The organism is Roseibium sp. HPY-6 (genome assembly GCF_040530035.1).
Classification (GTDB): Bacteria; Pseudomonadota; Alphaproteobacteria; order Rhizobiales; family Stappiaceae; genus Roseibium.
In genome coordinates, this window is record NZ_JBEWCD010000001.1 from 737,979 (window position 1) to 968,664 (window position 230,686).

210 protein-coding genes, 1 tRNA gene and 1 riboswitch (2 of these 212 only partly in view) are annotated in these 230,686 nt (G+C 56.9%); of the genes, 89 read left to right on the plus strand and 122 right to left on the minus strand.

Features of this window, described 5'->3' with window-relative positions:
* Positions 1–85: the 5' portion of a flagellar hook-associated protein FlgK gene (gene flgK, locus ABVF61_RS03555; protein WP_353992152.1), read on the minus strand. Its footprint begins 1,769 nt before the window's first position; only the first 85 of its 1,854 coding nucleotides appear in the window; it begins with the start codon at positions 83–85; its stop codon lies off the left edge, out of view.
* A 73-nt stretch (positions 86–158) separates the two neighbouring features.
* Positions 159–1,544 carry a flagellar hook protein FlgE gene (locus ABVF61_RS03560; RefSeq protein WP_353992153.1) on the minus strand — a complete coding sequence of 462 codons (1,386 nt, stop codon included), beginning with the start codon at positions 1,542–1,544 and terminating at the stop codon, positions 159–161.
* A 313-nt stretch (positions 1,545–1,857) separates the two neighbouring features.
* Here ABVF61_RS03560 and ABVF61_RS03565 point away from each other — a divergent pair, with 313 nt between their 5' ends.
* From ABVF61_RS03565 to ABVF61_RS03575, 3 genes are all read left to right on the plus strand, one after another.
* Positions 1,858–2,703: an AAA family ATPase gene (locus tag ABVF61_RS03565; RefSeq protein WP_353992154.1), complete on the plus strand. Its 846-nt coding sequence runs from the start codon at positions 1,858–1,860 to the stop codon at positions 2,701–2,703.
* A 16-nt stretch (positions 2,704–2,719) separates the two neighbouring features.
* Positions 2,720–3,268: a hypothetical protein gene (locus tag ABVF61_RS03570; RefSeq protein ID WP_353992155.1), complete on the plus strand. Its 549-nt coding sequence runs from the start codon at positions 2,720–2,722 to the stop codon at positions 3,266–3,268.
* A 65-nt stretch (positions 3,269–3,333) separates the two neighbouring features.
* On the plus strand, positions 3,334–3,855 hold the full coding sequence (locus tag ABVF61_RS03575) for a SixA phosphatase family protein (RefSeq protein ID WP_353992156.1): 522 nt from the start codon (positions 3,334–3,336) through the stop codon (positions 3,853–3,855).
* Between the two features lie 129 nt (positions 3,856–3,984).
* Here ABVF61_RS03575 and ABVF61_RS03580 read toward each other — a convergent pair whose 3' ends face one another.
* Entirely contained in the window at positions 3,985–7,173 is a 3,189-nt protein-coding gene (locus ABVF61_RS03580) for a calcium-binding protein (RefSeq protein ID WP_353992157.1), read from the minus strand.
* A 36-nt stretch (positions 7,174–7,209) separates the two neighbouring features.
* The gene (locus tag ABVF61_RS03585; RefSeq protein ID WP_353992158.1) at positions 7,210–7,680 is read right to left on the minus strand and encodes a toxin-activating lysine-acyltransferase; all 471 of its coding nucleotides are present in this window, start codon (positions 7,678–7,680) and stop codon (positions 7,210–7,212) included.
* Between the two features lie 265 nt (positions 7,681–7,945).
* On the opposite strand from ABVF61_RS03585, the gene ABVF61_RS03590 reads away from it, so the two are divergent.
* A complete protein-coding gene (locus ABVF61_RS03590) occupies positions 7,946–9,331 on the plus strand; it encodes a DUF3179 domain-containing (seleno)protein (protein ID WP_353992159.1) in 1,386 nt (461 codons plus the stop codon).
* A gap of 128 nt (positions 9,332–9,459) precedes the next feature.
* On the opposite strand, the gene ABVF61_RS03595 is transcribed toward ABVF61_RS03590, so the two are convergent.
* Complete coding sequence (locus tag ABVF61_RS03595; protein ID WP_353992160.1) at positions 9,460–10,404, minus strand: AraC-like ligand-binding domain-containing protein; 945 nt, start codon at positions 10,402–10,404, stop codon at positions 9,460–9,462.
* A gap of 164 nt (positions 10,405–10,568) precedes the next feature.
* Here ABVF61_RS03595 and ABVF61_RS03600 point away from each other — a divergent pair, with 164 nt between their 5' ends.
* From ABVF61_RS03600 to ABVF61_RS03620, 5 genes are all read left to right on the plus strand, one after another.
* Complete coding sequence (locus tag ABVF61_RS03600; protein ID WP_353992161.1) at positions 10,569–11,591, plus strand: carbon-nitrogen hydrolase family protein; 1,023 nt, start codon at positions 10,569–10,571, stop codon at positions 11,589–11,591.
* Positions 11,592–11,657: 66 nt separating this feature from the next.
* Complete coding sequence (locus ABVF61_RS03605) at positions 11,658–12,323, plus strand: pyridoxamine 5'-phosphate oxidase family protein (protein WP_353992162.1); 666 nt, start codon at positions 11,658–11,660, stop codon at positions 12,321–12,323.
* Positions 12,324–12,483: 160 nt separating this feature from the next.
* Positions 12,484–13,665: a helix-turn-helix domain-containing protein gene (locus ABVF61_RS03610; RefSeq protein WP_353992163.1), complete on the plus strand. Its 1,182-nt coding sequence runs from the start codon at positions 12,484–12,486 to the stop codon at positions 13,663–13,665.
* A 66-nt stretch (positions 13,666–13,731) separates the two neighbouring features.
* Positions 13,732–15,114: a S41 family peptidase gene (locus ABVF61_RS03615; RefSeq protein ID WP_353992164.1), complete on the plus strand. Its 1,383-nt coding sequence runs from the start codon at positions 13,732–13,734 to the stop codon at positions 15,112–15,114.
* 429 nt (positions 15,115–15,543) lie between these two features.
* Positions 15,544–16,137: a hypothetical protein gene (locus tag ABVF61_RS03620; protein ID WP_353992165.1), complete on the plus strand. Its 594-nt coding sequence runs from the start codon at positions 15,544–15,546 to the stop codon at positions 16,135–16,137.
* Positions 16,138–16,213: 76 nt separating this feature from the next.
* Here the strand turns inward: ABVF61_RS03620 and ABVF61_RS03625 are convergent, their stop codons facing one another.
* Positions 16,214–17,338, minus strand: a complete 1,125-nt coding sequence (locus tag ABVF61_RS03625; RefSeq protein ID WP_353992166.1) for a DUF4240 domain-containing protein — start codon at positions 17,336–17,338, stop codon at positions 16,214–16,216.
* Positions 17,339–17,710: 372 nt separating this feature from the next.
* Between ABVF61_RS03625 and ABVF61_RS03630 the strand changes: the two genes are divergently transcribed.
* The 4 genes from ABVF61_RS03630 (at position 17,711) to ABVF61_RS03645 (ending at position 22,671) form a co-directional block, all read left to right on the plus strand.
* Complete coding sequence (locus ABVF61_RS03630; protein WP_353992167.1) at positions 17,711–19,225, plus strand: YcjX family GTP-binding protein; 1,515 nt, start codon at positions 17,711–17,713, stop codon at positions 19,223–19,225.
* Positions 19,222–20,274 carry a YcjF family protein gene (locus ABVF61_RS03635; protein WP_353992168.1) on the plus strand — a complete coding sequence of 351 codons (1,053 nt, stop codon included), beginning with the start codon at positions 19,222–19,224 and terminating at the stop codon, positions 20,272–20,274. Before ABVF61_RS03630 ends, ABVF61_RS03635 begins: the two co-directional genes overlap by 4 nt.
* A gap of 85 nt (positions 20,275–20,359) precedes the next feature.
* Entirely contained in the window at positions 20,360–21,535 is a 1,176-nt protein-coding gene (locus ABVF61_RS03640; protein ID WP_353992169.1) for a vWA domain-containing protein, read from the plus strand.
* On the plus strand, positions 21,532–22,671 hold the full coding sequence (locus ABVF61_RS03645) for a class I SAM-dependent methyltransferase (protein WP_353992170.1): 1,140 nt from the start codon (positions 21,532–21,534) through the stop codon (positions 22,669–22,671). Before ABVF61_RS03640 ends, ABVF61_RS03645 begins: the two co-directional genes overlap by 4 nt.
* Before the next feature lie 12 nt (positions 22,672–22,683).
* Here ABVF61_RS03645 and ABVF61_RS03650 read toward each other — a convergent pair whose 3' ends face one another.
* From ABVF61_RS03650 to ABVF61_RS03660, 3 genes are all read right to left on the minus strand, one after another.
* A complete protein-coding gene (locus ABVF61_RS03650) occupies positions 22,684–23,109 on the minus strand; it encodes a universal stress protein (RefSeq protein WP_353992171.1) in 426 nt (141 codons plus the stop codon).
* Positions 23,110–23,355: 246 nt separating this feature from the next.
* Positions 23,356–25,515: a HAMP domain-containing methyl-accepting chemotaxis protein gene (locus ABVF61_RS03655; protein ID WP_353992172.1), complete on the minus strand. Its 2,160-nt coding sequence runs from the start codon at positions 25,513–25,515 to the stop codon at positions 23,356–23,358.
* Between the two features lie 444 nt (positions 25,516–25,959).
* The gene (locus tag ABVF61_RS03660; RefSeq protein ID WP_353992173.1) at positions 25,960–26,751 is read right to left on the minus strand and encodes an AraC family transcriptional regulator; all 792 of its coding nucleotides are present in this window, start codon (positions 26,749–26,751) and stop codon (positions 25,960–25,962) included.
* A 158-nt stretch (positions 26,752–26,909) separates the two neighbouring features.
* Between ABVF61_RS03660 and ABVF61_RS03665 the strand changes: the two genes are divergently transcribed.
* On the plus strand, positions 26,910–28,136 hold the full coding sequence (locus ABVF61_RS03665) for an MFS transporter (protein ID WP_353992174.1): 1,227 nt from the start codon (positions 26,910–26,912) through the stop codon (positions 28,134–28,136).
* Between the two features lie 57 nt (positions 28,137–28,193).
* Here ABVF61_RS03665 and ABVF61_RS03670 read toward each other — a convergent pair whose 3' ends face one another.
* The 3 genes from ABVF61_RS03670 to ABVF61_RS03680 all read right to left on the minus strand — a co-directional run bounded on the left by ABVF61_RS03670 (position 28,194) and on the right by ABVF61_RS03680 (position 29,561).
* Positions 28,194–28,514, minus strand: a complete 321-nt coding sequence (locus ABVF61_RS03670) for a 2Fe-2S iron-sulfur cluster-binding protein (RefSeq protein WP_353992175.1) — start codon at positions 28,512–28,514, stop codon at positions 28,194–28,196.
* 117 nt (positions 28,515–28,631) lie between these two features.
* On the minus strand, positions 28,632–28,994 hold the full coding sequence (locus tag ABVF61_RS03675; RefSeq protein WP_353992176.1) for an Hpt domain-containing protein: 363 nt from the start codon (positions 28,992–28,994) through the stop codon (positions 28,632–28,634).
* 252 nt (positions 28,995–29,246) lie between these two features.
* Entirely contained in the window at positions 29,247–29,561 is a 315-nt protein-coding gene (locus ABVF61_RS03680) for a hypothetical protein (RefSeq protein WP_353992177.1), read from the minus strand.
* A 277-nt stretch (positions 29,562–29,838) separates the two neighbouring features.
* Here ABVF61_RS03680 and ABVF61_RS03685 point away from each other — a divergent pair, with 277 nt between their 5' ends.
* Positions 29,839–35,925: an apolipoprotein A-IV repeat region-like domain-containing protein gene (locus tag ABVF61_RS03685; RefSeq protein WP_353992178.1), complete on the plus strand. Its 6,087-nt coding sequence runs from the start codon at positions 29,839–29,841 to the stop codon at positions 35,923–35,925.
* A 183-nt stretch (positions 35,926–36,108) separates the two neighbouring features.
* Here ABVF61_RS03685 and ABVF61_RS03690 read toward each other — a convergent pair whose 3' ends face one another.
* Positions 36,109–36,639, minus strand: a complete 531-nt coding sequence (locus ABVF61_RS03690) for a MarR family winged helix-turn-helix transcriptional regulator (RefSeq protein WP_353992179.1) — start codon at positions 36,637–36,639, stop codon at positions 36,109–36,111.
* A 144-nt stretch (positions 36,640–36,783) separates the two neighbouring features.
* Here ABVF61_RS03690 and ABVF61_RS03695 point away from each other — a divergent pair, with 144 nt between their 5' ends.
* From ABVF61_RS03695 to ABVF61_RS03705, 3 genes are read left to right on the plus strand one after another with little or no spacing between them, the layout of a single operon-like run.
* Positions 36,784–37,812 carry a TRAP transporter substrate-binding protein gene (locus ABVF61_RS03695; protein WP_353992180.1) on the plus strand — a complete coding sequence of 343 codons (1,029 nt, stop codon included), beginning with the start codon at positions 36,784–36,786 and terminating at the stop codon, positions 37,810–37,812.
* A 2-nt stretch (positions 37,813–37,814) separates the two neighbouring features.
* A complete protein-coding gene (locus tag ABVF61_RS03700) occupies positions 37,815–38,324 on the plus strand; it encodes a TRAP transporter small permease (RefSeq protein ID WP_353992181.1) in 510 nt (169 codons plus the stop codon).
* Positions 38,325–38,327: 3 nt separating this feature from the next.
* Positions 38,328–39,635, plus strand: coding sequence for a TRAP transporter large permease (locus ABVF61_RS03705; RefSeq protein ID WP_353992182.1), 1,308 nt, complete (start codon positions 38,328–38,330; stop codon positions 39,633–39,635).
* A gap of 9 nt (positions 39,636–39,644) precedes the next feature.
* Here ABVF61_RS03705 and ABVF61_RS03710 read toward each other — a convergent pair whose 3' ends face one another.
* From ABVF61_RS03710 to ABVF61_RS03725, 4 genes are read right to left on the minus strand one after another with little or no spacing between them, the layout of a single operon-like run.
* Positions 39,645–40,247, minus strand: a complete 603-nt coding sequence (locus ABVF61_RS03710) for an ABC-type transport auxiliary lipoprotein family protein (RefSeq protein WP_353992183.1) — start codon at positions 40,245–40,247, stop codon at positions 39,645–39,647.
* Positions 40,248–40,275: 28 nt separating this feature from the next.
* Entirely contained in the window at positions 40,276–42,270 is a 1,995-nt protein-coding gene (locus ABVF61_RS03715; protein ID WP_353992184.1) for an MlaD family protein, read from the minus strand.
* 10 nt (positions 42,271–42,280) lie between these two features.
* Positions 42,281–43,060, minus strand: coding sequence for an ABC transporter ATP-binding protein (locus tag ABVF61_RS03720; RefSeq protein ID WP_353993660.1), 780 nt, complete (start codon positions 43,058–43,060; stop codon positions 42,281–42,283).
* A 37-nt stretch (positions 43,061–43,097) separates the two neighbouring features.
* Positions 43,098–44,246: an ABC transporter permease gene (locus tag ABVF61_RS03725; RefSeq protein WP_353992185.1), complete on the minus strand. Its 1,149-nt coding sequence runs from the start codon at positions 44,244–44,246 to the stop codon at positions 43,098–43,100.
* Between the two features lie 92 nt (positions 44,247–44,338).
* On the opposite strand from ABVF61_RS03725, the gene dgcN reads away from it, so the two are divergent.
* Positions 44,339–45,352, plus strand: coding sequence for an N-acetyltransferase DgcN (gene dgcN, locus ABVF61_RS03730; protein WP_353992186.1), 1,014 nt, complete (start codon positions 44,339–44,341; stop codon positions 45,350–45,352).
* Positions 45,349–46,332: an N-acetyl-D-Glu racemase DgcA gene (gene dgcA / locus ABVF61_RS03735; RefSeq protein ID WP_353992187.1), complete on the plus strand. Its 984-nt coding sequence runs from the start codon at positions 45,349–45,351 to the stop codon at positions 46,330–46,332. Before dgcN ends, dgcA begins: the two co-directional genes overlap by 4 nt.
* Here the strand turns inward: dgcA and ABVF61_RS03740 are convergent.
* Positions 46,329–47,513, minus strand: a complete 1,185-nt coding sequence (locus tag ABVF61_RS03740; RefSeq protein WP_353992188.1) for an MFS transporter — start codon at positions 47,511–47,513, stop codon at positions 46,329–46,331. The genes dgcA and ABVF61_RS03740 overlap by 4 nt on opposite strands.
* 130 nt (positions 47,514–47,643) lie before the next feature.
* Here ABVF61_RS03740 and ABVF61_RS03745 point away from each other — a divergent pair, with 130 nt between their 5' ends.
* Positions 47,644–48,822, plus strand: coding sequence for a protein phosphatase CheZ (locus ABVF61_RS03745; protein WP_353992189.1), 1,179 nt, complete (start codon positions 47,644–47,646; stop codon positions 48,820–48,822).
* A 48-nt stretch (positions 48,823–48,870) separates the two neighbouring features.
* Here ABVF61_RS03745 and ABVF61_RS03750 read toward each other — a convergent pair whose 3' ends face one another.
* The 4 genes from ABVF61_RS03750 to ABVF61_RS03765 form a co-directional block, all read right to left on the minus strand.
* On the minus strand, positions 48,871–49,281 hold the full coding sequence (locus tag ABVF61_RS03750; RefSeq protein ID WP_353992190.1) for a hypothetical protein: 411 nt from the start codon (positions 49,279–49,281) through the stop codon (positions 48,871–48,873).
* Positions 49,282–49,389: 108 nt separating this feature from the next.
* Positions 49,390–50,415 carry a threonine ammonia-lyase gene (locus ABVF61_RS03755; RefSeq protein WP_353992191.1) on the minus strand — a complete coding sequence of 342 codons (1,026 nt, stop codon included), beginning with the start codon at positions 50,413–50,415 and terminating at the stop codon, positions 49,390–49,392.
* A gap of 137 nt (positions 50,416–50,552) precedes the next feature.
* Positions 50,553–51,602: a glycosyltransferase family 4 protein gene (locus tag ABVF61_RS03760; protein WP_353992192.1), complete on the minus strand. Its 1,050-nt coding sequence runs from the start codon at positions 51,600–51,602 to the stop codon at positions 50,553–50,555.
* Positions 51,599–52,402 (minus strand): UDP-2,3-diacylglucosamine diphosphatase, encoded by an 804-nt coding sequence (locus tag ABVF61_RS03765; RefSeq protein ID WP_353992193.1) that lies wholly within the window; start codon positions 52,400–52,402, stop codon positions 51,599–51,601. The genes ABVF61_RS03760 and ABVF61_RS03765 overlap by 4 nt, the downstream gene beginning before the upstream one ends.
* A 167-nt stretch (positions 52,403–52,569) precedes the next feature.
* On the opposite strand from ABVF61_RS03765, the gene ABVF61_RS03770 reads away from it, so the two are divergent.
* A complete protein-coding gene (locus ABVF61_RS03770; RefSeq protein ID WP_353992194.1) occupies positions 52,570–53,349 on the plus strand; it encodes an SDR family oxidoreductase in 780 nt (259 codons plus the stop codon).
* A gap of 60 nt (positions 53,350–53,409) precedes the next feature.
* Here the strand turns inward: ABVF61_RS03770 and ABVF61_RS03775 are convergent, their stop codons facing one another.
* From ABVF61_RS03775 to thiM, 4 genes are all read right to left on the minus strand, one after another.
* On the minus strand, positions 53,410–54,741 hold the full coding sequence (locus tag ABVF61_RS03775; protein WP_353992195.1) for an OmpP1/FadL family transporter: 1,332 nt from the start codon (positions 54,739–54,741) through the stop codon (positions 53,410–53,412).
* Between the two features lie 493 nt (positions 54,742–55,234).
* Positions 55,235–56,347, minus strand: coding sequence for a TRAP transporter substrate-binding protein (locus ABVF61_RS03780; RefSeq protein ID WP_353992196.1), 1,113 nt, complete (start codon positions 56,345–56,347; stop codon positions 55,235–55,237).
* A 1-nt stretch (position 56,348) separates the two neighbouring features.
* Positions 56,349–57,155 (minus strand): bifunctional hydroxymethylpyrimidine kinase/phosphomethylpyrimidine kinase, encoded by an 807-nt coding sequence (gene thiD / locus ABVF61_RS03785; RefSeq protein WP_353992197.1) that lies wholly within the window; start codon positions 57,153–57,155, stop codon positions 56,349–56,351.
* A gap of 41 nt (positions 57,156–57,196) precedes the next feature.
* Positions 57,197–57,970 (minus strand): hydroxyethylthiazole kinase, encoded by a 774-nt coding sequence (thiM, locus tag ABVF61_RS03790; RefSeq protein WP_353992198.1) that lies wholly within the window; start codon positions 57,968–57,970, stop codon positions 57,197–57,199.
* A 67-nt stretch (positions 57,971–58,037) separates the two neighbouring features.
* Positions 58,038–58,148: riboswitch (TPP riboswitch) on the minus strand.
* A gap of 132 nt (positions 58,149–58,280) precedes the next feature.
* On the opposite strand from thiM, the gene ABVF61_RS03795 reads away from it, so the two are divergent.
* Positions 58,281–58,517 carry an Lrp/AsnC ligand binding domain-containing protein gene (locus ABVF61_RS03795; protein ID WP_299474182.1) on the plus strand — a complete coding sequence of 79 codons (237 nt, stop codon included), beginning with the start codon at positions 58,281–58,283 and terminating at the stop codon, positions 58,515–58,517.
* A gap of 34 nt (positions 58,518–58,551) precedes the next feature.
* A complete protein-coding gene (locus tag ABVF61_RS03800) occupies positions 58,552–58,965 on the plus strand; it encodes a hypothetical protein (RefSeq protein ID WP_353992199.1) in 414 nt (137 codons plus the stop codon).
* Positions 58,966–59,294: 329 nt separating this feature from the next.
* Here the strand turns inward: ABVF61_RS03800 and sbmA are convergent, their stop codons facing one another.
* Both sbmA and ABVF61_RS03810 read right to left on the minus strand, forming a co-directional pair.
* Positions 59,295–60,554, minus strand: coding sequence for a peptide antibiotic transporter SbmA (gene sbmA, locus ABVF61_RS03805; RefSeq protein ID WP_353992200.1), 1,260 nt, complete (start codon positions 60,552–60,554; stop codon positions 59,295–59,297).
* 271 nt (positions 60,555–60,825) lie between these two features.
* The gene (locus tag ABVF61_RS03810) at positions 60,826–63,123 is read right to left on the minus strand and encodes a xanthine dehydrogenase family protein molybdopterin-binding subunit (protein WP_353992201.1); all 2,298 of its coding nucleotides are present in this window, start codon (positions 63,121–63,123) and stop codon (positions 60,826–60,828) included.
* Positions 63,124–63,472: 349 nt separating this feature from the next.
* On the opposite strand from ABVF61_RS03810, the gene ABVF61_RS03815 reads away from it, so the two are divergent.
* Entirely contained in the window at positions 63,473–64,438 is a 966-nt protein-coding gene (locus ABVF61_RS03815) for a DMT family transporter (protein WP_353992202.1), read from the plus strand.
* Positions 64,439–64,561: 123 nt separating this feature from the next.
* Here the strand turns inward: ABVF61_RS03815 and ABVF61_RS03820 are convergent, their stop codons facing one another.
* Both ABVF61_RS03820 and ABVF61_RS03825 read right to left on the minus strand, forming a co-directional pair.
* Positions 64,562–66,232 (minus strand): long-chain-fatty-acid--CoA ligase, encoded by a 1,671-nt coding sequence (locus ABVF61_RS03820; protein ID WP_353992203.1) that lies wholly within the window; start codon positions 66,230–66,232, stop codon positions 64,562–64,564.
* Between the two features lie 300 nt (positions 66,233–66,532).
* Positions 66,533–67,690 (minus strand): AAA family ATPase, encoded by a 1,158-nt coding sequence (locus ABVF61_RS03825; RefSeq protein WP_353992204.1) that lies wholly within the window; start codon positions 67,688–67,690, stop codon positions 66,533–66,535.
* Between the two features lie 79 nt (positions 67,691–67,769).
* Between ABVF61_RS03825 and ABVF61_RS03830 the strand changes: the two genes are divergently transcribed.
* On the plus strand, positions 67,770–68,315 hold the full coding sequence (locus ABVF61_RS03830; RefSeq protein ID WP_353992205.1) for a hypothetical protein: 546 nt from the start codon (positions 67,770–67,772) through the stop codon (positions 68,313–68,315).
* A gap of 12 nt (positions 68,316–68,327) precedes the next feature.
* Here the strand turns inward: ABVF61_RS03830 and ade are convergent, their stop codons facing one another.
* Positions 68,328–70,049, minus strand: a complete 1,722-nt coding sequence (ade, locus tag ABVF61_RS03835; RefSeq protein ID WP_353992206.1) for an adenine deaminase — start codon at positions 70,047–70,049, stop codon at positions 68,328–68,330.
* 361 nt (positions 70,050–70,410) lie between these two features.
* Between ade and ABVF61_RS03840 the strand changes: the two genes are divergently transcribed.
* The 8 genes from ABVF61_RS03840 to eda all read left to right on the plus strand — a co-directional run bounded on the left by ABVF61_RS03840 (position 70,411) and on the right by eda (position 79,958).
* On the plus strand, positions 70,411–71,733 hold the full coding sequence (locus tag ABVF61_RS03840; protein WP_353992207.1) for an ROK family transcriptional regulator: 1,323 nt from the start codon (positions 70,411–70,413) through the stop codon (positions 71,731–71,733).
* A 24-nt stretch (positions 71,734–71,757) separates the two neighbouring features.
* Positions 71,758–72,774, plus strand: a complete 1,017-nt coding sequence (locus ABVF61_RS03845) for a sugar ABC transporter substrate-binding protein (RefSeq protein WP_353992208.1) — start codon at positions 71,758–71,760, stop codon at positions 72,772–72,774.
* A 117-nt stretch (positions 72,775–72,891) separates the two neighbouring features.
* Complete coding sequence (locus ABVF61_RS03850; protein ID WP_353992209.1) at positions 72,892–73,962, plus strand: ABC transporter permease; 1,071 nt, start codon at positions 72,892–72,894, stop codon at positions 73,960–73,962.
* Positions 73,962–74,744 (plus strand): ATP-binding cassette domain-containing protein, encoded by a 783-nt coding sequence (locus ABVF61_RS03855; RefSeq protein ID WP_353992210.1) that lies wholly within the window; start codon positions 73,962–73,964, stop codon positions 74,742–74,744. The genes ABVF61_RS03850 and ABVF61_RS03855 overlap by 1 nt, the downstream gene beginning before the upstream one ends.
* An 81-nt stretch (positions 74,745–74,825) precedes the next feature.
* Positions 74,826–75,770, plus strand: coding sequence for a carbohydrate kinase family protein (locus ABVF61_RS03860; RefSeq protein ID WP_353992211.1), 945 nt, complete (start codon positions 74,826–74,828; stop codon positions 75,768–75,770).
* 96 nt (positions 75,771–75,866) lie between these two features.
* The gene (zwf, locus tag ABVF61_RS03865) at positions 75,867–77,342 is read left to right on the plus strand and encodes a glucose-6-phosphate dehydrogenase (RefSeq protein WP_353992212.1); all 1,476 of its coding nucleotides are present in this window, start codon (positions 75,867–75,869) and stop codon (positions 77,340–77,342) included.
* Between the two features lie 134 nt (positions 77,343–77,476).
* Entirely contained in the window at positions 77,477–79,297 is a 1,821-nt protein-coding gene (edd, locus tag ABVF61_RS03870) for a phosphogluconate dehydratase (RefSeq protein WP_353992213.1), read from the plus strand.
* Between the two features lie 22 nt (positions 79,298–79,319).
* Positions 79,320–79,958 (plus strand): bifunctional 4-hydroxy-2-oxoglutarate aldolase/2-dehydro-3-deoxy-phosphogluconate aldolase, encoded by a 639-nt coding sequence (gene eda / locus ABVF61_RS03875; protein ID WP_353992214.1) that lies wholly within the window; start codon positions 79,320–79,322, stop codon positions 79,956–79,958.
* A 43-nt stretch (positions 79,959–80,001) separates the two neighbouring features.
* On the opposite strand, the gene ABVF61_RS03880 is transcribed toward eda, so the two are convergent.
* Positions 80,002–80,607, minus strand: coding sequence for a PilZ domain-containing protein (locus ABVF61_RS03880; protein ID WP_353992215.1), 606 nt, complete (start codon positions 80,605–80,607; stop codon positions 80,002–80,004).
* A 279-nt stretch (positions 80,608–80,886) separates the two neighbouring features.
* On the opposite strand from ABVF61_RS03880, the gene pgi reads away from it, so the two are divergent.
* From pgi to ABVF61_RS03905, 5 genes are all read left to right on the plus strand, one after another.
* Positions 80,887–82,509, plus strand: coding sequence for a glucose-6-phosphate isomerase (pgi, locus tag ABVF61_RS03885; RefSeq protein ID WP_353992216.1), 1,623 nt, complete (start codon positions 80,887–80,889; stop codon positions 82,507–82,509).
* A gap of 240 nt (positions 82,510–82,749) precedes the next feature.
* Positions 82,750–83,019, plus strand: coding sequence for a YMGG-like glycine zipper-containing protein (locus tag ABVF61_RS03890; protein ID WP_299474122.1), 270 nt, complete (start codon positions 82,750–82,752; stop codon positions 83,017–83,019).
* 60 nt (positions 83,020–83,079) lie between these two features.
* Positions 83,080–83,349 carry a YMGG-like glycine zipper-containing protein gene (locus ABVF61_RS03895; RefSeq protein WP_353992217.1) on the plus strand — a complete coding sequence of 90 codons (270 nt, stop codon included), beginning with the start codon at positions 83,080–83,082 and terminating at the stop codon, positions 83,347–83,349.
* Between the two features lie 184 nt (positions 83,350–83,533).
* On the plus strand, positions 83,534–83,794 hold the full coding sequence (locus tag ABVF61_RS03900) for a YMGG-like glycine zipper-containing protein (RefSeq protein WP_353992218.1): 261 nt from the start codon (positions 83,534–83,536) through the stop codon (positions 83,792–83,794).
* 113 nt (positions 83,795–83,907) lie between these two features.
* Complete coding sequence (locus ABVF61_RS03905; RefSeq protein WP_353992219.1) at positions 83,908–84,180, plus strand: YMGG-like glycine zipper-containing protein; 273 nt, start codon at positions 83,908–83,910, stop codon at positions 84,178–84,180.
* Positions 84,181–84,289: 109 nt separating this feature from the next.
* Here the strand turns inward: ABVF61_RS03905 and ald are convergent, their stop codons facing one another.
* A complete protein-coding gene (ald, locus tag ABVF61_RS03910; RefSeq protein ID WP_353992220.1) occupies positions 84,290–85,429 on the minus strand; it encodes an alanine dehydrogenase in 1,140 nt (379 codons plus the stop codon).
* 182 nt (positions 85,430–85,611) lie between these two features.
* Here ald and ABVF61_RS03915 point away from each other — a divergent pair, with 182 nt between their 5' ends.
* Together ABVF61_RS03915 and ABVF61_RS03920 are read left to right on the plus strand one after the other, a co-directional pair.
* The gene (locus ABVF61_RS03915; RefSeq protein WP_353992221.1) at positions 85,612–86,082 is read left to right on the plus strand and encodes an Lrp/AsnC family transcriptional regulator; all 471 of its coding nucleotides are present in this window, start codon (positions 85,612–85,614) and stop codon (positions 86,080–86,082) included.
* Positions 86,083–86,212: 130 nt separating this feature from the next.
* Positions 86,213–87,097, plus strand: coding sequence for an SMP-30/gluconolactonase/LRE family protein (locus ABVF61_RS03920; protein WP_353992222.1), 885 nt, complete (start codon positions 86,213–86,215; stop codon positions 87,095–87,097).
* Between the two features lie 24 nt (positions 87,098–87,121).
* On the opposite strand, the gene ABVF61_RS03925 is transcribed toward ABVF61_RS03920, so the two are convergent.
* The 6 genes from ABVF61_RS03925 to ABVF61_RS03950 all read right to left on the minus strand — a co-directional run bounded on the left by ABVF61_RS03925 (position 87,122) and on the right by ABVF61_RS03950 (position 92,742).
* Entirely contained in the window at positions 87,122–87,709 is a 588-nt protein-coding gene (locus tag ABVF61_RS03925) for a hypothetical protein (protein ID WP_353992223.1), read from the minus strand.
* Between the two features lie 92 nt (positions 87,710–87,801).
* Complete coding sequence (gene trhO, locus ABVF61_RS03930; protein WP_353992224.1) at positions 87,802–88,632, minus strand: oxygen-dependent tRNA uridine(34) hydroxylase TrhO; 831 nt, start codon at positions 88,630–88,632, stop codon at positions 87,802–87,804.
* A gap of 202 nt (positions 88,633–88,834) precedes the next feature.
* On the minus strand, positions 88,835–89,830 hold the full coding sequence (locus tag ABVF61_RS03935) for a zinc-binding alcohol dehydrogenase family protein (RefSeq protein ID WP_353993661.1): 996 nt from the start codon (positions 89,828–89,830) through the stop codon (positions 88,835–88,837).
* Positions 89,831–89,868: 38 nt separating this feature from the next.
* The gene (locus ABVF61_RS03940) at positions 89,869–90,657 is read right to left on the minus strand and encodes an ATP-binding cassette domain-containing protein (RefSeq protein ID WP_353992225.1); all 789 of its coding nucleotides are present in this window, start codon (positions 90,655–90,657) and stop codon (positions 89,869–89,871) included.
* Positions 90,658–90,729: 72 nt separating this feature from the next.
* The gene (locus ABVF61_RS03945) at positions 90,730–91,671 is read right to left on the minus strand and encodes an ABC transporter substrate-binding protein (RefSeq protein ID WP_353992226.1); all 942 of its coding nucleotides are present in this window, start codon (positions 91,669–91,671) and stop codon (positions 90,730–90,732) included.
* Positions 91,672–91,719: 48 nt separating this feature from the next.
* On the minus strand, positions 91,720–92,742 hold the full coding sequence (locus tag ABVF61_RS03950) for an ABC transporter permease (RefSeq protein ID WP_353992227.1): 1,023 nt from the start codon (positions 92,740–92,742) through the stop codon (positions 91,720–91,722).
* A gap of 200 nt (positions 92,743–92,942) precedes the next feature.
* Here ABVF61_RS03950 and ABVF61_RS03955 point away from each other — a divergent pair, with 200 nt between their 5' ends.
* The gene (locus ABVF61_RS03955) at positions 92,943–93,782 is read left to right on the plus strand and encodes a GntR family transcriptional regulator (RefSeq protein WP_353992228.1); all 840 of its coding nucleotides are present in this window, start codon (positions 92,943–92,945) and stop codon (positions 93,780–93,782) included.
* A 65-nt stretch (positions 93,783–93,847) separates the two neighbouring features.
* Here ABVF61_RS03955 and ABVF61_RS03960 read toward each other — a convergent pair whose 3' ends face one another.
* The gene (locus ABVF61_RS03960) at positions 93,848–94,975 is read right to left on the minus strand and encodes a mannitol dehydrogenase family protein (RefSeq protein WP_353992229.1); all 1,128 of its coding nucleotides are present in this window, start codon (positions 94,973–94,975) and stop codon (positions 93,848–93,850) included.
* A gap of 269 nt (positions 94,976–95,244) precedes the next feature.
* On the opposite strand from ABVF61_RS03960, the gene ABVF61_RS03965 reads away from it, so the two are divergent.
* A complete protein-coding gene (locus ABVF61_RS03965) occupies positions 95,245–95,913 on the plus strand; it encodes a GntR family transcriptional regulator (RefSeq protein ID WP_353992230.1) in 669 nt (222 codons plus the stop codon).
* A 172-nt stretch (positions 95,914–96,085) separates the two neighbouring features.
* On the opposite strand, the gene ABVF61_RS03970 is transcribed toward ABVF61_RS03965, so the two are convergent.
* The 3 genes from ABVF61_RS03970 to ABVF61_RS03980 form a co-directional block, all read right to left on the minus strand.
* Complete coding sequence (locus tag ABVF61_RS03970) at positions 96,086–97,075, minus strand: NADPH:quinone reductase (protein ID WP_353992231.1); 990 nt, start codon at positions 97,073–97,075, stop codon at positions 96,086–96,088.
* Between the two features lie 101 nt (positions 97,076–97,176).
* Positions 97,177–97,581 carry a YybH family protein gene (locus ABVF61_RS03975; RefSeq protein WP_353992232.1) on the minus strand — a complete coding sequence of 135 codons (405 nt, stop codon included), beginning with the start codon at positions 97,579–97,581 and terminating at the stop codon, positions 97,177–97,179.
* Between the two features lie 29 nt (positions 97,582–97,610).
* Positions 97,611–98,030, minus strand: coding sequence for a YybH family protein (locus tag ABVF61_RS03980; protein ID WP_353992233.1), 420 nt, complete (start codon positions 98,028–98,030; stop codon positions 97,611–97,613).
* A gap of 221 nt (positions 98,031–98,251) precedes the next feature.
* Here ABVF61_RS03980 and ABVF61_RS03985 point away from each other — a divergent pair, with 221 nt between their 5' ends.
* The gene (locus ABVF61_RS03985; RefSeq protein ID WP_502949928.1) at positions 98,252–98,527 is read left to right on the plus strand and encodes a winged helix-turn-helix transcriptional regulator; all 276 of its coding nucleotides are present in this window, start codon (positions 98,252–98,254) and stop codon (positions 98,525–98,527) included.
* A gap of 477 nt (positions 98,528–99,004) precedes the next feature.
* Here ABVF61_RS03985 and ABVF61_RS03990 read toward each other — a convergent pair whose 3' ends face one another.
* On the minus strand, positions 99,005–99,871 hold the full coding sequence (locus ABVF61_RS03990; RefSeq protein WP_353992235.1) for a LysR family transcriptional regulator: 867 nt from the start codon (positions 99,869–99,871) through the stop codon (positions 99,005–99,007).
* 142 nt (positions 99,872–100,013) lie between these two features.
* On the opposite strand from ABVF61_RS03990, the gene ABVF61_RS03995 reads away from it, so the two are divergent.
* A complete protein-coding gene (locus ABVF61_RS03995) occupies positions 100,014–100,739 on the plus strand; it encodes a putative quinol monooxygenase (protein ID WP_353992236.1) in 726 nt (241 codons plus the stop codon).
* Positions 100,740–100,869: 130 nt separating this feature from the next.
* On the opposite strand, the gene ABVF61_RS04000 is transcribed toward ABVF61_RS03995, so the two are convergent.
* From ABVF61_RS04000 to ABVF61_RS04030, 7 genes are read right to left on the minus strand one after another with little or no spacing between them, the layout of a single operon-like run.
* Positions 100,870–101,739, minus strand: coding sequence for a dioxygenase family protein (locus ABVF61_RS04000; protein WP_353992237.1), 870 nt, complete (start codon positions 101,737–101,739; stop codon positions 100,870–100,872).
* Between the two features lie 11 nt (positions 101,740–101,750).
* Positions 101,751–103,058, minus strand: coding sequence for a TRAP transporter large permease (locus tag ABVF61_RS04005; protein WP_353992238.1), 1,308 nt, complete (start codon positions 103,056–103,058; stop codon positions 101,751–101,753).
* On the minus strand, positions 103,055–103,615 hold the full coding sequence (locus ABVF61_RS04010; protein ID WP_353992239.1) for a TRAP transporter small permease subunit: 561 nt from the start codon (positions 103,613–103,615) through the stop codon (positions 103,055–103,057). The genes ABVF61_RS04005 and ABVF61_RS04010 overlap by 4 nt, the downstream gene beginning before the upstream one ends.
* A gap of 29 nt (positions 103,616–103,644) precedes the next feature.
* Positions 103,645–104,730 carry a C4-dicarboxylate TRAP transporter substrate-binding protein gene (locus ABVF61_RS04015; RefSeq protein WP_353992240.1) on the minus strand — a complete coding sequence of 362 codons (1,086 nt, stop codon included), beginning with the start codon at positions 104,728–104,730 and terminating at the stop codon, positions 103,645–103,647.
* Positions 104,731–104,759: 29 nt separating this feature from the next.
* Positions 104,760–105,215, minus strand: coding sequence for an OsmC family protein (locus ABVF61_RS04020; protein WP_353992241.1), 456 nt, complete (start codon positions 105,213–105,215; stop codon positions 104,760–104,762).
* Between the two features lie 10 nt (positions 105,216–105,225).
* The gene (locus tag ABVF61_RS04025) at positions 105,226–105,906 is read right to left on the minus strand and encodes a malonic semialdehyde reductase (RefSeq protein ID WP_353992242.1); all 681 of its coding nucleotides are present in this window, start codon (positions 105,904–105,906) and stop codon (positions 105,226–105,228) included.
* Positions 105,903–106,784 carry a fumarylacetoacetate hydrolase family protein gene (locus ABVF61_RS04030; RefSeq protein ID WP_353992243.1) on the minus strand — a complete coding sequence of 294 codons (882 nt, stop codon included), beginning with the start codon at positions 106,782–106,784 and terminating at the stop codon, positions 105,903–105,905. The genes ABVF61_RS04025 and ABVF61_RS04030 overlap by 4 nt, the downstream gene beginning before the upstream one ends.
* A 102-nt stretch (positions 106,785–106,886) precedes the next feature.
* On the opposite strand from ABVF61_RS04030, the gene ABVF61_RS04035 reads away from it, so the two are divergent.
* The 4 genes from ABVF61_RS04035 (at position 106,887) to ABVF61_RS04050 (ending at position 111,821) form a co-directional block, all read left to right on the plus strand.
* On the plus strand, positions 106,887–107,273 hold the full coding sequence (locus ABVF61_RS04035; protein WP_353992244.1) for a YciI family protein: 387 nt from the start codon (positions 106,887–106,889) through the stop codon (positions 107,271–107,273).
* A 183-nt stretch (positions 107,274–107,456) separates the two neighbouring features.
* On the plus strand, positions 107,457–108,734 hold the full coding sequence (locus tag ABVF61_RS04040) for a malonyl-CoA decarboxylase (RefSeq protein WP_353992245.1): 1,278 nt from the start codon (positions 107,457–107,459) through the stop codon (positions 108,732–108,734).
* A gap of 113 nt (positions 108,735–108,847) precedes the next feature.
* The gene (locus tag ABVF61_RS04045; RefSeq protein ID WP_353992246.1) at positions 108,848–109,906 is read left to right on the plus strand and encodes an MBL fold metallo-hydrolase; all 1,059 of its coding nucleotides are present in this window, start codon (positions 108,848–108,850) and stop codon (positions 109,904–109,906) included.
* Between the two features lie 226 nt (positions 109,907–110,132).
* Positions 110,133–111,821: an aspartate:alanine exchanger family transporter gene (locus tag ABVF61_RS04050; RefSeq protein WP_353992247.1), complete on the plus strand. Its 1,689-nt coding sequence runs from the start codon at positions 110,133–110,135 to the stop codon at positions 111,819–111,821.
* A 115-nt stretch (positions 111,822–111,936) separates the two neighbouring features.
* On the opposite strand, the gene ABVF61_RS04055 is transcribed toward ABVF61_RS04050, so the two are convergent.
* Both ABVF61_RS04055 and ABVF61_RS04060 read right to left on the minus strand, forming a co-directional pair.
* On the minus strand, positions 111,937–113,604 hold the full coding sequence (locus ABVF61_RS04055; protein WP_353992248.1) for a L,D-transpeptidase scaffold domain-containing protein: 1,668 nt from the start codon (positions 113,602–113,604) through the stop codon (positions 111,937–111,939).
* Positions 113,605–113,657: 53 nt separating this feature from the next.
* On the minus strand, positions 113,658–114,638 hold the full coding sequence (locus tag ABVF61_RS04060; RefSeq protein WP_353992249.1) for an isopenicillin N synthase family dioxygenase: 981 nt from the start codon (positions 114,636–114,638) through the stop codon (positions 113,658–113,660).
* A gap of 366 nt (positions 114,639–115,004) precedes the next feature.
* Here ABVF61_RS04060 and ABVF61_RS04065 point away from each other — a divergent pair, with 366 nt between their 5' ends.
* Together ABVF61_RS04065 and ABVF61_RS04070 are read left to right on the plus strand one after the other, a co-directional pair.
* Complete coding sequence (locus ABVF61_RS04065) at positions 115,005–115,391, plus strand: helix-turn-helix domain-containing protein (protein WP_353992250.1); 387 nt, start codon at positions 115,005–115,007, stop codon at positions 115,389–115,391.
* 20 nt (positions 115,392–115,411) lie between these two features.
* Positions 115,412–115,675 (plus strand): hypothetical protein, encoded by a 264-nt coding sequence (locus tag ABVF61_RS04070; protein WP_353992251.1) that lies wholly within the window; start codon positions 115,412–115,414, stop codon positions 115,673–115,675.
* A gap of 395 nt (positions 115,676–116,070) precedes the next feature.
* On the opposite strand, the gene ABVF61_RS04075 is transcribed toward ABVF61_RS04070, so the two are convergent.
* The 9 genes from ABVF61_RS04075 to ABVF61_RS04115 form a co-directional block, all read right to left on the minus strand.
* A complete protein-coding gene (locus ABVF61_RS04075) occupies positions 116,071–116,829 on the minus strand; it encodes a GNAT family N-acetyltransferase (protein ID WP_353992252.1) in 759 nt (252 codons plus the stop codon).
* A gap of 278 nt (positions 116,830–117,107) precedes the next feature.
* Positions 117,108–118,046, minus strand: a complete 939-nt coding sequence (locus tag ABVF61_RS04080; protein WP_353992253.1) for an acetamidase/formamidase family protein — start codon at positions 118,044–118,046, stop codon at positions 117,108–117,110.
* 9 nt (positions 118,047–118,055) lie between these two features.
* Positions 118,056–119,087: a branched-chain amino acid ABC transporter permease gene (locus tag ABVF61_RS04085; RefSeq protein WP_353992254.1), complete on the minus strand. Its 1,032-nt coding sequence runs from the start codon at positions 119,085–119,087 to the stop codon at positions 118,056–118,058.
* Positions 119,084–119,980, minus strand: coding sequence for a branched-chain amino acid ABC transporter permease (locus tag ABVF61_RS04090; protein WP_353992255.1), 897 nt, complete (start codon positions 119,978–119,980; stop codon positions 119,084–119,086). The genes ABVF61_RS04085 and ABVF61_RS04090 overlap by 4 nt, the downstream gene beginning before the upstream one ends.
* 1 nt (position 119,981) lies before the next feature.
* Complete coding sequence (locus tag ABVF61_RS04095; RefSeq protein ID WP_353992256.1) at positions 119,982–120,686, minus strand: ABC transporter ATP-binding protein; 705 nt, start codon at positions 120,684–120,686, stop codon at positions 119,982–119,984.
* Positions 120,687–120,739: 53 nt separating this feature from the next.
* Positions 120,740–121,894, minus strand: a complete 1,155-nt coding sequence (locus ABVF61_RS04100; RefSeq protein ID WP_353992257.1) for an ABC transporter substrate-binding protein — start codon at positions 121,892–121,894, stop codon at positions 120,740–120,742.
* Positions 121,895–121,919: 25 nt separating this feature from the next.
* A complete protein-coding gene (locus tag ABVF61_RS04105; protein WP_353992258.1) occupies positions 121,920–122,645 on the minus strand; it encodes an ABC transporter ATP-binding protein in 726 nt (241 codons plus the stop codon).
* Positions 122,645–123,955 carry a type I glutamate--ammonia ligase gene (locus tag ABVF61_RS04110; protein WP_353992259.1) on the minus strand — a complete coding sequence of 437 codons (1,311 nt, stop codon included), beginning with the start codon at positions 123,953–123,955 and terminating at the stop codon, positions 122,645–122,647. Before ABVF61_RS04110 ends, ABVF61_RS04105 begins: the two co-directional genes overlap by 1 nt.
* Positions 123,945–124,847 (minus strand): MurR/RpiR family transcriptional regulator, encoded by a 903-nt coding sequence (locus ABVF61_RS04115; protein ID WP_353992260.1) that lies wholly within the window; start codon positions 124,845–124,847, stop codon positions 123,945–123,947. The genes ABVF61_RS04110 and ABVF61_RS04115 overlap by 11 nt, the downstream gene beginning before the upstream one ends.
* A 20-nt stretch (positions 124,848–124,867) precedes the next feature.
* Between ABVF61_RS04115 and ABVF61_RS04120 the strand changes: the two genes are divergently transcribed.
* A complete protein-coding gene (locus ABVF61_RS04120; RefSeq protein WP_353992261.1) occupies positions 124,868–125,695 on the plus strand; it encodes an N-formylglutamate amidohydrolase in 828 nt (275 codons plus the stop codon).
* Positions 125,692–126,333: a cysteine hydrolase family protein gene (locus ABVF61_RS04125; protein WP_353992262.1), complete on the plus strand. Its 642-nt coding sequence runs from the start codon at positions 125,692–125,694 to the stop codon at positions 126,331–126,333. The genes ABVF61_RS04120 and ABVF61_RS04125 overlap by 4 nt, the downstream gene beginning before the upstream one ends.
* Positions 126,334–126,400: 67 nt before the next feature.
* Here the strand turns inward: ABVF61_RS04125 and ABVF61_RS04130 are convergent, their stop codons facing one another.
* From ABVF61_RS04130 to ABVF61_RS04140, 3 genes are all read right to left on the minus strand, one after another.
* Complete coding sequence (locus ABVF61_RS04130) at positions 126,401–127,264, minus strand: sugar phosphate isomerase/epimerase family protein (RefSeq protein ID WP_353992263.1); 864 nt, start codon at positions 127,262–127,264, stop codon at positions 126,401–126,403.
* The gene (locus ABVF61_RS04135; protein WP_353992264.1) at positions 127,261–128,169 is read right to left on the minus strand and encodes an NAD(P)-dependent oxidoreductase; all 909 of its coding nucleotides are present in this window, start codon (positions 128,167–128,169) and stop codon (positions 127,261–127,263) included. Before ABVF61_RS04135 ends, ABVF61_RS04130 begins: the two co-directional genes overlap by 4 nt.
* 206 nt (positions 128,170–128,375) lie before the next feature.
* The gene (locus ABVF61_RS04140; RefSeq protein ID WP_353992265.1) at positions 128,376–129,074 is read right to left on the minus strand and encodes an FCD domain-containing protein; all 699 of its coding nucleotides are present in this window, start codon (positions 129,072–129,074) and stop codon (positions 128,376–128,378) included.
* 272 nt (positions 129,075–129,346) lie between these two features.
* Between ABVF61_RS04140 and ABVF61_RS04145 the strand changes: the two genes are divergently transcribed.
* From ABVF61_RS04145 to ABVF61_RS04180, 8 genes are all read left to right on the plus strand, one after another.
* On the plus strand, positions 129,347–130,462 hold the full coding sequence (locus tag ABVF61_RS04145) for a mandelate racemase/muconate lactonizing enzyme family protein (protein WP_353992266.1): 1,116 nt from the start codon (positions 129,347–129,349) through the stop codon (positions 130,460–130,462).
* A gap of 189 nt (positions 130,463–130,651) precedes the next feature.
* Positions 130,652–131,689: a TRAP transporter substrate-binding protein gene (locus ABVF61_RS04150; protein ID WP_353992267.1), complete on the plus strand. Its 1,038-nt coding sequence runs from the start codon at positions 130,652–130,654 to the stop codon at positions 131,687–131,689.
* A 257-nt stretch (positions 131,690–131,946) separates the two neighbouring features.
* Positions 131,947–132,798: a TRAP transporter small permease subunit gene (locus ABVF61_RS04155; protein ID WP_353992268.1), complete on the plus strand. Its 852-nt coding sequence runs from the start codon at positions 131,947–131,949 to the stop codon at positions 132,796–132,798.
* Positions 132,798–134,426 carry a TRAP transporter large permease gene (locus tag ABVF61_RS04160; RefSeq protein WP_353992269.1) on the plus strand — a complete coding sequence of 543 codons (1,629 nt, stop codon included), beginning with the start codon at positions 132,798–132,800 and terminating at the stop codon, positions 134,424–134,426. Before ABVF61_RS04155 ends, ABVF61_RS04160 begins: the two co-directional genes overlap by 1 nt.
* Positions 134,427–134,437: 11 nt before the next feature.
* Complete coding sequence (locus tag ABVF61_RS04165) at positions 134,438–135,385, plus strand: phytanoyl-CoA dioxygenase family protein (protein WP_353992270.1); 948 nt, start codon at positions 134,438–134,440, stop codon at positions 135,383–135,385.
* A 39-nt stretch (positions 135,386–135,424) separates the two neighbouring features.
* Positions 135,425–136,507, plus strand: coding sequence for a Gfo/Idh/MocA family protein (locus ABVF61_RS04170; RefSeq protein WP_353992271.1), 1,083 nt, complete (start codon positions 135,425–135,427; stop codon positions 136,505–136,507).
* 27 nt (positions 136,508–136,534) lie between these two features.
* Positions 136,535–137,434 (plus strand): NAD(P)-dependent oxidoreductase, encoded by a 900-nt coding sequence (locus tag ABVF61_RS04175; RefSeq protein ID WP_353992272.1) that lies wholly within the window; start codon positions 136,535–136,537, stop codon positions 137,432–137,434.
* 11 nt (positions 137,435–137,445) lie between these two features.
* Complete coding sequence (locus ABVF61_RS04180; RefSeq protein ID WP_353992273.1) at positions 137,446–138,366, plus strand: DMT family transporter; 921 nt, start codon at positions 137,446–137,448, stop codon at positions 138,364–138,366.
* 25 nt (positions 138,367–138,391) lie between these two features.
* Here the strand turns inward: ABVF61_RS04180 and ABVF61_RS04185 are convergent, their stop codons facing one another.
* The 14 genes from ABVF61_RS04185 to ABVF61_RS04250 form a co-directional block, all read right to left on the minus strand.
* The gene (locus ABVF61_RS04185) at positions 138,392–139,315 is read right to left on the minus strand and encodes an SMP-30/gluconolactonase/LRE family protein (RefSeq protein WP_353992274.1); all 924 of its coding nucleotides are present in this window, start codon (positions 139,313–139,315) and stop codon (positions 138,392–138,394) included.
* The gene (locus ABVF61_RS04190) at positions 139,315–140,058 is read right to left on the minus strand and encodes a cytochrome b561 domain-containing protein (protein ID WP_353992275.1); all 744 of its coding nucleotides are present in this window, start codon (positions 140,056–140,058) and stop codon (positions 139,315–139,317) included. Before ABVF61_RS04190 ends, ABVF61_RS04185 begins: the two co-directional genes overlap by 1 nt.
* Positions 140,055–140,927: a carbohydrate ABC transporter permease gene (locus tag ABVF61_RS04195; RefSeq protein WP_353992276.1), complete on the minus strand. Its 873-nt coding sequence runs from the start codon at positions 140,925–140,927 to the stop codon at positions 140,055–140,057. Before ABVF61_RS04195 ends, ABVF61_RS04190 begins: the two co-directional genes overlap by 4 nt.
* On the minus strand, positions 140,927–141,850 hold the full coding sequence (locus ABVF61_RS04200) for a carbohydrate ABC transporter permease (protein ID WP_353992277.1): 924 nt from the start codon (positions 141,848–141,850) through the stop codon (positions 140,927–140,929). Before ABVF61_RS04200 ends, ABVF61_RS04195 begins: the two co-directional genes overlap by 1 nt.
* A 66-nt stretch (positions 141,851–141,916) precedes the next feature.
* Positions 141,917–143,248 (minus strand): extracellular solute-binding protein, encoded by a 1,332-nt coding sequence (locus ABVF61_RS04205; RefSeq protein ID WP_353992278.1) that lies wholly within the window; start codon positions 143,246–143,248, stop codon positions 141,917–141,919.
* A 30-nt stretch (positions 143,249–143,278) separates the two neighbouring features.
* Positions 143,279–144,370 (minus strand): ABC transporter ATP-binding protein, encoded by a 1,092-nt coding sequence (locus ABVF61_RS04210; protein WP_353992279.1) that lies wholly within the window; start codon positions 144,368–144,370, stop codon positions 143,279–143,281.
* Positions 144,371–144,519: 149 nt separating this feature from the next.
* The gene (locus ABVF61_RS04215) at positions 144,520–145,551 is read right to left on the minus strand and encodes a LacI family DNA-binding transcriptional regulator (protein WP_353992280.1); all 1,032 of its coding nucleotides are present in this window, start codon (positions 145,549–145,551) and stop codon (positions 144,520–144,522) included.
* A 145-nt stretch (positions 145,552–145,696) separates the two neighbouring features.
* Positions 145,697–146,833: a substrate-binding domain-containing protein gene (locus ABVF61_RS04220; protein WP_353992281.1), complete on the minus strand. Its 1,137-nt coding sequence runs from the start codon at positions 146,831–146,833 to the stop codon at positions 145,697–145,699.
* 40 nt (positions 146,834–146,873) lie between these two features.
* Positions 146,874–148,001 (minus strand): ABC transporter permease, encoded by a 1,128-nt coding sequence (locus tag ABVF61_RS04225; protein ID WP_353992282.1) that lies wholly within the window; start codon positions 147,999–148,001, stop codon positions 146,874–146,876.
* 10 nt (positions 148,002–148,011) lie between these two features.
* Positions 148,012–148,770: an ATP-binding cassette domain-containing protein gene (locus tag ABVF61_RS04230; RefSeq protein ID WP_353992283.1), complete on the minus strand. Its 759-nt coding sequence runs from the start codon at positions 148,768–148,770 to the stop codon at positions 148,012–148,014.
* Between the two features lie 84 nt (positions 148,771–148,854).
* Positions 148,855–148,995, minus strand: a complete 141-nt coding sequence (locus ABVF61_RS04235) for a hypothetical protein (RefSeq protein WP_353992284.1) — start codon at positions 148,993–148,995, stop codon at positions 148,855–148,857.
* A 136-nt stretch (positions 148,996–149,131) separates the two neighbouring features.
* The gene (locus tag ABVF61_RS04240; RefSeq protein WP_502949944.1) at positions 149,132–150,139 is read right to left on the minus strand and encodes a substrate-binding domain-containing protein; all 1,008 of its coding nucleotides are present in this window, start codon (positions 150,137–150,139) and stop codon (positions 149,132–149,134) included.
* Positions 150,140–150,204: 65 nt separating this feature from the next.
* Positions 150,205–151,227 (minus strand): ABC transporter permease, encoded by a 1,023-nt coding sequence (locus ABVF61_RS04245; protein WP_299473927.1) that lies wholly within the window; start codon positions 151,225–151,227, stop codon positions 150,205–150,207.
* A gap of 10 nt (positions 151,228–151,237) precedes the next feature.
* Positions 151,238–152,746, minus strand: coding sequence for a sugar ABC transporter ATP-binding protein (locus ABVF61_RS04250; protein ID WP_502949929.1), 1,509 nt, complete (start codon positions 152,744–152,746; stop codon positions 151,238–151,240).
* A gap of 181 nt (positions 152,747–152,927) precedes the next feature.
* Here ABVF61_RS04250 and ABVF61_RS04255 point away from each other — a divergent pair, with 181 nt between their 5' ends.
* Positions 152,928–153,908 carry a LacI family DNA-binding transcriptional regulator gene (locus ABVF61_RS04255; RefSeq protein ID WP_353992286.1) on the plus strand — a complete coding sequence of 327 codons (981 nt, stop codon included), beginning with the start codon at positions 152,928–152,930 and terminating at the stop codon, positions 153,906–153,908.
* Between the two features lie 19 nt (positions 153,909–153,927).
* On the opposite strand, the gene ABVF61_RS04260 is transcribed toward ABVF61_RS04255, so the two are convergent.
* The 5 genes from ABVF61_RS04260 to ABVF61_RS04280 form a co-directional block, all read right to left on the minus strand.
* Positions 153,928–154,938, minus strand: a complete 1,011-nt coding sequence (locus tag ABVF61_RS04260; RefSeq protein WP_353992287.1) for a LacI family DNA-binding transcriptional regulator — start codon at positions 154,936–154,938, stop codon at positions 153,928–153,930.
* A 121-nt stretch (positions 154,939–155,059) separates the two neighbouring features.
* Positions 155,060–155,398 (minus strand): hypothetical protein, encoded by a 339-nt coding sequence (locus tag ABVF61_RS04265; protein WP_353992288.1) that lies wholly within the window; start codon positions 155,396–155,398, stop codon positions 155,060–155,062.
* Positions 155,395–156,282: an NAD(P)-dependent oxidoreductase gene (locus tag ABVF61_RS04270; protein WP_353992289.1), complete on the minus strand. Its 888-nt coding sequence runs from the start codon at positions 156,280–156,282 to the stop codon at positions 155,395–155,397. The genes ABVF61_RS04265 and ABVF61_RS04270 overlap by 4 nt, the downstream gene beginning before the upstream one ends.
* A complete protein-coding gene (locus ABVF61_RS04275; protein WP_353993663.1) occupies positions 156,279–156,761 on the minus strand; it encodes a gluconokinase in 483 nt (160 codons plus the stop codon). Before ABVF61_RS04275 ends, ABVF61_RS04270 begins: the two co-directional genes overlap by 4 nt.
* A gap of 17 nt (positions 156,762–156,778) precedes the next feature.
* Positions 156,779–157,546, minus strand: a complete 768-nt coding sequence (locus tag ABVF61_RS04280) for an SDR family oxidoreductase (protein WP_353992290.1) — start codon at positions 157,544–157,546, stop codon at positions 156,779–156,781.
* A gap of 83 nt (positions 157,547–157,629) precedes the next feature.
* Between ABVF61_RS04280 and ABVF61_RS04285 the strand changes: the two genes are divergently transcribed.
* Together ABVF61_RS04285 and ABVF61_RS04290 are read left to right on the plus strand one after the other, a co-directional pair.
* Positions 157,630–158,577 carry a 2-hydroxyacid dehydrogenase gene (locus ABVF61_RS04285; protein ID WP_353992291.1) on the plus strand — a complete coding sequence of 316 codons (948 nt, stop codon included), beginning with the start codon at positions 157,630–157,632 and terminating at the stop codon, positions 158,575–158,577.
* A gap of 7 nt (positions 158,578–158,584) precedes the next feature.
* The gene (locus ABVF61_RS04290) at positions 158,585–159,616 is read left to right on the plus strand and encodes an L-idonate 5-dehydrogenase (RefSeq protein ID WP_353992292.1); all 1,032 of its coding nucleotides are present in this window, start codon (positions 158,585–158,587) and stop codon (positions 159,614–159,616) included.
* Between the two features lie 95 nt (positions 159,617–159,711).
* Here the strand turns inward: ABVF61_RS04290 and ABVF61_RS04295 are convergent, their stop codons facing one another.
* The 10 genes from ABVF61_RS04295 to ABVF61_RS04340 form a co-directional block, all read right to left on the minus strand.
* Positions 159,712–160,122, minus strand: coding sequence for a GlcG/HbpS family heme-binding protein (locus ABVF61_RS04295; protein WP_353992293.1), 411 nt, complete (start codon positions 160,120–160,122; stop codon positions 159,712–159,714).
* Positions 160,123–160,307: 185 nt separating this feature from the next.
* On the minus strand, positions 160,308–162,776 hold the full coding sequence (locus tag ABVF61_RS04300) for a methyl-accepting chemotaxis protein (RefSeq protein ID WP_353992294.1): 2,469 nt from the start codon (positions 162,774–162,776) through the stop codon (positions 160,308–160,310).
* Between the two features lie 209 nt (positions 162,777–162,985).
* On the minus strand, positions 162,986–164,152 hold the full coding sequence (locus tag ABVF61_RS04305) for an ABC transporter substrate-binding protein (RefSeq protein ID WP_353992295.1): 1,167 nt from the start codon (positions 164,150–164,152) through the stop codon (positions 162,986–162,988).
* Positions 164,153–164,633: 481 nt separating this feature from the next.
* Positions 164,634–166,841 carry a non-ribosomal peptide synthetase gene (locus ABVF61_RS04310; protein ID WP_353992296.1) on the minus strand — a complete coding sequence of 736 codons (2,208 nt, stop codon included), beginning with the start codon at positions 166,839–166,841 and terminating at the stop codon, positions 164,634–164,636.
* 404 nt (positions 166,842–167,245) lie between these two features.
* On the minus strand, positions 167,246–168,550 hold the full coding sequence (locus ABVF61_RS04315) for a TRAP transporter large permease (RefSeq protein WP_353992297.1): 1,305 nt from the start codon (positions 168,548–168,550) through the stop codon (positions 167,246–167,248).
* A gap of 1 nt (position 168,551) precedes the next feature.
* Positions 168,552–169,106: a TRAP transporter small permease gene (locus tag ABVF61_RS04320; protein WP_353992298.1), complete on the minus strand. Its 555-nt coding sequence runs from the start codon at positions 169,104–169,106 to the stop codon at positions 168,552–168,554.
* Positions 169,107–169,298: 192 nt separating this feature from the next.
* Entirely contained in the window at positions 169,299–170,285 is a 987-nt protein-coding gene (locus ABVF61_RS04325; protein WP_353992299.1) for a TRAP transporter substrate-binding protein, read from the minus strand.
* A 113-nt stretch (positions 170,286–170,398) separates the two neighbouring features.
* A complete protein-coding gene (locus tag ABVF61_RS04330) occupies positions 170,399–170,656 on the minus strand; it encodes an acyl carrier protein (protein ID WP_353992300.1) in 258 nt (85 codons plus the stop codon).
* Between the two features lie 110 nt (positions 170,657–170,766).
* On the minus strand, positions 170,767–172,284 hold the full coding sequence (locus ABVF61_RS04335) for an MBOAT family O-acyltransferase (protein ID WP_353992301.1): 1,518 nt from the start codon (positions 172,282–172,284) through the stop codon (positions 170,767–170,769).
* A gap of 13 nt (positions 172,285–172,297) precedes the next feature.
* A complete protein-coding gene (locus ABVF61_RS04340; RefSeq protein ID WP_353992302.1) occupies positions 172,298–174,724 on the minus strand; it encodes a bile acid:sodium symporter family protein in 2,427 nt (808 codons plus the stop codon).
* 193 nt (positions 174,725–174,917) lie between these two features.
* Here ABVF61_RS04340 and ABVF61_RS04345 point away from each other — a divergent pair, with 193 nt between their 5' ends.
* From ABVF61_RS04345 to ABVF61_RS04355, 3 genes are all read left to right on the plus strand, one after another.
* The gene (locus ABVF61_RS04345; protein ID WP_353992303.1) at positions 174,918–176,906 is read left to right on the plus strand and encodes a PAS-domain containing protein; all 1,989 of its coding nucleotides are present in this window, start codon (positions 174,918–174,920) and stop codon (positions 176,904–176,906) included.
* A complete protein-coding gene (locus tag ABVF61_RS04350; RefSeq protein WP_353992304.1) occupies positions 176,906–177,361 on the plus strand; it encodes a response regulator in 456 nt (151 codons plus the stop codon). Before ABVF61_RS04345 ends, ABVF61_RS04350 begins: the two co-directional genes overlap by 1 nt.
* Positions 177,362–177,663: 302 nt before the next feature.
* Positions 177,664–179,706 carry a two-component system response regulator gene (locus ABVF61_RS04355; RefSeq protein ID WP_353992305.1) on the plus strand — a complete coding sequence of 681 codons (2,043 nt, stop codon included), beginning with the start codon at positions 177,664–177,666 and terminating at the stop codon, positions 179,704–179,706.
* A gap of 73 nt (positions 179,707–179,779) precedes the next feature.
* Here the strand turns inward: ABVF61_RS04355 and ABVF61_RS04360 are convergent, their stop codons facing one another.
* Positions 179,780–180,475 (minus strand): DUF2161 domain-containing phosphodiesterase, encoded by a 696-nt coding sequence (locus ABVF61_RS04360; RefSeq protein ID WP_353992306.1) that lies wholly within the window; start codon positions 180,473–180,475, stop codon positions 179,780–179,782.
* Between the two features lie 326 nt (positions 180,476–180,801).
* Here ABVF61_RS04360 and ABVF61_RS04365 point away from each other — a divergent pair, with 326 nt between their 5' ends.
* Positions 180,802–181,737, plus strand: a complete 936-nt coding sequence (locus ABVF61_RS04365) for a T6SS effector amidase Tae4 family protein (protein ID WP_353992307.1) — start codon at positions 180,802–180,804, stop codon at positions 181,735–181,737.
* A gap of 65 nt (positions 181,738–181,802) precedes the next feature.
* Here the strand turns inward: ABVF61_RS04365 and ABVF61_RS04370 are convergent, their stop codons facing one another.
* The 7 genes from ABVF61_RS04370 to ABVF61_RS04400 all read right to left on the minus strand — a co-directional run bounded on the left by ABVF61_RS04370 (position 181,803) and on the right by ABVF61_RS04400 (position 190,973).
* A complete protein-coding gene (locus ABVF61_RS04370) occupies positions 181,803–183,374 on the minus strand; it encodes a GMC family oxidoreductase (RefSeq protein WP_353992308.1) in 1,572 nt (523 codons plus the stop codon).
* A 21-nt stretch (positions 183,375–183,395) separates the two neighbouring features.
* Positions 183,396–183,920, minus strand: coding sequence for a Twin-arginine translocation pathway signal (locus tag ABVF61_RS04375; RefSeq protein ID WP_353992309.1), 525 nt, complete (start codon positions 183,918–183,920; stop codon positions 183,396–183,398).
* A gap of 21 nt (positions 183,921–183,941) precedes the next feature.
* A complete protein-coding gene (locus ABVF61_RS04380; protein WP_353992310.1) occupies positions 183,942–184,337 on the minus strand; it encodes a VOC family protein in 396 nt (131 codons plus the stop codon).
* A gap of 68 nt (positions 184,338–184,405) precedes the next feature.
* Entirely contained in the window at positions 184,406–184,741 is a 336-nt protein-coding gene (locus tag ABVF61_RS04385; RefSeq protein ID WP_353992311.1) for a ribbon-helix-helix domain-containing protein, read from the minus strand.
* Between the two features lie 753 nt (positions 184,742–185,494).
* Positions 185,495–187,801, minus strand: a complete 2,307-nt coding sequence (locus ABVF61_RS04390) for a cytochrome P450/oxidoreductase (RefSeq protein ID WP_353992312.1) — start codon at positions 187,799–187,801, stop codon at positions 185,495–185,497.
* Between the two features lie 201 nt (positions 187,802–188,002).
* On the minus strand, positions 188,003–189,970 hold the full coding sequence (locus ABVF61_RS04395) for an AAA family ATPase (RefSeq protein WP_353992313.1): 1,968 nt from the start codon (positions 189,968–189,970) through the stop codon (positions 188,003–188,005).
* Between the two features lie 412 nt (positions 189,971–190,382).
* Positions 190,383–190,973, minus strand: a complete 591-nt coding sequence (locus ABVF61_RS04400; protein WP_353992314.1) for a LysE family translocator — start codon at positions 190,971–190,973, stop codon at positions 190,383–190,385.
* A 558-nt stretch (positions 190,974–191,531) separates the two neighbouring features.
* Between ABVF61_RS04400 and ABVF61_RS04405 the strand changes: the two genes are divergently transcribed.
* Entirely contained in the window at positions 191,532–192,182 is a 651-nt protein-coding gene (locus ABVF61_RS04405) for a VPLPA-CTERM sorting domain-containing protein (RefSeq protein ID WP_353992315.1), read from the plus strand.
* 477 nt (positions 192,183–192,659) lie between these two features.
* Here ABVF61_RS04405 and ABVF61_RS04410 read toward each other — a convergent pair.
* Positions 192,660–192,735, minus strand: a tRNA-Lys gene (locus tag ABVF61_RS04410).
* A gap of 606 nt (positions 192,736–193,341) precedes the next feature.
* Here ABVF61_RS04410 and ABVF61_RS04415 point away from each other — a divergent pair.
* The 3 genes from ABVF61_RS04415 (at position 193,342) to ABVF61_RS04425 (ending at position 197,255) form a co-directional block, all read left to right on the plus strand.
* The gene (locus tag ABVF61_RS04415; RefSeq protein WP_353992316.1) at positions 193,342–195,117 is read left to right on the plus strand and encodes an acetolactate synthase 3 large subunit; all 1,776 of its coding nucleotides are present in this window, start codon (positions 193,342–193,344) and stop codon (positions 195,115–195,117) included.
* A gap of 26 nt (positions 195,118–195,143) precedes the next feature.
* Positions 195,144–195,716 (plus strand): acetolactate synthase small subunit, encoded by a 573-nt coding sequence (gene ilvN / locus ABVF61_RS04420; RefSeq protein WP_353992317.1) that lies wholly within the window; start codon positions 195,144–195,146, stop codon positions 195,714–195,716.
* A gap of 732 nt (positions 195,717–196,448) precedes the next feature.
* Positions 196,449–197,255, plus strand: coding sequence for an arylamine N-acetyltransferase family protein (locus ABVF61_RS04425; protein WP_353992318.1), 807 nt, complete (start codon positions 196,449–196,451; stop codon positions 197,253–197,255).
* A gap of 584 nt (positions 197,256–197,839) precedes the next feature.
* On the opposite strand, the gene ABVF61_RS04430 is transcribed toward ABVF61_RS04425, so the two are convergent.
* Positions 197,840–198,322, minus strand: a complete 483-nt coding sequence (locus ABVF61_RS04430; protein ID WP_353992319.1) for an SRPBCC domain-containing protein — start codon at positions 198,320–198,322, stop codon at positions 197,840–197,842.
* Positions 198,323–198,343: 21 nt separating this feature from the next.
* Complete coding sequence (locus ABVF61_RS04435) at positions 198,344–198,760, minus strand: SRPBCC family protein (protein ID WP_353992320.1); 417 nt, start codon at positions 198,758–198,760, stop codon at positions 198,344–198,346.
* A gap of 56 nt (positions 198,761–198,816) precedes the next feature.
* Between ABVF61_RS04435 and ABVF61_RS04440 the strand changes: the two genes are divergently transcribed.
* A complete protein-coding gene (locus ABVF61_RS04440) occupies positions 198,817–199,152 on the plus strand; it encodes an ArsR/SmtB family transcription factor (protein WP_353992321.1) in 336 nt (111 codons plus the stop codon).
* A 243-nt stretch (positions 199,153–199,395) separates the two neighbouring features.
* The gene (gene serA, locus ABVF61_RS04445) at positions 199,396–200,640 is read left to right on the plus strand and encodes a phosphoglycerate dehydrogenase (protein ID WP_353992322.1); all 1,245 of its coding nucleotides are present in this window, start codon (positions 199,396–199,398) and stop codon (positions 200,638–200,640) included.
* A 127-nt stretch (positions 200,641–200,767) separates the two neighbouring features.
* Here the strand turns inward: serA and ABVF61_RS04450 are convergent, their stop codons facing one another.
* From ABVF61_RS04450 to ABVF61_RS04470, 5 genes are all read right to left on the minus strand, one after another.
* Positions 200,768–201,160 carry a GFA family protein gene (locus tag ABVF61_RS04450; protein ID WP_353992323.1) on the minus strand — a complete coding sequence of 131 codons (393 nt, stop codon included), beginning with the start codon at positions 201,158–201,160 and terminating at the stop codon, positions 200,768–200,770.
* Between the two features lie 197 nt (positions 201,161–201,357).
* Positions 201,358–201,696, minus strand: a complete 339-nt coding sequence (locus ABVF61_RS04455; protein ID WP_353992324.1) for a hypothetical protein — start codon at positions 201,694–201,696, stop codon at positions 201,358–201,360.
* A gap of 223 nt (positions 201,697–201,919) precedes the next feature.
* On the minus strand, positions 201,920–202,555 hold the full coding sequence (locus ABVF61_RS04460; RefSeq protein WP_353992325.1) for a hypothetical protein: 636 nt from the start codon (positions 202,553–202,555) through the stop codon (positions 201,920–201,922).
* 107 nt (positions 202,556–202,662) lie between these two features.
* Positions 202,663–203,292 (minus strand): DUF1826 domain-containing protein, encoded by a 630-nt coding sequence (locus tag ABVF61_RS04465; protein ID WP_353992326.1) that lies wholly within the window; start codon positions 203,290–203,292, stop codon positions 202,663–202,665.
* On the minus strand, positions 203,289–204,503 hold the full coding sequence (locus ABVF61_RS04470; RefSeq protein WP_353992327.1) for a GTP-binding protein: 1,215 nt from the start codon (positions 204,501–204,503) through the stop codon (positions 203,289–203,291). The genes ABVF61_RS04465 and ABVF61_RS04470 overlap by 4 nt, the downstream gene beginning before the upstream one ends.
* A gap of 166 nt (positions 204,504–204,669) precedes the next feature.
* Here ABVF61_RS04470 and ABVF61_RS04475 point away from each other — a divergent pair, with 166 nt between their 5' ends.
* The 7 genes from ABVF61_RS04475 to ABVF61_RS04505 all read left to right on the plus strand — a co-directional run bounded on the left by ABVF61_RS04475 (position 204,670) and on the right by ABVF61_RS04505 (position 210,152).
* Positions 204,670–205,131 (plus strand): thiol-disulfide oxidoreductase DCC family protein, encoded by a 462-nt coding sequence (locus ABVF61_RS04475; RefSeq protein ID WP_353992328.1) that lies wholly within the window; start codon positions 204,670–204,672, stop codon positions 205,129–205,131.
* Positions 205,132–205,221: 90 nt separating this feature from the next.
* Positions 205,222–205,788: a DUF4166 domain-containing protein gene (locus ABVF61_RS04480; protein ID WP_353992329.1), complete on the plus strand. Its 567-nt coding sequence runs from the start codon at positions 205,222–205,224 to the stop codon at positions 205,786–205,788.
* Positions 205,789–205,937: 149 nt separating this feature from the next.
* On the plus strand, positions 205,938–206,423 hold the full coding sequence (locus ABVF61_RS04485; protein WP_353992330.1) for a hypothetical protein: 486 nt from the start codon (positions 205,938–205,940) through the stop codon (positions 206,421–206,423).
* 247 nt (positions 206,424–206,670) lie between these two features.
* Entirely contained in the window at positions 206,671–207,420 is a 750-nt protein-coding gene (locus ABVF61_RS04490; RefSeq protein ID WP_353992331.1) for a pyridoxine 5'-phosphate synthase, read from the plus strand.
* Positions 207,421–208,005 carry an HD domain-containing protein gene (locus ABVF61_RS04495; RefSeq protein WP_353992332.1) on the plus strand — a complete coding sequence of 195 codons (585 nt, stop codon included), beginning with the start codon at positions 207,421–207,423 and terminating at the stop codon, positions 208,003–208,005. It abuts the gene before it with no gap.
* Between the two features lie 53 nt (positions 208,006–208,058).
* Positions 208,059–208,682 (plus strand): LysE family translocator, encoded by a 624-nt coding sequence (locus tag ABVF61_RS04500; protein WP_353992333.1) that lies wholly within the window; start codon positions 208,059–208,061, stop codon positions 208,680–208,682.
* 684 nt (positions 208,683–209,366) lie between these two features.
* Complete coding sequence (locus ABVF61_RS04505) at positions 209,367–210,152, plus strand: hypothetical protein (RefSeq protein ID WP_353992334.1); 786 nt, start codon at positions 209,367–209,369, stop codon at positions 210,150–210,152.
* 53 nt (positions 210,153–210,205) lie between these two features.
* Here the strand turns inward: ABVF61_RS04505 and ABVF61_RS04510 are convergent, their stop codons facing one another.
* Positions 210,206–210,592: a DUF3291 domain-containing protein gene (locus ABVF61_RS04510; protein WP_353992335.1), complete on the minus strand. Its 387-nt coding sequence runs from the start codon at positions 210,590–210,592 to the stop codon at positions 210,206–210,208.
* A 202-nt stretch (positions 210,593–210,794) separates the two neighbouring features.
* On the opposite strand from ABVF61_RS04510, the gene ABVF61_RS04515 reads away from it, so the two are divergent.
* Positions 210,795–211,256 carry a DUF805 domain-containing protein gene (locus ABVF61_RS04515; protein WP_353992336.1) on the plus strand — a complete coding sequence of 154 codons (462 nt, stop codon included), beginning with the start codon at positions 210,795–210,797 and terminating at the stop codon, positions 211,254–211,256.
* A gap of 36 nt (positions 211,257–211,292) precedes the next feature.
* Here the strand turns inward: ABVF61_RS04515 and ABVF61_RS04520 are convergent, their stop codons facing one another.
* The 3 genes from ABVF61_RS04520 to ABVF61_RS04530 all read right to left on the minus strand — a co-directional run bounded on the left by ABVF61_RS04520 (position 211,293) and on the right by ABVF61_RS04530 (position 213,481).
* Complete coding sequence (locus ABVF61_RS04520; RefSeq protein WP_353992337.1) at positions 211,293–212,090, minus strand: siderophore-interacting protein; 798 nt, start codon at positions 212,088–212,090, stop codon at positions 211,293–211,295.
* 186 nt (positions 212,091–212,276) lie between these two features.
* Positions 212,277–212,771, minus strand: a complete 495-nt coding sequence (locus ABVF61_RS04525; RefSeq protein WP_353992338.1) for a YHS domain-containing (seleno)protein — start codon at positions 212,769–212,771, stop codon at positions 212,277–212,279.
* A gap of 152 nt (positions 212,772–212,923) precedes the next feature.
* Entirely contained in the window at positions 212,924–213,481 is a 558-nt protein-coding gene (locus tag ABVF61_RS04530) for a TetR/AcrR family transcriptional regulator (RefSeq protein WP_353992339.1), read from the minus strand.
* 255 nt (positions 213,482–213,736) lie between these two features.
* On the opposite strand from ABVF61_RS04530, the gene gatC reads away from it, so the two are divergent.
* From gatC to ABVF61_RS04550, 4 genes are all read left to right on the plus strand, one after another.
* Positions 213,737–214,024, plus strand: a complete 288-nt coding sequence (gene gatC, locus ABVF61_RS04535; protein ID WP_353992340.1) for an Asp-tRNA(Asn)/Glu-tRNA(Gln) amidotransferase subunit GatC — start codon at positions 213,737–213,739, stop codon at positions 214,022–214,024.
* A 13-nt stretch (positions 214,025–214,037) separates the two neighbouring features.
* Positions 214,038–214,511 (plus strand): GNAT family N-acetyltransferase, encoded by a 474-nt coding sequence (locus ABVF61_RS04540; RefSeq protein WP_353992341.1) that lies wholly within the window; start codon positions 214,038–214,040, stop codon positions 214,509–214,511.
* A 12-nt stretch (positions 214,512–214,523) separates the two neighbouring features.
* Complete coding sequence (gene gatA, locus ABVF61_RS04545; protein WP_353992342.1) at positions 214,524–216,008, plus strand: Asp-tRNA(Asn)/Glu-tRNA(Gln) amidotransferase subunit GatA; 1,485 nt, start codon at positions 214,524–214,526, stop codon at positions 216,006–216,008.
* A 157-nt stretch (positions 216,009–216,165) separates the two neighbouring features.
* Positions 216,166–217,272 carry an NAD(P)/FAD-dependent oxidoreductase gene (locus ABVF61_RS04550; RefSeq protein ID WP_353992343.1) on the plus strand — a complete coding sequence of 369 codons (1,107 nt, stop codon included), beginning with the start codon at positions 216,166–216,168 and terminating at the stop codon, positions 217,270–217,272.
* Between the two features lie 186 nt (positions 217,273–217,458).
* Here ABVF61_RS04550 and ABVF61_RS04555 read toward each other — a convergent pair whose 3' ends face one another.
* On the minus strand, positions 217,459–217,809 hold the full coding sequence (locus ABVF61_RS04555; protein ID WP_353992344.1) for a ribbon-helix-helix domain-containing protein: 351 nt from the start codon (positions 217,807–217,809) through the stop codon (positions 217,459–217,461).
* Between the two features lie 339 nt (positions 217,810–218,148).
* Positions 218,149–218,721, minus strand: coding sequence for a DJ-1/PfpI family protein (locus ABVF61_RS04560; protein ID WP_353993664.1), 573 nt, complete (start codon positions 218,719–218,721; stop codon positions 218,149–218,151).
* A 1,184-nt stretch (positions 218,722–219,905) separates the two neighbouring features.
* Here ABVF61_RS04560 and ABVF61_RS04565 point away from each other — a divergent pair.
* Together ABVF61_RS04565 and ilvC are read left to right on the plus strand one after the other, a co-directional pair.
* Positions 219,906–220,556: a TetR/AcrR family transcriptional regulator gene (locus ABVF61_RS04565; protein WP_353992345.1), complete on the plus strand. Its 651-nt coding sequence runs from the start codon at positions 219,906–219,908 to the stop codon at positions 220,554–220,556.
* Positions 220,557–220,662: 106 nt separating this feature from the next.
* Positions 220,663–221,682 (plus strand): ketol-acid reductoisomerase, encoded by a 1,020-nt coding sequence (gene ilvC / locus ABVF61_RS04570; RefSeq protein ID WP_353992346.1) that lies wholly within the window; start codon positions 220,663–220,665, stop codon positions 221,680–221,682.
* A gap of 54 nt (positions 221,683–221,736) precedes the next feature.
* Here the strand turns inward: ilvC and ABVF61_RS04575 are convergent, their stop codons facing one another.
* Together ABVF61_RS04575 and ABVF61_RS04580 are read right to left on the minus strand one after the other, a co-directional pair.
* Positions 221,737–222,117 carry a tetratricopeptide repeat protein gene (locus ABVF61_RS04575; RefSeq protein WP_353992347.1) on the minus strand — a complete coding sequence of 127 codons (381 nt, stop codon included), beginning with the start codon at positions 222,115–222,117 and terminating at the stop codon, positions 221,737–221,739.
* Positions 222,118–222,165: 48 nt separating this feature from the next.
* The gene (locus ABVF61_RS04580) at positions 222,166–225,897 is read right to left on the minus strand and encodes a tetratricopeptide repeat protein (RefSeq protein WP_353992348.1); all 3,732 of its coding nucleotides are present in this window, start codon (positions 225,895–225,897) and stop codon (positions 222,166–222,168) included.
* A gap of 710 nt (positions 225,898–226,607) precedes the next feature.
* On the opposite strand from ABVF61_RS04580, the gene ABVF61_RS04585 reads away from it, so the two are divergent.
* Positions 226,608–227,768, plus strand: coding sequence for a GGDEF domain-containing protein (locus ABVF61_RS04585; RefSeq protein WP_353992349.1), 1,161 nt, complete (start codon positions 226,608–226,610; stop codon positions 227,766–227,768).
* A gap of 19 nt (positions 227,769–227,787) precedes the next feature.
* Here ABVF61_RS04585 and ABVF61_RS04590 read toward each other — a convergent pair whose 3' ends face one another.
* The 4 genes in view from ABVF61_RS04590 to ABVF61_RS04605 are tightly spaced (at most 42 nt apart) and all read right to left on the minus strand, a layout consistent with a single transcriptional unit that may run on beyond the window.
* Entirely contained in the window at positions 227,788–228,684 is an 897-nt protein-coding gene (locus ABVF61_RS04590) for a D-alanyl-D-alanine carboxypeptidase family protein (RefSeq protein ID WP_353992350.1), read from the minus strand.
* A 30-nt stretch (positions 228,685–228,714) separates the two neighbouring features.
* Entirely contained in the window at positions 228,715–229,476 is a 762-nt protein-coding gene (locus ABVF61_RS04595; RefSeq protein WP_353992351.1) for an ABC transporter permease, read from the minus strand.
* A gap of 42 nt (positions 229,477–229,518) precedes the next feature.
* Positions 229,519–229,986: a GNAT family N-acetyltransferase gene (locus tag ABVF61_RS04600; RefSeq protein WP_353992352.1), complete on the minus strand. Its 468-nt coding sequence runs from the start codon at positions 229,984–229,986 to the stop codon at positions 229,519–229,521.
* A gap of 6 nt (positions 229,987–229,992) precedes the next feature.
* Positions 229,993–230,686: the 3' portion of an ABC transporter ATP-binding protein gene (locus ABVF61_RS04605; protein ID WP_353992353.1), read on the minus strand. Its footprint extends 230 nt past the window's final position; 694 of the gene's 924 nt are visible here — the last part of the coding sequence; the start codon falls outside the window, past its right edge; it ends in the stop codon at positions 229,993–229,995.

A 230,686-nucleotide genomic window follows, 5' to 3' on the forward strand; every position in this document is an offset into this window, starting at 1 on the left:
CGATGTTGTTCGCCGTAACGTCGAGTTGACGCTGGTTGTAGGTTATTCCAAAGACCGCAGTGTTCAGGGCACTTGAAAGACCCATGGCCGGTCCTCCTTTGACGGACGCTAATGCACCAGGCTTGCCAGCGGGTCATCCCCCGCTGGCAAGAGTTTCATTACCGGACCATGTTGAGGGCATCATCGAGCATTTCATCCGCGGATGTCACGATCCGCGAGTTTGCCGAATAGGCCTGCTGCGTGATGATCAGCTTGGAGAACTCATCTGCGATATCGGCATTGGAGAGTTCCAGATTGTTGGCCAGGATCTGCCCGCCTCCCGTCAGATCCGCCTCGCCCGATGAGGTTGTTGCTGAAAATGCGGCACCGTCAACACGCTTGAGGTTCTGCTCCGCCTCGAATGTCGCAAGCGGAATTTCAAAGACGGCACGCTGCTGGCTGTTTGAATAGCTGGCGATCACGCGGCCTGATTCATCAACCGCAACGCCTGTTAGCTCCCCGGCAGGATAGCCGTCCTGGTCCAGAGCAACCGAACTCGCCGTTCCATCAGGGTCGGAATACTGGGTCAACGAGTTGTTGGCGAAAGAAATGCCGATGCCCGTTGCCGTGGTTCCGTTGATCGTCAGCGATGCAATATCAAATCCGTCGGTCGTCGCATTGACCGTACCGATCGCGCCGGCAGTCATGGTTGTCAGAGCACCGGTCGTGTCGAACTGAACGTCGCCGACATCATAGTAGGCGGTCGTCGCATCGCCGCCGGAGCTCAGATACATGGTCCAGGTGTCATTGACCACGGGTGGGCCGACATCCGCGTTCGCCGTCTTGGCGTAACGCACTTCGACATTCATTGCCGTGCCGTTTTGGTTGTAAATCGTCACCGAACCGCCGGAGATGGAGCTGTTCAGGAAGTCCGTCTCGTTCGCAACGGCCACGTTGCCGGCACCGACAGCCGCCGCCAGCAGCGCCGTGGAGGCCGTCGATCCATCATAGTCGTTGGTGTCGGGGATGCGTGGTAGGTTTGCCTGGTAATCCACTGTCGTGGTTGCAGATGCTGCGAGCGGCTGGTTGTCGATCTGGATAACCGTCGGATCATCACCAATCGCATTGCCGGTGACAGCATCCAGCGGAAAGCCCTGCAGGTAGTAGCCGGCGCTGTTGACCAGATAGCCATCCTGATCGCGCTCAAAGTCACCCGCACGCGTATAGAAGGTTTCATCGGCGAAGGTTGTCGACCCGTCGACCACGTCGGCGGCCTGGGTGACGACAAAGTACCCTTCCCCGTTGATCGCCATGTAAGTGTCGACGTCGACCTGCGTGATGTCGCCCTGGATCGTGTTCGTGGCCCGCGATGTTGCGTAGGTGGTTCCAGATACCTGCGATCCCTGGGTCGCCCCACCACCGGACACAAGATCGGAGAAGGTTGTGTCGAGACGCTTGAATCCGGTTGTCTGCGAATTGGCGACGTTACCGGAGATATTCTCCAGGGCAATCGCCTGTGCAGTCAGCCCCGAAACAGCTGAGTTAATAGCCCCATAAATACCCATGTTTCGTCCTCTTGATAAATCGGGCATTGCGCGTACGGGCTTCTGCCCATAATCGGCGAGTTACCCGCAAGGGATGTGCCAACTTTCAAAGAAGTGAAAAATTGAACTGTAAATCAATTAGTTAAATGGATTTCCGGAATCATTCCCTAAGGACAGAAAACCAGCAAGATCCACCTCAGCGGGCAAAATCTACCTGTCAGCTGGGCAAGAGTGTCCCCTTGAAGAGACAAAGCTTGCCTGGCGCATATTGCGGCTTGCGTCCTATCGCAGGGCCTGCCAGTTTTCAGCCAGTGAATGAAGAATGGACGGCCAAATGCGTTTTGAAGGAACTGAGGACTATATTGCAACGGAAGATCTGCGTGTCGCGGTCAATGCCGCAGTGGCGCTCGAACGCCCTTTGCTTGTGAAGGGTGAGCCGGGCACCGGGAAAACAGTGCTGGCGCAGCAGGTCGCTGCCGCGTTGAACGCACGCCTGATCGAGTGGCATGTAAAATCCACAACCAAGGCGCAGCAGGGCCTTTACGAGTATGATGCCGTTTCCAGATTGCGCGACAGTCAGCTTGGTGATGAGCGGGTCAAAGACATCAACAATTACATCCGCAAGGGCAAACTCTGGGAAGCCTTCGAGGCTTCAGAAAAACCCGTTCTCCTGATCGACGAGATCGACAAGGCGGATATTGAATTTCCGAACGATCTCCTGCTCGAGCTCGACCGTATGGAGTTTCATGTCTATGAGACCGGCGAGACTGTAAAGGCAAATCAGCGTCCGGTCGTGATTATCACGTCGAACAACGAAAAAGATCTTCCCGACGCGTTTTTGCGCCGCTGCTTTTTCCACTTCATCAAGTTTCCCGACGCGGAGACGATGGCTGAAATCGTCGAAGTCCATTTCCCGGACATCAAGAAACGGCTCCTGTCGGAAGCACTTCGGCTCTTCTTTGACGTCAGGGACGTTCCAGGCCTGAAAAAGAAGCCTTCGACGTCTGAACTGATCGACTGGATCAAGCTTTTGCTGAACGAAGACATCGATGCGGAAACGCTTCGTCAACAAGATGGCAGCAAACTGATACCGCCGTTGCATGGAGCGCTTTTGAAAAACGAGCAGGACGTTCATCTGTTTGAGCGCCTTGCCTTCATGTCCCGGCGCGAGCGCACGTGACAATCAGGAGCACGCATTGACGAAGTGGACCACCGGGCTGCGAATTAGGGCATACATGATCGTATTGGCCGTGTGTGCGCTTGCCACCCTGCCCCTGTCCGCACAGGTGCCGCCGGAAAAAGAAGCCGGTTGGCAGAGCGACGTCAGCGGCTTGCGTCACTTTACGGGCCTTAGATGCCCCGATGTCATCGGGCCGTTTTACAGGATCAAGGTGATGGAGGGCGACGCCTCCAGCCTCGCCGGCTGTATCTACACGGGCCGCGACGGAATGACGGCGGTCATTCGCCAGCATGTTCAGGCAACCGGTCGCCGGGAAGCGCTCAAGTTTGCAAGAAGCTACAAGGCCGCCGGTTTCGAGCCTGTCAATCTAAGCGGCGCAGCAGCTTCCGGCGTTTCATTTCGAACGCGCAACTGGACGCCGACAAGCTTGTGCGAAACGCTCTGGCATTTTTCCGGAGAAAAAGCTGATTTCACCTTGTGGCTGTCTTACGCGCTTCCAACGCAACAAGACGACATCGGACCTGCATTCGCGCTGTTTCAGCAGTCACTGGTGCAGCAAAACTGAAAATGGCAATTGCGTGACAGCACCCCGGTCATTTATTGAGACGGTGTAGAAACCGGAACCTCGACATGCGGCTACTTTTGCTGAGACATGCCAAATCGGACTGGGGCGACCAGGAGCTGGCCGATATTGACAGGCCTCTCAATTCGCGTGGTAAGAGCGCTGCGATCACTATGGCGCGTTACCTTCGCGAGCAGAAACTCCTTCCGAACGTTATTTTGTGTTCGACTGCACAACGCACACGAGAAACGCTCGCACGCCTGATGCCTCACCTGCCGCAGGAGGCCCATATCGAACTGATGTCGGATCTCTATTGGCAGAGCGAAGACAGTTACGCCACCCTTATCAGCAAACACGGTGGCAGAGCTCAAAACGTCATGGTGATAGGGCACAATCCCGCGACAGAAGACACTGCTCTAGATCTTGTCGGAACAAGCGCACCTGATGTACTGAGCGACCTGGAGGAAAAGTACCCGACTGCCGCCCTTGCCGTGATCGATTTCGATTTTTCCGACTGGTCGGAACTTGCTCCAGGAACCGGCCATCTCGAGCGCTTTGTCAAGCCGCGCGATCTGCAGAGCGAAAAATAGGTCCGACAAACCAGCCGAAGAGCCTTCGAACGAAACCACTCGAGGGCAGCCATAAGGCCGCCCTCTCGCTGAATTGGACCTGAGCAATTCTCCATATTGCCTTGGTCTTTTGCTGAAACCGTCACACGATCAGATAAAATCCGTTTCAGGGACAACGAGGCCGGTCGCGTTGTTTCCGTGACCGAGAGCGACAGCAAGATCGGCACTGACGGCATCTCCTTCCGACGATCCAAAGGCCCCGAGCGTCTCGGCTGCACCCGCAAGCAAGTCGAGGATGCTGGCTGACGCCAGTCCATCCGGGCCTGCGGAAACGTCTTCGACGGCAAAGCTGAAATCATCCATGGGGTTCGGCTCATCGTAGATTGCCTTCAGATCGAACATGAAGCTGTCGGCGCCTTGAACAACCTTGAGCCATTCGACCGCCGTGGTCTCGTTGTCCATGCCATGCACGGTGGCCACGGTCTTCTCGTCGAGCTGAATCTGCAGCTTGTCGTCAGCCTTGACGAAGTGGAAGGCATCCTCGTCCATCGCCTGCAGCGAGAAGCTGCGCAACTCGATGACGTCATTGCCATCCGGCGTTTGAGAGATGTCATCCAGAACGGGAAGGTCGACACCAAAGCTTTCCAGGAACGATTTCACACCGTCGGTTGCACGTTCTGCAATCGTCGCCTCGCCATCGGCCCAGATCGTGTAAGTGTCATCTCCGGCTTCACCTGACAGGAAGCCTTCGCCGGAAAGGACATCGGCCCCGATACCGCCAAGAACGACATTCGCCTTGACCTCATAAGCCCCCAGTCCCATGGAAACGTCGAAATCGGGACTGAATGAACTGACCGCATCGATCAGCTCGCCGATCGGCTGGGTAATTCCTTCAATAGCGTTGATGGTCGCCGTCAGCGCAGACCGGAAGTCCTGAACCCAGGGAACGTCGGTAAGCGCATCGTGGATCACGATCTTGGTGAAATCCATGACATCCATGATGACGTCGGAACCGGATCCGCCGGCAAAGAAGTTGCCGAAGCTGAAGGACAGGACATCAACATCCTCGTTGTTTTCGATCTGGTTCTTCATATCAAGTGCACTTGCCATTTCACCCAGACCGTTTGCGGTGAGAACAAGGTCGTCGCCGGCGCCGCCCATGACGAGCGAGTTGGCATCGGCAAGACTGAGCGCAACGTCGTTGTCTGCACCACCGTGAACGAAAGCGCCGGGCCCCTCCGCGATCATCAGGTCGGCACCTTCGCCGCCGAGCTGCGCGGTCACGACGAGTTCGGAAGGCAATGCGCCTTTGACGATTCCGGTCTTGCCGTCACTGTTCCCGTCGCCCTTGAGCGAGACGGTTGCAGCACCGTCCTCCCCCTTGGAAAAGCCAAGCATTACATCGGTGCCTGCACCGCCATACTGGAAGGACGCGGCTGCCTTGTACTGAGGCGCGACGACCTTGGCGGCAGCGACCATGACATCGGAGCCGTCACCGCCGAATTGTGCAACGCCCTGGCCGCCGCCGACCAGAATGTCATTGCCTGCGTCTGCATATTGAACGACACCAATGCCGCCACCGACCATGACGTCATTGCCCTGGCCCATGACCTGGGTGGTCATGCCACCTGCGCCGAAGGCGTAGTCCTTGCCGGCCCCACCGAACTGGAGATTGTTCGTGCCACCGCCGATGAGAACATTGGTGCCGCCGCCGTCCGTTTCGAAATACTCGTCGAAGTTTTCGATCACTTCAGCGAACTTGCCGTCGTCGAAGCCCAGGTCGGACGGAATGGCGCTCCACAGATGATCGCCGAACTGGACGTTGTTGGCGCCACCTGCCACCAGAAGATCGTCATCGGATCCGCCGATCTGGATGTTCGCACCACCGACTGCAAAGAGCTTGTCCTTGCCTTCTCCGCCGTGCTGCAGATTGATGCCAGCAACGCCAACAAGAACGTCTTCGCCGTCGCCGCCGAACTGGCCGACATTCACACCCAGACCGTAGAGCTGGTCGTTGCCGGCATCGCCGAACTGCAGGTTACCGTTGCCGGCGGCCGCCAACAGATCTTCACCGTCGCCAGCGAACTGGATATTGGCAACGCCGAGCGCCTTCATCTTGTCGTCGCCGGCTCCGCCGAACATCGTGTTGACGCCGCCAAGCGCCAGCATTTCGTCGTCGCCCGCATCGCCGTGCACCACGTTGACGCCGCCGACAGCTTCGATCTTGTCATCGCCATCGTTGCCGTTCAGGACGTTCACGCCCCCGGCGGCCTTGATCACGTCATTGCCGTCACCGCCGAAAGCGGTCGTGGCGCCGGCCTTGGCTTCAATGTAGTCGTTGCCGTTTTCGCCGTGGATGACATTGTTGATGCCATATCCGTAAATGGCGTCGTTATCGTCTCCGCCGCGCATGACATTGGAAGCGCCGTGACCTTCCATGCGGTCGGCCCCGTCATTGCCGTACATGACGTTGGACGCACCGTACCCGGTTATGTCGTCATCACCGGTTCCACCATGCATGACATTGGACGCCCCGCGGCCTTCCATCGTGTCATTGCCGCTGTCGCCATACATCACATTGGAAAGCCCACGACCTTCCATATGGTCATTGCCGGTTCCGCCGCGCATCACATTGGAAGCGCCATAGCCATACAATTTGTCATTGCCGCTGTCGCCGTTCATGACGTTGGACGCGCCATACCCCTTCAGGGTGTCATGGTCATCTCCGCCGTACATGACGTTAGAAGCGCCCCGGCCCTCAAGTGTGTCGTTGCCGTCTTCGCCACGCATGACGTTCGATGCGCCGTAACCCTTAAGGGTGTCGTGACCGGTGCCGCCATACATGGTGTTGGACGCGCCATAGCCATAAAGGCTGTCGTTGCCGGAACCGCCCTTCATTTTGTTGGTGACGCCATAGCCGTAAAGCTTGTCGCTGTAGCTGCCGCCATCCATGTCGTTGTAGGCGCCATAGCCCTTCAGCGTGTCGTAACCGCTGTCACCACGCATGACGTTCTTTGCGCCGTAGCCGTAAATCGTGTCGTTGCCGGTGCCACCTCGCATCTCGTTATAGGCGCCGTAGCCGTAGAGTTTGTCGTGACCGCTGTCGCCCCAGAGGTAGTTTTTAGCGCCATAGGCTTTGACGGTGTCATTTCCCGATCCGCCGCGCAGATAGTTGAGCGGCGCCCAGCCACCGACAAAATCGTTGCCTGACCCGCCGCGCAGATCGTTCTTGATTGCGGAATAGCCATAGAGCTTGTCGTTGCCGGAACCGGCGTCTTTCGTGCCGTAAAGGCCATAGAGTTTATAGGTCTGATGAATGCTTTTGGATGAAGAGCCCATAATGAAAGTTCCTTGTAAATAGAGAAAAAACAGGATTTACGCGGCGTAGGCGCGCGCTTTTACGGGATGGCCGTTCTGGTCTCGGCCGGGGTGCTGGACAATGCGCAAAACATGTCCGTTTCCATCGCGGCGGACCGACCGCAACGCGCGGTCTGGGAAGACGGTTCGCTTGAGGTCCCGCGCGGTCTGAAAGCCGTCGCCGAACGGTGCGATGAAATCTATAACGACCGGATTGGATCCGTTGTTCCATTGATCCGGGGTCGGCAGATGATCCTGATGAAGGACTGCTTCTTCTGTCGCCTCGTCAAGCCAGGCCCAGGTCGCAAGGGCAACCGGCAACCCGCCGCGGCGCCAGATGCGCAGCTGGCCGAGCATCAACGGCGGCAGAATAAGCGCGCCGACTTCAGATATGCTCCGGTCTTTGTGAAGCGGGCTTTCGGCCATAAGCACATGCGCTTCGCCAAGCAGGGCGAAGGTAGTCTTCTTATCGATATGACTGCTGGTCATCTTGCAGCTCCTGACAGCGTTTCCGTTGTCAGAGAACTAATGTCAGGGCTCGTTTTTCGTTATGGGGTCAACACCCTAATCGGCATTCGCTCCTCAAATGACGTTCGCGTCGTGTGTCTCTCGCGGGCCTTTCAACAATTGCTGATGCATCGTGATTGGCCAGAAAACCGGTCAGGGCCTCTTTATTAGAGCGGAGGTGCAGCCAGGTCCCGGTCGGACCAAGCTGTGCCTATGAAGTTGAAACAGGCACGCGAAAGGTGCGCTCATGGCTTCGGCAATTGCTTCTCAATCCCGCAACGTCCTCCTGGCGTCAATGGTTGCGGTATCCTTGTTCTGGTCCGGTGCCTCGCAGGCCCAGGACACATCGCCACTGCCCGATTACGTGATCGAGCAATACGGCAAGCCGCCCGCGATCCCGGATGGTCCACTGTCACCTCAGTTGCAGGCCGCCGTCCAGGCAGCGTTTGTTGACAGTCTGACCCAATCGGCCTGGGGAAGAGACCAGACAATCGCCCTCGACGAAGTTGCCGCCTCCAAGGATCCGCGGCTCGTCTGGATCATCAGCGATCTGATGCGCTTCACCGCAGGTTCTCAGCTGAGCGCGGTATTGACCGACGCAGCGTCAAAGCTCCTGGGAAAAGAAATTCCGAGCGAAAACAACTGGGGTGCGATCACCGACCACCTGATTGCCTGGGACATTCCTGCCCCGCCGGACTATCTCAAGGTCAAGCGTGGTATCTTCACAACCGTCGTACCCGGTTGGGACAAGATCTTCGTGGAAGGTGACATCGACTGGAGGCATGTCTCTTGGGGCGGTGTCCTGATCGACAACCGAGCCTTTGACAAGACCGATGAGGTCTGCAACTGCATCCCGGCCGCCGACAATCCGGAAGTCAGCAGCGCGGAGGAAGCCACCTGGTTGAAAGATGACGCCATCGTTTTCGGCGTTGAGGTCAACGGCGAATACAGGGCTTATCCGCGGCGCATCATGGAAGTGCGCGAGATGGTCAACGACACGCTCGGCGGGCGGGATCTCGGCATTCCCTATTGCACCTTGTGCGGCGCGGCGCAGGCCTATTTCACTGACCAGCTCCCGGCAGGCATCGAACGTCCCGTTCTGCGCACCTCGGGCCTGCTCATCCGGTCCAACAAGGTCATGTATGACGTGAACACCTATTCCGTCTTCGACACCTTTCTGGGTAAAGCCGTAACCGGCCCGCTTGCGGACAAGAACATTCAGCTGGAACAGGCCAGTGTCGTCACAACCGACTGGGGCACCTGGAAAAAGGAACATCCCGAGACAACGGTGCTCGTCGAACGCCTGGCGCTCGGCCGAGACTTTGATTTCCGCAACGGGCGTGACGCCAACGGTCCCATCTTTCCGGTCGGTGATGTCGATCCCCGGCTTCCGGTCCACGAAGACATCATCGGTGTGGTCACTGCATCCGGCAAACCCGTGGCGTTCCAGCGCAGCAAGGCCGTCGCAGCTTTGGCCAAAGGCGAAGAGATCGCCTTTGAAAATGTTCGCCTGCAGATGGATGCAGGAGGCGTCAAGGCCGTTGGAGCCGACGGCTCCGACCTCGGCAGCCATCAGGCCTTCTGGTTCGCCTGGTCCCAGTTTCACCCTGGCACCGACCTCTGGCCGGGCTGATGCCTGATTGAAAAACGACAGCGTCCGTGCGTGCCCCGTCAACACGCACACCGCGGGTGCAGCCGGCCAGGTCGGCTGCACCCGAATTGTTTTCAGAAAAAGGACAGCTGGCTTGAAGCCGACGACCTTCAGCCGCGTTGGCGGAATTCCCTTGGTGTCATCCCAAAGCGTGTCTTGAAGAGCCTGGCGAGGCTTTGCTGGTTTGCAATTCCCGCCCGGAAGGCGATCTCACCGATGGACTGACGGGCAAAGCGCTCGTCTTTCAGCTCGGTGGCAATTCTGTTCAGGCGCGCGTCGCGGATCGTGGCGGAAACCGATCTTCCGTCGGATTGAAAGATTTCCGAAAGCCGGCGCAGCGACAAGCCTATGGCATCTGCAAGCGCCTGGCGGTCAAACTCCGGTTTGTGCAGATTGGCCCGGATGGCAGCATCTGCTCGCAGAAGGGTCTGTTGCTCAGGCTTTGACAGTTCGTATTTCGCGTCCTGCAGCGATGCCAGACCGGTCACGAAAAGATCGACCACCGTATCTTGCAACGCATATTGCGCTGCTTCGGGAGACTGATCGATCGCACTTACAAGTCTGACAGCGCTGTCGCGAATAATCCGGCCGATCACACTGCTTCCGGACACACCTATGCCTGTCAGAACATCTGCGTTCGGCAGCCTACTGAGCAACATATCTCGCGGGATCTGCACCACAAGCTGACGAAAACCATCCGGAAGTTCCAGATTGTAGCGATCTACGCTGCTGTAAAGTGCGAAATCGCCGGGTCGCAGACGGGTCTCGCGTTCGTGCTGGCGCACGCTTCCTTCCTTGACCATCTGGAGACTGATCAGAAAACTTTCTTCGTCCGCGCGTGCGATATCCCTGCGACGGCGCCAAACCGATTGCTGGCTGCCGGACACAAAAGAGGCGGATAGGCGGGACATCCGGTTGAGAACAATCTCTCCGTCGAATTCCTCGGACCGCTCACATTGACAATCGAGCTGAACGTAAGCGTCGCAGACAGCTTCGCGCCAAAAAGCGAAACTTTCATCATGCCGGACGCTTTTCGTGCTCAGCAATATCGCCATCAGCGCAAACCTCCACCGTCAATACGACTAGCACAGGCCGCCCATTTTGCGAAGTTCTGCCGCGGAAGCGCTCAAATTGCCGGGTTTTTCCGCCCGAAGCGCGAAGTCGCAATATCCCGCATATGACAAGCTGGCTCAAGACACCAAGCTGTGGAGGATGTGACGTGACAGCACCATTCAAGGCGGCAGCCGTTCAAGCCGCCCCTGTTTTTCTCGACCTTGACGCAACCGTCGACAAAGCCATCGGACTGATAGAGGAAGCGGCCGCAAAAGGCGTCAAGCTGATCGCCTTTCCAGAAACCTATCTTCCCGGGTATCCGTGGTACATCTGGCTGGATGCAACCGCGATGTACATGCCTTTGGTCCCGCGCTACGCCGCCAACTCTATCAAGGAGGGAAGCGAGCAGGACAAACGCCTGGCGCAAGCAGCCAAAGACAACGACATGCATGTCGTCATGGGTGTTTCCTGGAACGTCAACGGGACGCTTTACATGGGCCAATGGCACTACGGTCCCGACGGCGAAGTCATATCCCGGCGTCGCAAGCTGAAACCGACGCATGTGGAGCGCACGGTGTTTGGCGAAGGGGATGGCAGTGACATGTCCGTTCACGACACGGAACTCGGCCGGGTCGGTGCGCTCTGCTGCTGGGAGCACATCCAGCCGCTCAACAAATACGCAATGTTCTCGCAAAACGAACAGATTCATGTCGCTGCGTGGCCAAGCTTTTCGCTTTATGAAGGCGGTGCCTACGCTCTCGGGCCGGAAGTCAACGAGGCCGCAAGCCGAATCTATGCCGTTGAAGGCCAGTGTTTCGTGATCGCCGCCTGCGCGACTGTTTCGGAGGAAATGTCCGAGTTTCTCTGCGACACGCCGGTCAAGCAGCAATTGCTCAAAACCGGCGGCGGCCATGCCCGCATCTTCGGTCCCGACGGCGCTCCGCTCGGAGAAAACCTCCCGCCGGATCAGGAAGGCCTCGTCATTGCCGATATCGATCTGAACATGATCGCAATCGGCAAGGCGGCCGCCGACCCGTGTGGCCACTACTCAAGGCCGGATGTCTTCAGGCTGATGTTCAACCGCAAACCAAGCCCGCCGGTGATGGCATTCGACAACGAAGCAGCCCGGACAATGATCGAGCCTGAAGCGGAAGACGACGCGCGCGTTGTCGCGAACGCGGCAGAGTAACGGGCTGATCTGGCCCTGTGGGTGTGTGATCGTCACACACCCTCTTCTCCTCTTGCGGAGGCAAGGATGCTGACATCTGACGAATTCTATACCAGTCAACAGCGTGAACTGCAGGAACGCTTCGGCACCAGTAAGCTGGCCGACACCGTCGTCGCGGCAATCGTAAGGGACGAGATCGAAGAGCCTCACATCCCCTTTATCGAAAGCCGGGACTTCTTCTTTCTGTCGACAGTCAGCGCGGACGGCGAACCGACGGTCAGCTACAAGGGCGGCCCGGTCGGGATCGTGAAAGTGCTCGATCCGAAAACGCTCGTTTTTCCAAGCTACGACGGCAACGGCATGTTCAAATCCATGGGCAACATCAAGGCTGCTGCTAAAGTAGGCTTGTTGTTCATCGACATGGAAACGCCGAACCGCATAAGGGTCCAGGGCAACGCGACCTTAAGCGAGGATGACCCTGAGCTTGCCCGGTATCCCGGAGCGAACATGCTCGTTCGCGTCGACGTGACCGCATGTTTCCTGAATTGCGCCCGTTACATTCACAAACACAAGCGGGTTGCCGACAGCCCTTACGTTCCAGATGAAAAAGGCAAGCAGCCGCATCCGTCCTGGAAGCGCATCGACATGGTGCAGGACTCCCTCCCTGCCGAGGCAAGGGCAAAAACAGAGGCTGAAGGCGGAACCATCACGATGGATGACTATGCGGAGAAGCTCATGGCCGGGGAATCATGAAGATCTGAGCTACACTCTCATTGACCTCGTGCGCTGCTTCACTCCAGACTGCAAGTCATCGCTGACTTTGTGAAATGGCAGGACATGATCTTGCCATTTCCCTTTGGCAATTGACGATGCGGTTCGGTTTTTCAAGCATTTACGGGTCTGAGAGCACTTAATGGAAACTTCACAGCATTTGCTTGTGTTGATTTCGACAATGGCAATGACGGTGCCGCTCTTTGCAGCTCTGTGCTGCCTGGTGCAGGACAGCAACAAAACCCTGTTTCGCGTTCTTGCCGCCTTTTTTGTCGCCGCCGCAATCACCGAACTGCCGACGGCACTGCACTTTATTGGCTTATCCCCCGCCACGATGCCCTTGATGGATGGGCTTTGGTCGCTGGCCATGGCAAGCGTCATGCCCTTGATCTGGCTGTATGTCTGGATACTCACAGCGGAAGATGATGTACTACCGAAGCGCTTTCTTCCGCATCTGCCGGTGCCGGGCGGAGCCTTCCTGACCCTTCTTGCAATCGTGATTTACCAGGTGGTCTCCGAATTCCGTATCTTCGGCCTCACCGAAGACCGATTGACCGGCGCAGCGCAGACAATCAACCTGTCTTACTGGTTCCTGGAATACGTTGCGATCAGGCTCCAGTGGGGCATTTACATCCTGCTGATCTACGTCCGGCTCGTTGCCTATCGGTCGCGACTGAAAGACTTGTTTGCGAGCACCGAGAAAAGAGAGCTGCGCTGGATCGCTGTTGTTACCGGCATCGGCGCCTCGTATTGGATCCTGAGCCTGATTTCGTCGCTTCTTTCATATGCCATGCCGGGTTACGGCGGATTGCCGACACTCGTCCACTACGTTCTTAATCTGATTGTCCAGACAATTGTCGCCGTTTGGGGATTGAGGCAAAGGCCAGGATTGCGGCCTGAGGGAAATGCACAGCCTGTTTCCCGGCAAAGATACGCCAATTCGGCCCTCACAAAGGAAGATGCCGATCGCATCGCCGCGAAGCTGCGCAAAGCGATGGCCAGCGACAAGCTCTATCTCGATCCGAACCTATCGCTCTGGGCACTCGCCCGCCATACAGGCGTTAGCGATAACTATATTTCACAGGTGCTCAACGAAGAGCTTGGCCAGAATTTCTTTGATTTCGTCAACGGTTATCGCATTGAGGCGGCTAAGGCCCGCTTGAGCGAAAGCGACGATACGATACTGACCATCGCACTGGACGCCGGTTTCAATTCCCGGTCATCTTTCTACACTGCATTCAAGAAAGTTACCGGCCAGACCCCGACTGCGTACCGAAAGGCAGAAACGGGCTCAGAACAAATGCCGTCAAATTTGTCCGTTTGAGCTGAAACGGACGACGCGGCAGCCCGACGTGGATTACCCGGCGGTTCTTCAACCGGAGTAAACCAAATGAAACGATCAATTTTTTTCTTCGCGGCAATCCTTTATTCGACGCCCTCATTCTCGGATCTGGCACCAGAATTCGACGGTGTATGGAAAACGGATGGCTACGGGACTTTGGCCGAGATAAAGAACGGACAGGTAAAATTCTACCAGGTCGCTGGCGAAGTCTGTATTGCCGAGACGACAAACGCGGAGGCAATTGCCGCGTTGGTTGACAACAGCGAGCTTGTTTTGGCGCAGGACGGTCAGCTTGCCAAAGTGCAGTTGCCTTTCGCCCAACATGAAATCCGGGCCAATCGGCTCGACAGACTCCCGGATACCTGCCGGGCTCCGGCCGAAAACACTCCGGAAGGCAACTTCGAGGCGTTCGCCGCATACTTTGAACAAAACTATCCCTTCTTTGCAGTTCAGGGCGTCGACTGGCAGACGATGAAAGCGACGGCTCGGGAAAAACTGAGACCTGACACGAGCGAACGCGAGCTGTTCGAGCTTTTCAAAGAAATGATCGCACCGCTCAGAGACGGACATATCAATCTCGCGGCGCGTATTGACAACGAATACCTTCGGTTTGAACCGCATCCGGGTGAAAAGCCAAGGCGGCTGCTTGAGGCAGCAAGCAGCCAGGGCATAAGCGGGCAAGAAGCGCTCGATGCGTTCCTGCAGCCCCTCTGGTTCGACACCATCCAAAACACCATTCTGGCCGGCCAGGGGCAAATTGCAGGCAACCAGCGGATCCAGTATGGCATCCTTGCGGGTGACACCGGGTACCTGGCGCTTGCAACAGTCGGGTTTTATGACCGCCGAGGCGCTTCTCCTGAGGAAGAAATGGCCGCGACGGATGCCATCATGGAAGATGTCATGCAGTTCTTCCAGAAGGCTGGCGTTCGATCCGTCATCATCGACCTCAGCATGAACTACGGTGGCTATAGCAACCTTGACGGATATGCGTTCGTCGCCCGTGCAATCGCGGAGCGCTTCGCCTCGGAACCAGTTGTGGCCTATACGAAATATGCAGCTGATGCCGACAACCCCGTCCGCACGGACGTTACCCTGACGCCCAGCAACGGAACAAGGTTCGAAGGGCCCGTTTTCGTATTGACCAGCAACATAACCGTCAATGCCGGAGAGGTCCTCACGCTGTCCCTGCGTGCCCTCCCCAATGTCACCCATGTGGGTGAACCCACACGGGGCGCCCTTTCAGACTCGCTTGATCGCACGCTGCCAAATGGTTGGCATCTGTCATTGGCAAACGAGGTTCACGTCGACAGCGAAGGCCGTTTCTGGGAAGGCCGCGGCATTACCCCTCACATGCCAATGGACGTCTTCAAGAACGCCTCGCCCAACGAAAACCACGTCGACCTTGTCATGAAACTCGCAGCGCAGAACTGACGGTTTTCACGAGGTTCGCAAGGTTCGCCCGGCGCAATGCAAAGCGCCGGGTGCGTTTGCCATTTACGCGCCCGCTTCCGCTCTTTCTGCTCTGTTTATCGATCCAACCGGCGAGACACCCACAAAGCCAGAAAGCTTTGAGGCGAAATGCGAAACGACGACGGGAAAAGCACAGCGTAAATCTGGTGTGTGCCGCCTTTTCTTTACGGCACCAACTCACTTTATTCAGTCAAAATAAGTGTTTACCTCCAAGATCATCCATCCACTACGTATTACAACATCCAAAACACAGCAATTAGGTGACAACAATCACAGATCGACAGTGAAATCAGAAATAGTGTGATCGAATTGAAACGCGAACATTCAAGGACTGTAAAACTTCGAAAGTGGAATTTTCACCAAATCTGACTTCTGCAAGGAGATTTTCGAATGGTTAAGCAGGCAATATTGGACGCACTGGATGATGATCGTTTGAGAATAATCGATTTCAGCATGGATGGCAGCGGCATAAACCGCTCAAGGTTTTCCAGAATTCGCGACGCAATCGACAACGGCAACATTGACGTGATCGAAGACACCTCACTGCCGGCGGGTGCGGCCGCCTCCTACAACGACGATGCAAACGTGATCGGCCATGAACCCGGTCTGACGGCCAACGATGTGTCTTCGTCCGTTGCGACCCGTGCTGTTATCATGCACGAATGCGCGCACGCGATTGTCGACATGAACCAGCAAAGCTTGCGTGTTCTCGCCGATGAAGCGGCAGGCTATATCGTTCAGATCATGTATCGCCTAATTGCAGGACAAAGCTTTATCCGCACATGGGCGGAACAAAATAAGACCACTCCGGATGGCCGGATCTACTACGAAGCCATTCGCGTCGTGGATGCCAGATCGATGATCGGTCACTGCGTCATTCTTCGCAGCGAAGATCACTGCGAAAAACTTATGAAGGCAGTGCAGGAACATCCCGTTTATGCCGGAACCCGGATGGATGCCTATAGCCGCTGTAACGGGATCTGACGCTGGTAATCCGGTGAACGTCCATTCCGACTTTACAGCGCTTGGCAACAGATCGCCAAACCATGATCGAACCGGCTCACCGCCGGTTCATCGCGGCCGCAACGCGTGGCAAGGCCTCCTCAAATCCCGCTTCTTGCAGGTCATTTCCACCCAGATCGGGCAAACGGAAAGTCTTGCGTTTCATCGGTTTTCCCTGGCGCATCTCGTGCGCAAGCAAGGGTGCATTCCAGATTGAAAGGCCGCTTCCGCCTCCGGACGCGGCCTGTGACACGTCGAACGAGTCCGGATCGGCCAGCGTCGCCTCGAAAATCTCACGGCCCTGCAGAATGATCCAGGCTCTGAAGCCCGCAAATTCGTCATCCGAACAACCATCGTTCAAAAGATACGCCAGCGCCCAGATATCACTCCTGTAAGCGCGTGCGTCCATCTCGTGAAGCAGAGCGTCGAAGGATTTGATGGCCGTTGCCTTGAACCTGGCCAGCCTGTCCGGCAGGGCGTCGATCTGCTCGCCGGGACGGCCCTCTTCCGGCGATCCTATGATCTCCCAGAAAACGTCTTCGTCCATTTTACGCGCATCGGGTTTGCCCTCCGGCCGCCTGCGCTTTTCGCTCTCGACCTCGGCGCGTTCCGCTGACAGTCGCGACAGTTGCGAGGGGCTTGCGCCGGACCGTTCAAAGCAGTCCCGGGCTGCGTCCATCATGGCAAGGGTTTCTCGTTTGTATTCAGGAACGCGACCCGTCCACGCCTCCCACTCGGCCCGTTGCGAGGCTTCGCTTTCCTGCAGATAAGGCGCTTTCTTGAACCCGCGCCTGCGCACATCGATAAGCTGCCAATAGTGTTGTTTCATCAGCGCCAGATAGTGCCGCCAGATCCGGATGGCCCGTTGCCCCTGCCCCGCAGTTGTCAGTCGGTCGATGTCCTGCAGCATTTCCGAGTGCGGCCAGCTGAATGCGACTTCGAAACCGTAACAGTAGTAGCGCTCGATTTCCGCATAGAGCGCCCGCTCGAAATATGCCTCCATTAGACGTCTGTCTGTGGCCTTGATGTATTGATCGAACGCCGAAACACCCTTCTTCTTCTCCAACCGCCCGGCATGAATCAGTTCAACCACATGCTCCATCAGCCGATCGCCATCTTTGGAGATATCGTCGAAACGGGGACGAAACACTTCCGTTTTCGTGATTTCGATCTCGTTGATCATCTTTGTTCCGCTTCCAACAACGCCGTGTTTGCGCAGCGTTCGCACTTTGATGGCAATCTCTTGGAAGAAACTGATCCAAAGAATCTTAAGCCCGGGTTGCAAACCCGGAAGGTACTAGTCACGGCAAACAAGAGATTGCCGAAAAGGTTGGCAAAGCGTGAAGAAGAATAGCGAAATTTGGTACACACCAGCTGCGCGGCAAATGGCCCGTACAACATAAGTGCGGGCCCATGAACGCGGGCAATCACGATGCATACAGCCAATTGCGTGTGTTTCCGCGGGTTTTCCGCCCGCTCGAAAAGTCTTTGAGCTTCCCTGTCCCGTTGACCTCATTCGGTTCTTCCAATTGTACTCTGTGTGAAGCTCGCCTACATGAACGCCCTGGAGGCGCTTTTGAATTCATTGACTTCACTGACCGAGGAAACCCGCCTGACGCTGGCGAATATCGCCGATGCGGCGAGCGGACTAACGGTGCCGAGCCTGAGGCTGGGCGTGACCGGCCTTGCCCGTTCTGGTAAAACCGTCTTCCTGACGGCATTGGTGCACAACCTCGTGCATGGCGGCCGCTTGCCGCTGTTCAGCGCGTCCGCCGGACGGCGCATGACATCCGCTTTCCTGCAGCCGCAACCGGATGACGCAGTCCCCCGTTTTGATTACGAGGCACATGTCAGCGCTTTGGTCAGCCAGAGGATCTGGCCGGACTCAACCCGTCAGGTTTCCGAACTCAGGCTTACAATCGACTACGAAAGCGCATCGTTTTTTTACCGCAAGCTCGGGCCGGGCCGCCTGCATGTCGACCTGATCGACTATCCGGGTGAATGGCTCCTGGATCTCCCCCTGCTCGGAAAGGATTTTACTGCCTTTTCCGCCGAAGCTCTCTCACGGGCACGTGCCGAAAACCGAAGTGAGATTGCCAAACCTTTCCTCAGCGTCTTGCAGAACACCGATCCCCAGGCGGAGGAAAACGAACCCGCAGCTCAGGCACTGTCGACCCAGTTCAAAACCTATCTTGCGGCTTGCCGCGACGACGCGCATGCACTGTCTATGCTGCCGCCTGGCCGTTTTTTGATGCCGGGTGACCTCGACGGCTCGCCGGCTCTGACATTTGCACCTCTCGACATTCCGACCGACGCGCCCCCCGCGCGCAAAGGTACCATGCGCGCGATGATGGAACGCCGCTTTGAGGCGTACAAGACCCATGTCGTGCGCCCGTTTTTTCGCAATCACTTTGCACGTCTGGACCGGCAGATCGTTCTGGTCGACGTTCTCAACGCCCTCAACGCGGGACCGCATGCGATCGCAGACCTGGAAACCGCGTTGAGCGAGGTCCTGAGCGCGTTCCGCCCAGGAAGACGCAGCTGGCTTTCATCTATCCTGACGCGCCGGATCGACCGGATCCTGTTCGCCGCAACCAAGGCGGACCATCTGCACAGCGTGGATCACGACCGTCTGGAGGCGATCTTGAAACGGCTTGTCGCCCGCGCAGAAGAGCGCGCACGCTTCAAGGGCGCCGAGGTCGACGTTCTGGCGATGGCGGCTGTTCGTGCAACCCGTGAGGCAACGGTGAAACACAAGGGTCAAGAACTCCCTGCGATCCTTGGCACACCATTGCCGGGAGAAACGCTTCATGGTGAAAGCTACGACGGCAAGACCGAAATCGCCATGTTTCCCGGTGACTTGCCGAAAGATCCTGAATCACTCTTTCGGGAAGCTGATTCAGTTTCTGAAGTGACCGGACCCAAGATCCGGCTCGGAAAATCAAACTTGCAATTCCTGCGTTTCCGGCCGCCCGAACTCGACACCACGGCTGAAGGGCTGACCCTGTCCCTCCCCCATATCCGTCTCGACAGGGCACTTGAATTCTTGATTGGAGACCGTTTGGCATGACCGGAACCGATCCCCGTGAACATCGAAAACCGGCTGCCTTCCGGCTTGATGACCGCAAGGTTCATATGTCCGAGGACGAGGTCAGGATGCCTGTTGCGGACGAGGCCATCATTACCCGGGCAACGCTCGACGAAGACGAACCGAGACTGCCGCGCGATGCCAGCACGCCGAAGTCCGGCATCCGTTTCGGCAAATGGTTGATGATCGGACTGACCGGCCTTGTCTCGCTGTCGATCGGCCTGGCCGTCGACAGCCTGATACGCGACCTGTTTGCGCGCACCGACTGGCTCGGCTGGCTTGGTGTCGGACTGGCCGCCATCGCCGCGCTTGGGCTTCTGGGGCTTGTGATCAGGGAGATGACCGGTCTCATGCGCCTTGGCAAGATCGATCACCTCAGAGACAAAATACAGGCAGCAGCCGACGAGGACGATGCCCGGCAGGCGGCCACCGGCTTGAAAGAGCTGCTGGAACTTTATCGCGACCGACCCGAAACCGCTCAGGGACGCAAGGCCCTTGCGGGGCACATGCGGGAAGTCATCGACGGCCGCGACCTTGTGAAGCTCGCCGAGCGCGACCTCCTGGCACCGCTTGACAGCGAAGCCCGCAAGATCGTCATGAACAGCGCCAAACGCGTCTCCGTTGTCACCGCAGTCAGTCCGCGCGCGCTTGTCGACCTTCTCATGGTCCTCTTTGAAAACCTCAGGACAGTCCGACGGCTGTCGACGCTCTATGGCGGACGGCCCGGTACGCTTGGATTCCTGAGGCTTTCCAAGCACGTTCTTGCCCATCTCGCCGTCACCGGCGGCATGGCGGCAGGTGACAGCCTTGCCTCTGAAATCCTGGGGCACGGTCTTGCGGCGCGCCTGTCCGCCCGCTTGGGCGAAGGCGTGATCAACGGGCTCCTGACCGCCCGTATCGGCATCGCTGCGATTTCCGTCTGCCGCCCGGCTCCTTTCATCGACACGAGCGGACCGAATGTGAAAGACTTCATGGGTGAATTGATTGCGTCCTCCGAAAGCGCTGAAAAGGGCGCAAGGGAACCGACGTAACAATGACCAGCCGGCAATCGAGCCAAAGAATTGCTGCGATGAATCCCCGCTCGACACGTCCATGCCCGGCCGCTAGTTTCAGCCTATGTTCATAAGCTTCTTCACCGAGTTGAAATCTGCCGGCATTCCCGTTTCGCTTCGGGAATACCTGACCCTGATGGATGCGCTGGAAAAGGATTTGGCGGAGCGGAGCGTCGAGGATTTCTACTATCTGGCGCGCCTCTCCCTCGTGAAGGACGAAAGCAATCTCGACAAGTTCGACCGCGTGTTCGGCCACGTCTTCAAGGGACTGGACCTCATGAGCGAGGTTCCCGCAACCGACATTCCGGAAGAATGGCTGCGAAAACTCGCCGAAAAACATCTGACCGAAGAAGAAAAAGCCGAGATCGAAGCACTTGGCGGTTTCGAAAAGCTCATGGAGACCCTGCGCGAGCGGCTCAAGGAGCAGGAAAAACGGCATCAGGGCGGCAACAAGTGGATCGGAACCGCTGGCACTTCGCCTTTCGGAGCCTACGGCTACAATCCCGAGGGCGTGCGCATCGGCCAGAAGGAAAGCCGGCACCGGCGGGCGGTCAAGGTTTGGGACAAGCGCGATTTCAAGGATCTCGACGACACCCAGTTGCTGGGAACGCGGAACATACAGGTCGCGCTCAAGCGGCTGCGCAACTTCGCCCGCACAGGCGCTGCCGAAGAACTCGATCTTGATGACACGATCCGTTCAACCGCGCACAAAGGCCTTCTCGATATCAGGATGCGCCCGGAGCGGCACAATGCGGTCAAGGTGCTCCTGTTTTTCGATATCGGTGGGTCGATGGACGACCATATCCGCGTTTGCGAGGAACTGTTTTCGGCGGCGAGATCAGAATTCAAGGTGATGGAGCACTTCTACTTCCACAATTGCCTTTATGAATATGTCTGGAAAGAAAACCGCCGACGCCACACGGAGCGCATCGACACGATGGATGTGCTCCATAAGTACCCGTCCGACTACAAGATCATCTTCGTCGGGGATGCGTCCATGAGCCCTTATGAAATTGCCTATGCGGGCGGGTCGGTCGAGCACTGGAACGAAGAGCCGGGAGCAGCCTGGATGCAGCGTGTCACCGGTCTTTACAAAAGTGCGGTCTGGCTCAATCCGGTTCGCGAAGAGCATTGGCACTACACGCATTCCATCAAGATGCTCAACGAGCTTATGGAAGGCCGCATGTTCCCGATGACAGTGGAAGGCCTGAGCGAGGCCATGAAGGAACTTGCAAGATGACAGACGGCAAAACCGTTCCCCCTTCCCAGTACGCCACGGTCATAGATCCGGACAGTCATGCGACCACTTCAGGAATGACCGGTCACGGCTTCTACGACGCCAATTCAACGACCCAATGGAATGCGATCGAAGCGGTGTTGCCAACCCTGGACCACGCCGCAAAGACTGTGCCGCTTGAAGATTCTCAAGTCATCACGCTCGCCGATTATGGCTGTTCGGAGGGTCGAAACTCCGTTGCGGTGATGGAAAGGGCACTGAAAACCCTGCTTCCGCGCACATCCATGCCGATACAGACCGTCCACTCGGATCTGCCGACAAACGACTTTTCGACGCTTTTCCTGAACCTGCGCCCCCACGGTCAATCCGTTTTCGGCAGCAATCGGGTCTTTTCCTCTGCCGTCGGCGGCTCCATGTATGATCAGCTCCGCCCCGACAGCAGTGTACATCTCGCCATGACCTTCAATGCCATCGGCTTCCTGTCCCGGCGACCGGTGGAGACGTTGCCGGGCTATATACAGCCCAACGGCCCGAGCAAGGTCCGCAACAACGGCTACGTCTCGCAGGAAAACGGGCTTGCGTTCAAAAAGCAGGCGAACGAAGACGTTGAGGCCTTTTTAAGGGTCAGGGCAAAGGAGCTTGTACCCGGCGGCAAGCTGCTGGTGCAGGTCTTCGGCGCGACAGAGGACGTTTGTACCAGCGACGGCATTTACGACGTTCTCAACGACGCCGTGCTCAGCTTTGTCGAAACGGGTGAATTTCCGAAAGGGGCCTACGATCACTATTATCAGCCGGTCTACATGCGCCGCCTATCGGAATTGACGGAGCCGGTCTTGGACCCGCAATACGAGACTGCGGGTCTTTTCGAATTGGAAGACACAAAGGATTACGAAATTGCCGTCCCTTTCGTTGACCAATTCAAGGAAAACGGCGACCTGAAGGCCTATGCCAGCGCTTACACCAATTTCTTCAGAGCGTTTACGGAAGCCGTGCTTGCCAATGCCTTGTCGGCAGTCCCCGGCAAGAACGGGCTGATCGACCGGATCTATGCCCGCGCGGAAGAGCTCCTGCGGGCAGATCCCGACCTGTATCCCTTCCGGTACGCTGCCATCGAAATGCTGTTGACTCGAAAGGACTGATCAGCCTGTTTTTCAGCCGCGCAGAACCATAACGGAGCACGGAGCATGCCGCACGACATGGGCGGCGTTCGAACCAATGAAATAGGTGCTCAGGCCAGGTTTGTGCGATGTCATCAGCACAAGGTCACACCCGGATGCTTCGGCTTCTTCGATTATCTCATGGTAGACGCTGCCCATTTTCACGACTGAGTCGACAGCATCATCCGGCAGATCGAGATCCCCTTTGATCTTGTCGAGAATGACCATCGTCTGGTCAAAGGTACGCTTCTGCCAGCCATCCGGCAATTGGGTGGCGACAAAGCTTTGCACTTCAGGGGAGACGGCCGTCAGATGGATCTTGGCGCCATAATCACGCGCCATCTGGGCGGCTTTTGAAAGCGCCTCCTGAGCAAAACCGGGTTCCGCCGGATCGACTGGTACGAGGATTTTCTTGAACATGGCGTTTCTCCAAAACTGTTTGACATAGTCTTGGTCCCTGCAGAGTGGGTACGCCATGAGACAGATCAATCGAAGTTGCTGATCCCCGGGGAGCACGAAGTGCACAGACACTAGACGCGCGAAGAGACGGCGATCGTGCGGCAGATACCGTGTGCAAACGAATGAGGCGCCGGCAAAAAGCCGGCGCCTTGGCCAACGGCGTTTCCGGACGCCGAATATTGAAGCAGTGCTGTTACGTTGTAACCGTCAAGCCGCCTCCACCGCCTGCAGGAAGGTGTCGACTTCTTCGCTGATCTCGGAAGACCTCTCGGCAAGGTTTTCCGACGAGCTAAGAACACTGTCTGCTGAGCTTTTCGTTTCCGTCACTGCAGAACTGACCTGCTCCATGCCACTGCTGACCGCCTTGTTGCCTTCGGCTGCTTGTTGCACGTTCCGGGCAATGTCCTGCGTTGCAGCGGATTGCTCTTCGATTGCCGCAGCGATAGACGTCATGAAGGCATCGATCTCGGAGACGGACGTCGCAATGCCGCCAATGTCGACAACCGCTTCCTCCGTGGAGGCCTGAATGGTCGTGATCTGCTGAGAAATCTGTTCCGTCGCTTTCCCAGTTTGTTCGGCAAGCGACTTGACTTCGGAGGCAACCACCGCAAATCCTTTGCCGGCCTCGCCTGCACGCGCAGCTTCGATCGTCGCGTTGAGCGCAAGAAGATTGGTCTGCTCCGCGATGTCGGAGATCATTCCAATCACCTGGCCAATCTGCTGTGCGGCTTCCGCCAGCGATTTCACCTTAACATTGACGCTGTCCGCGTCCTTGCTTGCGCTGTTCGCCAGGCTCAGCCCACGGGCAACCTGTCCGCTGATCTCCTGCACGGACGCTGTCAGTTCTTCCGTGGTACCGGCAACGGTTTCCACATTGGCCGTGGCTTCACTTGAAGACGCGGAAGCGCCCTGTGTTGTGGTTTCCGTCGTTTCCGCGATCTGGTTGAGCGTCAATGCCGCACTCTTCATGTCACCGCTGTCATGCGTGATCATCGAAAGCAGTGAGCTCATTTTCTCGCGGAACTTCGTGATCAGCTGATCGACCCGCTCCTGACGCTCGCTTTGCACCTGATTGGCTTCTGAAGCCTCTTTCTCAAGCCGTATACGCTCTACGCCGCTCTGCCGGAAAACTTCAACAGTATCGGCGATGCGCCCGACTTCATCAGGACGCCCCTGCGAGGGAACCGAGAGGTCCAGTTCCCCTTGCGCCAGCTTTGACATGACCTCCGTAAGGTCTTTCAGGGGGCGGATTGCCGTGCGCATGACAATTACGGTGAGAATACCGGCCGTTGCCAGCGAGACAACGCCAAGTCCCAGCAGGATCATGGTCGCCGTATTGACCAGAACGGCCGCCTTTTCGTCGGCTCCGTCGGCCAAAGCGTCGGCAACGTCGATGACCTGGTTGATCTGGGCGACGAGCTCGTCGCCGACCTGGTCAACCTCTTCAGCCTTGAGGTCGGCAATCCCTTCGTTGGTCAACATCTTGAAGTGAGTGTCGAACACCCCGTCCGGTGCCGTGGCCATGGCGACCCAGTTGGCGAAGTCTCCTGTCAGGTCCGCGATATCGGCACGATCGGCATCGGTTTCGGAATATTCTGCAAGCGCGGCAAGCCACTGATCCGCTTCGCCTGCGACGGCGGCAAAAGCCGCGCGCTGTTCGTCGATCCTGTCAGGGTTCTCCTCTGCCATCACTTCGCCGACAGAGGCTTCGATGGCGTTGACGAGGGAGCGCAGTTTCAAAGCAGCTTCGACCATCGGATATTCGCGCTCAAACAGATCTCCCAGAATCTGGTTCAAGCCCTCGGCTGTCGCCTCGCCGGACGCCACAAGCGTGTCGCCCTGCTCCTCGGCGGCGGCCATCTCCTGCTCGTTGCTTTCAGAGAGTTTCAGAAGCCGGTCTGCAATTCGGTCGCCGAGCTCGTCCATTTCGGCCTGCTGGGACTCCGCAAGAGCTTCGAATTTCAACTCGTCGCCATGGGACACATACATTGCGTCGGCTGCCGCAAAGAGAGCGAGTTTTTCGTCTATCAGGGAATCGATCGTATTTTGCAGCTCTTCGTCGACGATGATTCCGTCCAGTTCTTCAACCGCAAGTTCAAAGTTGCCAACCGCCTGCTGATATTCTTTATGCAGCTCGGCCACATCCTCCGGCTCTTCGTCCGCAAGGATTTCCAGGATCAGTTTTTGCATTTCCGTTGCGTAGTAAACAACGTCGTCGGCCGTTTCGATCGTAGGCGTCACGACATCCGAGATTTCGTTGATCTGACCTTCGATCTTTTTGACCTGCCATAACCCCACACCACCGGAAACAATTGCCAGGACTGCCATCAAGACAACACCGGACAAAATCTTGTTTTGAATCGTCATGAAAGTTTCTCTCATCAGCACCACACACTGGGACCGATGCTTGTTTGTACTTATTAAAAAAAAACTAAGTACTTAAACTGATCAAACAACCATACAAAAAAGGAAACAACTATAGAATGCATTTGATCCAAAAATAAATATTTACCACCAACTCACTTCAAGTAATTCTGTTCTTACTCAAGGTAATTTCGAAGCGGTACGCGAAAACACGTAGGTCATAATTTTTGAGAATAATATTCAAAAAGTGTTTGATTTTGGACCTCTGATGAAATGGAGGTACCTGTGCAATTTAAGCTTTACCTTACGTACACTTCAATTTTTCGTACGCGTCCTGTTTCAAATAGATCGCCGATAAAGACCTAGGGCTGCACACGGTTAAAAAGGGTGACCGAACGGAAAATCAGGTGGTTTTCTGGGGACCAGATGGATTCATTTTGTTCACAATTACGAATTCGAATCACCTTCGGAGAAATAGCGGCCAGGGGTTACACCAAACGCTTTTTTGAATGTTGCAACAAAGGCGCTTGGGCCTTCATAGCCGAGTTTGTGCGAGACATCGGAAACAGACCGGCCCGAAGCCAAAAGCTCCAGTGCCCTGAAAAGTTTGACTTGCCTGCACCAGGTTCTGAAGCTGAGGCCCGTTTCGGCTTTCATACGTCGTTCGAAAGATCGCACGGAAACAGTGCTGCGGCGCGCGGCTTCATCGAGCGAAGGGATATTGGCGGGACAGCGTATGATCGCTTCGCACAAGGTGCGCAGCCGCGCATCACGCGGCATCGGCAATTGCAGCGGAGCGGCGGGCAGCATCTTGAGCTGGTCCAGGATGACGGCTGCGATCCGCGCCGCGGGCCCCTGCTCCGTCTGAGACCGCGGATAAGACATGAATTCCAGAATAAGCGCACGAAGAAGCGTTGTTACCTGGATCACCTGCGGCGTTTGCGGCAGATCGTGAGTGTGGTCCATTTGCACATACACATATCTGAGGTCGGTGTCGGTCAGATACCGCGTCTGGTGTGCAACACGCGGTGGCAGCCAGACCGCGCGCTCCGGTGGCGCAAAGAAAGTCCCATGCTCGGTATCGATTGCCAGAGAACCTTTGACAACGTGAAAAAGCTGCGCGGCATCATGTGCGTGCCAGTCATTGAGTGCCCCTCGGGGCTGTGATTTCGCATAGCCGATCAGCGGCGCGGCAATTTCGGTCGTCGGAAATTCAGCCAGTTCGGGATGAATGCTCATGAGACTACGCTCTGGTTCGCTTCATTATCTGGGGTCGCGCATCAGATTTTGGCGACTGGGAAACATATCATGACAAAACAGCGCTAACACGCAAGCTCCAATCGCGTTTAGAAGCAAACAGCAGCGCTGCCAAGATATGTTTCAAGAATGGCTACGGAATGACCTACTTCACACAAAACGCTCACCCGGATGAAGTGACAGGCTGGCGGTCGCCGGCGGTTCTTCTCATGATCATGGCCGGCGCCATGCAGTTGTCCTTTGCGGCATGGTGGAACCTGTTGAACAATTTCGCGGTTCAGGAACTCGATTTTACCGGGCGCGAGATCGGTATTCAGCAATCGATCCGCGAAATTCCCGGCTTCCTAAGCTTTCTCGCGGTCTATCTTTTGCTGGTCATGCGCGAACAGACGCTCGCCTATGCATCGCTTCTCTTGTTGGGGATTGGCGTTGCCATTACCGGTTACTTTCCAACCGCGATCGGGTTCTACGTCACCACTTTGATTATGTCGATCGGGTTTCACTACTACGAAACCATGGCCCAGTCGCTATCGCTGCAGTGGCTGCCCAAGGCGACGGCCGCCGCGACGATGGGAAAGATCATTTCGGTCGGTTCTTTCGCCGCCCTGATCGCCTATGGGCTCGTTTACTTTGCCTGGGAGACCTTTCACCTCTCCTTCACAGTGGTCTTTGCGATCGCCGGCGGTTTGACGCTTGTTGTCCTGGCGTTTCTGATGCTGGCATACCCTCACTTCAGAGAGGGCGTGCCGCAGCACAAGAAACTGATCCTGCGAAGAAGATACTGGCTATACTATGCTTTGACGTTCATGGGCGGCGCCCGTCGCCAGATCTTCATGGTGTTCGCCGGATTTCTGATGGTCGAACGCTTTGGATATGACGTTCATGAAATCGCCGGGCTGTTCCTGATCAACGGCGTATTCAGCATGATCCTTGCGCCGAAAATCGGCCAGCTGATCGTTCGCTTCGGCGAGCGTAAGGCACTGATCTTTGAATATATCGGGCTGATCGGTGTTTTCGTGGCCTACGCGTTTGTCTCAAGCCCGTGGGTGGCTGCCGCCCTTTACGTGGTCGACCACGCGTTTTTCGCAATCGCGATCGCCATGAAAACCTATTTCCAGAAAATCGCAGATCCGCGCGACATTGCACCGACCGCCGGCGTTGCCTTCACGATCAACCATATCGCGGCAGTGTTCATTCCGGTTCTGTTTGGATTTGTCTGGCTGATATCACCTGCTGCTGTCTTCCTGGCAGGCGCGGCCATGGCAGCAGTCAGCCTTGTGCTGGCATCGCTGATCCCAAGCGATCCGGAAGACGGGCGCGAGGTCGACTTCTGGTTCCGGAAACGGGTTACTCAGCCCGCGGAGTAAGGTCACAAAAAACCCGCCGGAACCGGCGGGTTTTGGATTTCGGAAAGAAGCGGCTGCTTAAGCCTGACGCTCCGGCACGTGGACAACCAGTCCATCGAGTTCCGGTGTGACCTTGATCTGGCATGACAGGCGCGAGGTTGGTTTCACGTCATACGCGAAATCGAGCATGTCTTCTTCCATCGGCTCTGCCGTTCCGGTCTTGTCCTTCCAGGCATCGTCGACATAAACATGGCACGTTGCGCAGGCACAGGCACCGCCGCACTCCGCTTCAATGCCCTGGACCATGTTCTTAATGGCGTTTTCCATAACCGTCGTGCCTTCAGCGGCATCTACCTCGGTCTGGTTTCCATCGAAGGTTACAAATGTGATTTTCGGCATAAGTCACGTCCAAGCCTAGAATTGCGGGTTTCAGCTGAACCGACATAAAGCTTCCGTCGCAAAGGTCAAGGACTGCGACGTCTTCCAGGGAAATTCTGCCTCGAATGTGACAATCAGTCAGCCGGTCAGAAGATCTCTTATATATGTGTTGGCTTCGTCGACGGCGGCTTCAAGGCCTTCGGTGGCCGCGTCGGAAGTCTGCTTCATGCGTCCTTCCAGGTTTTCGCAGACATCCGCAACCCGCCCGGCTCCTATGGCACGGGCTGATCCTTTGAGCGTGTGAACGAGGTCAAGCCTGACCTTGCTGTCTGTTTCGTTGGAAAGCCGCTCGAGAGTCGAACAGGATTGCGATTTGAAAAGATGCAGAACCTGGACCTCGAGATCCCGGTTTCCGAGGGTGTTCGTTGCCAGTTGCACCAGGTCGATCGGCGCATCCGGACCCACGCGGCCGCTGACGCGGGCCATGGATGAAGGGGCCATGACGGCACTCCATACTACTTACAATTCACCATCCGGCACCTCGCCGCTGGCTTCTACTGTCAAAAACTGTGAGCTGAAGACCCAAACGCCCGGTTAAACCGGCCTCGAAATCGGGCGATTCAGGCGAATGTCCCCAAAAAACTGAATTTTTGGTTAACGGACGCAATTCAGGCGGAACAATCGCGTTTGAGAAAAACGTTGTCTTTCCGCCATTTCCGCTTATCGAAATGTTTGCTGCAATGCGAAACAGCGTTAACTTTTTTTGCGAATTCGCCTTGCGGCAAGCGCATCAAATGCGGCAGGGGTCAGTTTGCAAACCAGCCAATCGGGCTTGATTGGGTTGGAAAACCAAGGCTCTGCCCACCCTGCGTCGATACAGGCGCGAATGGTGCGCGCCGGAATCTCGCGTCCGTTTTCATCGAACAAGGGAAGTTTGCCGCCGGGTTGTTCCAGCCCTTTTTTCAACCATCGCTTTTGTGCAGCCGTCAGGTTTCCAACCTTGAGGGTCGGCTGAACGTCACTGCCTGAATTTGCTTCCGCTACGTTATTTTTCTTTGATTCCGGCATCGAAACCGCCCCCTAAGTGATTCATGCCATTGCTGTTTCTTGTTCGTTAGGAGAGATTGTGCCATTACAGTTGCTGATGCGGCAAGGTTGGGATGAGCACCGTCTGGAAAAACTGGACGGTCGGTCAGCGGCGGCCCTCCCAAACAACGATTTTGCGGTTGAGTTAAGTCCAGCGGTAACCGCGAGGTGACGCATCCAGTGAGTATGGAATACAATAGCTTGCGTTAGCAGGCGAGTTTACCGGCGTGTAATGAGTACGGACGTGAGGCGATCCTAAATGGCAAATCCGACAAAGGCTAAAGATCCGGCGGAAGCAGCACTTTCAGCAGTTGAAGAAGCGCTCAAGCTGGATTTTGGCGGTCCAGACGCAACTTTCAATTTTGATGAAAACACTTCAGCGGCCACCGTCAGCAAGGAAGCGGAAACAGAGCCGGAGACAAAGCCTCAGTCATCGCCCCAGGGTACGAGCTCAAAAGAAGAGCAGCGCTCCTCACGCAGACGTGGTCGCAGCAACCGTCCGCCGGCCGCAAATGACGATCGCCGCAATATCGGGAACCTGATCTACGCACTGCAGCGCCGGCCGTCCTCAGCTCCGTTTTGGGGCGCTCTCGCGTTGAGCATCGTCTGGGCAGCGCTCGGCGGCAGCCTGTTCATGTCTGCCTTCTCCGACAAGGTGGTTTCTTTCAGCGATCCGCAAGCCCTGTTCTCGTCTCCCGAAATGCTTCTCGCCGCAGTCGGCATCCTGGTTCCGATCATCTTCTTCTTCATCATGGCCATGATGATCTGGCGCGCGCAGGAAATGCGTATCGTCGCCCGCGGCATGACCGAAGTGGCCCTGCGCCTTGCCGAACCGGAAGACATGGCGAAGGAATCCATCCTGAGCGTCGGCCAGGCCATTCGGCGCGAGGTTGCCGCCATGGGGGACGGTATTGAACGCGCGATTGCCCGTGCAAGTGAGCTTGAGGTCCTCGTTCATAATGAGGTCTCGTCACTTGAACGGTCCTACAATGATAATGAACTGAAGATCCGCGCCCTGATCGAGGAGTTGGTCAGCCAGCGGGAATCCATCGTGATCAATGCCGAGCGCGTCCGGGAGACGATCGCAGGGGCGCACGAAAACTTTTCTTCCCAGCTTTCAAGCACTTCCGGCGAGCTTGGCGAAACAGTTGATCAGGCTTCCCAGCGTATGATCGATGCCGTCAACAACCGCGTCGCGGAACTGACTTCTACGGTCGATTCACGCATTGAATCTCTCGGGGCAACCCTCAACGCGTCCGGCAACGAGCTGGTCGACAATCTGACAGTGCGCGCGGAAGATTACGTGTCCCGCCTGTCCCTGACCGGGCACGAACTGGTCGACAATCTCTCCGAGACCGGCGCGACCATGTGGGAAACACTCTCCGCCCGTGGCAACCAGGTCAACGAGCGATTTGCCGAAACGGCAAACGCCTTCGTTGAAACCCTCTCTGACCGGGGCACGGAGATCAACGAAACGCTGGCTTCTTCCAGCACGTCCGTTATTGCGACATTGAACAACAAGGCCGAGGAATTCCGCTCTACGCTGGAAAACACTGGTGTCACGGTCGGTGATGTCATTACCAAGCGCGGTGAGGAAATCAACGCCAACCTGTCGCTGACTTCCGGACGACTGATCGACACGATCACGACGCGGACCGAGGAACTTGTCACCACGGTTGATACCAGGGTCACCAATCTGGACGAGTCTCTGGCGGCCACCGGTTCGCGCGTTGTTGAAAGTATCTCTGAACGCGGCCAGGCGGTCACGGACACGATTTCCATTCGCGGCGCTGAAATCGTTGAAACGCTGTCAGGCCGGTCAACGGAAGTTGCCGAAATCCTGCGCGGTACCGGCGAAAGCATCGTTGTCGACCTGTCGCTTCGCGGCGGCGAAATTGCAGCCAAGCTCGACGAAACCGCCGGGTCTCTCACCCAGACCATCTCCGTCAGGGGTGGCGAACTCGCGGAGAAGCTGGACAGTATCTCCGAGCGCATCTACACCGCTATCTCAATCAACGGCACCGAGCTGGACGAGCGACTTACGGCCCGCAGCAACGAGATGGCAACCATGCTCGAGCAGCAGACGGTCGGCTTCCGCGACACGCTGGAAAGCGTTTCCAGCCAGTTTGCGCACGGTCTTGGCCAGCAAACGGATGCCCTCACCTACAAGCTTGCCGAAACGGGCACACAGCTTGCCGAACTGATCGGCAGCCGCGGCGACCGGGTGGCCAACGACATCACTCAGGTCAGCGGCCAGATCGCCGAGACACTCGAAGTCCGCGGTGGCGCACTTCACGAGGGATTGACAACGCGCCTCTCCGAGCTGGAGACATTGGTCTCCGATCGCGGCGGCCAGTTGATCGAAGCCTTCGGTACGAAAACTCTGCTGTTGTCTGAAGCAATGGACTCCCGTTTGTCCACGCTCGACACGACTTTCGCGACACGCATTGACACCATGGACGCTTCCCTGGGCAACCGTATCGCAGAAGCGGATTCGGCAATCGGCGGCCATGCGGCACGGCTTGACGCGGCTATCGGCGGTCATGCTGCAACACTGGATGCTTCCCTCACGAGCCATGCCGCCGCTATCGAGGCTTCGCTGAGCGACAGGCTTGGCGCGGTCGATGCCACGCTCGGCAGCCGCGCTGCTGAACTGGACAATTCGCTTGGAGGCCACGCTGCCAAGATCGAAGCTTCCCTTGGAGATCGCCTTGCGGCAATCGATGCCACGCTCGCTGAGCGCGCGGCTGCAATCGACGCGTCGATCGGTGATCGCGGCACGGCGCTTGACGCATCGCTTGGCCAACGCATCGCTTCGCTCGACACTGCACTTGGCGAGCGCATCTCCGCGATGGACGCATCACTCGACCAGCGCTACGGCGCCATCGATGCGACGCTGAGCGATCGCATCAGTACCATGGACACCTCGCTCGAGCACCGGTTCACCTCCATGGATGCGACGCTTACCGACCGCATCAGCACGCTGGATGCGTCACTGGAACAGCGCTTTGCGTCAATGGACATGTCCCTCGGTGAAAAGATCTCGTTCATGGACACCACGCTGGAAAGCCGTTTCAACTCCATGGACACATCGCTCGGTGCACGGGTCACCACGATGGACGCAACCCTGGAAAACAGGGTGTCCTCGATGGACCGCTCCATGAGCGAACGTATTACGACCATGGATCAGGCGCTTGGCAGTCATATAAACACGCTAGATCTGACCCTTGACCAGCGCACAGCCTCCTTCGAAGCGACGTTGGAAACACGCACCCAGATCCTTGCGGACGCCATCGACAACCGGACCACCGGCATCAGCGACGCACTGGAAGAAAAGACGCGCAATATCACCGATGTTCTGGCAGACCGCTCCGATGCCATCACCCTGCAGTTGGGTCAACGCATTGAGAACGCCGGCAACAACCTCGCCGAAAGGGCGACGGAAATCGGACAGACACTCTCCGATCGCGTTGATGGTGCGGCCGCATCCATGGCCGAAAAGGCGGAACTCCTGTCTGCCTCGATGACAAGCGGTACGGATCGCATCGACGAGACGCTTGATGCGCGTGCCCGTCAGATTTCCGAGACCCTGATTTCCAGAACGAAGGAAATTGCCAAGGCGTTTGTCGAAGGTCAGGACGAAATGACGAGCGCGCTCGACAACCGCTTGTCCGAAGCCGGCAACGTGCTCGGTAAGCAGAGCGAACAACTCACAGATTCGCTGTCGGAGCGCATTGCGGAGATCAACGTGTCGCTCGGCGCCAAGGTGTTTGAGGTTGCTGAAACGCTCGACAGCCGCGCAACACAGCTCGAAACGCTCCTGAATGAGCGCCTTGAGAGCATTTCCGGCACGCTCACGGGCGAAAGCGAGCGCGCACGTGATATTCTGACGACCGTGATTTCGGAAGCCGGAGCAACCCTGTCGACGGAAAGCACCCGTCTTCGCGACGTCGTGCAGGAAGCCGTCGCCGCTGCGGTTCAGTCTCTTTCCGATGAACGCACCAAGACCGTCGATATCGTGGACACCGCCCTTAACCAGGCAACCGAGAAGCTGGCTGGTGAAGGCGATCGGATGCGGCAGATTGTTCTAGGTTCTGTCGGCGAAGCCCGCGGCGTCCTTGTCGGCGAAAGCCAGAAGGCAGCCGACACGGTCAGCAACGCCATGCACCAGGCAACAGGCGCGATGTCCGGCGAAAGCGGCAAGATCCGTGAGCTGGTCTTGTCCGCAGTCAGCGACGCAGCACGGGCCATGGCCGCAGAAAGCGAGAAGGCACGCACGCTTTACGCCGGTACGCTTGCAGAGTTCACGGGCTCGCTTACGGGCGAAAGCGAAAAGATCCGTGGCGATCTTTCAGGGCTCATCGCCGAGATCTCCGGCAACCTGTCTGCCGAAAGCGAGCAGGCGCGCCTGACCCTCACGAGCACGCTGGAAGAAATTCGCGGACAGATGTCGAGCGAAGCCGGCATGGTCCGCGCTCGCGTCAACAGCGCAGTTTCCGAAGCCGCGGAACTTCTGGTTGGCCGGGGCAATGATGTCGCCAACGAACTGCTCGAAAAGGCAACGGCGCTCAATGCGGCCTTCGGTGAGCGCTCCGGCGAACTCGCCCGGATTGTCGGCACGGACGGCAACGACCTCATCAATGCCATTGAAGCGCGCGCCAACGATCTTACGGGCCGCCTCTCCGAGGTGCACGGGGCAATCCTCGATGCCATTACCGTCAAAGGGCGCGACGTCACCGAGACCTTTGCCCACACGGGTCTCGATGCCACGCGGAACCTCGTCGAAGCCGGCGACCGGATTATCGCCAGCATCAGCGAGCGCAGCGATCAGGCCGCAAGCCTGCTCACAGACACCAAGCGTCGTCTTGAGGCCGATGTCACCGACATTCTCAACAAGGTTGAGGAATCCAACGCCAACCTTCAGGGAATTGTTTCGGCGGCTGGGGAAAATCTCAACGAAGTCGAAGGCAATCTCGCCCGCCGGGCCGGCGAGTTCCGGTCCGCGGTCGATCGCGCGGTCCAGGAAACCAACCAGACGACGTCGCTTATCGACGAGCAGGTCTCCAACCTGCGCGATGTCACACAGACCACGCTTGCGGATATTCAGAACCTCACAAATCGCTTCGGCGACCAGTCCGAGGAGCTGACCCGCGCCGCACGCCATCTGGAAGACACAAATGCCTCCGTCGCAGGACGCGTTTCCGACCGCCGCACGGCGATCGAAGAAGTCGCGGACACTCTCCTGGCGAAGACGGAAGCAGTCGACTCGCTGATGCGGTCCTTCACTCAGACCCTGTCGGACACACTGGAATCTGCTGACGACCGCGCACGCGAAGCTGCAAACATGCTTGGCGCGGCGGCAGAAGCAGCATCCAAACAGGTTGCCGAACAGTTCGAATCCATGCGCATGACCGCTGGAATGGAAGGGCAGAAAGCCCGCGACGCTATCCGTTCGGCCCAGGACGACATCATTTCCGAAATGACCCGCACCGTCAGCGACGCGTCGGATCGTTTCAACGATGCGGCCGCCCGGATGCGCGATGTTGCCCGCGAGGTTCATCGCGAACTCGAGGCAACCCGCAGCGAATTGAAACAGGGTGTTCTGAACTTGCCGGACGAAGCGGAGGAGTCCTCCGCTGCGCTGCGCAAAGTGGTCAACGAACAGATCCGCGCTCTGACGGAACTCTCGGAGATTGTTGCCAAACAATCCAATTCGCTCGACATCTCGCGTCCGCAGGCCCAGGCGGCTGCCTCCGCAGCCCCTGCGCCTCAGCCTGCTCCACAAGCGAGCTATGTGCCGTCGGAGCCCGCACCGCAGCAGGCGGCTCCTGCCGCCGACCCGCGCCCGACGCAACAACGCCCGGTGGAAACCCGCCGCCAGCAGCCGGCACAGCCTCAGGGCGGTAATCCTGCAGGCAAGGGCTGGGTCGCCGATCTTCTGCGCAGAGCGTCCCGCGACGATGACGCAAGCGTCGACACGAGCATGGCACGCACGCCGTTACAGACGGTTGAAAGCCTGAATTCGCTGTCCGTCGATATTGCCCGCGCGATCGATCACGAGACCTTCATTGATCTTTGGAACCGGTATCGGGACGGAGAGCGGAATGTATTCACCCGCCGTCTCTACACACTCCAGGGACAGCAGACCTTTGACGAAATCCGTCAGAAATACTCGCGCGATCCGGAGTTCCGCACGGCTGTTGAACGCTACGTGTCGGACTTTGAACAGCTGCTGGCACAGGTGTCCAGAAACGATCGCGACAATATGCTGGGCCAGACATACCTGACATCCGATACCGGCAAGGTTTACACCATGCTCGCTCACGCCAGCGGGCGGCTCGACTAAGCCGATCAGCGATGAAACGAAAAGGCGGCCTTAGGCCGCCTTTTTTGTGCGCCGGGACAAGAGCCCGCCGAGGCCTATAAATGCGCCGAAAAATTTGGCACAGAGCGGTTTGATTGAGCGTAGCAGGACATGAGCTGAGATGGTGCGTTCAGCATCGGTTTTCTGTCTGTTGCAAGGCTCTTGTCAGCTCTTGGGGGCTTGCCCTTCGGCCAGGTTATCGCGGATGCGCTGCGCAATTGCCAGAAATCCGTATATGTCGTCTTCGGTGAGGCCTTTCAGCATTTTGCGCTCGACCGCCAACAACTTGGGCCCAAGATCGGCATAAACCGTCCGGCCTTTTCCTGACAATTGCAGAAGATAACTCCTGCCGTCTTCAGAATTTGTCTCGCGTATGAGGTAACCGCGCTCTTCCATGCGTTTCACCGCACGGCTGACAACAACCTTGTCCATACTGGACCGGGCCACGATTTCGCTTGCCTGAAGACCGGCCGACGCCGCGCCGAGGATCGCCATGGTCCGCCATTCCGCCGGCATCATCCCGTAGTCACGCTGATAGACTGCCGAAAGCGCGCTGGTGACATCGGAATAAAAAACGCGCACGAGGTAGGGAAAGAACCTTTCGAGCACGAAGCCGGAGCCCGTCTCGTCCGGCATTGAATGGCGTTCTGACGATTGCGCAGCTACTTCGGCACTCGATTGTTCAGATTTGGTCATCGGCACTCAATCAGTTTCAGGAAATGGCACCCCGATTTTAAGATTGACTTAGTTTCATATGCAACTATTTTCGGGAAGCGCAAGCTGAATACCACTCTAATTGGTGAAAATCACCGGTCAGCCTGCAAACGGGAGGAGGAATCCGTGAAACAAATCAAGTGTCTTTCGATTCTGGCTGGCTTGACGGCAACGGCCCTCGCCGGATTTGTCGCAACATCACAGGCGGATGAATTGGTTCTGTCGTCCTGGCTGCCCCCCAAACATCCGATTGTCACTGGCGTCATGGAGCCCTGGGCTGACCAGGTTGCCAAGGCAACAGAAGGCCGTGTGACCGTACGGATCCTGCCCAAACCGCTTGGACCGCCTCCGGCACATTACGACCTCGCTGCCGACGGCGTCGCCGATATCACCTATGGACTGCACTCCTTCACGCGCGATGACCGTTTCCTGCGCTCGCGCATAGGCCAGTTCTCTTTCATCGCCGATACGGCGACCGACGGGTCAAAGGCTTACTGGGACGTTTACGCCGGAAAGCTGAACGCTCAGGACGAACATGAAGGCACCAAGCTGCTTGGTCTCTGGATTCACGGCCCGGGCATGTTCCACAACAACCAGCGAAAGATTGACACACCGGAGGATTTCTCCGGTCTGAAAATCCGCACACCGGGCGGCTATATTGCCGACCTGTCGCAGGATCTCGGTATCACGACACAATTCATGGGGCCGGGCGAAGTCTATGAGAAGCTGTCCCGCGGTGTGATCGACGGCGTCACTTTCCCGATGGAAGCGCTTCAGGCGTTCAAGCTGACCGACTACGTCAAGTCCTCCATGAAAGTGCCGGGCGGCATCTACAACACGTCCTGGTTCATGGTGATGAACGAAGATGTCTGGGATGGACTTTCCGACGAGGACAAGGCGGCCATCGAAGAGGTATCCGGAGCTGCGCTTGCAGAACTTGCCGGCAACGTCTGGGATGGCGCCGACACACGCGGCGCGGCTTACATCTCCGACAAGAACCTGGAAGTCTATGACGCACCTGCTCCCGTTCTCCAAAAGATCAGGGAACTGGCGGCAAAACACGAAGCCAGCTGGGCCGACGCGGTGTCAGAAACCGGCTTTGACGGTGCCGCCGCACTTTCCGAACTGCGTTCACAAACCGGCATCAGCAACTGATGATGTCGTCAGAACCTGACACCTCCGCTTCGCGCCGGTTCCGGGGTATCCGGCGCGGAGCAACATTTCTACTCGGTTTTGCCTGTTTGCTTGTACTCGTGGCCATGATCGGCCTCACCTGCCTGGACGTTGTTGCGCGGTATCTCTTCAACAGCCCCGTAAACGGCGCCTACGAACTGACTCAGCTGCTCCTGGCATCGCTGATTTTCCTTGCCTTGCCGCTCACAACGGCGGCCGGCGAGCACATTGAAGTGGAACTGCTTGACGGCCTGAAGAGCAATATTCTGAAAGTTTTTGGCGCGGCCTGTGCCGGGATCGCGACTGTCGCTGTCTTTGCAGTTGTTTCGCTCGAACTCGCTGAGCATGCCGAAAAACTGCAGCGGCGCGAACAGGTTACAGATTCCCTTGAAATCCCACTTTATCTGATCGGCTGGCTCGGGACGGCGTCTTTCACCGTATCTGCGATCGCAGCGATCTTCTGGACGCTCCGGCGTTTGCGCGAAAAGGCCTGACACGTGCTTGAAGCCCTGATTGGTTTTGTTGCTCTCTTCGGCCTCGTGCTGCTGCGTGTACCAATTGCCGTTGCAATGATCATTGTCGGAACGGCTGGCTTTGCAGCCCTGCGCAACTGGAACGCGGCCCTGAACCTTCTCGGCAACGCCGCCTTCGACACGGGCCTGTCCTATACGCTCTCCGTGATCCCACTGTTCATACTGATGGGTAATCTCCTGACGATTTCCGGTGTCAGTCAGTCGCTTTTCAGCACGGCCCACAGCCTGTTGCACCGCATGCGCGGTGGCCTTGCCATGGCCTCCATTGTCGCTTGCGGAGGATTTTCAGCGGTATGCGGATCTTCGCTCGCGACGGCGGCAACAATGTCCAAGGTCGCCATGCCGTCAATGCGCAAGGCAGGATATTCTGATAGCCTTGCAACCGGCTCAATCGCCGCCGGCGGCACGCTCGGCATCCTGATCCCGCCGAGCGTGATCCTGATCATCTACGGCCTCCTGACGGAAGCCGATATCGGCAAACTCTTCATCGCCGGGATCATTCCGGGCCTGCTAGGCGTCCTTTTCTATCTGGCCGCTGTCTATGTGACCGTGCGTTTGAAACCCGCGCTCGCCCCGTCCGAGCACGACGACATTGCGCTGGACCGCAAGGATGTCTGGGGTGTGCTGGCTGTCCTCGGCCTCTTTGCCGTCATCATGATCGGCATTTACGGTGGGTTCTTTACACCGACGGAAGCGGCGGCGATTGGGGCAGCAACCGCACTGCTCATTGCTTTCCTGTCCGGCGGTCTGACCTTTGAGAAGCTCTTCACGGCAGGCCTCAACTGCGCCAAAACAACAGCGATGATCTTCGCCATTATCATCGGAGCGGAGGTGTTCTCAAACTTCATCAGCTATGCCGGTGTTCCCGATGCCCTGCTTGCGTTCGTGCAGTCGCTGGACGTCAATGCCTATGTCGTGATGTTCGTGCTGGTGCTGATCTACATCCTGCTCGGAGCGGTTCTGGAAAGCCTGTCGATGATCCTGCTGACAGTCCCGGTGTTCTTTCCGCTGGTCACGTCACTTGATTTCGGCACCGGTCCCTTGAGCGACCCGGACATGGTTCTGATCTGGTTTGGAATTGTCGTTGTCGTGGTCACCGAGATCAGCCTCATCTCCCCGCCGATCGGCCTCAATGTCTTCGTATTGCGCTCCGTGCTCACCGACATACCGCTTCGCACTATTTTCGCAGGCGTCCTCCCCTTCTGGGCGGCAGACATCCTGCGCCTGGCCCTGTTGATCGCGGTGCCGGGACTGTCGTTGATGTTGCTTTGAGGCTGATTTCTAAACGTTCCGGAGCGTCCAGGCGGCCATTTCAGCGAAGACACGGTCGGCGGAGTTGTTCATGGCTTCAACGGCCTTGTCGACCGATGAACTTCCGGCCGGTGTTTCGGCGCGGAAGACTTTCGTCGCGACGGTCCGGCCATTCCGGTCGTTCACGACACGGGCGGAAATTTCGACAACACCCCGGTTCCCCGAGACTTGAAGCTCGAATGCGCGTATTTCGGTCTGGAGCTGATAATCGATCAGAAGGCCGTCACCAGGGAGCCCGACGCCGCGCAACCGCCCCGTATTCTGCAGCGTTTCCTGGAGCTTTATCTGCACGACATTCGGCAACGTGTCCGCCCAGGCGGATTTGGGATAGTAGCTGTAGATGGGCCCGTCATCGACGACGGCGATGTAGCTGGTATCGAGTGCCTTCAGTGCACGTGGCGGCGCGACAAGAACCTGTACGCGGCTTGAACGGCCTCTGAGGCCTTCAACATCAGCCGAAGTCAGACTGTAGAAAGCCGAAGGCGCTGTACTGGAACACCCGGCAACCGCTGCCCCGAGGCCGAGAACGCTTAGAACGCCCCGGCGGGTCATGTTGGTCGTTGCCTTCGTCATGCGCCACTGCCCTTAATTCTTTTCTTTATCATCGCCGCCGTCCGCCACTGAAGGTCGGAACATCCTCGCCCCCGAAAATCACCCGGTTCGGACTGCGTTCAAAACTTTCCGCAGCGCGCTGGATCGAGACCAGCGTCCGGTTGAGCTGTGCCAATGCCGCTGTGAAATCGGAAGATCCTTGCGTTGCGAATTTCGACAAGCCGCCTGCGATTGAGTCCGCGCGGCTTTCAAAGGCAACGGCAACCTTGCGAATCGCTTCCGCGGCAAGCGTTGCCTCCTTGATCAGGCCTTCACCATCACCATCAACCATCGTCGAGACTTTCTCGACCAGGCTTTCAACGCGCACCGAAGTTGCATTCAAGGTCGCGGTCATCTGCTTGGCGTCGGTAATGATCTGATCGACATCCGGCGTACGCTTGGAGAGATCCGCCGTCATCTGCTGCACATTGTCCGCTGCTTGCTGCGCACTTTGCAGGATTGACGGAATGCCGTTTTCCTGGCTGGCAAGTTCCGAAGCGGTCGTTTCAACTGAGCCGACGATATTGGCCACCTTCTCCGGATCCACGGCTTTCAGAAGCGTATCGGCGGTTTGCAGTGTTTCCGCGAAACGTTCGGCGGCGGCCTGAACATCCGTGATCAATGCAGCAATCCGGTCGTCCTGACCGCGAACTGTTGCCGAAACCGCTTCAAAATTCTGAACCGTTGATTTGGTGGAAGCGATGATTTCGTTGATCTGGCTCTGCTGATTGTTGAAGTTGTCGATCACGCTGGCAACGCCGTTGACGGCATTTTCAACCGTTTGGGGATCGACGCTCGCCAGCACTTCGTCCACACGCACAAGCGAGGCATTCATGCCAGTTGTGAAAGTGTTGACGGATTGGACCACTTCCTCGATCTGAAGCGGGTCAATCGCAGCGGCAATCTCAACACCGCGGCTCATGATCGCATCAACCTTCACAACGACGTCCCTGCCACCTTCCAGGATCTCGGAGATGGCACCTTCCCGCTCCTGAACTACGGCAACGATCTTGTCGATATTCTGCATGGTCGTGGTGGTCGAGGAGATTAGCTTGCTGATGTCATCGCTGCGGGTTTCAAGCACGCCCCCAAGCGCTGCAGCACCGCCCATGACTTTCTCTACATCCTCGGGTTTGACCGCCTGAACGATCTTCTGAACGTTGTCGAGGCCGTCATTGAGCTTTTTCGTGAAGGTTTCCAGTTCCTTGGCCGCGCTCTGCGCATCGCTCATCAACAGATCGATATCGTCGCTGGCTTTACCCAGGCTGCCGGAGAATTTCGTCAGGTCATCAACGATCGCCGTAACTTTGTCAGAGGGAACAGCTGCCAGTAGACGCTCGCCCTGATCAACGAGCTTTTCAAGCCGGCCTGAAAGGCTGGAGAAGGCCTGCGAAGCTTCTCCGATGTTTGCCATGAAGTCCTTGACGCCATCCGAGTTGGCCGCAAGGGCAGCCGAAAAGGTCTCGACGTTCTTGATCGTTTCGTTGATGACCGGTTTGTTCTCTACCAGAATGTCTTCGATCGTCTTCATGGTCGTGTCAGCGCGCTTGAGCACATCGCGCGCGCCATCAACAATATCGTCGAAGAAGGACCGGTCCGCATAAAGCACCGGCACCTTGTCGCTGTTTTCCTTGAGCAAGAGCGGGGATGAAGACGTGCCACCCAACAAATCCACGTAAGCGACACCCGTCAGGCCGGTGAAGTTCAACGTCGCTTTGGTATCTTCGCGAAGTGGCGTGCTGGGCTTGATACCGACAGTTGCGACCACCTTGGTCGGGTCGTCAGGCAGAAAGTCCAGGGACTTCACATCTCCGACCTTGATCCCGTTGAACAAAACGCTGCCACCAACGGGAAGGCCCGTAACAGGACCGGGATAAATGATTTCGAGCGCAACATTTTGTCGGGATTCAGCCGTTGCGGCGAGCCAGAAAACGAAGCCGAACGCACCTATAAGGACGGCCACCATGAAGGAGCCAATCAGAATATAACTCGCGCGCGTTTCCATTCAGTCCAACCTATACCCGGCGCAATGCCCGCTGACCCCTGAAATACTCCTTTATCCAGGAATCATCATTTTTCATCATATCGTCCAGCGTCCCGATAGCCAGAACACGTTTATTCCCAAGAACCGCAATGCGATCGCAGATAGAATGCAGGCTATCGAGATCATGCGTGACCATGTAAACGGTCAATCCGAGGGTTGAACTCAAGTTTCCGATCAGCGTGTCAAACGCAGCCGCGCCAATCGGATCCAGTCCCGAGGTCGGCTCGTCCAGAAACACCAAATCGGGATCAAGTGCAAGCGCGCGCGCAAGGCTTGCGCGCTTGATCATGCCGCCGGAGAGCTCGGATGGAAGCTTGTCGGCAGCATCCTGCGGCAATCCCACGAGTTCGAGTTTGAGTGTCGCAAGCTCGTCCATGAGTTGGGGTGACAGCTTGAGATGCTCGCGCATCGGTACCTGGATATTCTGTTTCACGGTCAGCGAGGAGAACAGAGCACCCTGTTGGAATAGAACACCCCATCGGCGTTCGATGGTTCTTCGCTCTTTTTCAGTCGCTGTGGAAAGATCGTGCCCGAAAACCGAAATCGTTCCCGCCCGTTTCGGCGTCAGTCCGAGTATGGCCCGCATCAGAACCGATTTGCCCATGCCGGAGCCGCCAACAAACCCGAGAACCTCGCCGCGGCGGACGTCGAGATCGAGATTCTGTAAAACGATCTTGTCGCCGAAGCCAACTGTTACTCCGCGCACGGACAAGACAATTCCAGATTCTTCAGCAGTCTCCTCGCTTTGCATGGGAAACTCTTCGGATTCAATCACCGACATGGCCCAGTTACACTCCTATGGCGGCGAAGAACATCGCGAAGAAACCGTCCACGACGATAACGAGGAAAATTGCCTTCACAACCGACATGGTGGTGTGACGACCGAGAGACTCTGAAGATCCACCCACTTTCAAGCCTTCAACGCACGCAATCAGGCCGACGATCAGCGCCATGAACGGTGCCTTGATAATCCCGACCAGCACAGTCTCCGGGGTTATTGCCACCTGAAGCTGTGAAAGAAAAGCTGCCGGTGGAATGTCCAGATAGGCCCAGGTCACCAGTCCCGCCCCAAACAGAGCGGCCATATCTGCAATGAAGGTGAGGATCGGCAACGCGATCATAAGCGCCAGAATCCTTGGAAGAACCAGAACTTCCGTGACACTCAGCCCGATCACGTGGAGAGCGTCCACCTCTTCCTGCATCCGCATTGCGCCCAGTTCAGCCGTAAACGCCGAACCGGACCGCCCCGCAACCATGATCGCAGTAAGAATAACGCCAATTTCGCGCAACACGAGTACGCCTGCCAGGTCCACCACGAAGATCTCAGCGCCGAACTGTTTGAGATAAAAGCCGCCCTGCTGGGAAATGATACCCCCGATCAGAAAGCTCATCAGAGCGACAATCGGAACTGCGCCGATGCAGCTCCGGTCGAACTGAACGGCTATTGAAATGCTACGCAGGCGTCCGGGCTTCAGGAGGACGGTCGACAGGACAAGACCAAGCGAACCCAGTATGTGGAGCATCGCTTTGCCGTCCTCATAGGCATCAACCATCTGACGTCCGGTCGCTTCCAGGAAACCGACGATGGTGAACCCGCTGCGATCCGGCTTGTAGTTCGGTGGATGATGTCGGTCGATTTCGTCAAAAAGTTTTTGCCGGATGGGCGTTACACCCGTAAGCCCGACTTTGCGACCTTCAAACTCCAGTCGGCCCCGCGTCCTGTGGATAAGCCAGGCACCGCTCGTATCCAGATGCTCGATTTTGGAGACATCGATACAGGTCAAACGGTCCTTGGCCACCTTGAGCTTGTTGATTCCCGTCTCAGCGTCTCCGATGGTGCTGACTGTCCAGTCACCCGAAAGCGCAAGATACTGATGATCCGGGCCATCCGCCTCCAGCTTCATCTCAGGTTCAATGTTTTTTTCCAAGAATGCCATTCCGGATGGCTGCCCTCTTGCCGCTGGTTCGATATCCCTCGTATACCTGATGGAGAAGATTAACGTCCAGCAGCCACTTGAAAGCTTTATCCATGGAAATTGCCCGTCCTTATCTTTTGTTCCTCGGTGATGTCGCCGACGCACTTGCAGCGAAAACGGCGATCGGTATCGTCGACTGGCGCAAAGACTGGTGTATAGGTCAGGTCAGACTGCCGGGCTGCGCCGCCGATACAGGCCTCGCCGACATGACTATTGGCGACGGCGCGGCTGCCGGCGCGAAAACAATGATCATCGGGGCGGTCAATGCCGGCGGACGTTTGCCGGATCACTGGATTACATCCGTTGTCGAGGCGCTTGATGCCGGTCTTGACGTTGCCTCCGGCCTTCACGTGCGCCTCGGCGATGTTCCCCAAATCCGTGAGGCGGCTGAACGCAACGGGCGCCAGTTGCACGATGTCCGTCACAACTCCATGACATTTGCCACCGGAAAAGGCACCAAACGCTCCGGCAAACGGATCCTGGCCGTCGGAACGGACTGCTCCGTCGGGAAAAAATACACCGCGCTCGCAATGGATCGCGCCATGAACGAACGCGGCTACAACAGCACTTTCTGCGCGACAGGGCAGACCGGAGTGTTCATTTCGGGCCGCGGCGTTGCTCTGGACGCGGTCATTGCGGATTTCATATCGGGCGCTGCCGAATGGCTATCGCCTGAAACCGAGGAAAGTCACTGGCAAATCATTGAAGGTCAGGGGTCTCTGTTTCATCCCTCTTTTGCCGGCGTCACGCTCGGTCTCCTTCACGGCTCACAACCCGATGGCTTCATCGTGTGTCACGAGCCGACACGGACAAAAATGCGCGGGGTCGAAACGCCTCTACCGACCATCCAGCAGGTCATCGACACGACCATAGACTGCGGCCGGCTGACCAACCCGGATATCCGCTGCGTCGGTATCGCCGTCAACACGTCGGCGCTCGACAACGACGAAGCCCTGGCGTTTCTCGCCAAGGTTGGCGAGAAACACGGCCTTCCGGCGACCGATCCGGTCCGCTTTGGCATGGACGTGATCGTGGACAAGGTTTCTGCCGAGTTCGGTGCGCCATGAATCGGACTGTCAGCATCGAAGCCCAACGCTTTGAAATTGCCGGAAGTTTCAAGATCTCACGCGAAACGCGAACGCATGCGCAAGTGGTGACCGTCTCGATTGGGGAAGAAGGTTTATCCGGCCATGGAGAATGCGTCCCCTATCCGCGCTACGGTGAATCCCTGGAGAGCGTGCAAACCCAGATTGAAGAAATTTCGCCGCTTTTGAAGTCGGGCCTTTCCCGGACCGAACTGATCAGCGCGATGCCGGCCGGAGCAGCCCGCAACGCTGTCGACTGCGCACTCTGGGACCTCGAGGCGAAGCTTTCAGGCCGGTCTGCAGCCCGGCTGGCAGGTCTCGAATCGCTTCACCCGGTCACCACCGCTTTCACGATCAGCGTCGACACGCCGGAGACAATGGCCGCAAAAACCGCCGAGGCTGCGCATCGTCCTCTCTTGAAGGTGAAGCTCGCCGGACCAGGCGATGATGCACGCATCCTAGCCGTTCGTGAGGCCGCCCCGAACAGCACGCTGATCGTTGATGCCAATGAAGCCTGGGATGAAAGCTGTTTTGAGAAGAATCTGGCCGCCTGCGAATCCGCCGGCGTTCAACTGATCGAGCAGCCTCTTCCGGCAAAGGAAGACAATCCGCTGTCTTCCATCAAAAGCCCGATTACCATCTGCGCCGACGAGAGCCTTTCACCCGGGAAATCGCTGGAAAGCCTCAGGGACAAATACGACGCGGTCAACATCAAGCTCGACAAGGCTGGTGGCCTGACGGAAGCGTTCAATCTCCTGCGCGCGGCGCAGGCTGCAGATTTCAAGATCATGATCGGCTGCATGCTGGGCACTTCGCTTGCGATGGCGCCAGCTGTTCTGCTCGCGCAACGGGCGGACTTTGTTGATCTTGATGGCCCCCTTCTGCTGAAGGAAGACCGCACACCCGGTTTAAGATTTGAGGGCAGCACGCTTCATCCGCCTGAGCCGGCGCTCTGGGGCTAGCCATTCGCCTCCGGATCCAGCCGGCTCATTTGCCGGCGGATCAACGGGGCCATGAAGATGATTGCCACCAATCCGGTAGCAGCAACGCCTGACATGAGAAAAAATGGCGCGTGCGGGTCCGCTTCGAAGAGGCCTCCGGCAACCGCAAGGCCCGCCGCCATCTGAACGCCGATCGACGCTGTAAACAGCCCCTGCCCGGTGCCGGACCAGCGCGCGGGCACAACCTTGGCCAAAATCGCAACGGCGCCGAGATGAGCTGCGCCGAAGGTAAATCCGTGCAGCAATTGCAATACGCCCATGAAAACCAGCGAATCGGCAAATGGAAACAGGCCCCATCGAACCACGGAGGCAATCCCGGCGGCGATCAGGAACATGGGCGGGTCGAATCGCAACGCAAGTTTTCCTGCAACCGCAAAAAGGGCGATTTCGGCAACGACTCCTATGGCCCACAAAATTCCGATGGCAAAGTCCGGAACATTGATTGACTGCCAATAGATCGTACCGAAGCCGTAAAAGGCGGCGTGAGTTGCCTGAAACAGCCCAAGGATCGCAAGAACCGGCCAAAACCAGACTTGCGCAAATGGTGTCGCTTTCTTTTGTTCGCGCTCCTCTGTAGTTGCGCTGTCACGCGGTTGCCTTGGAAGCGACAGCACGACAAAGCCGGTCGCCAGAGAGGCCGCAACCGTCAGAGACACGATCATCCAGGACCCGTCCGCACCCGCAAGACTGCCACCGGCAAGATTTGCCAGAACAAAACCGACGGATCCCCAAAGCCGCATGCGCGCGTAATCCGCACCGGTGTTTCGCGCCGTGTCGAGGGCATAAGCGTCGCTCAACGGCAAAACAGGTGCCTTGATCACCATGTAGCCGATCACCGCGCCACCGAGGAGGAGGACACCGCCCGGCAGGAAAAACAGTGAAATGCAAGCAGCACCGATCGTGGAGTAAACCAGTATCGACAAGCGCCTTTGACTGGTCCAATCCGCAATGTTCGACAATATTGGACTGGCTGCAGTGCGGGCAATCGTACCAATTCCCAGTATTAGCCCGATTTCAGCCGCGCTTAGCCCCCTGAATTCCATGACCAATGGGAAAAACGGCAGAAAAAGTCCGAACCCGAAAAAGTGGCAGGCAAATAGCGCTGCAACCCGGGCGCTAATATTGTTGGAAACTTTTGTCATAAGATCATTGGCAGGGCCTCAAACGGCGCCGGCATAAAGGGATGTTAACGATTTTCACCCTACGATCAGAGCGAAGTTGTCCGTGTTAAGGCAACACACGATCCTTAGGCAAGTTGAGAATCGCGTCCATATGAAAGCGGAAGCATTACAGGAAGAGCAAGGGGTGATCGGCGACGCCGAATATCACACTCTCGAACAGACCCTGCTGGAATCCGATCGCGGGCGACGGTTCCTGAAAGAATTTCTCAATCGCAACAAGACACCGGAGACATCCGAAATCTTGGGTGCGATCAAGCGCCTCGAAAAGGTGGTTACCCATCAACGCACGGTGCCTGACCTCGACAAGATCCGCCTCGATATTGCAGATATGCACGAAGCGATCGAGCGAACCAAATCCGAGATCGCCAATATCAAGGCCGAGGAAGAGGAAAGCAATCGTTTCGTTGACGCTTCCCACGAGCTGGACGCCATCGTCACTCAGACGGAAGGTGCAACCCAGTCCATCCTGGAAGCTGCCGAGCAGATTCAGGAGCAGGCCTGGGTTCTGCGCGAAAATGGCGCGGACGATGCTGCCTGCGATGAAATCGATGCCAAGGCGACCGAAATCTTCATGGCATGCTCGTTCCAGGATCTGACGGGCCAGCGCACCAACAAGGTTGTTCAGGTGCTGCGCTACCTGGAGAGCCGGATCAATCTGATGATCGGGATCTGGGGCATTGAAGGCCTTGAAGCCGATGATACCGCCGGTCCTGTCGACAGTCGGCCCGATGCCCATTTGCTCAACGGTCCGCAGATTTCCGGCCGCGGCGTGAGCCAGAACAGTGTTGATGAGCTGATGTCGGTCAGCGATGACGTATTCAATGCGGCCCTGGAAGAAACCGGAACCGAAGCCGTTTCCGAAACCGATGCCGCACCTGCCGCATCAGAAACTGCTAGCGAAGAAGATGTCGATGCGATCATGGCTGCCGGCGGCGATGAGCCGATGGACGCTGCAGCGATCGACGATATGTTTGCCGCAGCTCCCGCGGAGACCGCAGAACCGGAGACTGTCGAAGACGACGCGGATGTGCTGGGCCAGGATCCGGACGCAACGCTTGACGAAGCTGCGATTGAAATGCTCTTCGACAATGAGGTCAACGCCGCTGAAGAGGAGCAGGCGGCAGACGTGACTGACATGGAAAGCGAAGAGGAAGCGGACATCGCCTGGGAATTGGCAGATGAAACTTCTGAAAACGCGGAAACCGAAGCGACCGGCGACGATCCGCTCGAGCAACTTTCGGAAGCGGAACGTCAGGCACTCTTCAACTGAGCCTGAACAACGGTTTATTCCAACTGTAAATTGAGACTGCGCTCGGACTTAAGTCCGGCGCAGTTTTTTGTTGTTTGCGAAAAAAGCAGTCGGGAAAGGAGCGATCATGGCAATTCCGATTGCACAAAAGGCTAGCGTCCAGAGCAGCGTCTTTGCACCGCCACTCATGCCTCCACCGAATTGCCAATAAAACCACCCGCAGTGGAGGCTGTACAGTCCGCCCAGCATGATGACGAACAGCGCCCACCTCTTAACTTGCATGCGCGTAATCAGACCCCATACCGCAACAGTGTTTGCCAACCAGGGGAGTAGAATGAACGCTGCAATAACGACCAGAGAAAGCGGTCTTTCAAACAAATTCTCGCATCGATTCCAGCAGGCTATCAACGCGTAAAGTTGAAAAACGCAGTAAGAATAGGGCACGAGCGCGATAGAAGAGATGGCTAACGCAATCCGCATTTCATTCCTAAACAGCGGTGATCCAAAACCAGGCAATAGATATAGGATGCGGTTTTCTCAAACAAATTTAGATTGAGCTCTTGGTTAAACGAATGGGTCTCGCGCGCACTAACGCGACAAAGCCCGCATCAGCATGTCTGGATCGATGTTGCCGCCGGTGAGAACGAGACTGACTGTCTTGCCTTTCAAAGGCAGTTTGCCGGTCAGAACCGCCGCCAGTGCCGCCGCGCCGCCCGGTTCCACAACCAGCTTCAATTCGCGAAACGCGAAGGCGACTGCATCGAGGGCTTCCTCGTCGGTTATGGTAACTCCTTCGCCGGCAAGCTGGCGCAGGATCGAAAACCCTATTTCACCCGGTGTTTCGGAAAGCAGTGCATCGCAGATCGATCCGGACTTGCGCTCGTTTGACAATAAAGCGCCAGCTTCCAATGATCGCTTGTAGTCGTCGAAGTGCTCCGGCTCCACCGTGTGGAAACGAGTGGAGGGTGTCTTAAAGGCGAGAGCAAGTGCGATGCCGCTGGAGAGCCCTCCTCCGCCGGTGCAGGCCAGAACATCGTCAAGCTGCAATCCCAGCTCGGCTGCTTGCATGGCCAGCTCCAGACCGACCGTCCCTTGTCCCGCGATCACGGCTGGATCATTGAACGGATGAACAAAGGTTGCACCCGTTTCCGCACAAAGGTTCGCAGCGATCCGGTCGCGGTCTTCATTTTCCCGATCATACGTCACCACATTTGCCCCGAACGCTCGCGTGCGCTCCAATTTGATCCTGGGTGCATCTGCCGGCATGACGATGGTCGCCTCGACACCGAGAATGCGCGCACTGGCAGCAACTCCCTGTGCATGGTTCCCGGAAGAGCAGGCCACAACGCCTTTAGAGCGCGCTTCTTCAGGAATGAGGTTTAGGCAATTGAAAGCGCCGCGGAATTTGAACGACCCGCTGCGCTGCAGGTTTTCAGGTTTGATGAGAACAGTCGCCCCTGCCCGCTCGTCCAGCGCCGGATGCCGCATTAACGGGGTTCTCACTGCATACCCGTCTATGCGGTCTGCTGCCTGTGCCACATCGGAATAGGTAACGGCCTTTCCCGCGTAGTCCGGCTTGGCACTTTCGCTCGGTTGAACAACAGTCTCAGTCATCAGCTTGCACCCTGAAGCAAGAAATTCAGCGTTCGTGATGACTTATCAGGAATTGCGATCGACTCAACATGCTGATGACGGTTTTTACACGCACTCAGGCTGAAAGCTGGCGCACTGGTCGCAAGTGGAATACCCGCTCACTCGGCAGCCTTTGCCTCATTCGCAAGTCCGTTGTGAATGTCCCGCGCTTCGACACAATTCTCCAGGAATTGCTGCGCGCTGGCAGCCCATGTGTAATTCATCGCGATTTTCCGGCAATGGTCCCGGGGAATATCCAGCGCGGCCACAGCAGCTTCCTGCAGATTTTCAGATAGAACGCCCGCACCGGTATCCCCGATCACATCGACTGGCCCCATGACCGGAAAGGCGGCCACAGGAACGCCGCAGGCCATCGCCTCCAGCATAACGTTGCCAAAGGTATCGGTGAGCGACGGGAAGACGAAAACATCCCCAGCGGAATAATGCCGTGCAAGATCCTCACCAACCTTTGCGCCGGTAAAGAGTGTGTCTGGATATTCGCGCCGCAACGCCTCCAGCTGAGGACCTCCACCCACAACCACTTTGGAGCCAGGCAACTTGAGATCCAGAAACGCCTTGATGTTTTTTTCAACGGCGACGCGGCCGACATAGAGAAAAACCGGCCTAGGCAGGTCGTCGGGCAGCACAGATCCCTCATAAGGCCTGAACAGGTCTTCGTCGACGCCGCGAGACCAGCGCATAAGGTTCTTAAAACCGCGTGCGCGCAGGTCGTTTTCAAGCGAGCGCGTTGCCACCATGCAACCGCAACCGGAATTGTGGAAACTGCGGAGCCAGCTGTAGGACCAGGAAAGCGGCACGGGAAGACGCGCTGAAAGATATTCGGGAAATCGCGTGTGATAGCTCGTCGTAAATGGCTGCCCGGCTTTCTTCGCAACGCTTGCCGCAAGAAATCCCAAAGGACCTTCCGTGGCAATATGCAGGTGCTCGCAATCGAATTCCCGCATCATGCGGCGAACGATACCCCGATGCGTCAACGAAAGGCGGATTTCAGGATAGGTCGGGCAAGGTAGCGTCCGGAAAGCCTGGGGTGTGAGAAACTCCAAGCGTGCACCGGTCGCAACCAGTTCTTCGGCCGTTCGTTCAATCGACCTGACAACACCATTGATTTGCGGACGCCAGGCATCCGTCACGATCAGGATGGAACTCATGCGGCAACCGGATCTTCCTTGGATTTCGCCGGCACGTTTTCGGTTTGAGTCTGGTCCGCCCATCGGATCACCTCAAACGTACCGTCATGATGTTCTGCGACGGCTGTACAGCTTTCCACCCAGTCGCCCGTATTGATGTAGTGGATACCGTTCATGTCCCGATTGGCCGCGTGATGGATGTGACCGCAGATCACACCGTCCACGCTTTGCCGGCGCGCCTCATCCGACAGTGCTTCTTCGAACCTGCCAATGAAACTCACGGCATTCTTGACCTTGAGCTTGGCCCAGGCCGACAGTGACCAGTAGGTCAAGCCAAGACGGCGGCGAAAGAAATTGACCCAGGTGTTTATTCCAAGGGCTGTCACATAGGCTTTGTCACCGAAGAATGCGAGCCATTTGGCGTGACGCATCACGACGTCGAACTGATCGCCGTGTATGACAAGATAGCGTTTTCCGTTCGCGGCTTCATGTACGATGCTGTCGGCCACTTCCACACCGCCGAAATGCGTGCCGAGAAAGTTCCGCAGAAATTCGTCATGGTTGCCAGGAATGTAAAAGATCCGCGCACCTTTACGCCCTTTTCGGAGAATTTTCTGTACAACGTCATTGTGAAGCTGCGGCCAGTACCAGGACCGCTTCAACCGCCAACCATCGACAATGTCACCGACCAGGTAGATGGTCTCGGCATCGTTGTCCTTTAAAAAGTCCAGCAGCAGTTCCGCCTGGCACCCTCGTGTGCCCAGGTGAACATCTGAGATAAACAAGGTCCGGTAGTGACGCGATGCCTCTGCGGTGGACATGGCATTTCTCCATATTCCCATTAGGTGCGCTATAGACGCGATTCAAGTTTCATTATTATGACAACTATGGTGACTTCACAGGGAGCGTTCGATTTCAACCACTCCCCCATACAACAACCCGCCAGCGCACCTTCACCTTTCCCGCGCGGCATACGAGGAGACACTCTATGGATTTGGGCCTAAAAGGGAAAAAGGCAATCGTTTGCGCATCCAGCCGAGGACTGGGACGCGGCTGCGCCGAAGCTCTGGCAGAAGCGGGCTGCGACATTGTGCTCAACGGCCGCAACGAGGCGGTACTGGCAGAAACCCGTTCTGCCATGCAGGACCGGTATGGTGTTTCTGTTCTGAGCGTCGCGGCGGATGTGTCGACGGAAGAAGGCCAGAACGCGCTTTTGGCAGCCTGCCCAGACCCGGATATTCTCATCAATAACAATGGCGGCCCACCGAGGCGGGATTATACGGAACTTGACCGCAACGCACTTCTGGAAGGCGCAATCCAGAATTTTGTCACGCCGATCGAACTGATCAAGGCGGTTGCTCCCGCCATGCAGCAGCGCGGCTTCGGCCGGATCGTCAACATAACGTCGCTCTCGGTGAAGATGCCGATCGAAGGTCTGGACCTTTCGAGCGGTGCCCGCGCAGGCCTGACGGCCTTTCTCGCCGGTGTCTGCAGGCAGCTTGCGCCGTCCGGCGTCACCATCAACAACCTTCTGCCCGGCAAGATGGATACGGACCGGCTGAGGGGTGGCTTTGAACGGGCCGCGCAACAGTCGGGGACAAGTCTGGAGGAAATCAGGGCGCAACAGGCTGCGGAGATTCCCGCCAGACGCTTTGGAAATGCCGAGGAATTCGGTCAGGCCTGCGCCTTCCTGTGTTCCCGGCACGCCGGCTACATCACGGGCCAGAACCTTCTAATGGATGGCGGGCTCTATCCGGCGGCATTCTAAGTCCAGGACGCAAAAGGCCGGGACAATGCCCCGGCCTTTTCATGTTGCTTTGTCAAGCTGTTAGAACTTGTAGCGCAACGATGCTGAGATGATGTTCACCTGGCTTTCAACATCGGCGGTGTAGGTACCGATATTCGCGTTGTAGTCCTGATGGCCCGGGCCGATGTTTATCTGCGTGTCTGCGGGGATCAGGTGTGAGTACCCGACATCGAACGCAAGATGTTCGCTGGGTTTCCAGGTCGCGCCGGCAGAAAGCCACAACCGGTCATTGTCTGGGAGCCGTGTTGAGCGGATATCTTCATCGATCGGTGAAAGCTCATAGGCGACACCGGCACGGAGCGTCACCTGGTCGTTGAAGTCGTACTCACCGCCGACAGCAAAAAACCACCCATCTTCATAATTGAAGGCCAGATCCGGTAATCCGGTCGGATTTGTTGTTGTTCCGTCGGTCGACGACAGATGCACCGTGCCAAGCCTGCTCCAGTTTGTCCATTCAACAGTACCGAGCACCCTGAATTTGTCGGTGATCCTCTGTTTCGCAGAGATCGTTACCATCTCAGGAAGGATCACGTTCGCTTCAATGCCCGTGCGGCTGGAACTCACGCCGACAGCCGGTACAGACGCCGGATTGATGAAGTGACCATCGAGGCTATGGAAAACGGCGGACCGGAAACCGACACCAATTTCCGTACCCTCCATGGGCTTGATAGTGATGCCGGCCGTTGCACCGAAGCCGAGGCTTCCACCCTTGACTTCAGTTGAAGGCACCGAAGAGGTGAGCGACGCCGCAAGGGGATAAGCCGATTTCAGCCGGATTTGCAGATACTCAACCTGCAACCCCGCCGCCACCGAGACCATATCATTGACCTTGTAGGCAACGGTTGGATTGACATTGACGGAAAACACTTCGGAAGACCGCGAGTAATACTGCCCTGCCCAGCTTTGCTCCGGCTTTGTTGCCAAACCATAGGGGGTGTTTATTGCAAGACCGAAGTACCATTTATCGGTCAACCCATAGCTCGTATAGGTAGAAGGTATCCAGGCGTTCGACGCAATGTCGCCACTGGGAGCGGTGCTCCTACCGAACCCGCCTGTAAGCGTATTTACAGTGCCCTGCGGGGTAAATACGCCATTGAGGTCTGACTGAGGCGCGATGAAGGAACTGTGCGACTCAAAGGTCAATCCCTTTCCAGCAGCCGTGATTGTTGCCGGGTTCCAGAACATCGACGAGATTGTCTCCCCGCTTGTTCCGTTACCGGCGAACGATGTCCCCTGGTAATATGCACTTTGCTCCCTCAGCGCAAAGCCGCCAGCATGTGCAGCGCCGGCGACCATCGAAAGTGCCAGCGCAGTGGAAGCGAACAGAAACGTCTTTTTATTTGCCCACATCATGGTGTTTTCTCCCATCCCCCTCCCGACGGAGGAATTTTGATTTCGATTGATAGGATTTTCCAAGACGGGGATCTGTTGCAAGCGAAGAAATAAGGGACGGCAACCGCAAATTCATCATGCTGCAATGCAATATAACGCACCAATCAGACATTAAAGGTAAGGCAAAGACTCAAAACGCGACAAAAAGGTCTTGTTCTCAGGAGCTTTGTCACGGTACCGACACATCGCCGCAAAAATGCACAAAAAATAGGCATAAACTCGTCCGGTTTCCTTTAACGTAATATTGTCGGCGATCGTTGCTGCATTGCCACACATTCCGATACGGCATGTGCATGGAAAATACGCTCATGCGAGGGGGCACGCCGGTCCGTTCCGTGAAAATGTGCTGAAATTCAGTAAAATTGCGCCGTTTCAGAAGCGTTTTCCTGCAGATTCGAAGCAGAAAAACAACCGGCGCACCGCGCTCTGCAAGCCCGGTGCGCCAACAAAAAGCTCAGGCGTTAGTGTCGCGCGCGGACAGGAAACGGCGCATGGCAACATCGCTCCACGGGGCAAGACGCGCCCGTGCAGCGAGATGACTTTCATAGATACGCTTGCCGATCGCATCCTTGTCCGAGAACTCGGAAAGAACATTTGCTGCCGTTGTCCGCAGAACTTCCAGCACATCCTCGGGATAAGCTTTGACGGTCACACCGTCTTCTTCCTGAAGCAGTTTCAGACTGCCTGCGTTTTCCCAGTCGCTTTCTGCAAGCGCTCTTCCGTTTTCCGCGCGGCAGGCCTCCAGAACGATGGCACGCAACTCTTCCGGAAGCCCTTCCAATGCGACCTGGTTGAAGAGCGCTTCGCCGGTGCCATTGGGCTCATGAAACCCGGGCGAATAGTAGTTCTTGGCGACCTTGTGAAAGCCCATCGCGCGATCGGACCAGGGACCGAGGAACTCGGTCGCATCGAGCACACCGGACTGCAGCGCTTGAAACAGCTCCGCCGGCGGCAGCCCGACGGGTGTTGCACCGAGCCTGCGCATCACCTCGCCGCCAAGCCCTGGCATCCGGATCTTCAATCCGCTGAGATCATCCAGACTGTTGATGTCTTTCTTGAACCATCCACCCATCTGGACCCCGGTGTTTCCGGCCATGACCGGTTTCACACCGAAGGGCGCATAGAGTTCGTCCCAGAGCGCCTGCCCGCCACCTCGTTCAATCCAGGTAATGTGCTCATGCGGCAAGAGCCCGAACGGAATAGCAGTGAAGAATACCGATGCAGGTATCTTGCCCTGCCAGAAGAACGACGCCGTGTGGGCCATTTGCGCGGTGCCGGCAGAAACGGCGTCGAAAACGCCGAGAGCCGGTACCAGTTCACCAGCCGCATAGAGACGGATACGGAAAAGGCCGCCGGACATTCTGGCTACCTGGTCGACAATTCTTTGCGCGGTCACACCAGGTCCAGGCAGGTTCTTCGGCCAGGACGTCACCATCTTCCATTCGATCGTGGCCTTGTCCTGGGCCAGTGCGGGCGCGGCGAGCGCAGCTCCGCCAGCAACGGCGGAACCACCCAGTAATGCTCTCCGGCTCAGGTCGTTATCACGCTTTGCGCGAATTTCTGACATATCAACGGCTCCAGACTTTGTAGAAATGATGGACTGGGCCGTGGCCCGACCCGATCTCGATCTCATCTGCGGCTGCAATCGCCCCGTGCACATATTGCTTCGCCTGCGAAATCGCGAGCGCAAGGTCCTCCCCCCTAGCGAGACCTGCCGCGATGGCGGAGGACAGCGTGCAACCTGTTCCATGCGTGTTTTCTGTTGCAATGCGTCGGTCGCGAAGCCAGGTCGCACCGCCGGTGGCATCAAGAAAGAGGTCCGAACTGTCCGCACCCTCGCCGTGACCACCCTTCAGCAAAACCGATCGTGCGCCCAGGCGCAAAAGCTGTTCAGCCTGCGACTGCATCTCGCTTTCGCTAGTTGCGACTTCGCTTTTCAGCATGCGGGCGGCTTCATGAAGATTGGGCGTGACCACATCCGCCAGAGGCAGGAGCACGCCGATAAGGCTTTCAACGGCGCTTTCAGCGAGCAAGGGGTCACCCGAAGCGGCAACCATCACCGGATCAAGCACGACCGGGCCGGTCGAGTTGGCCTTTAGCCTCTCTGCCACGGCTCCTATGATTGGTGAACTTGCGAGCATACCGATCTTCGTTGCATTGACCTTTAGGTCGGAATAGACGGCGTCGATCTGCGCACGCACAAAGTCCGGCGGCACATCGTGAATAGCGGTTACACCGCGCGTGTTCTGTGCTGTCAATGCCGCCAACACGCTGGCACCATAGACCCCATTGGCCGAAAATGTCTTGAGATCGGCTTGTATACCGGCCCCTCCTCCGGAATCTGACCCTGCTATGGTCACCGCGATGGCGGTCATAAGGTTCTCCTGGTCTTGCAAAAAGGTTTGAACAAAGTCGTTCAGACGGTTTTCAATCGGATTTCGATATCGCGGATTGTCATCGTGTAGAGCGCGTCCAGCAGCTCCGGCACGAGACTTCCCGGGCCGGCCGCGCGCTCACCGGCAATCTCACCGGCAATGTTGAAGACCGAAAGGCCGGATGCCGCCGCCAGAGCGATGTCGCGTTCCACACTTGCGAACGCTGCAAGCACTGCACCACCGGCGCAGCCCGTTGCGGTCACGCGCGCCATTAGAGGATGACCATTCAAAAGTCGGAAATCCTCATTCACACTCTCTATCTTGTCCTCTGCACCTGTAACGGCCAACACCGTTCCTGAGGCGATCATCGCCTCAACGTCAGCCCGCTGCGGAAACAGCGCGTCCAGTTCCCGCTCGTTCAAACGTACAAGATCCGGGCAGGACGCCATGAGTGTCTTGGCGTAGGCACAACGCACGGTGGACCGATCGGCAAACACAGGGTCGATGCTGACGGGCCGCCCGGCCCCCTTGGCAGCTTCGATCGCTATAGGAATGGCATCACGCCGTGCTGTGTCCAGCGTACCCAGATTGATTAGCAACGCGTCCGCACTCGATGCGAAGCCGGCAACCTCTTCCACTGAGATCGTCATGGAGGGAACGGCTCCGATCGCAAGCAGCACGTTGGCTGTAAATGTCTGGGCAACAGCGTTGGTTATTGCGTGCACGCGCGGAGCACGTTCGCGCACGCGTTGAAGCAGCTCGAACACTGTTTCGGCAGTAAGCTGTTGTGTGGACGCGGCAACAGACAGGCTCATGCATCTCCTCCGGCAACGGAATTATTGTTTTCGGAGGGATGAAAGGAAGGCGCGAAGCCGAACGCCTCAACGTTTTCATCTCAACTCCCTCCGCCGGTATCAACCGGATCAGGTTCAAGGAGTTGGCCGTGTGCCTCTCAGCCCGATCAATCGTCGTCGGGCACCCCCATGAGATGCCAGCACTGCTAGCAAGCCAGCGTGTTGAATGCAAGTCCCGAGCAGGCCTGTGCCGCTTTTCAGCAATTGACTGCGGCGATGAGATAGGCGATGTCCTTGTCTGTTCTTATGCAAAAAAATTCCGGAGTGACGCATGGTTCCGTTTTTCGTGATGATCAAGTGCCAGCTCGGCAAGACCTATCAGGTCGCCAACGCCATCGCCGATGCGGAAATCGCCTCCGAAGTCTATTCCACCAGCGGAGACTACGACCTCCTCGTGAAGTTCTACGTCGACGACGGTGCTGACATAGGTCATTTCGTGAACGAAAAGGTCCACCCGATCGGCGGCATACAGGACACCAAGACGATTATTACCTTCAAGGCATTTTAGAGCCCCTGACATATTACAATACTGGAGACGACTGATGCGCTCTCTGATCTTGGCCACTTTGGCCGCAAGCCTGAGCATATTGCCCCTGTCCGACATTGAACGCGCGCACGCGCAGGCAATGCCGCCCGAACAGATCAAGCAGATCCTCGATATGACCAAGGCCAGCTGGGTATCGTTTCGCGACTGGCAAGGACAGCAGCTCATTTATTTCACGCATTTGGAAGCCTGGAAATGCGGGATCGACTACGTTTTTTACGGATTGAATGGCGGACCATTGGACCAGATGTGGGAATTGGCCGAATGCGATCCCGACAATCCCAACGCAGTGCTGAAGGACAAGCCTTATATTGAACTCCCCGCCGGCTCGACCCAATCCATCAGTGTTCAGCTGATCTATCCAGACGGTTCAAAAAGCCCGGTCGAAACGTTCCAGTACAAGCCTCAGTAGTCCCTTGGCTCAAAACCGCGTCACCCCGGTCTCGCAACGCTGAAACCGGGACGGCGCCATAAAGCTCGCTATCCTCGCCCAACCGGTCTTTTCCAACGAGGCCGACAGCCTTGCGTGGACAAAAGCCGCATGATCTCGTGAATGTGTCGGTGTCGAGGCTCCCCGCGCCTTGGTCCGGTCGAGTGCGAGCCTGTGCCCGCAACAGACCGCCAGCGCTGAATCGAGTATCAACGAGATCCCAAGGAACAGCGCATGCCGTCATTCCGGTCCGGGACTGGCGGGCCGGCAACTGAGGCAGTTGGCCTTTTGCAATCCTGTTTCGCGAACCTTTACTCGCCGGCTGCCGGTTCCGGCTCCAGTTCCCCGCGCAGCATCATGGCTTCGCGCTCGGCAATCGCCTGTTCAAACCCTTTCAGACGCTTGTAGATGGAAAGCAGTTCAACGATTGTCGGCCACGAGTTGACCAGGAACTGGAACGAATTCGATACCTGTGAGAACGCCGTCAGGATCTGCTGGACGATACCCCAGGTCACCTTTTTCGCCACATAGGTCGGGATCAGGATGAAATAGGCGAAAACGTTATCAGCCTGAAGGTAGAAGCCCCTGAACAGATTGAAATACATGTAGTTGAAATAGAGCCTGAAATAGTTCTTTCTGACGAACCCGAACAGCTCGGTCACTTTAGCGGGCTCCGCACGGTGCTCGTGATCCTCACCATAGACAAGCTCTTTACGATAGGCTGCCTCAACGCGCTGGTTATGGAATTCGAGCCCGGGCAGTTTGATACCGACCGCCGCCAGAACCACCGTTCCCATGATCGACCAGAAAATCGCCGCCGTAACCAGCGGCGCCGGTATTTCTCCAACGATCGGCAACTCAGTGACGTGAACGGACAGGGCCAACAGAATTGGAAGGAAGGCGATCAGCGTCATCAGGGAGTCGATCAGGGCAACACCCAGGCCTTCCATGATCGCGGCAAACCGCATCGTGTCTTCCTGGATACGCTGGGAGGCACCCTCAATGTGGCGAACATTGTTCCACTTGGCGATGTAGTAATCGTTCATGGCCGTACGCCAACGGAAAATGTAGTGGCTGACAAAGAAGCGTTTGAGAATATAGAGAACCACCCAGACCGAGGTGATCTTGAAGAAGATGAACAGCAGGGAATAGAATTCGTCGGCGGTGACAACGCGGGCGCTCTCGTCCAGCGCGGTCTGAACGGTGTCAAAGAAGGGCCTGCGCCAATTGTTGATCGCGACAGCGACCTGAACGTCGTAATACGTCATGAAGATGATTAGCGAAGATCCCCAGATCGACCAGACCTGCCAGGTATGTGCTTTCGAATACCACCACCAGAAAGCGCCGAATGCGGCAGTGAAAAGTGCGTAGTAGACGTAGAACCACATGAATTCCGGCGTCGTGAAATGACCGAGTCCGATGACCGGCGGTTCACCTGCAGGGGTCGCCCCAAATCCCAAGGGGCCACTCAGGTCGGACGCAAAACCGTACCAGACAATGACGGCAACTGCGGTCCACACTATGGCTGACAGAAAGAATAGCTTCGGGTTTGGAAAAAAGGACTGGAACAAGGATAGGAACCTGCTGTCTGGTTTGCGTCAATCGAACGAACAGTTCGTCATACGCCAATTTGCGGCAAGAAGATGCTGATTAAAACGATAATTTCAAACAAACCACAGACACGAAATTGCGAGCCCCACATTTATCTGAAGTTGCTGGTGCCCAGGGTAGGAGTAATTTGTGCTTTTACAACAAGAGCTTTGAATAAACCTGAGCCTTTAATTTTGGGAACTTTCGAAAAGGCGCCGTTTCAAGCGCCTTTCCAATAATTGAGTAACAGAATTATTTCGCGGTCTCGATTGCTTCCCAGACCCTGAGCGGTGTTGCCGGCATATCGATCAGCTCTGTAACGCCAGCGCCATCTTTCAGCGCCTTTTGCACGGCGTTCATGACCGCAGCGCAGCCGCCGATGGTTCCTGCCTCGCCGGCGCCCTTGATACCCATGGCGTTGGTTGTGGAGGGAACGTTGCGGGTTTCGAAGTGTATGTCAGGCAGGTCGGCCGCCCTGAGCAGGCGGTAATCGAGCAACGACGCAGTCAGAAGCTGTCCATCCTCGTCATAGACCGTGTATTCGCAGAGTGCCTGGCTGACGGCATTCGCCGCCCCGCCAATCACCTGCCCCTCCAGGAGGATCGGGTTCACCGTCACGCCGAAGTCGTCGACAATCACATAGTTCAGCAATGCAACATCACCGGTGTCAGGATCGATCTCCACTTCGCAGATATGGGTTCCGTTGGGATAGGTTGCCTCGTTTTGCCTGACTTCCTCGCGCGCTGACAGGGTCTCACCGCCAGCAGCAACGATTTCGGCAAGCGTGACTTGCTGATCTGTCCCGACAACGCGCACGACGCCGCTGTCCAGTTCAAGATCCTCCACGCCGGCCTCCAGCCTGTCTGCGGCCAGTTCCTTGATCTTCTTGACCAGGGTATCGCTGGCATCGCGGACCGAAGGCAGCCCGAGCGGGATCGATCTGGAGCCACCTGTACCGCCCCCGTTTGCAACACGATCGGTGTCACCCTGGATCACTTCGACCTCATCGATCGTCACGCCGAACTTTTCGGCAACGACCTGGCTGTATGCCGTTGCATGGCCCTGGCCGTTTGTCTGAGTTCCGATCAGGAGCGTGAGGTTCCCGTCTTTTCCAAGTTCGACGGTTGCTTCCTCACCGCCGGCAAAGGCGCAGGCCTCGATATAGGAACACAGTCCGATGCCGCGGTATTTTCCGGACTTGGCGCTCTCTGCCTGCCTTGCCTCGAAGCCCGCCCAGTCGGCGACTTGCATTGCCTTGTCCAGGTGTCCGCCATAATCGCCGGTATCATAAAGACGGCCGGTCTGTGTCGTGTAGGGCAGTTGTTCCGGTTTGATGAAGTTGCGTTTGCGGATTTCGATCGGTCCGAGGCCGGTTTCCTCACCGGCCTTGTCCATCAACCGTTCAATCAGGTAGGCAGCTTCAGGCCGCCCTGCCCCCCGGAAGGCATCCGTCGGCACGTTGTGCATATAAACTCCCTCGGTTTTGGCAAAAACCGCCGGAATGTCGTAGAGGCCGGAGGACATGGCCGTCCCTACCCAGGGAATGAACGGGGCAAACTGGCTGAGGTAAGCTCCCATGGCCGCTTTCACATGCACCCGCAAACCCAGTATCCTGCTGTCCTTGTCGAGGGCTAGCTCCGCAGCGCTGAGATTGTCACGGCCATGGGCATCGGTGACGAAATGCTCCATGCGTTCCCCGGTCCAACGCACGGGTTTGCCGAGCCGTTCAGAAGCAATCATCAGCAGCGGATATTCGCGGTAGCAGAACGCTTTGGTGCCAAAGCCACCACCAACTTCCGGGGTGACAACCTGGATCCGGTCCTTTTCCAGGCCGAGCACCTTGCAGATGACATCCCGCATCCCATGCCCGCCCTGCGTCCCCAGGGTCAGCTTGTAGCGCTCCGTGTCCGAATTGTACTCGGCAACGCAGCCGCGCAGCTCCATGTAATTTGCGACAATGCGGTTGTTCACGATTTCGATGGAGACGGTTGTGTCAGCCTCCGCGAAAGCTGCTTCGGTCTTGTCTTCACTGCCATGGCCGAACACGAAGGCAACGTTTGTTCCGTGCTCAGGCCAGACCTTTGCCGCACCGGGTGCCAGCGCATCCTCGATATCGATCACAACGTCGAGCGGTTCGTAGTCCACTTCCAGCATTTCCGCGGCACTTCGTGCCGAGTTGATGTCGTCTGCCACAATTAAGGCAATCGCATCGCCCACATGGCGCACCTCGTCCGGACACAGGAGCGGCTGCGGCGGCAGCCAATGATCGGTTCCGTCAATCTGCTTCAACCGGGCCATGGTCGGAAGGGTGTAGCCTTCGACATCCGCTCCCGTCAGCACCAGTTGGACACCGTCCATCGCAAGGATATCCTGCGCATTTTCAACACGTATCCTGGCATGCGCCATTGCGGATCGGACGACGACACCATGCAGGCACCCATCAGGCTGGTAGTCTGCGGTATAAATGCCCTGCCCTCTGACGAGGGGCTCATCTTCCTTACGGCGCAAAGGCGCGCCGACACCGAATTTCGGAGTGACCATCTGGTTCATTAATCTGGACCTGTGTTTTGGGAGGACTTTCCCTGAAAATCGAAAACCGAAGGCAGCCGTAGTGCACTCTATCTATGGCCCGACGACCCCCGAGGCCAGTAGGTCTTTTGTCTTTCATGCTTCGGAACCAGAGAGCTTTGAAACAAGATATACCCGTTTCGGCAACGAAGGCAAACATTGCGGCGATGGCTTTTCTTCTGATCCGAAACCGCTTAGCCTGTCTCCACCGTCATCAGCCGAACGACCGAGCGCACGTGCCCAGCGTTGAGTGGGTGACGTCAGCATTCCAACCTTCGTTCGTACCAGGAAACAACATGAACCGCCGTCTCAAAGAGCAGGCCCGACAAAGGTGCCTGATGCAAGAGGTCTTCACTTGCTGAAACGCGTTGAAAACAAGATCTCTGCAATGACGGCCGATCTGCCTTCCAACACGGTTGGTGCGCTGTGGATTTTGCTGGCCGCGTTCGGTTTCACGGTGATGGTGACCCTGATCAAGTTCGTCGGCAAGGACATCGGTGTCTTTCAGATCCTCGTGGTGCGCCAGGCCGTCATGCTGGTGATCGTGGCACCGACGATACTTCGCGGTCTGCCGAACTCCCTGTCAACGCAACGGCCTGGTCTGCAGCTTGCCCGCGTCCTGCTGGCGGCAACCGCCATGCTGTGCGGGTTCACGGCGTTCATCGAGCTGCCGCTCGCCGATGTCACGGCAATCAGTTTTTCCCGCACCTTCTTCATTACCATTTTCGCCATCTGGTTTTTGAGCGAAACGGTCGGTGTTCACCGCTGGGGGGCAACCATTGTCGGCTTCCTCGGCGTTATCCTCATGCTGCAACCCGGTGCGGACGGGTTCGTGGACCCATACGCCCTTCTTGCCATAGCCGGCGCAGCGTGCGCCGGAATGGTCATGATCGTCGTGCGCATACTGACACGCACCGACAGCCCGGTGACAATCCTTACCTATCAGGCATTCGGGGTCGGCCTGATCATGCTGGTCCCGGCAATCATGACCTGGCAAGCGCCCACGTTGCACCAATGGGGCCTGATGATCCTGATCGGCATCGTCTCCTGGGCTGCTCAGCTCGCCAACATCAAGGGTTTCAAGGCGGGAGAAGCAACAGCAATCGCCTCCCTCGACTATACGAGACTACTCTACGCGACCATATTCGGCGCTCTTGTCTTCGAACAGTGGCCGAGTGTCGAAACGCTGGTCGGCGCCGCAATCATCATCGCGGCTTCCATCTACACCGTTCGAAGGGAGGCCAAGCGCGGCCGGGAGCTGGCACGCGCGGCAGAAGGGCGCGGAGAGTCGCACTAGAGGCCGCCGCAATCTTCAGTGCAAGCGCCACTTCAACACCCTGCCCTATGGAACGCTACAATCCTGATCGGAGCATCAGGACGCCCCAACGAAGGCCCAGCTCAAGTCCGGGCACCGCTGAAGTCAAGCGCTTTGAGGCTCGGCTTTTGCGCGCTTCTGGGCTTCTTCTTCCACCAGTTCCTTCTTGGAAAGTTTGCCGACCATCGTTTTCGGCAGTTCGTTTCTGAACTCGAATTCCCGCGGCATTTCGATGGAAGACAGGTGATCCTTCAAAAACGCCTTCATCTCGTCGCCGGTCATGGAGTGACCCTCTTTGAGTTTGATGAAGGCCTTGGGTGACTGGCCGCGATACTCATCCGGAATCGCGATCACGATCGTCTCGTCAACGGCTTCGTTCTGGTAGATAGCCTCTTCGATGACGCGCGGATAGACGTTGTAGCCAGAGCACAGGATCAGATCCTTGATCCGGTCGACAAGGTAGATGAACCCCTCCTCGTCCCTGTAGCCGACGTCACCGGTGTGTAGATACCCCTCCGCCGTGATCGAATCGGCAGTGGCATCGTCGCGCTTCCAGTAGCCTTTCATGATTTGCGGGCCGTGCAGCAGAAGCTCGCCCTTTTCACCCTCGCCGACGTCCGTTTTCCGGTCCTCAATGCTGACAAAGCGCGCCTTGGTCCCCGGCACGAGGCGTCCGATGGAGCCGGCACGGCGGTTTTCGTCCAGCGGGTTGACCGCGGCAACAGGCGAAGATTCAGTCAGGCCGTATCCTTCGACGAGCAAGCATCCTGTCAGTTTCTCAAAACTTTCCTTCACCTCGACCGGCAGCGGCGCCCCGCCGGAAATGCACAGCGAGATACTGGACAGGTCATAGTCTGCAGTCAGCGGTGAATTGTTGATCGCGGTGTAAAGCGTGGGGACGCCCGGAAACAAAGTGACCTGTTTTCGTTTGACCGCGTCGAGCAAGGCCTTCAACTCAAAGCGAGGCTGCAAGACCATTTCCGCGCCCAAGATGACCGAGAGATTTTGCCCGACGGTCATCGCAAAGACATGAAAGAAGGGCAGCACGCAGAGCATTTTCTCTTCACCGAGACGCGCTTTCTCGAAGACACAGCGCATCTGCTCGATATTTGCCGAAAGGTTCCTGTGGGTCAGCATTGCGCCTTTGGGAACGCCGGTCGTGCCGCCGGTGTACTGCAACACTGCAATATCGTTGACCGGATCGATGTCCACCGGTTTCGGCGCGGAACCCTTGGTCTGCAACTCGTCGAACCAGACATGGGCTTCATCGCGTGGAATGTCCGCCAGCTCCTTGCGCTTAAACAGGCTGAACAGGACCTTTTTGACCGTCGGCAGGCAGAAGGTCATCGGACACACGATGATCTTGTCGAGAACCTTTTCGTTCCTGACGTTCTCAACCTTGTCGTAGATCACCTTGAGATCCATCGTCACCATGATGCGCACGTCGGCATCCCGGGCCTGGAAGGCGATTTCCCGCTCGACGTAGAGCGGGTTAAAGTTCGCGACGGTGGCACCGATCTTCAAAATCGCGAAGTAGAAGATCGTGTAAAAAGGCGTGTTCGGAAGGCAAAGCCCCACATGAACGCCAGGTCCGACACCCATGGCCTGCAATCCGGCTGCAGTCGAATTCACAAGAGCACCGAGTTCTTCATAGGTCCAAATCTTGCCCATGAAGTCGGCTGCCGGCCGGTGACCAAACTGTCCAACAGTTTTTTCGAGATATTGGTGTACCGGACGAGGCTCGAATGCCGCGGTCCACTCCTCCACAGTCGCCATAACGTTCTCCAGCGCGTTATTTTCGCTTCAGTCCGCCGCGTCCGGCCTGCTTGTTCTGATCTGGTGCTTAACAGCACCGGTCAGACGCCTCCTCGCCGAATCCGGGCGCATTGAATGCGTCACCTCTTTGGGTTCTCTTGACATGACGCAACCTTCCGTTCACGTCAACTCGCGACGTTACGACACCTGTTCATTTTTTTTAGGGCGCATTGCTCACAAAGGGCGATTCATTACATTGAATCGTAGAATATATCTTGAAAAAACAATAAATTGTACAAGTTTATTACATCAAAATTTTAATTATCGCTTCGGCCATGCCCAACGCGGCCGTTCCTCGACGTCAACGACAGTTTCGCCCAGTTCCTTGCGCAACTCATAGCGCACGCAACCGGAAAGTTCGGCCAGGGTTCCGACCAATTGCCGCGCATGGGAGACAACGAAGACTTGCGTCTTCTCCGCCGCTTTTGCAACAAGCCGGCCGAGCGGTTCGAGCAGGTCCGGGTGAAGGCTCGTCTCCGGTTCGTTGAGCACGATAAGGGGTGCTGGACGCGGGGACAGAAGAGCTGCGGTAAGCAGCAGATACCGCAGCGTGCCGTCGGAAAGCTCGCTTGCTCGCAAGGGCCTGAGCAAGCCTTTTTGCTGCATGAAAAGCTCGAAATAACCGTCGTTGACCGAAATGTCGATCGACGCTCCCGGAAATGCATCATCTATCGCCTCGCCGAGCGCAACCTCGTCGCCAATCTCCAGAATGGTCTGGAGAGCAGCAGCCAGATCACCGCCGTCCGCGCTTAGAACCGGTGTCCGCGTTCCGATCTTTGGGGCACGCGCAGGTGCGTCTCTGTCGGTGCGCAGGTGATCATAGAACCGCCAGGCGCGCATCCGCTCACGCATGACGAGCAGTTCCAATCCGTCCTTTGGGTCCGCGGCATGTGTCATCATGCTGTCGAAGCGCGCAAGGTTCTGATAGACGGGGATGCGCTGTCCCTCGCTGTTGAGGACGCGTGCAGTCGGTCCGTTACGTCCCGCGATTTCGTTGGAACGCGACAGTGCCTCACCTGCCCAAAGAGCTTCCGCCTTGATTTCCGGATCCATGGAAAACAGTGAGCGCCCGGCATCGGCAGGCAGGCCAAGATCGATGGCATAGCCGTAGTCTTCATCGGCAAAGCCCAGTTTCAGGCTGACGACAGACTTGCGCACGGTGCCCTGAACAGGAACTTCCCCTTTTTTCATGGCGCGCGAAAACGCTTCTGGTCCGGCCCACAAGGTGGACTGAAGCCCACCCTCTGCGGCGAGCGAGGCGATCGCCTGCCCTTGCGCAACCTCGGCCAGCAAGCGGATGGAACGATAGAGGCTGGATTTGCCACTGCCGTTGGGGCCCGTGACCAGCGTGACCCGGTCGAGCGGTAGAACGATATCGCGAAGTGACCGGTAGCCGGAAACGGCAAGAGTGAGGATCATGTGCTTCAAATGCGCTCTAAGTGGACTTCCCCTAACTTAGGTGCATATTCTGAAAAATCTTCTGTTTAGTGACGGACACATGTTTAACCCGAAAGAAGCCGCTGAGGACAGTCATGCGCTCAATCTGGCGATACTCGTTTTTGTCGGGTTGGCCTGCCTGCTGTCCATCTACATCCACTACGACAGCGGATTGAAGTATTGGTTGCTTAAAAAGCTCGGCGAAGAGACACCTGCGGTGGTCCTGGGTTTTCAGCAAGCCGGGGGTGACCGCCTGACGCTGCAGGAGGCCCTTCACGAATCCCCGCGTGACACGTTCAAGAACAGCACGCACTTCATCACTCATGGCGTTCTCGTGGCGGAGATCAATCCGTCCGGTAACTACCCGCAAGTTCTGACCTTTCGCGTTCCAGACGCATGGATGGCAGACCTTCAGTCAGACTGGATCGATGTGACGTACCTCGGTGCCAATCCGAAAATCGCACATCCCACGGACCTGCTCGAGACCTTCCACTTTGATGGAAGAGTGCTCGTATGGTCTTTGCTGATTGGTGCGGTGGTTCTATGGTTTGCCATCAGGTCCGCGCGCAAATGGTCCAGCTTCAGAAATCGGATGCGGCACTACTAGCAATACCCTTGGTCACGATCCCTGATCGATCAGCTCGAACTTGTCGACATCGAAAACGCCGAGATCGGTGATCTTCAGATGCGGAATGACGGGCAGCGGCAGGAAGGCGACCTGCAGGAACGGTTCTTCCAGCGTACAACCCAGTGACTTGGCAGCGGCCCGCAGGGCCTCGAGAGCCGTCTTCACCGTCTCAAACGGCTCAAGGCTCATCAGTCCTGCAAGCGGCAAGGCGAGTTCCGCCATGACGCTATCACTGTCAGCAACTGCAAAACCGCCATTCATCGCGATCACACGATTGACTGCAATGGCCATTGCGGCGTCATCCGCACCGACAACGCAGATATTGTGGCTGTCGTGGCCGACCGAACTCGCAATCGCGCCGCGCGTCATGCCAAATCCATGCACGAAGCCGCGGCCAACATGGCCGATCCCCTTGTGCCGTTCAACAACCGCCACTTTCAAAACATCCTGATCCAGATCAGCGAGTGACTTCCCGTCGGCAACAGGAAGCCTTTTAACGAGGTGTTCAGTGATGATTTTGCCGGGCAGCACGCCAATCACCGATGTGTCGCTGTTGCGGGCCGGAACATCGAAATCTTCAGCCGAAACTGCGTCAAGCCTGACGCTTTGCAAGCCGACCGGCGCAACGGTACCGCGTGCAGCAAAGAGTTCGTCGCTCACCGGCCGACCGGCGCTGATGACCTGTTCGACCCGGCAGTCTTCAAAGTCATTGAGCAGAACAATATCGGCGCGCTTTCCGGGCGCAATCATCCCGCGGTCTGCGAGCCCGAAGGCATTGGCTGCCGACCAGCTGGCAGAACGGTAGGCGTCAAGAGGACGAATGCCTTTGCCGATCAACCGCCGGATCATGCTGTCAAGGTGGCCTTCTTCGGCTATGTCGAGCGGGTTCCGGTCATCCGTGCAGAGCGCGACAAAGGCCGAAACATCGGACTTCAGGATCGGCGCGAGAGCATCAAGATCTTTTGAGACAGAGCCCTCACGCATCAGGATCGTCATGCCCTTGGAAAGTTTCTCAAGAGCTTCCTCTGCACTCGTTGCCTCATGGTCCGTCCTGATGCCAGCCGCTAGATAGCCATTGAGACCAAGCCCGGAGAGCAACGGCGCATGTCCATCGATGTGTCCGTCCTGGAAAGCGGCCAGTTTCGCAAGAACCTTCGGGTCGCGCGCGAGAACGCCTGGAAAATTCATGAATTCCGCAAGGCCAATGACTTTCTCATGGTCGGCGAAAGGCAATATGTCATCGATTTCCAGACAGGCGCCCGCAGTTTCAAAGGATGTGGCCGGCACGCAGGAGGATAGATTGATCCTCAGGTCCATGACCGTCTCCAGCGACGCGTCGAGAAAATAACGGATGCCTTCGGCGCCGAGAACATTCGCAATCTCATGAGGATCGCATATGGCCGTGGTCACCCCGTGCGGCAGGACGCAGCGATCAAATTCAAACGGCGTAACAAGAGAGGATTCGACATGAAGATGCGTATCAATGAAACCGGGAACCGCTGTCAAACCCTTTGCTTCGATCGTAACACTGCCTTCGTAGGTGCCGTAGGTGCCAACGATGCGATCCTGGCAAACAGCGATGTCGGTTTCCTCGCGACTACCGTCCATCACGTTGAAAAGACGTGCATTCTTGATCACAAGGTCCGCAGGCGCCTCCCCCGAACCTATCGCAATTGCCCGCTCGAGAAAGACTTCGTCATGCTTGACCGTCATTGACACTCACTCCGATTCCGATTTGGGACGCGACGCTCCGAATCCCAGGGCCACCGCTAACGGGGCCTGAAAATATATTCTGATTTCAGTCTTTTGTGTCAAAGAACGGGCGGCATTAACACATCCCGAGTTCCGCAAAATTTCTTGTAATCAGCATGCCCCAACGTAAATTTCTCTGTTAGACTGACCCGGCAATTCCTGCTTTGCGATCAATGCGCTGCTGCACCACAAGATCGAAACGCTGCAGTGCAAAACAATTTCGAATTGACAGATCGCTACAACCCACGAATAATTTCATCAAGATTAATTATTATGAAGCCGCGCCGAAACGCGGCGGCCAGCCCTGGGAGGAGCGAGGACGGTGACTGAGACCAGGACATCCGGTCGTGGCTCGAATTCCGCGCAACTGCGCCGTTACAACGAGCGCATCGTCCTGCAGATCCTGCGGCGCGCGGGTGAGGCCTCCAAGGCGGAACTTGCGCGTGCTGTGCAACTGACCAACGCGGCAATTGGCGCGATTATCCAGGATCTGATCGAAGAAGGCCTCATATTCGAGGCCGGCAAACGCCATGACGGCAGCCGGGGACAGCCCGCAACGATCCTGAAGCTTGCGCCCGACGGCGCTTATTCGTTCGGCGTACGTCTTGACCGAACAAACCTTGAAACCGTGCTGATGGATTTTTCCGGCCAGATCATAGACCGGCGCATTCACGACATGATCTTGCCTGCCCCCGATCAGGCCGTCGAGACGCTGGTCAAGGACCTGACCGAGCTGCGCATGCATTTGAGCGAGGACAAACAATCCAGGATCACGGGCATCGGTCTGGCTCAGCCGTTCAATCTGGGCGCATGGCTGCATGAACTCGGTCTGCCGGAAGCCGACTTCAAAAAGTGGGACGACTTCGACCTTGCCGCGGCGCTTGAAGATGCGATGAAATTGCCCGTGTTCAGTGAAAACGACGGCACTGCGGCAGCCGTTGCCGAACTGTTTTACGGCAAGGGCAGACAGAATGACAACTTCCTGTACCTGTTCCTGGGCCCTGCTATCGGTGGCGGTCTCGTCCTGAAGGGTGACGTTGTCCGGGGCATGTCCGGCAACGCCGCGGACGTTGCCTTCATGCCTGTCCCGCCAAGTGGTCTTTCAACCGCTCCAAAACCAAAACAGGCCTGGGACTTGCTGCTGACACGCGCCTCGCTGGTCGCGCTGGCACGGCACATGTCGCCTGCCAACTTTGAAGCGCTCAGCCGCTCCGACCTGCAGGCTGCTGTGGAAGCTAACGACATAAAGTATCAGGAATGGCTGGCAGATTGCGCCACAGCCTTGGCCCTCGCACTGCGCTCGGCTTATGCACTTCTCGATATTTCTCTGATCGTTATCGACGGCGATCTGCGAGGCTCTTTCCCGAAAACATTCCAGCAGGCGCTCAGATCCGCGGTCGAAGACGCAGCTCCAGAAAAGCGTCAGTCGCCGGAAATCGAAGTCGGCAGCTTTGCACATGATGCGGGCGCGATTGGAGCCGCAAGCTTGCCGCAATTTTTCAACTTCTCACCGAGAGCGACAATCCTCACGGGCGGGAAGGACAAAGGACCCGCCGGAGCAGGCAGTTCGGGAGACCGAACCAGCTTTCCGGCAAGGGCAGCGAGATTGGGGTCACATCTGGCCGAACCCGACCGCTCAAACTGAAATAGGCCAGGGAGGAAAAAGCAAATGATCCGCAAACTACTAGCGACTGGTTCAGTCCTGGCTGCCATGGCGGCAGCACCGGCAGCAGCTGCCGACATTTCAGCCTGCCTGATCACCAAAACCGACACCAACCCGTTCTTCGTGAAAATGAAGGAAGGCGCAACGGCCAAGGCGAATGAACTTGGCATCGAGCTGAAGTCCTTTGCCGGAAAAGTCGATGGCGACCATGAAACCCAGGTTGCTGCGATCGAGACCTGCATCGCCGATGGTGCAAAAGGCATCCTGCTGACCGCCTCCGATACTTCTTCGATCGTACCGGCAGTTAAACAGGCTCGGGACAACGGTCTTCTGGTCATTGCGCTCGACACGCCATTGAGCCCGATCGACGCGGCGGACGCAACCTTCGCAACGGACAACTTCCTTGCGGGTGAGCTGATCGGCAAATGGGCAGCCGGCGCTCTTGGCGACAAGGCTGCCGATGCAAAAATCGGCATGCTCGACCTGGCGATCAGTCAGCCGACGGTGGGTGTCCTCCGTGACCAGGGCTTCCTTCAGGGCTTCGGCATCGACCTTGGCGATCCCAACAAGTGGGGCGATGAGACGGACGCGCGCATCGTTGGCAACGACGTAACGCAGGGCAACGAAGAAGGTGGCCGCCGCGCCATGGAGAACCTTCTCGCAAAAGACCCGATGATCAACGTTGTTTACACGATCAACGAACCAGCGGCTGCCGGTGCATATGAAGCGCTGAAGGCCATCGGTCGTGAGAACGACGTGTTGATCGTCTCGGTCGACGGTGGGTGCCCGGGCGTTCAAAACGTCAAGGACGGCGTGATCGGCGCAACATCCCAGCAATATCCGCTTCTGATGGCTTCGCTTGGTATCGAAGCGATCAAGACATGGGCTGACAGCGGTGCGAAACCTGAGCCGACCCCGGGCAAGGATTTCTTCGATACCGGCGTTGCCCTTGTCACTGACAAGCCGGTCGATGGTGTGGACTCCATCGATACCGCGAAGGGCACGGAGCTCTGCTGGGGCTAAGGTGGCTAAGGCCCGGGAGGCATCAAACACGCCTCCCGGGCTCCTCAAGAGCCGGATCGCGACCGACAAGCTGTGGGCGGTCACGTGACCAACTGATCCGCTGCGGAAGGGAAAGTAATGTCTCAAACAAAGGACGGGACCGATAACTACGAATCTGCCGCCAGCAGATCGGACTCGGTCGCCGAATTCGAAGACCATCGGCGCGGTTTTCTCGGACAGGTGCAGCACACGCTGCACGCCAATCCGTCCCTGGTGCCGCTCGTCGTGCTCATCGTTGCAATTATCGTCTTCGGCTTGTTGTTGGGATCCAAGTTCTTTTCGCCTTTTGCGATGACGTTGATCCTCCAGCAGGTTCAAATCGTGGGAATTGTGGCAGCTGCGCAAAGCCTGATTATCCTGACCGCCGGAATTGACCTGAGCGTTGGTGCCATCATGGTCTTTTCCTCGGTGATCATGGGACAATTCACATTCCGCTATGGGATTCCTGCTCCAATTGCCGTCGCCTGCGGCCTCGCAGTTGGAACGATGATCGGCGCGTTGAACGGTTGGCTGGTAAGCCGGGTCAAGCTCCCACCGTTCATCGTCACACTCGGGATGTGGCAGATTGTGCTTGCGACGAACTTCCTTTACTCGGCCAACGAAACCATCAGGTCGCAGGAAATCGAAGCGAACGCCCCTTTCCTTCAGTTCTTCGGAACAAAGTTCAATATCGGTGGTGCTGTGTTCACCGTGGGCGTGATCTTCATGTTGATCCTGGTTCTTGTGCTTGCCTACGCGCTTCGTCACACGGCCTGGGGGCGACACGTCTATGCCGTTGGCGACGATCCGGAAGCTGCCGGACTATCGGGTGTCAACGTCCACCGAACCCTCATGTCGGTCTACATGCTTTCAGGACTGATATGCGCCTTTGCCGGGTGGGCCCTGATCGGCCGTATCGGATCTGTGTCGCCGACCTCCGGACAGCTCGCAAATATTGAGAGCATCACCGCGGTGGTGATCGGCGGCATTTCTCTCTTCGGCGGACGCGGATCAATCCTTGGTTCCTTGTTCGGCGCACTGATCGTCGGCGTCTTCACGCTCGGGCTGAGGCTTCTCGGCGCGGATGCGCAGTGGACCTTTCTTCTCATCGGGCTTCTCATCATCGCTGCCGTCGCAGCCGACCAGTGGATCAGAAAGGTATCGGCATAATGTCTGACAGTGTTCCCATTGTAGAGGGCCGCGGTATCGTCAAGCGTTATGGTCATGTCACCGCGATCGACCATTCAGACTTTGAATTGCGTAACAACGAAATCCTGGCCGTCATAGGCGACAACGGCGCTGGAAAATCGTCGATCGTAAAGGCGATTTGCGGCGCCACCATCCCGGATGAAGGTGAAATCCTGATTGACGGCAAGCCCGTCAGTTTCACATCCCCGACGCAGGCGCGGGATATGGGGATCGAAATCGTCTACCAGACCCTCGCCATGTCGCCAGCCATGTCCATTGCCGACAACATGTTCATGGGGCGCGAACTCCGCAAACCAGGTTTCATGGGAAAATTCCTGCGGCAACTCGACCGGCCGGCGATGGAAAAGTTTGCGCGTGAAAAGCTCACGGAACTTGGCCTGATGACCGTGCAATCGATCAACCAGACCGTTGAGACATTATCGGGCGGACAGAGACAAGGCGTAGCTGTGGCCAGGGCTGCTGCCTTTGCGACCAAGTTCATCATCATGGACGAGCCGACTGCTGCGCTGGGTGTCAAGGAAAGCCGGCGTGTGCTGGAGCTGATCCAGGACGTGAAGTCGCGGGGAATACCGATCGTTCTCATCAGTCATAATATGCCGCACGTCTTCGAGGTCGCCGACCGGATCCACATTCACCGGTTGGGCAAACGGCTTTGTACCGTCAGACCCGAAGACTGCTCCATGTCCGATGCGGTTGCGCTGATGACGGGTGCAATGGACCCACCCAGTGACCTTGCGGCGTGAAGGTTGGTTGGAAAACCGAAGCAAAATGGTCCGGCCAGGCCGGACCCTTTTCTGACATGAATAAAACAGTCTGGACTCTCCATGTTCTTGATTTGCGGTGAAGCCCTGTTCGACCTTTTCGGTGAACCGGGTGCAGACACAGTGTCGTTTGACGCCCGGATCGGCGGCTCGCCGTTCAACGTGGCGATGGGCCTTGCGAGATTGGGTGAAAATGCCGCCTTCTTCGGCGGCATATCGAAAGACGCCCTGGGTGAAAAGCTGGTCGACAAATTCCGCAAGGAAGGCGTTTCGGATCGCTACATTCTGCGGACCGATTATCTGACGACGCTCAGCCTGGTTCAAAAAGACGCGCACGGGCACCCAGCCTACACATTCTACGGTGCAAACGCGGCCGACCGCATGGTCACTGAAAGTGATCTTCCAACGCTCACCGAAACGCCCGCATTCCTGCATGTCGGCTCTTACACCGCTCTTTTGGAACCGGTCGCGGGAAGCTTGAAGACATTCATCGAACGCACGCGAGCGCATACGCTCATCTCATTTGATCCCAATATCCGCCCGACGGTCGAACCCGACATGGCGCTATGGCGCAAAAACACCGACACCCTTTCCTCCCTGTCCGACATTATCAAGGTCAGCGACGAGGATCTTGGTTTGATCTCGCCTGAAGAACCGGTTGCCGATGTCGCCCGGCGCTGGCTGTCAAACGGCCCCGGGCTTGTTATCGTCACGCGTGGCGGCGACGGCGCGTCAGCTTATACGAGCGGCTTTGAAACACATTGCCCCGGGATAAAGGTCAATGTTGAGGACACTGTCGGTGCCGGAGACACGTTTCAAGCGGCATTGCTGTCCGGCCTGAACAAACTCGGTGCAAAGGACAGGAAATCACTGTCGGCACTTGACGAGAGCAGCGTCAATCGCCTTCTTACATTCGCGGTAAAAGCAGCCGGCATCACCTGCTCGCGCCGCGGAGCGGACCTTCCTAGGTTGGCGGAGCTGCAAAAAGAATGGTCAGAGCTCATTTGAGGGGCTGACAAGCGAATTAAATCGATTTAAAAGCCCCCTGAAACCTCCTGGAAGCGCAAAGTCCGGGAGCAGACAGTCTTTTGGAAGGATAGTCTCATGGCGGTACGCGTCATTGAAGTTCAAGAGTTCGACCTCGTTGTCTTCGGTGCTTCGGGCGACCTGGCTCACCGCAAACTTCTGCCCGCCCTCTATCATCGCGACGCGGATGGCCAGATGCCGGAAAAGGCACGGATCATCTGCAGTGCGCGCCGGGACTATACGGATGACGACTATCGGGCGTGGGCTAAAAAGGCACTTGAGGAACATGTCCACGACCTTGACAAGGAACACCTCGACCAGTTCCTAAAGCGATTGCATTACGTGAAAATCGACGTGGCGGCTGCGGTCGGGTTCGAGGACCTGAAAACGATCCTTGATGAACGCGAAGACGTGATCAGGGCGTTTTACCTTGCCGTTGGCCCGGACCTGTTCGGGACGATCTGCGAGAACCTCGGCCGTGTCGGCGTCGTCAACAGCCACGCGCGGGTCGTGATCGAGAAACCGATCGGCAAGGACGGTGCGTCGGCCAAGGCTCTCAACGACACCGTTGGTGCCGTTTTCAACGAACACCAGATATTCCGTATCGATCACTACCTCGGCAAGGAAACCGTTCAAAACCTGATGGCGCTGAGGTTTGCCAATGCGCTGTTCGAACCGCTCTGGAATGCGGCCCATATCGACCACGTTCAGATTACCGTGGCCGAATCCCTGGGCGTCGGTGGTCGCGCCGGTTATTACGACACGGCCGGAGCGCTGCGGGACATGGTTCAGAACCATATTCTTCAGCTCCTTTGCCTGGTCGCCATGGAGCCGCCCGAATCGATGAATGCCGACAGCGTCCGGGATGAGAAACTGAAAGTCCTGAAGGCTCTCTCGCCGATTGATGCCCAAAGCGCAGACAAACTGACCGTACGTGGACAATACCGGGCTGGGGCCTCCGCCGGCGGCGCTGTGCCTGGCTATCTTGAGGAACTGGGCGACGACGACAGCCGCACGGAAACCTTCGTTGCTCTCAAGGCGGAAATTGCCAACTGGCGTTGGGCCGGCGTGCCGTTCTACCTGCGGACCGGCAAACGGCTTGCACAGCGCGTTTCGGAGATTGTCGTTCAATTCCGCCCGATACCGCATTCGATCTTCGACACGGAAACCGGGAAAGTCACTGCAAACCGCCTCATTATCCGTCTGCAACCGGATGAAGGCGTCAAGATGCAGATCATGATCAAGGACCCGGGCCCTGGCGGCATGAGACTGAGGCAGGTCCCGCTCGACATGAGTTTTGCCGAGGCGTTCAAGGTGCGTAATCCGGATGCTTATGAGCGCTTGATCATGGATGTGATCCGCGGCAATCAGACCCTTTTCATGCGGCGCGACGAAGTGGATGCCGCCTGGGCCTGGGTCGACCCCATCTTGGCGGCCTGGAGTTCCTCCAAGGAAACGCCTAAGGGATATACCGCAGGCACTTGGGGGCCCTCGGCGTCCATCGCACTCGTCGAACGCGACGGACGCACGTGGTCCGAAGAGGACTCGGTCTAGGAGGGCAGGACAGGGGCAGAACTTGTCTGCCTTCCGTCATTTAAATCGATTAAAATGAGCAAAAGCGGCGAAACCGCCCTATTTGCCCTGATGAACATGACCCAGCCACAAGTGGCGAGGAAAGGACTTCAAAAATGGCTCTCCAGGACCGAATTGGTGAAGTTACGGAACGGATTGTCAAACGCAGCCATGACAGCCGGTCCATCTATCTGGACCGGATCGGACAGGCGGCCGACAAGGGACCGCAACGATCCCGGCTCTCTTGCGGCAACCTGGCGCACGGTTTCGCCGCATGCGGCGTTTCCGACAAGCAGGCTCTTTCAGGCGACGTCGTTCCAAATCTTGGCATTATCACGGCCTACAATGACATGCTGTCGGCGCACCAGCCCTACGAGACCTATCCTTCTCTTATCCGGGAGGCCGCCCACGAGGTCGGTGCGGTTGCCCAGGTGGCGGGTGGGGTGCCGGCCATGTGCGACGGCGTTACCCAGGGCCAGGACGGCATGGAACTGTCTTTGTTTTCGCGCGACGTGATCGCGATGGCCGCCGCCGTCGGGTTGTCCCATCAGATGTTCGACGCTGCGGTCTTTCTCGGCATTTGCGACAAGATCGTGCCCGGGCTTGCGATCGCCGCCCTCTCCTTCGGTCACCTGCCCGCGGTCTTCATACCCGCAGGACCGATGACAACCGGCATCTCGAACGACGACAAGGCCAAGGTGCGTCAGCTCTATGCTGAAGGAAAGGTCGGGCGGGACGCCCTCCTGGAAAGCGAATCGAAGGCCTATCATTCGCCCGGCACCTGCACGTTCTACGGCACGGCAAACTCCAACCAGATGCTGATGGAAATCATGGGGCTTCATATGCCTGGCGCCTCCTTCATCAACCCGGGCACACCGCTCCGTGACGCGCTGACCAGGGAAGCAACCAGGCGTGCGCTCGCGATTTCGGCGCTTGGAAACGAGTTCACGCCTGCGGGCGAAATCATTGACGAAAAAGCGATCGTCAACGGTGTCGTCGGATTGCACGCAACCGGCGGATCGACCAACCACACGATGCATCTGGTTGCGATTGCAGCGACCGCCGGCATCAAGCTGACTTGGGACGACATATCCGACCTTTCCGATGTCGTGCCGCTGCTGGCCCGTGTTTATCCGAACGGCAAGGCGGATGTGAACCACTTCCAGGCGGCCGGCGGGCTCGCGTTCCTGATCCGGGAACTTCTTTCAGACGGCTATCTCCACCAGGATGTCAAAACCGTCTACGGCACCGATCTGTCGGGCTATACGGTCGAAGCCGGGCTTGACGAAGACGGCAACGTGGTGCGCCAGGACGCGCCACAGGTATCAGGCGATGAAACGGTGCTCGCACCGCTTGCCAAAGCCTTCCAACCGACAGGCGGCCTGAAAATGCTGACCGGAAATATGGGCAAGGCGGTCATCAAGGTTTCGGCCGTTGCAAAGGAGCGCCACATCATAGAGGCCCCTGCCCGCGTCTTTCATTCCCAGGACGACTTTCTGGACGCCTTCAACAACAAGGAACTGAAAGGCGACGTCGCCGCTGTCGTTCGCTTCCAGGGCCCGAAGGCGATTGGCATGCCGGAACTGCACAAACTGACGCCATGCCTCGGGATCTTGCAGGACAAGGGCTACAAGGTTGCACTGATCACCGATGGCCGCATGTCTGGTGCGTCCGGCAAAGTCCCGGCAGCAATCCATGTTACGCCGGAAGCGGCAAGCGGGGGTCCGATTGCCCGGATCAAGGACGGCGACATGATCCGGATCAATGCGGAGACCGGTGAATTGCAAGTTCTTGTCAATGAAGCCGAATTCAATGCCCGCCCCCTGGCGGAAAGTGACCTGAGCGCGCACCAGTTCGGCGTCGGCAGGGATTTGTTCGCCGCCTTCCGCGCAAATGTCGGTGCTGCCGACGATGGCGCGCACGTGTTCAGCGCTTGAGACTGACAAACGGGAGACCTCAATGGCACAGGATATAAAGAAAATCGAAGCCGTCATGTGCGCTGCGCCGGTGATCCCGGTACTCGTTGTCGAAGACCCGCGCAAAGCCGTGCCAATGGCCGAAGCGCTCGTTCGCGGCGGCTTACCGGCCATCGAAATCACGCTTCGCACCAAACACGCGCTCGAAGCCATTGATGCCGTCAACGAGCACGTCGAAGGGGCGATGGTCGGAGCCGGTACGGTCTTGAACGGCGAGCAATATGATGCAGCCGTGTCCGCCGGAGCACGTTTCATTGTGTCTCCCGGCGCAACGGAGACCCTGCTGGATGCGGCTGATGAACACAGCGTCCCGCTCCTTCCCGGCGCTGCCACGGCGTCCGAGGTCATGTATCTACTGGAACGCGGCTATGAACGATTGAAGTTCTTCCCGGCGGAACAGGCCGGGGGCGCGTCCTACCTTAAGTCACTCTCCTCGCCGCTTGCAGCCGCGAAGTTCTGTCCGACTGGCGGCGTCAGCCTCGACAAGGCGCCTGACTATCTGGCTTTGCCGAATGTTCTATGTGTCGGCGGGTCCTGGATTGCGGACGCAAAGGCGATCGCAGCGGAAGACTGGGCAGGTATCGAAGAACGCGCGCGCGCCGCCGCCGGACTGAACGACTAAAAACAGACCAGGAGGCAGCCGGAAACGGTCGATCGCCTTGCGCTTAGGCGTCTTCCGTCTCTGGAACCGCGTCTTCGCTGGCATCGGCGCCCTCGCAGCTGCCGGTTTCTTCAAGCGTGCGGTTCCAGAGGAGCCTGAGACCGGCCGACCTGTCGTTGCGCCAGGCAAACTCCGCGACCACCGGCTTTTCGAATTTGTTCATTGTCAGAAGAACTTCTTCGGGCATCGCTGTGAGGCCCTCCGCCTTGACCCGGCACCCGTTCTTGGCCGCATCGACGATGACACCGGTTATCTCGGTAATACCCTCCAGGTCCGCGATCGTGACGGGAATCTTGACGTCGTTTCGCTTTTCACGGCGTTTGTCCGACACGGAACTTTCGCTACTGGAAAAAACAACTGCCGCATCGTTTCCCTTGACCGACGTGACATGTGCCTTTGATAGCTTCCTCGAGCCGGAAAGCCGAATACCGATGTTTTTGTAGAGTTCCTCTACGTGTTCGGAAGTAACGCAGCAGCCCCACTCGTTCACATTCGTCACCACGGCGTCGATGATTGCAAGCGTATCGAAATCGACGACCTGCACCTCTTCGCGAACGTCGGGATTTCCCTGAAGGTGGGCCAGATCATGCGGAGTTTTGGCAGAGCACATGCGATTACAGCCTGGATCGGTTCCTGATGCATTGTTCGTGGCACTGGGACACAACCCATGAAAGATAGGCGAGAACTCCTAATTTCTCGTCAATTTTGGACTTGGCTTTGCGGTTACACCCAAATCAGGTCTCAAGCCGTGAACAGGGACCGCGCGCCAGTGCAAACCGGAAGGATCCCGAGAAAAATCTCCACTCTGTCAAAATGCTGTGCTATGGGATGCGCACACTCGCTGAACAATGGAAATTCAACCGTTTAAATCGATTTAAGGGGATGTCTCATGGCGCTCGAAGACGCGTTTGGTGCACTCGGCCAACAAGCTGCAAGGCTGAACAAGACCACGCTCCGGGACCTGTTTTCAAGCGACCCTCAGCGGTTCGAAAACCTCTCAGCGCGTACCGACGACCTGCTCCTGGATTATTCAAAGACGAAACTTGACACCGACACCCTGCAGCTTCTGATAAAGCTGGCCGAGGCTGCCGACGTCGCCGGCCGGAGGGACGCAATGTTCTCCGGCGAAAAGATTAACACGACCGAAAACCGCGCGGTGCTCCATACCGCCCTTAGAAACCGCTCGGACAAGCCCGTTTTTGTCGATGGCCAGGATGTCATGCCGGATGTTCGTGCGGTGCTGGACGCGATGGCTGATTTTTCCGAAGCAGTGCGCGCGGGCGAACTGACATCGTCAACAGGCGCACCGTTCACCGACGTGGTCAATATCGGTATCGGCGGCTCAGATCTGGGCCCGGTTATGGCGACCCTGGCGCTGTCGCCCTATCACGACGGCCCCGAGCTGCACTACGTATCCAACGTTGACGGTGCTCATGTTGCCGACACGCTTGCCACACTCGACCCTGCAACGACCTTGATCATCGTCGCGTCGAAGACTTTCACGACCATCGAGACGATGACAAACGCTGCGACGGCACGCCAATGGATCGCCGGAGCCCTCGGCGAAGATGCCGTTGGGCAGCACTTTGCCGCCGTTTCGACAGCGCTCGAAAAAGTTTCGGCGTTCGGGATCGATGAAAGCAGGGTGTTCGGTTTCTGGGACTGGGTCGGTGGCCGTTACTCCATCTGGTCGGCCATCGGCCTGCCCCTGATGATCGCAATAGGGCCGGACGCTTTCGGCGACTTTCTGGAGGGCGCACACGCGCTCGATGTCCACTTCAAAGAAGCTCCTCTGGATCAGAACCTGCCGGTTCTCATGGCGCTCATCGGGGTTTGGAACAGGGATGTGCTGGGACACTCTGCGCGCGCGGTGCTGCCTTACGATCAGCGCCTTGCCCGGCTCCCTGCTTACCTGCAACAGCTCGACATGGAATCGAATGGCAAGGGTGTCAGACTGGACGGCAGTCCGGTCCAACAGGCCACAGGTCCCCTTGTCTGGGGAGAGCCCGGCACCAACGGCCAGCATGCCTTCTATCAGCTCCTGCATCAGGGCACGACGGTCATCCCCTGCGAGTTTCTGATCGCCAAGAACGGACACGAAGAAGACCTCCAGCAGCATCACGACCTTCTGATGGCAAACTGCCTCGCGCAATCCGAAGCCTTGATGCTTGGCCGCACGCTTGATGAGGCTAACGCGATCCTGAGCGCATCGGGCCTATCGGCCGAAGACATCGAAAAGCTCGCCCCGCACAAGGTGTTTCCGGGAGACCGCCCTTCCCTGACACTCGTCTACGACAAGCTGACACCTTTTGCTCTCGGACGGCTGATCGCCCTTTATGAGCACCGTGTCTTTGTTGAGGGCGTCATCTGGGGGATCAATTCGTTCGACCAGTGGGGCGTTGAGCTTGGCAAGGAACTGGCAACCGCTCTTCTGCCCATGATCAAGGGCGACGTGGCTGCCGACGAGAAAGATGCGTCGACGAAAGGCTTGCTGAAGGTGCTGAAAGACTGAGTTACACAAGGTGAACAGAATTTTAACGGAAGCGACGACAGGCATTCGCCGCCGCCATACTTTTGCCCTACGTGCGCTATCTGTTTCGCATCACAAAAAGACTTTGGCCGGATCGCCGGTTGCCTTCTGTGCGCTGAGGGAATTGATAGATTGCCCCGACGTGCAAAGCAGCTTAACCTTGCCAAGACTTTAAACTATTGAACGCGCCGCGCCGGGCGGCCCTGAAGGGAGTTACCTTTAATGAAGAAGTTTGTTTTGCTCGCTGCAATCGGTGTTGCGTTGGCAGGTTGCCAGTCTGACAGCCAGACCGACCGTGCTCTGGTCGGTGGTGGCCTTGGTGCCGCAACCGGTGCGGCAATCGGTGCTGCGGCAACGGGTGATGTCGGCGGCGCCCTCGTCGGTGGCGCAATCGGTGCTGCAGGCGGCGCAATTGTCGGCGCGGCGACAACACCGAAAAACTGCGTTGCCTATGACCGCTACGGCAACCCGTATCGCGTAGCGTGCCCGTAAGGCACGCCACGATCCTCTAAGGATGAGATGGGTCTTCGCCTGACCCACAGGAACAAATCGATGAAGAAAATACTGCTTGTCGCCGCGGTTGCGGCCCTTCTGGCCGGTTGTCAATCAGACAGCCAGACGGATCGTGCACTCGTCGGCGGCGGCCTTGGTGCAGCAACAGGCGCGATCATCGGAGCAGCAGCCGGAAATGGTGCGGGACCCGCGCTTGCCGGCGCTGCAATCGGTGCAGCCGGCGGTGCGATCGTCGGAGCGGCGACAACGCCGAGAAACTGCGTCGCGTATGATCGCTACGGCAATCCCTACCGGGTGGCTTGCCCCTGATCAAAATAGCACCTCGCGGCTCCGGATCTTAACGAGCCGTTTAGGTTACGGATTCAATAATGAGTTGAATTGGATTTGAACGTTTTGGCCGTGCGCAAGAACGAAGGGTGAAATTATGGATTGATTTCAAAGCCTTCGACGCCATGCATACAGCTGAAGCCGGGCGGTCCGACAGGCGGCGCTGATGGCGTTGCCGAAACTAGCTCATTTTGAGGTCGTATCCGAAATGAAGAAAATCCTGGTGGTGGCTGCAGTAGCCACGTTACTTGCCGGCTGCACGTCAAGCAGACAGACAGACCGCGCTATTATCGGCGGCAGTCTTGGGGCCGCAACAGGTGTTATTGTCGGAGCTGCGGTCGGTGCAGGCGCTGCACCGGTGATCGCCGGAGCGGCCCTTGGGGCAGCCGGCGGCGCTGCAATCGGCGCTGCCACAACACCGAACTAACTGACGTGGGCGGAAATGCTCCGCGATCAGGCTTGGATAACTTTCTCCGGTAAGGTTCTGTTAACCATACATCTCCACGCTGAGAAGGACTTTTCCTTCGCTGGGGAGCGTGGATGAAACCGTTTCTTGCCGTTACAGCCGTCTCTGTCCTTTTGGCAGGCTGCGTCAATACCGAAAGCCAGCGCGACAGAATGTTGATCGGAGCCGGGCTCGGTGCTGCGACTGGCGCGACAATCGGAGCCGTCGCGGGCTCGACTGTGAATGCGACACTTGCCGGCGCCGCGCTCGGAGCCATCGGCGGCGGCTTGGTCGGCGTCGTAACCACCCCGCGCAACTGCATTGCCCAAGACCAGAACGGCACGCCTTACAAGGTTAGATGCCCGTAGTCAGAACTTGCCAAAGGCAAGAACGGGCTGACAATGTCGGGCCATCAAACGTGAAAAGGCCGGTCGAAATGACCGGCCTTTTGCTTTCAGAAACGCAAATGTGCCTCAATCAGGCAGCCTGGCTCGCGTCACTCTGCTCAAGAGCGGCTGCGGGATCGACATAGTCATAGCCAAGGGCTTCAGCGACCGCTTCGCAGGTTACCTGTCCGCCAATGACGTTCAGGCCCGGCAGGAAGTTCGGATCATCCAGAAGCGCCTGCTTCGCGCCTTTGTCGGCGAGCGCCAGGGCAAACGGAAGCGTGGCGTTGTTGAGCGCGTAGGTCGAGGTTTTCGGCACCGCGCCCGGCATGTTGGCAACGCAATAGTGCACCACTTCGTCAACGATATAAGTCGGATCAGAATGGGTGGTCGCCTTGGAAGTTTCAAAGCAGCCGCCCTGGTCAATCGCAACATCCACCAGAACCGATCCCGGCTTCATGCGGGAAACGAGATCCTTTGAGACCAGTTTCGGCGCGGCAGCACCGGCAACAAGCACAGCGCCGACAACCATGTCGGCTTCAAGAACATGCTTTTCAAGCGCAGATTTGGTCGAGTAGACGGTCTTGAGAGCAGGTCCGAAAGTTTGCGAAAGCTGGCCGAGAACCGCGGTGTTGCGGTCCAGAACCGTGACGTCGGCACCAAGACCGATGGCCATTGTGATGGCGTGGGAGCCAACGACACCCCCGCCGATCACGACGACTTTGGCCGGCTCAACGCCCGGGACGCCGCCGACCAGTGTGCCGGAGCCGCCATGAGCCTTTTCCAGGGCCTTGGCGCCTGCAATGACCGAAAGACGACCGGCCACCTGCGACATGGGTACGAGCAGCGGCAGGCCGCCTTTGGCATCGACCACGGTTTCATAAGCGATGCATGTCGCGCCCGATTTCACCAGATCAGCGGTCTGGTCCGCGTCCGGCGCCAGGTGCAGATACGTGAAGAGAATGTGGTCCGGACGCAGCATCGCACGCTCAACAGCCTGCGGTTCTTTCACCTTGACGATCATCTGAGCCGCATCGAAAACTTCTTTCGCTGTTTCCAGGATCTTCGCACCGGCAGCCTCGTAGTCGGCGTCGCTTGCGCCAATGCCAATGCCGGCATTCGTTTCAACCACCACGTCATGACCGTGCGCGATCATTTCGTAGACACTGTCGGGCGTCAAACCAACCCGGTACTCGTGGTTCTTGATTTCCTTGGACACACCAATGCGCATAACAGCTACTCCTCTGGGCGTGTTATCGATTGACTCTAGTGTACGCCCGATGGCCTCGAATGTGCTTGCGTTCCATATGAACGAAAGGTGATTTGAAACAATTTTATTGCAACAAACTGGAATTTCTTCGAATATTATGCAAACATTGTTCAGTTTACCTGCAATATGTGCGGCGCAACAAAATGAAACTCGATCGCCTCGACCGCAAGATACTCGACGTTCTGCAAAAGGATGGCCGCATCGCCAATGCCGATCTCGCAGATGTCGTCGGACTGTCGGCCTCCGCCTGCCTGCGCCGTGTGCGCGCGCTTGAAGAAGCAGGCGTGATTGAGAATTACGTCGCTCTGCTTGACCAGCGCAAACTCGGCCGACGCATGGATGTTTTTGTCGAGATTTCGTTGACGGGTCAGTCCAAGGAAACGCTGGAGAGCTTCGAACGCGCGGTCTCGCGGTCAGAGGAAATCATGGAGTGCTTTCTTATGGCCGGCGACGCCGACTATATCCTCAGGCTGACGGCGGCAGATCCGATCGACTTTGAACGCATCCACCGGGATCACCTCTCGCAGCTCCCCGGTGTGCTTCGGATGAAATCGTCTTTCGCCATCCGCCCGATCGTGAAGCGAACTGCGTTGCCACTTCACGAGGAAGCATGAGCCTACCAGGCCCTCGGGGTCTCGTTTTGCTGGCGGTAACAGTCTGTGCTTTGCGGTCTCGACGCAGCATGCCGTCGGTTATATAGTCCGCTTCCGTTCAACAGCTTGGCGCTTCAAGGAACCTGCCTCGGTGTCCCACACGATAACCCGTTTTCTCGACACGACTTATCAACTTGGCGAATGCCCGACCTGGGATGACAGGAACAACCGCCTGCTTTGGGTCGATATTCAAGGCCGCACCATTCAGTCCATGGACTGGGACAGCCATGAAATAACCACCTGGTATTTCGATAACGAGGTCGGTTCATTCGGCCTGACCGACGACGACCGATTGATCGTCGGCGTTTGGGACAAGATCCTTCTGTTTGATCCTAAAACCGAGACAAGCGAAGTGCTTGCCGAAGTCCAGGCAGACCGCCCGGGAACCCGTCTCAATGACGGCAAGATCGGCCCAGACGGCGCTTTCTGGATCGGCACCATGGACACCGCCTCCCCGCGCGAGCCGATTGCCGGACTTTTCCGGATCGACGGCAAAGGCCAGGTCGAGGAAATCCGGGATGAACTGCAGTGCTCCAACGGTCTCGCCTGGAGCCCGGACGGAGCCTATATGTATCACGCCGATTCCACCCCCGGCTGGATCGAGTGCTACGCCTTCGACAAGGCAACGGGCGCTCTCGGCTCAAAGATGCTGTTCGCCCAACAGACCAATGAAACCGGCCGCCCGGACGGCGCTGCGGTGGATGCGGATGGCAACTACTGGAGCGCAGGCGTTTCTGCCGGCGTGCTCAATTGCTTTGCCCATGACGGCAATCTTCTGGAGGCAATCCGGATGCCGGTCCCGAAACCGACAATGCCGTGCTTTTGCGGCCCGGATCTTGATCAGTTGATCGTGACGACGATCAAACAGCCCTCCGACTCGACTGCTATCGAACCCGACACGCTATCGGGCGGACTTTTCCTGATTGATGGTCACGGCAGGAAAGGCCTGAAGGCAGAGCGGTTCAGGACCCGGTAAATTCACACCACATCAGCGAAAAATTCAGTATTTACAGCCCTTTACCCTCACCGGCTGCCAGACGGTTTTCGCCGACTGAACCATGACCTGTCGGCTGACCGTCTTGTAGACGGCCGGCGTTGACACAACATGGCTTGAGGCCGGTTGCAGCATCACCTTTTCCTTGACCGTGCTGTAGACAGCGGGATGGCGCACGGCGACCTTTGAAGCAGGCTGCACCTGCACACGTTCGCTGACCGTCTGATAAACCGCCGGATGCTTGACCTTGCAAAGCGTCTTGCGGCCCTTGATCATCCGATACTCCCAGCCGACGCTGGCCTGCCGGACCATAACCTTGCGATGACGCGTCTGATAAACGGCTGGTGTCGTGCGGTAGGAGACCGTCTCCGCCTGCACCAGAACCCGGCGGTTCTGATACCCGTAAACGGCGGGCGTTTTGACGACCCTGTTGCTGGCCGCCTTGACCAACACGCGCTCGTGCACGGTCTTATAGACCGCCGGCACCGTTGCCTGCTGGTAGCACGCCAGTGCCTTGCCACCGGCGAGCACAGGAGTTGCAAGAAAAGGACTGATTACCAGCGCGAACACTGCGCTCCAGGAACTGCGACGCATAAACTCATCCCCCAGTCTGGTGCAGGAAAACGACCTGCAACCTGACTTTAGGGAAATTTACCAAGGCATTAAAGCGAAAAAGTTAATTTTCGTTAAGATGTGCTGCGTCGGGCGTCCGCGAGGTCCGGTTGATTCATCGGGCCTTTTTCGTAATCGGTGTCCTCGTTGATGATGTGGCGCGCTTCCTCCGGCACCCATTCACCCCAGCGCGGCTGCAGCTGATGATCGACTGACACGCGGTCGTCGAACACGAAACATTCCCCTTTCCAGAGACTGTCTGCCTCCGGCACCTTCTCCAGGTAATTCAGAATGCCGCCTTCCAGGTGATAAACGTCCTCAAAGCCGTTCTTGAGCATCCATGCCGTTGCCTTTTCACAGCGGATACCGCCGGTGCAGAACATTGCAACCTTTGGCTTTTGCTTCAGATCGTCTTGGCCGTGAACCCAGTCGGGAAACTCGCGGAAGGACTGTGTTTTAGGGTTAAGGGCCCGATCGAAGGTTCCGAACGCAAACTCGTAATCGTTGCGCGTGTCGATTACGACAACGTCAGGATCGGAGATGAGGGCGTTCCAGTCTTCCGGCTTGACATATTCTCCAACGATTTCGTTCGGATCGATCCCGTCCACGGCAAGGCGCACGATCTCCTGTTTCAATCGTACTTTCATGCGTTTGAAGACATGTCGATGCGTCCATGCCTCCTTGTGCTTGAGATCTTTGAAGCGCGGATCGCCGCGCAAATGTGCCAGAACCGCCCGCACGCCCTCTTCCGGACCGCAGATCGTCCCGTTGATACCTTCCGACGCAAGCAAAAGACTGCCACGCACATCGTGTTCGACGCAGAAGCGCTTGAGCGGGTCGCGCATCTCCTCGTAGTCTTTGAGCGGCGTAAACAGGTAAAGGGCAGCGACCAGAAATTCGTTCATTGGTTTTCTTTTGATTGGCGGATACGCCCTGCTTCAAGCAGCCAGGGTCATGCAATATCGGTTGGTGCTCTCTATACAGCGAGAGGCCCCGGTCTGAAAAGTCCGCAGTTTATCTGACCTGCTATACGCCTGCTTGCGCCACCTTCCCGACCGACTCCCAATCACGCAAAACGGTTGACCGGCGACGGCGGGCGTGCCGCGCCTAGACCGTAACGACTGCCTTGATCAGCGTGTCACGGTTGTTGGCAAGCTCTTCAAAGCTCTCCGCGATGGTGTCGAAAGGGATGGTCAGCGAGCAGAGCGCATCCGTGTCGATCAATCCCTGGCGGATCGCCGTCATCACGGTTTCAAAATCCCGGGCCGTGGCGTTCCGGCTGCCGATGATCTGGGATTCGCGCTTGTGAAACTCCGGGTCATCGAAGCGGATTTCATCCTTAACGACACTGACAAGAACATACCGGCTGCCGTGCGCGAGCAACGGGAACCCCGCCTCGATCGCACGCGCACTTCCTGTCGCGTCAAAAATCACATCAAAGCCGTCAGAGAGGGCACCAGTCAGAATAGCGCCGGCGTCATTGTGGCATTTGTCGAAGCCAAATTTTTCAGAGGCTTGTTTCAGCCTGGCTTCACTCAGATCGAGAAGATGGACTTCAGCGCCCTGCAACTTCGCAAACAAAGCCGTACCGAGACCGATCGGACCGGCTCCCGTCACAAGGACCCGCTCGCCTTGCAGGTCACCGGCACGGCTGACCGCATGCGCCCCTATCGCGAGGAATTCGACCATGGCAGCCTGCAATTCGCTCAGACCTGACGCGCGATAAAGATTGGTGACAGGGACGGCGACCCTGGCACACATCCCCCCTTCCCTGTGAACGCCGAGCACTTCGATCCGCTCACAGCAATTGGGCTTGCCTTTTCGGCAGGCCCGGCATTGGCCGCAGGAAACATAAGGGTTGATGACGACAAGCTCGCCTCGCTGCCATCCGCCCACCGCTTTGGCAACGCGGCCGCTGAGCTCGTGACCGATCGTGCGTGGATAATCCAGGAAAGGGTGCTTGCCTGCAAAGATGTGGTAATCCGTGCCGCAAATCCCAACCGCGCAGATGTCGATCAGCGCCCAGCCTTCGGGCGCTTCGGTCGGTAAATCACGCGACTCCAGTTGAAAAACGCCCGGTTTTAAAACGACTCCACTTCGCATCTTGGTTGTTGGAGCCTGTGTCGGCATCGTGCTTAGCGTCATTGCAGCATTTCCCGTCCGCGCGGCACCCAGTCATCAGGCAACTCACCTTTGATGATCAGGCTGAGGACATCGTCCTTGGTCACATCTTCGATCCGGTGCGATCCGACATTCCGTCCTTTGTTCATCACAATCACGCGGTCACACAGTTCGAAGACATCGTGCATATCATGGCTGACCAGCAAGATGCCAATTCCCTCGGCACGCAGCTGTTTGATCAGATCGCCCACCATGGCCGTTTCTGAAGGTCCAAGCGCCGCGGTCGGCTCATCCATGATCAGGATTTTCACATTGAAATAGATTGCGCGGGCAATCGCAATGACCTGTCTCTGCCCGCCGGAGAGTTTGGAGACCGGGTCATCGAGGTTTTTGAAATTCGGATTGAGCTTGCGCAGGACCCGCTCCGTCTCGCGCATCATCCTCCTATCGTCCAGATCGCCGTACCATGTCTTCAACTCCCGCCCGAGAAAGAGATTGGCGGGCGCATTGAGATGGTCCGCGAGAGCCAGGGTCTGGTAAATGGTCTCTATGCCAAGGTCGCGGGCATTATGTGGATTCTGGATCTCGGCCACGTCACCATTGACCTTGATCGTGCCCTGGTTAGCCAGCATCGCGCCAGAAAGGATCCGCATGAGGCAGGATTTTCCGGCACCGTTATGTCCCAGAACGCCAACAACTTCACCAGCGTAAAGATCCAGGGAGACGCCGTTAACCGCGCGGATGCCGCCAAAGTGTTTCTCAATATCGGTCATCTGCACCAGCGGCAGCATTTCGCTCTGCAGGCTCATCAAAATGCATCCTTTGGAAAAAAGGTGCCGGGAACCCCAGGAAGGAGTGGGCCCCCGGCAAGTTGGGACTGATCAGTAAAGGACGTTTTGAACTTCCGGCTTATCGATGTTGTCCTTGGTGGCCAGAACGACACCCGTGTCGATGAACTCAGGCACGCTCTCGCCGTTCATCAGTTTCAAGACGGTCTGTACGCCAAGCTCGCCCATCTGGAACGAGCCCTGGACAGCCGTTCCGGCAAGGGTTCCGTCCTTGACGAAATCCTGAAGGTCGGAGTTTCCGTCAAAACCAAGTGCCGTGATGCTTCCTGCCTTGCCCGCCTGCACGATCGCGCGGCCCATGCCGATGGCGGTCGGCTCGTTAGCGCCGAATATGCCGACCAGATCGTCATTCGCCGCCAGAACGTCCGTGGTCTGGTTCAGCGCGGTCGCCATCTGCGACTGCGAGTAGAACGGGCCGACGATTTCGATCTCGGACTTCTCGTTGATCCGCTCTACGAAACATCCCACGCGCCCGATTTCCGAGCCGACACCGGCGACATATGACATGACGGCGACCTTGCCCTTGGTGCCGACTTCCGAAAGCATTTTGTCGGCGACGAGCTGACCGGCGGCGCAATTGTCCGTCGAGAGGAACGCCTGGTAGTATTCCTTGCCGTTGTCGGCGAGGCCGGAGTCAATAATGACAACCGGAATTTGCGCCTCGAACGCCTTTTTGACAGCCGGAATGAGCGCTTCGGGATCGGAAGGCGCAAGCACGATGCCGGAAACGCCTCTGTTGACCGCGTTCTCAACCAGGTTCACCTGATCTGCAATGGCAGATTCCGATGCCGGACCGTTGAAGCTCATCGTATGCGCTTCCTGACCGCCAATGGCGGCAGTCGCACCCTTGTTGACGTTCTGCCAGAAGTTCGAGTTGGTGGTCTTGACGATGACCGCGATTTCGCCGGCATGTGATGCCGCTGCGGTAAGCGCAAGCGCGCTTGCCATCATCATGGTTGAAATCAGCTTCTTCATAATATTCTCCTCCGTTTGAAGTCTCGCTGGTATCTGGGGTCCGGCTTGTTAGCGCCGGTTTCGGATCTGATCGATGTAGACCGCCAGAATGACGATCACGCCGATCACGATTTGCTGGATGAATGCGGACACGCCCGCCATGTTGAGGCCGTTGCGCAAGACGCCAATGATGAACGCCCCGATCATGGTTCCGGATATGTTGCCAACGCCGCCCATGAGCGATGCGCCCCCGATGACCGCCGCCGCAATCGCATCGAGTTCGTACATCACCCCTTCGTTCGGCTGCACGGTCACCAGTCTCGACATCAGGACATTCCCGGCGAGCCCCGCCAGGGCGCCGGAGAGCGTATAGGCAAAGATCTTGGTTCGATCGACCAGGACCCCGGAAAGGCGCGCAGCCTCTTCATTTGATCCGGTCGCATAAATATGCCGTCCAACCTGCCGCCGATTGAGAAGATAGGCGGCGGCGATTGCCACGACGGCAAGCAGAATTGCGGGATAGGGAATTCCCGGAAAAACGACCTTCGGGAAAATGCCGCCGGTCTTCTCGACGATCCGGAACAGCGCCCCGTTGCCCAAAGTGCCGAAGGCCTCCCCAAGGCGGGAGATCGGTGCGGCTCCGGTCAATTGCAGCGCAATACCCCGCGCGATCAGCATCATGCCGAGCGTTGCGACGAAGGGCGTTATCCGCATCTTGGTGACGACAAAGCCGTTGACGAGACCGCAGGCGGCACCTGCGACAATTCCGAGAGCCATCGCTGGCGCTGTGGGCACACCGGCCTTGATGGAGAGGCCTGTCACAACACCGGAAAGCGCAAGCACGGAGCCGACGCTGAGGTCGATCCCGCCGGTGATGATGACCATTGTCATGCCGATGCCAAGCAGCCCGATGACCGACGTCTGGAGCAGGACGGTCAGCCCGTTATTGACCGTGAGAAAGGCATCGTTTCCGAACGAAAACGCTATTATCAAAGCCACAAGGGTCAGGACTGCGGACAGCTTGTGAAACGAACCGGTCGAGAGTCTGAAAGCCGACGGCACCGGATACGTCCCCCTGTCAAGATTCGCCATAAATCCTCCCGGGCGAACATTGAATTTAATTATTAAAAACAAACTGGCATTTGACGATTGGCGCGTCAATTGTTTTTTATTAAATTGTACCAAACAAGAGAATTGTTCTTCGAACCGAATGTGCTAACTTCTCTTCCATGGCCCGGACTGACGACCGATTTCGAAGCGCTTACAATAAGTTGCTGGATATTTGCACCCAAATGGAAGTTGGTGGGCAACTTCCGGCTGAGGCCGTTTTGGCTGATCGTATGGAGGTTAGCCGAACGATCATACGCTCCGCCCTTCAAAGATTGGATACGGAAAACCTGATCCAGTGGGAAGGACGCCGGAAGACACTGATAAAACAGCCCGAAGCTCGGCACCGGCTGTCACAATCGGAAAGCACGCCGACGGGTGAAGAGCTCGAAAAACGGTTCCTGGAGTGGATCCTCCGGTTCGACGTACCGGCCGGAACGTCTCTCAACATCGCACAACTGTCACGCCAGTTCGGTGTCCCGGCCCACAGCCTGCAGGAATTTCTGTCCGGTTTGAGCCGGTTCGGGCTAGTTGAGCGGGGCTCGAAAGGCGGATGGATCCTGTCCGGATTTACCGCCGAATTTGCGATCGAGCTTTCAGACTTCCGGCTCGTGCTGGAAATGAACGCCATACGTCACCTCCTCTCGCTTCCCCAGGACCATGAAATCTGGGAAAAGCTGAAAGAGATCAGAGCCGAACATATCGCGCTTCGGAAGGATCTGAAAAAGCGCTACCACGATTTTTCAACGCTGGACGGCAAGTTCCACGCAACGGTCAACAGCGTCGTGAAAAACCGCTTCGTGCTCGAGGCGCAGAAACTGATCTCCCTGATTTTTCATTACCACTACATGTGGGACAAGCGCGACGAACTGGAGCGCAACGCGGCCGCCATCGAAGAACATCTGGAGTGGATCGATGCGATGCTGGCGCGCGACATGAACGGATCGGAAGAAGCCGCACTCAGGCACTTGAGACGGTCAAAGGAAACGCTTCTGGCATCCCTGAAGAACCACAAGCTGGCCTGAGGTCATGTGTCCCGGGACGGTATGCCGGCACAGTTTGCATATCTCAAACCGACTGAACCAGCTGTCTAGGGCAGCATATGAACGCTTGCCGGCGCGGCGGCAGCCATCTCCAGACGCGGCGCTTCGAACTTCGGATCTGCTTCCCGCGCCCAGGCGAGAAAACCTGCGATCCGTCGCTTGACCTTTTCCGGATGGTTTTGAGCAATGTCTGCCAGCTTGTGATCCAGAAACGGGTTCTTGAACCGGTCGAGCGTGGTCGCGACATAGTCTTTGGCTACACGCGCTCGCCCATACGCACCAAACCCGGGAACGACCTCGTTTGCATAAAGCTCTTCCAGATCCGCACGGACTGGCGGATCACTTACCATATCCCGCACATATCGGTGCTCATTCCCGCCGGCACCCAGCCATCGTGAGACGAGATACGTATGGCCAAGATTGAGCACAAAGAGCTTGAGTGTCTCAACGTCTTGAAGATTGGCAACGACCTGGATGCAACGATGCTCGCAGGGCAAAACCAGACCCGGCTGATCTTCGATGGCCCATAAAGAATAGGGTTCGGCAACGGCGCCGGCCGGTTCCAGCGGCTCCGATACGATCCTGTCGACCAGCGAGTTCACCCAAATGACATCGCGTTCAAGCCAGTTGCGGAACGCCGCAGGATAAAGGCTGGAGATGTTCAGGACGAGATCGCGCAAAACCGAACCGTTCTGAGCAACGAGTTCGGTAGGCATGACCTGTATCGGCTCTCCGTGAGCCTCATAGCGGCGGAACAGAAACCATGCGAGCTTCGCAGGGTAAGACATCTCCTGCGAATACCTGGCAACCTTGTCGGCTTCTCTTGGTCTGAACCCTGCATCCGCCGTGTTTGAAAGAATGATGCGGGCCTGATCGGTTACGATGTCCCTCACGCGGTCCAGATCATCAGGCAATGACAGCGACCTGACGATGCTTTTGACGCGTGTGGCTGTGTCGACAAGCTGCCCGTGCTCGAGCCCCTTGATCTGCACCTCAAAGCCTTCGTCAGACGCGAGCGCTTCAAGCCGCCGCGACCGGCTCGGATCGCCGCTCGTCTGGACGACCGAAATCGATCCAAGCGCCCTGCCCTCCTTCAACGCTTCGGATACAAACAGATCGGCATGCGCCTGAAGGAACCGGCTTGTGCCGAACTGTACGATCGGGGTGTGGGACATATCGACTCCGGATGAACTTAGTTTGTTTATTATTATTTTGTACAAAATTGGTCAATTCAATTGCGCCAATCGGTTCTTTTTCCTCAGTGCACTGCGCAAGTGATCTGCCTGCGCAAGCGCTATCCGGAATTGAGCTGCTTCGACTGGAAGCGCCAAAGTTGGGTTTTAGTTTTTTCCCTGATCAAATTGACTTGATCTAAAGGCGTATTCTCCTAGTTAAAACTGGAAAAGGTCACGGAATATCGATATTATCTGGCATGGCGATAAAAATGCACATTGATCCCGCGCAGGAACCATCGGCGACCCAACGCGCCTATCTTGCAATTCGTAGAATGATCCTGATCGGTGAGCTGGCACCGGGCGAAAAACTCAAGATCGAAAAACTCCGCACCATCCTGGAGATGGGTGGCTCGCCGATCCGCGAGGCGCTGACCCTGCTCGTGTCGGATCTGCTCGTGGAACGCCTCGACCAGCGCGGCTTTCGCACAGCCGAAATCAGTCCATCCAACTTTGCCGAAATCCTCAATCTGCGCTGTCACCTTGAGGAAATGGCGCTTCGGGAGAGTCTTGCAGCAGCCGATCATGCCTGGGAAGACAAGTTGGTGATTTCTCACCATCGCATGATGCGGGAACCGCGCGCCAATGTTGAGCGCTTCGAGGAGCTGCACAAGGCCTTTCACATGAACCTCTTGAACGCCTGCCGTTCACCGGTGCTCCTGAAGTTCTGCAACCAGCTTTACGACCTCAACATCCGCTACCGCTATCTCGCCGGCCGCGCCCTCAACTATTCTTCCCGTGATATCGGCAAGGAACACACCGATATCATGAACGCCGCCGTCGACCGGGACGCCGACACAGCTTGCCGTCTCCTGCTTGACCACTACCGCAACACCGGCGCGTTTCTGGAAAAGCACTTCACGACCGAAGCCGCCGAGTAGGCCCGTCCGTTAAACAGGAAAGCGGGGGCACTTGTAGTTGGCGGAAAATCACGACGTCCGCGCGAACGCAGGGGTCGACTGGCACAGCGCAGAAGGTCGGCTTTAAGCCTAAAAAAGCATGATCTCGCCAACAGGTCGAATGTCTGCAAGCCAGTCATAATCTGCGGCGCGGTCATTCTCCCGCAACCGTTAAAACGACATTTCCGATGGTTGAATTGTCGTCGACGACATCATGCGCGTGGGCAATCTGCTCGAGCGGGAAAAGAGCATGAATTCGCGCATTGATCTGACCTGCTTCGAGCATCTTGGTCAGATCTTCCGTTGCGGCTCTAAGGACCGCACGCGGTAGCATGAAGACGATAAAGAAGCCAAACCGCATCTGTTGGATGATCGCGCCGACCATGGGGAAAGCAGCGTCAAAGTCGTCAGACCCGTAAGCTGCAACAAACCCGCCGTTTTTGATCAGACCCGGCAGGAGCATTGCGTTGGCACCAAGGTTCACTTCGATAATATGGTCAACGCCGGACCCATTTGTGATCTCTTGGACGCGCAGGATGACATCGTCTTCCCTGTAATCGATCACATGTTCCGCGCCAGCCGCGCGGGCAGCGTCTCCTTTGGCTTCGGAGCTCACCGTTGCAATGACCGTTGCGCCTTTTTGCTTGGCAATCTGGATCGCGTAGTTGCCAACGGCTCCCGCGCCTCCTTTAACGAGAACAGTTTTGCCGTTCAGCGCACCGTCCATTGTGACCGCATGATAGGCCGTCAGCAAAGGAACACCGAATGTAGCGCCTGCCTCGAAGGATACGTTTTCAGGTAGCACAATTGCATTCTCCGCAGGAGCGACAGCATATTCCGCCGCTGTGCCATCTCGACCATCCCATTGGACAGAATGCAGCCACACCCGCTGGCCAACGCGGTCTTCGGATACGTCCGCGCCCACGGCTTCGACCACGCCTGCACCGTCATGGTGCGGCATTACGTGCGACCATTCACCTTGGATCGGGAATATTCCTGCGCGGGTCTTGGTATCGGTTGGGTTGACGCCAGAGGCGTGGAGTTTGACCAATACCTGGCCGGCAGCAGGCGTAGGTTTGTCCCAGTCAACTATTTCCAAAACATCCGCAGCCGGACCGGTTTGCTGATAAATTGCAGCTTTCATGTGTCTTCCTTTGAAGTGTTTGGGATCTCCACGACATCTCCTTCCGGACAAATGCGATTGCGCACTTGTCCGCGTACTGTCTCGGATTGTTTGGGAGGTTGTTAGCCGCGGACCGGTGTCGGCACGCGGATCGGGCAATCAATGAAGTAGGTCCAACCGCCGTGCTCCAGCTGCTTGACGACCTCGGTAGAAACACCTCCGCCCAGTGTGTTGCCATTTCGGTCTTCGACGGTCCACTCACCCTGAAGGATGGCAGTGTCTCCGTTGATCATCTCGCCGGACACTGAGCCCTTTAAATTCACGCGATTGGCGACAAAGTCCTTAAAGATCTCGCGCACCCCGTCGTGGCCCACCATGGGTTCGCCATCAGGGTCCATTGCGACGCGCACGTCCGGGTGGAACATGGACACCACGCCCTCCATGTCTCCGTCTTTGATAAACTCTGCGACGCGTTCCACAATCTGATGCGGGCGCTCAGCAATTTTGCGTTGTGTCGTTGTTGTCATGTCAGTGTCCTTGGGAAGAGCGGTTTGAATCAGGCAAAATCAGTTGGGGTTACGTCAGGGGGCGTGTTGTCCATATCAAAGAGCAACTTCCACTCACCGGCGTCATTGCGGCGGTAGGCCAGTGCCACGCGTCCAGTCAAATGCGCGTCTTCGGGCGGGGTTACGCCTGCTGGTGGCTCAAAGTAGTAAATCCCCAAAAGGAGCGCCATTTTGCCCTCGATAAAGACCGCCTCTTCCTTGTGGTGCAATGTGCCTTCGATCATCCGGAAGGCCTGCTCGTACCAAGGCTTGATTTCGTCAACACCGCGCATCAACGGCGCACTGGCATTGGCGTAGATGCTCTCAGGGTCATAGAGTGTGAAGAGCGTGTCGATATCGTTTTCGTTGAACGCTTTGAGCCATGTGTTCAGGTTCGCGCGAACCTTATCGAGTTCTGTCTTATCCAACATGAAGACCTCGCGGAATAACAACCTGACAGCCGTCAGGCGTGATGAATTGAGCGACCCATCTCGATGTGTCATCATGACAGGTAGCAATCCGCGAAATGGCTTTCTACATGCGGAAGTGTGAGCAACTTACATAGGTGTTAGTGCTGTCATCGGAGGCGCAAGGAATGTCATTTGACTTTGACTTGGACACAAGTGTTGACGATTGCCCTGTGGAATTTGCCGTGAGAATCATTGGTGGCAAATGGAAACCGGTCCTGCTGTTCCACTTGATGATGGGCGCCAAGCGTTATTCCGAGCTTCAGCGCCTCGTATCCCGTGCTTCAGATAGGATGCTGACACGGTCTCTTCGTGAATTGGAAGCAGACGGACTCGTGCATCGTGAGGTCTTCCCGGAAGTGCCGGTTCGAGTTGAATACTCACTCACACACGACGGCGAGACGCTTTACCCGATCTTAGCCGAGATGAGCAGATGGGGGACAAGACGGCAAAAGGCTTGAACCATTCGGTTTTCGAGAGCGGAAATTCGGCTAAAGTTCAAATGGCCGCATTGTCCGCACCGCCGTTCTTGAAAAATTTCTCCGCGGGCGGCAGGTGCTTAAAGTCAGTTCCTGAACCTGGAAAGGCATCGTACCCGTCTTACGAATCCTGTCGAGTGCCAAAGTCCGGGGTTTTGCTGTTGCAAAGGCGGACGGTCCCGCGCGAACAGCGATAAGAGGCCTAAAAGCGCCATTTCGACCCCAGCCGCGCTTCGGAGTATCCCGTAATTGATCGCCATCGTTCAGAATTCCAGAGACAGCGTTGCAATTGGTTCGCCTACCAACTTGCTCCAATGACAAAACAGAGGCCCTAGTCTGTCGAGAGCTTTGGTGGGACTTGGATTGCGTCGGTCAACTTTGACAGGCATTTGACTTCCGGGCCTTTGCGACCCGCGGTGACTTAGTTTTCATCCGTTTGGCAAGGAACAGATTTTGACGCTATCCACGGGCAAACTCGCGAAGCAGCGCAGTTGCCTCAGGCCTTGTTGCCTGATGCCGAAAACGCAGAGCAAAAACATCGCGGGCGATGTCCATGTCCTTGATGGTCAAACAGGCAAGACCTGGATCATTTGGAATCGCCGTGGCCGGAAGTATCACGGCACCTGACCCTTTCCGGGCCAACTCCAACAACCATTCAATTCGATTTGACCGATATGCAGCATAGAGGACGTGATCATTGTCGGCGAAGGCCCCGTGAAGCGTGTCCCGCATCTCGCAATTCGGGCGATCAAGGAGATCGGTTTTGGCGAGCGTCTGCAAAGTTACACTCCCCAGGTCGCTCATCGGATGGTCCTTTGCGACGACTACAAAGTAAGCCTCACGATAGAGATGGTCTATTCGATAAAGGTCCGAGTTGACCTGCGTCGACGTTACCACCAGATCGTGCTGACCCTCACGAAGCGCTGCCAACAGGGTATCGGCCGGCGCGACGATCAACTCGATTTCTGCCTCGGGCAGGCGTTTGCGAAATCGCTCTACAACCTCTGAAATTCTTTTGTGTCCGATCGTTTCTCCAAGCCCAATACTGATTGGTACGCGATCCAGTCTTACGTGGCGAACGGCTTCCGCCTTGGCCTCTACGGTCTCAGAATGAATATTCTGAAGCCTTGGTTGCAAGAGTTTGCCAAGAGGGGTTAGCCGGCACCCTGCCCGGTCTCGAATGAACAATGCGCCACCCATTTCGTCTTCCAGCTTCTTGATCGCTGCTGTAAGCGACGGCTGCGATACGTTTGACGCGCTGGCGGCATGCGTGAAGTTGCGATGCTCACAGACCGCGAGAAAGTATCGGACCTGGTTCATCTCCATTGGCGCCTCCTCTTGCAAAGCTGAAAAATCCAACGTGTCACTTCGATAGTCAACGCCTATCGAAAAATAGAACTTCAGGATTGGAACCGGTCTGCAGCGGCGTGGGAAAAGAATGCATCGAAATCAATCACCGGAGACGACCATGAATTCTCAAATCATCCAGATGCTTTCGGCAATCGCCCTCATCATCACTGCTACCTCTGTACATGCACAGGACGACAAAATGACCAGCCGCACCGCAAGCTACATCGCAATGCCAGCTGCAGAAGGACAATCCCAAGCATTCGCCGAGTTTCTTGCCGGCGCTGCACCGTTGGTCAAAGCGAGCGAACCCGGGACCGAATTGTGGTTCGCACTGCGTGCCGAAAATACGCTCGCGATATTTGACATCTTCGAAGATGAAGCGGCGCGCAATGCGCATTTCTCCGGGGCTGTCGCAAGAGCATTGGAGGAAAACGCTGGTGTTCTCGTTGAAGGCGGTTGGGACAATGGCGTTGTTGCCAACATTGAAAACTCTGATGTTCTTTCTTTGAAGGCTCCTGTCGATCTCTACTCAGCAACCACAGCAACGTACATCAAACTCGAAGCGGCACCCGGCCAAAGCGACAACTTGCGCGCCCTGCTGGCAGCTGCAGGCCCGATTGTCACCGAAACCGAACCGAAAACGCTGTTTTGGGTGGCCTTGCAAATCGACGAGACACACTTTGCGATCTTCGACATCTTCGCCGACAATTCTGGCCGCGAAGCTCATTTTGCGGGCCAGGTCGCCGCACTTTTGAACGAGAAAGCCTCCAAACTTGTCGCAGGCGGTTGGGAAGACGGCGTGGTGGCCAACGTCAAAAACTTCGACATCATCGCAATCAAATAAAGAACCGTTTTCGTAACACGTTGCCCGGCGCCGTCTGTGCCGGGCATCTTGCTTTAGCGCAGTTGGTTTAACGGGATTCGGGAGAAAAGCGCTGATGGAAGCTTCGCTCACGAGCAGCTCTGTCTCGGTCTTATTCCCGCACGAGAACCAGGTCGAAATCCGCGAGCAGATAGGGGTCTTCGACCTTTCCGGAAAGCGCGTACCCTTCGGCGGGGAATGAGTCCGCCGGTTGTTCGACATAGGTCATGACAAGATCCTCGCGTACGCCAAACACCGTGTCTTCGTCCAGATAAGGATCATCGTCGGGGAAAATTTCAGTCACAAGCGTTCGAAAGCCCGGCGCCTTGACGATGTAGTGGAGATGCGACGGACGCCACGGGTGCCGGCCGCTTGCGTTCAGGATGTCACCGACCGGGCCGTCGCTCGGCACCGTATAGCTGACCGGCTTGACCGTCGTGAAACCGTAGGCCCCGTCCTTGCCCGTTGTCTGAATTCCATGGAATGAATAGGTGTCCTGCTGCGCATCCTGACTGGAGTAGAGGCCATTCGGAGCCGTCTGCCAGATATCCAGCTCCGCGCCCTCAATCGGGTTGCCGTCTTCGTCCCGGATCGTGCCCCTTGCAAGCAACACCTGGTCCGGGTAGTCCCGGCGCATGTCGCCGCCAATCGCAAGCGGCGGGGCACCGGTGATGTGGAACGGACCAAGCACGCTTGAAGAGGTTCCTTTGGCGCTGGAATGCAGCATGTCGACCAGAGACGACAGCCCCAGAACATCGGATAGAAGCACAAACTCATGGCGCTCCGCGTCAGAAATGTTGCCGGCCCATTCCAGGAACTCGATGCCCTTGCGCCATTCTTCATGGGTCAGGTTGGTCTCACGCGCAAAGTCATGAAGATGCGTGACAAGACTTTGCAGGATTTCCTTCAGACGCGGATCCGTATCCGGACCGAAATAGCCCATGAAGACATCGGTGATGTTGTCTTTCGTAACATGACGCATGGATGCACCTTTTAGTTCAGAATAGCCAGGCTGAGCGAGGGCCAGCGGATCAGCGCGACCAGGACGATCAGCATCACCAGCGCGAAAGGAAACGCGCCGACGAATACGTCCTTCAGCGAAATGCGCGGATCGTTCAGCGTGGCTTTGATAACAAAGCAGGATATACCGAGCGGCGGGGTCAGGAGACCGATTTCCGCGCCAACCACCGTGACAATGCCGAACCAGACAAGCGACAGCCCCATCGGCTCCACCAGCGGCAGAAACAGGGGCACCACAATCAGGATGATCGACGCCGTGTCGAGGATCGTTCCGAGGAAGATCATCAGGAGCACGTAGATGACCATGATCCAGAAGAAGGTCAGCTGGGTGTCCGTCAGAAGATCCCCAAGCTCGTTCGGCAGCCCGGCAAGCCCTAGCATGCGGCTATAGATCGAGGCTGCCGTGATCAGGAACAGGATCGACGCGGTAATGTGGCCGGTTTCAAGGAGCGCCTGCCAGAGCGTCTTCAGCGTGAGCTTCTTGCGGAACGCTGCAATCAGGAGACCGAGCAGCGATCCGGCTGCCCCCGCCTCCACCGGCGTCAGCCAGCCGGTGTAGATGCCGCCGAGCACGGCAACGATCAGGACAAGGGTCGGAAGCGTCTTGTCGGCGATTTCGACAAGCGACATCCACTCTGTCTCCTCTGCCGGGCGGCCACCTACGTATTTTGGTGTCAAACGCCCCATCAGGAAAATCGCGACGACATAGGCAGCAGCAAGCAGAATGCCCGGGACGACGCCGGCCAGAAACATGTCCCCGACGCTCTGTTCGGCGACAAACGAGTAAATGATCAGCATTGCGGACGGCGGGATGATCATGCCGAGAACGGACGATCCAGCAACGACACCCACCGCAAAGCGCGGATTGTAGTCGAAGGCCAGCATCTGCGGGACAGAGACCTTGGAAAACACGGAGGCAGAGGCGATCGAGGATCCCGTCACCGCGGCAAACACCGCATTGGCACCGACAGTTGCCATGCCGATGCCGCCCTTGACCTTGCGAAATCCGGAATTCATCACTGTATAGATGTCCGCGCCAAGACCCGCCTTGGAGACAATCAGCCCCATGAATGTGAACAGCGGCACCGTCGCGAACGTGTATTCCATCACGCTGTCGCCGATGGCGATTTTCAGGAGGTTGATGGCCAGGTCGAAATTGTCCCGCATCAGCAGGATGGAGACAAAGGACACAAGGCCAAGCGCGATCGGAATGTAAACGCCGAGATAAACCAGAACGACAATCGCGACGACCGACAGAATGCCAATTTCAAATGGTGTCACGTGGTTTCCTCTGGATGTTCGTTGAGGCGGACAGGATCAACCTTGTGGTCCGGCATGAGGACCTTGATGAAGAACAAGATCATGCACAGAAGCGAACTTAAGAAGATCGTCAGCTTGATCGGCCACCACGGTGCGGTGAAAATGCCCGGAACGCCGAAAAAGTCCTTTGTTTCATACATTTCAACGAATTCAGGCCAGATCGCGTAAGCGACCAGCAGCATAAAGACGCCCGACACGAAGTTGATCGTACGCCGGATCGAATCCGCGGCATGCGGCCGTGTTGTCGACAGGATGGTCAGGAAGCCGTCGGACCGTGTCAGCCTGTTCATGCGCACGACATCGGGCAGTTGGAGAAAAACGATCAGGACCATGGAAAACTGAACCACCTCATACGCCCCGCGAAACGGAGCGTTGAAGAGGCCGCGCGCCACCACGTCATAGTTCACGATTAGAACCAGGGCGAGCACGATCAGGGTGCCAACTGCGTTTGCACCAATGGCAACCCAGTTGGCAAGTTTTGTAAGGGCGCGAACGCCAGAGTGAAGTGGACGCAGCATTCCGGCGCTCCCGCTTGTTCTTGCAGCGGTTACTGAGAGAGTTCCGCAGACCAGTCACGGGTCGGGGTGTAACCCGCATCCTGAAGTTTGGTCATGTAGGCCTTCAGCATGTCGCTGCCCGGCTCGCCCTTGGAATCCAGACCGGCGGCCCATTCAACAGCAAGGTTGGGAATTGCGGCAGCCCAGGCTTCACGCTCTGCTGGATCCATTTCCACGATCGTGCCGCCGGATTCGACAAACTTGTCACGGCTGGCCTGTGCCCGGTCCATGGCGATCCCGGCGACATGGTCCCGATACGCGACCGCGACTTCCTGCAGAACGTTTTTCACTTCATCGGGAAGACCGTCCCAGTAGTCCTTGTTGACAGTGATCGTCTTCGAGTTCACCGCCCCAAGGTCGGCCTTGAGCATGTAAGGGGCCACTTCTGCGATCTTGAACGTACCGGCAGCTTCCGGCCACAGCATGGCTTTGTCGACCAATCCGGTCTGCAGCATGTTGTAGAAGTCGGTCAGGCCGCCGCGCACGCCTGCTGCACCGTCGATGCCTTCAAGATAACGCAGGTTCATGCCGGCACCCGCAACCTTCTTTCCTTCAAGATCGGAAATGCTGCTGATCGGTTCCTTGGAGAACACCTGATAGGTGTCGAGCACCACGCCGGTCGCCAGGTAGACCTGGTTCTGTTTCTCGAATTCCTTTTGCATTGTCGGGAATTCCTTGGCGATCTCGTCCACCGCCTTTGCGACCGCGCGCGAATCCGGCGCGACGAATGGCGTGACAGCGGAGATTGCCTGGCTTGGCAGTTTCGACGAATGGAAGATCGTCGTCACAATGCCGATGTCCCCAAGACCCAGCTTGACGCCTTCAAGCACGCCCTTGGGTTTGACAATGGAACCGCCGTAGCTTTCCTGCCAGTCCATCTTGTAGTTGCCGGTTTCGGCAAGACGCTTGTCCACCTCGGGAATGAAGAAGTTGGTGAACTCCTTCACCCACAGCGCGCGCGCAGGATAACCGTCGATTACGACAGCCTTGATCGTCTCAGTCGCGAATGCGGGCATCGACGATGCGCTCAGGAGCGCCAGTGCCAGAGCACTCCGTCTTGTCAACTTTCCAATCATTGCATTCTCCTCCCAAAGAAACGGAACGATCAGGGTTTTTCCCAGATCGTTTCAAGTGTGGTCCCCGACTGTTCAAAAAGCTTGGACAAGGGACAGTATTTGGCGACTTCGGAGCCGACACGCGCAAGGTCCTGCTCCGTCGCGGTCCCGTCGCTCTTGACCACCTGGCGCAACGCGACGAAGGGAACATCAATTTCCTCTTCGAGCGTGACGCCGCGGCGGTCGAATTCGCAGGTGATCTCAATTTGCAGATGTCCGATATCGACACCCAGTTTGTTTGCGCACTTGTTGCCGATCACATTCGTGCACCCGGCAAGCGCGGCCAGCGCGGTTTCTGTCGGTGCCGGACCCAGATTGGTACCGCCACGCGCTTCCGGCTCGTCGATCGAAATTGTCAGATCCCGGATCTCAACATCCGTACGCGAGTGGCTGACACCGGTGCCTCTGGAACGCAATTTGACAACTGTCTTTTCTCTCAGGGCCAAGGTTGCAACCTCACAGAAACTTGCAGGCTTTTTCGAACGGAAGACGTGGCAGCTTTTGAAACAGCGCCGTTTCGTCCGCATAGCCGAAGTTGCACAGAAAGTTTGATCTCAGTGTCGTGCCGGAAAAGAACTCCTCGTCGACGATTTTATTGGAAAAGCCGGACATCGCGCCGACATCGAGCCCGAGCGCACGTGCCGCAATCATGAAGTAAGCGCCCTGCAGCGTGCCGTTGCGAAACGCAGTCGCCTCGGAATGCTCCGGCTTGCCCTCGAAATGCGGGCGCCGGTCTTCGTGTGGGAAGAGGTAAGGCAATTCCTTCCAGAACTCGAGATCATGGGCGATGATGACCGTTGCCGGCGCGGACATCATCTTGTCGATGTTCTTGTCTTTCAGGGCCTTGGCAAGACGCGTCTTGGCCTCGTGACTTTCGACGAAATAAAAGCGCGCCGGACAGGTGTTCATGCTGGTCGGCCCCGCAGCCGTGATCTCGTAGATTGTCTCCAGGATGTCTCTCGGCACAGGCTTGTCCTGCCAGGCATAATGCGATCTGGCTGTGCGCAGGATCAGGTCGATACCGTCGTCGTCGAGCTTGCCGATCCGCTCACGCAAATCCCGGATATGGGCATGCGCTTCCGCCCGCAGCTTTTCCAGCGCCGCACCGGTAGGTGCTTGGGACGCGGCCATGGTCATTCCGCAGCCTCCGTCGCAACCACATCCTCTTCGGCGACAACGGGATTGGCACAGATGCCAATGCCTTCGATCTCAACTTCCACCGTTTCACCGGGCCGCAGCCAGCGCTGCGGCGTCTTGGCATGGCCCACACCGGGCGGGGTACCCATCGCCAGCATGTCACCGGGCTCAAGCGTCGTGAATTCGGAAATGGTCGAAATGGTTCGGGCAACACTCCAGAGCATGTCCGATGTTGTTGCACTTTGAAGAATTTCAGTCCCGATCCGGGACTCGATTTTCAGCCCGTCCGCACCTTCCGGCAATTCGTCTGGCGTCACGATAACGGGACCGACAGGACCCGTCGCATCGAAGTTCTTTCCAGGCGTCCACTGATGGGTCTTGCGCTGGTATTCGCGCACGGAACCGTCATTGAAGATCGTGTAGCCAAAGACGTGATCAAGGGCATCCTGCTCGCTGATATGCTTGCCGCCCTTCCCGATGATGGTCATCAGTTCAGCTTCATAGTCCAGCTGGTCCGAACATCTTGGCCGTATCATCTTAGCGCCAGCCGGTATCATTGACGTCGTGCAGCGCATGAACAAGGCCGGATAGGAGGGCACAGCGTAGCCGCCTTCCTTGATGTGATCGACATAGTTCAAGCCGAGACAGATGATCTTGCCGGGTCGTTCGATCGGAAGCCCCGGTGTCAAGGAAGAAACAGGCTCCGCGTCGGTGCTGTCCTTGCGCGCCAGAACATTCTCCAAGTCAACGCGCTTTTCGATCAGCGCCTGAAGATCGGTTCCGACATTCCCGTCAATCGCGGTGAGGTTCCAGGCCCATTCTCCCTCAACGAGAAAGACGCCTTGCCCCGTTACACCTGTCCCTACCAAAAATCGCATACCAGCCTCGGTGTTTCCAAATTTTTTGTTACTTTGACGACTATTTTTAAGATTGTCAAATAATATCGATTTTTTTATTCTCATCGAAACTGGAGGTGAAATATGCCGAAATGGGTCGACTACAAACGCATGGCGAAAGAGCGCGGGGCGCTTGCTCTGGAGCTCTATGTCGTGAACACAGTGCCAACCGGACCGGACGCGGATGTACCTGGCACTCTCCCGGATCATCTGGCCTATCAGGCGAAGATGGAACAGGAAGGCAAACTCGCCTTCGCCGGTCCTGTTTCCGACTTTTCCGGCGAGGATCTGAACGGTGAAGGCATGATCATTTACCGTGCCGCATCGCTCGAAGAAGCGCGCAGCTTTGCCGAAGAGGATCCGATGCACAAGAAAGGCGTCAGAACATTCACGATCCGGCGTTGGCTGATCAATGAGGGCAGCTTCACACTGTCTGTCGGTCTGTCGGGAAACAGGGTCAAACTGGGCTGAGCCCCTGATGCGGCAATGCCGGTATTCACCATATGGGCAATTGGGCTGAGTACCCCGCTGTCGTATGGTTTTAAGACGATGCGAAGGGCGGCTGAAAAACGTAGTGCCCCGGATCCGCGCACCACAGCTACTGCTGTGTCATTCCAAACGGTTTGACGGCGCATCAGCGCCCCGGAGAGACCCATGACGATTCTCGGTGACCTGCTGTCGACAATTTTCGAGCGCAGATACCTGTTGGCCGCGTTCGACAAATCCGACTCGCGCACAATGGAGGAACTGATTGGAGCCCTTGTCGGCGCAACGGGCGAAATAACCGGCCTGTCGGCCGCCAATCAGATCCTGAAGCGCTACCTGGATATGAGCGATGAAGAAAAACTGAGTTTTTTTCATCACCTGGCCAGCGACATGAACATTGACCCGGAAGAAGTTCGCGGTGCGCTGGAAGCCTATGAAGCCGAACCCAGCAAACAGACCTATCGGACCTTCATGGCCGCCGTCGAGCCACAGCGGCAGGAACTGATCCGCCGGCTGAACCAGATCCCGGGCGCAACGGAAACACTGGTGCAGATGCGTGCCGATCTGTTGCGGCTCGGCAAAACCGACCCCAAACTTCAGGCTCTTGACCAGGATTTCCGTCACCTGTTCCTGTCCTGGTTCAACCGTGGCTTTCTGGTTTTGCGCCCTATCAGCTGGGAAAGCCCGGCGCACATACTTGAGAAAATCATCGCGTATGAGTCCGTCCACGAAATTGCGAGTTGGGAGGATTTGCGCAGCAGGCTTGTGCCTGGTGACCGCAGGTGTTTTGCATTCTTTCACCCGACAATGCCGGATGAGCCACTCATCTTTGTCGAAGTTGCGCTGACGAGCGATGTGCCCGGATCGATCCAGGGTCTATTGACGGAAGACCGCGAAACGCTTGCATCTGAGACCGCAAAAACCGCCGTGTTCTATTCCATTTCGAATTGCCAGGCCGGTCTTGCCGGCATTTCCTTCGGCAATTCAATGATCAAACAGGTCGCGGCAGATCTCGCCGCCGAACTGCCAGGCCTTAAAACATTCGTGACCCTTTCTCCGATTCCGGGCCTGTTGAGCTGGCTCAAAATGGAGAACATTCCTTTCCTGCATGCAGATGCGAAACAGATCAGGTTGCTGGCCGCGCATTATCTGGTGTCCGCAAAGAGACAAGACGGATTGCCACTGGATCCCGTGGCGCGGTTTCATCTGGGCAACGGAGCCATGATCCATGCCGTGCATGCCGAGGCAGACACCTCTCCGAAAGGATACGCCCAGTCGGCCGGAGCCATGGTGAACTACCTTTATGATCTCAACAAGGTGGCCCAAAACCACGAACGGTTCGCAACCTCCCAGGAAGTCGCTGCTTCAGGCGAGATCCGCAACCTGGATGCGGCCGCCAGAAAACTGGATCTCAGGAAACAGGAAAACGAACAGGCCACGGCCTGATCGCCCATCCTGTCTTCAAACGTCGCGACCGACTATCTGTCGATGAAAATTTGCATGATTCCTTAAAATCGATATTATTTTAGAAGAATAATATAAATCGATGGGAGGAAGTCATGTCACGGATGCTGTTGGGAGCCCTTCTGGCCGGTGCGGCCCTGATTGCAAACGGTGGCGCGATGGCAGAAAACTGCCTGAAAGTCACCTTGACGGGGACGCAGGGCGGTCCGCCTGTCTTCAAAGGTCAGGCTGGCGCAGGCACGCTCGTGCAATTCGGAACCGTTGAAAACAAGTGCAATGACGTTAGGCTGCAGTTCGACACGGGGCGTGGCACAACGCAAAGACTGAGCGAGGCCGGCGTGCCGGTGGGCCGGATCGATGCGGTCTTCCTGACGCATCTGCATTCGGATCACACCGAAGGATTTGCAGACATGATGCAGCTGCGCTGGCATTTCAACTCGCAAGGTCCCAAGGTCGATCTGATCTGCAGCGAAGAGACCAAGTCACCGCTCGGCTTTGCCCTGAGCTGTGCACGCTTCGCCAAACATATCGGTGATCCGTTGATCCAGTCCGGTGAAATCGCACAGCGGCTTGCCGAGAACAAGAAACGTCTCCCCGGCGGCCCAGCGGAGCTGATTGCCGTAAAGGACTTTACGCCCGAAGATGAACCGAAAGAAGTCTGGTCCAAGGGAGATGTGAAGGTCAGCGCAATCCGCTCGACCCATATTGCGGGTCACGCGTCCTACCGGGTCGATACGCCAGCCGGAAGCGTCGTCGTGGGCGGTGATGCAGGAAATGACATTCGTAAACCGCCGCGCGAAACGTCCACGTCAAACCAGGTGGAGAAGCTGGCGAATGGCGCGGACATCGTAGTTCATTCGACCATCCATCCCGTGATGGGACCGGACGGCGGCACCGGCTTTCCACCACCGATCTATTTCCGGCAAAGCAATGCAACAGACCTCGGCCACCTCGCCAGGCGGGCCGGTGTAAGGCATCTGATGCTGACGCATCTTATCCCTCCCGTCGGAGCCCCTAGACAAGGCCCCTATAAGCTGCCGAATGGCGCACTTACGGAGGCTGATTACCGCTCGGCCGTGACCGAGAGCGGCTTTGAAGGCGAGACAGTTGTCGGAAGCGACCTCGCCTCTGTGACTTTGACCCAGGCGAACTGAATCTCCCGAAATCGCCTGCGTTCAATGGGCCGGTTCCGCACAGTCGGAACCGGCCTTTTGGTTTGTGCCGTTCGGCGCAAGCTTTTCGGAACCGCGCGCGCCGCCATTATTTTGACGCAACAGGCGCGCAGGAGGTGTCTCGATTTTCCAGCCTCCGTTTCCGGGACTTTTGTGATAAGGCCAAGTCTCGGGCGGCCGGTTCGGTCCAAACAACAAGACACCGCGCATGACCATCGACTTCTCGCAGATCTTTCACCAGGATTCCGTGCTCGTTATCTTCACGATCATCGCGATCGGGTACCTGATTGGAAACATCCGGGTCGCCAGGTTTGAGATCGGGGTCACTGGCGGGGTCCTGCTGTGCGCCCTCGTCTTCGGGCACTACGGGTACAAGATTGACCCGATTGTGCAGTCGATCGGTTTTACGCTGTTTATCTATTCCGTTGGCTGGCAGGCGGGCCCGCAAATCCTCAATGTCCTGCGTCAGGACGGTCCGAAATACCTGGTGCTGACCGTGTTCATGGCGGGTGGATCGTTTCTGCTCGTACTGGGGATAGCCTGGGTGACAGGTCTTTCCAACACCTTCTCCGCAGGGTTGATGGCAGGCAGCCTGACCAGCACGCCGACCCTGGTTGGTGCGCAAAATGCGGTCTCATCCGGCCTGGTGTCTCTCCCGAGCGGCGAAACGGCGAGCACGCTCATTGAAAACATCAGCGTCGCCTACGCGATCACCTACATCTTCGGAACTGTCGGCCTTCTTCTCGTCGTCAAACTGTTGCCGAGCCTCTTGCGTGTCGATCTTGCCGCTGCGGCAGAAACATTTGCCAACGAGCGGGGGTTCAAGAGCGAAAATGTGGACGACAAGGTCGAACGGCCGATCCTGCGCGCCTATGAAATCAACGATCCTGACCTTAACGGGCTGACGATAGCTCAAGCCCTGGCGGACAGAACCGCGAAGGACATCAGTGTCAGGTCACTTTACCGTTTGAAGCGCGGCGCCGAGCTCATTGATCCGACACCGAACACCGTGATCGAAGTGGGCGACAAGGTAGCCGTCTTCGCGACACCGGAAGAACACGCCAAGGCGCGGGATCTCTACGGCCTTGGAGCGGAAGTTCTCGACCGGGATCTGATCGACGCGGTTGTCGATGTCGCCGAAGTCGTCGTGACCAATCCGAGTGCAGTCGGACGGACACTGGACCAGCTCGGAATCTACGAGCGTCACGGCTGTTATCTGATCCGGATCACGCGCTCGCAAATCCAGCTACCCCTTGCGCAGGGAACCGTGGTGCAACGTGGCGACGTGATGATCCTGACCGGCGAACGACGCGCGCTTGACCGCGCAATCGCGGAAATTGGAGCTGAAGACCGAAAGGCGGTCGAAACGGACCTTTTGACTTTCGCCGCCGGCATCGTCTTTGGCCTGATGCTGGGTCAGATTACGGTGAAGATCGGAGACATCAATGTCGGTATCGGGACCGCCGGAGGCCTGCTTGTTGCTGGTATCTGCGTTGGCTTCCTGCGCGCAAACCGTCCGACATTCGGCCGCATGCCGGCCGCGGCCCGCTTCATTTTGATGGAACTCGGACTGCTCCTCTTCATGGTCGGCGTCGGTCTGAATGCGGGTGGCGGCATTGCTTCGGCGCTCGGGTCTGTCGGTCCTGTCCTGTTCCTATCAGGTGTCGTCGTAACCTGTCTGCCGCTTCTGTGCGGTTATGTGTTCGGGCGTTTGGCGCTTGGCATGAACCCCGCGCTTCTGCTGGGAGCCCTCACAGGTGCAATGACGAGCACCCCTGCCCTCGGCATTGTACAGCAAGCGGCCAAAAGCACGGTTCCCGCGCTCGGATATGCGGGCACTTATGCCCTGGCGAATGTCCTGCTGACCCTCGCCGGTACAATGATCATGCTGCTATAGATTTTTCCTTTGTAACGTCTCGGACCTGATCAGGCGCACCACAAAAATACGACCGCAACGGCAACCGGCTGAAAGCCGCGCGGTAAAACAACGCAGCGGAGCCGCGGCATGATCACTACGGTTTCGGGCGTCCCGACAAGGCTGCCGTCAGACGCGCATCCTCCAGATAAGGGTCGTTGCCGAAGCGGATCAGGCCTTGCCTCTGCACCCAGACCGACTGGTGCGACACGACAGCCATGAGACCGCCGCGCGCCGGGAAAGTCACCGTATCCTGTCTGGAAATGCGATCCTCGATTCCGTCGACAGGCAGAACGCGCGGCTCGATGATCTGGTCAAGAATCTCTATGCCGTTGACGATCCCGAAGGCGGTTTTAGGCAGATAGGGATTGCAGAAAAGACCATCTTCCGGCGCGGCGGCGAGATCGAATAGCTGCAGTCTTTGTTCCTGGCGGAGCCGGTAGGCATATTGACCGAGCGGGTTTTCGCTGGAGGCCGGCAAATAAAGGGCATACTGCTCGCGGTTGCTTGCACGTTCAATGTCGCGCAGGCTCGCGTCCTTCCAGGGAAGCGCATCCAGAGGAACATCGGCGCCGCTGCGTTTCAGGTAATATCCGGCCGCTTCAACCTGCTCGGGATCCTTTCTGAGACGAGGTAAAAGCTCCTTGCCGAAAAACTCCCAGGGCACCTGCCATGTCGGATGAAACGTAACGGCTTCGATGGTCGTTGCGAGTGTCGTGTGGTTGCGGTCCGGGCAATTCGGAAACGCCTGGCCCTCGCGCACGACGCGGCCATTTTCCAGAAAGACGTAACTGTTTTCACCTTTGTTGATGAAGAGCTGCAGGCGCGCATATTCGTTCGGCAACCAGCGGATCCGTTCCATGGCATTGGTCAATTGCTCGATCCGCCGATCGATCGGGATGTTCAGTGCCCTGATCAGTTCCGGCGTTACCTCGCCGGAAATCTCCAAGCCGTATTGCAGGCGGGCTTGACCGACGGCAAATGCCAGTCGCTTGTCAAACACAGGATCGCCGGACGCTTCGCTCAGAAGGCCATCTTGAAAAAGCCGTTGGCGAAGGGCCGGCACATGCGTTCCGCTGGTCCCTGCTTCAAGGACCTCTGCCGGTTGCAGGTAAAGGAAACCGCCGTTTTCACGAATGGTTTGAAGATGCTGCAAATGCCCTTTCAAACGTCTGTAAGTGTCGTCCTGCGGCTGCCAAATCGCAATGAAGGCTTCAAGACCCTCGGAAGACACCAGGCGTGACAGGGCATCAACCGCGTCGATTGAATTCGACGGCATGTAGGCGTCAGGGTAAAGAACCCTTGGAGACACGCGCCCCGCCCGCAGGTCGTGCGCAAAATCGAGGAAATGTCCCGTGTAGAGAAGCTCCACCCAGGCGACGTCCGATGGAGACGACGTGCTGTTAAGTGTGGCGACAGCTTCCTCAAGGACCAACGGCGGATAATCCTCAGCCCGCAGCCCTTCGTGCTGTGCAGTTTCCATTTTCTGCACCAGCTCAATACTTCGCGGTTCGTCCAGCCAAAGCACCTGCCCCTGTTCGGAATTGTAAAAGGCAGAAATCTCCTGGCGCCGTTTTTCAACAATCAGCGGCAGTCTTTCGGGCTTCGACAAAAGCCAGCGCACATTTTCAAGAACGTCATTCGCCTTGGCAGGCGTTACAAGAGCCAGGAGCACAGCCAAGGCCGCGCCCCAGAGCCTTGGACAAAGGCGCACGAGCCCGTCCACATTCATGATCTGATCGCCGTCGTCATAAGGTTTACTCACTGGAGACCGCCTGTCTGGGTTCTTACGTCAAAGATCACCTTGTGGATGTACGTTTACGACCCGCCTTTTTCGCCATCACCGGGCCTCACGTGCTCATAGGTTGCGTCGAGCCTGGAACGCAAATAATCGGCACCCGAGATTGCAGGGTACTTTGCAGGTCTTGTCTCTGACATGCATCCCGGCAGGCAGGAAACGTCCGCATCCGGATTCGGATCGAGGAAAAAGGCGATCGAATACCGCTCAGACCCGCCTTTGTTGACGACCCGGTGAGGTGTCGACACATAGATGTCGTTCGACCAGCGCATCAGGCAGTCGCCGATATTGCAAATGAACGTGCCGTCGATTGTCGGCGCTTTCAACCAGACACCGTCGCGCCTGCGCACCTCAAGTCCGCCAACAGCATCCGGCAGCAAAAGAGTGATGTTGCCATAATCGGTGTGCTCGCCTGCACCGATTTGCCCCTTGCCGGCCGTCTCGGGATGCGGCGGATAATGGAGAAGCCTGAGGGTCGCCATAGGCGCATCCAGCTTGTTGTCAAAAAAGCTGGCGTCAGATCCAAGATCGACAGCGATTGCGCGGTGCATTTCGCGGCCAAGAGCCCAGACGGCATCAAAGTAGGAAAGAAGCGTTTCTTTCCAGTGCGGAATATCGGGCCATTGATTGAGGGCGCGAAACGGTTCGTTTGCAACAATCCTGGGATCGTCTGCCATCAGATCCAAGCCGATGTTGAACGCCTCCTTCAGGTCCGGCAGCGTGTTCGGGTCAAGGTTTTCTCCCTCATGAGGAACATAACCGCGGTTGGTTTTGAAGAAGTCTTTTGTCAACCGCATCTTGTCTTCGAGCGGCAGCGCAAAAAGCGCGTGCGAAGCTGAAAAGGCAGCATCTATGAGTGACGGGTCCATCCCGTGGTTCTTCACATAGAAAAAGCCGATATCGCGGGCGGCACCGCCGATCTCGTCGGCGACCGTCTGCAGTCCGCCGGGAGCACCGTCAAGGAGCGGTTTCAGATCGATGACGGGAATGTCCCTTAGCATGGCATCCTGTTGCGATGATTAAACAAAACGTGCAGGCCGGCCAAACGGCCCGGCTTCGAAGCATCCGTGCGCCGAAACCATGTGCAATTACCTTCGCACAGCAACACGCCGCGTCAAGAAGTATTGGACTGTACTGAAGGGGAAGACTGCGAGCTATCCTAGTTTCCAATTCGATCACAGCTGCGTCAATTTCGTCACGCAAGTGATGCGTCGCGATCGCCGGAAACAGGTCCTTTCAAGCGTTAAGGAACTTTAGAAAAAGGTGCTCCAAACGAGCCGAACACCGGGACTCTCAGGTTGCAATTTTGTGGCCTATCGCGTAATTGTCATTCATAATTTGGTAACTTTTGTTACAGGACGCGTAACATGGAATCACCTGTGGGTGAAATCGGCTTCGACGTCACAACCTGGGCGGACAAAGCGATCGAAGCGAGCGGTATGAAGAACACGGAGGTCGCTGACCTTTTGTGTCTGACCCCTGCATCCGTCTCGCGTATCCGAAAGGGAAAGCAGGCGCTCAGCGCGGAGCACATGCTGCTTCTTTCGCGGGAACTTAAAGCCCCGCTACCTGGCGAAATAGCCCAGGAACCAAGCCGGGACCGGCAGTGTCTGGACAAGGAACTATACCTGAAAGCGCTGGAGAGTGTCGTCGAACAGAACGACAGAAAACCGGCCCACCAACGCATGAACCAGTTTGAAATTCTGGAAAGCGTTTTTTTTGTCTACGAGGCTCTCGTCAAACTGAAAAAGTAAACTGTGAACGGTAAAAAAATATGAGTGTGCAGGACTTTACAAAAGAACAACTTCAGTTTCTGGAGCTGTTTGAAATTGCCGCCAGATACGACTGTTTGTATCTGTTGGACTTTCACTGTTTCAACATGTTCAACCACGATCAAACCAGTCTTTTGACCGATGCGGAACGTGCCGAACTTGCCGTCGAGGCAAGAGGCGACATTTTCGCAGAAGCAATCCAGCGTGGTTTCCAGCCGAACCCGGGACCCTTCGGACAGATCGATGAGCAAGAATACCTTTGTTGAACCGCTTCCGCTCTCGCACGTCGAAAATGGACTTGCCGGAGAGCGGGCGAAGTTTCTGCTGAATACCTGGATGGAAAATCGCGGCATCATGATCCGGGACAGCCGGATGACGAAGCTGAGCCCCTGGCTGCTTTTGACCCTTCCATCCGCCAAACAGGGTGACGTTCCCAAAATCACCTTTGCCGGAAATCAGACGACGTTCCGTCGCTTTTTTCCGCATGCGCTCGATCCTGATGCGCCTAAACCTGCAACGAGTTTCCTTCCGCAGGTCTATCGCAAGGGTGTTGCCGACGCCTACCAGACTGCGTTCAAAGGCGAGCCTTGGCTGGACATCCAGCGTACCGGAAATCGCCTTGGCGCCGGCGTCCCCGACATGACATTGCAACGGCTGCTGGTCAGGTTCGAGACCCGTTCTGGGATTGTTCGAATATTCTGTCTGATGGAACTGCTGGAAATCCACGAGCGACGCGATCTATCAGATCACACACGTCATCCGCTGTATTCCCGGCAAAAATCAGATTGGCATCCAGCGTACCAGGCAGCGGCTCTTCCCAATTCAGGGCATGGTGCGAACATCTGGTAAAGCCGCATTCGCGCCAGAAGCCGTCCAGGAACGTATGCCCCTGGATCCAGCCGTAGTAAAAACCAGCGCCCCAGTCGTGCAGCGCCTCGATTTGGGCGAGCTGGTTCAACAGCCCACCGAGCTTGTGCCGGCGCCACTCCCGCGCAACGTAAGTCCCCCCGAGATAGACAACGTCTCCGGTGATCCTGCGCCCGACGCGCGGCTGGTCCTTTGACAAAACCACCTGACCGCCCAGCGCATTCGGATAACACCGGTGAAAATACTTCCGCCAGAAATCCGTAAGCGTCATCGGATATTCCATACGATCGAACCGCGCACAGACCCGTCCGACCATCTTTTCGTCCGGATCTGTCAGCGCCAGCCAGAATGCCTGCGACGGCGTGTATGTATTGAGAGTTGGCGTAAAATGGCCTTCCAAGGGTGGAAACCTGCTTTCTGCAGCCATCGCCTCCACGACGTCGAAGTCGGAACCGCGGCGCAGAACAAGACCGAGGTTTTGAAATTCCCGGTCAATGACGCCCCAAGCGCGCTTTACCTGCGCCTTGTCCAACTCAAAATCCAGTCTATGCATGAAACGCCCAGCCTGACCGACATCCGATTACACTAAACGCAATTTAGTATTGCATTAAGCTTAACAACTTTTGCAATCGCATAGGTTGCACGATCCCTGACGAATGGTATCAGAGTCGCCACTTTGATGGGCAGGCACCCCAAGACGTTAAACAGGATTTTTTTCCCAATGGCAGGTTCAATGCATACGTTGCGGCGATCCTGAATGGGCATTCCCCGCGTTCAGGATCGCGTCGCGCGAACACGGCATTACGCCAACGTTAATTCTTGAGACGGATTTCAGTCCAGAACACTCTTGGGAAAGTAGAAGGAAACGGTCCAATTGGGCATGTCGACAATTTCCGATATGCGAAGATCGCCGCAGACCGAGCACAGCATGTATGCATCAAGCGCGCTCATCCCCGTTGTTGCCGCAACCCAGTCGACCATTCCCGAGACCGCATCCCGGGCCGCCTGCATCAGATCCTCGCCGATACCGGTTGTTGCCCTATAGCCTTTGGCATCGAAATGCCGCGTCACCGGCCCGTCCGTTTCAAAGCGGGGGAACGGGTAGTTTGCCTGCTTGATCAGGTCCACCTTGATCGCGACATCCATCGGGCTTTCGATCGCCGTTCCGCAGATTTCACCATCTCCCTGGGCGGCATGGGTGTCGCCGAGCGACAGCATGCCACCAGCAACCTCTACCGGTAGGTAAAGCGTTGTTCCAACGGCATTGTCCCGGATGTCCAGATTGCCTCCGACACGGCGCGGCGGCACCACCGAGTGAAGTCCGGGTTCTGCAAGCGCGAGTCCGATCGTGCCGACAAAGGGCTTTAGGGGAACAGTTCCGCCTGGCCCATAGAGCGCGGGTTTCATCGAGACGGAATCGTACTTCCAGATGTGCAGCGCCGGATCCGGAAACTGGTCCGTTAGCAGCCCGAAGCCTGGAATGTTGGCCGTCCAGCCCCAACCGGACGGTTTGAAGTCCAGAAAGGTAATCGCAACCGCATCTCCCGGTTCGGCCCCCTCGATGAAAATCGGCCCCGTGACCGGGTTGACCTTGTCGAAGCTGAGATTGCCGAGATCGGCAACCGTCGAATTTGCATTGAACTGGCCGCCCGAGCTGTCGATCGTCTCCACTTCTATGGTTTCTCCGGGCGTGACGCTCAGGATCGGGTCGATCGAATTGTCCCAGCCGAAGTGGTGCGCGTGCTTGTGGATCGTATGATTGCAGGCCACGTCTTCCTCCTAGAAAGTCTTGCGAACAAACAGAGTCTCGATTTCCCGGTTCCCCATGATACCCGTCGGTCTGAACGCCATTGTCAAGACAATGACGGCACCGAGCGCGATACCGGACAGCCCAAGGGCTTCAGGCAGCTCAATGCCAAGCAGAACGGGGCCCGTTTCCAGGTACCGGACACCTTCAAGTCCGAACGAGATCAGAAACGTTCCGAGAACCGCCCCGGTAACGGTGCGCATGCCTCCGAGGATCAGCATGGCAAGGGTCAGAAACACATGGTTGAAATAGAATGGCCGCGCGGAAATCGTGCCAAGGAAATACGCGTAGCAGATACCGGCGACAGCCAGGATAACCGCACCCAGCACCCAGGCGATCAGTCTCAGCTTGTAGATCTCAACACCCATCGCAGCCGCGCCAACTTCATCGTCGGCGCTGGCCCTGAGCTGGATGCCCCATCGGCTCTCCCGAAAGAGCCGGCACACGATCACCGCCAGGATGGCGATCCCCACCACCCAACTCAGGTCGAATACCTGCGGAATGCCGAAAAACGCCTGATTTCCCTTGAAGATATCTGTCCGGTAGAGAAAGACCGCATGAACAACTACCAGAACGGCGAGCGTCACGATGGTCGCGCCGATACTGGTCAGACGGACAATGAAAAGGCCGAGCAGAAAGGCCAGAATAGCGGTTATCGCAATAGCGATGGCAGCGGATAGGATCGGGTCGAGCGAAAAATCAGCAAGGCCCCACGGAGCGGCCGGCAACGAGATCTTCTTGATGTTTTCCGGCGTGACGCAAAGAGCCGCGGCATAGGCCCCGATCCCCATAAAGGCGCTGTGGGAGAGGTTGGTAATGCGCGCATTTCCCATGAACACCTGCAGGCCAAGAACGACAATCAGGTTGACATAGGCCGAGTAAACGAGACGGATCTGGTAACGCGAGCCGAAGTAAAGCGTTGCCACCCCGACCGCCACGAGAACGGCCGCAAGCAACGCCGCTCCGACCAGACCAGATCGCTGACTCTGGCTCAGCCGGATCAAAGCTTGTCTCCTTTTTCGATGGCTGGTGACAGAATACCGTCCGGCCGCCAGATCAGGATCAGTGCCACGATCATGAAAACGAAGGCGTCGGTCATCCCGCCGAGGCTTTGCGGCAGCATCACCAGCATGGCCACCTCGACGGCCCCGAGCAGGAACCCGCCCAACACGGCACCGGGTAAACTTCCAAAACCGCCAACCACGCAGGCGACAAACGCCTTCAGTACGGGGTCGAAGCCAAGATGCGGATCGACACTGCCGCGGCGGGCCATGATGAAGATGCAGGCAAGCCCGGCCAGGAGGCCCGAGATCAGGAAGGCCATCGCAAAAACACGGTTGGCCTTGATGCCGGTGAGCCGCACCATCTCGAAGTCAAGGGACGCCGCCCGCACTGCCAGCCCGAGGACGGTGCGGCGCAGAAACAGCATAAGAGCAACGATGACGACGATCGTCGTGAAAGTTTCAAAGACCTGAAGCGAAGCGAGTCGTATTCCGGCGATCTCGATCGGCCAGTCGAGGAAATAGAGCGAAGTCACGGCAATAGGACGCGGTGACACGAACATCAGGAAAACGTTCTGTAGCACGATGGAGACACCGAACGCAGTCAGTAGTCCGGTCGTCGGATCGGCCTTGCGCACGGGCCGGAAAGCAACCCGTTCCAGCGTGAGCGAGGCCAGCATCGCGGCAAGGACCGCGCCGCCCATCACGATCACCGGATTTCCAATGGCAAGCGCGGCAAAGGCGACCATCGTATAGCCGCCGACCGCGATGATCTCGCCATGGGCGAAATTGACCAGGCCCATGATCGAAAAGACAATGGCAAGTCCGAGCGCCAGCAGTGCGTATTCGGCTCCGAAACTAAGCGCGTTCAGAACCTGCTGAATGACATATTCCATATCAGGCGACCCCCGTCAGCTCTGCCATCAGCTTGTCGCTCTGCCCCAGTTCGTCGGCGGTTCCGTGGGCGACTATCCGGCCCGAACTCATGAGGTATGCGTAGTCGGCGAGCTTGAGCGCCTGTGTCGCATTTTGTTCAACCAGCAGGATTGTCATGCCCCGTTCTTTCAATGTGGCGATCAGATCGAAGATCTGCCGGACGATCTTGGGCGCAAGCCCGAGGCTCGGCTCATCCAGAAGCAGGATCTTGGGTCTCGCCATCAGCGCACGGGCAATCGCAAGCATCTGTTGTTCGCCGCCGGACAGCGTGCCGGCCGCCTGGTCCCGGCGCTCGGCCAGAATAGGAAACAGCGAAAACCAGTGCTCAATGTCCCTGCTCTTTTCCTTCGGGTCTTTTTGCAGGGCCGCACCGAGTATCAGATTTTCCAGGATTGTCAGGTTGGAGAAAATGCGCCGTCCTTCCGGGGAAACCGCAATTCCGGCGGCAATGCGCGCCTCAACGCTGTCGCTTGAAATCTCGCGTTCCTCGAACCGGATCGACCCGGTTGCGCGCGCGATGCCCGTAATGGCGGAAATCGTTGATGTTTTCCCGGCACCGTTCGGTCCCAGAAGCGAGATGCACTTGCCCCTTTCCACGTTAACGGAAATGCCATGAACCGCTTCGATCGGCCCGTGAAAGACATGGAGATCCTGGATGGTGAGCATTCGGTTCGCCTGGCTGACGCGGCCTTCGACAGGCAAAGGCCGCGCCGGTGTTGTCAGTTCCAGTCCGTCGGGACATTGGCCGGTATGTCGTTCGTAATCAGAACGCGCTTGCCGTCCTTGTATCCGATGACCGGAATTGTCCGTTGGGCGTAAGTCTTGGTATCCTTGAACGAAATGGAATCCACCGTCAGAACCGGGACACTGTCGGCGGACCGGATTGCCTCCGAGACCGCCGCCGGATCAAGGCTACCGGCGGTTTCAACACCGAATTTCACCGCCATGATCGTGTCCGCTCCCGTTGCCGGGAAGAGACCGCCAACTTCAAAGCCCATGTCCTCGCATTCCTTCATGAATTTCACGACCGCGCTATCCTCGTGGCTGGGCGCGAGCGTTGCGAAGAAGACCTTGTCCAGGAGGCTCGGGTCGTCGGACCCTATGGCATCGAGCGAAGGATCGTCGAAACCATCGGAGCCGATAACCCAGGCATCGATCCCTGCGCTGCGCATCTGGCGCACGAGAACGCCGACATCGGGCATGATCGACGAGATGTAGACCGCGTCGGGCGGTGTATCCAGCGCCTTGATCTCGGCAATCTGGGGCGACCAGTCGGACGTCCCGAAGCTGAAGTTGAGCTTGGCCTGAACCTTGCCGCCATTCGCCTCGATCACGTCTCCGAACCAGAGCGGTGTGCGCGCCGACCAGGACCCGCCCTCATCCGACGTGAACAGGACAACGTTTTTCACACCCTGCTTGAGAGCATGGTTGGCCGCCGCAGTCGCGGTGAACGGGTCAGGCGAAACGCCGGTAAAGAAGTTGTCGACGATGCCGGCATGCATTTCCACCTGCGTCGACTGCGGCTGGAAGATCGAGACGCCATAACCTGCGGCAACCTGCGCGACCGGAATCATCGTGTCGGAAAACGGGATCGTGCCGAGCATGACGACGCCATCGTCCAGGAACTTCTGGGCAAGCGAGACGGCCGTTTGTGTATCGGAGCCCGTGTCCTGGATGAACAGTTCGATCGGCATGCCGTTGATGCCGCCGTCCGCGTTGATTTTTTCCGCCATGCATTTGGCACCCTGGAACTCCGAGTAGGGCGCATAATCACCGGTCATTGGAACCGCGAGACCGATCTTGACCGTATCCGCGGCGAATGCCGGTGCGGCAGCAACTGCAAGCCCGGCGAGTGTAAGTCCGATTTTCTTCACTATACCTCTCCTGTTTTGCGCCGCGTCAGGCGGCATTGGAATGGTCCTCGCCCAGATAGGCATCTATGACGTCCTGATTTGTTGTTATCTCTCGGGGCGTACCTTCAGCGATCACGGCTCCCATGTTCAGGACCGTGATCCTGTCGCAGAGCGTCATGATGAATTTGAGATCGTGATCGATGACCAGTGTGGCGCAGCCGAAGCGGGTCTTGACCCAGTCAAGCGCTGCGGCCAGCTCTTCCGTTTCCTGCTCGTTCATACCGGCGGCCGGTTCGTCGAGCATGAGCACCTTTGGGTTAAGCGCAAGCGCACGCACGATCTCCAGGCGCCTGAGATGACCGTAAGAAAGCGCGTTCGCCGGCATGCGCAGCTTGCCTTTTAGGTCAAACCGCGCCACAGCCTCATCAATCGCCGTGAGGTCCTCATGGCCTTCGGATCGAGCGGTGATTTGCGCGACCTCAATGTTCTGTCCAACCGACAGGTTCTCAAAGATGCGAAGGTTCTGGAACGTGCGCGCAATTCCCTTGCGGGTTCTGGCTGCCGCTCCCTTTCCATCCAGAATGTCACCATCAAGGGACATGGTGCCGCTTGATGGCGTCAAGAGACCGGAAATCAGATTGATCAAGGTCGTCTTGCCCGCCCCATTCGGCCCGATCAGTCCGCGCACCTCACCCGCCGCCACTTCGAATCTCACATCGCTGACGGCTCTGACACCGCCAAACTGTTTCGAAATGTCATTGAGCACGAGCATCAATAGACATCCTCGTAGGCTGCACATTTCTGCGCTGTTTCCATGCCTTCGAGAAAGGCCGCTTCGGCCTTCTTGTGGGCCAGATAAACGGAGGCAAAGTCTGGATCGAACCAGCCGGTGACAACTTCGTTTGCCGCAAACCGCTCAAGAGCGGCTTCAAGGGTTTCCGGCAACCGCACGAAGCCTTTCTGACTGAGTTCTTCTGCGCTCAGAAGGGACAGATCCTCTTCGGTGACTTGCGGTGCCGCGAGTTTTTCCTCGATGCCCTGGCAACCCGCGTGAACGATTGCCGCAAGTGCCAGATGCGGCGACGCGGCAGCGTCCCCGGCCCGGTATTCAATGTTGAACTGACGCGCAATCGCGTCCGAGTCCGTTGCTGTCACCGGACAGATGCGCAGGCTTGCTTCGCGGTCCTGAAGGCCGAGATTGTTGTAGGCCGCGCTCCAGCGGTGCGGTGTCAAACGCTCATAGGAAATGACGGACGGCGCCGTAAGCGCAAGAATGCTATCGAGATATTTCAGAACGCCGGCGGCAAACGATGCCGTCAGCGTTGAAAGCCCATACGCCCCCGCCGCGTCGTATGTCAGTGGCCCGTTATCGCCCATGAAACTCATGTGGATGTGGACACCATTGCCGACGCTCGACACATCACGAATTGGCGTGAACGTCGCTGCTTGCTCGAACCTGCGCGCGGTCATGCGTGCCAGCTCGCGCGTGATCACCGCCGCATCGGCTGCTTTCACTCCCTCTTCCGGTGCGATAGTCACCTCGAACTGATCCGGTCCATATTCACAGATGAAACTGTCCGGTGTCAGGCCGGCCTGCTCCAGAGCGGCCAAAAGCGTTTCTGCAAAACCGGAATGTTCTGCATGTCCTTGCAATCCGAACCCCTGATGCATGAGGGTCGAACCAGCGGCAAATTGGAATTCGTGCTCGAAAGCAGCCAGCAGTCGCGCACCGGTCAGCTCCTTCAGCCGGGACAGAGCGGCACGCAGGATAGAGCGCGTGCAAAACCCCCAGGGCCGGTCGTCCAGCGTCCGGATATCCGACAGCATGAAACGCTCAGGCGGCGTGCCATCTTCAAAATCGACGCTGATATCGGCTGACTGATCGGGAACGAGAGCAAGATCGCCGAAAGATCCGAAGGGGCTGTCGGCGATGGTGTCAAAACAGGTAATTTGCACATTCGTCGGAACCCAGCCCATGCCGCGTTCGCACCGCTTGTTCAACTGGTCCGCCGGAAAGGCCTTGCCACGGGTTTTCCCGGAAAGATCTGACGTCGCTGCGAATATCATCGGCTTACGTATCATGTCCGAGCTCCTGCCTCCCCTCCGTCAGGGCGTCCCACGCCGACACACGCTTGCTGTGTTTGGTCCAGTCCGTCTCGGCAACCCGCGTCATGATTGCCTCCATTAGCGTGAAACCTGCGGCGTAGCTGTCCCACACGGTGCCGCTTTCTACCGGGACGGCAAGCGTTTCACGCGCGTGGGTCACGGCGGGCGACAGCCACTTGTCCGTCAGCACGACCACATTCGCCTTCCTCTCGGTGGCCGCGAGCTTCGCAAGGTCGGTCACCGTTCGCTGGTATCGCCGGAAATCAACGACGAAGAGCACGTCCTTGCCGCGCATTTTCAATAGGCTGTCGGGCCAGGTTTCGGGGTCGGGATCGATATGAAAAACATCGTCGCGCAACCGCTTCAAATGGCGGCTTAGATGCTGCGCCACCAGATCACTCACACGTCCGCCCATCACGAAAATCCGCCGACCCGGATCGCTGAGCAGATCGCAGACACGTTCGAACTGAGCGTCGGTAATGCTCTGCGCCATTTCATCTATGAGCGCATTGGCGCGCCTGGTAAAATCACCCAGAAAAGATCCATCGACCTCGCGCTCCACCACCATCAGTTCGATCGGCGAACGCTGGCTCGCTTTCAGCTCCTGGATCAGTCTGCGTTGAAAGTCCTGATACCCCTGAAACCCCAGTTTCGAGACAAACCGCGAAATCGACGGAGACGAAATGCCCGTGCGTTCGGCAAGAACCTGAATGGGTTCAAGCCCGGCGAAAGGGTAATCCGACAGAAGCGTTGTCGAGAGCTTGCGCTCCGCTCCGGTCAACGCCTCTGAAGTCCCGGTAATCAGATCACGGATTGTGCTGTGAGCCACCATGTCACGCAGAGTGAGCTGATAAAAAAATCTTGTCAAGCTTTGCTATTTGTGACGAAATGAAAAAAGATTATCAAATCCTTCTGGAGCTCTTCATGCTCAAGGAAGCGGCATATTCCGCGGAAAATATGGGCAAAACCTTCCTTGCCGAGACGGATCCCGAACCTGTCGACTGCATCAGGGGACGCGAAGGTGCGGACGTGGTGCTTGTATGTGAACATGCCGGACGCGCGATACCGAAAAGGCTCGGCAGCCTTGGACTGATGCCGGAACATCTGGACAGGCACATTGCCTGGGATATCGGCGCGCTCGCCGTTTCCGAGCGGATTGCGGCAAATCTCGGTGCAGACCTGATCAAGCAGCGCTACTCGCGGCTTGTCTATGACTGCAACCGACCGTTCGAGGCATCGGACGCGACACCCGAAGTGAGCGAAGACGTTACGATCCCGGGCAACAGGAACCTTTCGCCCGAGGAACGCATGATCCGCAAGCGGACAATCTTCGACCCCTATGATGCCGCGTTGACCGCGATACTGGATGAACGGCCGAAACGGGCGGCTTTCGCCATCCATTCCTTCACGCCGGTCTATCTTGGCAAGCACCGCCCCTGGCATCTGGGTCTTCTATCGAGGACGGATCCGGATACCGCGGATATCATCGCTGCAACCATGCAAAGACGCGACAACCGGATGCTGGTCGGCAAGAATGTCCCCTACATGATCGAGGAAGACAGCGACTGGTTCATCCCGCGCCATGCCGAACCACGAGGTCTTGCGCATTGCCTGATTGAAATCCGCAACGACCTCATCGACACCAAAGTAGGCCAGAACATCTGGGCGGATCACCTGACCGCTGCCTTCAAGGATGTGCTGGAGAAAAGGAAATGATGCTTACACGCGAAGTCCCGCTTTTGCCGGATCAGTCCGGCCTGCTTTTCATAGACGTCCAGAACTTTGCCGCGCATCGCAGGGGGGCGGAATTCGACGGACTGTCCGACGAGGAGTTCGACCGGAAATACGGCTGGTTCTTCTCGGAAATGAAGACCCGCGTGGTTCCAAATATGCAACGGCTTCAGAAGGCATGCCGCGAAAGCAATGTCGAAGTGATGTACACAACGATCGAAAGCCTCACGAAAGACGGACGCGACCGCAGTCTCGACTACAAGATCACGGGTTTCAATGTCCCCAAGGGTTCCTGGGACGGGAAGGTCATCGACGAGCTGGAACCGGGAGACGATGAGATCCTCTTTCCCAAGTCCTCCTCCTCCGTCTTCGTCTCCACGCATATCCACTACGTGCTCGGCAATCTTGGCATCCGGCAACTCGTGATCAGCGGCATCGTCACAGATCAGTGTGTTGAGAGCGCCATCCGCGATGCCTGCGATCTCGGTTATCTGGTCACACAGGTAACAGATGCCTGCCTGACCTACACACAGGAAAGACACGATAACTCCCTGAAAACCATCAAAGGCTATTGCCGCCAGGTCACGACGGACGAGCTGATCGCGGAACTGGAAAACGCATAGGCGGCGTGCCAGTTGGAAAGCCCGGCGCTGAATTCAGCGCCGGGCGGATGTCCGTAAGCGCGTCATCTTACCCGAAATGGTCCTTGAACCGATCAACACACAGGCGGAAACCGACCTCGAAATCGCCGTTGCCCGGATGGTAGACACTCTCCAACGAGATCACGCCGTCATAGGCATCGGCTCTCAGCGCTGCGGCCATCGGTTCAAACAGATCCGCGAGCTGGCCCTCGCCCATGCGTTTCACCTCAAGCGTGGCGCGGGGCGTATCGACGAGAACGTCCTTGATGTGAACATGGCCGAGGTAACCGCCTTTCAGCTCCTCATAGCCGTCCGGATAAGCCCGCTCGTGACACCAGCAATTGTTCGCCGGATCCCAAAGCACTTTGAGGGTATCCCTTGCATCAAGATCGTCGATCAGCTTGCGCGCGGTGTAGTTGGAGTTGACCATCGTGCCGTTCCCGGTTTCCACGACAAGCGTCAGTCCCTCAGATCGCGCAAGCTCAACTGCCGGTGCGATCAGGGGAAGCGTCGCCTCCCACGCCCCCTTCGCAACATTCCACTTTTCAGCACCGCCCTTGCCCCAAAGGATCTGTTCCTTCTTGTTGGTCATGATCCGGACCAGCGGCGAAGCAAGCTCATGCGCCATATCCATGACACGCTTCAAGGCGTCCATATGTGTCGTATGGAGCGCATCTCCCGGCTTGTTCGCCGTCGTCATGCCGGCAAAGACGTGCCGGGACAGACAGCTGACCGGTTTGCCGTGCTTCTCCAACAGAGCCTTGATCGCGGCAGTTTCCTGGGCTGAATGATCGCCGACTTCTTTCTCTCCGACAAACTGCAGCTCGGCATAGTCCAGGCCAAACTCGTCCATCACGGTTAGCGCGTGAGCGAGGTCACGGCTGATGCCGTCGCAAATGACACCGAGTTTCATGCTTTTTTGGCCTCCTCGCGATGGAGTTCAGCTCCGATGATCTCCTCAATCACGCGCGTGCAGATCCAGTTGTCGCCATTTGGGTATTTCGTTTTTCCCGCGTGGAAGATCTGCATGGCGGCAGCGGCCGTGTGAAGCGGTACGCCGAGTTCCTCGCCAAGGTTCATCGAAATTGTAAGATCCTTGTGCATGGTATTGATATGACTCCCGGTTCCCTCGAACTGGCGGTCGATGATTTTCTGCAATGCGTTGTTGACCACCCCGCATCCCGCCGAAGAAGTCGAAAACACGTCCAGGATCACCTGCCCGGGCACGCCGCCCTTTGCCGCAAGCGCTGCCGCTTCAAAGGTTGCGGAGAACTGCGCGCCGATCAGCGACTGCAGGCATGCCTTGACCGTCTGACCGTCACCCGCGCTGGTTCCCACGCGGTGTATGTTTGCTGAGACGGCCTCCATTACGGGCTTGAACGTATCCAGAACAGCATCCGGCGCGGCTGCCATCATCGTGAGCGTGCCACCTTGAGCGCCTGGAAACCCGCCCGAGACGGGCGTGTCGATCAGGTGGATCCCGCTGCCGTCCAGCAGTGCCCCGACTTCACGCCCTTCGCGGGGCTTGATGGTTGCCGAAAGTATGATCGCACTGCCGGGCGCCATGGTCTCTCTCAAGCCGCCCTCCCCGAAGACCACGTCTTTGACCTGATCCCCGTTCATCACCATGACGAAGACCGCATCGGATCCTTCGCCGACGGCACCGGCACTTTCTGCGGCCTTCCCGCCCATCGCGGCAAATGCATTCATTCTGTCAGAAGAAAGGTCGAAACCCTTGGTTTCAAACCCGTTTGCGATCAGGTTCTTCGCGAGCCCGGAGCCCATGTCACCCAATCCGATCACACCAGTTTTCTGCATCCAAATTCCTCCGGTTGCACAACGTAAACAGCCGGCGGAACTCACTTCTGCCGGCATCGATATGCGGGATTTCAAGCGGCGGTACCCGTTGGGGATTACCGGCGCCGGGCGGGTCCGGAAGACACCCGCTGCCCATGTCGATCCATCATGCCGGTCTCCGAGCGCGTCCTTGCAACACTTCTGGAGATCAGCTGGCATGACCCGTTTTAGAACGTCTCCTCAACGTAACTCCAGGCAGCGCTCAAATGCGCGATGAGTGCATCTTCAGCGCGCGCAGGATCTCTCTCCAGGATGGCATCATAAATGGCCTTGTGATCGAGATAGACGGACCTGTTATGGTCGCCGGACCGCGTCATGCGGGCCCAGTTCGGTGACAGCCAGGCCGTAAAGCCCTCATGCATGGCCGGAAATATCGGATTGTTGCCGATGCGATAAAGAACGCCATGGAAAGCGATATCCGTTCGGAAAAACTCTTCCGAATTGTCGAGCGCCTTTTCGTTGGCAAGAAGTGCTGCCTTGAGATCCGAGATGTTCTCCTTGGTCGCGTTGAGCGCGGCATCCCTGACCAGACCGCGCTCGATAAACACCCTGCTCTGATAGAGGTTTTGAATGCCGCCCGGCTCGTTCAGGAGATAGCGTACGATCGTTCCGGTGGCATTGAGCAGCGTGCCATAGTCGGGTCTCCGCACCACTGGCCTGAATCTGGGACGCAATTCGATGAGTCCGCGATTGGCAAGTGCCGAAATTGCTTCGCGCACAACCGTCCTCGACGTACCGAATTCTTCCATGAGATCTCGCTCTGGAGGCAATGGCTTGTTGTTGGCCAATTCGCCTGACGCAATGCGCGCTTCAAGGGCGGTCACAATCGTGTCCGCAGCCCGTTTCTCTCCCTGTTTGTCCGGCATCAAGGCATCAGCCAATTGGTTGTACCAAACTCTCGTTTACTTTGACCACAATGCTATGCCCCCATATTGTGCGAAAGCAAGCCTTTCCGCACATCATTTGATCACTACAAAAAAAATACATAAAAAACATATGGTTATATCTTTTTTTAAATCGATTTAAATGGATTGATGGGAAACACTCTTGACTCACCTTTCAAATCGCGCTCTGCTCCGATCTGACTTGGTCGAACCAAAAGAATATATAGTGTTCTTGGCATCTTGGGAGGGATACCTTGACAACCATCGTCAGCGTATCCGTCAGGCTGTTTCATATTCCGCTTGCCGAGATACTGGTCGATGCAAAGCACGGCGATCACACCCACTTCGAACTGGTAACCGCGACGCTCGCGCTCGAAGACGGGCGGAAAGCAACCGGTTATACCTACACCGGCGGCAAGGGAGGTTTTGCGATTGCGGCGATGATCGAAAACGACCTCTCGCCTTTTCTGCTTGGAAAAAGCCCCGAAAACGTCGAGGCGCTTTACGAGGGGATGCAGTGGCACGTCCACTATGTGGCGCGCGGAGGCATTGCTTCTTTTGCGATCTCGGCAATCGATATTGCGCTGTGGGATTTGCGTGGGCAGAAAGAAGGCCTGCCTCTCTGGAAGATGGCCGGCGGCAAAGGCAGAACCTGCAAGGCCTATTGTGGCGGCATCGATCTCGGCTTTCCGTTGCCGAAGCTGCTCGACAGTGTCCAGGGCCACCTCGATCGCGGCTTCAATGGCGTGAAGATCAAGGTCGGTCAGCCAACTCTGGAAGAGGATGTCGCGCGTGTCGCCGCCGTCCGGAACCTTGTCGGTCCGCATGTCGCGCTGATGGTCGACGCCAATTATGCAATGAGCGTGGATCAGGCGATTGCGGCGGCAAATGCGTTCAAACCCTTTGACATCCTGTGGTTCGAAGAGCCGACCATTCCCGATGACTACAAGGGATATGCGGCCATCGCAGAAGCGACGGGAACACCGCTTGCGATGGGCGAGAACCTTCATACCATTCACGAGTTCGGCTACGCACTCGACCAGTCGAAGCTCAGATTCATTCAGCCGGATGCGTCCAATTGCGGAGGCATAACCGGTTTTCTGCAAGCCGCCGCACTGGCCGGACGTCATGGTGTTCCGGTTTGCAGTCACGGCATGCAGGAATTGCACGTGAGCCTGCTCGCCGGAATTGGCGGTGAAGGCTGGCTCGAAGTTCATTCATTCCCGATCGAAGAATACACAAGTCGGCCATTGGTCGTTGAAAACATGCTGGCCGTCGCGCCGGACGAACCAGGCATAGGTGTCACTTTCGATTGGACAAAACTCGAAACAGAGGATCTGCTGTCCGCGGGACAGCGGGGAGCGGCATAATGCGGGTCGGTGCACTCACCTTACCGCGCAACGATTGTCGGAGCCGTCCCGGGAGCGACGGCGAAGGGGGCAAGCAGCTCCGTCATGGCTTTGATGCCAGGCGGAGGTAACGGCTGGAAAACCAGCAAACAGGGCCTTTGGCACGTTAAAGCCGCAGGCCTTTTTGGAGCAACTTGGGAGGAATAAGGTATGCTCAAAAAACTTACGAGGACTATGCTCGCAGGCGTGGCAACAGCCGGTCTTGCGATGACAATGGGCAGTGCGATGGAAGCGAGCGCCCAAGACAGCACGAAGCTGCGCATCCAGACGCACTTCTCCACGGAAACGCTTTCGGGCCAGATGGCGCAGGAATTCATCGACGACGTCACCGCCATGTCAAACGGTGAAATCGAAATCGAGATGTTCTTCGCGTCTTCCGTCGTGAAGTCCGCCGAAACCTTCGATGCCGCAGCAACGGGAATTCTCGACTGCGACATGACCGGTGGCGCTTACCAGACCGGCAAGAACCCGGCGTTCCAGTTCGCAGGCGATCTGACCGGTGGCTATCAGAACCCTTATCAGCAATATGCGTGGCTGCTGCATGGTGGTGGTTATGACAAGCTGAACGAGCTTTACAACGCCAACAACATGGAATTCATCGGCTGGTGGATCCCGGGCCCTGAGTCCCTGTCCTCGACAAAGTCCTTCAAAGGCGTCGATGACCTGAAGAACTGGAAGTTCCGTTCGCCTCCGGGCGTGATCACGCTGATCTTCGAAAAGCTCGGTGCATCGCCGATCGTGATGGACTTCAACGAGATCTTCACCGCTCTTGAAACCGGCATCATTGACGGCGCAGACGCTGCCAACATCACCAACAATGTCGGCCTTGGCCTCTATGACATTGCTACGGAAACCAACTACCCCGGTTTCCACTCCATGCCGGCGGACCACCTTGCCTGCCGCAAGGACGTCTGGGACGCGATGCCGGATCACCACAAGGCGATCTTGAAGGTGGGCATGCAGGCACTTGGCCTGAAGAACTCCACCATCAACGAAGTGAAGAACGCCCAGACGGCGAAGGAACTGCGTGAAAAAGGTATCGCACTGAACACCTGGTCCGAAGAGGATCTGGCCGTTTACCGCCAGGCCGTGCAGGAATCCTGGAAGGAGTTCGCAACGACACCGGAATCCAAGGAACTTCTGGAAAGCCACCTTCAGTTCCTGCGTGACCTGGGCGCAATGCAATAAGCCACAGGGCTAGCTGAAAAACTGTGGCGGCAGGAGACGCTTCCTGCCGCCACTTTCAACCTCTCACCTCTTGAGCTGCCACACATATGGCGGCGAACTGCCCGCCTAAGGTCGCCCTGCTGGCGATTAACGGGACGGCCTGACGCCCTGTGCAGCGTGTTTTGAAGGGGTTGAAACGAGCCGTTGCGAACTGCGACGCGAACGGAATTCAAAAGGGTAATGCACGTGCGGACCGGCATGTTTCGATGGGGGAAAAGATGACGGAGAAAAAGTCTGGCGGACTGCGGGAGTGGACGATACCGGTCGCATTCGCGGTTTGCGCGGGTTGGATCATCTGGCATGGTCCCGCTTATATTCTCGACTTTTTCCCTCATGCCAGCGAGAGCATGACCGCGCAGATCACCGAATTGCACCAGCGCAAAGACGTTTCGGGCGGTCTGCCGGGCCTGTTTGGCGGGACGATGGACTTCATCGATTGGGCAGCCCTGCTGCTGCTTCCCATCCTCCTCGTGGTCGGAATGCGCAGCGTTGTTCACGCCCAGATGGAATATCCCGACTATACCCGGTTTGACTATTTTGCCCTGTTCATCGGCCGCGTTGTCATGTTGCTGATCATCATCATGACCCTGGTGATGCTGTACGAGGTATTTCTGCGCTACGTGATCGAAGCGCCGACCTTGTGGGCCAACGAACTGACGCTCTGGATCGCCGGCTTCGTATTCCTGTTGTCAGGGCTCTATGCGATGCAACAGCGCTGTCACATTCGCATATTCATTCTTTACGACATCCTGCCGAGACCATTGCGGCACGCCTGCGATGTCATATCAGTGGCCATGATTTGCCTGTTCGCGTTCTTCCTTGTCTACGGAAGTTACAAACAGGTCTTCGCCATCAAGTTTCACCGTTGGGAAATGTTCGGGACCGCGTTCGATCCGCCGATCCCTGCGACGATCCAGCCGATGATCCTCGTCGTCGCCGTGCTCGTCGCCATACAAGCCGTCGCCAATCTGATTGCCGACTGGGACAAGCAACCCACCGAAATGGACGAGCCCGACATCATCGATGAGGAAGAGCTCGAAGCAATCAAGAAAAGCGTGGGTGCAAAGTAATGGACGTCGGCACGATTTCAATTGTCCTTGTATTCGGACTTCTTTTTCTGCTCGGCATAGGCATGCCACTCGGCTTTGCGTCGGCCATTTTGGCCGCGCTGGTCATGATCATGAAGTTCGAGCCCACGCTGCTGACCGACCCGACCAGTTTCGGCACGGGTCTCCTGACCAGCAACCCGGGAACAGGCCCGCTTTATCTGCTGACGCAGAAAATCTTCGACCTGATGACGGAATACGTGCTCATATCCGTGCCCCTGTTCATCTTCATGGCAGCGCTTCTGGAACGATCCGGCATTGCCAAGCAGATGTATGACAGTCTCGACTTCTGGCTCAGCCGGGCGCGCGGAGGTGTTGCAATCGTTACCTCGATCATGGCGGTCCTGATGGCGGCCATGTCGGGTATCATCGGTGGCGAAGTAGTTCTGCTTGGCCTGATCGCGCTGCCGCAAATGCTCCGTCTCGGCTATAATCAGAACCTTGCGATCGGGACAATCTGTGCTTCCGGTTCGCTTGGCACCATGATCCCGCCGTCGATCGTTCTGATCATTTACGGTCTCATCACCGAGACATCGATCAAAGCGCTGTTCACAGGTGCCTTCATTCCCGGCTTCATGCTGGCCAGCTTCATCATGATCTACATTGTTGTGCGCACGCAGCTGGACCCGTCTCAGGCTCCCCTTCCCGAGCCACGCGAAGGCGATCCGGAGGGTGGTGAAAAGCTGCTGATGTTCGGCGGGTTTGTCAGCGTGGTCGTCTCCGGCGTAATGGCGATCCTGATCGCCCGGATCGCGTTTCTGACGGTGATGGGACGGAACGATCCCTCGGTTGAGGCCTTCGAGCCACCTCCCCTTGGGATGGTTTCCGACCTGCCCTGGCTGATCGGTATCGGCGCTCTGGCGCTACTGTTCATCTTCCTGGTCGCCGGACGCCAGCGAACCGCCTCCGGCTGGGAACACGGCAAGGGCCTCGTGCCGCCACTCGCCGTCATCGGTATCGTTCTCGGGTCCATCTATGGCGGTGTCACGGGCATTACCGAGGCGGCCGGCATGGGCGCCGTCGCGGTGTTCCTGATCGCCCTCTTCCGGGGCGAAGCATCTGTTGATCTGCTCTGGGTCTCCATGATGCGCACCCTGCGCTCCACCGGAACAATCATCTGGGTGACCATCGGTGCTGCGACGCTTGCCGGCGCCTACACGCTGGCAGGTGGTCCCACCTATATCGCCCAGCTCATCATTGGCGCGGAAATGCCGACGATGCTGGTGATCCTCACGATGATGGTCATCCTGCTCTTCATGGGCGCCTTCATGGATTGGGTTGGCATCGTGCTGCTGATCATCCCTGTGTTCCTGCCGATCGTGAAACGCTTGCCTATCGATGAAATCGGCTTTCTCGGCACCTTGTCACCGCAACATGTTGCGATCTGGTTCGGTGTTCTGTTCTGCATGAACATGCAGGTCAGTTTCCTCTCTCCACCGTTCGGACCGGCCGCTTTCTATCTGAAATCAGTCGCACCGCCCCACATATCGCTGACCGACATTTTCCGAGGATTTCTTCCGTTCATCGGAGTACAATTGGTCGCGCTCGCGGTTCTGCTGATCTGGCCGACTATCGTCACTCTGCTGCTTTGAGGACTGATACCATGCTGACGCAAAGCGACATCGAACTGTTTCAGAAGCAAGGTTATCTCGTCGTGGAGGATTTGCTCGACGACAAAGCTCTGAACAGGGTCCGCGACGAATACGGCGACCTGATGAACGATCTCTACGATCGGTGGCTGAAAGAGGGAAAGGTTCCCGAGCCGACTGCGGAGATGGGCTTCTGGGAAAAGCTGGACCATTGCTTTCGAGGCGGGTTCGACTGGTACCAGCCCTTCGATATCAGCCTGCCCCATGACGGCATCACCGACGAAACGCCAATGCATTTCGGGCCCGCGGTTTTTCAAATGGCAACCAACAAGAACATTCTGGATTGCGTGGAGGCTCTCATCGGTCCGGAGATTTCGTCCAACCCGATCCAGCACGTTCGGATCAAACCGCCACAGCGCGCCGTGGACGCATCGGAAAGCCGGGCACATGTGATCGCAACCGACTGGCATCAGGATCAGGGTGTCACCTTACAGGAGGCAGATGACACGACTTTCGTGACTGTATGGTTGGCAATCACCGACGCAACCGTCGAAAACGGTTGTCTCCAGGTTGCTTCAGGCAATTATGACGAGATGCTGCCGCACTGCTCCAGGTCCCAGGTTGGCATCGCCGAAAAGTTCCTGCCCAAGGAAAACGCGGTTCCGGCCCCGGTGAAGGCAGGTGGTGCGATCATATTCCACCCGTTGACGCCACACGGGTCGCTCGCCAACAAGAGCGACGGCTACCGATGGTCGTTCGACCTGCGTTATCACGTGACGGGACAACCTTCAGGACGCAGTCACTTTCCAGAATTTGTCGCTCGCTCCCGCAAGCATCCCGAAAAAGAACTTAAGGATTGGCGTGTCTGGCGCAAAATGTGGGAGGACACCCGTCACCACCTGGCGCATAGTGACCATATTCCGCAGCACCGCTGGGGTAACGACGCACCTTATTGCGCCTAAGCCGATCACGACCGAAACGACGCACCCTGGAGTCGGGCATTGCACAACCGGACTGATCCCATTCGTCTTGCCGTAATCGGGGCAGGTCTCGTAGGACAGCGTCACGCGCGCAATGCCGCTGCGCATCCTGACTTTGAGATCGCGTGGATTGTCGATCCGGACCCGACGCGTCAACTGCTCGCCGACGAGCTTGGATGCCGTCTTGCGAAACGTCTGGAGGATGTCCCGGCAAAGGACTGCGCAGCCGCCATCGTTGCAACACCCAATGCAGATCATTTGCCGACCGGATTGAAGTGTCTTGACCGGAATTGGTCCACTTTGGTCGAAAAACCGGTCGCAGATACAGTCGACAATGGTGAGAGACTGGTCGCTGCATTCGAAGCGCGCAGGCTCCCGCTTCTGGTCGGCCATCATCGCCGCTACCATCCGTCCGTCGACAAGGCAAAGGAGATTATCAGCTCGCAGACACTCGGCACGCCGGTCTCTGCGTCGCTGATCTGGGCCGTGCGCAAACCGGACAGTTACTTCGAGGCCGGTGCCTGGCGCCGTGACAAGGATGGCGGACCGCTCCTTATTAACTTCATCCATGAAGCAGACCTTCTGGTCGGATTGTTCGGTCCGGTTCAGGAAGTACAGGCCATGGTGTCGAGCCATGCGCGCGGCAGCCTCATCGAAGACAGCGCCGCCATTCTTATGCGCTTTGCAAGCGGTGTGATGGCAACGGTGATGCTTACGGATGCCGCATTGACACCGTGGAGTTTTGAAGGCGCGAGCGGCGAGAATCCAACAATCGCGGAAACCGGCGTTTCTTCCTGGCGTATCGGATGCACGGCAGGCAGCTTTGAATTTCCCGGTCTGCGCATCTGGACGGATGCAAAAGACGCCGAGGGAGACTGGTCGCGGCCACTCAAAGATCATACGGTTCAGGTTGCAAAGGTTGATCCGCTGCACGAGCAACTGACGCATTTCGCCCAACTCATCAAAGGACATGAGTCAGAGCCTAAAATTTCCGGCCGTGACGGACTTGAGGCCCTTCGCCTTGTGGAAGCGGTTCGTGCGGCCGCGCAAAGCGGCAGGCCGACCCCGGTCGCCACGACGCAGACCAAAGCTAACGTTGTCTGAACACTTTATCAGTTGAGGAACAAAGACATGACGAAACCGACAATCGGATTTATCGGCATTGGCCTTATGGGCGCGGCGATGTGCAACCGCCTTCTGGACAAGGGATATGGCCTGACCATCGTTGCAAACCGCTCCAGGGAACGGGTGGATGCATTGGTCTCCCGCGGTGCCAGCGAAGTGAAAAGTGCCAAAGACGTCGCACTGGCGAGCGACATCGTCATGTTATGCGTCGATACCTCGGCCTCCGTGGAAAGCCGCATGTATGGTGATGATGGTGTTATTGCCGGCCTAAGCCAGGACAAGATCGTGATTGACTTCGGCACGTCCCTGCCCGCGTCAACGAAAAAAATCGGCGAAGCGGTTTCCGCGGCAAATGCGGTTTATCTTGATTGCCCGATCGGGCGTACCCCGTCTCACGCTCTGGAAGGCATGCTCAACCTGATGTGTTCCGGTGACGCGGATGCCTATGCGTGCGTTGAGCCTGTCCTGAAGGATCTCGGCGAGAACGTCTTCCATCTCGGCGCGCTTGGAACGGGGCACACGGTCAAGCTGATCAACAACTTCTTCGCGCAGACCGTTGCAAACGGAATGGCCGAAGCCTTCGCGATGGCGGACAAGTCCGGCGTTGACCGCCAGAAGGTCTATGACGTGATGGCCGCCGGTCCGCTTCATTCCGGCATGATGGACTTCGTCAAGGCTTACGCGATTGACGGCGATCCGAACAAGCTTGCCTTCTCGATCCGCAATGCACGAAAGGACGTTGGCTACTATACCGATATGGCGGAAAGTCTTGGCGTGGAATCGATAATGGCGAACGGTGCAAAAACAGCGCTCGACAAATCGATCGAGGCCGGCCGGGGCGATGAATTCGTGCCTCTGCAAGTCGATTTCTTCACCGAGCAATTCAAAACCGGCGACAAGGGCTAAGCCCGATCGCAATGGCGCGTTTTGCATCCAGGGCGTTGGAGGACAAGCCGTTCGTCGGCATCCTTCTGATCCTTATCGCAAATTTGATGTTTGCCTGTATCGACACGGGCTCGAAATGGCTGGGCGTCCTTGGACTGGGCGCCCTGCAATTGTCGTTCATGCGCTATTTCGGGCACTTTGTGATTTCGCTGGGTTTGTTTGCCGCCAGTGATTTCGATTTCAGGCAACTCCGCTGTGAGAGGATCTGGCTCGTCGTGTTGCGCGGCGCGCTTCTAACGGCGTCCACCGTCTTCAACTTCGCTTCGCTGCGCTATCTGCCCCTGACCTTGACATCGACCATCCTGTTTTCAGCCCCGATCATGATCTGTGTGCTGTCCTGGCCGCTGTTGCGAGAACCCGTCGGGTTGATCCGCTGGTCCGCCGTGGCGCTCGGATTTGCCGGCGTCGCAATCGCGATCCGGCCGTTTGACGATGACTTTCACGTTGCCGTGCTGCTGTCTTTGTCCGCCGCCTTCTGTTTCGCGCTTTATTCCATCCTGACCCGAAAGCTCGCAGGAACTGTCGCGCCGGACACCATGCAATTCTATACGGGTCTCGTTGGTACCTTCGCTCTTGTTCCCTTCGCCATCGCTGAATGGCAGAATCCCGCCACCGGATTTCAGTGGGGCGTCCTGATCGGACTGGGTATTCTGGGATGGGTGGGACACCAGTTCCTGACCAACGCGATGAGCCTCGCGCCGGCCAATCTGCTGATGCCTTTCGGCTATGTGTTCATCCTTTACCTGACAATCTCAAGCTATCTGGTCTTTGACCAGTTGCCGGACGAATGGACGGTACTTGGAGCGTCCATCATCATTGCGTCCGGTTTGATCATCTTTTACCGGGAACGAACGCTCTATGCGCGCCGGAAGACCGCAGAGGCCAAACGCTAGCGGGCCGAAAAACCGAGGTAAACGCTTATTTGACCCCATTTACATTCAGATAGATTGAATAGAGCGAACTTGTTCCGGCAATGAACAGCCGGTTCAGTTTCGGGCCACCGAAACAGACGTTGCCGACCAGCTCCGGAATACGCACCTTTCCGATCAGAACGCCTTCGCCATTGATACAATGAACGCCATCTGCCGCTGAGCTCCAGATCCTTCCCTCGCGGTCAAAGCGGAAACCGTCGAAAATTCCGGCCGTGCATCTTGCGAAAACACTACGATCTCCGAGGGATTTTCCATCTGCACCTACTTTGAACTTTTCGATATGGGCCGGGCCATCCTCATCGTGCGTTATGCCGGTGTCGGACACATAGAGCCAGTTTTCGTCCGCGGAAAAAGCAAGGCCGTTCGGCTTGAAGAAGTCGGACGCGACCATATCGACACTGCCGGTTTCCGGATCAGCCCGGTAGACGTTGCAGGCTCCTATCTCACTCTCCGCGCGATCGCCTTCATAGTCCATCAAAATGCCGTAGGAAGGGTCGGTGAACCAGACGGATCCGTCGGACTTCACAACGACGTCGTTTGGCGAATTCAGCCTCTTGCCGTTCCAATGGGACGCAATCACCGAGACAGAACCGTCATGTTCCGTTCGTGTCACACGGCGGGTCAGGTGTTCACAGGTAACGAGACGACCCTGGGTATCCACCGTATTGCCATTGGCATTGTTCGACCCGCTGCGAAACTCCGAAACGGAGCCGTCTGTTTCGTCCCAGCGCATGATGCGGTTATTGGGGATATCCGACCAGACAACATAGCGCCCGGCAGGAAACCAGGCGGGCCCTTCGGACCAGCGCGCACCCGTCCACAGACGCTCAACCCGGGCATGCCCTACAAAACAAGCTTCAAACTCCGGCTCGATAACTTCAAAGCCGGTTCCTTCCAAAACGCCAAACATCACGTTTCCCGTTGCTTATCAAATGACTGTTGAGGGAAGTCGGGCCGTCGCGTACCCCACCCCTGCTTTCTCATTCGGTTTCCCGGGTGTTCCGGACCGGGGCCCCAAATGGCCTGATAGGTGTCCATGGCCCGCCCCTGCCGCTGCAGGTGTATGGAAAAGCTTGCAAGAGCAACCCACCAGAGCGACAAACCGAGCCACATCCAGTTTGGCGCATTTGCGGTCCACATGCCACTTGCGATCGCTCCGATCATGAGAATAAGCGCGAGGTATCCGCAACTTTTGTGGACCGCTTCGAATACCAGGCGGTGCTGTGTCATGTCGTAGTGATCGCCGCGCAAAGATCCACTCGCCCCTGGGTCGGTCGGCCCGCCCTTGGTGCCCCGGAACATTCCGGAAAAAGCCTGAACCGCGGCTAGGAGAAGCACCGAATACCCGAATAGCCGGTGCAGTGTTGCCGTACCGCTGTTTTGTGATGACATCCAGATCAGTGCCAGACCGATCACGGAAAGCAGGACAACGACTGTCTGAGACATCCAGTGCACACGCCACCAGATCTTGTTGTCCAGCTCGCGCGGCCAATCTTGTCCCGGCAGGACCTTGAAAAAGCGTGCCATCATGATTGCAAGTGGAGCAAGTATCCCCCAGCCGAGAACCATGAAGCGGGCATGCCAGGAAAGGGCAAGGCCGACATCATGGGATCTGGCCGGATCAATCGGGGATATCAGCCACTCCAGGATCATCCCTTGACGGCTCCCGCTGTCATGCCGGTGATGATCTGTTTGGACGCGACGAAGGTGAACAGAATTGGAGGAATGGCAAGCAGCATGCCGGTCGCCATGATGACACCCCAGTTGATGTCGTACTCCGTGATCGAATTCACGATGGTGACCGGCACCGTTCTCGTCGACCGGCCGGACAGCGCATTTGCTAGGAGGAATTCGTTCCAGGCAATGCGGAAGGTGAAGATCGCGGCGGCCGCAAGTCCGGGCTGGATGATCGGCAGAACGACCAGAAAGAAGACCTGGAACGGATTTGCCCCGTCCATTCGCGCGGCTTCCTCAAGCTGGATTGGCACCTGTACAATGAAGCTCTGCAGGATCCAGATCACGAAAGGCAGGTTCATCGCCGTATAGATCAGGATGATGCCGGTATAGGTCTGGTCAAGGCCATACTGAAACGTCCAGATCCCGAAAACAGGAACCAGAAGAACGGCGGGAGGAACCATTCGCATCAGGAGTGTTGTCATGGAGACAGCACCGCGGCCCATGAACTTGAACCGGACCAGCGCATAGGCGGCCATGCACCCGATCGTCAGGGTCAGTCCGGTCGATATCAGGCCAACGATCAGTGAGTTGACGAGCGCCCGCCCGAAGGTCGGGTCGCAATAGTCGACATGCTCCGGTTCATACCAGAGGAAGTTGCACAGCACTGTCTCGTAGTTCTTGATCGTCGGTGAAAAGAAGAAAGCCGGTACCGAAGCGTCGTAGACGTCGACATTGGTTTTGAACGACGTTGCCAGCATCAGGGCAATCGGGCCGACACTCATTACGACCAGCGCAACGATAAGGGCGTAGAAGGCCGGGTTCTGTTTTTCCGTTTGCGCGGACATCAGTCATCGTCCTTTTCGGCGGCTGCGCGTTGGCGTGCGACACGGGCTTCCTGAACGCGGTTGTACAAGAACATTCCGATGGTCAGGGCCATCAGCAACATGAGAAGCAGGTTCGACATGGCAGCCGCTTCCCCGAGCTCCTGGAATTCCTGAGCGGTCCGGAAAATCCGGAGCGCGAGAATTTCCGTCGACAGGCCGGGGCCGCCATTGGTGAGCACGAGGATTACTTCCAGCACCTTGAAGGCGTCGATCAGGCGCAACAAAAGCGTGACGATCAGAACAGGCATCATGAGTGGCAGTTTGATCATCAGAATTTTCTGCCACTCGCTTGCACCGTCAATTTCAGCAGCTTCCAGGGCGGAACGCGGCAGCGACTGCATGGCCGCCAAAGCCAGAATGAAAATGAAGGGAGTCCATTGCCAGACATCGGCAATCACGATCGCAATGAATGACCAGGTGCTGTCGGACAGCCAAGGTATGCCTTCGAAGCCCAGGCTCTTGAGCGTGCGGTTAAAGATGCCGACAGTCGGGTGGTACATGTAGCGCCACATCAGACCAACCACGATCGGTGCGATCATCATCGGCAGGATAAAGACGGTCCGAAGCACCGCCATCCCTTTGAGATTCCGGTCCAGGAGCAACGCCAGACCGACACCCAGGATCATTTCAAGCGTCACGACGATCGCGGCGAAGCGAATGGTCACCCAGAAGCTCTCGCGAAAGGCTTCATCACCCCAAAGATTTACGTAATTGCGGAAGCCGATGAACTCGGCCTGTCCAATCCGCTGGCTCGGGCTCCAGTCGAGGAAACTGGCATAGACCATGTAGCCGATCGGATAGAGAAGCGCGAAGATCAGGATTAACCCTGCCGGCGCCAGGAACATGTATGGGGTCAGCCGATTGGCTTTGATCGCAACGCTCATTGCCGATCACTTTCAGTGAGGATTTTTTTGAGAGCCCCGCGGCAAGGCCGCGGGGCAGCGTTGGATTTACTGGGTCCAGGTGTAGTACCCTGCGTCATCCATCAGCGCTTGCGTGCGCTCTGCGACACCATCGAGAGATTCCTGAACCGGTGCGTCTTCGGTAATGATCTTCGAAAGGGTCGTACCGAGATCGGCATTGATCTTGCCCCAGACAGGGATGATCGGACGCCAGTCGGGATCAGCATTCTTGAGCGCTTCACCGAAGGTGGACATATGCGGGAACTTCTCGTTCACATCCGCGTCGGCATGTGTCGAATAGCGGGACGGATTACCACCTGCCATTGCGATCAGCTTGTCCGCTTTCTTGCTCGTCAGCCACTGCATCAGAAGGAATGCAGCGTCCTTGTTCTGGGCGTTCTTCGGAATACCGATGCCGAAACCGCCCGTTTGGGAACCGGCCCTGACACCAACCGGATGCGGGGCCCATTCAACAAGACCCACGACCTTGGACTTGTCGGGATTATTGACCTGTCCGGCGAAAACGGTGGAATCCAGGAACATGGCAGAATTGCCCTGCAGGAACGAAGCCCCCGCTTCGGCAAATCCGAAAGTCTTGGAACCTTCCGCGCCGCAGTTGACGATTTTCTTGAGGGCTTCCGCGGCTTGTACACCTTCCGCGTTGTTCACGATCGGCTTCCACTCATCGTCGAAGATGCGTCCACCGAGCGGTGCAAGATGCAGAAGGAACGCATGGCTGGCATGGTGACCGGAGGCCGCGCGCGATGCAAGACCGCCCATTCCGGGCTCCAGCTCGGGGATAAGACATGCGAGCTCAAGAAGCTCGTCGTAAGTCTCAGGAACCTTCAGATCGTGCTTATCGAAAATGTCTTTCCGGTAGCCAAGAATCGACGTTTCCGAGCCGAAGGGCAATCCGAACAGCGAACCGGTCGGTCCCGGCAGATAGCCCTTTTTGCCACCTGCAACACCGATATTGGCGACGTATCCGTCGATCAGGTCTTCAGCATCGTAGTTCGGATCCGCCAGCTTCGGGTTCATGAAGAAGCGCGCGAGGTTTTCCAACTGGTCGGCATACACATAGTCTGCCTTTGAAAAGACCACATAAGCGATCAGATCGTAGTCGCCGCGGTTCTTTGTCAGTTCAAGCGTCTGGCGCTCGCGCATCTTGAGATACTGAAGCTGGTCGACTTCGACGCGAATACCAGTTTCCTTTGTGAATTCCGGCAGAACTTTCATGACCGCATCAAAATGCGGGTGGGCCGGGAAATTGACGACAAGTGTCTCGCCTGCGTGTTCTTCGTATGGATTTGCAAGCGCAGCCGTTGCCCCGAGCGCGAGCCCGGCAACGGCAGAAACAGTCGATTTAAGATATTTCAGCATTCATTCCTCCCTGAAAAAGCAAGGTTCAGATCACCTGATGGCAACCTCTGTTTCGCGGTCAAACATGTGAATGCCCTCCCGATTGACCGCAAATCTCAGTGTTTCGCCCAGGGCAATGGGCGTTTCGGACTTCAGCTCGACCTCGACTTTCTGGCCGCCGCAGTCACACAAGAGCACCGACTGCGCGCCGATGTACTCAGAGACAATCACCTGCAGGTCGATGGATTCGTGATCCGGAGCGTCGGGGCTGTAGTGCAGGTCCGACGGCCGGATGCCGAGTGTCACGTTTTTTGAAGATGACGACGCCACAGCGGCCGCCTTTTCGTCCGGCAGCACCAGTTCGAACCCTTTGCCGTTCACGAACGAGCGGCCTGAAAGGTCCTGGACTTCGGCCTCCAGAAAATTCATCGGCGGCGACCCGAGAAATCCCGCCACAAACTTGTTGGCAGGTCGCTTGAACAGCTCCTCAGGCGTTCCTTGCTGCTGAATGTAGCCACCGTGCATGACCACAATCCGATCGCCAAGCGTCATCGCCTCGATCTGGTCGTGGGTGACATAGATCATGTTCTTTTGAACCTTCTGGCGCATCAGCGCGAGCTCTGCACGCATCTGCCCTCTTAGCTTGGCGTCGAGGTTGGAAAGAGGTTCGTCAAACAGGAAAGTCCCGGCATCGCGTGTGAGCGCGCGCCCCATCGCGACCCGCTGCCGTTGGCCACCCGACAACTCGCCCGGCTTCCTGTGCAGGAACTTGGTCAGGCCGAGCATTTCCGCGACATTGCCGACCTTTTCGTCGACTTCCTGCTTCGGGCGGCGCTGGAGCCTAAGTGCAAAGGACATGTTTTTGGCGACATTCATGTGCGGGTAAAGCGCATAATCCTGAAACACCATCGCGAGATCCCGCGCCTTCGGCTCAAGGTTGCTCACCGGTTTTTCGTCAATAAAGATCTCACCGTCACTTACCGATTCCAACCCGGCAATCATGCGCAACGTGGTGGACTTGCCGCAGCCGGAGGGTCCGACGAGTACAGTGAACTCGTTCTCCTCCATCTCCAGATTGATGCCGTGAAGCACCTCGAAGTTCCCGTATCGCTTCACGAGGTTTTCAAGTCTGATGCGCGGCATTTTTCCTCCCGGGGCACCGAATGGCGGTGCAAGCGCTGATGTGACCGGTCACATTTCCTATTTGTTACCGGTCACAATATCACATATGTTATCGGTAACAAGGGATTTTTTGTTAAATTTTCATTTGAAATAGGCAGCCCGCTCGAGGATCAGGTGCTTTCGCGGAATTCCACCTCGGCGGGAACGAGAATGTGCTGCGCGGGAACATCACGAGGCTGATCGGGAAGTAGCAGCTTTTTCAGAAGCTTACCGGTCTCACTTCCGATGCGGACCGGATCAACGACAACAGTGGAAAGCTTCGGCACCGCGAAACGCGAGACCTCAAAGTTACCGAAACCGGCAACGGCAATGTTGCCGGGAACCTTGTAACCTTCTGAGATCAGGCGGCTCTGAACGCCGAAGGCTGCGATGTCGGATACGCAAAACACGCAATCCGTATCCGGATACTCCCTGAGAATTTGTCCCGCCGCCGCTGATCCGGCTTCGATCGTCAAAGGAGGAATGCCGTACTGGATCATGCGATGGGATGACAGTCCGGCCTCGCGCATCGCCTGAAGGTAACCGTTTCGCCTCGCAGCTCCGCGCGTCCAGTCATCCTGCCCCTCCCCCAGAAACGCGATCCGCTGATAACCAGCTCCGATGAGTTGCTCCGTCATTTGACGGGCCGCTTCGAAATTTGAAAAGCCGACTGTGTGTTCAATCGGATTTTTCGGCTTTTCCCAGATCTCGATGACAGGGACATTGGCATCCCTCATCAGCTCGATGGTGCGCTCGGTATGTCCATCATATGAAAGGATGATCGCCTCGGGACGGCGTCGCAGCATGGTCTCGAGGATTTCCTCCTCTCGTGCTGCCGAATAGTCCGTGTGGCCGAGAAGAATCTGCAAACCAATTTCTTCAACTTCTTCCGTAAGAGATTGAACAGTCAGCGCAAAGTGCAGATTGTTGAGCGACGGAAGCAATGTTGCGACAAAGCCGGACTTTCGGGTTGTCAAACTGCCGGCCATCTGATCAGGGACGTAGTTCATGTCCCGGACGACTTTTAATATGTGTTCACGGGTCTTCAGCGAGACGGGGCTGTCTTTACGCAGCGCACGCGATACGGTCATTCGGGAAACACCGGCGGCCCTGGCGACATCGCGCATCGTGACCGGTCCCTGTTTTGCACCGTCTCTCGCCAATGAAGTGTCCTCTTTGTGCAATGGAATGCTGTAGCAAGGCGCGCTACCGGCGAGGAGTATACCGGTAGCGCTTCTTTTTGCACTTATGGCCTTTCAATCCGCCCGCATGTCGAACGGCGGACGACCGGCCCGTGCACCAAGGTCATCACCGCTCCAGAGCACCAACGCCGGAGAAGCGGAAAGCCTCTGTCTGCAAAGCGTCGAGTTCTTCGGCGCTCATCTGGTCATGGGCGACAGTAATACGGCCAAGGAAAACGAGCGGCAGTTCGTCTGCCCGGCTTTCCAGATCCGCCTTGATGGCTTCTGCCGTGGCAGCACCCACGTCATCGCCCATGCGCATCGGGGTGGCATCCAGTTCGCCGCGGCGGATTGCGTCAAGTTCCAGACCAGTACCGCCCCAGCCAGTGGAGAAGACTTCCTTTTCCTTGCCGACCGCGATCTGCGCTTCCACACTGCCCATCGCCATGGCGGTGTTGGCATTGTGAATGATCGTTGCTTCAGGATAGGCCTGAAGGATCAGACTGGTGCCCTCAAAGCCACCTTCACGCTGGTATTCGCCATAGTGCTCGTAGGCAACCTTCCAGTCGCCCTTCTCCATGACGCAGTCCTTGAAGTCGCCGGAGCGCTGATTGTCCGTGATCCCCGGAATGCCGCGGTTCATGGCCATCGTGACGCCATTGCCGAGCCGCTCAAGCATATAGTCGCACATGGTGAGCGCACCGGCTGCAGATGAGAAGTCGAACCAGACATCAGGCTGATTTTTCAGATCCTTCAACGGCGTGTGAAACGCCCACACATAGGTTGTGAAGTCGTCGTTTCCAGCAAGCTTATCGATGTTGTCCGCCTGGATGGCGAGTTCCGACGGTCCGAAGATCACGTAGTCGTAGATGTCGCCGTCCTGCAGCACCTGGTTCGCATAGGTGGACTGCAACGAGTGCTCGATCTGCCGGCTGGCAAACTCGGTCGTGTTGTACTTGATCCCAAGCTCGTCCAGGCGCTTGGTCATGGCCAGGTAGTTACGTGCCCAGAAGTCGGACGTATCGGCTGACGGGTAGATCAGCGCGATTTCGACCGGCTTGTCCTGGGTACCTGAGAACGGGACACCTTCCGCACCGACGACTGCCTGAAGAGCTTCAAGCTTGCCTTCGGCATTCACTTCGCCAGGAACCCAGTAGTCCCTGTCGGCATGACCGGGCAGCTCCTTGAGCGGCAGGTTACCCTGTGCCAGGGCGCTGGTCCCGGTCAGGAGCAGTACGCATATTGTCGATTTCAGCAGTTTCATCACAAATTCCTCCCTTTCGATGAAGTCCGCGTATGGGAACTCAGCCGCTGGCAACGGTGTTGCCAGCAAACAGAGATCCAATGAGAAGCAGTAGAGCGAGTGCCGCGATCAGGCCGCCTGAAAGGCGCAGCAGACGCACGCTTTCCGGTGTCTGCAATCCAGCCAGGAAGCCCTTTGCACCGTCGCGATCTTTCTTCTGCAGCCACGTGTAAAGCGCGACTGAAGAGACGATCACCACACCCGAGGCGACCGACTGCCAGAAGAATTCAATCCGCAGTGTCACAAGCGCATTGATCATCATGGACAACAGCAACACACCGGCAAGCGATCCGAGCATTGATGCACGTCCGCCAAAGAGCGAAGTGCCACCAACGACAACCGCGGCAATGACGTGAAGGTTGAAGTATGGCGCTGAAGTCGCCTGGATTGCGTTCAGCTTGCCGGTCAGCATCAGCCCGGCCAGCGCGGCCGACGCGCCCATGAGGACATAGGCATAGATCTTGTAACGGTCGACCGCGATACCGGTCATTTCGGCTGCTTCGGGATTGGAGCCAATTGCAACCGTGTAACGCCCAAAATAGGTCTTCTTCAACAGCCAGTAACCCACTGCCATTGTCAGCAGACCGATCACCACCGGAACCGGAATGAAGCCCGGGATCTGCCCGCGGCCGATCTCGGTCATGATCTCCGGAAAACGCGCCAGCACCAGGCCCTTTGCGATGACAAGCGCAAAACCGCGATAGACGAGATCCATCGCGAGGGTGCCGATCAGATCAGGGACCTTGAACTTGGTGATCACAAGACCGTTTATCAGACCGAACAAAGCACCCAGCACAATCGCGACGGCAATCGCCACGGGTGCCGAGAAGCCGTACTGCTTGATCAGAAAGGCCATGATGATGGATGTCAGCGCAGCGACGGATCCGATCGACAGATCAATGCCGCGCTGGGTAATGACAAAGGTCATCGCCATTGCCATTGGCATGTAGAGTGCTGCATCCAGCAGAATGAGATTGAGGTTCGATAGGCGGAAATACCGTGCCGGTTCTGCAATTCCCATGAACAGCAGAATGGCCAGGATCATCACCATAGGTCCGACGATTGCCAGGAAAGGTTCAATCCGTTCAGAAAGTTTCGTCGGCCCGTTTGACTGAGTTGCCGTTGCCATTTTTGTCTCCCTAAGCCGCTTCTTCCGCACCCACGATCAGGGCGAGAACGTCCTGCTGTGAGCTTTGCGAAACGTGCACGACACCGGCACATCTGCCGCGCCGTTGCACATGAACCCGGTCGGCGACTTCAAAAACATCATCGAGCGAGTGAGATATGAGAATGACTGCCAGACCTTGTGCCTTGAGCGCCTTGATAAGCTTGAGCGTCCGCGCCGTTTCCTGCGGCCCGAGCGCCGCTGTCGGCTCATCCATCACGAGGACCCGAAGGCCCTCGTGATAGACCGCTCGCGCGATGGCCACAGCCTGCCGCTGGCCCCCCGACAGGCTCGATGTCGGAACATCAAGCGAGCGAAGCCGAACGCCCAGGCGCTCGAACAACACACGTTCCGTTTCCGACCGCATCCGTTTGTTGTCCAGCATGGTGATCCCAAGGAAGGATCGCGTCAGTTCATTGCCGAGAAACATGTTCGATGCCGGATCAAGGTGATCCGCCAGCGCCAGCGTCTGGTAGACCGCATCGATGCCCTCCTCGATCGCATCGGAGTGGCTGTTCATCAACAGCTTCTTGCCACCGACAAAAATCTCGCCTTCGGTCGGCTGATAAACGCCCGTGAGAATTTTGATCAATGTCGATTTACCGGCACCGTTGTCTCCAACGATCGCAAGAACCTCGCCCTCGTATGCGTCGAGATTGACACCTTGAAGGGCGGTGACCCCTCCAAAACGCTTGGTTATGTTTCGCATCTGGACGAATGATCCGTCGGACATCTCCAGTTTCCTCCCGATTTGCGCCGGCCAGAGCTTCGTGGCGGCCGATAACGCTTAGTTGTCTTTGATCCGGTAAAGCTTGTGTCAGGCCGCACAGTCCTGAAGAAGCGGTTGATAGACAGCCTTCAGCTTGTCCATTGCCGCCTGGCGATCTCTGACGTCATCCGCCTGCGCCGATGAAACGGTTACCAGCAATGCCGCGGCGGCCATGATCCAAATTTGCATGTTGTCCCTCCCGACACCCTGGCGTGGCTACACTTCTCCCGGTCGCGGTCATGCCGCGCTAAAGACTTCTTTGGCAAACGTCGTTTCAGTCAGCAGGTCGCCTGCGGCTGCGTCAGGCGACCCGCTTGGCGAAGCCCTATTTGTTCCAGATGGCGGAATAGGCTTCGCGATACGGAATGTCCGGATCGAAGGCGGTGCTGTCGCCCATTCTTTCAACGCCGTCCTGCGTTACCAGGGCCGGTGATGTGATGTAGCCGGAGCACTCTTCGCCCTGGATCGCCCGATTGAGCTCATCCACGAGCTGCCACCCCTGCAGGTTGAGCGGTTCGGCAACGGTAATCGTTTGATAGGCACCGGTCTTGATGCGGAAGAAAGCAGCTTCCGATCCGTCGCCGGCCGAACCAGCCTGAGGGCCGGCTTCACTGGAAATCCCGGCAGATGCCAGCGCGGGGCCCATGAAGTCGAAATAAAGGTCGTTGATCGCCAGAGCGTGTGTCCAACTGTCACCGTATTTCTGCAGAAGGCTTGTCGTCAGCGGCCCCATGCGGCTGGATGTGTCGGCAATCGGCGTGTCGACATATTCCAGCACCGTGCCACCGGCAGCTTCGATCGTTTCCTTGATGCGATCAGCCTTGTCGATCGCAATCTGATAAGTGGAATCGGTGAAGATGATGGCGCCGATATCCTTGCCGCCATCTTCAATCGCCCAGTTCGCGGCGACTTCCGATACGGTCATGGCATCGGTGGAGACATTGGCAAAAATACCGCCCGGTGCATCGCAGCCGATCTTCGGCCCGGAGTGCCAGGCAACAATCGGGATGCCTGCCGCAACCACTTCCTCAAGGGCTGCCTGCTGCTCGACCGCATCGAAACCGTTGATGACGATTCCGTCCGGTTGAAGAGCAAGAGCCTGGCCGATGGCCGCCGTACGGCCCTGGATCGACCCTGCACCATCAAGAAGGCGCATGCTCCAGCCAATTTGGGAGGCAGCTTCCTCAACGCCGTTCGAAACGCCAAGAATACCGCCGTTTTTCATGTCCGCCGCGACGACAACGATCGACTTGCCAGGAGCTCCGGCTGGACCGCTCGTCGGACCGTCCCACTCCCCGGCAGCCATCGCCGGGAGCCAGGCACCGGCCAACATGGTAGAGGCCAGAATGAGTTTCAGAAATGAACGTTTTTGCATAGTATCCTCCCTTTGCAAAAATCCTACTTTTTCGCTGCGCCTTTACGGCGCTGCGCATAACCTGCGATACCGATCGCGATCAGCAGCGTGACGCCGTTGAAGAGGGGTTCGACCCAGAAAGAGCCGCCGAATTGCTGAATGCCGGAGATGCCGACGGCCAGGATGGCGACACCAACGATGGTGCCCCAAACGTTGACCCGACCGGGCTTGATGGTTGTCGAGCCGAGAAACGCGCCGACCAGTGCCGGAAGCAGAAACTCAAGCCCCACACTCGCCTGGCCGATCCTGAGCTTGGATGCCAGCAGGACACCGGCGAGCGCGGTCATGGTCCCTGATGCCATGAAGGCACCGATGACGTATTTGCGCGTCGGAATACCGTTGAGCTGCGCGGCACGCTGGTTCGCACCAATGGCATAAAGATAGCGGCCGACCGGTGTATATTCGAGAATGAGCCACATGCAGACGGTGATCGCGATCAGGTAGTAACCGGTAATCGGAAGACCGAAGACAAACGTCGTGCTCAAAGAGTAAAATCCGTCGGGCAGAACACCAACCACCTGACGGCCGCCGGAATGCCACAGAGCGATTGCGTAAAGCACCGTGCCTGTTCCGAGCGTTGCGATGAAACTGTCGATCTTGGCGACTTCCACGAGAAGCCCGTTGAAAAAGCCGGTCATCGCCCCAAGCATCAGCACGATCATCACAGCGATCGGCCAGGGAATGCCGAAAATAGTCTGAAGACTGATTGCCAGAATGTGCCAGAGCACGATGCCGTAGCCGACCGTCAGGTCGATCCGCCCTGCAGCCATGGGGATCATCGCACCAAGGGAAAGCAATGCGATAATGGCCTTGTCGGAAACGATGGCGCGCAGGTTCAATAGCGTCGGAAAGGTCTTCGGCAACAGAACCGAGAAAAGAAGGATCAACAATACTGTCAGGATCACCAGACCGTAGACCGGAAGAAACCGTAACAGCTTGCCGCGTATCGACAGGCCTTCGATTTCCGATTTGGTGGGTTCCAGTGCATTGGATTCAAGTGACTGCATTAGTTGGTCCTCAAGCGGCAGCGACGTTGCTGGCCGACGCGGCCTGGATCAGGTTTTCAGTCGACAATTTAGTTCCAGCCAATTCGCCGACGATTTTTCCCTGGCTGAAGACGATCGCCCGATGGCAGATCGTCGCGACCTCCTCAAAGTCGGTCGACACAAGCAAGATGCCGACGCCCTCCAGGAGTGCCTTGTTCAAAAGTGCATAAATTTCCGCCTTGGCGCCGACATCGACACCGGCAGTCGGATCTTCGCAGATGAGTAGCTTGCGCTTGGTTGCGAGCCAGCGGGCAATGACAACTTTCTGCTGGTTGCCGCCGGACAACGCTTCGATCGCCATGGTCTGGTCATTCGGACTAAGCGCGACCTCCCGGCCGATCTCTTCCGCCATCTTTGTCTCTTCGCGCGGCGACAGGATCGAAAACAGTCCCCTGCCCGTTGCTTCCGGATTGAGAAACGTATTCTCCCGGATCGTCAGCGGCATGGCGACGGATTCTTCCGTACGGTCGCGGGCGACAAGCCCGACGCCAGAATCGAGAGCGGTCTTGGGTGAGCGCAGATCCGGAGCACCAATGCCGGCTAGATCGATTGTACCGCTGTGATCCGCAAGGCCATAAAGTGCTCGAGCGATTTCCTCGTGACCGGCGCCGCGCAGCCCGACCAGCCCGACCAGCTCATTCCTGTGGAGCGTGAAATCAACCGGTCCGGCAGAACGCGTTTCAAGGTCCTTGACCGTTAGAACCGGTTCTCCCGGCGCCTCGTTCAACTTGCTGACCTGGCGCGTTTTGCGGCCAACGATCATGTGCACGAGCTCTTCGGTCGTTGTATGCTGGATTGATCGGACACCGACCAGCTCCCCGTCGCGCAAGACCGCGACCCGGTCTGCAATCTGGAAGATCTCGTCAAGCCGGTGGGAAACGTAGATCATGCCGACGCCGCGCTCACGCAAGGGACGCAACGCTTCGAACAAACGTGCCACCTCGTCAGTCGGAAGCGACGCGGTCGGCTCGTCAAGCACGAGAAAGTCGCAATCGACTGCGAGGGCACGTGCAATTGCCACAAGCGACTTTTCAGTTCTGGATAGATCCTGCACCCGCGTCGTCGGGCTGAAGTCGCAGCCGACCTTGGCGAGCGCTTCTGCGGCAAACGCATCCGCGTCCTGCCACTTGATGAGACCGAACTTCTTTGAGAACCCAAGGGCCAGCGCCATGTTCTCGGCAACGGTCATCCACTCGATCATGCCGAGATCCTGGTGGATGAATGCAACCGCCTGGCGCTGCCCGAACCCACCTGGACGATGCTCGTAAGGTTCGCCGTTGATGAGCACGCGACCAGCATCCGGTTTATGAATGCCGCCCAGAATTTTTATGAGAGTAGATTTACCGGCACCGTTCTCACCCAGAAGAGCGACGATCTCGCCTCTGTCGATCGACAAGGACACGTCACGGACGGCATAAGTCCCGCCGAAATGTTTCTGGATGCCGTCGAAGAAGAGACGGTTTTTCAAACTGCCTGGCACTATTTTCCTCCCGGTCGTCACCCGTCCCAACTTTCCGATTTCGTGTATCGACGGAGTTGAGTTACCGGTAACGTAGGACTATCATCCTCGTGTCACATATCGAAGTCAACTAAAAAAGTTATCGATAACGTTAAATTTGAAGAGGCTTAAAATATCTATTAAAAACAACAAGATAAGCCTCTTGGAGGTCGCAAAGGCAGCTGGTGTCTCTAAAATGACCGCCAGCAGGGTGCTGCGCGAGGAAGGCGGTTACTCGGAAAAGACGCGCGTCAAGGTGATGGCCGAAGTCGAACGTCTGGGATACCTTCCGAACCGGATCGCGACGGTGTTCGCCGGCGACAAACGCACCACGTTTGTCGGGGTCAGCATTCCAGACCTTGGCAACGAGGTCTTCACGCATGTTCTGGAGGGCATCGACCGCAAGCTGGTGAGCTTCAATCACCAGACCGTTCTGGGCATGACGCAGCACGCACTTGCCGAAGAAGAGGCCTGGATTGAAACTGTTTTGTCATGGAAGCCGGCAGGGCTGATTCTGACGGGCCGCGCCCACACGCCTCGCGCCGTTCAGTTGCTCGAAAGCTCCAATATTCCGCTCGTTGAAATCTGGGACCTGAACTCCAGCCCGATCGATATGAGTGTCGGTCTGAACCACTTTGACAGCGGCTACGACATGGGCAGGTTCCTGTTGTCGAAGGGCTACAAGCGGTTCGGCTATGTCGGAACATCCCACGATGCTGCCAACGCGGCGACCTCACGACTCAACGGATACGCCAAAGCTATTGAAGACGGTGGCGGAAAACTCAGCAAGCAGCTTTGCCTGAACGATATTCCAGGGTTTTATCCCGGTTTCTATGGTACGGAACAGCTGCTGTCCTCAGATCCGAGCGTCGAAGTCATATTCTTTCAAAATGACAACATGGCTGTCGGTGCAGTTCAGTTTTGCGAGGCTCAGAAAATCAGCATTCCAGGCGATATTGGCATTGCCGGCTGGGGCGAGCTGCCGATAGCCTCGGTCCTGCCTTACCGGTTGACGACGGTGCAGGTCAATCACCTGCGCATTGGCCAGCTTGCTGCGGAAAACCTGCTGCTCAAGATATCCGGCGACAATGCGCAAGATGTCAGTGATGTCGGCTTCAGGCTGGTCAGAGGCGAAACGGTCTAAGCCCGGCGCTCAAAGGGTGTCAGCTGCTCGATTCACCGATACTCAGCTGCGGTGTGATCCCGATCCTGGCCTGGCTGACGGTTTCGCCGCTGCGCAGCAGCTGGACGATCAACTGTCCGGTTTTCTCACCGATTTCGAGCGGCTGAGGGTCGATTGTCGTCAGCGTCGGCACGCAAATCGAGGAGATGTCATAAGCGCCAAACCCCGCAACGGCGATATCTTCCGGAACCTTGACACCTTTGCGGGCGCACTCGGTCAGCGCTCCGAACGCCGACAGGTCAGAGACACAGATGACGGCCTGTGTATCCGGATAAATCTCAAGAAGGCGCGCCATGGCATCCGCCCCTTCCCGCATCGAGATGGGCGGCGCCCCTGCGCCGATCAGCCGTTCTGAAGAGAGGCCCTGGTCTTCCATCGCGCGAATGAAGCCGCGCCGCCGGTCTGCGCCGCGTGTGTCCCCGTCAGTATCGCCCCCGATAAAGGCAATGCGCGTTCTCCCGCTCGACACCAGATGGCGCACCAGATCGTGCATGGTTGCCGCATTCGAAAACCCGACAACATGATCAATAGGTTTTTCCGGCAGGTCCCAGGTTTCGATCACCGGAATATTGGCGCGATCCAGTAGCCGGCGTGTCCGTTCCGTATGACGCCCGCCTGTGAGCACGATGGCCTCGGGTCTGCGTTTCAGAAACTGTTCGACGATGCCTTCTTCTTCGTGAATGTCATAGTTGCTGTAACCAAGCAGCACCTGCAAATCCGCATCCTTGAGGACTTCCGACAAGGCACCGACCGTGTCTGCGAAATTGGCATTGTTGATCGACGGAATCGCAACCGCGACGAAACCGGTTCGTTGAGAGCGGAACGTTGCGGCATTGCTGTCGAATACATATCCCAGATCCTCGGCGATCTTGAGGATGCGCTTTCTCGTTTCCTCTCCGACGGAAGCATGCTGTTTGAACGCGCGGCTGACGGTCATGACCGATACGCCCGCCTGTTGCGCAACATCTTTCATGGTCACAGCGCGTTGCATTTATCCTCCGCCCGAATCTTTTCGCCTAAAACTATGCAAAATGGGCCCGCCGCTGCAATTGCAGCCGCGGGCCCGGTGGAAAAGAGACACAGGTTTCAACCTGTCGAACATGGTCGCCGCCTCACGATCCCCCGGTGTACTCGTTCGCTTCGGTCACATGGTGATGGATCCGCCCGTCAAAGAATTCCGAAACGATTTCACCCGTAACGACCCGTGACTGGTTCCGCGCGTCGCTTTCCAGTGCGCCTGCCATCGTTTCCTTGTCGGGATATGTGATTGCCAGGATCAGCGGGAATTCCGGTGCGCCTTCGTCCCGCTCTTCTCCGAACATGACGCGGACATCGCTGTTGCCGGGAAACTGTTTCCACAAGGGGACAAGGCGGTCAGTTACGGCTGCACGAAAATCGGATGTCTTTCCGGATTTGACGCTGCCTTCGAACAAAGCAAAACGGGTGATCATTTGAACTGCTCCTTGTCGGGACCTTTGAAAAATTCCATGAGCGCCGCCTCGTCTTCACCACCTAATCCGGCAGCGGTCAGCATTCTGTGCACTTCTGCGCACAGCGATGTCAGAGGCATGGCTGTGTTGCTGAGCCGCGCGAGGTCCAGCGCACCGTTGAGGTCCTTGACCATGTTGTCGATGCGCCCGGTTCTCCGGTAGTCACGCTCCACGTATCGCGGCATGTATTCCTGAAGCAGCGCACTGTCTGCCCGCCCGCCTTTGAGCGCCATCGGGATTTTTGCAGCGTCAACGCCGGCATCGAGCGCGAGCTGGGTCGCCTCGGCAACCGCCAGAAACCCAAGACCGCAAAGGACCTGGTTGATCAGCTTGGTCGTCTGTCCTGCGCCCGAGGGCCCCATATGCGTGTAATTCGAGCTGACGTGTTTGAGAACGTTATGCGCATCCGCGACGTCCTCAGCCGTTCCGCCTGCCATTAGGGTCAATTCACCGATCAGTGCCTTGGGAGCGCCGCCGGACAGCGGACTGTCGACCCAGCGCAGCCCGGCATCGGAGGCCTTGTGCGCCAGGGCCTTCGTCGCCTCGGGGTCGATAGACGACATGTCGATCACAAGCGTGCCGTTTTTGGCACCTGCAGCGACACCATCGGCACCAAAGACGGCTATTTCAACGATTTTGGGCGAATTGAGACTGGTGATGACGTAGTCAGACTGGCTGGCCGCATCTGCGGCTGAAGACGCCGCAACGGCCCCCTTTGCGACCAGTTTGCCAACTTTTTCCTGGTCCAAATCGAAGACACAAAGGCGATTGCCGGTCTCGACGAGACGGGTACCGATCGCACCGCCCATGGCGCCTGCCCCGATCAGGGCAACATTCTCACTCATTGCTGTTTCCTTTGAAGTCCCCTGAGAAGTTCGGCAACAACTTCGTCGGGTGTCTGATCGATCGATGCCTTGACGGTCTGTTCGTCGGGCCCTGGTGGCTCCAGTGTTGCAAGCTGACTGTCGAGAAGCGCGACCGGCATGAAGTGGCCATTGCGATGCTTCATGCGCTCGCTGAGCACTTCACGTGTGCCTTCCAGATAAAGGAAGGTCACAGGCCTCGCTGCCGTCTCTACGATCCGTTCGCGATAGACCCGTTTGAGAGCGGAACAGGCGATCACAACAGGTTCGTCCGAACCGGCGAGTTGCGCGCCGACTTTTCCGAGCCAAGGCATGCGATCCTCGTCGTTCAGGGGTTCACCGCGGCTCATTTTGGCAATGTTTTCAGCCGGATGAAGATCGTCGCCATCGAAGAAACGAGCTCCGACAGCCTTGGAGAAAGCCTGTCCGATCTGGCTCTTGCCGCACCCCGACACACCCATGATCACAAAAGCCGAGGTCACAGCGACACCGAAATGCCACCGTCAACAAAGACCGTGGTTCCGTTGACGAAGGACGACGCGTCGGAGGAGAGGAAAATGCAGGTTCCCACAAGTTCCTCGACCTTGCCCCAGCGCCCCGCCGGCGTGCGTTTTTCCAGCCACGTGCTGAATTCCGGGTCGTTGACAAGAGCGGCATTCAGCGGCGTGTCAAAGTACCCTGGCGCCAGGCCATTGCACTGAAGACCGTATTTGGCCCAATCGGTCGCCATCCCCTTCGTAAGGTTGGCCACGGCCCCCTTGGTCATCGTATAGGGCGCGATACCGGGTCTTGCGAGCGCGGTCTGGACGGAACAGATATTCACAATCTTGCCGCTTCCGCGTTTGATCATGTGCCGCGCAGCGGCCTGCCCGACGTGAAACACGGACGAAATATTGGTTTGCAAAAGGCGTTCGAAAGCATCTGCCGGGAAATCCTCAAGCGGGGTCCGGTGCTGCATCCCGGCATTGTTCACCAGAATGTCGATTGCGCCTGTTTCAGCTTCAAACCCGTCAATTGCGTTACGCGCAGCCGCATGATCGGTCACATCGAAGGCGAGCTCGTAAACGGTAAAACCCTCAGACTTCAGTGTTTGTGCGGCAGAGCCCAGTTTTGCGCCGTCACGGCCGTTCAAAACGACCTCCGCACCGGCCTGCGCCAGGCCGCGCGCAAGTGCAAATCCGATTCCCTGGGACGAACCGGTAATCAATGCCCGCTTTCCGGACAGGTCGAACAACGCGAGGCTCATATGAATTCCTTCTACAGAAACAATTGACACTTGCTCTTGTTATGTTATCGATAACATAACTTGTCAACCCGAGAGAGCCTAAAATGACCAAGCCAGACATTTTGCAAGTCGGTCCCTATCCCGACTGGGACCAGATTCCCCTGGAAGAAGCCTTTTCCATGCACAAGTACTTCGAGGCGTCCGACCCGTCCGGCTTTCTCAATTCGGTCGGTGACAAGATCAAAGGCATTGCAACACGCGGCGAACTCGGCGCAAACCGGACCATGATCGAAGCGTGCCCTAACCTGGAAATCATCTCCGTTTACGGCGTCGGATTCGACGCTGTCGACCTTGCGGCCTGCCGAGAGCGTGGCATCCGCGTGACCAACACACCGGACGTTTTGACCAATGATGTCGCGGATCTTGGTGTTGCGATGATGTTAGTGCAATCGCGCGGAATGATTGGCGCTGAAGCCTGGGTTCGCGACGGCAGTTGGCAGGAAAAGGGCCTCTATCCGCTCAAGAGCAGGGTCTGGGGCAAGACTGCAGGTGTTCTGGGTCTTGGCCGGATCGGCTTCGAAGTTGCCAAACGCCTTGCCGGGTTCGATCTGCAAATCGCTTATTCTGATGTTTCGGCCAAGGACTATGCGCCTGACTGGACATTCGTGGCCAATCCCGTTGAACTTGCGCGGCAATCCGACTTCCTGTTTGTCACACTCGCTGCGTCTGCGGAAACGCGGCACATCGTCAATCAGGAGGTCATTGAGGCCGTCGGCCCGGAAGGCATGATCATCAACATCAGCCGCGCATCGAACATTGATGAAGCGGCCCTGCTGGATGCCCTTGAAAGCAAACAACTCGGCTCGGCCGCGCTGGATGTTTTTGAAGGCGAACCTGCACTCAATCCACGTTTTCTTGAACTCGACAATGTGCTCGTGCAGCCTCATCACGCTTCGGGCACATTCGAGACGCGCAAAGCCATGGGAAAACTTGTACGCGACAATCTGACGGCACATTTTGCAGGTCAGGACCTGCCGACACCTGTTTTGTGAGGCGACCATGAAATCCATCGTTATCCACGCAGCCAAAGACCTGCGAATTGAAGAACAGGATGCGGCCAGCCCCGGACCGGGCGAGGTTCAGATCAAGCTGGCAACGGGCGGCATTTGCGGCTCGGACCTTCACTATTTCAATCACGGCGGCTTCGGGCCGGTGCGTCTGAAAGAACCGATGATCCTCGGCCACGAGGTCTCCGGACATATCACCGCACTCGGTGATGGCGTCTCCGGGCTCTCGGTCGGTCAGCTTGTTGCTGTCTCCCCGTCCCGGCCCTGCGGAAACTGCCGGTTCTGCAATGAGGGGCGGCACAATCAATGCCTCAATATGCGGTTCTACGGCAGCGCCATGCCGTTTCCGCATATCCAGGGCGCGTTCCGGCAGGTTCTCGTGGCCGATGCAGCTCAATGTGCACCAGCCGACGGTCTGAGCAGCGGAGAAGCGGCCATGGCGGAGCCTTTGTCTGTTTGTTTGCATGCCGCACGTCAGGCCGGCGAGATGATCGGAAAATCGGTGCTCGTCACCGGATGCGGTCCAATCGGCATCCTGTGTATTCTGGCGGCAAGGCGGGCTGGAGCCGATTTGATCGTCGCCACCGATTTGAGCCCCTTCACGCTCCAGATGGCGAAGACGGCAGGTGCGGATCTCACACTTAACATGGCCGAGGACCCGCAGGGCCTCGACCGGTTCATGCCCGACAAAGGCACATTCGACATACTCTTCGAATGTTCGGGGGCAGCTCCTGCACTCACTGCAGGCATCAGTGCCATGCGTCCTGGAGGCACGATCGTCCAGCTGGGCCTTGGCGGCGACATGAGCCTGCCGATGATGGCGATCACTGCCAAGGAACTGGAACTCAAAGGGTCTTTCCGCTTTCACGAAGAGTTCTTCAGCGCCGTCAGTCTGATGCAGAAGGGGCTTATAGACGTGAAGCCCTTCATTACCCAGACACTGCCGCTTCAGGACGCCGTGGCAGCATTCGAAATCGCAGGCGATCGCAGTCAGGCCGTCAAGGCGCAGATCGCATTCGCTTGAGCCGAAAACAACAAGGCGGACGGACTTGGCTCCGTCCGCCGTTTACCAGCGTGAACCACTGCGCAGCTGGTCGGCCCTGCAGGCGAGCGCCTTCTTCAGGCACCAATCGCTGCCAAACCTGCCCTCGCTACCTGAATGTCCTGGTCACCGGATCCAGAGCCGACGCCAATTCCGCCGAGAAGCGTCCCTTCAAGGCGAATGGGGAGGCCGCCCGGCAGTCCCGTTACTTTTCCATCTGTGGCAAGTCCGATTGCCGTCCGCACGCCTTCCGGCACCGAAGTGGTCTCGTTGCCGATCGAGGCGGCCGTCAAAGCCTTGGCAAGGGCACTCTTACGGCTGAGGAACTTGGCTCCGGTCATTCGGATCTCCGCAAGAACCTCCCCATTTGCATCGACAATGACAATGCACTGAGGTTGCCCCATCTGCTCTGCCTGGGTAACAGCGGCGGTCAGGATGGCCAGCGCTCCCTTGTGGGTCAGCGTTCGAGTTTCCTGGACAAAGGACATGGGATCTCCTGTAATCTGTGTTTTGTTATCGATAACATATCAATGCAGCGCAAAGAATTCAATTGCCTCTTCCTGCCGGGGCGGTCAGGCGTGCATTTTGCGGTGTGAGACGAAAAAAGCGGCGATAACGCCGCTTTTCTCCAGTCTATGGATTATCCGTTTCCGGAGAATGGTCCGGGCGGCGGTTAGGCCGCCGCAACCTTTGCCAGAAACTCATCGACGACAAGCTTCAGATGACGCGCCTGCTCAGCAACTTCATCGGATGCCGTTTCGACTTGCCCTGCCGATTGTGCCGCTTCGGCCACGGCATTCATCACGCCGGAGATATTGTCGGCGGCACCTTGAGTACCTTCTGCAGCGTCGCGGATGTTCCGGGAAATCATCGCGGTCGATGCATCCTGTTCTTCGACAGCCGCTGCAATCGCCGACGTTGTCTCATCGGCCTGCTCCATCGTGTCGCGGATTTCCTGGATCGCGACGACAGATTCGCTGGTGGAGGCCTGGATCGCTTCGATTTGCGTTGCGATTTCCTCGGTGGCCTTCGACGTCTGGGTCGCCAGTTCCTTCACTTCCGCCGCCACGACGGCAAAGCCCTTGCCGGCCTCGCCGGCACGTGCCGCCTCGATGGTGGCGTTCAGTGCAAGCAGGTTCGTTTGTTCAGCAATTGCACGGATCAGTGTCACGACCTCACCGATCTTATTGGCCGAATCTGCAAGTTCGGAAACCTTCTCGGTCGTCATGCGCGCGCTTCCCGATGCGTTTGCAACGATCTCGGTTGCGCGAGCGACCTGCTGGCCGATTTCTGCGATCGATCCGGCAAGCTGTTCCGTCGCAGCAGCTACGGAACCCACATTGTCGGAGGCAGTTGTCGAGCTGCCTTCGGCTTCCGAGGCCTGCGCCGCGGTTTCGCTGGAAAGCTGGCTCAAAACCTGAGCAGTCGACTGCATCTGATCCATGTTCGCGCTGACACCGCCAAGCACGGATTCGATTTCGTCCCGGAATTCGCTGATCATGCTGTCGACGCGGCCCTGCCGCTCCAGCTGCGCATTTTGCTCTTCCCGGCTGACCGCTTCCAGATTCTGGCGTTCGACCGCATTTTCCTTGAAGACCTCCATTGCCTTGGCAAGGTCCCCAATCTCGTCGTCGCGCTCGGTTCCCGCGACGTGGACATCCAGTTGGCCATCCGCAAGATCACGCGTGATGGTAACGAGACCAAGAAGCGGTTTGACCAGACCGCGATCGACAACGAAGAAGCCGATTGCACCGGCAATGACAAGGCTCGCAATGCCGATGACGATCAGCGCCATGGATCCGTTTTCGAACAGCCTGTTGATCTGGGTCGTCGCCTGATCCACCGCTGCCAGTTCCAGCTCAATCAAAGAGGCAACGGACTGACCGATGCGTTCGACCGCACTGAACATTTCAGTTACTTGCTCATTTGATTTCTGAGTGCTTTTCAGCTCCTCCAGATGATCACTCAAAAGACCATTCTTCGGGTCGCCATAGGCCAGCAATTGCTCCAGCTGCGCCTTGATGTCATCGGAACCCAGTCCGTCCAGGCCATCACGCATATGCTTTGCATCTGCCGTGATTTTCTCCTGAAGCGGCACAAGAAGTGCCGGATCCTGGGTCAGGCCGCCCTGGACCAGCGTCGCGACAAATTTGTTGGCAAACGCCTGTGCTTCAAGCGTGCTTTTCAGCTGGCCGACCTGATTGTTCAAGAGATCTGAAATGATCTCGGAGTTTTCGGTGACCGCCTCTTCCGTATCGATTGTCAGCGTGAAGAGTTGATCGTCAATTTGCATGACGAGCGCATCGTCGATTGCCTTTTGCAGGCCGATCGCTTCCTTGAGCGTCTCTTTCTGCTGGCGCGGTGTGATGCTGTTTGAGCTGCTCTTCGCCAGCGTTCTTTGGACCAGTTCCTTCAGCTGGTCGAACTCAGCTTCGGCACCACTGTCCAGTTCAAGCGCGCTCAATTCCTGGCGGTAGTCAGCAATCTTCTTCTCTGTCGCAATGATCTTGTCTTCGAACAGGGTCAGAAGCGCCTCGTCATCGACAAAGGCGACGGTTTCGGCAAGCCCGACCAGAAGGTTGGTTTCAGCGCGGAGCTCCAGATAAAGCCTCAGCTTGGCCATTTCAGTATTGGCCAGGTTGTCGACGAGTTCCTTGCTCTGTGCCGCTGCGTCTTCACCGCCAAGAACAACCGTGAAATAAGCGTCGTCAACGATTGGCGTGATCGCGCTGTTTACCCCGTCATAGGCCTCGAAGAGCGCAGCCATGCGCGCGTCTTTGGCTTCGCTGGCCGCGATTTTTTCCTTGGTTGCCTGATCGAGGACCCCAAGACGCTCCTGGAACGTTTCGCTTTGGGAAAAGAGTTCCTCGACGATTTCGCGATTTGAATCGGAGGGAATGAACTTGGATTCGATTTCCTCAATGACGGAAACCGACTTTTGAAGCGCAAGGAAGGACACTTCCTGGGACTGAAGCGTCACGCTGTTGGCAACTGCGGCCGCAGCTGTAGCAACCTCGGTGCTTGTAAGCGCCAATTGAGCCGCATTTTCGATTGACGGCAGTCGTTTTTCGGAGAGCTCGGAAAAGCTGCTTTCGACCCTTTGGAAAGAAAAAAGCCCGATACCGATCGCTGTCGCGGTCAATAGGACCAAACCCGCAAATGCGGAAAACAGTTTTCCTCGGGTTCTCAGATGAAAGAACGAATTCTTCTGAAATAAACCTGATAAGATTTTGCCGTACCCAGCCATGTCCCCGACAGTCCCCTAAATACCAACGTCTGCCCAGTCATCTGACACCAGATGCAATATGATATTCGCTGGCCCGGCAGCCCGGGCCAGCGAAAGACTTCTAATCAGCTTGCGGGCTTGTCGATCGGCGAGAAGCCGCCGTCTTTTTGAATGGTCGTCAGGAACACATCGTTCATGCCCTGGTTGTCGTCCTGACCAAAGTTCAGGGAGACACCGCCCATGTCGAACGCACCGGTGTTCCAGAAAGCGTTCAGGAAGTTCTCGCGGGTAACGTCCTTGCCGGCCTTTTCCAGACCCATCACAGCAAGACGGCCAACCACATAACCTTCAAGGGTCACGAAGCCCGGCTCAGCGGAAGGATCCTTTGCCTTTAGGGCAGCCTGGTATTCCTTCACGAGCGGAACAGTCGTATCCCACGGGAACGGAACAACCTGGGAGATGATCACGCCTTCGCCGGCTTCGCCAAGCTCAGCAGAAAGTGCCTTGGAGCCAACGAAGGAAATGTTGACGAACTCAGCATCCATCTTGACCTTCTTGGCCAGTTTGATGAATTCCGCGATCGGCTTGTATGCACCAACCATGACCACCGCTTGCGGCTTTGCCTTGCGGATTTCAAGAAGCGCCGACTTAACAGCAGTCGTGTTGCGCTGGTAGGTGCCTTCGGCAACCAGATCAAGGCCACGCTTTTCCATTGCAGCTTGAACGCCCGCCAGACCAACACGTCCAAAACCGTCGTCCTGATAAAGGATAGCGATCTTGTCGAGACCAAGCGCACCGTGCAGGTGCTCGATCCAGGCTTCTGTTTCAGCAGCATAAGTCGCGCGAACATTGACGATGTTGCCGTGCGCCGGATCGCGCAGGAAGCCCGCACCTGTGAACGGACCGACAAACGGAACCTTTGCAGCAGTTGCGATCGGCTGGGTCGCTTTCGACGTCGGCGTACCGACCGGACCGATCAGACCGAATACCTTGTTGTCGTTGATAAGCGTGTTGACCGCGGCGATGGAGCGATCCGGCTCGTAGCCGTCATCCATGCTGATAAGTTCGATCATACGACCGTGTACACCACCTGCAGCATTGGCTTCCGCAAAAGCGGCTTCAATACCGAGTTTCATTCCAGTACCCAGAGCCGCAGCCGGGCCCTCAAGAGCCGCCGCCTGACCAAACAGGACTTTGGAATCTGTAACACCATCTTCAGCAAACGCCGGGCCGAACGACATCATAAGAGACGCAGCCAGCGTAGATACAAGAGCATTCCGCAAAGTAGACATCGTTTGAAGTCCCCCTAAGAGTGTGCAGCGCACAAACAAGCGCTATGCCCTTAAGGTAGTACAAAAGTATTAATAAGCTGTTCTACAGATATTTACACTTCACTTGCGAATTATTACGATAACACTACGGGAGAAATTCTTAACGACAAATTGCAAAATTGAGACATGCTGTCTCAATCTCAACGTGCTCTTTATGCAAGACCCACAGAACCGGGCAAAGTAACCTTAGATTGCTCCAAAAAACGTCCTAGCGTAATCAAAAGAATACAGAAAATGAACAAATAAATCCTCAAAAACGCTTAGATTCTATTCCAAGAAACTGAATTTTACGCAAATCGACGCAAAGAATTTCAATCAAGTGAACTTCGACGCATCAAACGCATCGTGGATAGCCGCACTGCCCGCATTCTGACAGGGTCTCAAACAGAAGCCGCCCTTCACAAGACTATGAAGGGCGGCTTCGTTCATACAGATGCTGAGATTAGAGCCGCTGCTGTTCGCTCAGAACCTTGCGGTTGATCTTGCCTGACACCGTCAGGGGCATATCAGCAAGAAAGCGAATTTCCTGTGGTACATAGAAAACCGGGCACTGGGCCGCAACCGCATCCTTGATTGCGTCCGCCTTGGCCTCGTCCGCTGCATCGGCAACGACATAGGCTATCAGGATCTTGTTGCCTTGGTTCTCTTCGGCAACGACAACCACGTCCTTGACGCCTTGATCGGTGCGGATGGCAGCTTCGATTTCACCGAGCTCCATACGAACGCCATTGATCTTCACCTGAAAATCATTGCGCCCGAGATACATGATCTCGCCATCGGGGCGGAAATACGCGAGGTCACCGGTGCGGTATAGCCTCCGATGCGGGGCATCGTCGACCGGACAAGGAACAAAACGCTCTGATGTCAGGTCCTCACGGTTCCAGTATCCGCGCGCCAGCTGAACACCGCCGATATGCAACTCGCCCGGAACGCCGACGGGAACCGGCTGGTCATATTCGTCAAGCACGTAAAGACCGGTGTTGGTCACAGGCTTGCCGATCGGGATGCTCTTGTCTTCAGGGTTCCGCGGGCACGCGAAATAGCTGACATCGACGGCCGCTTCGGTCGGCCCGTAGAGGTTATGGACTTCGGCAAAGTCGCTCGCCTTGTCGTAAAACGCCTGGACGAGGTCGAAGCCGAGCGCTTCACCGGAACAGAACAGCTTCTTGATCGGAAGCTGGTCCAGCGACGGGGCCAGCAGGAAAAGGCGCATGACCGACGGTACAAAGTGAAGGTGCGTGACCCCTGCCCGCCGGATAAGGCCGTAAAGGTAGCTGATGGCAACATGACCGCCTGGCTCGGCGACCACAAGCGTCGAGCCGACCGAGAAAGACCAGAGGAACTCCCACACCGACACATCGAAGGTGTATGGCGTCTTTTGAAGGACCCGGTCCTCAGGCTCGAGACCATATTCCTCGTGCATCCAGACAACACGATTGTGGATGGCCTCGTGTTCGACAACTACGCCCTTCGGCTTGCCTGTCGAACCGGACGTATAGATCATGTAGGCAAGATCGTTCGGGCCAATCTCGACCTCCGGATTGCCGGGGTCGATGTCTCCATCGACTTCGCCGCCAGCCGGAAGCACGATGACTTCGCTGACGTCAGTCTCGATACGCTCGCGGATATTTTCTTGCGTGAGGATCGCCACCGGTGCGCAGTCTTCGATGATCTCAGAGATGCGTGCAGAAGGATCATCTGTGTTGAGTGGCACGTAGGCACCGCCGGCCTTGAGCGTTGCCCAGAGACCGATCACCATTTCAAGGCTGCGTTCCATGACAAGCGCAACAAACTTGTCCTTGCCGACGCCCTTGTTCATCAGAACGCGTGCAAGACGGTTCACGCGGGCATTGAATTCGGCAAAGCTCAGCGTTTCATCCATATAAATCAGTGCAGGATGATCCGGCGTCGCCTCGGCGCACGTCTCCATCATCGCGACAAGCCCACCGCCATAGCCGTAGTTGCGGTCGGTCGCGTTCCAGTCCTCAACAACCAGTTTGCGCTCACGCGCCGACATGAGCGGCTGATGCACAAGGGCACTTTCAGGATCTGCAGCAATACCCTGCGCGAGCGCCGTCATGCGTTCGCCGATCAGATCAATTGCCTCTGAGCTGACATAGCCGGGATGCGTCCAGACGATGTCGCCGTCGGCATCACAATGAAGCTGGATTTCTGCGCCGGATTCTGCTTGCGGGCGCGGACCGGTTGTCACCGCCAGCGGAACGTCGCACTGCGTCGGACAAAAGACGCCGGCCGCGTTGCCGCTCACAAATGCAAGTCCGGCACGCGCGACTTTTTCAACGACGTTTGTGAAGCTTTCGTCTTTCGCCAGACCATGTTCGAAAACGACGAAATCACGCGCCACACTGGAAAGCGTCGCATCGTGAAACGCGAAAACGGCATGACTGTTCTCGCTCACGCGCGCGACATAGGCCGCAAATACGGCAAGGGCAATGTGAGAGGGTTGCCGATCGGGATAGTGCGACGCGAGGACATCCACCGCTTTGCGCCAGGCAGCACCCGTGTGTGTTTCCACGCGGGCGGTATCAGCCCTATCACCTTCATAGAGAGTAACGTCCGGCAGACGTGAGAACTCGACAACCGGTACGTTCTTAGCCCCATGCTTGTCGGCAAACTGGATTTGATTCATAACCGTTTTCCCTGCATTTCATTGCCCACGGTCAAAAAATTACTTCATCCCGCAACGTCGCCACGGAATAAAACACTGTTTTTATAATGACCTGCAGAGATATTATGCAGTAAAAAATAAATTCTAATTAATTTAGAAAATAATAATCATAGAAAAAATCTCAAAATGAAAATATTATTACTTTGAAAGATAAAATTTTATTCAAATGAATCGAGTATAAAGTAGTAAGAATACCAAGTCAGAATTTGAATCACGCACACTTTTGCAAAGCTCCCCTGTCCATAGCGACCCCGTCGCCGAAAGGGCGTGCGGAGGCATGCCGACGCTCATGTAGATATTAGCTGAGTAGACTCAGGTAAAAATCGTCTCAGGTGACGCAAACGACCGAATGGTCAGAAGATCGGCTACCTGTTCATCTGGTTGGGCAGGAACATGACGATGTCGGGGAACAGGGTGATCAGCGCCACGCCGACAATCAGAAGCAGGAAGAACGGCAATGCGTTTCGGGCAATGTCGATGATGTTCTTGCCCGTGATGCCCTGAAGCACAAACAGGTTAAACCCGACGGGCGGCGTGATTTGCGACATCTCGACCACCAGAACCAGGAAGATGCCGAACCAGATTAGGTCGATGCCGACAATCTGCACCATCGGCACAACGACTGCCGTGGTCAGAACAACGACTGAAATACCGTCCAGAAAGCAGCCAAGTACGATGAAGAGCAGCATCAGCGCGAAGATCAGTCCGTATTGCGAGAGCTGCATCTCGCCGATCCACTGCGCAAGCGCACGCGGGATGCCGGTGTAGCCCATCGTGATCGTCAAGAACGCCGCGCCGGAAAGAATAAAAGCGATCATGCAGGACGTGCGCGTTGCCCCCATCAGGCTGTCGACGAACAGGCTCCAGGTAAGGTCGCCATTGCGCCAGACAAGCACAAGCGAAAGCAGGACACCCACTGCTGCTGCATCCGTCGGCGACGCAATCCCGGTGTAGATCGACCCCATCACGCCAACGATCAGAAGGATAAACGGAAGCAGAACGACCGAGCGTTTGATTTTCTCAAAAAACGCAATTCCGGAGGCCTCGCCTTTCGGCATGGATTTCCGGTTCACCAAGGCCCAGATCGCAACATAGGCCATGAACAGGGTCAGGATCATCAGGCCGGGAATGACGCCCGCCAGGAAAAGCCTGGTGATGGATTCTTCAACGGCGACACCGTAGACAATCAGAATGATCGAAGGCGGGATCAGCAATCCCAGTGTGCCGGACCCGGCAAGCGTTCCCACGATCAGACGGTCATCGTATTTGCGCCGCCGCAGCTCAGGGATGGAGATCTTTCCGACCGTCGCACAGGTCGCAGCGGAAGAGCCCGACACGGCGGCAAACAGGCCGCTGCCGACGATGTTGACATGCAGAAGAGAGCCAGGAACCCGTTCCAGCCAGGGTGCCAGACCGGAAAACAAATCTTCGGACAGACGTGAGCGGAACAGAATTTCACCGATCCAGATAAAGAGCGGCAAGGCAGCAAGCGCCCAGGAATTGTTGCTCCCCCAAACGCTGGTTGCCAGCACCTGTCCGATGGGCGCATCGGCAAACAAAAGCATGCCGGCAAAGCCAACCACCATCAGCGAGATGGCCACCCAGACACCACTTGCGAGCATTGCCAGCAGGACAATAATCAGAACGGCACTTGCGAGAATCTGTTCCATGCTAGTGCTCTTCCTGCTCTTGCGACAACGGTGCGGTCACCGGTGGCTGCCACGTTCCTCGAATGACCTGAAAGAAGAGATCGGCGAAGCAGATTGTGAGGCTTGTCAGACCGATAGCCATCGGCAATTGCGGCAGCCAGATCGGGATCGGCAACATTCCCGGGGACAGGTCGTTGTAAATCCAGGATTCATAGACCAGCACATAACTCCAGACCGCAAAATAGCCGGACATCAAAGTACCGACGAGGCAGGCCCAGCCCTCGGCAATGCGCGCCCAGGCCGGCTTCAGGCGCTGCGTGATCATGGTCACCCGGATGTGCACGCCATGCTGCAGGGTATTTGTCAGCGCAAAGAATGTCGCTGCAACCAGAAAGTATCCAGCCAGTTCGGCGTAGGACGGAAGCACGAGGCCGATCGCTTTGCCAAAAAGGACGTCGGAGATCTTGTCGAACAGATTGAACGCCACCTGGATCAGGACGACCAGGCAAATCGCGACGATCAGCAGTGCGCCGATCCCGCCACATAACCTGTATAGTCCATCAAGCATGCCACGCATGTTCGCGCTCCAGTGTTTCAAGTCCGTGCGAAAGCCGCGTTAAAGAGGAAGTGGTCTAAGTCTTGAAACCGATGACGCCATGAGAGAGTTCGGGCGGAGCACCGCAATGCACCGCCCGTGCGTCCAGCCAGGATCCGGCCCGGTTCCAGAGATCGAACTGCGGCCACATCCAATGCTCCGCAGTTCATTGTCTCATTGCTTGTAGGCGTCGATCAGTTTCTTGCCGTCGTCGCCCGCCTGTTCAAGCCACTCCTGGGTCATTGTCTGGCCGATTTCGACCAGTTCGCCCTTGAGCGCATCAGACGGTGCAGCAACCTTGATGCCATTGTCGGCAAGGCCTTTAGTCTTCGCTTCGGTTTCACCCATGGATGCGGCCCAACCGCGCGTTTCCGCTTCCTTGGCAGCTTCCAGAACGGCTGCTTTGGTCGGCTCGTCGAGCGCATCGAAAATGCGCTTGTTCATAACGACGATGTTCTTGGGCAACCAGGCCTGAACGTCATAATAGTTCGACAGATAATCCCACGCCTTGCTGTTGTAGCCGGTTGACGGGGACGTCACCATGGCGTCAACGCGCCCGGTCGAAAACGCCTGTCCTAGATCGGCAACTTCAACCTGTGTCGGCACGGCGCTGGCGAGCTGTGCAAGACGCTCGGTTGCCGCGTTATAGGCGCGGAACTTCAGGCCGGACAAATCGTTGATCGCATTCACGTCTCGATTGGCATAAAGCCCCTGCGGCGGCCACGGCACGGCATAAAGAACCATCAGACCCTGTTCGCCCAGCAATTCTTCAACGGCGGGGCGCGTCGTATCCCAAAGCTTGCGCGAGTCTTCATAGCTGGTCGCCAGGAAAGGAACTGAATCGATGCCGAAAATCGGACTTTCGTTCGACAGCCGTGACAGAAGAAACTCTCCAAGGGGCGCCTGCCGGCTGCGGACCGCATTCTTGATCTCGGGATGTTTGAAGAGAGACCCGGACGGATGCACCACGATCTTCACATCACCGTTGGTCTTTTCCTCGACATCCTTGGCAAAGGCAACATGGTTCAAGGTGTGAAAGTTGTTGTCACCATACGGAACCGGCATGTTCCAGGTATCGGCCGCAGCAGCGGACATTGAGACAGCAAAGGTGGTGAACGCAACGGCAGAAAGTGCGCGCCTAATGCGGAATCTGAGGTTCATGATCAGGTCTCCATGTAGTCGGCGTACCCTGGAAGATCGACCGGATGGCGCGGTCATTTCAGTTCAGGCGACGCGACACGGCTTGGAAAGTGTGATTCGTCGTATCGTTTACGTTACGCAGACAACCTTATTGGCTCTGAGTCGTCAAATTTAACGCCCTTTGCCTCCAGCAATTTACGCATATCGCCGAGATCCTGCATGCTCACCATCTCGGCCATCGAGAAATTGGCCCCAAAGGTGGTCTCCACAGCAAGCATCAGTTCGATATGCCGGAGCGAGTCCCAATTCGGCGTATTGAGTGCGTTCGACTGTTCACTGAGACCACTGGGATCGATTTTCAGCACACCTGCAACGACATCATAAAGCTGCATTTTAATTCTCCAGGTCTTTTCTAGACTGTTTCTGGCTATGTCAGTCGATCGAGCGACTTTTCTTCAGACTGTATTTTCCGGGCCCTTTCACCGCGTACCGGCCCCCACTCCTAAAACTGGTAGTAGAGGAAAGAGGAATCCGCGCTGATGCTCGTGAACGCGAGCAGGAAGGTGCCTGCCGCGGCAAACGACCACCCCATCGCGGGGCGCCAGGAGATGTAACCGGCGATCCGGCTCATTGTTTTCGGCACCGGATCGCTGCTGACCCATTCCTTGGCCAGAATTTCCTGCGTATTGGGAGCAAGCAGAGTAATCGCGCCCAAAAGGAAGATCAGTCCAAGTGCCTCGCGCAGGCCCAATGCCACGGCGAGATGACCATTGGCCGGCACTTCAGCGGAAATGCCCCACATTGCGGTCAGCATCGTCATGGCAGACGCCACATCCGGCGCACGGAAGATCACAAGACCGCAAATAACGACGGAGATCGTCATCAGCCAGCCGAGAACAGCAGGCGGCTTCGGGAGACTGAAGTGTTTCCAGCCGTTGTTGACGGCAATCGCGACGCCGTGCAGGAGACCGAAGAGGACAAATGTCCAGCCGGAACCGTGCCAGACGCCGGCAACCAGCATAGTCACGACGATCGGCCAGGCACCGGCGACGAGATACCGGCGAAGCGGCGAGTGGCCTTTGCTAACCGCGGACCGCATCCCACGCATCGCCATCGGCGAATAGACGAATTTCGTGAAAAACCGTGTCATCGTCATGTGCCAACGCTGCCAGAACTCAGAGATGCTGGTGGCTTTGAACGGCGAGTTGAAGTTCAGCGGAAGACGAATACCGAAGATCACACCGATACCGATCGCCATGTCCGAATAGCCGGAGAAATCGAAGTAGAGCTGCAGCGAGTAGGCCAGTGCGCCGACCCAGGCCGATACCATGTCGACCCCCCCGCCGGCAGCGACGCCTGCGAAGATATCATTGGCGAACGGCGCGATTGAATCGGCAAGCACCACTTTCTTGAACAGTCCCATGGCAAAGAGCGTGACACCAACTGCCAGACGCCGCGCTTCCAGTGCGGAGTCCTTACGGTCCTTCATTTGATCGAAGAATTCTCGCTGCAGGACCAGCGGACCTGCCGTAACGCACGGGAAAAAGGTTGCGAATGTCAGGTACTTTATGAAGGGCTGTTGCTCGGCCTGACCACTGTGCGCCTCCACCAGAAATCCGATCTGGATGAAGGTGTAGAATGAAATTCCGACCGGCAGCACGATGTCCAGATGCGAGAAGCCGGAGCCCGAAACCTGGTTCGTGATATCGATGAAGAAGTTGGTGTATTTGAAGTAGCCGAGCGCAACCAGATTGGCAATTACAGCAGATACCAGAAGCCAGCCAGCCGGGCGCCCTTCTTTGGTTGCCTTGATCAAAAAGGTGCCGACTATGTAGTTGGCAACCGCCGATGTAAGCAACACCGCGAGCAAGGCGATGCTCCACTGTGCATAGAACACCAGGGACGCTGCCCCCAGCACCGAAAACGATGCCTGCCAGCCGCCAAACCGGTTTGCAATGGCGAAGGCCAGAAAAACCAGCGGCAGAAAGATGAGAACAAACTCGTGAGAACTGAATACCATGACTATGATCTCATCACTGTAGCGGGCCGCGAAGCCGTGGAACGTTTGCAAGTGCGTTGAATTGGCCGAGCAGCATTCCAAGACATTTGGGATTGGAATGTTCTGCATCGATATACATGTCGGCGCTGCAGCCGACCGATTTGGGATCGAAACCGCCGATCATGGGAAGATTGTATCTCTCCGCCCAGCTTTGGGTCAGCGCTTTCACCTTGTTGAGGCCGTCCATATAGGGAGTGCCCTGAACGGCCTCCCAGAAAATCGGGTTGAACGGCGGGTGCGCAAGTGTGATTTCGACGCCTTCCTTTTGCAGGAACTCAAGCAAAGCCTCGATATGGGCTACGCCTTTCGGATCAATGATCGGCGGGTTGTTCTTGCGCGCCTCGGCGAATGCCAGAGCTTCCTTCCGCGACCGCTCTTGCGTAAACAGGTCCTTGTGTTCCTGCGACCAAAGGATCGAGCCGCCTGGCAAAAGAGTGTCGAGACCCGCAAAATTCCGTTCGTCGGACGCATGTGGCTGCTGTGCCGCCATGATCTGGCGCGATCCGTGTGTCCACAGAAGCGGGAGAGAAACAAGCTCACGCCAGGTTTGAACCGGCAGCGTTTCAATGTGGCCCTGCGCTTCCAGGCCAAGCCGCTCTGCCATCGGACGATAGTACTTGATACCCGGAAGCCAGAGGAAATCCGTGCGATCCTTGATCGGCGTCAGCAGATTGTCGCGGATCGTGATGATCATTTCCTTGGGCATCTTGTCATGCCGGATATACATCTCGGTGACAGCCAGCATGTCTTCGTAATAGTCGCGATGAACGTGACTGTTGTAGAAGTCCTTGCCGGTTACGAGCTCGACATGCGCCTCTTGCCAGTGGCTGGCGCCAAGAACGACGGCTTCCGGCGCTTTGTCCATCCGGGCAATCGTCGCGTTCCGCAGGTCGCGGATGTTGATGTTCAGATCGAATACACCGAAGTTGCGCCCCTCGATATGGGTCTCGGCGACCTTGTCGATGAGCCCTTGGTCAAACAGCATCGGGGCGAAGTACTTGTTGGCGTGCCAGACGCCAACAACACCCAGGACGCTGAGAAACAGGAGGGCAAACAGATAGCGCCGTGCCCGCAGCGCTTCTGCAGCCTTCGACGTCAGATCTTCAAATGTCCTTTGCGCTTCTTCGCGCAGGGATCCAAGCCTGGCAACACCCGATTCAAGACGTTCCGTCTCTCCAAGGGGTGCTTCGGCGGCGTCCGGAGCTTGCCCGGGCGCATAATCGATTGCTACAGCTGCGTTTGACACGAACATACCACTTCTTGGCTGCATTGTTTCGGCGACAGAATTGGTCTTCGTTGACAAGGAAGCGTAAACTTCCTGGTTCGAAGATCCATTTTTAGTAAAATTAGTGCCTTGATGGTTAAATTTACCTGAAAACATTTTGCCTTCACCAAGTACATTTCCATGAACAACTCCAACTGGAGTCGAATAACCGCCACCTAATTCTTCCGACTCAGGTTTGTCTTTTACGGCACTCTCCGATTTTGCTGATGCAAAGAGATCGAAGATGAAAGGGACGAAGAAGATCGGGATTTGGCAAACCCCGACAAAGATGGCCAGATTGTCGTCAGCGGCACCTGCCACCAGCCCATATGTCAGCCCGACATTGCGAAAGCTGGAAATGGTGCCAGCCGTCAGTGCGACATGATCACCGAACCGCCACATCAGGACCATGGTAAGTCCCATTGTGGTGACCGAGACGACGACAGCCAGCACCAGATACTTCAGCACGATATCCGGGTTTTCAGCCAGCACCTCGCCGACCCGCCCCTCAAGAGCGAAACAAAAAATCAGAAGCGCAAAGACGGAGCCCCACCGGCCGAGCCTGTCGAGATTGTCGAACCGGACACTGGAACTGCTCGTCAGAAACTTCCTGACAAGAAACAGGAGCGCAACGGGTACGAGCAAATAGATCACGACCCTCAGGAAGTATCCGCCAAAGTTGATATCTGAGCCGCCCAGATTGAGAAACCAGAATGGGACCAGGATCGAAACCGGCGCCGCAAGAGTGGACAGGAAAACCGTCTGAACAGCGATCTTCCGGTCGAGCCCCATCATCTGAACGAGCGTCGGAGATGCAAACAGAGAGCCACTGGTCAAGATGACCAGCGTGAAGAACAGAAGATTTTTGTCGACACCCGCAAACAGGCCGATGCCGACGACCAGGGCCGGACACAGGATCTGTTGCCAAACGACCAGCCGCAGGACGATTGGATGCAGGTTTGTCAGTTCCGATACTTCAAATCGCACAAACGGCAGTAGCGAGAACAGGACGATAAAGAACAAGGCGACGTGAAGCGCCGGCGCAAAGAAGTTAGATACGTTGGGGTAGTACAACGCTACCAGTATTCCAATGATCAGTATTAAACCGCTTACTGATCTTTCTTCTTGATCGCTCATTAATATCAGCCCAGCACAAAAAATTAGCCCGAATTTGGTCTAGTTTAGAAGTACTTACAAAATGTGAATTCAAATTCTGCGAAAAATTTATAGTAAAAAAACAATAAACTCGGATATTGAACCAATTTAATAAATTTTAATACTTTTCTTTAGACATTAGGTGAGAAAATTGACAAGCAACCGGATGCGTTTCATGCATGAAGAAAGTGCGTTGGCCGAGCAGAACGGCATGTCGAACATCGAACCCACCGACACGCTTCTGGAGACGGTTCTCAGCCACGTCGATTTCGGCCTGGCGGTCTTCGATATCAACTTCAAGCTGATCACGGCAAACGAGTGTTACTTCTCCCTTTGTGAATACGACAAGGACACCATTGAACCAGGTGTTGCCTTACAGGAACTGATGACGCGGTCGTTGTCGCGCAAGGGCGAAGACCCTCACCAGATCGAAGCCACAATCGCCACGACATTGCTTCGATTGAAGGTCGGCGGCACGCACAAATTCGTGTTTCGCACCGTCAGCGGCAAAAATATTCTCATCACACGTACGCTGAACGCGCAGCAGCAGCTCATCGAAACCGTGCGCGAAGTGACGGGTCTGGACGGCGAAACGTCAAAATCCGACCAGCTGCGTCACGTCGCCGAAACGGCTCACGCGCGCATGATGCACGCGCTCAATGCGATGACCGATGGCTTCGCGCTTTACGATGCCGACGACCATCTGGTCTTTTATAATCAGAAGTTTATCGACCTGAACCGTCATTTGTCCGGCTTCATCCGTCCGGGGATGTCCTTTGAGGAAATGCTGCGCAGCGGTGTCGTCACCGGAGCCTACAACCAGCACGGAATGGATGACGAGGCTTACATTCACTGGCGTTTGCAACAGCACTTCAATCCCGGCGAACCGCACGAACACGAAACGGCCGACGGGCGCTGGATAAGAACAATCGACACGTCCGCTGATGACGGTGGAACGGTCTGTGTTCAGTCCGACATTACGAAGGCAAAAGAGCACGAGACCGAGATCGCCAGGATCAGCGGAGCGCTGGACAAGACAAGTGACCGTTTCAACGAAGCGCTCAACAACATGATCCAGGGATTGTGCATGTTCGACAACGAACAGAAGCTGATCCTGTGCAATCGACGTTACCTTGAAATGTACGGCTTTTCGGCAGAAGTGGTGAAGCCCGGCATTTTGATCGCCGACATCATGCGATACAGCATCTCGCTCGGAAACTATCGCGAGGAAGATGCCCAGGCTGCCCTAAAGGCACGCCACGATCCGTCGAGACTGAAAAAACGGACGACAATCAAGCAGCATCTTCGCGACGGACGCGTGATCGCCGTCATGAACGAGCCCATGGTTAATGGCGGTTCGATTGCGACGTATCAGGACATTACCGCAATGGAACGGCACGAGGCGCGCCTTGTCGCCTACACGAAGAAACTGGAAACTTCGAACAGGGAACTCCAGGACTTCGCCTATGTCGCCTCGCACGACTTGCAGGAGCCTCTGCGCAAGATCGAGGCGTTCGGAGACAGGCTCATCCGCAAATACGGTGACTTGCTCCCTGACGACGGCAAGATGTTTGTCGATCGCATGCAAAATGCCGGCAGCCGCATGCGCCAGCTCATAAACGACCTTTTGAGCTACTCGCGGATTACGACGAAGGCCAGACCTTTCGTCGCGATCAACATGAAGGAAACGATGGACGGAATCCTGTCCGACCTTCAGATCCGCATTCAGGAGCATGATGCAACCGTCGAGGTTGAAGACCTGCCGACAATCGACGCCGATCCGATTCAAATGCGCCAGCTGTTTCAAAACGTTCTCAGCAACGCGCTAAAATACAAGAAGCCGGACGTCAATCCCGTTGTGAAAATCAGCGCTGAAACGGTCGAAGGGACCGATGAATCAGGAGCGCCTCAAACTCATGCGCGCTTTGCGATCGCAGATAACGGAATTGGTTTCGACAACCAGTACAAAGACCAGATATTCAAGATTTTCCAGAGACTTCACGGACGTCTCGAATATGAGGGAACAGGTATCGGTCTGGCGACTTGCCGCAAAATCGTGGACCGCCACAGCGGATCTATCGACGCACACGGAGAACCGGATGTCGGAGCCACCTTTTTCATTGAGCTACCTTTGAGACAAAGCAATACAGAGGACCAGGACTAATGCAGACCTCCAGGCCTATTCGAATTCTTATCGCCGACGACGACGCTGACGATCGCATCCTGATTGCCGATGCCTTCGAAGAGGCACGGCTGAGCAATCCGGTCGACTTCGTGGAAGACGGTATCGAGTTGCTGGAATATCTACGGCATGAAGGAAAGTATTCGGACTTGCCGGCCGGAACTCATCCGGGCCTCATTCTGCTTGACCTGAACATGCCACGCATGGACGGTCGCACGGCTCTGGAGCAAATTCGCGCTGACGAAGAACTCCGACGCATTCCTATCGTCGTTCTGACAACGTCAAAATCCGAAGAAGACATCCTGAAAACCTACAATCTTGGTGTCAATTCATTCATAACCAAACCGGTCACATTCGAAGGCCTGTGCGAAATCGTGCAGATATTGAGCCGGTATTGGATCGAGATCGTTGTCCTACCGAATGAAGCGGAAGACTAGAAGCCTGTAATCATTGATTTTTATCGATATTCGATCGGCTTTTGTGTCCTGACAATCATCCGGCATCAGCGTTCGAGCGCAGGCCGGATGTTTTCGTATCAAATGCACCGGCAGTGCATCACGCACTAATCTTTAAGTAGTATCTTTCGTTCTTACGCGCACATACGGAGTATTACTCATACTCTCCGGTGACGATCATCAATAAAACCAAATTTTAACTATATAGATAAGTAAGAGATGTCATTAACGTCAAATAAGTTAGCCGGGTTTTATTCTGCACGTCGATGTCGTAGGAGGTAATATTGAGCGGCAAGGAAATAAACGTGCTCATCGTCGATGATGACGAGGACGATATCTACCTTATCGTCGACACGATCGGTGAAATCGCCGAATCTGAGTACGCTTTGCATGTGTCTCACTCCCCGGCAAAAGCAATCGATATCATCAAGTCCAATACGATCGACATCGTTCTGTGTGACTACCTCATGGGAGCGACCAGCGGACTTGATCTGATCAACTCCATGCGCGCCGAGAACATTGAGACGCCCGTTATCCTCCTGACCGGCATGGGCGGACGCCATCTGGACGATGCGGCACTTGCGGCTGGCGCTGCCGATTTCATCTCGAAGAACTCGCTCTCACCGGAGGTCATCGACCGCGCGGTGCGCTATGCGATCGCCAACGCGGAACGCCAATGCGTTCTTCAAACCGTTCTGACAAACGTCAATGCTGCCGTAGTGCTGATTGACAAGGACGGAGCCTTGAAACTTTGGAACCCGATGTACGCCGATCTGGTGGAATCTGAAATCGGGTGTACGGAGGAGGCCTCGCTAAAGGCGTTTTCATCGAGGATCCTCTCGGAAAATCGAATTTTCCCCATCGGCGACCGGATTTTGGAACGCAAGATCACCAATCTCTTGAACAACGAGATGGTGGTCATGCTGCAGGACGTGACCGAACACGTGGAAGCCTTGCGTGAACGCGAGCTCGCAAACAACCGCGCCGAGCATCTGGCGATGCACTGTTCCTTGACCAACCTGCCGAACCGGAATGCTTTCAATGACCGCCTCAATCAGGAAATTGCGCGCGCCAAGGACCAGAGTTCCGGGTTTTACCTGTTTCTGCTCGACCTGAACAAGTTCAAGGAAGTCAACGACTTTTACGGGCACCAGGTCGGAGACGCCCTCTTGTCGGAAGTCGGTCGGCGGATGGGTGCCTGCCTTAAGGAAGGCGACTATCTCGCGCGTCTTGGAGGTGATGAATTCGTCGCCATCCAACGCTGGGACGAAAAGCGGCATGCTTCACCGGAACTTGCACACAGGATCGTGGAAGTCGTCAACGGCTCCTATCCTCTTCTGGGAACCATTGTGAATGCTAGCATCAGTATCGGGATCGCAACCTACCCCGAGCACGGCAAGACCGCGGAAGAACTGATGTCGAACGCGGATCTGGCGATGTACAGGGCAAAGGAAAATCCCGTAAATCCGGTTTCATCCTTTGACGCTGACATGGACAAGGTGATCCGCGAAACCCGCAAACTTGCGCGCGATCTGAAAATGGCCGTTGAGCTGGCCGACCTCGATGTTCACTTTCAGCCGCAGGCCAATGTAAGCGACTCCTCAATTGTCGGTTTCGAGGCGCTCGCGCGCTGGAACCACGCCAAACTCGGCGCAATATCCCCCTCACGTTTCATTCCGATCGCGGAAGACACGGGGCTGATCCATAAGGTCGGCGAGCTTGTCTTGTTGAAGGCCTGCGAAATCGCCTCGACCTGGACGCGGCCACTCAAGGTCGCGGTGAACATCTCGCCCCTCCAGATCAGATACACCGATATCGATCAGATCGTGCACTCCGTTCTCCTGAAGACCCAGCTTCCGGCCTCACGCCTGGAACTGGAAGTGACGGAGAGCGTGCTCATCGACGATTTCGATCGGGCGCATCACATCTTGCGCAAACTCAAGAACCTGGGTGTTTCGATCGCCCTAGACGATTTCGGGACCGGTTTTGCGTCCTTGTCGACGCTGGTTTCCTTTCCGTTCGACAAGATCAAGATCGACCGCTCCTTCACCAGCAGCATCGACAAGAGTGCGAAGGCGGCAGAAGCGATGCGCGCCATGATCGGTCTCGGTCAGAACCTCAATCACCGCGTTATTGTCGAGGGTGTCGAAAAGCCGCTCCACGTCGACTTCCTTGCGAAGCTTAACTGCGACCTGATGCAGGGCTTTCTAATCGGCGCACCCACGCCTCACCACACATTCGACGATCTGACACAACCGGTCGGAACAAGCGGTGCGAGCGAAAGAAGAGCATCGCCGCGCAGAGCCAAGTTTTCGAACTGCGCATAAGATTTCCCGCCTCAGCCGGAGGCGGCCCGAGAACCTCCTCACGAACATCGCCAAACTGAGAACATGCCGGGCCTTAAAGGCTTTCCGCAGCCCCCTGCCCGCTACCCGCAGTTCGCTCGTTCAAGGACGCCTCACCTTTCGGGGTTAGTTTGTAAATCCCGCGTTCCACGCGCTCGAACCAACCATAGTGATCGTCCGCCATAATTCGGGTCGCGCGCTCGACATTAGTCGCCTTTGCAATGTCGGCACCACGGCTGGGCCCGTTCGTCTCAAGATAGGCAGCACATCTCAGCGCGTCCTGGCGATAAGCGGTCACCAGTCGCACCCGGGTCGAGCCACCGGTATTCGGGTCACCTACCCGGCGTGAAAACTCTCTGAGCAGCCGGTCCTTGCGTGGTTTGGATTTGCGGGGTGTGTAGGGCCCCGGATCAACATGCACCTCAACCAGGCCATCAGCAAGCCGGACCGTGATAAGGCCAAGTCCAAGACGCCGCGCCAGATTGATGTTGTTTCGCAGAGCATGTTGAAACCGCCGTCCCGTTCCCCGGGCAACGGCGATGTAAACCGTATCCGTCACGGACTGCCGCGTGATGGCCTGATGAAAGAGGCCGAGCGAGAAGCCGGTTTTCAGCTCGACAATGACCGGTTCCTCGTCTCCACGGCAGGCAACGATATCGGCAGCACCAACCTCCGCCTTTACGTCGTACCCTTGCCCAATGAGGAAGGTCTTTACCGGCAGATAGAGATCGGTTTCCAGGATTCGGCTCATGGACAAAGCCTATGACTGGAACCGGCGCCGGGCAATTCCGCAAACGCATGCGTTTCATTCACTCCCCAGGTCTCGGTCCACAACGCTGTGTCCTTTCCAGCGCGCAAAACCTGTCGCGTTTAGCCGTAACACTGCTTCAGCAAAGGACTCAAACAGAACAGCAAAAATGCCAATTGCGATCTTTAAGTCTTCGATATGATAGTGTTTCAATTTGACCTCCTTTACGGAAGTCACGATGTGAAAAACGTTAAACGGTGATCAAGATCACGACTTGCCACCCGGGCTTGAAATAATCGGGGCCGGTTTTGTGTTCAAGGGACGTAAAGATGCCACTCACCAATCCATTGTTTCGCGACAACGCACGAATAAGAGACGCCGCCGAAAATGCCCCGCCGATGCGCCGCGGGGAACGCAACGCAGAGGCGGTCCGGATTCTTCAAAATGCCCTGATTGCCGTAAATGCTTCAACGATGCGCCGGTCTATCCGTTCGGATGGAACACTCGACGGGGATTATGGCGGTGAGACAGTGGCAGGTGTTGCCAGGTTTCAGGCAATGGCCGGTCAGGCTGAAGACGGCGGGCGCGGCGACGGAATTGCGGGCCGCTTGACCTGGCAGGCGCTTGACGAGCGCGCACCGCATGAACCTGCACCGATCAGCATAACGCCCGCCCCGGTCGTGACACCGCATGCCGAAACGCCTCAGACGCTTGGGCCCGGCTCGGTCAGACTGCCGAGCGCCGCAGTACTCTTGCGTGAATACAGACGCTTTCGGGAAGTGAGTGGGCTGCCCTGTGGCCAGGGCATCACCAATCAATGTGCCATCCGCATGAGCGTTGCCCTGATGCGCAGCGATATTGGCTTTCATTTCGACCGCACACGTATCCGCTATACCCACACAGCCTCCAACCGCAGATGCGGCACCGGCGTTGCCCATAATGCCAGCGCTTCACGGCTGATCGCTTATCTGCAGGATTTCTGGCGCTTTCAGCGATATTCCAAGCGGGGCAGCAATTCCATGACGGCGGAACAGATCGAGCGCGCGCTGACGGACCGTCCCGGGATCATCTATTTTGAGGATTGTTTCGAGCGGGCTGACGGCTCCGCAGGCGACCATATCGATTTCTGGGATGGCTCCAGGGTCATGAACGACCGGCTGGACTACAACGGACCTGGTGAACGTGACGCGGGCGAAGGTCCGTCGAGCAGCCGCTGGTTTAGAAATATCCCGAGGGAATTGCTGTTTCTCGAGATCCCGAGATAAGAGCAAAGCGTGTCCATTCGGCTGGCGTGCCGGGAACGCGAATGGTCCCCGGCACATATCCGCGTTCAGAGCGTGCCCGCGCTCATCTCCCTGGCAATATGGTCCGCCTGCCGGATTGCGAGCGCCACGATCGTAAGCGTCGGATTTTCGGCCGCACCCGTCGTGAATTGCGATCCGTCGGAAATGAACAGGTTCGCAATGTCGTGGGTCTGGCCCCACTTGTTGACGACACCGTCCCTTGCGTTTTCTGACATGCGGTTGGTGCCGAGATTGTGCGTCGACGGATAGGGCGGTGTCGGGAATGTGCGCGTCGCCCCGACGGCATCATAGACCGCAGCGCCCTGCCTGTAGGCGTGATTGCGCATTGCGATGTCGTTCGGATGATCGCTGAAGTGGACATTCGCAACTGGCAGGCCCCACTGGTCCTTGACGTCATGGTTGAGTGTCACGCGGTTGGTTTCCTGTGGCATGTCCTCGCCGACCAGCCACATGCCGGCCATGTTCTCATACTGGTCGAGAGCCGAAGTGAACTCACGCCCCCAGGCGCCCGGGTCCAGGAACGCCGCCATGAACGGGATGCCGAGTGCCAGCGTTTCCATCTCGTAACCGCCGACAAAACCCCGGGACGGATCGTGACGCGATTCATCCTGGATGATCCCGGCCATTGTCGTTCCACGCCACATCTTGACCGGTTTGTCGAACACGGCATAGACGGACCCGGTCATGTGACGCATGTAGTTGCGTCCGACCTGCCCGGATGAGTTCGCCAGTCCGTCCGGAAACATCGCGGAAGCTGAATTCAGCAGCATTCGGGGCGACTCGAACGAATTGCCTGCAACACAAACGATGCGGGCTTTCTGCATTTGCAGGTTGCCGTCCTTGTCGAAGTATTCGACCCCGGTCACCTTACCGTCCTGGTTGTGAAGGATGCGGGCGACGTGGGCGTTTTCCCGCACCTCAAGATTGCCCGTCGCTTCACCGCGCGGAATGTCCGTATAGGCGGCAGACCACTTCGCGCCCCATTTGCATCCCTGGAAACAAAAGCCTGTTTGCTGACAAGGCACACGCTCATCAAAGTCCACCGCATTGATGGCCATGCGTCCGGTATGAACGTCCTTGTAGCCGAGCGCACGAGCGCCTTTTTCAAAAACAAGGTAGTTGTTGTTGCCTGGCAGTCCCGGACGTCCGTTCGTGCGTGTCACGCCCAGCTTGTCTTCCGCCTTGGCGTACCAGGGCTCCATTTCTTCCGCATTGATCGGCCAGTCGAGCAGGCTGGCGCCCTGCACGTCTCCATAGGTCGTGGCGGCCTTCCATTCATGCGGTTGAAAACGCAAGGACGCGCCCGCCCAGTGTGTCGTCGTGCCGCCAACGGCCTTGACGATCCAGGCCGGCAGGCCGGAAAAGTCCTTGGCAACACGCCAGTCGCCACTGGTCGTGCGTGGATCCACCCAGGCAAGCTGGCCAAAACTCTCCCATTCGTCATTGACATAATCGTCGGGCAGATAGCGGCCTCCCGCTTCCAGCGCGACAACGCTCACGCCCTTCTGCGCCAGCTCGTTTGCCAAAACACCACCACCGGCACCGGTACCGATGACAACGACAACGGTGTCGTCATTCTGATCAAAAGGTGCAGCCATAGTTCTGTCCTCCCCTATGGCTCAAAGCCAGTTAATGTCGTTGAAGCCACGGTCCACGTAACCGCCCTTGGAAAAGCTCTCGCCCTCGTACCCAAAGGCCGGCCAGACAGCTTTCTGATTGTAGAGACCTGTCACGAGCCCTCCGCGAACTTTCTGGAAAAACGGGCTTTCTTCCATGTTGCGCAGGATGTCCACCCGGTCGCGTTCCCAACCGGTATCAAGGTAACCGGCGTGACCCTTGCCGCGGGCAGCGGCATCAAGAGCCGCTATTCCGGCCTCGACTTCTTCTGCGAGATCGTCGTTGTCGTAGCCCTGTACAGCGATCACATAGAACTCGTCCGCGATACGGTCGTGGGGGTAGATGTCGCGCGCCATCTGCACGAGCGTTGCAAAGGTTTCCGGCTTTAAAGTGCTGACTTCCGTCGCCCAGGCCGCGTCCCTTGCTGCAATGAAACCCGATCCTATCGCGAACGATGCACCGACCGCGCTGGCTCGCAATAGCAATTGCCTGCGGCTGAGGCCCTTGGGCCCATCTGCCTTGGTCATTTCCTTTCCTCCCTGTTGTAGTTATTTGAAGCGGCCTCCCCGTTCGAGCACTTCGATCTGGTACCCGTCGGGGTCCGCGACAAAGAAAAACCGGGCCACCAGCTCGCCGGCCGGCGCAAACTCGACAAGTTTCCGGGGATTGAGACCTTCAGCCTCGAAACGCGCATGTTCGGCGTCAAGGTCAGCTACGGAGACAGCGAAGTGACCGTACCCGTTGCCGAGCTCATAGGGCTCGCCCTGCGACTTGTTTACTGTGAGTTCAAGCTCAAATTCGCTTTCCGGATTGCTCAGATAAATGAGGGCGAATTCCGGGAAATCCAGGCGATCCTTCACGGTCAGACCGAACGCCTTCTCGTAAAAGGCAAGGGACCGCTCCTCGTCCAGAACGCGGATCATGGAGTGTATTGCTTTGGCCAAAAGACCGTCCTCCCGCTGCTGTGACTACGCGGAAGGTTAGTGGGTGCAGTGCCGGTCGGGTGGTATACTTATACCACGGAGAGTTTTTTCTCCGGTGCGCCGCTTTCGAACTCGGACGGCATCATGTCCGGCACTTCCACACCCGGGTTCACTTCGATGAATTTCAGGCACGCGCATCGCAACAGCGACGTGAAGTTTGTCGGCTCACCACGCAGCTGCAAGACCTCTGAATGGAGCGTCGATATGAAGGTCGGGGTGGAAACGTTGTCGCGCCTTGCGATCTCGTCGATAATCTCCCAGAAGGCGTTTTCCAGCCGAATGCTCGTGCTCTGCCCGTTCAGGCGCATGCTTCGGGTTTGTGTGGCGTAACGCTCAGGATCCTGTCCTGCAAAGATCTGACACATATTGTTCCTCCCGGTGTCAGTTTGTTGGCTCGCAAAGCAAAAAGCTCTGCTGGCTTCCGTGTTTGCACACGGAGGCGATCATTATGATCCAGAGACCGGCTGAGCACCAGTCACCCCAACGCGAGCCGTCAGACCGTGCCCTGATGCAAAACGCCAAAGGACATATTCAGCGGACAAGGAATGGCATGCCCCCCCGATCAAGATGGGCTGAAATTGCTGCTTCCGGCCACCTCTGTCGTCATCAACTCACTGATTTGACCCGATTGATCCTCGGAGCTTCTTGCAACTCCTCCTCATCTTGAAGTGCGTAGCAAAGCGAAGTCTCGAAGGGTGGGCCCGCACACAGTGTATTGTATGCAGCCCATCCTTCGAGACAGGCCTGAGGCCTCCTCAGGATGAGGCTGAAGGTGGATGTTTCGGCGACACACTCAGTGCCGCCCCGGTCTTGAGCCGGGGCCGGATTCGAATGATTTTCTCGAGCCCAAGGGGGGAAGGGTCCCGGATCAAGTCCGGGACGGCGTTGTAGGAAATTCAGCCGACTTCGTCACCCCGGACGAAGCGCAGCGGAGATCCGGGGCCGGTGAGCCAAGGTCTACCCGCAGAGATATTTGAAACCCGCCGGACCTCACCCTCCCCTATCCCGGCTCGCGATTCGCTTGGCCGGGTTGACGACGACAATGGACGAAAGACCTCATCCTGAGGAAGCGCGCAGCGCTGTCTCGAAGGATGGCTTCTTGCTCCAACGCGTGTTGTCTAAAGCGCGAGCTTGAGCTTACCGCCACGCATGGAACGGGAGCAGCAGGACATCATCCGCCGGTTCCCAGCGCGCTCCGTGCGCGTCAGAACCATGTCGCGATGGTCGATTTCGCCTTCCAGAACCTCAACTTCGCAGCTGCCGCACAAACCTTCCCTGCAGTCGCAGGCCAGATCGATACCAGCCGACAAAAGCGTGTCGAGCAGTGTCTGGTCCGCTTCAACGGTCAATGTCAGTCCGGAATCCTTCAATTCAATCTCGAAGGCATTTTCCTTGTCTGGATCGAGGCCGGTGGCATTGGACGTGAAATGCTCAAAATGAAATGTGCCGTCAGGCATATCCGCCGTCCACTTTTCAACCGCGGAGATCAGCCGATCCGGGCCGCAAACGTAGATCTGCCCACCATCCGGGAGGCCCTCGACGATCGCCTTTATATCGGCGCGCTTGCCCTCATCACCTGCATGAAGCGTTAGGCAAGAACCATGGTCTTCTTCCAGGCGGTCAACGAATGCCATGCTCCCACGCGACCGTCCGCAGTAATGCACGTGATAGGTTTTGCCCAGCTGTTTCAATCGGTCCGCCATCGCGACAATCGGCGTTATGCCGATGCCACCGGCCAGCAGGACGACGTGGGATGCAGTTTCGTCAAGACGGAACAGGTTGCTTGGGCCACGCAGTCGTAGCTCCATCCCCTTCGCGAGCGCCTCGTGGAAGTGTCGCGAACCGCCGCGTCCGTTTTCCTCGCGCAGGATCGCAATATCGTACCCATTTGCGTCAGCCGGCCCGCACAATGAATATTTGCGGTCGTATCCGTCACTGCAGAGCTCGATATGAGCGCCCGCGCTCCAGCCTGGAAGGTCTCGGCCGACAGCATCCTCGACACTTACCCCAATAATGTTGTCCGCTTCGGAACGGATATCCACCACTCGAACCTTGCGCGCAATGTCCCGGCGAGACGGTGGACCGACTGGAAAGTGTTTCTGGGTGTTTGCGATCTGCGGGTCGTTCCGCTCCGGGTTGCCGGAGGGATCCCACTCGACCCAGACCTGCTCCGGTCCCCTGAACGATGTGGTCGGCAGATATGCGAATTCCTGCTCTGCGAGCTGCAGATGCGGCAGCCGCCGGGTGAATTCCTCCAGGAAGATTCGCATTTCCATGCGGCCGATATTCTTGCCCATGCATTGATGGCTGCCATAGCCGAATGTCAGGTGATCGACGGCATTGTCCCGGTAGATATCAAACCGGTCACCGTCTTCAAAGTGACGCTCGTCCCGATTGCCGGAAGCCTGCACGATCAGGAGTTTGGCCCCTACAGGCAGGTCGACGTCGCCGAGCCGGGCTGCGGCCGTCGTCTTCCGGCGCCAGGCAACGATCGATCCGGAAAATCGCAAGCATTCCTCAACGGCATTGGGTATCAGGCTCGGATCGGCGCAGATGTCCTCCCAGGCCTGCCGATGGGTCAAAAGCGTTTTGAACATGTTTGCCGAAGCCAGCGACGTCGTCTCATGCGCGGCCACGATGATCGCCATCATCATGGAATGCACATAGCTGTCCGTGACGACGTCCGGCATCTCCGCGTTTTTACGGATTGTCTCGTGCATCCACCCGGTGCCATCCGGTTCCAGCTTCATGCGCTCTATGATCTTGCCCGCATATTGCCAGAACTGGCCGACGGAATGGGCAACCGCGATCTGCTGTTCGTCGGTCGGCTTGCCCCAGGTGTTGACGGAGTGCGCAACCGAGAATTTTCGGAAAGTTTCGATCTCATCTTCCGGAACGCCCAGAAAATGCAGCGCGACATTCAGCGGGACCTCATAGAGGATGGCATCCACAAGCTCGACCCGGCCGCTATCGATAAACGCATCCATTTTCTCGCGCGTCAGCCGCCGCACCATCTCCTGCTTGGCTTCCAGATTTTCGGGTAGAAAGTGATCCATCAGGACGCGCCGGCGTTCCATATGCGCCGGTTCGTCTTCGTTCACCATGGTCCGGTTCAGCTGATAGCCATAGCTCTTCAGCACCTCCATCGCCTCTGGCGGCGCCGGCGTCATTTTCTCAAGGGCAATGGAGGGTGAATAGAGGATGTTGTCCCGAAAAACCGCCTTGATGTCGTCATACCGGCTGACCACCCAGTAGCCGAGCCTGGGACTGTAGAACACCGGCAACTGGTCCCGGGACCAGCGCAAAGCGTCGGCAGGATCAACCTGGTAAGGCCCGGAAAAGGCATCAAACTCGGCCGCCATGCGCGACAGCGGGCATTGTCCGCCATTTGCCGTGGCGCTGTCCGCGTTCCTGGAACCCGTCATGATCTCCCCTCATCAAACGCGCGCAGTTTGCAACACGGCGTCAAAATAGGAAAGAACGCTGATCGAGGTGGCCGGTAAGCTGTCTTCGCTGCTTGTGCGTGTACGCACAAACGAAGGAGTACCTGTCCAAGTCGCAATACCTGAAGAGTTGCAGGTATCAGGAGACCGGTGTTCGCAACACCCGGCCTCTACGCGTCCGCATCAAACAAATCCGATCGGCATGGACGACCCAGGCTTCATCTTTGCTTCCTTTGCCAGCGCTCGGGTGATGTCCTGCCGCGTCGCCTTCTTGTTGAAGCGGAGTTGCTTTCTCACCACCGAAAAGTCACCAGGGGTCAGATTTCGCATCTCGGCGAGCTCAGCCGGCGCATCCATGCCAAAATAAATTCGAAACGCATGCGCCAGACCGGCGCGGTCGAGCGGTTTCAGCTCCAGCTTGAAGTCAAACCGCCGCAAGGTCGCCGCGTCCAGCTTCGATGCATAGTTGGTCGCCGCCAGAACCGGTTGGTCGTGACGATCAAGCCATGACAACAGCTCGTTGACCTGCCCGGCTTCCCAGCTCGTGCTCGCGGAACCGCGATCGAACATCAGGCTGTCCGCTTCATCGAAGAACAGAACACCCTGTTCCTTGCGCGCATCTGCAAATGCTTCGGCAATGTTACGCTCTGTTCCCCCAACCCATTTCGAAAGCAAGTCAGACGCGCGCTTGGTAAGCAGCGGTTTGTCCAGGCGTGCGGCAAAATGGTGGGCAAACGCCGTCTTGCCTGTGCCCGGCGGACCGCTCAGCAAGAGTGAAACGTCGTTGTGGCCACATTCGGCAATGCCTTCCAAAACAGCTTTAAGAGAGGGTTCGGTGTTATAGAGCGCCAGGTCTATTTCCGTCGAAATCCGGTTCGGCATGTCACCACCACGAAGCGTTTTTACAAGCGCGAACGCGGCCTCTTCGACTGTTCCGCCGTTTCCGGCGAGTTTGGACGCCCTGGCCGCGTTGCGAAGAACTGTTGTCGTTTCGGGAGCACTTTCGACAAGGGTCGCAAGCGATCTGGAAAAGGCCACGCCTTCATCTTTGCAGATGCGCTCGGCAACACGTTGTCTGGTGCTGCGCGAGGGATAATCCAGTTTCAGCACGTAACTCATTCGGCGGATGATCGCGTCGTCCATGTTTCCGACGGCATTCGTTGTCCAGATAATCGGCACAGGATTGTTTTCCAGCACGCGATTGACGAACACTTTGCTGCCTTCCCGGCGTGTCATCCAGTCGCCTGAACTGCGCTGGCTGTTACCGATGAAGTCTTCCATTTCGTCAAACAGGACAACAGCGTCTTTCTTGTCCTTCAAGATACGTTGCGCAAGCATAAGGGCGCTGACACGATCGTACCGTGTCGGCTCTTCCCCGTCTTCGTCGATTTCGCCCACGGCATGCAGACGCAAGGCCGCCTCACGGCAGATGACACGCGAAAACTCGGTCTTACCCGTTCCAGGTGGACCGTAGATCAAGATGTTGACACCCTTTGACCGTTTCGAAACCGCTCCGGCAATCAGGCGCGTGATGAAAGCCCCATCCTGCACTTCTGCAAAGTCCTTCATCGAAAAAGCGGTCTCGTGGCGCGGTCCAACAAGCGCATCCACGAATTCCTCGCCCTGGCTCGGAGCACGGTCGAGCAGTGTTTCAAGCGTCCACTTCACGTCGACCGAAACGGACCCTCTGCGGTTCATCTGAAATCCGATCAGGCCCAGGCGGAATACCGGACTGCGCCGGACAAAGCGCAAGGCATCATGCGCGGAAACACCGCAGAGTTCTGCAAGCAAGACCGGAAGATCGACCCCTTTGCCGGTAATGACGTCGGTCAGGCTGCTCAGTTTCGGCAAGCGATCACAGCCGATGAGCAACGCCAGCAAAACCCTGTTTTCGGTGTCGAGTTCCAGGAGTTCCGACAGCATGTCCGAAATCTCCATCACGTAAGGCACCGGCGCTTCAGACAAGCGCCAGCGCCGGAACGCTTCCTGAAAGCTTTTCCAGTTGTTTGTCTCGTGTTTGCTAAGGCCCAGGTCGAGCCAGGCCAGATTATCCAGTGTCCAGTCTCTAAGCGCTTGCGCCAGAGGAGCATCGTCGGAAAGCCCGCGGCTCACGTGGAGCAGCATGGCCTTCACCAGCTGATATTCGTTCATGAGTGTCCCATGTCCCCATCCGGGTTCACATGGCGCACGTGATGGTGCTTACGAACCCGAAGTAAGTTTCTTGTGTTTGGGGTTTGCGCAGTCGGCGAATTTCCGATCCCGACCGCAGCACTTGGGATGTGCTTACAGCAGAGACTGGAAAGCGCCTGGGCGCGGACCCGATAAGGTGTTTTGATCCAGCAATGCACTTCTCCTATGCGCTGTCTCGCAGCGCCAACGGGACGCTACGTAACGGCACGCGGATTTCAATTCAACCGTTAAGTTCAACATGGATACGATCCTGAACGTGAGTTGCGCAAAAGTCACAGACGTTTTTCTGCTCAACTGCACGCGAAGCCGTTACTTAGAGGGCCTTCAAAAAAAGCCACCTCCGTTACTCGCTCCCGGGGCAACTCATGTGGTCTCACTTCGGCGCTGCCAGCGCCAACGCGACTACCGCAAGTAGCGATGCGGCCATCGCAATATTCACTCGGCGCTGAACCGTGGGATCAAGATTGAGCCGATGCAGAGCCATTCCAGCGTAAAGCCAGAGAAAATGTATCGGTAGCCAGATCATGTTCATGATCAGGAACTTCAGCGCGGTTTCAACAGCGAGATTCCCGGGCCAGAACGCAAATCCCGTCAGCAGCGTAGTGTTCACCGCATAGGCCTTCGGGTTCACCGTTTGCAATATCACACCCGCCAGGAATCCGGGAGCAGTCTCCGCCTTCCCAAAGGCGATGCGCGACCCGGCAAATGCGATCCGTGCAGCGAGATAGACGAGATACGCCACGGACGCAATCAGTAGCGCTATGCGGATGTTTTCGTTGGCCAGGAGGACCGTCGCCAGGCCCGATACGACTGCAAGCGCCACAAGATTAGTGCCAACAAACAGCCCCGCAATATAGTTTGCGCCCTGCCGAAAACCGAAAGCCGACCCGACCCCCGCCACGGACAATACACCAGGGCCGGGTGTGATAATCAGAAAAAAAACGGCAAAGGCAAACGTAACCATGCCGCGTCCTAATTTGCCACTCGAAGCGTGTCAATGCGGCGATTATTGATCGGTCCGGCTGATACGCAAATAAACGCACGTCCGGATTTGAGGCAGGAATTTGGTGGGTGAGTTGGTGGTGCGAACACCAGATCCTTCAACTACGATTAAAACAACTTTTCAGATACTTAAGAGAACTCAAAGTTGCAAGTCGCAAGCTTTTTCCGACCAATCCCAGTCTACAATTCAGCGTCTTTTTCGAAGTTTTCAAACCGCCGCATGACCGGCAATCTGACTGCTTTCGCGATGTATGTGATACCGATTGGGTGCTTCAGCGCTCTTCGTTTTAGACGCCGTAAATTGACCGAATTCACATCGAGTGAAAATGCTGCACTTCTCGCAAGTACGCCTGCGGCATTAATGCGAAGAATATTGGCGGATGCAGCACTCCGATTAAGAAACCAGGCAGCCATGAATGACGTAACTTTGCGTCATTTAGGGCAGGGTTAACAATTGACTAACGCAGGGTAAATAGTTACGATTGCCTGTTAGTTATTACAGTGCTGGGAGTGATTTTAAATGAAAGCGATGGTTAAAAAATTCATCTGCGTCGCCGGGTTAACATGTTCGAGTCTCTTGATGGCTACAAATGCAAACGCGGCATTAATGAGTGTTTCCGGACCCGCTTCGAATGCGGGGGCGATGGCCCAGATCATAATGGCGCCGACATTGGCGCTTGATTCTGCTGCTACAAATTTGGGTCAGCAAGGCTTCAACGAGCAACAGAATGTCTTGCTGACGAGTTCAATAAACGTTGACGGCGGCACAATTGCGGCTGGGACTAGAGTTAACAGCCACATGATCTTCCTTAACAAAGGAAGAAATGCGGGAATTGTCCATTTTGGAGTGGACTGGACGTTCTCCAACAGGATCCTTGGCGTCATGTCCGATTTTGGCGGAAACTTGGAAACTTCGACGACAAGCATTCTCGGATCGCTTTCGACCACGTACCCTAATGCCGGTTTCCCTGCCCGTGGTCTTGAAGCTAACGATAGCTACAGCTTCTTGGGGAACGTCCTTACAGTGAACATGAGAGTTACGGAGCCAGGCGACTGGATCCGTGTTGTGACCGCGGTTCCGATCCCAGCGGCATTGCCGCTGATGGGTGGCGCGCTCGCGGGCCTCGGTTTCCTCGGATGGCGTCGGAAACGCTCTTCCACGGCGGCATAATTCCGCTTCATCAACGAAAAAACTTCAGCGGCCCTCACGGGCCGCTTTTGCTTTGTACTGTTTTCCAGTTTGGCAAACAGCCTCGCCAAGACCAGCTGTCGCGAATGACACGATCGGCCTATTCCATTGCTTACTTCAACTAGCTGACCTTGCTTTGTATGATGGCGCTATCGCCAAAATGACGGCCCATGTTTGTGGGGCTGGGCATAAAAAGTTAAGCACAGAAATACACTCCAACATAAGACGATCCCGTACTCTTTTTCGTTCGCGGCGTACGAAGTTTCTACAATCCGTAAACATCTTGTGCGCGCGCCCTGAGCGCCCTTTCCAGGGGCGACCTGGATCGTGCCTGAATTCGGACAGCACAGGCACAGAACAAAGTGTTCGACGTCTCACGGCGTCTCACGTTCCCGCTCCGTTCACGGCGCACAAGATGCGCAAAACACGTATTCTCATAACAAATTCAGAGAGATAGTTTGGTGGGTGAGTGGGGGCTCGAACCCCAGACCCGCTGATTAAGAGTCAGCTGCTCTACCAACTGAGCTACACACCCATCATCGCAATTCCGCCCTGGTGGCGGCGAAGCGGAGTGCGCCGTATATAATGCGCGCCTGCTCCCTGCAACAGTCATTGTGACATTTTTCTATCATCCCGGCCATGCAGTTTTTGCAAGGGCCGTCGAAACCGCGGTCGCCAAGCACAAATCGGCCTTCATTTGGTGAGCGAAGGAAATATTTAAAAACATCACGCATCTTTTGCGCAATAATCGAAATTTGGGGTTGACCGGTTCTGAGCGTCTCACTAGTGTGCGCCGCGTCGAGACCGGGTGGTATCGGCAGGTTTGAAACGGCAGCGCCTGAGGGTCGTGCCTTTAAAAGCCAAATCAAGCAAGGGTCTCAGTGACCTGCAGTATCGAAGGACCGGGACGGCATGATGATGTCGCTCATTCTAGTAGTGGTAGGAAAGCGCGCCTCCGCGGCGGGATAACCCCGTACGGACAGGATGGCGCGCGATCAAGGCTCCCCAAGGGGCCTTTTTTTGTATCCGCCTCCTGAAATCGCTGCTGCCTCTCCGTATCTTGATGCTACAGGGCTGAAACCGACATAAACAAAATACGAGCCAGGCCTAATAACGGGCCATGAACCGCAAGGACACTAAGATGACACGGGAAATGACCGGCGCCGAAATGGTCATACAGGCGCTGAAAGACCAGGGAGTTGATACGATCTTCGGCTACCCGGGCGGTGCAGTGCTTCCCATTTACGACGAGATCATCCAGCAGGAAGGCCTGGAGCATATTCTCGTGCGCCACGAGCAGGGTGCCGGCCACGCGGCCGAAGGCTATGCCCGCTCCACGGGCAAACCGGGCATTGCCCTCGTCACCTCCGGCCCGGGCGCAACCAACATGGTGACGGCCCTGACGGATGCCATGATGGACTCCATTCCCCTCGTGTGCATCTCCGGCCAGGTGCCGACCCACCTTATCGGCAACGACGCCTTCCAGGAATGCGACACTGTCGGCATCACCCGCCCGTGCACCAAGCACAACTGGCTTGTGCGCAACGTGGACGATCTGCCCCGTGTCCTGCACGAGGCGTTTTATGTCGCAACCTCGGGCCGTCCTGGCCCCGTTGTCGTCGACATTCCAAAGGACGTCCAGTTTGCCACCGGCACATATCAGGGCCCGACACCGAACCCGGCGGCAGCCCACAAAAGCTATCGCCCGCAGCTGAAAGGTGACGCTGCGTCCATAAGGCAGGCCGCCGAAATGATGGCCGCAGCAAAGAAGCCGGTTCTCTATACCGGTGGCGGTGTCATCAATTCAGGGACACACGCCTGTCAGTTGTTGCGCGAACTCGTGTCGCTGACCGGTTTCCCGATCACCTCCACATTGATGGGCCTCGGCGCTTATCCGGCTTCCGGTGACAACTGGCTCGGTATGCTGGGCATGCACGGCACCTATGAAGCAAACATGGTGATGCATGACTGCGACCTGATGGTGTGTATCGGTGCGCGTTTCGACGACCGTATCACCGGTCGCACCGACGCGTTCTCGCCGAACTCGCGCAAGATCCACATCGACATCGACCCCTCGTCGATCAACAAGACGATCAATGCCGACCTGCCGATCATCGGCGATGTCGGGCATGTTCTGGAAGATCTGGTCCGGATCTGGCGATCGTCCTCGCTGAAGGCTGATGCGGCCGCGATGAAGGACTGGTGGCAGCAGATCGATGCATGGCGCGCCCGCAACTCGCTCGCCTACAAGCCCAACAATGACGTCATCATGCCGCAATATGCGATCCAGCGGCTCTATGAACTCACAAAACACCGCAAGACCTTCATTTCCACGGAAGTCGGCCAGCACCAGATGTGGGCGGCTCAGTTCTATGGCTTCGAGGAGCCGAACCGGTGGCTGACATCGGGCGGCCTCGGAACGATGGGCTATGGTCTGCCGGCGGCGATCGGCGCGCAGGTGGCGCATCGCGATGCGCTCTGTGTCGATATCGCCGGCGATGCCTCGATCCTGATGAACATCCAGGAAATGTCGACGGCGGTCCAGTTTGGCCTTCCGGTCAAGGTGTTCATCCTCAACAACCAGTACATGGGCATGGTCCGCCAGTGGCAGCAGCTCTTGCACGGCAACAGGCTCTCCCACTCCTACACCGACAGCCTGCCTGATTTCGTCAAGCTGGCCGATGCCTATGGCGGTGTCGGCATTCGCGTGGAAAAACCGGGGGATCTGGACGGCGCGATCGAAGAGATGATCTCCGTCGACAAGCCGGTGCTGTTCGATTGCCGGGTGGCCAACCTTGCCAACTGCTTCCCGATGATCCCTTCGGGCAAGGCCCACAACGAAATGCTGTTGCCGGACGAAGCCAATGACGAGGCGGTCGCCAACGCGATCAGCGCCGAAGGCAAATCGCTCGTTTAAGGTCAGGCAAGAAGGACACTTTGAATATGAACGCACAGAATGTGGATGCGCCTTCCGCCTATTTCCTGGCCGAAGTCAGCAACGAAATCGAAACCCACACCCTATCGCTACTCGTCGACAACGAACCGGGCGTCCTCGCCCGCGTGATCGGGCTTTTCTCCGGGCGCGGCTACAACATCGACAGCCTCACCGTGTCGGAAACCGAACATGAGCGGCACTTGTCGCGGATCACCATCGTGACCACGGGTACACCGATGATCATCGAACAGATCCGCCACCAGCTTGACCGGCTGGTTCCCGTCCATCGCGTGACCGACCTCACCGTTCGCGCCCGCCGCGCCAACCAGGACAAACCGCTGGAGCGGGAACTTGCCCTGATCAAGGTGGCCGGTGATGGCGACAAGCGGCTGGAAGCGTTGCGTCTCGGCGATGCGTTCCGCGCGACGGTGATCGATGCAACCACGGAGCATTTCGTCTTTGAAATCACGGGCCGCACGTCCAAGATCGAGCAGTTCATCGCGATCATGAAACCGCTCGGCCTTGTCGAGGTTTCCCGCACCGGCGTCGCCGCCGTACAGCGGGGTCCGGAAGGGCTTTAAGCACTTCATTTGTGGAAACACCCGAACCCGCCGCACCCGTGTGGCGGGTCTTTTTATACCCTGCCTTCCGCCAAGATGACCTCATCCTGAGGAGGCCTGGCGGGCTTCCCGTCTCCCTGCGATTAGATCCGGGCCCACCGCCCCCGGATCTCCGCTGCGCTTTTTCCGGGTGACGAACACGGCTGTTTTTTCTACTGCGCCGTCACGGACTTGATCCGGGATCCAGCCCAGGAGCTCATGACATTCATTCGAATTTGACCCCGGCTCAAGGCCGGGGCGGCACTGGTGTGAGGCGAAACATATAAGCTGTGGTCTCATCCCAGGAGGACTACTCGGTCCGCCTGGAAGGAATGGGGCTGGCACCTGACCGGCTGCCCCATTGCCGGCCTTCACGGGCAAGTCCTTCGAGACGCTTGCACGCCCATCAGGATGAAGTCTTTCGTCCATTGTCGTCATCCCGGCCAAGCGCAGCGCGAGCCGGGATCGGTAAGGCAGAGGCCTGACGGGTTTCCCATTTCCCTGCAATTTGACCCGGGCTCACCGGCCCCGGATCTCCACTGCGCTGCGTCCGGGGTGACGATTGCGATAAAAACGACGCTCCGCGCCGTGCCGGACTTGATCCGGGACCTGGGAAAAGCCGGTATCGAAACAGTTGCTGAGCACTGCCCCTTCATATTCGCTGGCCGGAGCCTTACATCCGACGGGCGTTTCTGACTAAACCGGACCACCTCAATGCCCTTTGATCTTGCCACTTACTTCAACCGCATCGGCCTTGAAACCTGCACGGCAGATCTCAACGGGCTGAAGCGACTGCAGGCGGCGCAGATCGGTGCAATACCGTTTGAGAACGTATTGCCATTTCTTGGAAAGGTGCCCGAGCTTGAACCCGAAAGCCTCTGGCAAAAGCTCGTTCTTGAGAAATGCGGAGGTTATTGCTTTGAGGTGAATACTCTCCTTGGTCAGGCTCTCCATGCGCTCGGCTTCCCCAACCGCCAGGTATTGGCACGTGTGCGCATGGGCGAAGAAGAAGGCGGCGCCAGAACGCATCTTGCCTTTGTGGTTCCGCTTGAAGGAGACGAATGGCTGGTTGACGCCGGCTTCGGCGGTCAGGCACCGGCCGAGCCTGTGAAGATCTCTACCAATGAAGAACAGCAAATCCGCGACCAGGTCTACCGGATACGGTTTGAAGCTTCTTCAGGCGAGCATGTCCTGGAGCGCAAGACCGACGAGGGCTGGTTTCCGCTCTATGGTTTTGACGGCGTCGCCGTGCGTCAGGCCGACATCGACGCCTCCAACTTCGTGTGCGCCGCCTCGCCGCAACAGTCCTTTGCCGGTAGCATGAAATTCTACCGCCTGACAGATGACGGCTTCATCAGCTTCCTTGATGGCCGCGCGCGCAAGATTTCGGGAGACCAGAAACAGGACTGGCAGATCGGGACTGCGGAAGACCTGGCGACGTTCATGAAAAAGGACTTGGAGCTTGGGTACGACGACGCGACCATTCGCGCAATCGCCGACCGGCTGAGTGCCATGCTCTAAGCGCCTCCAAACTGCCCTCGTCCTGAGGAGGACCGCAAGGTGCGTCTAAAAGAATGCCCGGCACGATCAGAACATGCGGCCCATCCTTCGAGACGCGCTGGCGCGCTCCTCAGGATGAGGTTGTTCAGCCATTGTCGTCATCCCGGCCAAGCGCAGCGGAGATCCGGGGCCGGTGGGCCCGGGTCTAATCGCAGGGAGACGGGAAACCCGTGAGGTCTCAGCCTCACCGACCCCGGCTCGCGCTGCGCTTCGTCCGGGGTGACGAACACGGCTGTATTTTCCACAGCGCCGTCCCGGTCTTGATCCGGGACCTTGGCCAGGAACTCATGACAATCATTCGAATTTGGCCCCGGCTCAAGGCCGGGGCGGCACTGAGTATGTCGCCCTAACGTCTACGCATCACTTCATCCTGAGGAGGACCGCAAGGTCCGTCTCGAAGGATGGGCCATGTGCGCACGACCATGCGATTTATCCTTCGAGACGCTTCTACGAACCTCCTCATGATGAGGCCCAATATCCCAGTTTCGCGGAGAACATCCCGTTTCAGGAAACGCCCCAGCAGGTCATGAGGCCTTCAAACCGCGTCACTTATAAAACCCCTCCCGCAGATTTATGCCGTGTTCCACAAAGCCTTTCAGGGAGCACAGCATCTGCGTCCAGCCTTCGCAATTTCCGTAGGAGGCCTCGAGGCCGCCCTTGGTGTCGCGCCAGCCTTCTTCGCTGATGGTTACCAGCGTCCGGCCGCCGTCAAGCGGTTCGAAAGCCATGGTGACGGTGGTGTCGTAACCGGCCGGCTCCGGGATTTCGCCTGTCGAACTGACCTCACCGCTCTCCTGCGCGGCCCACCTCAATACAATGAGGCTGTCTTTCTCGACCCGGTCGACCATGACCGGGAATCGGCCCGGAAATTCGGCAAAGGACCAATTGACAGTCGCGCCGGGCTCAATGCGCCCATCGGCGCCGCCGGTCGTGAAGTAGCCTGACAGACGATCCGGATTGACGACGGCCTCGAAGACTTCGGAAACCGGCTTGTTTATCCTGCCGGCGATCTTGAACGACAATGCCATGTCTTCCTCCACAGTCTTCAGTCATTGTGCCTCCGCACGGGCGGAAAGGGTGTTGAGGTGATGTTGCCAGCCGCCACGATGTGCGCTGACAAGCTCCGCCCGTGAAGTTTCCGGCGCGCCGCTCCAGCCGCGATGGGCAAGGACGATAAGACTTCCCTCGCCATTTTCGACCAGTTGGATGGAAACCTCGGTTTCGAACCTCCAGTCATCGTCGCGCCAGCTGAGCCTCAACAGGTGCGGCGGCTCGATCTTTAGTACCTGCCCCCGCGTGTGGTGCTGGCCGGCATTGTCCCGCCACGGTTCGTAAAAGGTCCCACCCTCATGTGGTTCCAGAAGTACACCGTCTCCCCACCACAAGTTCGGCCGGATCAAGGTTTTCCAGACTTTCACAACCGGAACGGCACAGCTCTGCTCAAGCATTAGCTCATCATCGCGCATTGGAACCCTTCGTGGCTTGCCTTGCGTCTTCTAATTTAATGTTATAATTTTATAACATGTCAAGCGAAGATGATTCGGAAAGAATTTTCAAGGCGTTGGCGGACAAGCGCCGCCGCAGGATCCTCGATCTGTTAAAAGACAGCCCCAAAACGACGGGAACACTCTGCGAAGAGTTTCCGGAAATCAACCGCTGCACGGTGATGCAGCACATGCGGGTTCTGGAAGCGGCGGATCTGATCATCGTGCAACGCAAGGGCCGCGAGCGCTGGAACCATCTCAACGCGCTGCCCATCAAGGAGATCCACGATCGCTGGATCGGCGACTACGCCGAAAATGCCGTCAATATTCTGTCGCGGCTCAAATCAGACCTTGAAATGCCGGGCAGCAACTGACGCCTGCTGAACAGGCAAGACAAGAGCCGATTTTCAACGTCAGACGCCGACTTTGCAGCGCGCGGAGGGACACAATGCCAACTTGGCTCCTCTTCCCCATGCAACGTCTGCATTGCTGGCGGAAACTCAACAATTCGTTGCCACGACGGCCTAGACGCGACACGGAACAGCGCGTATACGACACCGGCGTTCCGCGCCCTTAAAGCGCATGAAACATCTCATTCAGAAAAAGGCTCCAAGCCCATGAACCACGGTCTGTCCCGGCCGAAAAACCAAATCCGATGGCTCCTTCTGGAAGGTATCTCGCCGACCGCACGTAAAGTGCTTGAAAAAGCGGGTTACGCCAACGTGGAGGTCTTGCCGGGTGCGCTTGAAAAGGACGCGCTTATCGAGCGCATGCAGGACGTGCAGATCCTGGGCATCCGCTCGCGTACACAGGTAACCGAGGAGGTTCTGGAGGCTGCCAAGAGCCTTGTCGCGGTCGGCTGTTTTTCCGTCGGAACGAACCAGGTCGATCTCGACGGCACGCTCATGCGCGGCATCCCGGTTTTCAATGCACCGTTTTCAAACACACGTTCCGTCGCCGAACTGACAATTGCCGAAATCGTCATGCTGATGCGCGGCGTCTTTTCCAAATCGGCCGCCGCGCACGAGGGGCGTTGGCTGAAGAGTGCCGCAGGGTCTCACGAAATCCGTGGAAAGACGCTCGGCATTGTCGGCTACGGCAACATCGGAACGCAATTGTCCAATCTCGCTGAAGCGATGGGCATGCGGGTGATCTATTTCGACATGGTCGACAAGCTGCAGCACGGCAACGTGGCGCCGACAGAAAGCCTCGATGCCTTGCTTGGTGAAGCCGACGTCGTTTCCCTGCATGTTCCCGATACGCGGGAGACCCAGAACATGTTCCGCGCCGAGCAGATCGGGAAGATGAAAAAAGGCGCATTCCTGATCAACAATGCACGCGGCAAGGTGATCGATATCGATGCGCTGGCCGAAGCCCTGAAGTCGGGCCATCTCGCAGGTGCGGCCATCGACGTCTTTCCGGTTGAGCCGAAATCCAACAAGGATGAGTTCACCTCTCCCTTGCGCGGCCTCGACAACGTTATCCTGACACCGCATGTCGGCGGCTCGACGGAAGAGGCCCAGGCGCGGATCGGCGAAGAAGTTTCCAAGCGGCTTGTTGAGTATTCCGATGTCGGTTCCACGATCGGAGCTGTTGAATTCCCACAGGTCCAGTTGCCCAAAGGCACGGACGCGACACGCTTTATCCAGGTGCACCACAATGCGCCGGGCGCAATGCGCACGCTTAACGACCTGTTTACGCGGCACGACCTCAACATCCACGCGCAGTTCATGCAATCGCATCAGGACATCGGCTATGTGGTTCTGGACGTGGACAGCCCGGTTGCAGACCCGGTCAGCATCCTGGAAGAGATCCGCAACCTGCCCAACACCATCCGTGCCAGGCTCCTGAATCGCGTGTAACGGAAACCTCGTCTATTTTCAGAAGCCCCGGCACAAACCGGGGCTTTTGTTTGCCTGACATTGGCCTTTGTCAGCCGGCGCATCGTTTTTCACGCGCGAGAGAGGAAGAAGTATCGGTAGCCGACCTTCAACGCTGACTGATCTCAACTGTCCACCATTTTGGCTGGCCGCTTCGAAATGAATGCCCCTTAGGCACAAGTTCTGCGTCGTCAGGCTCATCGAAACTTCCAACCAGGAGAGCTACAGTCGGCGCATCGTCGATTGCTCCGAGGGTACTGCCGCACATCGCGCAAAACGCCCTGCTGGATACCTTCGAGGAACGGTAGACAGAAGGCGCACCGCCCGGCCCCGTCCAAGAAACCGCCTTGCTTGGAAATTCCACCCATGCTGCCGTAAGGGCTCCAGTATGCCGCCGGCACATCTCGCAGGAGCAGGTGTGGGGGTTTACTGCAAGTCCTTTGGCTTCAAATCGGATATGGCCGCACAGGCAGCCACCTGTGTAAGTCTTTGCGTCAACCATCAGCAAGGGTCCCGTCGTCAAACTGGGTTGGAGAGTGATCCTCAATCAGGATTTAGTCTGGTTTGAGCGGAACGCAAGACTGATTGCACGTCAGATAAAATACAACTTAACCAGCCCGTGACACATGCTTCCAACACAGCGTGTCAACACACGACGTTGTTGTACCGGCTGGACCGTGCGCATGATCAAAGCCCTTGTCAGCAGGAACATCCTGAAAAATCATTCTGGTTGTTCGGGCATACCAGTTCCTGCCTCGGAAATCCCATCCGGGCCTGAGCGAATTCGGCGAAAAATCCACCATTTGCCCAGCACCATTTGCCCTCGCCAAGGACGGTGCTGGACGCATCGCAGGCGCGGCCTAGGTAAAGCGTTTCCTTTTGACGGGTCACGGAAGACGCGGCACCGGCTTCATGGAACCGCGTTACCGGATATTGCGAACGCAAGACATAACCGGATTGATTGCAGCTCAACGACCAGCTGTGGTTGTCAGCGACATAGTCATACTCCTGCGCCATTGCGCCAAAGGACAAAAACATCAACCAAGCCAGTGTTGGAGGGACTCGTTTCATAAAGGACATGACACACGCTCTCATGAAGCCTGAACGACAACAACCTTCATCTTAAAACTGCCCGAAGACAAAGCCAAACGCCACTGCTCAACCAGCTGAATGGAAACGGAGCCGTCCAGAGGCAATTTACCCAAACGCAAGCCGGAAACAGTGCGCTCTAAAGGTCCGTGGGACAAGCATTCAGGTACACTCAGTCCGCATCTGCGAGGCTTGTTTCTACTTTATAACCAGCGGCGAGGACGGCGACTGTCGGCGCTGGCGTCAAAACCGTAACAGGCGCGTTTCGGAGATGGTCAAAAGAAATCCCCGTGCCGTAACGACCGTTTTCGTATGGAAAAAGAGAGCCATCCAGAATCTGATGCGGCCGCCCTTCCGTCAAAACAAACGTATGGTTTGGCAGGTCACTCAAAAGCGACTGGTGACGAACCTGAACGCGGTTGCGTTTCGTGCGTGCCGAATGCAAAACCGCATCCATCTCCTTGTGTCCCGGCCTTTGGCCGTGCGCTTTCGTCCAGGCCTCAAGCCAGGCCCTATAAGCCTTCGGCCTGCAATAGGCACAGGGCCGGTGTCCAGCGGCAAGGGCGATCGCCTCGTCCAGGAAAAACAGCGGTGTCCATCCCCTTGCCGGTTGCGGTCCGTGGTATCGGCCACGCGGATGGACCAGATCGCAGACAATCCAGTGCTGGTGTTTCCACCTGGACGTGCCCAGCCGGCCGTGTTCGTCAAATGTCAGAATGCCCCGGTTGCCGGTAAACGCGCCTCGAAAGGGTGCGGAAACGATTTCTCCAGTTGGCAAAACCCGATTCTGCAGATGTGCTCGTGCCACGCTCTTCCGTCCTTGATTGAAACTTTGACCGGAAGCAACGCTATACGGCTGGTAAGCCCCACCGCAAACAGAATACGTTTGCAGTGGCACAAATCACGACAGCCTATTCACTCCATGGGATCGATCACCAGAAGCAGCCGATGTCCACTCAAAGGTTCCGGATCAGGTGAGCGGTGAAAGAGGCCGGTACGTTCTTCGCCAGGCCACGCACCGCCCCGGAACAGCGCAACCGCACCGCGCGTCACTTGCCGAACAGATTGCTGGTCGTTCTCGTGTCCCATCGGAACATATTCTGTTCCTTTGCCGCGATAAGTGCAGAGAAGCCGCGCCGGAACATTGTCGACATGGAATTTCGGACACATCACCTCGTCCGAGACGTCCAGCCGCACCCGCACCTGACGTACCTTAAGCGACTTTGCCAGCATCATGGCAAGGGCGCCGACATCACCTGTGAGCATGTCCATTTCCGGACTTTTTGGCACATTTGCCTGTTCGCAAGCGGCAATCGCTGCAGCTTCGGCAAGGTGCACCGGAACAATGGTGCGGAGCTCAGGCAACTGCTCAAAAGGCAAGGCATCGATCCAGCTTTGAAAGGCCTGATCGCAGGCACGTGTCCAGATGGTTGCTGCAACGCCGGGCGCGTCGATTTCGGCTAGAATATCCGGCTCGCGGCCCATGAGGACATTCCGGGCTTTTGCCCGGAGCGGCCGGTGTGCTTCCGTTTCCGCAAGGCTCATGCTGCCTGCTCCGCCATCCGGAAAGCAGGAAAGGGATCCGGCAGATCGGCAAATGCCGCAAGATCGTTGCCGCTTTCTTCGGTGATCAGGCATGCGTCGAGCCGGCTGCGGAGTTCGGGCCAGTCAATCCCGGCACCGATAAAGACGATTTCCTGCCGGCGGTCTCCAAAGGGTTCGGCCCAGTGGGATCTCGCATAAGCATGTGCGCGCTCGTCATCAGGCCAGCGCTCTATGGGAACCGAGGCCCACCAGGTTCCGAGCGGAGACACGCTGGAAAGAGCTCCAGCCAGCGAAAATTCGATCACCCATTCCGGACGGCTGCCGATCCAGAAATGACCCTTGGCCCGAATGACACCCGGCATTGGGCCGTTCAAAAGCGCGTGGACCTTTTGCGGGTCGAATGGGCGTCTTGCCCGGTAGACATAGGACGCAACGCCATACTCTTCTGTTTCCGGAACGTGATCCGCAAAGCCGTAGAGTTCTTTCGCCCACATAGGATGCTCATGCGCTTTTTCAAAATTGAAGAGACGCGTGTTCAGAATATCTGCGGGTGGAATCTCGCTATAGTCGGTTTCCAGGATCCTGGCATCCGCGTTGAGGCTGCGAATGATCTTGCGTGCGGCATCCACCTGAGCCGGTGTCGCAGCGCTTACCTTGTTCAGGATAACCACATCCGAAAACTCAATCTGGTCGGTCAATAGGTGCACCAGTGTGCGCTCGTCTTCTTCTCCGAGGGTTTCGCCCCGGTCGCTCAGGAAATCATGGCTGGAGAAGTCTTTCAGCAAATTGACGGCATCGACGACCGTGACCATCGTATCCAGCCTGGCCACATCGGACAGGCTCTCCCCGTGTTCATCCCGAAACTCGAAAGTCGCGGCAACCGGCAGCGGTTCGGAGATCCCGGTCGATTCAATCAGCAGGTAGTCGAACTTTCCTTCTTCGGAAAGACGCCGGACCTCGTTGAGGAGATCGTCCCGCAACGTGCAGCATATGCACCCGTTGGACATTTCGACGAGTGTCTCGTCGGTCTTGCTCAGTTCCGCCCCCCCGGCTCGCACCAGATCCGCGTCGATATTGACCTCCGACATGTCATTGACGATGACGGCGACCTTCAGGTTGTCGCGGTTGTTCAGGACGCGATTGAGTAATGTGGTTTTCCCGGCTCCGAGAAATCCGGACAGGACCGTTACCGGCAAACGAGTATCAGTCATCACCTCTCCATACGCTGATTTGTAATGTTATTACATTACCGGAGAACATACTCAATTTTGAGCGCATGACAAGAAGGCGGTTTGTTTGCAACAAGGATCCCCACCTTTAACGGCAACTGTGGAGCCGCGACGATAAGCACATGGACCAGGATGGGGCAGTTGCGTCATGCTTGTACCACGCCGTCAGTCCGGCCCAGAACATGAAAAGGAACCCGGTTACGTGTCACAGCTTTCAGGAACACAGAACCTGATCGTCTTTGACGATATCTGCATCATTTGTTCGGGTTTTGCGCGTTTCATGGCCCATCGCGACAGATCAGCAGGTTTCCGTTTCGTCCGTGCCCGATCCGAAACCGGGCGTGCGCTATATCAGAAATTTGACCTGGACCCGGACCTCCTCGAAACCAACATCGTGATTCTGGACGGCAAGGCCTATACGAAGATGGCCTCGTTCGCTGCAGCCATGCGAAGCGTCGGAGGACCTTGGGCGCTGCTTGCAGTCATCGACTTTTTACCCAATGTCATAACCGACTGGCTGTACGACCGCATTGCCCGAAACCGGTTTGCATTCGGCAAAAGATCATGCCCCCTTCCCTCAAAGGAATTGAAGGATCGGATCGTTGACTAAGCGCATCCGCTCCGAAAGCTTAGGCTTGGATCTGGATCGTGCTGCCGGTTTCGGTAGCAGAGGGCAACAGAATTGAATGCGAAACCGGACATGAGCGCCCAGGAAAGCCAGAGCCTGTTTCGGCGGGCGCTCGGGCACGAGTTCGACAAGCTTCCCGCGACGGTGCGCGCTCTTCACAGCGTTGTGGGCAAACATGACTGGATTGGAGAGGCCAGAGTAACGCGCGGGTCTTCAGTGCTGGGCAAACTTGTCTGCCGGCTGATCGGCTTTCCGCCAGAATCCAAACAAACACCAGTGTCCGTCACAATCGAGAGACAGCAGGACGCTGAAATCTGGCATCGTGATTTCGGCGGCAAGTGCTTCTCCTCCACGCTTACGCTTAGGAACGATCAGAGCCGCGGTCACGTTTATGAACGTTTCGGACTAATGAAATTCAATATCGACCTGACATTCGATGGCGAAAGACTGCATTTTCCCGTCACTCGCGCAAGCTTGCTCGGTATCCCTCTGCCAGGCTGGCTGCTGCCGAGAAGCGAAGCGACTGAGTTTCAGGACAACGGTCGTTTCAACTTCGATGTCATGGTCTCGCTCCCTGGCATAGGCCAACTGGTCCGCTACCAGGGCTTCCTGATCGCTACGTCTCGACCCGGCACCTAGCGTCGCAAGGAATTGATTGCCAAACGCCATACCAACCCTCATAGGCAATCCAGGCCTGCCTCAACTGCACATAAAACACAGAAACCCTCCGAACGCTCTCCTGGAATGCGAACTATCAAGTTTGCGGTTCAATCGTATCGGGAGGCCACATGTTGCACGAATTCTCTCAGGCGCGGCACTGGCTGGTGCAAGACAAGTTTCGCTTCATCGTTTTTCTGGAAGTTGCGGCTGCCGGGTTTCTGGTCGCTCTCATGCTGGCGGAGGAACTAGGTTTTGGACAGTCGGGCCATGATCTTCAGCCTTCACCGATGAAAATAGCGTCGCTGGCAGCGGCCGGTGGGGCTGTTTCCGGTTTGCTTCTGTCCGGATGGTTCGGTCGGGCTGGAATTGCCGGATGGGGCTTCGCGGTTTTGGCGTCAGTGCTTTCACCCGTTTTGGCCGGTGCGATTGGTGGATCACTTGTGGCACCAGGCCTAGGGACGGTTTGGGGGGCAATAATGCCGATGTTGCTCTTTGTCCATCTGAAACCTTTCGCGGTCTGGCTGGGGTGCCTTTTCATCATCCACCTTCACGTCCGGCATCTGCGCCGAAGGGACCTGGATCAGAACAAAATTGGCCCAAGTGTTTTTGAATGATCGCAAACACCTCACAAACAGATTTGACGAACGGGTAGTCATGATCGGCCCTTAAGACGGGCGAACGATCAATGAAAGCTCTCATTTAATGGGCTTCAGATCGGAGACAAACAGGCGGAAACGGCGCTGAAAACATTGTCCCTAGAGACAATATCCCGTTTGACTTCAAAGGCTTTTGAAACAATGTTGCAATCCCGACCCAAATTATTGAATCGGATTGTGAACCGCCTCAACCGGACTCTCAGCCATGTCTGCCGTCTCACGCCTTTCAGTCAACGTCAATGCCATCGCCATGCTGCGAAACCGTCGCGATTTGCCCTGGCCGAGCGTGACCGGTCTTGCTGCCATTGCCATGGACGCCGGCGCTAAAGGCATCACCGTGCATCCGCGTCCGGACGAACGGCATATCCGCAAGACCGACGTCTTCGAACTTGCTGAGCTGATCGAGGACAGGTTCCCCAACAAGGAGCTGTGCCTGGAGGGATATCCATCCGAGGACTTCATGCGGCTGGTGGAAGAAGCCAGACCGGAACAGGTCCTGTTCGTTCCGGACGATCCGGAGCAGACAACCTCCGATCACGGGTGGGATTTCACCGGCGACATCGGCCTGCTTGAAACGGCGATCGCCGCCTCCAAGGAATGGGCCGTCAGCGTGTCACTATTCTGCGACCCGGATCCGGCTGCCCCCGAGCACGCCGCCCGCATTGGCGCGGAACGGATCGAGATTTATACCGGCCCCTATGGAGCCTGCTACGACGACAAGGTCACGGCGGAAAGGGAACTGGAACGCATCGAACTGACCGCATCTGCCGCCCGCGAATGCGGCCTTGGTGTCAACGCCGGGCACGACCTGACCGTTGAGAATATCCCGGCCCTCATCGCCAGGGCGCCCTTTATCCGGGAAATGTCCATCGGACACGGCTTTACCGCCGATGCCCTGATTTACGGATTTGCCGAGAGCGTCAAAAGGTTCCGCAAAGCGATGGGTGAAGTCTGAATGCCTGATGCGCTTGAACGTCAGGTCGCCTTCCTGCTTGAAGCCGACAAGCTGAAGGAGGTCGTCCGCCTCAATCAGCTTGCCAGCGGCACGCGAAGGGAAGGAACCGCAGAGCACTGCTGGCACGTTATCCTCCAGACATTGACCTTCGCAGATCACGCCCCGGACGGCACCGACATTCACCACGTGATCAAGCTCCTCACAGTTCACGACCTCGTCGAGATCGATGCGGGAGATCACTGGGTGGACGACACCAATTACGCTGCGGTCAAAGCCCGGGAAACCGCAGCGGCCGAACGTCTGTTTGCGCTGCTCCCGGAGGCACAAGGGGCGGAATTCAAGGCTCTCTGGCTTGAATTTGAAGCCAATGAAACAGACGAAGCGCGATTTGCAAACGCCATGGATGCCCTGCATCCGATGGTGCTTGTGTTCGCGTCAGGCCTGGAAGACCCGACCCATGCCCCAATTTCCGTGGCTGACTTGCGCGAAACCAAGGAAGCCCGCCTCAGCCCCTTTCCACAACTTTGGGAATATGCCCAGGGCCTTCTGGATCAAGCCGTGAAGGCAGGCCGCCTTCTGCCTTGATCCGCTCCTCGACTGCCGCTTCAAGCGGTCCCGCCTGATAGAGGAATTCCAGTATGTCGTTTGAACTCTGGCTTGTGTTCATTGCCGTCTCCCTTTTGCCCGCCATCAGCCCAGGCCCGGGTGTCATGCTTGCCATCAGCAACACGCTACGCTTCGGAAGAAACGCAACGCTTGCGTCGGCGACGGGCAATGCCGCAGGTCTTGTCATCATCGGGTATGCGGTTGCCTTCGGTTTCGGTGCGCTGATGGCAACCTCAGCGTTGGCTTTTACCGTGCTGAAGTTCATCGGCGCAGCCTATCTGATTTATCTCGGCCTGAAGATCTGGCGCGACAAATCGGGGTTCCACGTCACCGACACCAGCCAGGCAGCTGGCAAGAGCGGCTGGAAGCTTTTCCTGGAGGCTCTGCTTGTTTCCGTCACCAATCCGAAGGCGATCCTTGTGATCACCGCCCTCTTCCCGCAATTCATGCGCTCCGGCAGGATCGACATGCTGGAAATCAGCATCCTCTCCTTCACCTACGCGATCCTGTGCTTCGCCAACCATGCGTTTATCGCCTTCGCCGGCAGTCATCTGCGCCGGTTCCTGACGTCCGCGAAGCGCGCAAGATGGGTCCGGCGCATCACCGGCGGCCTGTTTGTCGGTTTCGGGTCCGCATTGGCAACAGCGAGCCGATGACTAGGCGTCTCGGGGCGGCAATGCGGCATTAGGCCTATTCCAAAAAAGATGCCGCGAAAGTTTGGGCGGCGTGGGAGAGCATTCGGTCGCGCAACAGGCAGCGGAGCGAAGCTTCTCACTCGAAAATCTTGAGCAGTGTAGAGCTGAATAGTCACGCGGCGCCTGGTAGTCTATCGCCGAGATACGTTTCGAGAGTACTTCTCAATGCCGATCCTCAATCCACCTCTTCCTAAAGTTAGGCTCTCGCGCCTCAGGGACATTGGCTGGTCTAAATGGGACCCGATAGGGCTTCTCGGTGACGGCCAGAACTGGACTGACGAAAACTGCTTAACGTTCGCAGACGAATACGACAGCTACTTGATCCAAGCTGCGAGTCAGCTTCGCAGAGGTGTGTCAGAGGAGACTGTTGTGGGCTACCTCGTCAAAACCGAGGCGTATCACATGGGGCTAGGAACGAACCAAGGTACGTTTACTCGCGCGAAAGCGGTTGTCGCTGCTATTCAAGCAGATGATGAGCTCTGGGCATACAAGGGCTAACACTTGCGGAAGACTATGCCCCCAGGCACCCGCGCGTTCTGCCGCAGGTTCGCTGATCACGACTAGCGCATCGGCTGCACAATGTTTGACCAGATCGCGCAAAGATTGCACTCTTGCCCAGGCATCACGTTGCTGCAGGAGCCATAGATGAACCGTATCACGTCCCGCGAATACAAGCTGATCCTGAATGCGACCCGCTTTCTGGATCGAGAGACCGCAAGCAATGCATTTCAGGATGTGATCGGTTTTCTGACGGAAAGGCTCGGCGGGGACATAGACCGTCAGGACAAGGAAGAAGCACGCGAAACAAGTTACGTCGACACTGAAGACTTCCGCCTTCGCGCGGCCGGCTACGCTCTCAGATGCCGGTATGAAGAGGACGAGGACGACTACAAGCTCACCTTAAAGTTCCGCTCTGCGGACCTGATCCTTGCCGAGGATGCGTCCGTTGAGACAGCCGATGCCAGACGCTCTCGAATGAAATTCGAGGAGGACCTGATGCCTCCTTTCCGAAGCGTCTTCTCCCGTTCCAGCGCAATCCGGTTCAAGAAGCAACCCAAGCTCGCAACGATCGATGACGCGGTCGAAATTTTTCCGGCCCTGGAGAAACTGGAGATACACAGGAAAACCCGGCTGGGCACCGTGAACGCATTCACGGCCACGGAGATCTTCCGCAAGCTCTGCAAGGTCGACTTCAAGAAGGCAGAGCCGATCAAGCTCGGTCTCAGTTTCTGGTATCCGGACGGACCGACCGGCTGGCCCCTGATTGCAGAATGTGCATTCGATTTCGAGTGGGATGGAAGGAAAAAAGGCTTCGACCTGGATCAGGTCAGGGGTGCGAATGAACTCTTCCGGCTGCTTCAAAAACAACCCGGATGGTTCGACCCTGCGGCGACCACGAAAACCCGATACGCCTATGAGGGGATGAGGTAGGCAAGTCTCGCCGCCGCGCGGATGGTCAAGCTCAATTGTGTTAGCCGGAGAGACTACTCCGACTGCGACACGGTACTACTCTGCTGGTCGCGGCTGCCTTGGGTGTAGATGCGCCCATGAATCTTCAGTTTCTCCAGGGCGACATCCCAGGATGGAACCACATCGGACTGAAAACTGTATGTGCTCCCTTCCGCAATCTCCGGAAACGCACGAATTGCCTTGCGATGAGCCCCCCGGTAAAGAAACCTCTTCATTGCCGTTTCGCTTTCCCAGACGGTCAGCGTGTGATGAATGCCGTCTTTCTTGAGCACATCCGCCAGGACAATACCCTTGGCCGCTTTGGCCTGACTGTAGCTCGGAGCGGCATGTCTCCAGAAGCGGAAAGCAGAAAACCAACCTTTCAGGCGCAGTCCTGTGACAGATACATGATATCGGGCCATCGTATCCTCCGATGCTTCAACTACGCAAAAGCAGAAGGATCGGATCGCAGGGCTTGAGTTTGGCTTCCGGGCAGTGCCTCCTGACACTCGACCAGGCTTTGGAAGGCCTTGTGAAAACTTGAGAACACAAACAAATCGAAAGACTTGTTTAAAAACATCTTCACAATTTTTGGTTTAGAGGGTGAGGTCTTTGGAGTGCCCAATGCTTGCCCTCATCAATCCTTGCCACGGCAAGATCGGCCGAACGCACTGGTGGTTGTCTCAGATCGCAATCTTCTGTCTGGCGATTGGCGGTCTGGCCGGCACAATTTTCTTGTTCGCGGATCTGGAAGACAGCTCTAGTGCCCGCAATCCGATGGAAAATATCGGCCTCACCGTGACGATTATTGCCGTGCTTTACATGAACCTGTGCACGTGCCTCAACAGGCTTCGCGACTCCGGCCGAAGTGGCTTTTGGTATCTGAGCTTCCTGTTGCCGACAGTTGGCAGTGGGCTGATGTGTTACTTTTGTGGGATCGAAAAGACGCCTGGCCGGTTCACTTCGGACGAGCCTGATCCACCAGCGGACAATTTTGTGCGGCAGCCGCCGGTTCAGCCGGCCCCGCGCAGCAGTGTCCCGCCGCCGCCGAAAGAATTTGGGCGAAGACATAGCAACGCCGTTTAAACGCTCGCTGTGGATCCACAAGGCATGAGTGTTGGATCAGGCCGCTTCCGCGCGTTTCATTTTCTGGTGCTCGTCCTCGACAAGACCGATTTTCCAGTAGCCAGAGATATAGGTGTCCTTCCTCGGCACGGCTCGCTCATTGTGGAGATAGTCCCGTAGCGAACGGATGACCGAACTCTCACCGGCAATACACGTTTGCAATACGCCCTGCCGCCAGTTGAGCGATTTGACGAATTCCAATTGGGCGCTGGAAGCTACGTGCGGATCCTCTTGCACAAGCCAGGTGATCTCGATGCCCTGCGGGGCCGTAACCTCGCGAATGTCCTCTTTCGAGGGGACTTCGAAAACAGCGACACCTTGCGCATCCAGAGGCATAGCTTCCAGCGTTGCCTCCGCGATGGGCATCGCTGAAAGATCAGCCGCAATCAGATACCAGTCAGCGTAGTAGTTCGTGATCTTAGGCTGGCTTGGACCGAAGAAACCCAAAAACGATCCTGTCACCGCGCACTGCGCCCAGCGTGTGGCCGGGCCTTCGTCGCCATGGACGACAAAGTCGATATCAAGTTCCAGCTCCGCCGGACGGAAGGCGCGCACCGTGTACGTTCGCACCGGGTGGATTTTTTCATTCGGCGCATCAGGCGCGAAATAGGCGTAGAATTCCTCTTTCGTTTCGCCCTCTCTTGGCAAAACCAGCTTGCAATTGGCACCTTCATGATTGGCCGGAAAACCTTGCAGTTCAGGACCGGCAAATGTCACGCGCACCATATGCGGGCTGAGTGCCCTGGTTTTCAAAACAGTCAGTATGCGTGGCCGCCGCTTCGGTTTGGTGGTCACCTGAGAGCCTCATAAAGATGAATAACACACTCAAGATTTAGCAAGTGTCTATCGTCTTTTAAAGTGCTGCATTGTTCGATGAGCCTAAACACAGCGTCACGCCGGAGAAGTCTTTCAAAAAAAAGCCCGCCGATTGGCGGGCTGAAAGGAAGTTTGGAGGTAATGGCAAATTAACTCATAGGACGATCAGTTGCGGATGATCGGTTCTTTCAGATCTTCCGGCTTCTTGTCCTTGATGATTTCCCAGTTCAAGGTCGCATTGTTGATATGTCCCGGAACGTCCTGTTCGAAACGTTCTTGCACCTTCAGCGAGTTGTTGAGGTACAGCTTGCCATCGACAATCGACCACGCTTCCGGCACGACCGGGACCTTGAAGCCCATGGCAGCACCGAATGCGCAGAAACCGCCATATTGCGGGGCGTATTTTGCCGGTTCGGCAGCAAACTTGTCGCGGTTTTCGGCGGACGAGAATTTCCAGGTCACGTCGTCATACTGGAATGTGTACTCATCGGAACCGGCAACCGGCTTGCCCTCGGTGAAGTAGGCAACGGGATCGGTGCCGCCGATGGCAGCGCCACCCTTCGTGAAGGTCGTGATCTCGTCAGCGGTCGCGGAAAAAGCGACGGCCGAAAACAGGGCTGTCAGTCCCAGCAGGACGGATTTTGAGGTGTAAAGCGGCATGGACGTCTCCACAAGGGGTAAGAGAAGGCGTTACGCGCGGCGTCTTTGTGCACCGTGCTGGTGCAAACATGTCCCTTGACGCGGTAAATGGCCAATAACCTTTGATCACAGAGATGAAAGGAGCTTGCTAGAAAATGTGATTTCCACCACCTTCACGTGCCGGGAAGCCCGGAAAACGGCCGGGGATCGCGCGGCGCGACAAGGCCCAGAACGAGGTGAATTGCCTTTTCAAGATCATCTGCGCTCGGAATATGTCCGCGAACCAGCGTGCCGAAAGACACCAATCCAAGCAAAAGATCGATCCTTGTCTCCATGTCAGCTTCAAACGGGGTTGCGATCAGGATCTGCCGCAGCGCCAAGCGTTGACCGCTTTCCGCTTCCGCAAAAACAACGGCAAATTCGGAAACGTCCCGATAGGAGGAAAGGGATCTGATCGCGCCGCCAAGCGGTGTTTCGGTCAGCGCTTTGGCAAGACCAACGAGATACCGCCGCAGGTCTTCCGCAACACTGCCTCGCAGAGGTGGCTCCGGCCTGAAAGCCAGAAAGCCATTCGCCAGCGCTGCGGCGGCAAGTGCCGTCTTATCCGGAAAGCGCCTGTAGATCGCCTGTTTGCTCGTCCCCGCGCTCCGCGCAATCCGAGCTACGGTCGTGCCGGCGTAACCGGTCTCTGAAAGTTCGCGAAGCGTTGCGTTAAGAAGCGCATCGCTCACTCGGGTTTCCTTCGGCCGCCCCCTCAACTCACTCTCCCGTTTATTCGCCCGAAATATAAAGGTTATGATCCAGCAATTTGAATTACGGTTCTAGTTGGTACCGTATAATTCTGATCTTGGCTGAATCCAATGCGAATTCACACCCGGATGCTTCGATTTTGGCTATAAGCGGCCACGAACGCAGGACCCGACCCTGCACGCAACACGCTCCGTTCCGTCCCAGCGGACGCGAATATCCAGCAAGACGAGGATCCCATGTCTGTCGATACCGACACAGTGAAACGCGTTGCCAGGCTAGCACGCATCAAAGTCAGCGAAGAAGACGCCACCCGGATGACGGGTGAGCTCAACGCCATTCTCGGGTTTGTCGAGCAGCTCGACGAAGTCAACATCGACGGTGTCGAACCAATGACGTCCGTGGTCGAGCAGACCATGAAGAAACGCGTTGACGGCATCACCGACGGCAACAAGGCCGACGACATAACGCTCAACGCGCCGGCCTCCGAAGATCATTTCTTCATGGTCCCGAAAGTCGTCGAATAAGGTCTGTTTGGCAATGTCGCCCCAAGCCCCTGTCATCTCGATCGAAACCCCCTTGTCAGAGGACATGGGCGCGATGATTGCCGAGCTCAACGAGGTGCTGTTGACCTTGTCACCCCCGGAAGCGTGCTACCACATGTCGACCGAGGACATGGCCGGTGATGCGACCACCGTTTTTGTGGCCAGGGTTGACGGCGATGCGGCCGCTTGCGGCGCACTTCACCGGCACGCAAACGGGATTGCTGAGGTCAAGCGCATGTATACGCGCCCCATCTTTCAGGGACAGGGCCTGGGCGGCAAGATCCTCGAACGGATTGTTCAGCTTGCGCAAAGTGAAGGCTTTTCCGCACTTGTTTTGGAGACCGGCGACAAACATCCGGCAGCCTGGCGCATCTATGAGCGTGCCGGCTTCAGCCGTTGCGGACCGGTGCTCGACTATCCCGACAGTCCCTATTCCGTATTTTATTCAAGGCCGCTGACGGCCAACTGAAAGAACCAAGTCATGACCGACCTGACCAAACTGACCATTGCCGACGCCCGCGAGGGGCTGAAAAACAAGGACTACACATCACTCGAACTGACCGACGCGTTCCTTTCGAACATTGAGGCCGCCAACGGGCAGCTCAACGCTTATGTCAGCATCACCGCCGACCGGGCGCGCGACATGGCCAGGGCCTCCGATGCCAAGCTCGCCGGTGGCAATGGCGGCACGCTTGAGGGCATTCCGCTCGGCATCAAGGACCTGTTCGCCACAAAGGGTGCGCACACGCAGGCCTGCAGTCATATCCTGGACAGCTTCAAGCCCGCCTATGAATCCACCGTCACCAGCAACCTCTGGTCTGACGGCGCCGTCATGCTTGGCAAACTCAACATGGACGAGTTCGCGATGGGGTCTTCCAACGAGACCTCCTACTATGGTGACGTGATCAACCCGTGGCGCAAAAAGGACTCCAACCAGGACCTTGTTCCGGGAGGATCTTCCGGCGGTTCGGCAACTGCTGTTGCCGCGCGTCTTTGCATGGGGGCGACCGCGACCGACACTGGCGGCTCGATCCGTCAGCCGGCAGCCTTCACCGGTACCGTCGGCATCAAGCCGACTTACGGCCGCTGCTCGCGCTGGGGCATCGTTGCCTTTGCCTCTTCGCTTGATCAGGCAGGCCCGATCGCCCACACGGTGCGCGACAGCGCCATCCTATTGAAGTCGATGGCGTCGATCGATCCGAAGGACACGACGTCTGTCGACATTGAAGTCCCCGACTACGAGGCGGCCATCGGCAAGTCGGTCAAGGGACTGAAGATCGGCATTCCGGCGGAATACCGCATGGACGGCATGCCGGGCGAAATCGAAGAGTTGTGGCAGAAGGGGATCGCCTGGCTGAAAGACGCTGGCGCCGAGATTGTCGATATCTCGATGCCGCACACCAAATATGCGCTCCCGGCCTATTACATCGTTGCGCCCGCGGAAGCCTCTTCGAACCTTGCGCGCTACGACGGCGTTCGCTACGGCCTGCGTGTTCCCGGCAAAGATATTGTCGAAATGTATGAAAACACGCGTGCGGAAGGCTTCGGCGACGAGGTCAAGCGCCGTGTCCTCATCGGCACTTACGTGCTCTCCGCCGGTTACTACGACGCCTATTACCTGAAGGCTCAAAAGGTCCGCACCCTGATCAAACGCGACTTTGATCTTGCCTGGGCAAACGGCGTCGACGCAATCCTGACACCGGCGACCCCGTCAGCTGCTTTCGGCGTGGCCGACCAGGAACTTCATGCAGACCCGGTGAAGATGTACCTGAACGACATTTTCACAGTCACGGTGAACATGGCCGGATTGCCGGGCATCGCCGTTCCGGCCGGTCTCGACAAGGACGGGCTTCCGCTCGGACTTCAGCTGATCGGCAAGCCGTTCGATGAAGCGACGCTCTTCCAGGTCGGCCAGGTCATCGAAGATGCCGCAGGCTCGTTCGAACCTGAAAAGTGGTGGGGCTGAGCGCTCCGGGAATTCACAGCCTATGTGCCGTCCCGGACCCGATCCGGGACCACAATCCCGCAGCTTGCAAACAAGGCCCCGGCTCAAGGCCGGGGTAGCGTTGGGGATAGCAACATTGTTGTTGCCCATCCAATCGCACTGATTATTGGTGACCTTTATGCATGACATCGAAACCCTCGTTATCGGCGCCGGTGTCATTGGACTTGCAATTGCCCGCGCTCTGGCAATGCGCGGGCGCGAGGTCATGGTTCTGGAGCGTCATGGCCTGATCGGATCGGAAACCAGCGCCCGCAATTCCGAAGTCATTCATGCCGGGATCTATTACCGGCCCGGCAGCCTGAAAGCGAAGCTATGTCTGCCCGGCAAGAACCAGCTCTACGCGTTCTGCGCCGAAAACGGCATCGCCCACAAACGGCTCGGAAAACTGATCGTCGCCTCAAACGACTCCCAGATACCGGAACTGGAACGATTGCATCGCCAGGCGCAAGACACCGGTCTCGACGATCTGGTTTTTTACGACCGCAGAAAGCTCGCGGAGCTCGAACCCGAACTCGATGGCGTCGGTGCGCTCTGGTCGCCCTCCACGGGCATCATCGACAGCCACGGATATATGCTTGCGCTTCAGGGCGGCCTTGAAGCTCATGGCGGGCAGGTGGTCCTGAATGCGGATGTGTCTTGCATTGAACGCATCCAGCATGGGTATGCTGTCCAGGTCAGAACGCAAGGCGGTGACGAAACGCCCCTCACCTGCCGGGAGCTCATCATTTCTGCCGGCCATTCAGCGCCCGGCCTGATGGCAGAGATCGAAGGGGTAAACCCTCCAAAGTCCTATTTGGCCAAGGGCAATTACTTTAAACTTCAGGGCAAAGCACCCTTTTCCCACCTCATCTATCCGGCTCCCGAGCCAGGTGGTCTTGGCATCCATCTGACACTCGACCTCCAGCGTCAGGCGCGCTTTGGACCCGATGTCGAATGGGCCGATGACATAAACTACGACGTCGACCCGGCTCGCAGTGACAGGTTTTACAAGGCGATCCGCAGTTATTGGCCGGGTCTCCCGGATGACAGCCTCATCCCCGACTATTCCGGCATCCGCCCCAAGATCGCCGGACCGGGTGAACCGGCCGCCGACTTCAGGATCGACGGCCCCGAAGCTCATGGCCTGGAGGGGCTTGTCGCGCTCTACGGAATGGAGTCCCCGGGCCTGACATCGTCCTTGGCAATTGGGGATGAGGTGGTGAAAAGGTTGGATGCAGGCGCATAGGGCTAACGAGGAGTTCTGAACGTCATGCCCGACTTGATCGGGGATCCAAAACACTTTGATATTGTTGCCCAATCACAAGCAACGCGACCGGGTTCGTCTCCAAACCCGCGAACTTTTGAGATGACAATCAGGCTGGATTTCGGCCCCCTGCCAGAAACGTGCCTTCACCGTCGAGACGTCTTCCAATCAGTGCACCCGTGCGCTCTCCGCCTCGAGAATTTCATCGGCGTCCAGTCCCGAGATGGGAAGGCGCGTGTCGGTCGGGACATCACCTGAGAGCTGAAGCGCAAGGTATCGGCCGCAGCATACCCTGAGGAAGCTGGTGAAATTGCCGAGATCATGCCCGGCATCGATGCTTTCGTTGTGAAGCCGGGTGATCAGCTGGACGACATTCATGCCGTCGCGCCCGGCAATCTCATCCAACACGTTCCAAAAGAAGGTTTCCAGGCGAACGGAGGTCACCATCCCGTCGATGCGCAGTGACTTTGTGCTGCTTTCCCAAAGCGCGGGATCAGCTTCGATAAAGAGTTTGCACATGTCGTCCTCCCTTCCAGTTTGTCGGCTCCGGCGGCCTTGGTTCTCCAATATAAGGTCTCTCCACGGAAGGCCAACCGGCCCTGCAAAGGCCTGCCGCTCCTCTGCTTCAAACATAGCAAGGCTCTGGATCCGAGACCTGTCCTTCGAGCCTCGCTGACGCGCTCCTCAGGATGAGGCGTGAAATTCGACCCAACAAACCTTACCCGAACCGAAACCTCATCCTGAGGAGGACCGCCAGGTCCGTCTCGAAGGATGGGCCGGATGTCTTTGACCTCCGGCCCAGCTCCTCTAAATGCTAGGCTTCGACGGCATTGTTTGCTCTCGTTCGGCACGCACCGATCAGGCTGCAAGCGATCCGGCTGCCGCGCCGCCAAGCACGGCGTTGAATTGCGCCAGCCAGTCCGGATGCGCAGGCCAGGCCGGGGCGGTCACGAGATTGCCGTCGGTCACTGCCGCATCGACAGCGATATCGGCATAGGTCGCACCGGCAAGTTCCACTTCCGGACGGCACGCCGGGTAGGCAGAGACCGTTTTTCCTTTAACAACACCCGCTGCTGTCAAGATCTGCGCACCGTGGCAGATCGCAGCGACCGGTTTGCCGGCGTCCATAAAATGCTTGACCGCATCGATGACAGCACCATCGAGGCGCAGATATTCCGGTGCCCGGCCCCCCGGAATGACCAAGGCGTCGTAGCTGGCAACATCCACCTCGGCAAATGTTGCGTTCAGCGTGAAGTTGTGGCCGCGCTTTTCGGTGTAGGTCTGGTCGCCTTCAAAGTCGTGGATGCAGGTCGCTACCGCTTCCCCTGCCTTCTTGCCCGGACACACCGCATCGACCTGATAGCCCATGGCAAGCAGCGCCTGGAACGGCACCATGGTCTCGTAGTCTTCGGTAAAGTCTCCGGTAATCATCAGGATCTTCGCACTAATGTCCAATCCTCCCTGAGTGTTCAACAACGATGGAGAAAGGCTAGCAGGCAAAGGGATTGAATGGGTATTAGGCGACTACTACAGGGGAATATTCTCGATTTCACAGGCTTAGGCGGGGATGACCGATTTGCTTGGAAATGGCTATAAACGGCAAGAATTCCAGCGGCTTAGGCCTGCGAAAGCAACGACGCTGTCCCGGCCTTGAGCCGGGACCTAAATCTCATCAATAGAGCGAAGTCCCGGGTCATGTCGAGGAGACAACCCCTCAGGGATTTACATTCAGATGGTCATTAAAGTTAACTGGCTGCTCTTGCCCCGAGGAAGCCTCGGATCTTCTGACGATTGCCGCGATCGGTCATCCCCGACTTGATCGGGGATCCAATCCAAGTCGGACCGAAGACAGGTTCAATTGAATGTGCCGCAGCGCGTCGCAAAACGACGTAAACCCGGTTTTGCTGCACCAGGCATTGGACCCCCGCTCGGAGGCGGGGATGACCGGGGTTCTTATAGAAACCTCGTCTCGAACGGCGTCAAACCCTGCGGCTTATGCTTACGATAGCAAATGTGCCGTCCCGGCGTTCAACCGGGACCTAAATCTCATCAATTGAAAGGGGTCCCGGATCAGGTCCGGGACGGCGCCGGAGGGACAACACCGCAAAGCATTACCCGCAAACACTTTCCAAAATCACGCAGATCCACCAACCTTGAGCCAGGCCCGTACCCGTCTGAACCGACAAAGATCCCGGATCGAATGTGCGATGACAGAGTGCAAGCGCTGGTGATGAAATTTCACGAGGCTGGACCCGATCTTTTTCTTGTCATCCCTGCGGAGGCAGGGATCCAGTAAGCTCTTGTCTAACCTATTTTTTCAGGTGGTGCCCACAACCAGTTCTCAGTCTGCCGCTCATACCCTAAACCGGGAAGACAATTTCAGAGTTGCCGTCTTACCCCAACCTGCCGCACCGGACTGACCGTGGGAAAGACATCCCCATCCTGAGGAAGCACGCACTTTCTCGAAGGCGCGGCCGCCAAAAGCATCGATCTGCGTTTTCCGAAAAATTTCACTTCGCCCTTGACCTCCCCTCGCACCAATGCGATAACGCACGCCGAACCGTACCGTACGGTTCTGCGCACAGATCACCTGTATTCCAGTCAAGACAATACTCATGCCCGCTGCCGCCTATGACATCGCCACTTCCCGCCCGGATGCTGCGCCGGAGTTTTCGCCGCGTCAGCAGGTGGTGCTGCAACACGCTCTGACGCTCCTGGTCGAGGGCGGTGAAAAAGCACTGACGACCGCAGGGCTTGCACGCACGGCAAGCTGCTCCAAGGAAAGTCTCTACAAGTGGTTCGGCGACCGCGACGGACTGCTGGCCGCCGTTGTTGCCTATCAGGCAAGCCAGGTGCAGTTTCCCTCAGAATCCGGGGCAACAGCTGACGCAGATACCTTTCGCGCCCATGTCACCGCGTTTGTTGAAGCGCTTCTGGGTGTTCTGTTCTCCGAAACATCGCTGGCGCTCAACCGGCTCTCCATCGGCCAGTCCAACACCAATTCCAATCGGCTCGGTCATCTGCTGCTCGTGCGCGGCAAGCATATGATCTCGGCGCGTGCCCGGACCATGCTGGAAAGCGGCCGCCGCCACGGGCTTTTGAAATTTGACGACGCGGAGGACGCCTACCAGGTGCTTTACGGACTGGCGATCCGCGACGTTCACATCCGTTTCCTGCTCGGTGAAAGCGCCAGCACAGCCGAGCAGGATCACAAGTCACAGGCCGAGACTGCCGTTGACCGTTTTTACCGGCTGTTTGGAGCCTGAGGCTCCGGAGCCACTCCGCAAGGGAACAGTTCAATAAACAAACAAGACCGGCGAAAAAGTCCGGCCTTAAGCCAAAAACGAGAATGCAAACGGGAGAAAGGAACCCATGCGCGTTTATTACGATCGTGACGCAGATATCAATCTGATCAAGTCCAAGAAAGTCGCCATCATCGGTTACGGCTCGCAGGGCCGCGCCCATGCCATGAACCTGAAGGACAGCGGCGTGCCGGACGTTGCCGTCGCCCTGCGCGAAGGCTCCACAACAGCCCTCAAGGCCGAAGCCGATGGCTTCAAGGTCATGACCGTTGCAGAGGCAGCTGCCTGGGCCGACCTGATGATGATGGCAACGCCCGACGAATTGCAGGCGGACATCTACAAGGACCACATTGCCGCCAACATCCGCGACGGCGCCGCGATTGCCTTCGCGCACGGCCTCAATGTCCATTTTGGTCTCATTGAGCCGAAATCCTCAGTCGACGTTCTGATGGTCGCACCGAAGGGCCCGGGCCACACGGTGCGCGGCGAGTATGAAAAAGGCGGCGGCGTGCCGTGCCTCGTCGCCGTTCATCAGGACGCGTCCGGCAATGCGCTCGACCTCGGCCTTTCCTATGCCAGCGGCGTCGGCGGCGGCCGGTCCGGCATCATCGAAACCACGTTCCAGGAAGAGTGCGAGACCGACCTCTTCGGCGAACAGGCCGTTCTTTGCGGCGGTCTCGTCGAGCTGATCCGCGCCGGTTTCGAAACTCTGGTGGAAGCCGGCTATGCACCGGAAATGGCCTATTTCGAATGCCTGCACGAAGTGAAGCTGATCGTTGACCTGATCTACGAAGGCGGTATCGCCAACATGAACTACTCCATCTCCAACACGGCTGAATGGGGCGAGTATGTCACCGGCCCGCGTATCGTCACCGACGAAACCAAGGCGGAAATGAAGCGTGTCCTGAAAGACATTCAGACCGGCAAGTTCACCTCCGAGTGGATGCAGGAGTACCGTGCGGGTGCAGCCAAATTCAAGGCAACCCGCCGCCTCAACGACGGTCACCAGATCGAGGAAGTCGGCGAAAAGCTGCGCGGCATGATGCCGTGGATCAAGTCCAACGCGCTAGTCGACAAGACCAAGAACTAAGCCGGACCTGCATTACTGATATTAAAAGGCCGGGCAGCGACGCTCGGCTTTTTCTTAGGCAGAGGGCGCGCAGGTTTTGTGGGCTTTTTCCAGGCGTTTCACAGCCAGTTTTGCCGGATAAAAGCCATTTTCATCCGCGAGCCTATAAAGCTCCAGAACCCTGTCGCGATCCTGCGGAATGACCTCTCCAGTTTCCAGAAGCTTCGCCAGATAGAAGGCTCCGTAGGCATCCTCCTCGTCTGCGGCTGTCTTGATCAGCGCAAGACCTTTCGAGACATCTTCCAGCATGCCCAAGCCATGCAGCTGCATCCAACCGAAATTCGCGGACCCGCCCCGGATCTCGAGCACTTCGGCCCGTTTGAACAACCGGATCGCTTCCTGGTAGTCAAGTTCGACACCTGTGCCGTCGCGATACAGAATATGATCGTCAGTCAAACCGGCAAAAACGCTTCAAAAGCCAGGCCTCCTGTTCTCGTATCCGTTTCAGCGAATGGCGGTTTTTTCAGTTTCCTGAAGGCGTTCCAGTGCAGCTTCCGCCAGGAAATTGCCCTGGTCCGCTGCGATTTCGTAATATTTTTTTGCAGTTTCCATATCGGTGTCGACGAACTTCCCTTCTTCCAGCAGGAGGGCCATGTAGTAGGTGCCGTCGTGATCGTTCTGGGAAACGGATTCTTCCAGAAGGGCCATACCTTCAGATCGGTTCGGCTCAACCCCCAAGCCATTAAGGAGCATCCAAGCGGCATTCGCCTTGCCACCGCTGGAGCCTCTGCCGATCGCTTCCTGAAAGAGCCGGTTGGCTTCCTGGAAATCCTGGATGACCCCGGTCCCGTTCCGATAGAGCAACCCCAGAGCCACGAGGGCTCCGGTGTCACCGGCATTGATGGATGCTCTGTAGAGTGACGCGGCCTGCGCGTAGTCCTGACCGACATAAAGCCCGTTTTCAAACATCCACCCGAGATTGTTCAGCGAGATACCACTGCCAAGATCGGCGGCCTTCGAATAGTGCTCGAACGCTTTTTCGTAGTTGACCTCTCCACCTTGCCCAAGGAAGTAGAAATTCCCCAGCGCCGTATGTGCCGGCTTGGGCAGGTCCTGCAATGCCTGCCTGTAGTAGGTTTCGCCGCGTTTTGGGTCAGCTGTAATACCGGTACCAAATACATAGGCCCGTCCAAGTGTCATTGCAGCGTAGGCATCTCCCCGGTCTGCGTATTCAAGCAGAACAGGGATTGCCTCGGCAGTTTTCTCTTTCCCGAAACTTTCTTCTTCAACGTAGAGCATTGCCAGGTTCAGACTGGACCATCTGCTGCCCCCTTCCAGAGATCGCAGAAACCAGTCTTCGGCGGCAAAAATGTCGCGTTCCACGCCCAAACCGTTTTTCAGGTGCCAACCGACAGAGCCGGCGGCATCAGAGTGTCCCGCCTTGGCTGCCTGCAGGAGATAGTCATAGGCCTGCTCCATGGAGTGACCTTCGATCATCTTGTTCTGATGCAAGAGACCGATCGAGTTCAGCGCATCGGTGTTTCCGAACCGAGCCGCCTTTTTGAACCAGATCAGTGCGGTTTCCGGGGCAAAATCATCGCCATTTACTTCATTGCTGAAATGAAATCCGAGTTCAAGCGCAGCGTCTGCGTTGCCGGTCACGGCGAGGTCTTGAAGCTTCTCGATGCCGGCGGACCGGTCAATATCGGGGTCGAGGCCATGCAAAAGGCTCGAAGCCAATAGGTAGCGTGCATCCTCCAGTGATGCCGCGGCCAACCGAAGCCACATCAGTGATTTTTTGTAGTTCGTCTTCGTAATCGCCTGGTTCTGCAGCCTGCCGGTGGCAAAGGCTTCACCCAACGCAAGTTGCGCGAGCGCCTCGCCCCGATTGGCGGCGAAACGCAAATGCCGCATTATTTCTTCATTGATTTCGGGATCATCGGACTCTGTCCGCAGAAGCAAGTCGGCCAGCAAGACGTGGACGCTGGGAATGGCATTTGACGAGAGGTCGGCGCTCCGTTGCAGGTGGGCTGCCGCCTTTTCCGCATCCTGCGGAAAAATAATCCCGTTGGCGTAGGCAATTCCAAGAAAAAGCTCACGCTCCGCCTTCCCTTTTGGGGTAACGGGATTGTCGCCACTGTCCCTGATCAAATGCGAAAACGGGCCGATAGCCGACAGCGGCGCCGCGTCTGCAACTGACTTCAGTTCCTTGATCGCTGCAAAATAGTCAGCTCCTTCGACTTCACCCAATATCTGCAGGCGCGCCCATTTGACCGACGCATCCAGATTGCCGTCATTGGCCGCAACCCGGTAAAGAGCCGCGGCATGTTCCAGATCTTTCTGCGAGGGATCATTGTAGAGCACTTCCGCGGCATCATAGGCCGCATCCGGATCACCCAGCTCTCCTGCCCGGATCCTCCAGCGAAGTGCATTTTGCCGGTTTGGTGTCATCCAACCATCGTCGCTGAACGCTGTTACAAGGCGTTGTGCGGCAAAGAGCTCATCGCCTTCAGCCGCGAGCTCATAGTGACGAACCGCCTCATTTTTCTCCTTCGCGCCGCCCAGGCCCTCTTCTTCCATGTAGCCGAGATACTTTGCCGCAAGATAGAAACCGTTTTCTGCGGCACGCTCGAAATAGCCACGCGCAAGCCGGTCGTTTTCCTGTGCCCACTCACCATGAAAGTGGGCAATGCCCAAAAAGGTTGCTGCATTTTCCACACCGGCCTCATCGGCCTTGCGAAAGTACTCCATGGCGATTTTGAAATCGTGCTCTTCCCAGTCGGTTTCTGTATAGAGGTATCCGAGATCAAGCAGCGCTTCCTTGTTTCCCGCATCCAAAGACCGACTGTAGAGTTCGCGTGCTTTTGCGAAGTCGCGATCAACCTGATCGCCATCCATGTAATAGTCACCGATCGACGCCAGAGCGTCCGGATCACCTAGGTCAGCTGCGCGCTGATACAGGTGGAACGCTTCGTTGCTGTCCCTGGCGACGCCGGTGCCGTTGTCGTACATGTCAGCCAGGACAAGAAGCGCGGCAAGGTATTCATCAGCTGCGGCCTTTTCCAGAAGCCGGCGGCCACGATAAACGTTAGGCGTGCGTCCCTCAGATCCGTAGACGAGTGAAAATCCGAGCTCCGTCAATGCAAAGGGTTGTCCCTCTGCTACAGCGTCTTCATAAAGCGCTCTAGACTTCTCCAGATCCTGGCCAACCCCAAGACCTTCCTGATAGAGCCAGCCAAGATAGGCCTTGGCGCGGGCAGAGCCTTCCGCGTCTATCGCTTTCTGGTACTCGTCGGCAGCCCGAGCATAGTCCTTTTCAACGCCACCGCCCTGCTCATAGGCCAGACCAAGGGAAACATGTGCATAGGAATAGCCGAGGTCGACGGCGCTGCGAAACAGTGAAACCGCGCGTTTTTGATCCTGCGCGACCCCTTGCCCCCAATAGTACATTGTTCCGAGATTATGTTTTCCGCGGCTGAAACCCGCATCTGACGCCTTTCGGTAGAGCTCGGTTGCCAGCTCGTAGTCAGGGGTTCCAAGCACACCGGTTTCATGCATCAGCCCGAGATTGACCCAGGCGTTCAGGTTGCCTGCTTCACCGGCGCGGCGGTAAAGACGGGCTGCCTCAGTAAGATCCTTAGCTGTTCCACGTCCGTTTTCATGAAGCCAGCCAAGCGCAGATGTTGCTTCCGCCACGCCGCCACGGCTTGCCCACTGGATCCAGAAAAAAGCCTGCCCGTCGTGCTGGCGGATGCCCTCGCCTTCCAGGTAAAGATATCCGAGACGCAGCCCGCTCCAGCTATCGCCGAAATCGGCGCCCTCCTGGTAAAACCTGACCGCCTTTTCGTAATCCTGAGGACCTGCCAATCCCGTTTCGTAGTAATAGCCCACCTGCGATTTCGCCCAGGGGAACCCCAGCGCTTCAGACCTTTGAAAATACGAGAAGGCCCTTTTGTAGTCCGGCTCCCATAGCTCACTGTTTTCATAGGCGAGCCCCAGCCGGAAAAGGTCTTCCGGATCCTCTGCGGCTTCTCTAGCAAGAAGTTGCTCTAATTCCTGAGCATCCGGCATGCCGCCGAAATGGTCGGAACCCGTTCCCTGATACGCGGAAAGGCCCTGCCCTTCACGCTCAAGCCGCCAGGAATGCCCCCCTCCGGATTCACCCGATTTTCCGGCCGCATTGCTGTGAGTGGTGAAAAGAAAAATACTAAAAAACAGACACCAGACTAATTTCATTGCCCCACCAAGAAACCTCAAAGGGGCAACAGGCCAATCGCCGACCCCCACGATTTCGTATCCCGCGAATTCAAACAGGCAAACAGCCATAGCGCGAAAAATCAAGCCCAACTCGTTTAAAGCAAATTGGTTTCAGTCGGGCAATATGCCTCGAATATCAAAGTAAATTCAGCCCAAACAGAACTTGAGAAGCGGCCAGGGCGTTTTTTCTTTATTCGGAAGGGGCCGGATTCAGGCTGGATTGGCCGCGCCCATATTTTCGCCGGCAACTCCGGCCGGTCTTGCGGCAGAAGCGCGGAAAGTCGTGTGTCGTCATGCCCGTCCTACGTGTTTGACGGGACTTTTCACTACCTCTCCGGCAAAATTCGAAGCAGCTCCGATAAGAGGCTGAAGACTCATAAATAACTGAATTTATTCGGAGAATTCAGTCTTCAGGCCCAGATGTCTGATCCTCTTTTTCGCCTTTAGACAGTTTTTCGACCAAATTAGATAAAAGTAGCGTAGATTCTTCGCCGACTTTTAGAAAATGTTAATCCGCACATGTGCCTATGGAGGTAAGTGCTATTTTCAGTGGACATTTCGATTTGATTTTCCACTCTCATACAATTTGATGAAAATCTATTAACCAGCACTAACAACATCTAAAACAGTTTCACCATAGGCTCTCCTGTACCGCCGGTTTCGGCTATCAGTTTGTGGAGTGCGTCTACATGGATCTTTTGACGCTTTTTTCGGCAAACCTGCTTTTGCTGCTGATTTTTGCCATTTCCTTTCAGTCGATGTCACTTCGCGTGACACCGAACGCCCATTGGCGCAGTTGGGCAGCAGCAAATGCTCTACTGGCGATCGCTCTGATCTGCTTTGCTTTCGAACGTGTGCTTCCGACCTTCGTTGCCTACGTTCTGCCGAACACGCTGCTGTTGCTCGGATTTGGGTTTCATCTTTATGCAGCCCGCGTTCTTGCGCGCTTGCCGAACAAACTGAGCGACGTATTCGCTCCGGCCGCTTCTTACGTGCTGGTCGGCGTCCTTGCCTACGTGCTTTCCGATCCAATGCTTGCCTATGTCGGCGGCAACGTCATATTCACGCTCCTCTGCGTCGCGACCATTGTCGCGTACACGTCAAAGAACTTCCATGGACTGATCTCCGTCATCGGGCTCGTCCTTGCCTTCTTCTTCCTTGCGGCCGTTGGCGGTCTGCGCATCTTTCACGGGCTCGCCGGAGACGCATTTGCCGGCCCGGGCATGATCAATGACATGATGCAGGATCTCCATCTGATGAGCGCCATGCTGTTTGTCAGCCTGACCGGCGCGTTCTCAACCGCTCTCTCCTTTGAGCAGGTTGCACAACGCCACAAGGAAGCCGCGATGCGGGATCCTTTGACCGGCGCTTATAACCGCCGGGAGTTTCAGTCACGCCTAGAAGACTTGTTGCACGCTTCGTCCAGGAAGACGTTCGGCCTGCTGAACTTCGATCTGGATCACTTCAAGCAGGTCAATGACCAGTTCGGTCACCTGGCAGGCGACCAGGCGCTGGTGAAAGTCGTCGCTGCCACAAAGGCACAACTGCGCAAGGACGACTGCTTCGCGCGGCTCGGCGGCGAAGAATTTGCAGTCATTCTGCCGGATATCTCAAGGGAAAATGCGGCCAAGGTCGCGGACCGCCTCAGACAGCGGATCTCTGAAATCCAGTTTGACTTCGCTCCCGAAGACTTCAGGATCACCGCCTCCGCTGGTATCTATCACGGCGATGGAAGCGAGGTGGTGATGGAAGATCTGCTTCAGGCCGTCGACGAGAGCCTATACCGGTCGAAAAACAACGGTCGCAACTGCGTGACGTTTGCCCCATCACTCAAGCCTGTCGCAGTGTGACGGCCCAAAGGAAACCGGGTCAGGAGTAGGCTTCGATAAGCCGTGTCACTTCCCGGTCTCGCGCAGCTTCACTCTTGCCGCCCATGACGACAACGATCAGCTGCTTGCCGCCACGCCGCGACGTGGCAACCAGATTGTATCCCGACATGCGGATGTAACCCGTCTTCAGCCCGTCAACGCCTGCAACTTTTCCCAGCAAATTGTTGGTCGCCTTGAAGGTTCGGCCACCATAATTGAACGACTTTGCCCGGTAATAGTTTGCATATTGCGGAAACCGCCGTTTGAGTGCGAGGCCAAGTTTCGCCATATCTCGCGCTGTCGTCACCTGACTTGGATCCGGCAACCCTGTCGCATTGACGAAGCGGGTCCTGGAAAGTCCGAGCGCCCGTGCCTGACGTGTCATCAGACGGGCAAAGGCGGCTTCACTTCCTGCAAGGTTTTCCGCAACGGCCATGCCGACATCATTGGCCGACCTGATCGCAAGCGCCTTGGCCGCCTGTTCGACCGTGATTGTCGTACCGGCTTTCAGCCCGATCTTGGCCGGCGGCTGTGCGGCTGCCTTTTCGGAAACCGTCAATGGCGACGACAACGAATAACGCCCGTCAGCAACGGCTTCGAACAGAAGATAAAGCGTCATCATTTTGGTGAGCGACGCGGGAAAGCGGGCCGCATCCGCATCGACGGCGTAAAGCTGCTCTCCGCTGGATGCATTGATGACAAGAGCGGAAAATCCACGCTCCTCCGCAGTCGAGGGTGCATAGGCGACAACCGGAAGCGACGCGCTTTGGACAGGCGCAGTTGAGGCTGAAGATGCCGAAGGTGTCGCCGGGGCTTGGGTTTGCGTGGTTTGACAGGCGGCCAGGACGAGCGCGAGGCAAAGCGCGGAAACCGTCTTGAGAAAGGACCTTGATGACATAAACACTCTCACGCTTTGAAAGACCCGGCCTTACGCCTTCAATCGGTACCCGGTTTTGAAGATCCAGTGCACGATCGCCAGTGAGCCGACCAGAAAAACACATGTCGCTACAAGCGAAAAACCAAGGCTCACGTCTGCCTGTCCGTAGAAACTCCATCGGAAGCCTGAAATCAAATAGACCACCGGGTTCACCAGCGTCACCGTCTGCCAGAATTCAGGTAACATCTTGATGGAGTAAAAGCTGCCACCGAGAAAAGCGAGTGGCGTCACGATCAGAAGCGGCACGAATTGCAGCTTCTCGAAATTGTCCGCCCAGATGCCGATGATGAACCCGAGCAGTGCGAAGGTCACCGCTGTCAGAACAAAGAAAGTCACCATCCAGACAGGATGACGGATTTCGATATCGACGAAGAAATTGGCCGTGAGAAGAATGATCAGCCCGACAATAATCGATTTGGTTGCAGCCGCCCCCACATAGGCCACGGTGATCTCGAGGTAGGAGACCGGCGCTGACAACACCTCGAAAATGGTTCCGGTGAAACGCGGAAAATAGATCCCGAATGCCGCGTTTGACAGGCTCTGGGTCATCAGCGAGAGCATGATCAGGCCCGGGACGAGAAAAGCTCCATAACTTACGCCGTCCACCTCGGAGATCCGGGAACCGATCGCCGCGCCAAACACCACAAAATACAGCACGGTCGAAATCACTGGCGACACAACGCTCTGCATCAGCGTGCGTTTCGTGCGCGCCATTTCTGCCAGATAAATGGATCTAACAGCTCCAAAGTTCATTCAGACACCCGTTCATTCGTTCCAAGGGAGCGTCTCTCACGCTCACGTCAAATTCAATTCCATACGCGGCAAGGTTCTGCCCGGTATCGAGCCCGAAGGCGAGCGTCCGACCGTACGAAAGCCCATGCGTGTGTAAAATGGTTCGGCAAACGGATCGGCGTCCAGGCCGATCAGCTTCAGATCAATTGCCTTGGCTTTCTTTTGAAGTGCTTCGAACAGGCGCTTGCCGACTCCTTTGCCCTTCCAGTCCGGATCAACGAAACACGTTTCGAGCTCACCGATCCCACTGTCGACCGACAATCTGATGCAACCGACAACCCGGCCGTCCGGCGTTTCCGCGATCCAGAAGTCATTGTCGGTGATCCATAGGTCCTGAACACGCAGCTCATCCGTGCACAGCGCCATGAACGCGTCGTCATAGCCGTTGGACTGTTTTGACCGCATGCAAAGATCTGTAAGCGTATCCTTGTCCTTCAGTGCAGCAGTGCGGATGGTAATGTCCGTAGTCATGAAAGCTTACCCTCCCTTCACGAGATCGACGAAAATGTCTTCAAGTGATGACTGGTCGGTCTGAAGATCCTGGAAGCGCACGCCCGCCTCGGCGAGGTCGGTCAGAAGCGCGGTTATGCCGGTGCGTTCAGCGTGCGTATCGTAGGTATAAACGAGTTGCGTTCCCTCGTCGGCGAGTTCCAGATTGTAACGGGAAAGGCGTTCCGGGACCACGTCCAGAGGCTCCGTCAAATTGAGCGTCAGAAGCTTGCGGCCGAGCTTTCGCATCAGCTCGTCCTTTTCTTCGACAAGGACGATTTCACCCTTGTTGATGACCCCGACCCGGTCGGCCATCTCCTCGGCTTCTTCGATGTAGTGTGTTGTCAGAATGATCGTGACACCACGTTCCTTCAATTCATTCACGATCCGCCACATATCGTGCCGCAATTCGACGTCGACCCCAGCGGTCGGCTCATCCAGGAACAGGATCTTGGGCTCATGGGAAAGTGCCTTGGCAACCAACAGCCTGCGTTTCATGCCGCCCGAGAGCGCCATGATCGGATTGTTGCGCTTTTCCCAGAGTGTCAGATCTTTCAAGATACCATCGATCAGCGCACGGTTCGGCGGAAGACCGAAAAGACCCCGGCTGAATGTGACCGTGTCGCCAACGATCTCAAACGGCGCGGTTGGCATTTCCTGAGGCACCAGTCCGATGAGACGA

Excerpts from the sequence above, each read along its gene's own strand:
- ABVF61_RS03560 (WP_353992153.1), bottom strand. The coding sequence starts at position 1,544 with ATGGGTATTTATGGGGCTATTAACTCAGCTGTTTCGGGGCTGACTGCA.
- ABVF61_RS03565 (WP_353992154.1), top strand. The coding sequence starts at position 1,858 with ATGCGTTTTGAAGGAACTGAGGACTATATTGCAACGGAAGATCTGCGT.
- ABVF61_RS03575 (WP_353992156.1), top strand. The coding sequence starts at position 3,334 with ATGCGGCTACTTTTGCTGAGACATGCCAAATCGGACTGGGGCGACCAG.
- ABVF61_RS03580 (WP_353992157.1), bottom strand. The coding sequence starts at position 7,173 with ATGGGCTCTTCATCCAAAAGCATTCATCAGACCTATAAACTCTATGGC.
- ABVF61_RS03585 (WP_353992158.1), bottom strand. The coding sequence starts at position 7,680 with ATGACCAGCAGTCATATCGATAAGAAGACTACCTTCGCCCTGCTTGGC.
- ABVF61_RS03590 (WP_353992159.1), top strand. The coding sequence starts at position 7,946 with ATGGCTTCGGCAATTGCTTCTCAATCCCGCAACGTCCTCCTGGCGTCA.
- ABVF61_RS03595 (WP_353992160.1), bottom strand. The coding sequence starts at position 10,404 with ATGGCGATATTGCTGAGCACGAAAAGCGTCCGGCATGATGAAAGTTTC.
- ABVF61_RS03605 (WP_353992162.1), top strand. The coding sequence starts at position 11,658 with ATGCTGACATCTGACGAATTCTATACCAGTCAACAGCGTGAACTGCAG.
- ABVF61_RS03610 (WP_353992163.1), top strand. The coding sequence starts at position 12,484 with ATGGAAACTTCACAGCATTTGCTTGTGTTGATTTCGACAATGGCAATG.
- ABVF61_RS03615 (WP_353992164.1), top strand. The coding sequence starts at position 13,732 with ATGAAACGATCAATTTTTTTCTTCGCGGCAATCCTTTATTCGACGCCC.
- ABVF61_RS03620 (WP_353992165.1), top strand. The coding sequence starts at position 15,544 with ATGGTTAAGCAGGCAATATTGGACGCACTGGATGATGATCGTTTGAGA.
- ABVF61_RS03625 (WP_353992166.1), bottom strand. The coding sequence starts at position 17,338 with ATGATCAACGAGATCGAAATCACGAAAACGGAAGTGTTTCGTCCCCGT.
- ABVF61_RS03630 (WP_353992167.1), top strand. The coding sequence starts at position 17,711 with ATGAACGCCCTGGAGGCGCTTTTGAATTCATTGACTTCACTGACCGAG.
- ABVF61_RS03635 (WP_353992168.1), top strand. The coding sequence starts at position 19,222 with ATGACCGGAACCGATCCCCGTGAACATCGAAAACCGGCTGCCTTCCGG.
- ABVF61_RS03640 (WP_353992169.1), top strand. The coding sequence starts at position 20,360 with ATGTTCATAAGCTTCTTCACCGAGTTGAAATCTGCCGGCATTCCCGTT.
- ABVF61_RS03645 (WP_353992170.1), top strand. The coding sequence starts at position 21,532 with ATGACAGACGGCAAAACCGTTCCCCCTTCCCAGTACGCCACGGTCATA.
- ABVF61_RS03650 (WP_353992171.1), bottom strand. The coding sequence starts at position 23,109 with ATGTTCAAGAAAATCCTCGTACCAGTCGATCCGGCGGAACCCGGTTTT.
- ABVF61_RS03655 (WP_353992172.1), bottom strand. The coding sequence starts at position 25,515 with ATGACGATTCAAAACAAGATTTTGTCCGGTGTTGTCTTGATGGCAGTC.
- ABVF61_RS03660 (WP_353992173.1), bottom strand. The coding sequence starts at position 26,751 with ATGAGCATTCATCCCGAACTGGCTGAATTTCCGACGACCGAAATTGCC.
- ABVF61_RS03665 (WP_353992174.1), top strand. The coding sequence starts at position 26,910 with ATGACCTACTTCACACAAAACGCTCACCCGGATGAAGTGACAGGCTGG.
- ABVF61_RS03670 (WP_353992175.1), bottom strand. The coding sequence starts at position 28,514 with ATGCCGAAAATCACATTTGTAACCTTCGATGGAAACCAGACCGAGGTA.
- ABVF61_RS03675 (WP_353992176.1), bottom strand. The coding sequence starts at position 28,994 with ATGGCCCCTTCATCCATGGCCCGCGTCAGCGGCCGCGTGGGTCCGGAT.
- ABVF61_RS03680 (WP_353992177.1), bottom strand. The coding sequence starts at position 29,561 with ATGCCGGAATCAAAGAAAAATAACGTAGCGGAAGCAAATTCAGGCAGT.
- ABVF61_RS03685 (WP_353992178.1), top strand. The coding sequence starts at position 29,839 with ATGGCAAATCCGACAAAGGCTAAAGATCCGGCGGAAGCAGCACTTTCA.
- ABVF61_RS03690 (WP_353992179.1), bottom strand. The coding sequence starts at position 36,639 with ATGACCAAATCTGAACAATCGAGTGCCGAAGTAGCTGCGCAATCGTCA.
- ABVF61_RS03700 (WP_353992181.1), top strand. The coding sequence starts at position 37,815 with ATGTCGTCAGAACCTGACACCTCCGCTTCGCGCCGGTTCCGGGGTATC.
- ABVF61_RS03710 (WP_353992183.1), bottom strand. The coding sequence starts at position 40,247 with ATGACGAAGGCAACGACCAACATGACCCGCCGGGGCGTTCTAAGCGTT.
- ABVF61_RS03715 (WP_353992184.1), bottom strand. The coding sequence starts at position 42,270 with ATGGAAACGCGCGCGAGTTATATTCTGATTGGCTCCTTCATGGTGGCC.
- ABVF61_RS03720 (WP_353993660.1), bottom strand. The coding sequence starts at position 43,060 with ATGCAAAGCGAGGAGACTGCTGAAGAATCTGGAATTGTCTTGTCCGTG.
- ABVF61_RS03725 (WP_353992185.1), bottom strand. The coding sequence starts at position 44,246 with ATGGCATTCTTGGAAAAAAACATTGAACCTGAGATGAAGCTGGAGGCG.
- dgcN (WP_353992186.1), top strand. The coding sequence starts at position 44,339 with ATGGAAATTGCCCGTCCTTATCTTTTGTTCCTCGGTGATGTCGCCGAC.
- dgcA (WP_353992187.1), top strand. The coding sequence starts at position 45,349 with ATGAATCGGACTGTCAGCATCGAAGCCCAACGCTTTGAAATTGCCGGA.
- ABVF61_RS03740 (WP_353992188.1), bottom strand. The coding sequence starts at position 47,513 with ATGACAAAAGTTTCCAACAATATTAGCGCCCGGGTTGCAGCGCTATTT.
- ABVF61_RS03745 (WP_353992189.1), top strand. The coding sequence starts at position 47,644 with ATGAAAGCGGAAGCATTACAGGAAGAGCAAGGGGTGATCGGCGACGCC.
- ABVF61_RS03750 (WP_353992190.1), bottom strand. The coding sequence starts at position 49,281 with ATGCGGATTGCGTTAGCCATCTCTTCTATCGCGCTCGTGCCCTATTCT.
- ABVF61_RS03755 (WP_353992191.1), bottom strand. The coding sequence starts at position 50,415 with ATGACTGAGACTGTTGTTCAACCGAGCGAAAGTGCCAAGCCGGACTAC.
- ABVF61_RS03760 (WP_353992192.1), bottom strand. The coding sequence starts at position 51,602 with ATGAGTTCCATCCTGATCGTGACGGATGCCTGGCGTCCGCAAATCAAT.
- ABVF61_RS03765 (WP_353992193.1), bottom strand. The coding sequence starts at position 52,402 with ATGTCCACCGCAGAGGCATCGCGTCACTACCGGACCTTGTTTATCTCA.
- ABVF61_RS03770 (WP_353992194.1), top strand. The coding sequence starts at position 52,570 with ATGGATTTGGGCCTAAAAGGGAAAAAGGCAATCGTTTGCGCATCCAGC.
- ABVF61_RS03775 (WP_353992195.1), bottom strand. The coding sequence starts at position 54,741 with ATGATGTGGGCAAATAAAAAGACGTTTCTGTTCGCTTCCACTGCGCTG.
- ABVF61_RS03780 (WP_353992196.1), bottom strand. The coding sequence starts at position 56,347 with ATGTCAGAAATTCGCGCAAAGCGTGATAACGACCTGAGCCGGAGAGCA.
- thiD (WP_353992197.1), bottom strand. The coding sequence starts at position 57,155 with ATGACCGCCATCGCGGTGACCATAGCAGGGTCAGATTCCGGAGGAGGG.
- thiM (WP_353992198.1), bottom strand. The coding sequence starts at position 57,970 with ATGAGCCTGTCTGTTGCCGCGTCCACACAACAGCTTACTGCCGAAACA.
- ABVF61_RS03795 (WP_299474182.1), top strand. The coding sequence starts at position 58,281 with ATGGTTCCGTTTTTCGTGATGATCAAGTGCCAGCTCGGCAAGACCTAT.
- ABVF61_RS03800 (WP_353992199.1), top strand. The coding sequence starts at position 58,552 with ATGCGCTCTCTGATCTTGGCCACTTTGGCCGCAAGCCTGAGCATATTG.
- ABVF61_RS03810 (WP_353992201.1), bottom strand. The coding sequence starts at position 63,123 with ATGAACCAGATGGTCACTCCGAAATTCGGTGTCGGCGCGCCTTTGCGC.
- ABVF61_RS03820 (WP_353992203.1), bottom strand. The coding sequence starts at position 66,232 with ATGGCGACTGTGGAGGAGTGGACCGCGGCATTCGAGCCTCGTCCGGTA.
- ABVF61_RS03825 (WP_353992204.1), bottom strand. The coding sequence starts at position 67,690 with ATGATCCTCACTCTTGCCGTTTCCGGCTACCGGTCACTTCGCGATATC.
- ABVF61_RS03830 (WP_353992205.1), top strand. The coding sequence starts at position 67,770 with ATGTTTAACCCGAAAGAAGCCGCTGAGGACAGTCATGCGCTCAATCTG.
- ade (WP_353992206.1), bottom strand. The coding sequence starts at position 70,049 with ATGACGGTCAAGCATGACGAAGTCTTTCTCGAGCGGGCAATTGCGATA.
- ABVF61_RS03845 (WP_353992208.1), top strand. The coding sequence starts at position 71,758 with ATGATCCGCAAACTACTAGCGACTGGTTCAGTCCTGGCTGCCATGGCG.
- ABVF61_RS03850 (WP_353992209.1), top strand. The coding sequence starts at position 72,892 with ATGTCTCAAACAAAGGACGGGACCGATAACTACGAATCTGCCGCCAGC.
- ABVF61_RS03855 (WP_353992210.1), top strand. The coding sequence starts at position 73,962 with ATGTCTGACAGTGTTCCCATTGTAGAGGGCCGCGGTATCGTCAAGCGT.
- ABVF61_RS03860 (WP_353992211.1), top strand. The coding sequence starts at position 74,826 with ATGTTCTTGATTTGCGGTGAAGCCCTGTTCGACCTTTTCGGTGAACCG.
- zwf (WP_353992212.1), top strand. The coding sequence starts at position 75,867 with ATGGCGGTACGCGTCATTGAAGTTCAAGAGTTCGACCTCGTTGTCTTC.
- edd (WP_353992213.1), top strand. The coding sequence starts at position 77,477 with ATGGCTCTCCAGGACCGAATTGGTGAAGTTACGGAACGGATTGTCAAA.
- eda (WP_353992214.1), top strand. The coding sequence starts at position 79,320 with ATGGCACAGGATATAAAGAAAATCGAAGCCGTCATGTGCGCTGCGCCG.
- ABVF61_RS03880 (WP_353992215.1), bottom strand. The coding sequence starts at position 80,607 with ATGTGCTCTGCCAAAACTCCGCATGATCTGGCCCACCTTCAGGGAAAT.
- pgi (WP_353992216.1), top strand. The coding sequence starts at position 80,887 with ATGGCGCTCGAAGACGCGTTTGGTGCACTCGGCCAACAAGCTGCAAGG.
- ABVF61_RS03890 (WP_299474122.1), top strand. The coding sequence starts at position 82,750 with ATGAAGAAGTTTGTTTTGCTCGCTGCAATCGGTGTTGCGTTGGCAGGT.
- ABVF61_RS03895 (WP_353992217.1), top strand. The coding sequence starts at position 83,080 with ATGAAGAAAATACTGCTTGTCGCCGCGGTTGCGGCCCTTCTGGCCGGT.
- ABVF61_RS03900 (WP_353992218.1), top strand. The coding sequence starts at position 83,534 with ATGGCGTTGCCGAAACTAGCTCATTTTGAGGTCGTATCCGAAATGAAG.
- ABVF61_RS03905 (WP_353992219.1), top strand. The coding sequence starts at position 83,908 with ATGAAACCGTTTCTTGCCGTTACAGCCGTCTCTGTCCTTTTGGCAGGC.
- ald (WP_353992220.1), bottom strand. The coding sequence starts at position 85,429 with ATGCGCATTGGTGTGTCCAAGGAAATCAAGAACCACGAGTACCGGGTT.
- ABVF61_RS03915 (WP_353992221.1), top strand. The coding sequence starts at position 85,612 with ATGAAACTCGATCGCCTCGACCGCAAGATACTCGACGTTCTGCAAAAG.
- ABVF61_RS03925 (WP_353992223.1), bottom strand. The coding sequence starts at position 87,709 with ATGCGTCGCAGTTCCTGGAGCGCAGTGTTCGCGCTGGTAATCAGTCCT.
- trhO (WP_353992224.1), bottom strand. The coding sequence starts at position 88,632 with ATGAACGAATTTCTGGTCGCTGCCCTTTACCTGTTTACGCCGCTCAAA.
- ABVF61_RS03935 (WP_353993661.1), bottom strand. The coding sequence starts at position 89,830 with ATGCGAAGTGGAGTCGTTTTAAAACCGGGCGTTTTTCAACTGGAGTCG.
- ABVF61_RS03940 (WP_353992225.1), bottom strand. The coding sequence starts at position 90,657 with ATGAGCCTGCAGAGCGAAATGCTGCCGCTGGTGCAGATGACCGATATT.
- ABVF61_RS03945 (WP_353992226.1), bottom strand. The coding sequence starts at position 91,671 with ATGAAGAAGCTGATTTCAACCATGATGATGGCAAGCGCGCTTGCGCTT.
- ABVF61_RS03950 (WP_353992227.1), bottom strand. The coding sequence starts at position 92,742 with ATGGCGAATCTTGACAGGGGGACGTATCCGGTGCCGTCGGCTTTCAGA.
- ABVF61_RS03955 (WP_353992228.1), top strand. The coding sequence starts at position 92,943 with ATGGAAGTTGGTGGGCAACTTCCGGCTGAGGCCGTTTTGGCTGATCGT.
- ABVF61_RS03960 (WP_353992229.1), bottom strand. The coding sequence starts at position 94,975 with ATGTCCCACACCCCGATCGTACAGTTCGGCACAAGCCGGTTCCTTCAG.
- ABVF61_RS03965 (WP_353992230.1), top strand. The coding sequence starts at position 95,245 with ATGCACATTGATCCCGCGCAGGAACCATCGGCGACCCAACGCGCCTAT.
- ABVF61_RS03970 (WP_353992231.1), bottom strand. The coding sequence starts at position 97,075 with ATGAAAGCTGCAATTTATCAGCAAACCGGTCCGGCTGCGGATGTTTTG.
- ABVF61_RS03975 (WP_353992232.1), bottom strand. The coding sequence starts at position 97,581 with ATGACAACAACGACACAACGCAAAATTGCTGAGCGCCCGCATCAGATT.
- ABVF61_RS03980 (WP_353992233.1), bottom strand. The coding sequence starts at position 98,030 with ATGTTGGATAAGACAGAACTCGATAAGGTTCGCGCGAACCTGAACACA.
- ABVF61_RS03990 (WP_353992235.1), bottom strand. The coding sequence starts at position 99,871 with ATGGAGATGAACCAGGTCCGATACTTTCTCGCGGTCTGTGAGCATCGC.
- ABVF61_RS03995 (WP_353992236.1), top strand. The coding sequence starts at position 100,014 with ATGAATTCTCAAATCATCCAGATGCTTTCGGCAATCGCCCTCATCATC.
- ABVF61_RS04000 (WP_353992237.1), bottom strand. The coding sequence starts at position 101,739 with ATGCGTCATGTTACGAAAGACAACATCACCGATGTCTTCATGGGCTAT.
- ABVF61_RS04010 (WP_353992239.1), bottom strand. The coding sequence starts at position 103,615 with ATGCTGCGTCCACTTCACTCTGGCGTTCGCGCCCTTACAAAACTTGCC.
- ABVF61_RS04015 (WP_353992240.1), bottom strand. The coding sequence starts at position 104,730 with ATGATTGGAAAGTTGACAAGACGGAGTGCTCTGGCACTGGCGCTCCTG.
- ABVF61_RS04025 (WP_353992242.1), bottom strand. The coding sequence starts at position 105,906 with ATGACCATGGCCGCGTCCCAAGCACCTACCGGTGCGGCGCTGGAAAAG.
- ABVF61_RS04030 (WP_353992243.1), bottom strand. The coding sequence starts at position 106,784 with ATGCGATTTTTGGTAGGGACAGGTGTAACGGGGCAAGGCGTCTTTCTC.
- ABVF61_RS04035 (WP_353992244.1), top strand. The coding sequence starts at position 106,887 with ATGCCGAAATGGGTCGACTACAAACGCATGGCGAAAGAGCGCGGGGCG.
- ABVF61_RS04040 (WP_353992245.1), top strand. The coding sequence starts at position 107,457 with ATGACGATTCTCGGTGACCTGCTGTCGACAATTTTCGAGCGCAGATAC.
- ABVF61_RS04045 (WP_353992246.1), top strand. The coding sequence starts at position 108,848 with ATGTCACGGATGCTGTTGGGAGCCCTTCTGGCCGGTGCGGCCCTGATT.
- ABVF61_RS04050 (WP_353992247.1), top strand. The coding sequence starts at position 110,133 with ATGACCATCGACTTCTCGCAGATCTTTCACCAGGATTCCGTGCTCGTT.
- ABVF61_RS04060 (WP_353992249.1), bottom strand. The coding sequence starts at position 114,638 with ATGCTAAGGGACATTCCCGTCATCGATCTGAAACCGCTCCTTGACGGT.
- ABVF61_RS04065 (WP_353992250.1), top strand. The coding sequence starts at position 115,005 with ATGGAATCACCTGTGGGTGAAATCGGCTTCGACGTCACAACCTGGGCG.
- ABVF61_RS04070 (WP_353992251.1), top strand. The coding sequence starts at position 115,412 with ATGAGTGTGCAGGACTTTACAAAAGAACAACTTCAGTTTCTGGAGCTG.
- ABVF61_RS04075 (WP_353992252.1), bottom strand. The coding sequence starts at position 116,829 with ATGCATAGACTGGATTTTGAGTTGGACAAGGCGCAGGTAAAGCGCGCT.
- ABVF61_RS04090 (WP_353992255.1), bottom strand. The coding sequence starts at position 119,980 with ATGGAATATGTCATTCAGCAGGTTCTGAACGCGCTTAGTTTCGGAGCC.
- ABVF61_RS04095 (WP_353992256.1), bottom strand. The coding sequence starts at position 120,686 with ATGCTCACCATCCAGGATCTCCATGTCTTTCACGGGCCGATCGAAGCG.
- ABVF61_RS04105 (WP_353992258.1), bottom strand. The coding sequence starts at position 122,645 with ATGCTCGTGCTCAATGACATTTCGAAACAGTTTGGCGGTGTCAGAGCC.
- ABVF61_RS04110 (WP_353992259.1), bottom strand. The coding sequence starts at position 123,955 with ATGATACGTAAGCCGATGATATTCGCAGCGACGTCAGATCTTTCCGGG.
- ABVF61_RS04120 (WP_353992261.1), top strand. The coding sequence starts at position 124,868 with ATGAAAAAAGATTATCAAATCCTTCTGGAGCTCTTCATGCTCAAGGAA.
- ABVF61_RS04125 (WP_353992262.1), top strand. The coding sequence starts at position 125,692 with ATGATGCTTACACGCGAAGTCCCGCTTTTGCCGGATCAGTCCGGCCTG.
- ABVF61_RS04130 (WP_353992263.1), bottom strand. The coding sequence starts at position 127,264 with ATGAAACTCGGTGTCATTTGCGACGGCATCAGCCGTGACCTCGCTCAC.
- ABVF61_RS04135 (WP_353992264.1), bottom strand. The coding sequence starts at position 128,169 with ATGCAGAAAACTGGTGTGATCGGATTGGGTGACATGGGCTCCGGGCTC.
- ABVF61_RS04140 (WP_353992265.1), bottom strand. The coding sequence starts at position 129,074 with ATGCCGGACAAACAGGGAGAGAAACGGGCTGCGGACACGATTGTGACC.
- ABVF61_RS04150 (WP_353992267.1), top strand. The coding sequence starts at position 130,652 with ATGCTCAAAAAACTTACGAGGACTATGCTCGCAGGCGTGGCAACAGCC.
- ABVF61_RS04155 (WP_353992268.1), top strand. The coding sequence starts at position 131,947 with ATGACGGAGAAAAAGTCTGGCGGACTGCGGGAGTGGACGATACCGGTC.
- ABVF61_RS04160 (WP_353992269.1), top strand. The coding sequence starts at position 132,798 with ATGGACGTCGGCACGATTTCAATTGTCCTTGTATTCGGACTTCTTTTT.
- ABVF61_RS04165 (WP_353992270.1), top strand. The coding sequence starts at position 134,438 with ATGCTGACGCAAAGCGACATCGAACTGTTTCAGAAGCAAGGTTATCTC.
- ABVF61_RS04175 (WP_353992272.1), top strand. The coding sequence starts at position 136,535 with ATGACGAAACCGACAATCGGATTTATCGGCATTGGCCTTATGGGCGCG.
- ABVF61_RS04180 (WP_353992273.1), top strand. The coding sequence starts at position 137,446 with ATGGCGCGTTTTGCATCCAGGGCGTTGGAGGACAAGCCGTTCGTCGGC.
- ABVF61_RS04185 (WP_353992274.1), bottom strand. The coding sequence starts at position 139,315 with ATGTTTGGCGTTTTGGAAGGAACCGGCTTTGAAGTTATCGAGCCGGAG.
- ABVF61_RS04190 (WP_353992275.1), bottom strand. The coding sequence starts at position 140,058 with ATGATCCTGGAGTGGCTGATATCCCCGATTGATCCGGCCAGATCCCAT.
- ABVF61_RS04195 (WP_353992276.1), bottom strand. The coding sequence starts at position 140,927 with ATGTCCGCGCAAACGGAAAAACAGAACCCGGCCTTCTACGCCCTTATC.
- ABVF61_RS04200 (WP_353992277.1), bottom strand. The coding sequence starts at position 141,850 with ATGAGCGTTGCGATCAAAGCCAATCGGCTGACCCCATACATGTTCCTG.
- ABVF61_RS04205 (WP_353992278.1), bottom strand. The coding sequence starts at position 143,248 with ATGCTGAAATATCTTAAATCGACTGTTTCTGCCGTTGCCGGGCTCGCG.
- ABVF61_RS04210 (WP_353992279.1), bottom strand. The coding sequence starts at position 144,370 with ATGCCGCGCATCAGACTTGAAAACCTCGTGAAGCGATACGGGAACTTC.
- ABVF61_RS04220 (WP_353992281.1), bottom strand. The coding sequence starts at position 146,833 with ATGAAACTGCTGAAATCGACAATATGCGTACTGCTCCTGACCGGGACC.
- ABVF61_RS04225 (WP_353992282.1), bottom strand. The coding sequence starts at position 148,001 with ATGGCAACGGCAACTCAGTCAAACGGGCCGACGAAACTTTCTGAACGG.
- ABVF61_RS04230 (WP_353992283.1), bottom strand. The coding sequence starts at position 148,770 with ATGTCCGACGGATCATTCGTCCAGATGCGAAACATAACCAAGCGTTTT.
- ABVF61_RS04235 (WP_353992284.1), bottom strand. The coding sequence starts at position 148,995 with ATGCAAATTTGGATCATGGCCGCCGCGGCATTGCTGGTAACCGTTTCA.
- ABVF61_RS04240 (WP_502949944.1), bottom strand. The coding sequence starts at position 150,139 with ATGTTGGCCGGTGCCTGGCTCCCGGCGATGGCTGCCGGGGAGTGGGAC.
- ABVF61_RS04245 (WP_299473927.1), bottom strand. The coding sequence starts at position 151,227 with ATGCAGTCACTTGAATCCAATGCACTGGAACCCACCAAATCGGAAATC.
- ABVF61_RS04260 (WP_353992287.1), bottom strand. The coding sequence starts at position 154,938 with ATGCAACGCGCTGTGACCATGAAAGATGTTGCGCAACAGGCGGGCGTA.
- ABVF61_RS04265 (WP_353992288.1), bottom strand. The coding sequence starts at position 155,398 with ATGATCACCCGTTTTGCTTTGTTCGAAGGCAGCGTCAAATCCGGAAAG.
- ABVF61_RS04270 (WP_353992289.1), bottom strand. The coding sequence starts at position 156,282 with ATGAGTGAGAATGTTGCCCTGATCGGGGCAGGCGCCATGGGCGGTGCG.
- ABVF61_RS04275 (WP_353993663.1), bottom strand. The coding sequence starts at position 156,761 with ATGGGTGTGTCGGGGTGCGGCAAGAGCCAGATCGGACAGGCTTTCTCC.
- ABVF61_RS04280 (WP_353992290.1), bottom strand. The coding sequence starts at position 157,546 with ATGAGCCTCGCGTTGTTCGACCTGTCCGGAAAGCGGGCATTGATTACC.
- ABVF61_RS04285 (WP_353992291.1), top strand. The coding sequence starts at position 157,630 with ATGACCAAGCCAGACATTTTGCAAGTCGGTCCCTATCCCGACTGGGAC.
- ABVF61_RS04290 (WP_353992292.1), top strand. The coding sequence starts at position 158,585 with ATGAAATCCATCGTTATCCACGCAGCCAAAGACCTGCGAATTGAAGAA.
- ABVF61_RS04295 (WP_353992293.1), bottom strand. The coding sequence starts at position 160,122 with ATGTCCTTTGTCCAGGAAACTCGAACGCTGACCCACAAGGGAGCGCTG.
- ABVF61_RS04305 (WP_353992295.1), bottom strand. The coding sequence starts at position 164,152 with ATGTCTACTTTGCGGAATGCTCTTGTATCTACGCTGGCTGCGTCTCTT.
- ABVF61_RS04310 (WP_353992296.1), bottom strand. The coding sequence starts at position 166,841 with ATGAATCAAATCCAGTTTGCCGACAAGCATGGGGCTAAGAACGTACCG.
- ABVF61_RS04315 (WP_353992297.1), bottom strand. The coding sequence starts at position 168,550 with ATGGAACAGATTCTCGCAAGTGCCGTTCTGATTATTGTCCTGCTGGCA.
- ABVF61_RS04320 (WP_353992298.1), bottom strand. The coding sequence starts at position 169,106 with ATGCGTGGCATGCTTGATGGACTATACAGGTTATGTGGCGGGATCGGC.
- ABVF61_RS04325 (WP_353992299.1), bottom strand. The coding sequence starts at position 170,285 with ATGAACCTCAGATTCCGCATTAGGCGCGCACTTTCTGCCGTTGCGTTC.
- ABVF61_RS04330 (WP_353992300.1), bottom strand. The coding sequence starts at position 170,656 with ATGCAGCTTTATGATGTCGTTGCAGGTGTGCTGAAAATCGATCCCAGT.
- ABVF61_RS04335 (WP_353992301.1), bottom strand. The coding sequence starts at position 172,284 with ATGGTATTCAGTTCTCACGAGTTTGTTCTCATCTTTCTGCCGCTGGTT.
- ABVF61_RS04340 (WP_353992302.1), bottom strand. The coding sequence starts at position 174,724 with ATGAGCGATCAAGAAGAAAGATCAGTAAGCGGTTTAATACTGATCATT.
- ABVF61_RS04345 (WP_353992303.1), top strand. The coding sequence starts at position 174,918 with ATGCATGAAGAAAGTGCGTTGGCCGAGCAGAACGGCATGTCGAACATC.
- ABVF61_RS04350 (WP_353992304.1), top strand. The coding sequence starts at position 176,906 with ATGCAGACCTCCAGGCCTATTCGAATTCTTATCGCCGACGACGACGCT.
- ABVF61_RS04360 (WP_353992306.1), bottom strand. The coding sequence starts at position 180,475 with ATGAGCCGAATCCTGGAAACCGATCTCTATCTGCCGGTAAAGACCTTC.
- ABVF61_RS04365 (WP_353992307.1), top strand. The coding sequence starts at position 180,802 with ATGCCACTCACCAATCCATTGTTTCGCGACAACGCACGAATAAGAGAC.
- ABVF61_RS04370 (WP_353992308.1), bottom strand. The coding sequence starts at position 183,374 with ATGGCTGCACCTTTTGATCAGAATGACGACACCGTTGTCGTTGTCATC.
- ABVF61_RS04375 (WP_353992309.1), bottom strand. The coding sequence starts at position 183,920 with ATGACCAAGGCAGATGGGCCCAAGGGCCTCAGCCGCAGGCAATTGCTA.
- ABVF61_RS04385 (WP_353992311.1), bottom strand. The coding sequence starts at position 184,741 with ATGTGTCAGATCTTTGCAGGACAGGATCCTGAGCGTTACGCCACACAA.
- ABVF61_RS04390 (WP_353992312.1), bottom strand. The coding sequence starts at position 187,801 with ATGACGGGTTCCAGGAACGCGGACAGCGCCACGGCAAATGGCGGACAA.
- ABVF61_RS04395 (WP_353992313.1), bottom strand. The coding sequence starts at position 189,970 with ATGAACGAATATCAGCTGGTGAAGGCCATGCTGCTCCACGTGAGCCGC.
- ABVF61_RS04400 (WP_353992314.1), bottom strand. The coding sequence starts at position 190,973 with ATGGTTACGTTTGCCTTTGCCGTTTTTTTTCTGATTATCACACCCGGC.
- ABVF61_RS04405 (WP_353992315.1), top strand. The coding sequence starts at position 191,532 with ATGAAAGCGATGGTTAAAAAATTCATCTGCGTCGCCGGGTTAACATGT.
- ABVF61_RS04415 (WP_353992316.1), top strand. The coding sequence starts at position 193,342 with ATGACACGGGAAATGACCGGCGCCGAAATGGTCATACAGGCGCTGAAA.
- ilvN (WP_353992317.1), top strand. The coding sequence starts at position 195,144 with ATGAACGCACAGAATGTGGATGCGCCTTCCGCCTATTTCCTGGCCGAA.
- ABVF61_RS04425 (WP_353992318.1), top strand. The coding sequence starts at position 196,449 with ATGCCCTTTGATCTTGCCACTTACTTCAACCGCATCGGCCTTGAAACC.
- ABVF61_RS04430 (WP_353992319.1), bottom strand. The coding sequence starts at position 198,322 with ATGGCATTGTCGTTCAAGATCGCCGGCAGGATAAACAAGCCGGTTTCC.
- ABVF61_RS04435 (WP_353992320.1), bottom strand. The coding sequence starts at position 198,760 with ATGCGCGATGATGAGCTAATGCTTGAGCAGAGCTGTGCCGTTCCGGTT.
- ABVF61_RS04440 (WP_353992321.1), top strand. The coding sequence starts at position 198,817 with ATGTCAAGCGAAGATGATTCGGAAAGAATTTTCAAGGCGTTGGCGGAC.
- serA (WP_353992322.1), top strand. The coding sequence starts at position 199,396 with ATGAACCACGGTCTGTCCCGGCCGAAAAACCAAATCCGATGGCTCCTT.
- ABVF61_RS04450 (WP_353992323.1), bottom strand. The coding sequence starts at position 201,160 with ATGGTTGACGCAAAGACTTACACAGGTGGCTGCCTGTGCGGCCATATC.
- ABVF61_RS04455 (WP_353992324.1), bottom strand. The coding sequence starts at position 201,696 with ATGTTTTTGTCCTTTGGCGCAATGGCGCAGGAGTATGACTATGTCGCT.
- ABVF61_RS04465 (WP_353992326.1), bottom strand. The coding sequence starts at position 203,292 with ATGAGCCTTGCGGAAACGGAAGCACACCGGCCGCTCCGGGCAAAAGCC.
- ABVF61_RS04470 (WP_353992327.1), bottom strand. The coding sequence starts at position 204,503 with ATGACTGATACTCGTTTGCCGGTAACGGTCCTGTCCGGATTTCTCGGA.
- ABVF61_RS04475 (WP_353992328.1), top strand. The coding sequence starts at position 204,670 with ATGCTTGTACCACGCCGTCAGTCCGGCCCAGAACATGAAAAGGAACCC.
- ABVF61_RS04480 (WP_353992329.1), top strand. The coding sequence starts at position 205,222 with ATGAGCGCCCAGGAAAGCCAGAGCCTGTTTCGGCGGGCGCTCGGGCAC.
- ABVF61_RS04485 (WP_353992330.1), top strand. The coding sequence starts at position 205,938 with ATGTTGCACGAATTCTCTCAGGCGCGGCACTGGCTGGTGCAAGACAAG.
- ABVF61_RS04490 (WP_353992331.1), top strand. The coding sequence starts at position 206,671 with ATGTCTGCCGTCTCACGCCTTTCAGTCAACGTCAATGCCATCGCCATG.
- ABVF61_RS04495 (WP_353992332.1), top strand. The coding sequence starts at position 207,421 with ATGCCTGATGCGCTTGAACGTCAGGTCGCCTTCCTGCTTGAAGCCGAC.
- ABVF61_RS04500 (WP_353992333.1), top strand. The coding sequence starts at position 208,059 with ATGTCGTTTGAACTCTGGCTTGTGTTCATTGCCGTCTCCCTTTTGCCC.
- ABVF61_RS04505 (WP_353992334.1), top strand. The coding sequence starts at position 209,367 with ATGAACCGTATCACGTCCCGCGAATACAAGCTGATCCTGAATGCGACC.
- ABVF61_RS04510 (WP_353992335.1), bottom strand. The coding sequence starts at position 210,592 with ATGGCCCGATATCATGTATCTGTCACAGGACTGCGCCTGAAAGGTTGG.
- ABVF61_RS04515 (WP_353992336.1), top strand. The coding sequence starts at position 210,795 with ATGCTTGCCCTCATCAATCCTTGCCACGGCAAGATCGGCCGAACGCAC.
- ABVF61_RS04525 (WP_353992338.1), bottom strand. The coding sequence starts at position 212,771 with ATGCCGCTTTACACCTCAAAATCCGTCCTGCTGGGACTGACAGCCCTG.
- gatC (WP_353992340.1), top strand. The coding sequence starts at position 213,737 with ATGTCTGTCGATACCGACACAGTGAAACGCGTTGCCAGGCTAGCACGC.
- ABVF61_RS04540 (WP_353992341.1), top strand. The coding sequence starts at position 214,038 with ATGTCGCCCCAAGCCCCTGTCATCTCGATCGAAACCCCCTTGTCAGAG.
- gatA (WP_353992342.1), top strand. The coding sequence starts at position 214,524 with ATGACCGACCTGACCAAACTGACCATTGCCGACGCCCGCGAGGGGCTG.
- ABVF61_RS04550 (WP_353992343.1), top strand. The coding sequence starts at position 216,166 with ATGCATGACATCGAAACCCTCGTTATCGGCGCCGGTGTCATTGGACTT.
- ABVF61_RS04555 (WP_353992344.1), bottom strand. The coding sequence starts at position 217,809 with ATGTGCAAACTCTTTATCGAAGCTGATCCCGCGCTTTGGGAAAGCAGC.
- ABVF61_RS04560 (WP_353993664.1), bottom strand. The coding sequence starts at position 218,721 with ATGATTACCGGAGACTTTACCGAAGACTACGAGACCATGGTGCCGTTC.
- ABVF61_RS04565 (WP_353992345.1), top strand. The coding sequence starts at position 219,906 with ATGCCCGCTGCCGCCTATGACATCGCCACTTCCCGCCCGGATGCTGCG.
- ilvC (WP_353992346.1), top strand. The coding sequence starts at position 220,663 with ATGCGCGTTTATTACGATCGTGACGCAGATATCAATCTGATCAAGTCC.
- ABVF61_RS04580 (WP_353992348.1), bottom strand. The coding sequence starts at position 225,897 with ATGAAATTAGTCTGGTGTCTGTTTTTTAGTATTTTTCTTTTCACCACT.
- ABVF61_RS04585 (WP_353992349.1), top strand. The coding sequence starts at position 226,608 with ATGGATCTTTTGACGCTTTTTTCGGCAAACCTGCTTTTGCTGCTGATT.
- ABVF61_RS04590 (WP_353992350.1), bottom strand. The coding sequence starts at position 228,684 with ATGTCATCAAGGTCCTTTCTCAAGACGGTTTCCGCGCTTTGCCTCGCG.
- ABVF61_RS04595 (WP_353992351.1), bottom strand. The coding sequence starts at position 229,476 with ATGAACTTTGGAGCTGTTAGATCCATTTATCTGGCAGAAATGGCGCGC.
- ABVF61_RS04600 (WP_353992352.1), bottom strand. The coding sequence starts at position 229,986 with ATGACTACGGACATTACCATCCGCACTGCTGCACTGAAGGACAAGGAT.